This is a genomic window from Microbacterium meiriae (assembly GCF_040702565.1).
In the GTDB taxonomy this organism is placed as follows: Bacteria; Actinomycetota; Actinomycetes; order Actinomycetales; family Microbacteriaceae; genus Microbacterium; species Microbacterium meiriae.
This window is the reverse complement of the sequence record NZ_JBFBLJ010000001.1, coordinates 1-226545: the sequence shown is the minus strand read 5'-3', so window position 1 is coordinate 226545 and position 226545 is coordinate 1. Positions and strand designations below refer to the sequence as shown.

Sequence of the window (226545 nt, the reverse complement as noted above, 5' to 3'; positions counted from 1 at the left end):
ACCCGTCGGCCCTCACAGTACGCGGGGCCTCCGACACCCGCCAGGGCCGGACGTGCGCCGAGGGTCAGCGCGCCGGCAGCAGCGCCCCGTCCAGGAACTTCGCCAGCTCGTCCACGCCGTCCAGCGGGAGGATCGCGGCGACGTACTGGTCCGGACGCACGACGATCACGACGCCGTCGCGGGACAGCTCCCGCGCCTCGAAGATGTCCGTCTCGCACCACTTGCTCGGGCCCGCGGCGTAGACCTTCTCCCAGTCGGTGAGTCCGAGCGGGCCGGTCTTCGGCTGGAAGAGCTCGGGCGTCGTCGTGACCTCGACCTCCTCGAAGGGCTGCTGGTACACGGCCTTCACGTCGAACACGGCGTCGGCGTCAGCGTCAGCCGGGGTGAACCGCGCGAACACCGGCGCCGCCTCCTCCGCCCACGCGGCGAGCGCCTCCCCGGTCCGGTCGCCGAAGGCGTAGACCCGCCAGCGGCCGTCGGCCTTCGCATGGTGCCCGAGGTGGACGACGTTGCCGTCCCCGACCCGCACGACCTCCGCCGACTTGAAGCGCTTGCCCAGCGGGTAGCCGACCGCGAGCTCCTGATGGGCGTCGGTGCCGGTGATCATGGAGGACGTGTACTGGGTCATGAAACCGGAGGGGAACTCGGCCGTCGCGAGGTAGTACGTGGCCAGCTCGTTCGGGTCGGAGATCTCCTCCGGCTTGCGGGCCATGAGGCTGGACCACTCGCGGTCGAAGTCGATGAGCTGCTGCGCGACGGGACGACGCTCGGCGCCGTACGTGGCGAGCAGCGCCTCGGGGGCACGGCCGCTCAGCACGGAACCGAGCTTCCAGCCGAGATTGAAGCCATCCTGCATCGACACGTTCATGCCCTGGCCGGCCTTGGCGCTGTGCGTGTGGCAGGCGTCGCCGGTGAGGAAGACCCGCGGGCTGCGATCGACGCCGGGGTCGACGTCGTCGAAGCCGTCCGTCACACGGTGGCCCACTTCGTAGACGCTGTGCCAGGCCACCTGCTTCACATCGAGCGTGTAGGGGTGGAGGATCGCGTTGGCGCGCCGGATGATCTCCTCGATGGGCGTCTGGCGCACGCGGTGGTCGTCGTCCGCGGCGACCTCGCCGAGATCGATGTACATGCGGCTGAGGTAGCCGCCCTCCCGCGGGATGTGCAGGATGTTGCCGGCCTTGGAGTTGATCGCGCACTTGGTGCGCCAGTCCGGGAAGTCGGTGTTGACGAGCACGTCCATGACGCCCCAGGCGTGTGCGGCGCTCGCACCCACGTGTGTGCGGCCGATCGCCTGCCGCACGCCGCTCCGGGCGCCGTCGCAGCCCACCACGTACTTCGCCCGGACCACGCGCTCCTCTGCGTCACCGACGTGCCGAACGTGCACCTCGACCGGGTACTCGCCCTCCTCGTGCACGGTGAGCCCGAGGAACTCCACGCCGTAGTCCGGCACGATCCGGCCGGGACCGTCGGCCGCCGCCTCGGCGAAGTAGTCGAGCACGCGCGCCTGGTTGACGATGAGGTGCGGGAACTCGCAGATGTCATAGGCGTAGTCGGCGGTGCGGGTGGTCCGCACGATCTGATCGGGGTGCTCCGGGTCGGGGCCCCAGAAGTTCATCCAGCCGATGTTGTAGGCCTCGGCGATGATGCGTTCGGCGAAGCCGAAGGCCTGGAAGGTCTCCACGCTGCGGGGCTGGATGCCGTCGGCCTGCCCGAGGACGAGGCGGCCCTCGCGCTTCTCGATGATGCGGGTGGTGATGTCGGGGTACTGCGACATCTGTGCCGCGAGCAGCATGCCCGCGGGCCCGGAGCCGACGATGAGGACGTCGACCTCGTCGGGCAGGGCGGCGGGGCGGTCGATCCCGGTGCCGGCGGCGTCCTGCACGCGCGGGTCTCCGGACACATAGCCGTGATGGTGGAACTGCATCGTCGTCGATTCCTTCCGGACGTCTTCGTCGGGTGTTGCGTCCAGGAACACGGTGTTCTATATTCGAACACAGTGTTCTACTATTGAACACAGCCTAGACCGGTGCCTCGCGCATCGCAAGGAGAGCCATGCCCGAGCGCCCCGCCGCCCCCGCGTCGCAGACGCTGAGTCGCGGCATCCGCATCCTCGAGGTGCTCGCCGACGCCCGCGGCGCGCTGACCATCGACGTCATCGCGGGGCGCCTCGACGTGCACCGGTCCATCGCGTACCGTCTCCTGCGCACGCTCGAGGATCACGGCCTCGTGACCCGCGATGCGAGCGGCGCCGTGAGCCTCGGCGCCCGCATGGCCGCTCTCGCCGCCGGCGTCGCCCACGACCTCCAGGCAGAGGCGTTGCCGGAGCTGACCGCCATCGCGAACGAGCTCGGCATGACCTGCTTCCTCGCCGTCCTCGATGGCGCCGAGTGCATCACCCTCGCCAGCGTCGAACCGCGGCACGCCGTCGCGAGCGTCGCCCAGCGCCCCGGCGCGCGGCACTCCGTCACGGTCGGCGCTCCCGGGAAGGCGATCCTCGCGCAGCTCGACCCGGCGGAGGTGCCCGTCGGCATCTCCCCCGCCCTGCGCGCCGACATCGACACCGCCGCCGCACGCGGCTATGCCACGAGCCACGACGAGGTCATCCCCACGGTGCAGTCCGTCGCCGTCCCGCTGCGTCTGCGCGGCCAGCGTCCTGCCGCGATCGCGGTCGTGCACGTGGCCACCGACCTGGACGACGGGGAGATCGCCGCGCGACTCCAGCGTTCCGCCGACCTCATCCGCGAAGCCCTCGAGGGCTGAGCCGGAACGCACGAGAGCGCACGCCCCCTCAGGGACGTGCGCTCTCGGATCGCCGGGTCAGACCTTCGCGAGCCCGCGGATCGGGCTGACGGACTGCTCCTCCTCGTGGTCCGGACCGAGCGGGATGCCCGACCGGTCGCGCAGCAGGAGCGTGGCGACGAGACCGAGGAGCGTCATGCCCGCGAGGTACCAGGTGACCGCCTCGGTGGAGCCGGTCTGATCGACGATGAACGTCGCGATGGTGGGCGCGAAGGCGCCACCGGCGATCGCGCCGATCGCGTAGGAGATGGAGACACCGGAGAACCGGATGCTCGCGGGGAACAGCTCGGTGTACAGCGCCGCCTGCGGCCCGTAGGTGAAGCCGAGGCCGATCGTGAGGATCGCGAGGCCCGCGAACAGCAGCCCCACCTCGCCGGTGTTGACGAGCGGGAACAGCGTGAACACGCCGACGAGCTGGAGCACCCAGCCGATGAGGTAGGTCGTGCGACGGCCGATGCGATCCGACACCCAGCCGGCCAGCAGCGTGGTCAGCAGCCAGGTCACGGCCGATCCGGTGACGGCCCACAGCACCGGCCCGCGCTCGAGCCCGATGGGTCCGTCGGGGTTCGTGGCGTAGCCCTGGATGTAGCCGCCGGTGGTCATGTAGCCCACGGCGTTGTTCCCGGCGAAGACGAGGGCTGCGATGATGACGAGCAGCAGGTGCTTGCGGAAGAGCTGCACGATCGGCATCTTCGCCTTCTCCTTGCGCTCGGCGAGCTCGGCGAACACCGGGCTCTCCTCCACGCGACGGCGGACGTAGTAGCCCACGAGGATCAGCACGACGCTGAGCAGGAACGGCACGCGCCAGCCCCAGGCGAGGAACTGGTCTCCCGGAGCGATCGCGGTCATCAGCGCCATGACGCCCGACGCCAGCAGCAGGCCGAGCGGCACGCCGATCTGCGGGGAGGCGCCGAAGATGCCGCGCTTCTTGCGAGGGGCGTGCTCGACGGCCATCAGCACCGCGCCGCCCCACTCCCCGCCGGCCGAGATGCCCTGCACGATGCGCAGCAGCACGAGGAGGATCGGCGCCATCACGCCGATGGTCTCGTAGGTGGGGAGCAGACCGATCAGGGCGGTCGCGGCGCCCATGAGGATCAGCGTCCACATCAGCACCGCCTTGCGGCCGAGCTTGTCGCCGTAGTGGCCCGCGAGGAACGCGCCGAGGGGCCGGAAGAGGAAGCTCACACCGACCGTGGCGAAGCCGACGAGAGCGCTGTTGGCGCCGAGCGGCGCGAAGAAGAGCTGTCCGAAGACGAGCCCGACCGCCGTGGCGTAGATGAAGAAGTCGTACCACTCGACGGTGGTCCCGACGACGGTGGCGAAGACGACACGACGCCGGTCGGCCGCCGTCGCGATGGTTCCGGTGGGTGTGAACCCATCCTGTGACTGCCCGCTCATGGGGTGTCTCCTTTGTGCTTGTGACCGCGTTGTCACGGCGCGCGCGGACGTGAATCCGATCTGCTTGCCGAGGGGTGAGACGATGATATATGATTTCGGATACGACGCACAACGCGTCCTGACGAGCGCGAGGAGGCGCATCCGTGACGGACACCATCGCCCGACCTGGGAAGATCATCGCGATCCACCTGAGCTACGCCTCGCGGGCCGACCAGCGCGGTCGACGCCCCGCCCATCCCTCCTACTTCTTCAAGCCGGCCAGCTCGGTCGGCGTCTCCGGCGGCACCGTCGAGCGCCCCGCCGGCACCGAACTGCTCGCGTTCGAGGGGGAGATCGCGCTGATCATCGGCGCCCCGGCCCGCCGGGTCGCCCTCGCCGACGCCTGGGATCACGTGCAGTGGGTGACCGCCTCGAACGACCTCGGCCTCTACGATCTGCGCGCGAACGACAAGGGCTCCAACGTCCGCTCCAAGGGCGGCGACGGGTACACCCCGCTCGGTCCGGAGCTGATCGACGCCCGCACGGTCGACCCGGCGGCCCTCCGCGTGCGCGCCTGGGTGAACGGCGAGCTCCGTCAGGACGACACCACCGCGGGCCTCATCTTCCCGCTGGCCCAGCTCGTCGCCGACCTCTCCCAGCACTTCACGCTGGAGACCGGCGACGTGATCCTCACCGGCACTCCCGCAGGATCCTCGGTCATCGTCCCCGGCGACGTGGTCGAGATCGAGGTCGACGCCCCGGACGCCCCCGGCGCTCCCACGTCCGGCCGCCTGATCACGACGGTCACGCAGGGCGATGTCCCCTTCGACGGCGACCTCGGTTCACTCCCCGCCGTCGACGACCTCCAGCGCACCGAGGCCTGGGGCTCCCGCGAGGCCGCGGGCCTGCCCGCCGAGGACACCGCGCCCACGCTCACCCCCGAGCTCCGCGCCCAGCTTCTCGAAGCCCCCACTGCCGGCCTCTCGGCACAGCTGCGCAAGCGCGGACACCACTCCTGCTTCATCGACGGCGTCTCTGCGAACCTCCCGGACACGAAGATCGTCGGCACCGCGAAGACCCTGCGCTTCGTGCCGTTCCGCGAGGATCTCTTCCGGAGCCACGGCGGCGGGTACAACGCCCAGAAGCGCGCGTTCGACGCCGTGGCCGAGGGCGAGATCATCGTCATCGAGGCCCGCGGCGACGCGACCACCGGCACGCTCGGCGACATCCTCGCCCTGCGCGCGCAGACCCGCGGTGCGGCGGGCGTGGTGACCGACGGCGGCGTCCGCGACTTCCAGGCCGTCGCCGAGATCGGACTGCCGGTCTTCTCCCAGGGCGCGCACCCGTCCGTACTCGGCCGCAAGCACGTGCCGTGGGACGTCGACGTGACGATCTCGTGCGGCGGTGCCACCGTGCAGCCCGGCGACATCATCGTCGGCGACAGCGACGGTGTGATCGTGATCCCGCCGGCTCTCGCCGCCGAGGTCGCCGCCGACGCCGTGGCCCAGGAGATCGAGGACGCCTGGATCGCCGAGCAGGTCGCCGCCGGACACCCGGTCGACGGCCTGTTCCCGATGAACGCCGAATGGCGCGCCCGCTACGAGCAGGCAACCGGCACCGGAGCGGAGCGGAAGTGAGCACGGTCGAGAGCGCCAGCAAGTCGGAGCAGGCGTACGCCTGGATCCGCGCGCGCATCTCGGCGCACACCTACGGTCCCGGCTACCGTCTGGTCCTCGGGCCGATCGCCGAGGAGCTGGGCATGAGCGTGGTCCCGGTGCGCGAGGCGATCCGCCGCCTGGAGGCCGAGGGGCTCGTGACCTTCGAGCGCAACGTCGGTGCCCGGGTGACCCTCGTGGACGAGGGCGAGTACGCGCACACCATGCAGACGCTCGGACTCGTCGAAGGGGCGGCGACCGCGCTGTCCGCTCCCCTGCTCGACGCGGACGCGCTCGCGCAGGCCGCGGAGGTCAACGAGCGCATGAGCCGCCTGCTCGACCACTTCGACCCGCACACGTTCACCGAGCTCAACCGGCAGTTCCACTCCGTGCTGTTCGAGCCCTGCCCCAACCCGCACCTGCTCGACCTCGTGCACCGCGGCTGGGCCCGGCTGTCCGGCATCCGCGACTCGACCTTCGCCTACGTGCCCGGCCGCGCCCACCACTCGGTCGACGAGCACACCCAGATCCTCGAGCTCATCCGCGACGGCGCCGAGCCGCTGGAGATCGAGCTCGCCGCCCGCAACCACCGGTGGCGCACGAGGGACGCGTTCCTCGACGCCCTGCACACCCGTTCCGTCCCCGCCGAAGGAGAAGCATCATGACCGACTCCCGTATCCCCGCCGACCTGCCCGACCACATCCAGCACTACATCGACGGCGCCTTCGTCGACTCGATCGACGGCGACACGTTCGACGTGCTCGACCCGGTGACGAACCAGACCTACACGACGGCAGCCGCCGGCAAGAAGGCCGACATCGAGCGGGCCGTCGCCGCCGCCAAGCGCGCCTTCGACGATGGTCCATGGCCCCGGATGCTCCCCCGCGAGCGCTCGCGCGTGCTGCACCGGATCGCCGACATCGTGGAGTCGCGCGACGCCCGCCTCGCGGAGCTGGAGTCCTACGACTCCGGCCTGCCGATCACGCAGGCCCTGGGCCAGGCCCGCCGCGCCGCCGAGAACTTCCGCTTCTTCGCCGACCTGATCGTCGCGCAGGCCGACGACGCCTTCAAGGTGCCCGGCAAGCAGATGAACTACGTCAACCGCAAGCCGATCGGTGTCGCGGGACTCATCACCCCCTGGAACACGCCGTTCATGCTGGAGTCGTGGAAGCTCGGGCCCGCGCTCGCGACCGGCAACACGGTCGTCCTCAAGCCGGCCGAGTTCACGCCCCTCTCCGCCTCGCTGTGGGCGGGCATCTTCGAGGAGGCGGGGCTCCCGCAGGGCGTCTTCAACCTCGTCAACGGCCTCGGTGAAGACGCCGGCGACGCCCTGGTGAAGCACCCCGACGTGCCGCTCATCTCCTTCACCGGCGAGAGCCGCACGGGACAGATCATCTTCGGCAACGCCGCCCCGTTCCTCAAGGGCCTGTCGATGGAGCTCGGCGGCAAGTCGCCCGCCGTGGTCTTCGCGGACGCCGACCTGGAGGCCGCCGTCGACGCCACGATCTTCGGCGTCTTCTCCCTCAACGGCGAGCGCTGCACCGCCGGGTCCCGCATCATCGTGGAGCGCTCGATCTACGACGAGTTCGTGGAGCGCTATGCCGCGCAGGCGCAGCGCGTCAAGGTCGGCTACCCGCACGACCCCGAGACCGAGGTCGGCGCGCTCGTGCACCCCGAGCACTACGACAAGGTGATGTCCTACGTCGAGATCGGCAAGACCGAGGGCCGCCTCGTCGCCGGCGGCGGTCGCCCCGAGGGCTTCGAGGAGGGGAACTTCGTCGCCCCGACGGTGTTCGCCGACGTGGCCCCCGACGCCCGCATCTTCCAGGAGGAGATCTTCGGCCCGGTCGTCGCGATCACCCCGTTCGACTCCGACGAGGAGGCGCTGGCGCTCGCGAACAACACGAAGTACGGCCTCGCGGCCTACATCTGGACGAACGACCTCAAGCGCGCCCACACGTTCGCGCAGTCCGTCGAGGCCGGGATGGTGTGGCTGAACAGCAACAACGTCCGCGACCTGCGCACGCCCTTCGGCGGCGTGAAGGCGTCGGGTCTCGGCCACGAGGGCGGCTACCGCTCCATCGACTTCTACACCGACCAGCAGAGCGTGCACATCACGCTCGCCTCGACCCCGCACAACCCGACGTTCGGCAAGAACTGACGCCCCCGGACACAAGCAAGGACGCTGACATGACCGACAAGGCCGCCAAGACCCTCACCTCCTCCGGCTACTACGTGAGCCAGGAGGCACCGATCCAGAGCGACAACCCCGTCGCGACGCCGAAGAGCACCCCGCCGGACATCCTGCGGTGCGCGTACATGGAGCTCGTCGTGACCGACCTGGCCGCCTCGCGCCAGTTCTACGTCGACATCCTGGGCCTGTACGTGACCGAGGAGGACGACGAGGCGATCTACCTGCGCTCGACCGAGGAGTTCATCCACCACAACCTCGTGCTGCGTCAGGGGCCGATCGCCGCGGTCGCCGCGTTCTCGTACCGGGTGCGCGCCGCGGAGGACCTCGACCGTGCCGTGGAGTTCTACACGGAGCTCGGCTGCGACGTCCGTCGGCAGGAGAACGGCTTCGTGAAGGGCATCGGCGACTCGGTGCGCGTCGTCGACCCGCTCGGCTTCCCGTACGAGTTCTTCTACGCCACCGAGCACGTGGAGCGCCTGTCCTGGCGGTACGACCTGCACACCCCCGGCGAGCTCGTGCGCCTCGACCATTTCAACCAGGTCACCCCTGACGTGCCGCGCGCGGTGCGCCACTACCAGGACCTCGGTTTCCGTGTGACCGAGGACATCCAGGACGACGAGGGCACCGTGTACGCCGCGTGGATGCGCCGCAAGCCCACCGTGCACGACACCGCGGCGACGGGCGGCGACGGTCCGCGCATGCACCACGTCGCCTTCGCCACGCACGAGAAGCACAACATCCTCGCGATCTGCGACAAGCTCGGGGCGCTGCGCCGCTCCGACGCCATCGAGCGCGGCCCCGGCCGGCACGGCGTCTCCAACGCGTTCTACCTCTATCTGCGCGACCCCGATGGCCACCGCGTGGAGATCTACACGCAGGACTACTACACCGGTGACCCCGACAACCCTGTCGTCACCTGGGACGTGCACGACAACCAGCGCCGTGACTGGTGGGGTACCCCCGTCGTCCCCTCCTGGTACACCGACGCCTCGCTCGTGCTCGACCTCGACGGCAACCCGCAGCCGGTGATCGCCCGCACGGACTCCAGCGAGATGGCCGTGACGATCGGCGCCGACGGCTTCTCCTACACCCGCGCGGACGAGGGCGAGACCTCGATGCCCGAGTACAAGCAGGGCGAGTACAAGCTCGGCCACCAGCTTTAGGGGTCACGGATGCTGTCTGAGGAGACGATCGCGCAGATCGCGGCGGAGCTCGCCGAGGCCGACCGCACCCACGGGGTGATCCCGCGCATCACCGCGCGATACCCCGAGGCGACCGTGGAGGACTCGTACGCCATCCAGGGCGTGTGGCGGGACTCGCAGGTCGCGGCCGGACGTCGGCTCGTGGGCCGCAAGATCGGTCTGACGTCGAAGGCCATGCAGCAGGCGACGGGGATCACCGAACCCGACTACGGCGTCATGTTCGACGACACCGTATACGAGTCAGGCGCGGAGATCCCCACCGATCACTTCTCCAACGTCCGCATCGAGGTCGAGCTCGCCTTCGTGCTCAAGGAGCCCCTGGAGGGCCCCGACTGCACGCTGGACGACGCCCTCGCCGCGATCGACTACGCCGTGCCGGCCCTCGAGGTGCTGAACTCGCACATCGAGCTCGAGGGCCGCACAATCGTCGACACCATCAGCGACAACGCCGCCTACGGGGCGATGGTGCTGGGGACGGTGCGCAAGCGCCCGGACGAGATCGACCTGCGGTGGGTCCCCGGCGTGCTCTCCCGCAACGGGGAGATCGAGGAGACCGGTGTCGCCGCAGGTGTGCTCGGCCACCCCGCCACCGGAGTCGCCTGGCTCGCGAACAAGTTCCATCAGCACGGCGCGCGTCTGGAGGCGGGCGAGATCATCCTGGCAGGATCGTTCACACGCCCGATGTGGGTGTCGCGCGGCGACGAGGTGCTGTGCGACTACGGACCGATGGGGACCATCACATGCCGCTTCGTCTAGATCCGTCCTTCCGTGAGCAGCTCGCCGCGTCCGACCGCCCCTTCGTCGGCATGTGGGTGTGCTCCGGCAGCCCGCTGCTCGCCGAGGTCGCCGCGGGGTCCGGGCTGGACTGGCTGCTCATCGACATGGAGCACTCGGCGAACACGCTCGAGTCCGTGCTGACCCAGCTCCAGGCGGTCGCGGCCTATCCGGTCACCCCGCTCGTCCGGGTGCCCTTCAACGATGCGGTCGCGATCAAGCAGGTGCTCGACCTCGGCGCGCAGAACCTCATCGTGCCGATGGTGTCGTCCGCCGACGAGGCCAGGGCCGCCGTGGCCGCGACGCGGTATCCCCCCGAGGGCGTCCGCGGGGTCGGCAGCGCCCTGGCCCGCAGCGCTCGCTGGAACCGCGTCGACCGGTACCTGCAGGAGTCCGCGCAGCACGTGTCGCTGACGGTGCAGATCGAGACGGCCGCGGGGGTCGAGGCCGCCGCCGACATCGCCGCGGTGGACGGAGTGGACGCGGTGTTCGTCGGCCCCTCCGACCTGTCCGCGTCGATGGGCCTGCTCGGACAGCAGACGCATCCGGACGTGGTCGCCGCCGTCGAGTCGGTGTTCGCCGCGGTCCGCGCCGCAGGGAAGCCGATGGGCGTGAACGCCTTCGACCCCTCCGCCGCCGACGCGTATCTCGCGGCGGGCGCGGACTTCGTGGCCGTCGGCGCCGACGTCGCCCTCCTCGCCCGTGCCTCCGAGGCCCTCGCCGCCCGCTTCCTCCCCCGCTCCGACGCCCCCGGCCGCCCCAGCTACTGACTTCGAGTCGCGCACCTGGCTCCATCCGCGGCCGGAATGGGGCCATTTGCGCGATTCGAAGCGGCCGGGAAGGATGAGCCGGTGCACAGACTGGCGGCGATGCAGGACCGCAACTTCCGGTGGTTCTTCCTCGCGCGCGCCCTGACGCTCGTCACCGGCTCGATGTCGGCCATCGCCCTGGCGTTCGCAGTGCTTGAGATCGACAACGACGCCCGCTCGCTCTCGATCGTGCTCGCGGCCTTCACGATCAGCAACATCGTGTTCGTCCTGTTCGGAGGGGTCGTCGCCGACCGCGTCCCCCGCGCCCTCATCATCCAGTCCTGCTACGTCGTGGACATCCTGTCGGTCGGGGCGATGGCCGCTCTGCTGTTCACCGGCACGGCTACGGTCCCGCTCCTCGCGGTGCTGTCCGCGATCAACGGCGCCTCGTCCGCGTTCGTGCTCCCGGCGATGCAGGGCATCATCCCGCAGCTGACCACTCCCGCGCACCTCCAGCAGGCGAACGCGATGCTGTCGTTCGTCCGCTCGGCGGTCACGATCGGCGGGCCGGTCATCGCGGGCGTCCTGGTCGCGACCGCGGGACCCGCGTGGGCCATGGTCGTCCAGGCGGCCGGCTGGCTGCTCGCGATCCCGGTCCTCGCCCTCGTGAAGCTCCCGCCGCCTGCGGCCTCCGGCGGCACCACGATGTTCCACGACCTCCGGGTGGGCTGGCGCGAGTTCTGGAGCCGCTCCTGGCTGTGGACGATCGTGCTGGCCTTCATGATCATGAACGCGATCCACGTCGGAGCCTGGGGCGTCGTCGGCCCCTACATCGCGAAGAACGACGATCGCCTCGGCATCTCCGGCTGGGGGTGGGTCGTGAGCGCGGAGGGCGCGGGGGTCCTGGTGATGACCCTGCTGCTGATGTGGTTCCCGCTCCGCCGCCCCCTGCGCTACGGGATGATCGGGATGGCGGTGTTCGCCCTGCCGCTCACCCTCCTCGGCGTGCACCCGGCCGTGGTGCTGCTCGCGATGGCCGCGTTCGTGGCCGGGGCCGGGGCCGAGGTCTTCGCGACCGGCTGGAACCTCGCGATGATGGAGAACATCCCCGGCGAGAAGCTCTCGCGGGTCGCGAGCTACGACATGCTCGGCAGCTTCGTCGTGATGCCCATCGGCACGCTCGTGTACGGCTGGCTGGTGACGCACGCGGAACCGGCCACCGTGCTCACCACCTCCGCCGTCCTCTACGCCGCGATCGCCCTGGTGACGCTGCTCGTCCCCGCGGTGTGGCGGATGGGGCGCCCCGCGGCGGCCGTCACGGAGCGCGCGGGAGTGGCGGATTCATAGCAATCCCGGCGAGACTGTGAGCATGACCTTCCCCCCGCTGCAGCCCCTCGCCGACCGTGCCGCTCTCTTCACCGCGCTCCGCCAGGACGCCCTCTCCGCGGCCGCCGACGCACTCGGCGAGCACCGGTGGGACGCCGATCTCGCTGCGGGGACCCTGACCTTCACCGCGAACGCCGACCCGACCCGGCAGCTCGTGACCCGCGCGCACCTCATCGCCACGATCGCCCCCGGTCCGCGCTCGCTGCTGTGGGCGTGGGCGCACCCGCAGGGCGACCCCCAGGGCGTCGCGGCACAGCTCCGCGCCTACGGCGAGCAGCACGGGATCGCCGAGCTCACCACCCCCGAGGTCCCGTTCCCCGCCGATGCCTCGGGCGACGCGGACTGGATCGCCCGCGCGGCGCACACGATCGGCGGCGTCGCGGTCGAGCTCACCGGACGCTCCCCGTACTACTCGGCACCCGTCGACGGCGGCACCCGCGCGGTGTTCCTGCTCGACGCGCCGCTGGCCCCGCTCACGGTCGCCGACACGGTGGTGGCCCTCCCCCGCACCCTCGCGCAGACGCCCCTACCCGACGCCCGCACGGCCGTCTGGGACCTCGCCCGCCTCGCCGGGTGGACCCTCACCTGGACGGACGAGTCGTTCTCCGGCGCCACGGTGACGGATGCCTCGGGCACCGCGACGATCCGCTTCGACGAGCAGGCCCGGATCAGCGGCGTGGAGAGTTCGCTGCACGGCCAGGTCTGAGTCCGCAGAAACGCACGAACGCCGCAGGGATCACCGGGATCCCTGCGGCGTTCGCGTGAATCTGCGACGCGGCGCGGAGGTCAGACCGTCCGCTCGGCCGCCTCGACGACGTTGGTCATGAGCAGGGCGACGGTCATCGGCCCCACCCCTCCCGGATTCGGCGACAGGTACCCGGCGACGTCGGCGACCTCGGGAGCGACGTCGCCGAACACGAGGTTCTTCCCGGTCTCCGGGTCCGTCTCCCGGGTCACGCCGACGTCCAGCACCGCGGCTCCGGGCTTGACGTCCTCGGCGCGGATGAGGTGCTTGACCCCCGCGGCCGCGACGATCACGTCGGCCTCCCGCAGGTAGCGCGGCATGTCGACCGTGCCGGTGTGCGTCAGCGTGACCGTGGCGTTGAGGTCGCGACGGGTCAGCAGCAGCCCGATCGAGCGCCCGATCGTGACACCGCGACCGACGACCACGACGTGCTTGCCCTTGAGGTCGTAGTCGTTGCGCAGCAGCAGCTCGATGACCCCGCGCGGGGTGCACGGCAGCGGCGTGTGGATCGGCGCGTTGACATTGAGGACGAGGCGTCCGAGGTTGGTCGGGTGCAGCCCGTCCGCGTCCTTCGCCGGATCGATCCGCTCCAAGATCGCGTCAGTGTCCAGGTGCTTCGGCAGCGGCAGCTGCACGATGTACCCGTGGCAGGCGGGATCGGCGTTGAGCTCGTCGATCAGCGCCTCGACGTCGGCCTGGGTGGCGTCGGCCGGCAGCTCGCGCTGGATCGAGTTCATCCCGATCGCCTCGGACTGCCGGTGCTTCATGCCCACGTAGAGCTGCGAGGCGGGGTCGGCTCCCACCAGCACCGTGGCGATGCCGGGGGTGACGCCCTTCTCCTTCAGCGCCGCGACCCGCTCCGTCAGCTCGGCACGGATGTCGGCCGCCGCCGCCTTGCCGTCGAGGACGACCGCGGTCACTGCTGCAGGTCCGGGTAGAGCGGGAAGGCCGCGGCGAGCGCGTCCACGCGGGCACGGAGCGCCTCGATGTCGGCACCGGGGAGCAGCGCGAGGGCGATGATGTCGGCCACCTCCGTGAACTCGGCGTCGCCGAAACCGCGGGTCGCGAGCGCGGGCGTGCCGATGCGGAGGCCCGAGGTCACCATCGGCGGACGCGGGTCGTTCGGCACGGCGTTGCGGTTCACGGTGATGTGGATGTCGTGCAGGAGGTCCTCCGCCTGCTTGCCGTCGATCTCGGCGTCGCGGAGGTCGACGAGCACGAGGTGCACGTCCGTCCCGCCCGAGCGCACCGCGATGCCGGCGTCCTTCACGCCCTGCTGCGACAGGCGCTCGGCGATGAGCTTCGCCCCGCGCAGCACGCGCTCCTGGCGCTCCTTGAACTCCGGCGTGCCTGCGAGCTTGAAGGCGGTCGCCTTCGCGGCGATCACGTGCATGAGCGGCCCGCCCTGCTGGCCCGGGAACACCGCGGTGTTGATCTTCTTGGCGAGGTCGGCGTCGTTGGTGAGGATGAAGCCCGAGCGGGGGCCGCCGATGGTCTTGTGCACGGTGGAGGACACGACGTGCGCGTGCGGCACCGGGTTGGGGTGCAGGCCGGCGGCGACGAGGCCGGCGAAGTGCGCCATGTCGACCCAGAGGATCGCGCCCACCTCGTCGGCGATGGCGCGGAACGCGGCGAAGTCCATCGTGCGCGGGTAGGCGGACCACCCGGCGATGATGACCTTGGGCTTGTGCTCGATGGCGAGGCGGCGGACCTCGTCCATGTCGATCGTCGAGGTCTCGGCGTCGACCCCGTAGGCCACGATGTCGTAGAGGCGGCCGGAGAAGTTGATCTTCATGCCGTGCGTGAGGTGGCCGCCCTGGTCGAGTGAGAGGCCGAGCAGGGTGTCGCCGGGGCGGGCGATCGCGTGCAGGACCGCGGCGTTCGCCGAGGCACCGGAGTGCGGCTGGACGTTCGCGAACTCGGCGCCGAACAGGCTCTTGGCGCGGGAGATGGCGAGCTCCTCCGCGACGTCGACCTCCTCGCAGCCGCCGTAGTAGCGACGGCCGGGGTAGCCCTCGGCGTACTTGTTGGTGAGCACGGAGCCCTGCGACTGCAGGACCGAGACGGGGACGAAGTTCTCCGAGGCGATCATCTCGAGGAAGGTCTGCTGGCGCTTCAACTCGCGATCGAGGACCTCGGCGATCTCCGGGTCGACTTCGGACAGCGGGGCGTTGAAGTAACGGTCGGTCATGACGTGCTCCTCTTGACGACGGATTCGAAAAGGGTGTTCCTATCGGCCCAGGCGCGCGGTCGAATTCCGTGGTCAGTCGCTCCCCGGTGGTTGTCCACCCAGACGCCAGTCGCGACGGTTACGAGCATAGCCGATGCGCGACGCCGCGCACGCGGTCGTTTCGGGCGTCGTGCCCACCGCCTCCAGAATCGTTTCGATCGCCCTGTTCCCTTGCGGTGTTCCGGCGGCTAGGTTTTGTTCATGGTCCTACCTCTTGATCTGCCCCTCGTCCCTGCACCGGTGTCCGCGAAGGCCCGCGACGGACGCCTGCCGCTGTCCGCGACGACGCGTGTGCTCGGCTCCTCCCCCGCCGCCGGACAGCTGATCGACGCCGTCGCACGCCGCACCGGCCTCACCCTCACCGCGGCGGACTCCGGCCCCGCCGAGATCGAGTTGTTCGTCGATCCGGCATCCTCCGCGCCGGAGGGTTACACGCTCGAGATCGGCGACCGCGCCATCCTCATCGGCGCCGATGAGGCGGGGCTCTTCTACGGGGTCCAGACGCTGCTGCAGCTGCTGCGTGAGGACGACGCCGGCTGGGCGCTGCTCCGTGCCGACATCGCGGACGCCCCGCGCTTCGCCCGCCGTGGCGTCATGCTCGACGTGGCCCGGCATTTCTTCGGCGTCGACGACGTGAAGAGATTCATCGACAGCACCACCGCGCTGAAGTTCAACCACCTGCACCTGCACCTGACGGACGACCAGGGCTGGCGCGTGCACATCGACTCCTGGCCGCTGCTCACCAAGCGGGCGGCCACCACCGCGGCCGACGGCGCCCCCGGTGGCTTCTACACCAAGGACGACTACCGCGAAATCGTGGCGTACGCGGCTGCACGCCACATGATCGTGATCCCCGAGGTCGACCTCCCCGGGCACACCCACGCGATCGGCGTGGCCTACCCCGAGCTGGTCGAGGCCCCCGTCCTGAACGACGCACTGGTGACCCAGTCCGAGCAGCTCGGCCAGCCGCTCCCGGTGGCCGGAGAGCCCTATCTGGGCTGGGGCGTCGGGCACTCCAGCATGCGCATCCACGAGGAGGAGACGTATCGATTCGTCCGCGACGTCGTCCGCGAGCTCGCCGAGATGACCCCGGGGCCGTACATCCACATCGGCGGCGACGAGTCCCTCGGCACGCCCCAGGCCGACTTCGACCTCTTCGCGGAGCGCGCGACGGCGATCGTCGTCGAGGAGGGCAAGACCCCGGTGGCCTGGCACGAGATGGGCTCGGCTGCGGGCATCGCCTCCGGCACGGTCGGCCAGTACTGGGGTATGACGACGCCGACCGGAACGCACGCCGAGGAGGCCGCGCACTTCGTCGAGCGCGGCGGCGCCCTCATCGTGTCGGCGGCGGATGCGACCTACCTCGACATGAAGTACACCGCCGACTTCCCGCTGGGTCTCACCTGGGCCGCGATCATCGACGTCCGTCGCGCCTACGAGTGGGAGCCGACCGCTGTGCTCGACGTGCCGGACGAGGCGATCCTGGGAATCGAGGCGCCGCTGTGGTCCGAGACCACCCGCACGCTCGACGAGGTGGAGCAGCTCGTGTTCCCCCGTGCCGCCGCGCAGGCCGAGATCGCCTGGTCGCCGCGCGAGGGCGTCGGCCGCACGTGGGAGTCCTTCCGCGACCGACTCGGTGCGCTCGCACCGCTGTGGAAGGCTGAGGGGGTCGATTTCCACCCCGCCCCCGAGATCCCCTGGAGCGCCCGTTGAAGACCCTCTCCTCCGCGACCGGTTCCCTCGTCATCCACTCCGTCCGCCTCGTCGATCGCGGGGAGATCGCCGAGGACGCGTGGGTGCGCATCGAGGACGGCGTCGTCGTCGCGCGCGGCACGGGCACGGACTGGGAGCCCGCGACCGAGGTGGTGGACGGGACGGAGGTGGCAGGCCCCGGCGCGCTGCTCACGCCGGGCTTCGTGGACATCCACGGTCACGGTGGAGCGGGCGCCGCGTACGACGACGGGGTGGACGCGATCCGGACGGGGCGGACCCTGCACCGCGAGCACGGCACCACCAGGGCGGTCATCTCGCTCGTCACCGGCACGATCGACGACCTGGCCCGCAGCGTCGCCCTGATCGCCGCCCTGACCAGGACCGACGGGGACGTGCTCGGCTCGCACCTCGAGGGCCCGTTCCTCGACCCCGGTCACCATGGGGCCCATGAGCCCACGCTGCTCCGGCACCCCGTCGCGGCCGATGTGGCCCGGCTGCTGGAGGCCGGAGAAGGCACGGTCCGCCAGGTCACCATCGCTCCGGAGCTCCCGGGCGGGATCGACGCCGTCCGTCAGATCGTCGCGGCCGGCGCCGCCGCCGCCGTGGGTCACACCGATGCTGATGCCGCCATGGCCGTCGCGGCCTTCGAGGCCGGCGCCTCGCTGCTGACCCACGCGTTCAACGCGATGCCCGGCATCCACCACCGCGCTCCCGGCCCGGTGCTCGCCGCGGCCGCCGACCACCGGGTGATCCTGGAGGCCATCGCCGACGACGTCCACCTCGACCCCCACGTCGTCAAGCTCGTGTTCGACGCGGCCCCGCACCGCGTGGCGCTCATCACCGATGCGATGGCGGCCGCAGGAAGCGCCGACGGCAGATACGACCTCGGTGCGGTGAAGGTGACCGTCGAGAACGGCGTGGCCCGCGCCGACGACACCGGCTCGATCGCCGGCTCCACCCTGACCCAGGACGTCGCGCTGCAGCGGGCCGTGGCAGCGGGCGTCGATCTGCCGGAGGTCGTGCGTGCGCTCACGGAGACGCCGGCGCGGGCCATCGGGCGCGACCCCCACCTCGGCGCACTGCGTCCCGGCCTGCTCGGCGATGCCGTGCTGCTGGACGCGGAGCTGCGCGTCGCGCGGGTCTGGACAGGACCGGCGCTGCCCGCCTAGGCGTGCAGCGCTTCGCGCGACGCGCAGCGCTGCGGTCTCCGGTCGATCGGACGAGATGGCGGCGCCGGATTCCCCAGATCGACGTCGCGCTTCTCGCGAGGTGGGAGTGGAGGGCCGCCGTTCTCCCCAGATCGGCGGCCCTTTCCCTCCCGTTCGAGCGGGCGGGGCCGGGAGCTCCTCCCCCGAGGATCCCGACCCGCCCACTGGTGCAGTACCCCCCGCACCAGCGCCGGAACTCCGCCCCCCGGTGGAGTCCATTTCGGCTGTCTCTACGGGATGAGACGAGGGCCGGCCCGGTTCATTACGCGGTTCTCGGAAAAAAGTTCAGAAAGTTCTCGCCGGGCAGCACCGCCGGGGCGCGGCGGCGTCCCCGAGCATCTGCTCCGAGTCCTCCCTGGGGGTGGCCACCGCGCCTATTTCGCGAGAGAATGGTCCGACCGCGTAATGAAAGACGCCTTCTCGCGTCTCTCCTCCTGGGGACGGTTGTGTGCCCCGGGACCAGATGGATGACCGTGCACCGAGAGAACACCACACCAGACGAGACCATCGGCGATGCCGACCTGATCCTCCGCGTCCGCTCCGGCGACAAGGGGGCGTTCGGGGAACTCTGGAGGCGGCACTATCCGTCCGGCATGGCCGTCGCGCGATCGGTGACCTCGTCGATCGATCCCGACGATCTGGTGCAGGAGTCCTACACCCGCATCTACCAGGCGATCCTCAAGGGCGGCGGCCCCAACGGCTCGTTCCGCGCCTACCTCTTCACCAGCATCCGCAACACCGCCGCGGCGTGGGGACGAGCACGTCGCGAGACCGCGATCGACGAGCTCGACACGGTGGCCGATCCGGACAGCACCGAGCACGCCACGAACGAGGCCCTCGACCGCAGCCTCACCGCGCAGGCCTTCCGCAGCCTCCCGTCGCGGTGGCAGGAAGTGCTCTGGTACACCGAGATCGAGCAGATGAAGCCGCAGGAGGTGGCTCCGCTCCTCGGGATGAAGGCCGGCGCGGTGTCGCAGCTCGCGTTCCGTGCGCGTGAGGGGCTCCGCGAGGCGTGGATCCAGGCGCACCTGCGGAGCGCGAGCCCCGGCTCCGAGTGCCAGTGGACGATCGAGCACCTCGGTGCCTATTCGCGCGGCAACCTCGCGACCCGCGACCACCGTCGCCTGGAGCTGCACCTCGACGAGTGTGCCCGCTGCATGATCGTCGCCGCCGAGGCCAAGGACGTCTCCAAGCGTCTCGCCCTCGTCCTGCTCCCGCTCGTCCTCGGCGCCACCGGTGCCTCCGGGTACCTCGCCGCCCTGCAGGGCGGTGCGCCGGTCCTGGCCGTGGCGGGGATGTCGTCCACCATCCCGGGCGCGGTGTTCGTCGGTGACGGCGGCATCGGCCAGGCCGCGGCGGCCACCTCCGGCGCGGGCGCAGCCGGCTCAGGAGCGGGATCGGCCGGCGGCGCCGGCTCGGGCGCGAGCACGGGCGGCGTCTTCACGGGTATGGGCGCCGTCGTCGGCGCCGGGTCGGCAGCCCTCGTGGTGGCCGGAGTGGTCGCCGCAGCGGCCATCGTCCCCGGACTCGCGGGCGCGAACCCGGCGACCTCCCTGCCCAGCGCCTCGGACACCGACCCGTCGTCGATCGCGACCGACATCGCCCCGGACTCCTCGCTGAACCTCGACGAGCCCGTGGTGATCGAGACGCCGGAGAACGACGAGACGCCTGCACCTCCTGCCGAGGAGGAGGCGGCGCCGCCCGTCTCCTCGGAGGCCGGGCCCGACACGGCACCCGCCGTCCCGGATGTCCCCGCGGCGCTTCCCGAGGCCACGCAGCCGCCCGTCGCTCCGGTGGACCCGATCGATCCCGTGGACCCCGTCGATCCCGTGGACCCTGTCGATCCGGTCGATCCGGTGGAGCCGGTCGACCCCGTGGACCCCGTCGACCCGGTCGACCCGGTCGACCCCGTGGACCCCGTGGACCCCGTGGATCCTACGATCCCGACGGAGCCGCCCACCTGGAGCCCCGCCGACTACTGGCTCGGCGAAGACCTGCACTGGTACTACCTCGTGCCGATCGCCGGAGCTCCGGGCACGATCGTGCAGGCTCTCCTCGGCACCGCAGACGCCGGCAGCGTCGTCCTCGGCGAGGACGGCACCGGCACCCTCGAACTCCGCGCCTCGCTGGACCAGTTCCTGTTCGCCAGTCTCGTGCCCGTGACCTTCCGCTACGTCCTCCCCTCCGGCGCGGACGCCCCGTCGGCCGTCACCACGCTCTACGCCTTGCAGCCCCAGGACGCGGCGGCCGATGAGCGCGCTGCGGCGGCTGCGCCTGTCGAGCAGACGGCGGTCGTCATCGACGAGGCCGAGCCGGTGACCGCTCCGGTCGAGGCCCCGGCGCCCGCCGTCTCTGAGGACACCGCGACACCCGCCGACGAGGTCGAGGCAGCTCCCGCACCCGTGGAGCCCGCGCCGGCGGAGCCCGCGCCGGCCCCCGAAGCTGCGCCGGCCGCCGAAGCTGCACCGGCCGCACCGGCCGAGGAGGCCCCGGCCACGGAGGCCCCGGCTCCGACCGAGGACGCTCCGGTCGCGGAATAGACTGGACGCATGACCCCGGATTCCGCCCCCGTCGCCGGCGTCGACCGTCCGGCCATCACGGCCCTCGACATCGTGCGCGTCGTCGTCCTCATCGTGGCGATCGCCTCGCTCGCCCTGTGGGGGTTCGCCAGCTGGGACCTGCCGTGGAGCATCGTCATCGGCGTCGGCGCCCCCGTGGTCACCCTGCTGCTGTGGGCGCTCTTCCTCTCGCCGCGGCCGGTTCTTCGCGTGCACCCCTTCCTCCGGGCGGTCGTCGAACTGTTCATCTACGTGGGCGTGACCATCGCCTGGTGGTCCATGGGGCAGGCCCTGATCGGCACCGCCTTCGCCCTGGTCGCCGTCGTCGCGGGCGTCCTCAGCGGACGCCGCGCCCTGGCATGAGCGCACGGTCGTGAGCGTCGTCTCGCTGCTCCGCGACGCCCTCGGGGCGCGCGTGGACGTCAGCGAGCAGGCGAGGCAGGACGCCAGGTCCGACAGGTCGGGTCATGCCGCGGTGGGCCTCCCGCAGGCCGTCGTCCATGCCGAGAGCGTGGACGACGTGCAGCAGACGATGCGGATCGCCACCGCCACGCGCACTCCCGTCGTCGTACGCGGCGCCGGGACGGGGCTCGCCGGCGCCGCGAATGCGGGCGACGGCGAGATCGTCCTCACCCTCCGCCGGATGGACGCCGTCCTCGAGGTGCGACCGGACGACCTCCTCGCCGTGGTCGAACCCGGGATCCTCAACGCCGACCTCAACGCGCACCTGGCCGCGCACGGCCTCTGGTGGGCCCCTGACCCCGCCAGCCACGACATCTCGACGGTGGGTGGCAACATCGCGACCGGAGCCGGCGGACTCCTCTGCGCGAAGTACGGTGTCGTGCGGGATGCGGTCCTCGGCGTCGACCTCGTCCTCGCGGACGGTCGCCTGCTGCACCTCGGCCACCGCAGCGTGAAGGGCGTGACCGGGCTCGACCTCACCGCTCTCGTGGTGGGATCGGAGGGAACGCTCGGCGTCGTCGTCGGGGCGACGCTCAAGCTGCGCAGACTGGTGCCGGGCGAGACCTGCACGGTGACCGCGACCTTCCCCGGCGTGCGAGCCGCGGCCGCGGGTTCTGCCGCCGTGACCGCTGCGGGAATCCAGCCGGCGATCATGGAGCTCATGGATGCCGCCAGTCTCACCGCCGTCCATGCCCTCCTCGGGCTCCCGGCACCGACGCCGGGGGCCGCGCAGCTGACGATCCAGACCGACGGCCCCGCCGCCCGCGCGGAGGCGGAGGCCATCGCCGCGATCCTGAGCGCCCACGAGGGCGTCCCCGTGGTCTCGCACGACCCCGTCGAGGGCGATCGGCTGCTCGCGGTCCGGCGATCCATGCACGCCGCGATGGCGTCGCTCGGGACCACCCTCATCGAGGACGTCTCCGTGCCGCGGAGCGCCATGCCGGCGATGTTCGACGAGATCGCACGGATCGAGCGGGAGTTCGACATGGTGATCCCGACGGTCGCACACGCGGGCGACGGCAATCTGCATCCGAACTTCATCTTCGAGGGCCCGGAGACCCCGGCCCGGGTGTGGGAGGCGGCCGATGAGCTCTTCCGCGCCGCGATCCGGCTGGGCGGAACCCTCACCGGCGAGCACGGCATCGGCGTCCTCAAGAGACGATGGCTGGCCGACGAACTCGGCGAGGACCAGTGGCGCCTTCAGCGCGACATCGCGGCCGTGTTCGATCCGCTCGGCATCCTCAACCCCGGAAAGGTCTTCTCCCCCGATGCCTGACATCCACGTGAGCGCGGCCGTGATCGTCGATGCGGAGGGCCGCGTCCTGGTCGTCCGCAAGCACGGCACGACGCGCTTCATGCAGCCGGGAGGGAAGCCGGAAGCGGGCGAGTCCCCCGCCGAGACCCTCATCCGGGAGCTGCACGAGGAGCTCGGTCTCGAGCTCGCGGAGACCGACCTCCGGCCGCTGGGGCGCTTCGTGTCGGCGGCCGCCAACGAGCCGGGGCACCGCGTCGTGGCCGACGCGTTCTCGGCCTCGATCGATCCCGACGGGGTCCGGGTGCAGGCCGAGCTCGCCGAACTGCGCTGGATCACCCCGGCGGACGTCGCGACGCTTCCGCTGGCCCCGCTGAGCGTCGAGCACCTGCTGCCGCTCGCCTGGCCCGCCGCAGCGCGCTAGCCCGTCCGGGTCAGATGCCCTGCCAGGAGGGCTTGTTCGCGAACGTGTAGCGGTAGTAGTCCGCGAGCTGCAGCTTCGACGCGGCGGCTTCGTCGACGACGACGGTGGCGTGCGGGTGCAACTGGATGGCCGATCCGGGCAGCAGCGCCGTGAGCGGCCCCTCGACCGCGCCGGCCACCGCCTCCGCCTTGCCGGCGCCGAATGCCAGCAGCACGAGGTGGCGGGCCTCGAGGATGGTGCCGAGGCCCTGCGTGATGCAATGCATCGGCACGTCGTCGATGGAGTCGAAGAAACGGGCGTTGTCCTCGCGCGTCTGCTCGGTGAGGGTCTTCACCCGCGTCCGGGACGCGAAAGAGGACCCGGGCTCGTTGAACCCGATGTGGCCGTCCGTGCCGATGCCGAGGATCTGCAGGTCGACGCCGCCGGCCGCCGCGATGGCCGCGTCGTAGTCCTCACCGGCGTGCTGGATGGTGGCCTGCGCGCCGTTCGGCACGTGGATGCGCTCCGGGTCGAGGCCGAGCGGCTCCACCACCTCACGGGTGATCACGGAGCGGTAGCTCTCCGGGTGGGACGGGTCGATGCCGACGTACTCGTCGAGCGCGAAGCCGCGCACCTGCGACACGTCGCGTCCCGCGAGGCGGCTGCGGAGAGCCTGATAGACCGGCAGCGGCGTCGATCCGGTCGCGAGCCCCAGGACGGCGTCCCGACGGCTGTCGATGAGCTCGACGACCTCGGTGGCGACCAGGGCGCCGGCGGCCTCGGCATTCTCGACGATGACGACCTCAGCCATGCGGAACGATCTCCTTCTCAGAAATGGATGCGCCCACCAGAGCGGCGCCGAAAGCGGCGGCGGGGGAACCCGCGGGGAGCAGTTCGATTCTCTCATCCAGCCGCAGGGACTTCAGGAACGGTGACGCCTCGGCACCGGCGTGCAGGGCGGCACGGACCCCCGCCGCCAGCCGGCCGCCGAGAGCGGTGAGTCCCCCGCCGATGACCACGGTCTCGACGTCGGCCGACAGCACGAGCACGCGCACGGCCGCCGCGGCCCCGAAGAAGAGGTCCGCCTGCAGGGCCTGGGCGTGCGGATCGCCCGCGTCAGCCGCCTCGACGATGTCCTTGACGGGCAGCGCACCGGGACGTCCCCACGCCTTGGCCAGCGCCCCACCGCCGCAGAAGGTCTCCACGCAGCCGCGCTGCCCGCACCCGCACAGCCGGCCGCGGGGATCGACGGAGAGGTGTCCAACCTCGCCGGCGGTCCCGCGTGCGCCGCGCCAGATGCGGCCGTCCACCACGATGCCGGCGGCGACGCCGGTGCCGAGGTTCAGATAGGCCATGGAGCCGGCGACGTCGCTCAGGACCGCGGCGCCGAGCGCGGCGGCCTTCACGTCGTTCTCCACCCGGAAGGGAACGCCGAGCGCCTGCTCGGCGCGCGCCGCGAGGTCGAGCGACTCCACGCCGAGGTTCACCGCGTGCAGCACGCGGCCGGTCTCCGCATCGACGAGGCCGGGGATGCCGATGCCGGCGGATCCGACCGCGGACAGCGGCAGTCCGCTCTCCTCGGCAAGGGCGGCGACGGTCGACACGATGCTGTCGACGACGGCGTCCTCTCCCCACCCGGTCGGGCGGCGGAGGCGGGCGAGGATCGTCCCTGCCGGATCGACGGCGACGGCGACGATCTTCGTGCCGCCGACGTCCAGACCCACGCGAAGGGGCCGACCGGCGCGGTCGGCGGAGGCGGGGATGATCATCGGATGCCGTTCCCGATCATGGTCGCGGATGTCACGACACCCCCAGCTGCCCGGAGAGGACCATGACGGCGGCACCGCGGAGCACGATGTCGTCCTGACGGGTGAGCCGCACCATGACGTCCTCGAAGACGCCCTCGAGCGTCCGCGCGTGCAGCGTCTCGACGGCCGCATCGATGAGCGTGCCGTCCAGCAGCTCGGCGGGCCCGGAGAGCACGACCTCGGACAGGTCCAGGGCGGCGACGATCGGGGCGATCGCGATCGCCATGCGGGTCCCGGAGTCGCGGAGGATCTCCTCGCGGGCGGCCGGGTCGGCGTCGAGCGCCTCCTGCATGCGACTCACGCTCAGCCATGCCTCCAGGCAGCCGATCTTGCCGCAGGCGCAGCGAGGGCCGCCGTCCGTGCCGACGACGACGTGGCCGATCTCCCCGGCGGCGAAACGGCTGCCGAGGAGCGGCTGGCTTCCGGTGATCAGCCCAGCACCCACGCCTCGACCGATCTTGATCAGCATGAAGTCGGCCTCCGCCTCGCCGAACGTGTACTCGGCGAGGACCGCGGCATTGGCGTCGTTCCGTGCGAGCACCGGCAGGTCGAGGTCGGCGCTGAGCTTCGCCTCCAGCGGGAAGTCCGTCCAGCCGAGGTTGGGCGAGCTGAGGACGAGGCCGTCGGGGCGCACGACACCCGGGGTGCCGATGCCGACGCCGAGCACCGGCTGTGTGGCGATCTCGACGAGGGTCTGCGCGAGGCCGCGGAGAGCCTCATACGCGGCATCGCCGTCCGGCGTCTCCGGACGCGGCACCTGCCGCCGCTCCAGCACGTCGCCGTCCAGGCTGAGGACGGCGCCCTCGAAGGCGGTCGGGCCGGAGAGGTCGAGCCCGATGATCTGATGCCCCACCCGATCGATGTCGATGAGGATGGGCGGCTTGCCGGGGCCGACGGCCTCGCGCACGCCGATCTCGACGACGATGCCGTCGGCGATGAACTCCGCGACCAGATCCGAGATCGTGACGCGTGTGAGGCCGGTCTCGCGGGAGAGGTCAGCGCGACTCATCGCCCCCGAGTGATACAGCGTCTGCAGCACGAGCGCGCGGTTGTGTCCGCGGGCGTGCTCGGGGAGCACCTTGGTGCGCGAGCGGAGATGCCGCGCGGGGCCGAAGGCGTGCGCGTTCGCGGCGACGAAGTCAGTCGTCGCCGCGGGGCGCTGATCATCCGAAACGGACATGTTTGTTAGTAGACCTTACGAACAGGATTTGTGCAACTGTTCCGCGCGATTCCGCGGGCAGGGTTACCGAAACGTGACATCATGCCGACCGCGGCGGTTCGTCGTCCGCCGCCATCCGGAGCAGCCGCTCGACGAGCCCGGCGACGATCCCCTCCCGGGTCTCGACGGTCATGGGCTTGCCGGGAACCCCCGGTCGCCGCTGCTCGGGCGACGGCCCGTCCAGCGGACGATACCGCACGCCCACCGCGGCGAGGCGCCGCAGATGCGTGGGCAGCCGCCGGGCGAAGTCCGCGAAGGGCGCGGGCTCTCCCCCGTCCCACAACCGCTCCGCGATCGCGGCGAGGCGCGGGAACATCGCGAAGTCGACCCGGTCCCTGCTCGGCAGGTGCTCCGTCCAGATGTTCGCCTGCCCGCCGACCGCGCCGTCGACGACCTCGAACGAGTACGCGCGCTCGATGGTCAGCGGGGGCCCGACGCGGATGGGCTCCTCGGCCGATTCGGACTGCGGGTAGTCGAGGTACACCTCGAGATCCGGGCACCCGACAACGGGGATCCCCCGCCGCAGTGCCTCGCGCATGGCGACCGATCCGCGCCAGGCGAGGATGCGCACGCCCTCCGGGACCTCGCCCTCCAGCACCTCGTCCCAGGCGAGTGCCGTCCGTCCCCTGCGGCGGACGTGCGCGACGAAGTGCGCCGTGAACCAGGGCTGGACGTCGTGCGCGGCGGCCAGCCCGAGCTCCCGCATCCGCGCGGCGGCCGTGGCGCTGTCGGCCCATTCGGTCACCGGGACCTCGTCGCCGCCGATCCCGATCCATGCGGACGGGAACACGTCGCACAGCGCATCGATGGCGGCACGGCCGAAGGCCAGCGCCTCCTCGGTCGGCGCGAGGGTGCGCGCGTTCACGCCGAAACGCTCCCACGGCCCGGTGGGCGGCGTCCCGACGTCGAGGTTGCCCAGCTCCGGGTACGCGGCGAGCGCGGCCTGGATGTGTCCCGGCAGCTCCACCTCTGGCACGAGAGTGACGAAGCGCTCGGCCGCATACCGCACGAGGTCGCGCAGCTCGGCGGTCGTGTAGAAGCCCTCGTGCACGCCGGGCTCGACCGTGGCCTCAGGGCCGTGGCCGCGTTGCGTGGCCTCGCGCCGCGCACCGACCTCGGTCAGGCGCGGATACCCCGGCACCTCGAACCGCCAGCCCTGATCGTCCGTCAGGTGCAGGTGCAGGATGCTGAGGTGGTGATCGGCGAGCAGGTCGATGAGACGACGTACGTCTTCCGCAGGGCGGAAGTGGCGCGCCACGTCGAGCATCGCTCCACGCCAGGCGTAGGCGGGAGAGCCCTCCCAGCGCCCTGCCGGGATCGTCGCGGGGAGAGCGGGGTCGTGGTCCGGGTCGCGGAGCTGACGGAGCGTGGTCGCGCCGCGGAAGACCCCCTCCGGCGTCGCCCCCGCGATCTCGATCCCCGAGGCCGTCGCGGTCACGCGGAAGGCCTCGGGGCCATGGCGCCCTGCCGCGGATGCCGCGGCGCCCAGCTCCGAATCGATCACGAGGCGGATGGCGGGCAGCGTGTCGTCCGCTCCCCCGCCGCCGAGTCGTGCGACGGCCGCGGCCAACTCCGGCGCCGCCTCGATCGGCGTCGACGGGGTCCATCGGAAGCCCGGAGCCAGGGAGTCGATCTCTGCGACGACGTGCGGCACCGTCGCGCGCGGAGCCGAGGGGGGCATCCGCAGCGCGCGGCCGGCGACCGCACCGGCGGGGTCGCCGTCGATGACGACCGGCACACCGCCGACGAGAACCTCGCGCACACCCTGCGGCGCACCGTGCGGGTCGTCGAACGTGGCTCCGGCCGCGATCGTCTCCGGGTCGAACAGCACCAGGTCGGCGGTGGCGCCCTCGCGGAGCACACCGCGCGGCGCGTCACCGCGGTCGAGGCCCAGGCGGGCGGCCGGGTTGCCGGAGAGATGGCGGACGGCCTCCTCGAGGCTCAGCACCCCCAGGTCCCTGACGTAGTGACCGAGGTAGCGAGGGAATGTGCCGCGGCCGCGCGGGTGCGGCCGGGCACCGATGAGGATGCCGTCGCTGCCTCCGGAGTGCCGCGGGTGCCGCATGATGGCGCGGACGTTGTCCTCGTCGCCGATGTGCATGAGCACGCCGGTGGCGCCCGCATCGGCGAGGATCGTGTCGATCACGACGTCCACGGCGCGCTGCCCGGTCTCCGCCGCGATGGCGGCGATCGTGCGGCCGACGAGGCCGGCCAGAGCGGGGGTGCCCGTCCCCGAGATCTGGATCACCGACCAGTCCGCCACCTCGCCGTGGAACCCGTCGCAGCCGATCTCCTCCAGCTCGACGCGGACGGCCTCGCGCCCCTCCGCATCCAGGCCGGCCAGGACGCCCAGCAGGTCGCCGGTCGCCGCCAGCCTGCTCGGCAGGAGCGCCGCGAGAGTGGTCGCCCCCGGGAGGTACGGGTAGGTGTCCAGCGTCACGTCGACGCCGTCGGCCGTCGCCTCGTCGACGAGCGCCAGCAGCTCCGCGGCACGCCCGCGGTTCGGCGCGAAGTTCATGGTCGCGTGCGTGAGATGGACGGGACACCCGGTACGGCGGCCGATCTCGATCGCCTCGCGATACGCATCCAGCGCCGCCCGTCCGTAGCTGCGGGTGTGCGGCGCCCAGTAGCCGCCGCGCTCCGCGACCACTCGGCAGAGCGCCTCCAGCTCGGCGACGTCGGCGTACATCCCCGGGGTGTAGGTCAGGCCGCTCGACATGCCGAAGGCCCCGGCATCCAGGGCCTGGCCGAGGAGGTCGGCCATCGCCACGATCTCGGCGGGGGTCGCCCGACGGTCATCGTGCCCGACCACCATCATCCGGAGGTTGCCCTGCGGCACCAGCACCGCGGCGTTGGCCACCGCGGCGACGTCGATCGCCTCCAGGAAATCGTCCATCGACCGCCACGGGACCTCCGCCGGCCGCCCGTTCCAGCCCGCGATCTGGGCGGGGATGACGGCGGCGGTCGCCTCGTCCAGCGGCGCGTAGCCCAGGCCGTCCTGGCCGAGCACCTCCGTCGTGACCCCCTGACGGATCTTGGCGTCGTGCGCGGCGCCCTGGAGCACCGCGAGGTCGCTATGCGCGTGCATGTCGATGAAACCAGGCGCCAGGACGAGGCCGGACGCGTCGACCTCGACCGCGTCGTCCGGCAGCTCGATCCGGGCGGCATCGCCCTCGCGGATGACGGCGACGACCCTGGCCCCCTCCACCGCGACGTCCGCGACGAAGCGCGGGGCGCCGGTGCCGTCGACGACGGTCGCCCGCCGGTAGACGCGTACGAGGCCCGCCGCCGCCTTCTCCGCGCTCAGAAGCATGTCGCCACCGCCCCGATCACTCGCGGGTCCGCGGCATCGGGGTCGTCGATCACGGCGACGACGCGCCATTTGTCGAAGGCGGTGCACGGGTGCGAGAGGCCGAGGCGCACGACCTCGCCGACCGCGACGGTCGCCCCGTCGGCGGGTCGGAGGAAGGCGTGCTGGTCATTCAGGGCCGTCACGGTGCCGGCGACCGACTGCGGCACCGGGAGGTCGATGTCGAACGGCACGTCCCGCCGCCCGGCGTCGAGCAGGGCGAGGCCGGGTTCGGGCTGCGAGACCACCCGCGACCACGCGTGCATCGCGGAGCGCAGCGGGGCGGTGTCCGTGAGCGGACCGAACGGCGACATGCGGGAGTAGAAGCCGTCGTCGTGGATCTGGAAGGCACCGGAGCGCAGCACGACCTCGGCGTCCGCTCCCGCGGCGCCGAGGACCGCGGCGGCGCGATCGGGGAAGGAGCTGCCGCCCGCGCTGAGCACGGGGCGGACGCCGTCGGGGTACTCCAGTCGGCGATGCAGCTCGACGAGGGTGGCCAGGAAGCCGTCCACCGCGGCGACTGACGCCGCGGAGCGATCGGGGCCGAAGGGGCCTTCGTAGCCCGTCACTCCGGCGAGGCGGAGACCGGGGGCGGCCATGATCGCCGCGGCGATGCGCTCGCCCTCCGCCACGGTCCGCGCACCCGTGCGCCCCTGTGCACCGCCGAGCTCCACGAGCACGTCCAGCGGACGCGGGGCGTCCGCGAGGGCGTCGGCGAGGATCGCCACGCCGGCGAGGGAGTCCGCCCCGCACAGGATCCGCAGGCCTTCGTCGGCCGCGAGCAGCGCCCCGAGCTCACGGGCCGCAGCGCCGTCGGTCACCCCGTTGGCGATGAGCACCGTCGGGACACCGGCGTCGACGGCGACGCGGGCCTGCCACGGCGTCGCCACGGAGATCCCCCAGGCCCCGGCGTCCAGCAAGCGCTGCCACAGCGCGGGCGCCATGGTGGTCTTGCCGTGCGGGGCGAGGTGGACGCCCTCGCGCGCGGCCCAGCCGAACACCGTGTCCTCGTTGTGCGCGATCGCGTCGGCATGCACCGTGAGCGCCGGCGTGCCGAGGTCCGAGAGGCGCAGCCCCGCACCGCCGACCTCCGACAGACGCAGCCCGGCGGCGTGCGCCGGGAACCCCTTCGCCCAGGCGCCGAGGACGGGATCCGGAATTTGTAGAGGCATCTAACAAGGCTACTAGGCTGGCGGCATGACCGCGAAGACACGAGTTTCCACCGACGCCGCCCCCGCTCCCGCGCACACGTTCTCCCAGGGCGTCCGCAAGGGCCCGATCGTCCAGGTCTCCGGCCAGGGCCCCGTCGACCCGCAGACCAACGAGTACCTGTACCCGGGCGACGTCGCGGCGCAGACCACCCGCACGCTCGAGAACGTCAAGGCCATCGTGGAGGCCTCCGGCGCCACGTTCGACGATGTCGTGATGCTGCGCGTGTACCTCACCACGCGCGAGGACTTCCCGATCATGAACGAGGCCTACGGCGCGTTCGTCGAGGCCCACACGACCAGCGGCGTGCTGCCCTCGCGCACCACCGTCTTCACCGGTCTTCCCCGCGAGGAGATGCTCGTCGAGATCGACGGGCTCGCCGTCATCGACTGACCCCCGACACCCCTGGCGAACGGGGAGGCACCTTATCAGGACCGTTGCCTCCCCGTTACCAGCCATCCCGTACCATGGACGACAGGACACGTCGAGACTGCGGGGGGTGTAGTTCGTGACCGATCTGATTTCCACGCCGGGCACTGCGACGGGGGCACAGCCCGACGATGCGACACCGACGAGCGTCTTGACGCCGGAGGCGGCGACCGACACGGCCCCGCCGCAGACCGGCGAGCAGCCCCTGGCCTGGGCTCCCGTCGAGCCGGCCCCGAAGAAACGCCGCCTCGGCCTGTGGATCGGTCTCGGCCTCGGCGTGGTCGCGCTCGGCGCCGGCGCCGCCTCGATGATCCTCATCGCCCCCGGCACCACCGTCGCGGGCATCCCGGTGGGCTGGATGACTCCCGGTGCCGCCGCCGAGACGATCAGCTCGCACCTCGCCCAGACCGAGGTCACCCTCACGGGCGACGGCGACGACGCCGTGCTCACCGGCGCCGACCTGGGGGCGACCGCCGACGCCACGGCCCTCGCCGATGCCGCGTTCTCGGCGCATCCGATGTGGAATCTCGGCGTCTGGATGGGCGACCCCGTGCCCGCGGACATCGTCCTCGACCCGGAGACCGCATCCGCCGCGCTCCGGGCGGCCGTCCCCGGGAGCTTCGTCGACCCGGTCGACGCCGCCGTGGTCTTCGACGCCGCGAAGGGCACCTACACCGTCACTCCGTCCGTTCCCGGCACCGGTGTCGACGTAGCCGATCTGAACGCTGCTTTCGTCGAGGCTGTCGGCGACGGACGCACGACCTTCGAGTACCCGGGCAGCCCTGTCGAAGCCCTGCCCGCCGTGTCCGACGACGACGCGACGGCCACCGCCACCACCCTCAACACCATGCTGTCCACCATCGGCTTCTACGTCGGCAAGGAGCGCACCGTCCCGGTCTCCCCCGCGGTCGCCGCGTCCTGGCTGACCGTGGTCGACGAAGACGGCCAGCTCCGCATCGAGGCGGATCCGGCGGCGATCCAGACCACCGTCGACACGCTGCCCGCCGCCGTGGACCGCGCGCCCGTGAACGCGACCAACATCGTCGACTCCGCGGGGAATGTGCTGCGCGCCGAGAAGGAGGGCGCCACCGGACGCGCCCTGGGAGACACCGACCGCATCGCCGACGACTTCGCGACGCAGCTTGCCGCGGGCGACGGCACCTTCGCGCTCTCCGTGACCGAGACGCCGTTCGAGACGACGAACCTGTTCCGCCGTGCGGAGATCAACCTCAGCACGCAGCGCGCCTACCTCTTCGAGAACGACAAGGTCGTGCAGTCCTGGGCGGTCTCGACGGGCCTGCCCGGTACGCCGACGCCGACCGGCAACTTCAAGGTCTTCGCGCACACGTCGATGCAGGACATGGGCTGCTACGAAGGTGCGCCGTACTGCACCGAGGACGTGCCCTGGATCACGTGGTTCGCCCCGAACATCGGCTTCCACGGCACCTACTGGCACAACAACTTCGGCAACCGGATGAGCCACGGCTGCGTGAACCTGCCGATCGACCTCGCCAAGTACGTCTACGACTGGTCCCCCGTGGGCCTCGAGGTCTCCGTCTACAACTGACCCGGTTCGCGTGCCGAGCACAGCTTCGGAGACGCGGAACGACACGCCGCCGAGGCGTCCCCTCTCCCAGGTGTCGCGGTCGCGCTCCGCAGTCGTGCTCGGGCCTGGCGGAGGGCGGACAGCGAGAAGGGGGCGGATGCCGCAGCATCCGCCCCCTTCCGTCGTCTCAGCGCAGGGCGTCGACGATCTCGTTGAGCGTCGTGGACGGGCGCATGACCGCCGCTACGAGCTTCTCGTCCGGGCGGTAGTACCCGCCGATCTCCACCGGCTTGCCCTGCACCGCGTTGAGCTCGGAGACGATGGCCTCCTCGTTCGCTGCGAGCTTCTCGGCGACCGGGGCGAAGGCCGCGGCGAGCTCCGGATCCTTCGTCTGCTTCGCCAGCTCCTGCGCCCAGTACAGCCCCAGGTAGAAGTGGCTGCCGCGGTTGTCGATCGTGCCGAGCGCGCGGCCCGGCGAGCGGTCCTCCTCGAGGAAGGTACCGGTCGCGGCGTCCAGCGTCTCGGCGAGCACGCGGGCCTTCTCGTTGCCCGTGCGGTCGGCGAAGTGCTCGAGCGAGGCGGCCAGCGCGAAGAACTCGCCCAGCGAGTCCCAGCGCAGGTAGTTCTGCTCGACCAGCTGCTGCACGTGCTTCGGAGCGGAGCCACCGGCACCCGTCTCGAACAGTCCGCCGCCGGCGAGCAGCGGCACGATCGAGAGCATCTTGGCGCTCGTGCCGACCTCGAGGATCGGGAACAGGTCGGTGAGGTAGTCGCGCAGCACGTTGCCCGTCACCGAGATGGTGTCGAGACCGTGACGCATGCGCGCCAGCGTGTACCGCGTCGCCTCCTCCGGCGCGAGGATCGTGATCGTCAGGCCCTTGGTGTCGAGCGTGGCGAGGCCCTGGTGCACCTTCGCGATGATCTGGGCATCGTGCGAGCGGTTCGCGTCGAGCCAGAACACCGCGGGCACGCCGGTCGCACGGGCACGGCTGACGGCGAGCTTGACCCAGTCCATGACCGGGATGTGCTTGGTCTGCGTCGCGCGCCAGATGTCGCCCTTGCCGACCTCGTGCTCGATGAGGACGGTGCCTTCGCTGTCCAGCACCTGGACGATGCCGTCCGCCGCGATCTCGAACGTCTTGTCGTGGCTGCCGTATTCCTCGGCCGCCTGCGCCATGAGACCCACGTTCGGCACGGTGCCGATGGTGGCCGGGTCGAGCGGGCCGTTCGCGATCACATCGTCGATCACCGCCTGGTAGACGCTCGCGTAGGACGAGTCGGGGATGACCGCGATCGTGTCGGCCTCCTCGCCGTCCTTGCCCCAGAGCTTGCCGCCGTTGCGGACGAGCGCCGGCATGGACGCGTCGACGATGACATCGCTCGGCACGTGCAGGTTGGTGATCCCCTTGTCGGAGTTCACGTACGACAGACGCGGCCCCTCGGCGATGGCCTTGTCGAACGCCGCAGCGATCTCCTCGCCGCCGGTGACGTTCGCCAGGCCCGCGAGGATGGAGCCGAGGCCGTCGTTCGCGCTCAGTCCGGCCTCGGCGAGCTGCGTGCCGTACTGGTCGAAGACATCCTTGAAGAACGCCTTCACCACGTGGCCGAAGATGATCGGGTCGCTGACCTTCATCATCGTCGCCTTGAGGTGCACCGAGTAGAGCACGTCGTCGGCCTTGGCCTCCGCGAGGGTGTCCGCGAGGAAGGCGTCCAGCTCCTTCGCGGAGAGGAACGTCGCGTCGATGATCTCGCGCGGGAGGACCTTGAGTCCTTCCTTGAGGACCGTGACGGTGCCGTCCTTCGCCGTGTGGCGGAAGGAGAGGACGTCGTCGTGAGCGGCGACCCACGAGCGCTCGTTGTGCTTGAAGTCGTCGTGGCCGAGGGTCGCGACGCGGGTCTTCGAGCCCTCGGCGAACGGCTTGTTGCGGTGCGGGTGCTTCTTGGCGTAGTTCTTCACCGCGAGCGGCGCGCGGCGGTCGCTGTTGCCCTCGCGCAGCACCGGGTTCACTGCGGAGCCCTTGATGCGGTCGTAGCGGGCGCGGACGTCCTTCTCCTCCAGCGACGAGGGCTCGTCCGGGAAGTCGGGGACGTCGTAGCCCTGCTGCTGCAGTTCCGCGATGGCGGCCTTGAGCTGCGGGATCGACGCGGAGATGTTCGGCAGCTTGATGATGTTCGCCTCGGGGAGCGTGGCGAGGCCGCCGAGTTCGGCCAGCGCGTCGCCGACCTGCTGCTCCGGGGTGAGCTTCTGGGGGAAGGCGGCGAGGATGCGGCCGGCCAGAGAGATGTCCCGCGTCTCGAATTCGATGCCCGCCTGGCCCGTGTAGGCCTGGATGATCGGCAGGAACGAGGCGGTGGCCAGCGCCGGTGCCTCGTCGGTGTAGGTGTAGATGATGGCGTCGTCGGTCACCGGGAGGTTCTCCGTTCACGAGGGCTATTTGTCTCGATACCAAGATACCTGAGCGGCCCTCGCCCCGAAGCGGCGCTCCCGGCGACAGGGTCCGGCACGTGACCGGTCCGTGAAAAGTCCGCCCGAGTGATGAATGCGGTGAGCGGAGGGGCTAGCCTGGGGGCATGTCCGAACTGCGCATGGTCGAACTCTCCGCCGCGACGATCGTCGCCGTGAACAACCTGTCGCTCAAGCCCGGACAGGAGCAGTTCCTCGCGCCCGTCTCGTACGGCATCGCGGCCACCGTCATCAACCCGCAGACCTCCTGGCAGCGGGTGATCCTGGACCGCAACGAGGTCGTGGGCTTCGTCAGCGCCAACTTCGACGACGAGGCCCCGGAGGAGCACTTCCGCTCCGTGCTGTGGCGCATCAACGTCGACGCGGACGACCAGGGTCGCGGCATCGGCCGCTTCGCCGTCGAGAACCTCATCGACGAAGCGCGCACCCGCGGCGTCGACCACGTCAATGTGATCTACGAAGCGGGCGAGGACGGCCCGGAGGCCTTCTTCCGTCGCGTCGGCTTCACCCCCGTCGGGGAGACGGCCTACGGCGAGGTCATCGCCGAGATCCGCGTCCCCTCCTGAGACCGGCGGCGGGGTCTCGAATCCCCTCCCCCATCGAGACTCCGTCGCCCTCGGATCCCGCCGGACGGCTCGACCTCGATCCTCCTCAGCGCTGACCGTTGCCGTCCGGAGGCGTGCCCTTGCCCCGGCGACTGTTCCACGCGGCGAGCGCTGAGGCGGCAGCACCTGCTGCGCGGTCGATGGCCTCCGCGGAGCGGTGCAGCATGTCCTGCGCGGCGTCCTGCCAGGCCGCGGTCGGAGGTGCCTCGCCCGTCTGGACCTTCGCCGCGTGCTCGGCGGCCTCGAACGCCCGCTCCAGCTCCGCGACAGCGTCGCGGTACGCCGCGTACTCGGCGGCGGTCACCCGGCCCGTCGTCTGCCGACGCGCCTCGACCGCGGCACCGGCGGCCCGCAGGTAGGCCGCCGTCTCCGGACGCTTCACGTCCGTCATCTCGGGATAGGTGATCTGCAACGCGGGGTCTGTCTCATACCGCATCCACCGCGCGGTCACCGCGTCGTGCTCCGCATACAGGCGCTCCAGCGGCCGCGGCGCGGAGCCGGCGGGGATCGCGGCGCGAGCGGCGTTCACCCTAACCCGCCGGGCGCGGACGTCGGCCGCCGCGGCCCTGGCGTCGCGCTCACGCTCCTTGAGCATGCGTCGGGCGCCGGACACCTGCTCCGCGCTCGCCCGCTGCGCGGCCCGCTCGGCGGAGACCCGGGCGAGGTCGGCCCGTGCCACCTTCAGGGCCGTCCGTCGCACCACCGCGCGCTGCTGGGCCTCGCGGAGGTCGTGCCGGGCCGCGTCATACTCCAGCCGGCGGCCGCTGCGGGTGTTGCGCCGACGGACGCCGATCGCGCCCGCGGTCACCCCGGCGGCGGCGGTCGGCGCGAGCCACCACCACTCCGCGACGAGGAGGAAGGGGTCCATCCCTCGATGCTACCGATCCCGGCGCACCCGCGCCCGGACGAGGAAGCCCCGGCATCCGTACGGATGCCGGGGCCACTGTCGCGTCAGGACGTCAGACGAGCGTCTCCTGCCAGGCCGCGTGCAGCTGGGCGAACTTCCCGGTGCCGCCGATGAGGGCGGCGGGGGTGTCGTCCTCGATGATCCGGCCGTGCTCCATCACGAGCACACGGTCAGCGATCGCCACCGTCGACAGCCGGTGCGCGATGATGATCGCCGTCCGGTCGGCCAGCAGCGTCTGCAGCGCGTCCTGGATCAGCCGCTCAGACGGGATGTCCAGCGAGGCCGTCGCCTCGTCGAGGATCAGCACCGCCGGGTCGGCGAGGAAGGCGCGGGCGAACGAGATGAGCTGTCGCTGCCCTGCCGAGACACGACCACCGCGCTTGTTCACGTCGGTGTCGTACCCGTCAGGCAGCGCCGAGATGAACGCGTCGGCGCCCACCGCCCGCGCCGCCTCGCGGATCTCGTCCAGAGTCGCATCCGGGCGCCCGAGCGCGATGTTGTCGGCGACGGTCCCGCTGAACAGGTACGCCTCCTGCGTGACCATGACGATCGCGCGGCGGAGGTCCTTCGGGTGCAGCGACCGCAGATCGACCCCATCGAGGGTCACCGTTCCCGCGGACGGGTCGTAGAACCGGGAGATGAGCTTGGCCAGCGTGGACTTGCCCGCCCCCGTCGTCCCGACCAGCGCGATCGTCTGCCCGGCGGGGATGTCGAGCGAGAAGTTCGGCAGGATCGTCTTGTCCTCGTTGTACGCGAACGTGACCTCGTCGAAGCGGATGTGCCCCCGGGACTCCCAGAGGTCCACCGGCTTCTCGGGGTCCGGCACCGTCGGCACCTCCTCCAGGACGCCCGACACCTTCTCCAGCGCCGCGGTGGCGGACTGGTAGGAGTTGAGGAACATCGCGATCTCCTGCATCGGAGCGAAGAAGTTGCGCACGTAGAGCACGGCGGACAGCAGCACGCCGACCGTCAGGGCCCCCTCCGAGACCCGGATGCCGCCCCACAGCACGACCACGCCCAGGACGAGCGCCGCGACGCCCATGAGCCCCGGCTCGAACGTGCCGAACAGCAGCATCGAGCGGCGGTTCACGTCCCGGTACTCGCCGGCCACGCCCTGGAAGGCCTCGTCGTTGCGCGGCTCCTTCCGGAAGGCCTTGACCGCGCGGATGCCCGTCATGGTCTCCACGAACTGCACGATCACCTTCGCGCTGATCACCCGGGACTCGCGGTACACGAGCTGGGAGCGCGAGTAGAACCAGCGCATGAGGAAGAACAGCGGCACGCCGCCGATCGCGAGGATCAGACCGGACTGCCAGTCCCACACGCACAGGGCGATGAACGTGAAGACACCGAAGAGCACGCCGGAGACGAGCTCGTTCAGGCCGCCGTCGAGGAGTTCCTTGATGGAGTCCAGGTCGCTCGTCTGGCGCGAGATGATCCGCCCAGACGTGTACGACTCGTGGAACTCCAGGCTCAGACGCTGGGTGTGCAGGAAGATGCGCTTGCGCAGGTCCAGCAGCACGGCCTGGGTCAGCTTGGCCGCGATGATGACGTACCAGGCGATGAGCACGGCGGCCAGAGCCCCGGCGAGCAGATAGATCCCGCCGACGACGAAGGTGGGCATCCAGTCGGCATCGTCGAGCACCGCCGGGAGAGCGCGGTCGAGGCCGATGCTGATGAGGATCGGCCCGGCCACCTGCAGCGCCGTCGAGATGACGAGCACCGTGGCGGCGAGCACGATCTGCGGCTTGAGCGGGCGCACGAGCGAGCCGAGCAGCCGCAGCGAGCGACGGCGGATCGCCCTGCTCTCCTCCGTGGTGAGGCGGGAGCGGTCCTCGTCCTGGGTTCCGGTGAGGGAGCTCATCGCTGCACCTCCTCTCCTGCGAATCGGGACGCGCTTCCCGGCGCCTCGTCGTCGGCCTCCTGGCGGATGCCGTCCTGCACGGTGTCGTGGATCTCCGACTGCTCGTCGCGGATGATCGGGATGGCGCCGGTGCGAGCCGCCTCCTCGGCCTCCAAGCTGGAGATGACGTGCCGGTAGTGCCGGCTCGTCTTCAGCAGCTCGGTGTGCGTGCCGACCGCGGTGATCCGGCCGTCCTCCAGCAGCGCCACGCGATCGGCGAGGGCCACGGTGGACGGACGGTGTGCGACGATCATCGCCGTGGTGTCGGCGAGCACGTGCCGCAGCGCCTCCTCGACGAGGGCCTCGGTGTCGACGTCCAGCGCCGACAGCGGGTCGTCCAGGACGAGCACCCGCGGCGTGGCGGCCACCGCTCGGGCGAGGGCGAGCCGCTGGCGCTGCCCGCCGGACAGGCTCAGTCCCTCTTCGCCGATGACCGTCTCGACGCCCTCGGGGAGCGTGTCGACGAAGGCGGCCTGCGCGACGTCGAGCGCCTCGCGCAGGACGCGCTCGGCTTCGGGGCTGTGCACGTCGAGGTCGGCGCGCCCGAGCAGGACGTTCTCGCGGACCGAGGCGGAGAAGAGCGTCGCGTCCTCGAACGCCATCGCGATGTGCTCGCGCAGCTCGGCGAGGGTGAGGTCGCGCACGTCGACGCCGTCGAGCGTGACCCGCCCTCCCGTCACGTCGTAGAGCCGCGTCGGCAGGGTCGTCAACGTGGTCTTGCCGCTGCCGGTGAGCCCGACCAGCGCCATGGTCTCCCCCGGTCGGAGGACGAGGTCGATGCCGTCGAGCAGGTCCCGCTCGTCGGGGGCCGCGTCCTGGTAGCGGAAGTGCGCGTTCTCGAACGCGAGCTCGCCGCGCGGGTTCTCGATGTGCACGGGGTTCGCGGGGTCGGTGATGGTGTTCGTCTCCGAGAAGATGTCGAACACGCGGTCCGTCGCCGTGCGCGCGTCGAGCATGAACGAGAAGAGGAAGCCGATCGACTCGATGGGCCAGCGCAGCACGACGGCCATCGCGAAGAAGGCGAAGAGCTCCGCCGAGGTGATCGCGTCCTGCGAGATGAGCCAGATGCCGGACATCAGGCTCAGGCCGAAGGCGATCTGTGGCATGAGGTCGAGCCAGAACCAGATCGAGGCGATGGCTCGGGCCTTGCTCATCTCGGTCTCGCGCAGCGTCTCGGCCTGACGGCTGAAGCGGCGGAGGGCGTGCGTGCCCCGTCCGAACGCCTTGAGCACCCGGATGCCGTGCACGCTCTCCTCGACGCTCGTGGCGAGGTCGCCGGCCTGGTCCTGGCTGCGCCGCGTGAGGGCGCCGTAGCGCTTCTCGAACAGGTAGCCGCGGATCCACAGCGGGATCGCCGTCACGAGGAAGATCGTGCCCAGCAGCCAGTGCCAGCGGAACAGCAGGACGGAGCCGATGAGGATCGTCAGCACGTTCACGACGAGAAGCACGAGGCCGAAGGCGAGCCACCGGCGGATCAGGCCGATGTCCTGCATCATGCGGCTGAGCAGCTGGCCGGACTGCCACCGGTCGTGGAAGGCGACCGGGAGGGTCTGCAGTCGCGAGTAGAGCTCGGTGCGCATGCGGTACTCGACCTGCGTGGCCGGGAACAGCACGAACTGCCGGCGGAGCCAGACCATGAGCGCCTCGCCGAGGCCGAGGGCGAACACGGCGAGCGCGCCCCAGACGATCGCGTCGAGCGCTCCGGACTGCACCGGCCCGCCGATGATCTGTTCGAGCACGATGGGGATCATCAGCGCGATGAGCGCGGCCGCGAGCGCGCTGGCGGCACCGCCGGCGAGACGCCAGATGACCGGCTTCACGAAAGGCTTGAGCCGCCACAGCGCGGCGGGCGTGGAGAGGGAGGACGAGGGGGACGGTTTCTGCGCGGAAGACGTGGAAGACATGTCTCTCAGAGGAGTCGAGGGTGAGAAGAGTGAAAGGACGGATGCGAGAGCGGGCTCACGGAGCCCGGCATCCGGTGCAGAAGAGGGCGGGGGCTCTAGGAGAGCGGGCGCGCCGGGGTCGAGCCGAGGGTGGCGATCCGCGCGGTGGCGATCGTGGTCATGGTGTCCTCCTCAGGGCTCGGCGAGGTCGTCCGGTTGGCGCGACAGCCCATCAGCCTATTCCTGTGAACCAGCTGAGCGCAAGAGGAATTCCCGAGACGACGAAGAGCCCGCTCTCCGGGGAGCGGGCTTTTCGAACCGAGAGGTCAGCGGGCGGCGCGTTCGCGCGCCAGGAGCCTCTCCTTCACGGGCAGGCCCCAGGCGAAGCCGCCGAGAGAGCCGTCCGTGCGGAGCACCCGGTGACAGGGCACGAACAGGGCCGGGGCGTTGCGGGCGCAGATCGACGCGGCGGCCCGCACCGCACGCGGATTGCCGAGCCGGGCCGCGAAGCCCGTGTACGTCAGGGGTTCCCCCGGGGCGATGCCGCGGAGCGCCGCCCATCCGGCGAGCTGCAGGGCGGTGCCGGTCTGCGCGACCGGGACCGCGTCGATCGCCGTGACGTCGCCGGCATAGTACGCGCGGACGGCACCCGCCGCGTCCGTCTCGGCCTCCCGCACAGCGTCGGGACGGCTTCGGGACGGCAGGCGTCCGAGGATCGCCTCGACGTCGTCGGTCCACCCGGACACGAGCACCCGCTGGCGCTCGTCGGCGAGGATCGTGAAAGGGCCGTCGGCGGTGTCGAGGGTCTGGATGAGTGCGGTCATGAGGTCTCCTCGGTGTCGGATTCGGGGCCGCGGGCGGGCCGGGTGGCGGTCTTGCTCCGCGGTCCGGCGGGGCGGATCGGGGCGGCACGCCACAGGTGCGCGCTGAGGTAGCTCCGCCACGGCGCGGTGCGCTCCGCCCAGGCGGTGAGGGTCTTCGGTTCGGCCGGGAGACCGGCAGCCGCGGCGCCGGCGCGGAGGGCGACGTCACCGGGCAGCAGCACGTCCGGATCGCCGAGCACCCGCATCCGCACGTAGTCGGCGGTCCAGGGACCGATGCCGGGCATCGCCAGCAGGGCCGCGCGCTGCGTGGGGCCGTCGTCGCCGACCGTGAGGGTCAGGCTCCCGTCCGCGAGGGCGGCGGCGGCTCCGGTGACGGCGCGGATGCGGGCGGCGGGCCCCCGCAGCACCTCGGCGCCGTGGGCCGCGATGGCCGACATCGTCGGGAACAGCAGCCCCTCGGGGGTCCGCTCCCCCAGCGCGTCGGTGAGGGCGGTGAGCGCGGTGCGGGCGGCGACGACCGTGATCTGCTGCCCGATCATCGCGCGGATGAGCATCTCGTGCGGATCGGCCGCTCCGGGCACGCGGATACCGGGGGTGCGCGCGATGAGGGGAGCGAGAGGCGGGTGCGCCGCCAGGGCCTCGTCGATCGCCAGGGGGTCGGCGTCGAGGTCGAAGATCCGACGCGCGGTCGCCACCAGCGGCGCGAGGTCGCCGAGCTGCGCGACCCGAGCCCGGAGGTGCAGCCGCTCCGTCTCCTCCTGACGCACCTCGAACCACGCAGGGCCTCCGGGCATCCGGAGGTGTCGGGAGAACGCCGTGGCCGTGGCCTCCTCGACCCCGGTCACCGCCCGCGCCGCCATCCACGCGAAGATCCCGGCCGCATCCAGGGGACCCCGGTACGGCAGGACCAGGTCGATCGTTCCCGGCACGGACGCGGACGGCGTGCGGCGGCGGGCGCGCAGCTCTCCGGGCGTGAGGCCGAACACCTCGCGGATCGTGTCGTTGCACTGGCGGATGCTGTGGAAGCCGGCGGCGAAGGCGACGTCTGCGATGGGCATGTCCGCCCCCACGAGCAGCATGCGGGCGGTGTGGGCGCGATGCGCTCTCGCCAGTGCCAGAGGTCCGGCGCCGAGCTCGGTCGTCAGCAGCCGCGTGAGGTGACGGCTCGAGTAGCCGAGGCGCGCGGCGAGCCCTGGCACGCCCTCGCGCTCGACCACGCCGGACGCGATCAGCCGCATGGCGCGAGCGGCGGTGTCTCCGCGGACGTCCCACGCGGGCGACCCGGGGGCGGCCTCCGGCAGGCAGCGTTTGCATGCGCGGTAGCCCGCCTCGTGCGCCGCGGCACTGGTCGGATAGAAGGTCACGTTCTGCGGCTTGGGGGTGCGGGCGGGGCAGCTCGGACGGCAGTAGATCCCGGTCGAGCGCACGGCGGTGACGAACTGGCCGTCGAAGCGGGTGTCCCGGGCGCTGATGGCTCGGTAACGCTCGTCGAACGCGGTCACGGGGAGGCTCATGCCCTCCACTCTCTCACCCCCGCATGGCTACGGCTGGCGGAAATCGGACATCGCGGTTTCTTCCCCGAAACCCCGCCGACGCGCCGAGACCCCGGGGTGCAGACGTGCGCACACCGGGGTCTCGACGGAAGACCGGGGTCTCGGTCAGTGGAAGAAGTGACGCTCCCCCGTGAAGAACATCGTGACGCCGGCCTTGCGCGCGGCATCCACGACCTCCTCGTCACGAACGGACCCACCGGGCTGCACGATCGCCGTGACACCCGCGTCGATGAGCACCTGGGCGCCGTCCGCGAAGGGGAAGAACGCATCGGACGACGCGACCGATCCGGCGGCACGATCCCCTGCCCGCTCCACCGCGAGGCGGCACGAGTCGACGCGGTTGACCTGGCCCATGCCGACGCCGACCGTCGCATTGTCCTTCGCCAGGACGATCGCGTTCGACTTCACGGCCCGGCAGGCCTTCCACGCGAAGATCAGGTTCTCCATCTCCTCGTCACTCGGACGCTCCCCCGACACGAGCTCCCAGTTCTTCGCGACCGAGACGATGTCGTCCGGGAAGCGGTCCGCGTCCTGGAGCAGGAGACCGCCGGACACGAGCCGCACGTCCATGCGCTCCTGCTGCCAGTCCTCGGGGAGCTGCAGCAGGCGCAGGTTCTTCTTCGCCTTGAAGACCTCGAGGGCCGCGGGCTCGAACGACGGCGCCACGATCACCTCGGTGAAGATGTCCTTCAGGTTCTCGGCCATCTTCAGCGTCACGGTGCCGTTCGCGGCGATCACCCCGCCGTACGCCGACACGGGGTCGCACTCGTGGGCACGGAGGTGCGCGCTGGCGATCGGGTCGAGGGCGTTCGGGGCGGTGGTGGCGATCCCGCAGGGGTTCGCGTGCTTGATGATGGCGACGGCGGGCTTGACCATGTCGTAGGCGGCGCGCAGGGCGGCGTCGGCGTCGACGTAGTTGTTGTACGACATCTCCTTGCCCTGCAGCTGCGTGGCCTGGGCGATGCCGTGGCCCCCGGCGCGGGTGTAGATGGCGCCGCGCTGGTGGGAGTTCTCGCCGTAGCGGAGCGTCGCGAGCCGCTCGGCCTGGATCGTCAGATGCGCCGGAAGGTCGCCCGGCTCGTTGAGGGTCCCCTCGGCGAACCACTGCGCGACCGCCGTGTCGTAGGCCGCGGTGTGCGCGAAGGCCCGCGCCGCGAGCTCCCGGCGCTGGGCGAGCGAGGTGCCCCCCTGCTCCACGGCCGCGACGATCGCGGGGTAGGACTGCGGCGACACGACGATCGCGACGTTGGCGTGGTTCTTCGCGGCCGCGCGCACCATGGCGGGGCCGCCGATGTCGATCTGCTCCACCACGTCGTCGCCCTCGGCACCGGAGGCCACGGTCTCCACGAACGGATAGAGGTTGACCACGACGAGCTCGAACGGCGCGATGTCGAGGTCGGCGAGCTGACGCTCGTGGTCCTCCAGGCGCAGGTCGGCGAGTAGGCCGCCGTGCACCTTCGGGTGCAGGGTCTTGACGCGGCCGTCGAGCATCTCGGCGACACCCGTGACCGCGGCCACGTCCGTCACCTCGAAGCCGGCGTCGCGGATGGTGGACGCCGTGGAGCCCGTCGAGACGATCTCGACGCCCGCCTCCGCGAGCGCGGCGGCGAGCACGAGCAGGTCGGTCTTGTCGCTGACCGAGACGAGGGCGCGCCGGATCGGCACGGTGTCGCGATCGCGGTAGAGCGTGGGGTCGTGGCGGGGGCCGGCCATGATGGGCTCCTTCGTGCGGGGGCGTCGGGGGGTCAGGGGGCGGAGGTCAGGGCGAGGTCGCCGGTCGCGATGCGCCGGACGACGTCGATGAGGAGCCGGCGCTCGACCGGCTTGATGCGCTCGTGCAGCGTGTGCTCGGTGTCGTCGGCCCTGATCGGCACGCGCTCCTGGGCGAGGATGGGGCCGGTGTCGACGCCGTCGTCCACGACGATCACGCTGGCACCGGTCTCGCGGACCCCGGCGGCGAGGGCGTCGCGGACGCCGTGGGCTCCGGGGAACTCCGGGAGGTACGCGGGATGGGTGTTGATGATCCGGGGCGCGTAGGCGGCGACGAGCGAGGACGGCAGCAGGCGCATGAGGCCGCTGAGCACCACGAGGTCCGGCGTCCAGACGGCGAGCTGACGACCCAGCTCCTCGCCCCACGCCTCGCGGCTCTCGTGCTCGTGCCACGGCACGGTGAAGCTGGGGATGCCGAACTCCTCGGCGTGGGCCAGCCCGTCGGCTTCGCGGTCCGCCCCGACCACGACGACACGCGCCGGGAAATCGGGGTGACGAGCGGCCTCGAGGAGGGCGCGAAGGTTCGAGCCGGCGCCCGAGATGAGTACGGCGACCGTGAGCACGCGCCCAGTCTACCGGCGTGCCGGCGACGCTCAGACCCGGTCCGCAGAGCGCTAGGGACGCCTAGCGACGGTCGTCGTCGGCGTGGCCCTCGGAGCCGAGCGTGGACATCTCCTCGATCCAGCGGTCCGTACGCTCTTCCGCGAGCTCGTCGCGGTTGCGCGGCGACAGCAGGAGGATCGCGGCGCCGACGAGCACCTCCGCTCCCAGCGACAACGCGAACGGCAGCACCGCCGGTCCCACGACCTCGAGTCGCCCCGGGCCCATCGAGCCGTTCGCGACGGCGGCGGCGAGCGCGGCCACGCCGGCCGAGACCGCGGCGATCCCGACCGCGATCACAGCCCGGTGCAGGAGCCCGAGCGGGGTCCCCTCCCAGACGAGGCGCGAGCGCACGGCCCACCCGGCGAACGCCCCGGCGGCCACCGGGATCAGGATGACGATGAGCATCCACATCGAGGTGTTCTCCGGCAGCAGACCGAAGGCGGGGATGCCCGGGACGACGCCGAGCTGCGTCCCCGCCGGCGACACCGCGGTGCCCGCGCCGACGGCGAACCCGGGGCCGGCGAGCCAGGACGCCGCCCACACCACCAGTGTGGGCAGATAGGCGAGTTGCCCGAGGGTGAGCACGGTCGCGCCGAGCGCATCGACCCGCGCCGCCTGGAACAGCGCGACGACCTCGCCCCCACGGGTCAGGACCGACAGGGCGACGGCCAACGCGGCAGCCCCCAGCACACCGACGAGCGCGAACGCCGCCCCGCGCACGACCGCGGACGGTACCGGCGCCCAGTCCTCCCTGGCGTCCAGCACATCGTGGATGCGGTCCAGCACGCCGCCGTCGCCGTCCTCCCACGCGACGCGGACGGCGCCGCACACGGCGCCCACGAGGTAGACGGCGGGGGGCAGCAGGATCGCGAGAGCCAGCGGGACGCGAGCGGCGCCCAGCGCGGACGTGAGGGCGACGACCGTCGAGATCACGGCGAACACGACCGTCCCCGACAGGGATCCCAGCACCCACGCGCCGGATCGTGCGGCCCGGGCGCCGGAGCGCGCCGCGAAGAGCAGAGTGAGCAGCAGGAACGCCAGCGGCGTGACCGAGACGGCGAAGCGCGCGGCGTCGGCCGGGATCGCCAGGGTGACGAGCAGGGCGTCCGGGATCGTGATCTCCAGAGGGACACCGTGCCCGAACTCCCACAGCGTTCCGGTGAGCGGCCACAGCGCCCCCCAGTCCGCGGTGACACCGAACGCGAGCGTCCACAGGAGCGTCAACGGCGCCAGCAGCACGGCCAGCCCGACGGCGGCCGCGATGGCGGCGTCGAGGGCGGCGAGGAGCGCGACGAGGAGGCGTTGCATAGCGCCTTCGAGACTACGACGACTTCCGGTCCGGCCCCCGTGGGCGCGCGCGAGGCGGACGACACGGTAGCGTTTCTCCGGAGGTTTCCCGATGACTACTGCCCCACCCGCCCCGGCGTCCACCGAACCCACCGGTACCCTGGACCGCTTCTTCGAGATCAGCAAGCGCGGATCGACGATCGGCACCGAGATCCGTGGAGGCCTCGTGACGTTCGTCACGATGGCCTACATCGTGATCCTGAACCCGATCATCCTCTCCGGAAAGCCGGACGTCGCCGGCGACATGCTCGACTTCAACGCCGTCGGTGCCGCGACGGCCCTGACCGCCGGCGTCATGACGATCCTCTTCGGTGTCGTCACCCGCCTGCCGTTCGGCTTCGCCGCCGGCCTCGGCATCAACGCCTTCGTCGCGTTCTCCGTCGTCGGCCAGGTCACCTGGCCCGAGGCGATGGCGCTCGTGATGATCAACGGTGTCGTGATCGTGCTCCTCGCCGCCACCGGGCTGCGGAAGGCGATCTTCGACGCCGTGCCCTTCCAGCTGAAGATCGCGATCACGGTCGGCATCGGCCTGTTCATCGCCTTCATCGGCTTCGTGAACTCGGGCTTCGTCACGGCGACCGGCGCCTCGTCGCCGCCCGTCGGCCTCGGTGTCAACGGGTCGGTCGCGACCGTGCCGAGCCTGCTGTTCGTGATCACCCTGCTCCTCACGGGCATCCTCGTCGCGCTCCGCATCAAGGGCGGGATGCTCATCGGCCTCATCGGCGGCACCGTACTCGCGGTCATCGTCGAGGCCATCTGGCACATCGGCGCCCGCGGCGTCGATGACGACGGCAATGTCGTGAATCCCGGCGGCTGGGGCCTCACCGTCCCGGCGCTGAACGGCTCCCCCGTCAGCGTCCCCGACCTGAGCCTCATCGGCGCCGTCGACTTCTCGTTCGACCTCGGCAAGGTCAGCCTCGTCGCCCTCGTGATGATCGTGTTCACGCTCCTCTTCACGAACTTCTTCGACGCCATGGGCACGATGACGGGCCTGGCCAAGGAGGCCAACCTGGCCGACGACAACGGCGACTTCCCGCGCATCAAGTCGGCCCTCGTGGTCGAGGGTGTCGGGGCGATCGCCGGTGGTGCGACCTCGTCGTCCTCCAGCACGGTCTTCATCGAGTCCGGCGCGGGTATCGGCGAGGGTGCCAGGACGGGACTCGCGAACGTCGTGACGGGCATCGTCTTCCTCATCGCGATGTTCCTGACCCCGCTGACCTCGATCGTCCCGACGGAGATCGCCGCCGCGGCGCTCATCATCGTGGGTGCCATGATGATGGCCCAGATCCGGCACATCGACTTCGGCGACTTCCGGGTGCTCCTGCCGGTGTTCCTCACGGTCTCGGTCATGCCGCTGACGTACTCGATCGCCAACGGCATCGGGGCGGGCTTCGTGAGCTGGGTGCTCATCCACGCCTTCTCCGGCAAGGCCAAGACCATCAGCCCGCTGCTGTGGGTGGTCGGCGCCGGCTTCCTGATCTTCTTCGCCCGCGGTCCCATCGAGGCCCTCTTCGGCGTCGGGATCTAGCCCCGCTCCGAGTCGCGCACATGGCCCCATTCCGACACGGAATGGGGCCATGTGCGTGATTCGAGGGAGGTGAGGGTATGACGAAGGCCCCGGGGTGGAGCCCGGGGCCTTCAGGTCAAGCGTAGCTCAGATCAGAGCGACTCGATGATCTCGCGCATGAGAGCGGCGGTCTCGGACGGCGTCTTGCCGACCTTGACGCCGGCGGCCTCAAGGGCCTCCTTCTTCGCCTGCGCGGTACCGGCCGAGCCGGAGACGATCGCACCGGCGTGACCCATGGTCTTGCCCTCGGGAGCCGTGAAGCCCGCGACGTAGCCGACGACCGGCTTGGTGACGTTCGCCTTGATGTACTCGGCCGCACGCTCCTCGGCGTCGCCGCCGATCTCGCCGATCATGACGATGGCCTTGGTCTCGGGGTCGGCCTCGAACGCGGCGAGCGCGTCGATGTGCGTGGTGCCGATGACCGGGTCGCCGCCGATGCCGATGGCGGTCGAGAAGCCCAGGTCGCGCAGCTCGAACATCATCTGGTAGGTCAGGGTGCCCGACTTCGACACGAGGCCGATCGGGCCCTTGCCGGTGATGTTCGCGGGCGTGATGCCGACGAGCGCCTCACCGGGGGTGATGATGCCGGGGCAGTTCGGCCCGATGATGCGGGTCTTGTTGCCCTTGCTCTGCGCGTAGGCCCAGGCCTCGGCCGAGTCGCCGACGGGCACGCCCTCGGTGATGACGACGAGCAGCGGGATCTCGGCGTCGATGGCCTCGATCATCGCGTCCTTCGTGAAGGCGCCGGGGACGAAGGCGATCGACACGTCGGCGCCGGTCTCCTTCATGGCCTCGGCGACCGAGCCGAAGACGGGGAGCTCGACGGCGTTGCCGTCCTTGTCGGTGTGCGAGACGGTGGTGCCGGCCTTGCGGGCGTTGACGCCGCCGACGACCTGGGTGCCGGCCTTGAGCATCAGCGCGGTGTGCTTGGTGCCCTCGCCGCCGGTGATGCCCTGGACGATGACCTTGGAGTCCTTGTTGAGGTAGATCGACATGTTCTGTTCCTTAAATCCTGTCGAAGCGTCAGGCGTTGGCGAGCTCGGCGGCCTTGTCGGCGCCCTCGTCCATCGTCGCGGCCAGGGTCACGAGCGGGTGCGCGTAGTCGGCGAGGATCGCACGACCCTCGTCCACGCGGTTGCCGTCCAGGCGGACGACGAGCGGCTTGGAGGCCGTGTCGCCCAGCGTCTCCAGGGCACCCTTGATGCCGTTGGCGACGGCGTCGCACGCTGTGATGCCGCCGAACACGTTGACGAACACGCTCTTGACCTGCGGGTCGCCGAGGATGACGTCGAGACCGGCGGCCATGACCTCGGCCGAAGCGCCGCCGCCGATGTCGAGGAAGTTGGCGGGCTTCACGCCGTTGTGGTTCTCACCGGCGTAGGCGACCACGTCGAGCGTCGACATGACCAGACCCGCGCCGTTGCCGATGATGCCGACCTCGCCGTCGAGCTTGACGTAGTTGAGGCCGGACGCCTTGGCCTTGGCCTCGAGCGGGTCGGCGGCGTCCTTGTCCTCGAGCGCCTCGTGCTCGGGGTGGCGGATCTCGGAGGCGTTGTCGTCGAGCGTGACCTTGCCGTCGAGCGCGATGATGTCGCCGTCCTCGGTGCGGACGAGCGGGTTGACCTCGACGAGCGTCGCGTCCTCACCCTTGTAGACGTCGTACAGCTTCACGAACACATCGGAGACCTTCTCGACGAGGTCCTCCGGGAAGTTCGCGGCGCGAGCGATCTCGACCGCCTTCTCCTTGTCGATGCCGGTCAGCGGGTTGACCTCGACGCGGGCGAGGGCCTCAGGCTTCTCGACGGCGAGCTGCTCGATCTCCATGCCGCCCTCGACGGAGCACAGGGAGAGGTAGGAGCGGTTGGCGCGGTCGAGCAGCACGGAGAAGTAGAACTCCTCGGCGATGCGCGCACCCTGCGCGACCATGACGCGCTTGACGACGTGGCCCTTGATGTCGAGCCCGAGGATGGCCTTCGCGGCTTCGTACGCCTCATCGGGGGTCTTGGCGACCTTGACACCGCCGGCCTTGCCGCGGCCTCCGGTCTTGACCTGGGCCTTGACGACCACGACACCGCCGATCTTCTCGGCAGCCGCCTTCACCTCCTCGGGGGTGTCCGCGACGATGCCGGCGAGGACCGGCACTCCGTACTTCTCGAAAACGTCTCGTGCCTGGTACTCGTACAGATCCACTGTGCTTCCTTCACTGGGCTGCGGTCTGGTCTGGTGATTCTCTCGATGTCGAGACATCGACCAGTCCCCCAGCCTACTACCGCAGGCTGAACGCTCCGACGCCCCGACGCCCTCGCCGACCCGCCGACGCCTCCGGTACGATTCTCGGCGTCGGAGCCAGACGAAGGAGACGACGTGAGCGACCTCACCGGCGCCCAGGCGCAGCGCATCATCCGCGACGAGAAGCTCACCGCGACCGCGAACTGGTTCGGCCGTACAGGCCGACCTCAGTCGTCCGCCTGGATCGAGCGCGAAGGCGAGGAGTGGATCGTCTGGGAGGCCGACGAGCGCGGTGAGCGCTTCCATGCGCCGCTCCGCTTCCGCTCGGAAGCCGAGGCCCTGGACCTCTTCATACGGATCGCTCGGCGGTATCGGGCATCGGACTCGCGCGCGAGTCGGCGAACCCCGGACGCCTCGTGACCACAGCCAGGATCAGCATGGACGGTCGCGCGCCCTCACGGAAACGCGGGTCCTGGAACTGCGTCAGCGGTGCGCTCCCGCGGGGACGCTCGGGCGTGAGCCCCACGGCGGTCTAGGATTTCGCCATGCAGGAATCCGCAGAGCTGCGCACCGGGGGCGTCGTCGCCGCCGCGCTCGAACTCTTTAGCGCCCAGGGGTTCGACCAGACGTCCGTGGAGCAGATCGCCAAGGCCGCCGGCGTCTCCCGGTCGACCTTCTTCCGGCAGTTCGGCGGCAAGGAGGACGTGGTCTTCGCCGATCACGAGGTCCTGCTGGAGCAGCTCCGGGAGTTCCTCGACGAGGGGCACGACGATCCGTGGGGCGCGGTCTGCGCGGCATCGGAGTCCGTGTTCACGCACTTCGCGAACGACCCGGAGCTCGCGCGACGGCGCTACCAGATCGTGCGGGAGGTGCCGGTGCTCCGTGAACGCGAGATCATCACCGTGTTCCGCTACGAGCGGCTGTTCGACGAGTACCTGCGCAGCGCCCTGCCGGGAGTCGATCCGCTGGACGCGGTGGGCTTCGCGGCGCTCGTGACGGCGGTGCACAACCACGTGCTGCGACAGCTCCTGCGCGGACGCAGGAAGGTGCCGCTGTCCACCCTCCAGTCCGCGCTCGCGGATGCGCGTCGACGGTACGGCGTCGGCGAGGACACCGCGGCGGGGGCTCCAGACGACATGGTGGTGGCGGTCTTCCCCCGTTCGATGCCCGTCGCCGAGGTCACGCGGAGGCTGCGCTCCGAGCTCGACTGAGCCCGCCGGAGAGATCGTGATACCGAGTATCGAGGAGTACGATACCTGGTGTCACGAAGGAGCATCATGAGCACGGAAGCCTCCCCCGTCCCCGGCGAGCGCGTCTCGTCCTACGACATCACCGGACGGCAGGACAGCGACTACTACGCCGTCTTCGCCGACATCCCCGCCGTCGATCGGGAGGCGTGGGATCGTGCGAAGGCGTACGTCGACGAGGTCGCCCCGCAGATGGCCGAGGCCTGGGACCGCGCCGAGTACCCGCTCGACGCCGCCCGCCGCATGGGCGAGATGGACCTCGTCGTCGACGGCGTCGACCATCCCGCGCTCACCCGACTCTCCCCGCTCGCCGCCGGCCTGGTCAACATGGAGATCTCGCGCGGAGACGGCTCCCTCGGCACGATCCTCGCCGTGCAGGGCGGCCTCGCGCTGCGGACGCTCGCCCTGTTCGGCTCGCCCGCCCAGCAGGACCGCTGGCTCACGGCACTCGCCGACGGCTCGGTACTCGGATCCTTCGCGCTGACCGAGCCCGACCACGGCTCGGACTCCGTCTCGCTGGAGACCGTGGCCCGCCGCGACGGCGACTCCTGGGTCCTCCGCGGCGCCAAGAAGTGGATCGGCAACGGCGCCTCGGGCGGCATCGCCTTCGTCTGGGCACGGGTCGACGACGAGTCCGCCGCCGAGCACGGGGCGGTGCGGTGCTTCCTCGTCGAGCAGGAAGCCCCCGGGTACACCGGCACCGTGATCCGCGGGAAGGCCTCACTCCGCGCGATCCACCAGGCGCACATCCGCCTCGACGACGTGCGGGTACCGCTGGACGCGGTGCTGCCGGGGACCAGGAGCTTCAAGGACGCCTCGACCGTGCTCTACGCCACCCGGTCCGGAGTCGCCTGGTCGGCGCTGGGCCACGCGACGGCCTGCTACGAGGCGGCTCTGGCCTACGCGAAGCAGCGTGTGCAGTTCGGCAAGCCGCTCGCGAAGTTCCAGATGGTGCAGGAGAGGCTGACGCACATGCTGGAGGACCTGACGGCGATGCAGCTCTATTGCCGCCGGATGGCAGACCTCGAGCAGGCAGGAGCGCTGCGTCCGACCCAGGCCTCGCTCGCCAAGTTCCACAACACCCGGGCGGCCCGGCGGATCGCGGCGACGGCGCGTGACCTCTTGGGAGGCAACGGCATCCTTCTGGAGAACGGCGTCATGCAGCACATGGCCGACATCGAGGCCATCCACACCTACGAGGGCACCGAGTCCGTGCAGGCCCTCCTTCTCGGCCGCGACATCACCGGGATGAGCGCCTTCGCCTAGCCCTTCGAATCGCTCACTTCGCTGGGTTCGGCGACCGGATGCAGCGAAGTGAGCGATTCGAAGCAGAGGAGGCGGTCGCGATCGTCCCAGGGGTCGACGGGGCGGAGGCCGCGGGACGTGTAGAGCCGGATCGCGGCGTCGCGCCACTCCCACACCGACAGCCGCACCGCACCCTCGGCCTCCGCCAGGACGGCGTCGAGCAGCGCGGAACCGACACCTCGGCCGCGCACGGCGGGGTCAGCCCAGAGCCGCTTGATCTCGGTGTGACCGGCATACGGCAGGGCGATCACCACGCCGGCCGGGGCCCCGTCGATCTCCGCCACGAGCACCCGACCATCGGCGTACGCGGTCGCAGGGTCACGGACCTCCGGCCGGTACCGCTCGGGGAGTTCGCCCTCGGGTTCCTCCGGATCACCCAGGACGTCGTGCTTCTCCTGCTCCGTCTGACGGAGGTACGTCGAAACCGCCGTACCGACGAAGGCCGCATCCTGTGGCCACTCCGCCTCGCGGACGGAGACGCCGCCGTGCGACGCGGAGGCCGCGGGCATCAGTCGCAGCCGCAGCCGCCGGCGGGGGTCTTCACCATGAAGCAGACGTCGCACACGCCGTAGTCGCGCTCGACGGGCTTCGGCGCCGCGGGGGTGCGCGGTGCCGAAGGGGTGCGCGGCGTCGTGGAACGCTTGGCCTTGACGGGGGCCTGCGGGGCGAACTCGCTCGGGTGCGTGACGTAGAAGTACGGCGCGCGCCCCTCGCTGGGCTGCAGCCGCAGGCGGGTCGAGCCGACGGTGACGACCTCGTCCTCCGTGAATCCGTTGGTGTACGTGCGGCCGATGTGCAGCGCCGCGCCCTCGCGCCGGATCGCCTCGATGTAGCGACCGCGGTCGATCAGAGAGGTCACCCCCGCGGAATCGACGATCTCGGTGATGAACGCATGGTTCACCGGATCGATGCGGTGCGCGCGGAGCGCCTCGGGAAGCGAGCGGTACGGACGGGAGGTGCCGGCGGGGGTCGGGCCCTGGACTTCATTCATCCCTTCCAGGATCGCACGGCGCAACCCCCTCCGCCGACCGCGGACTCGCGTGCGAGACTGGCCGCATGGCACTCGCGACGATCATCGGATCCGGCCCGAACGGCCTCGCCGCCGCCGTCTCCCTCGCCCGCGCCGGCTACCGGGTACGCGTGCTCGAGGCTGCGGACACGGTCGGAGGGGGCCTGCGCACTCGGGAGGCCACCCTCCCCGGCTTCCGTCACGACGTCTGCTCGGCCGTCCACCCCGCAGCCGTCGCCTCGCCCTTCTTCCAGGCGTTCGGGCTCGACGAGCGGATCGAGTGGATCCGCCCCGAGATCTCCTTCGCCCATCCTCTGGACGACGGTCGTGCCGCCATCGCGTGGCGCGACATCGAGCGCACCGCCGCCGACCTCGGCATCGACGGGGGCGCCTGGCTGCGCCGGCTCCGCCCCCTCAGCACGCACATCGACGGCGTCACGGACTTCACCGGGAACCAGCTCCTCCGCCTCCCGCAGGACCCGATCACCGCCGTCCGCTACGCCATCCGCATGCTCGACCAGGGCACGCCCCTCGCGCGGGCCGCCTTCCGCACGGAGGAAGCGGCCGCGCTCATGGCCGGAGTGGTCGCGCACGCGAACTCCCCGCAGCCCACGCTCGCCGGCGCCGCGGCGGGTCTGCTGCTGGCCGGGCTCGCCCACGCCGGCGGCTGGCCGTACCCCCGCGGCGGCTCGCAGGTGATCGCGGACGCCCTCATCGCCGATCTCGAGGCCCATGGCGGCACGATCGAGACGGGCGCCCGCGTCACCGACCTCGCGGACCTGGACGGGGTCGACCCCGACCGCGGTGACGTGCTGCTGCTCAACACCTCTCCCCGGCTCGCACTCACCCACCCTGACATCCCGGCCTCGTACGCCCGCGCCCTCCGCGGCTACCGCTACGGCGCCGCGGCGGCGAAGGTCGATTTCGCGCTCGATGGACCCGTCCCGTGGGCGAACGAGCACGTGCGGAGCGCCCCGACCGTGCACGTCGCCGGGACGAGGGAGGAGGTGTGGAACAGCGAGAACGCGGTGGCGGTCGGCCACGTGTCCGAGCGTCCGTACGTGCTGGCGGTCCAACCCTCGCTCTTCGACCCGACCAGGGCGCCCGACGGCAAGGCCGTGCTCTGGGCGTACATCCACGTGCCGAATGGCTCCGACCTCGACCCGACCGAACTCATCACCGCACAGGTCGAGCGCTTCGCGCCGGGATTCCGCGACCGGATCCTCGCCCACCACGCGGTGCCGGCATCCTCGCGCGAGGCGATCAACCCGGCCGAGATCGGCGGCGACATCTCCGGGGGCGTCTTCGACATGCGTCAGGCCCTGCGCCGCCCCGTCCTCTCCCCCGCTCCGTGGCGGACGCCGATGCGCGGCGTGTACCTCGCGTCGGCCTCGACTCCGCCCGGCCCCGCGGTCAACGGCATGGCGGGATGGCACGCGGCACACACCGTGCTCCGCGACGCCGGCACGCCCGCGGAGCTCGACGACCTGTTCGGCTGACCCGGCCCTTTCCCCCGCTCGCCGCCCGGTCCAGGATGGGTGCATGCGCTACGAGATCCCGGCCCCCATGCTCGCCAAAGCCGTCGCGGCCGTTCCCGACCCCGACAAGACGCCGGGCGGCCTGCTCTACGAGCCGAAATGGGACGGGTTCCGCGGGCTCATCGCCTGGGACGGCGAGAAGGTCGAGATCGGGTCCCGCGGCGCGAAGCCCCTGACGCGCTACTTCCCGGAACTCGTCGACGCGATTCCGCAGCTGCTCCCCGTGCCCTGCCTGCTCGACGGTGAGATCGTCGTGGCCACGGGTCCGCACGGCGCGCAGCGTCTGGACTGGGAGGCCCTCAGTCAGCGCATCCACCCGGCGGCCTCCCGGGTCGCGAAGCTCGCCACGGAGACCCCGGCCATGTTCATCGCCTTCGATCTGCTCGCCTCCGGGGAGGACGACCTGCGGGCCCAGTCGTTCGAGACGCGCCGGGCCCGGCTGGAGACACTCATGGAGTCCGTGGAGCACCCGCTGCACCTGACCAGGACCACCCGCGATCGGGACGCGGCCGTCCGCTGGCTCGAGGAGTTCGAGGGCGCGGGGCTCGACGGCGTCGTGGCGAAGCCGCTGGCCCAGCCGTACGCGCCGGGGAAGCGCACCCTGTTCAAGATCAAGCATGCGCGGACCGCCGACGTCGTCGCCCTCGGCTACCGCATCCACAAGTCCGGCACCGGGGTCGGCTCGCTGCTCGTCGGGCTCTACGACGCCGACGGGACCCTGCGCCAGGTCGGCGGCGTCGCGGCGTGGAGCGACGCGAAGCGGAAGCAGCTCGTGGAGGAGCTCGCGCCGCTGGTCGAGCGCGACGAGGACGGCGCCGCCGTGACGGGTGAGGGTGAGCGGTCGCGGTTCAGCGGATCGAAGGACGTGTCGTTCGTTCGCCTGCGCCCCGAGCGGGTGCTGGAGGTGCGGTACGACCAGCTCGAGGGCGCGCGCTTCCGCCACACCGTGCAGTTCGAGCGATGGAGGCCGGACCGGGAAGCCCGCTCCTGCACGTACGACCAGCTCGACACCGTCGACGGCTACGACCTCGCCGACGTCCTGAGCTGAGCGCGCTCAGTCGTCGACGGGGTTGCCGTCGGCATCCCAGTTCGCGGCGTTCTTCTTGCTCGGCTGCACGCGCGGCGGCTCTCCCGGCATCTTCGGGAACTCCGGTGGGAAGGGCAACTCCCCGAGGCCGTCCGCCGTGTCGCGCTCCCACCACTCCAGCAGCGTGTCGATGCGCCCGGGCTTCGCCTGCATGTCGGCCCAGGGGTCGCCGACCTCTTCGAGCCGCTGCGGGACGCTCCGGACGGTGAACGTCCTGGGGTCGAGATCGTCGAGCTCGTCCCAGTGCACAGGCGTCGCGACGGTCGCACCGGGGAGGGCGCGCGGACTGTAGGCGCCGGCCATCGTGCGGTCGCGGTTGGCCTGGTTGAAGTCGACGAAGAGGCGCTCGCCCCGCTCTTCCTTCCACCAGTTCGTCGTGACGCGATCCGGCATCCGGCGTTCGAGCTCCCGGCCGGCGGCGATCACGGCGTGCCGCACGTCGAGGAACTCGTGGGTCGGCTCGATCGGGGCGAAGACGTGCAGGCCGCGGTTGCCGCTCGTCTTCGCGAACGCCTCCAGCCCGGCCTCCCGCAACACCTCCCGCAGAGCGTGGGCGGCGGGGACGGCCTCGGCGAACCCGGTGCCCGGCTGGGGATCGAGGTCGATCCGCAGCTCGACCGGGTTGTCGGAGTCGGTCGCCAGCGATGCCCACGGGTGGAAGACGATGGTGTTCATCTGCACCGCCCACACGATCGCGCTCGTGCGGTTCAGGACGATCTGGGGATGGCGGCGGCCGCTGTTGTAGGTCACCGTGACGGCGTCAACGAAGTCCGGAGTGCCCTTCGGCGGGTTCTTCGAGAAGAACCCCTCGGGACGCGGACCGCCGGCAGCGCCGACGCCGTCGCGGAAGCGCTCCAGGGACACCGGGCGGTTGCCGTTCGCCGAGAGGAACGGCACAGACACGAGCTGCACGTACTCGGCGAGTTCCGCCTTGGTGATACCGAGGTCGGGCCAGACGATCCGATTCGGGCTGGAGAGCGCGACCTCACGCTCTCCGTCGGTGTCGGCGACGGTCAGGGTCACGCGTTCAGAGGCCATGCTCCGACCCTAGGGGGCGGTCACGACGCACGGAACCCCCGGCAGGCCCCCGGTGGACGCGTGCCGTCAGTCCTCGATCCGCAACGCGCGCACGAGCACCGGGGCGAGGGCGTCGCGCTCCACCACCATCGAGGGTCCTGCGGAGTCGATGATGACGCCGGCCATCTCGGAGTGGCTCGACAGCACCTTCGCGAGCTGGTCAGGCTCGAAGGGCAGCGGGCGGTCGCCGCGGCCCAGCGCGATGACCTCCAGCGGGTGCGAGAAGAGCTGGAGGAAGCGCCGACCGTCGGCTGTCTGAGCCTCGGCGATGCCGACCTGACCGGTGCCGGATCCGTCGTTCACGGCCACCCACATGCGCGTCGTGGCGAGGGCCTCGCCCACCTTGGCGGGCGAGTCCTGCTCCCGCGGAGCGGCGAGCAGCGACTTCACGGTCATGTCGACGTCGGCCTGCTCGAGCGTCTTCTGCAGGAGCTCAGTGGGGAACACCACACGATGCGGCGCCGAGGCGTTGTCGATGATGAGACCCGCGAAGTCGCCGGAGACGACCTGCTGCATGACCGAGGTCGTCGGCTGGGCGACCGCGGACGTGGCGGACGGGTCTGCTTCGAGCTGGACGGAGTCGCGGACGGCGGCCGCCGAGCTGAATGCCAGCATGAACTGCCGCTCTCCGTCGCGGACCACGGCGACGGCCAGCGGCTTGCCCTCGCTGATCTGCGCGCGGGCATCACCGCTCACGCGGATGTAGAGGTGGCTCTGCAGAGCCTGGCGGAGCACTCCGAGGAGCTGCTCGTTGGAGGCGCCCGCCTCGATCTGCGCCAGGGACTCGCGCAGGAGGACGTTGTCCTTCATCCCTGCGACGGTCTCGGTCTGCTCGGGCGGGAGCGCAGGAGCGAGCGGGAGCTTCCGCTCGGCAGCCGGCGCCGCGGGCTCCTCCGCCGGGCGCGGCGGTGTCGCTGCGGCAGCGGGCGCCGGTGCTGTCGCGGCATCCGGATCCGGAAGGGCGACCTCGGGTCCGGCTTCGGCGCCAACACCGCGGAACGCCTGGACGGAGATGCCGACGGCGGGCGATGCCTCGGCCGTCGACGCCTCCGACTCCTCGGTCGCCATGCTCGCGTCCTCCTCGGTGTCGGCTGCCGGAGCGGCGGAGGGGGCGGGAGCGACGGCGTCGTCGCCGGACTTCTTGCGGCGGGAGAAGAGGGCCATGGGAGCCAGCCTAACCGTGTCTCCCCGCCCCCTTCGCCGCGACGTCAGAGCTTCTGGATCGGTGCGACCTTGATGAGCAGCTTCTTCTGCCCCGCCGTGTCGAACCGGACGTGGGCGATGCGCTTGGCCCCCTCACCGGTGACGGCGTCGACCCGGCCCTCACCGAAGTCGTCGTGCCGGATGCGGTCTCCGGCGGCGAGTTCGAGGTCGCCGTTGTCGCGCATCTTGGCGGTGACACGGTTGGGGATCTTGTCCATCGCCGTCGAGAGCGGCTTGAGGGAGTCGCGGGGCAGGGCCTTGACGCCGAAGCGGTCGCCGGAGCCCCCGGAGCGGCGGGCGTTCAGCGCCCTGGACTGCATGCCCCCGCGGGAGTTGACGTCGCCCGGGGACTGCCGCCAGTCGATGAGGGAGGCCGGGATCTCCTGCAGGAACCGGCTGGGCATCGCGACCGTCACCTCGCCGAACTGCGCGCGGGTCATCGCCAGGGACAGGTGCAGGCGCTTGCGGGCGCGGGTGATGCCCACGTAGAACAGCCGCCGCTCCTCCTGCGGCCCGCCGGGCTCTCCCGCCGAGATGCGGTGCGGGATGAGGTCCTCCTCGACGCCGGTCACGAAGACCGCGTCGTACTCCAGGCCCTTGGCGGTGTGCATCGTCATGAGCGAGACCGACCCGGACTCGTCGTCGAGGTCGTCCGCATCGGAGACCAGCGCGACCTCGGTGAGGAAGTCGGTGATGGTGCCCTCGGGGTTGTTGCGCGCGAAGTCGCGCGTCACGGCCACGAACTCGTCGAGGTTCTCCACGCGGGCCTCGTCCTGCGGGTCGCGGCTGGCGCGCAGGGCGTCGAGGTACCCGCTCTTGGACAGCAGGAGGCTGAGCCCGTCGGCCACGGAGGTGGGCGGCGGCACCTCCCCCGTCGGCGGGAGCATGATCGCCGTCGCCTCGGCGAGAACCGCATCGAGCTGGGCGATGGCAGCCTGGATCTTCGGGCCCACACCGAGCTGCCCCGGCAGCGACAGGGCATCGCGGAAGGAGATGCCGTGCTCCTCGGCGAAACGGGCGATGGCGGTCTCTGTGACGTCGCCGATGCCGCGCCGCGGCTTGTTGAGGATGCGGCGCACGGCCATCTCATCGGCGGGATTGGCGACCGCCACGAGGTAGGCCAGGGCGTCCTTGATCTCGGCGCGCTCGTAGAACTTGGTGCCGCCCATGATCTTGTACGGCACGGCCGAGCGGATGAAGATCTCCTCCAGCGCGCGGGACTGCGAGTTCGTGCGGTAGAAGACGGCCATCTCCGAGTACGGCATGCCCTTGCGGTGCAGGGCCTCGATCTCGTCGGCGACGAACTGGGCCTCGTCGTGCTGCGAGTAGCCGGTGAAGCCGATGATCCTGTCGCCCTCGCCGCGGTCGCTCCAGAGCTTCTTGTCCTTGCGGTCGAAGTTGTTGCCGATGACGGCGTTCGCGGCGGAGAGGATGTTCTGCGTCGAGCGGTAGTTCTGCTCGAGGAGGACGACCTTCGCCCCCGGGAAGTCGCGCTCGAACTCGCTGATGTTGCGGATGTCCGCGCCGCGGAAGGCGTAGATCGACTGATCCGAGTCGCCGACCACCGTCAGCGACGCCCCGGCCTCACCGGCGCCCGGTGCCGGCTCGGGGTCGGGCTCGAAGATCATCATGCCGTTGGCGGCATACGGCTCCGGTGTCGCGCCGACGCCGGACACCGGACGGGTGAGCTCGTGGATGAGCGCGTACTGCGCGTGGTTGGTGTCCTGGTACTCGTCGACGAGGATGTGGCGGAACCGGCGGCGGTAGGTGTCGGCGACCTGGGGGAACGCCCGGAACAGGTAGACCGTCTGGCCGATGAGGTCGTCGAAGTCGAAGGCGTTGGCCTTCTGGAGCTGGCGCTGGTAGTCGGCGAAGACCTCGACGAAGACGCGTTCGGCCGGGTCGCTCATGTTGGCCTGGCGGGCATAGGCCTCGGCGTCGGAGAGCTCGTTCTTGAGCTTGGAGATGCGCCCCTGGACCGCCGCCGGGGTGAGGCCGTAGGCGTCGGCCTCGTGCTCCTTGACCAGCCGCTTGAGGAGGGCGCGGGAGTCTCCGGAGTCGTAGATGGTGAAGTTCTTCGTGAACCCGAACTGCTGCGCCTCGCGGCGGAGGATGCGCACGCACGCGGAGTGGAACGTGGAGATCCACATGCCGCGCGCGGCGTCCCCGATGAGCCCTTCGACGCGCTCGCGCATCTCGCCGGCGGCCTTGTTGGTGAAGGTGATGGCGAGGATCTGGCTCGGCCACGCCTCCCGGCTGCGCAGGAGCGAGGCGATGCGGCGCGTGAGCACGCTCGTCTTGCCCGATCCGGCGCCGGCGACGATGAGCAGCGCGGGCCCGCGATAGGTGACGGCCTCGAGCTGCTGGGGGTTGAGGCCGGCGAGGAGGTCGTCCTGCGCGGGGGCGCCGGAGGACTGCGGGCCGACGGATCCGGGGACGATGAGAGGGGCTTCGGTCATGACCTCTCGAGTCTAGGCGGCGGCACCGACATCGAGGGCCCCGGCGGAGGGGTACGCGGACGACGCGCACCCCTCCGAGTCGGACGGCGGTCCGCTTCCGGTCAGGCGATGCGCGTACCGGGCGGCAGCCGTCGCGCCGGCGTCCGCGTCCGTGCCCACGCTCCCGCGAACAGCGCCCCGGCGAGCACGACCTGCACCCCGAGCCCCACGAACCAGCTGGGCACGGTCTCGTCGATCACCTGCTCAGCCGTCTGGGAACCGCTCTTCGGATCGCAGTCGTCCCATCGCTGCTCCAGCGGCGAGAGCTGCGCGCTGCGGACACCGAACTTGATCTGCCCGTACAGATCGACCGGGTACCCGCTCGTGTTGAACTCGGTGGGGGTCGCGTCGGCGAGCACGACGAACGGGTTGGCGGCGAGCGCCCACCACACGAGGTCGAACCGCGGCGCCTCGTACGTGTAGCTGTCCCAGCTCTCGCAGTCCACGTTGCCGTTGCTGTCGTAGGGGCGGCTGTAGGTGGTCGCCTCGCTGCGCACGGCCAGGCCGCCGAGTGCGAAGACGATGATCGTGCCGATGACGAGCGCCGACACCACGAGGTAGGTGGACGCGACGGAGAACAGCGGTCGGGCGATGAGGCCGCTCAGCCCCACGCCGATCGCGGCGACGATGATGATCTCGGCGGCGAGGATGAGCAGCGCCACGAACAGCACGATCGGATCGGTTCCACCCGCCAGCAGCGACGCCGCGAGGAACGGAACGGCCACCAGCAGGAACGCGCCCCCCGTCGCGATCGCCGCGAGGAGCTTTCCCAGCATGATGTCGCCGGTCGACGCCGCGGTGACCTGGATCGGCGCGAGCGTGGCCGCCTCCCGGTCGCCGTTGATGGCGTTGCCGCTGAGCGTCGGCGAGACGAGCACGACGAGCAGCAGGACCACGTTGACGACGATGGACGACACGCCGGCCCCGACGTCCTCCCCCCAGGAGTACACGGCGAACGACAGGCCGGTGACGCCGAGGAGCACCAGCGCGAAGACGCCGAGGAGCACGTACCAGCCGACGCTCCGCAGCCGCTGGGTCAGTTCCAGGCGCGCGATGACGCCGATGTTCGCGAGGCTCATGCTCCCGCCTCCGTTCCGTGGGGTGCCGCAGGCGGCGGGGGTGGGGTCGTCGCCGCGGGCGGCTGCGGGTTCCGGAGCGCGAGGAAGGTGTGCTCCAGGTCGCTCTGCGCGGGCGCGAACTCCGCGACCGGCAGCCCCGCCTCCACGAGGTGACGCAGCGACTGGGCGGCGGCGTCTTCCCCGGGGAAGCCGACGAGGACGGCGCCGCGGTCCACGACGAGGGACTCGGGAGCGAGTCCGAGAGTCGACGCGACCTGCCAGGTGTCCGCGGTCAGGCGTGCGGGGGTCGCGCCGGCGAGCCGCACCCGCCAGGCGCGGACCGCGCTCTGCGCCGGAGCGGCATCCACAACGGCCCCGCCGACGAGGAAGACGGCGTCGTCGACGACCTCTTCCAGCTCGGACAGCACGTGGCTGGAGATGAGGACCGTGCGTCCTTCGGCCGCGAAGCGGCGCAGCAGCACCCGCAGCTGTACGCGGGCCTCGGGGTCGAGACCCGACGCCGGCTCGTCGAGGAGCAGCACCTGCGGGTCGTGGACCAGGGCACGGGCGAGGCCGAGCTTCTGCTTCTGCCCGCGGGAGAGCACCTTCGCCGCCGAATCCGCGAGCTCCCCGAGACCGACCAGGCCGAGGAGGTGCTGCGCCCGCCGCTCCGCGTCCGCGCGGTCGATCCCGTAGAGCCGGGCCGTGGTCACGATCGTCTCGCGGGCGGTGAGGGAGGGCCAGGCGCCGAGGGCATCCGGCATCCACCCCAGCACCCGACGGGCGGCGAGCGGGTCGGCCTCGGGGTCGATGCCGCCGATGCGGATCGAGCCGCTGTCGGGGGCGAGCAGCGAGGCGAGCATCAGGAGCAGGGTCGTCTTGCCCGCCCCATTCGGGCCCACCAGGCCCGTCACCCTTCCCGCCTCTGCGCGCAGCGTGGCCCCTCGCACGGCCTGCACGTCCCCGAACGCTCTACTGACGTCGTCCACCACTATTCCGGTCATGCGGTCAGTCTGGCATCGCCGGGCGCGAGCGCCGGGGACCTCCGGGCTGATGCCCAGCCGCGCCGCCCCGCGGGTGACACAATCGCAGTATGCGCACGATCCTCAACATCATCTGGGTCATCCTCGCGGGCTGGGCGCTCTTCCTCGGCTACGTGCTGGCCGGCCTGCTGCTGTGCATCCCGATCATCACGATCCCGTGGGCCATCGCGTCGTTCCGCATCGCCGCCTACGCCATCTGGCCCTTCGGCCGCGAGGTCGTCAGCAAGCCGACGGCCGGCGTGGGTTCGTTCCTCGGGAACGTGCTCTGGGTCATCCTCGCGGGATGGTGGCTCGCGCTCGGTCACATCGTGTCGGGACTGGCGCTGTGCATCACCATCATCGGCATCCCGATGGGCATCGCCGACTTCAAGATGGTCCCGGTCTCGCTCATGCCACTCGGCAAGGAGATCGTCTCCACCCGTCAGGGCGCGTTCGACCGCACGCTCTAGCGCCGTGGGTCAGGCGCGGAAGACGGCGACGCCGAGGTCGGGGTGGTCGACGAAGACGCCGTCCACGCCCTGCCGCGCGATCACGGCCCACTCGGCCTCGTAGTCCCCGAACGCGCTCTTGCCTCCCGGTCCGCGGTGCGGCGCCGCGAGGAAGGTGTTCTCCGGCCGACAGGTCCAGGTGAAGACGGTCAGACCGCGGGCATGGGCGTCGGCCACCAGCGTCGTCCCCGGCACGAGGAGCATCTTCTTGTCGACGCTGATCCCGTCGACCCGCCCGACCAGACGGTCGAGGTTCTCGGGCACCACCGTCTCCGGGTAACTCAGGGCGGTTGCTCCCTCCGCGACGAGGAGATCGTACGGCTGTCCCGCCGCCTCGATGAGGTAGACGAAGCTCGCGTCGACGCCCTCGGCACGGAGCTGTCGGAGCACGGTCGATTCGAAGCTCTCCACGATGAGCGGCAGCTCCCCCGCCGCCCACCGCGCATCCCGCAGCTCCTGCGCGATGAGGGGCGCGAGGTCGAGCCCGATGCTCGCGAAGTGGGTGGCGTGTTTGACCTCGAGCACGACGCCGATCTCCCGCCCCTGAGCGGCCGCGGCCGCCCGCACCAGGTCGAGCACGTCGCGCAGACGCAGGATCGGCTCCGCGCCGTCGAAGGAGGCGCTGGACGACCGGATCTTCGGCAGCCGCTCCCGGCACCGCAGCGTGGACAGTTCCTCCCAGGTGAAGTCCTCGGTGAACCAGCCGGTCAGCGCGGCGCCGTCCACGCGCCTCGTCGTCCGGCGGTCGGCGAACTCCGGGTGATCGGCGACGTCGGTGGTGCCGGAGATCTCGTTCTCGTGCCGCACGACAAGGACGCCGTCCTTGGTGGCGACCACATCCGGCTCGACGGCGTCGACCCCCATCGCGAGGGCGAGCTCGTAGGACGAGCGGGTGTGCTCGGGGCGGTAGCCGGGAGCGCCGCGATGCCCGATGACGAGCGGGGATTTGCTGGGCACGCTCACAGCGTAAGGCACCCCGGGAGTGTCGCCGCCCGGGTATCGTGGAGGAAAGCGACCTACGACCCCCCTTTGGAGTGAGGCCCACCTGATGAGCAACTTCGCCTTCAACAATCCTGCTTTCCAGCAGCAGGACCCGCGCAACGTCGCGACCTACCCGGGTGCCCCCCAGGGTGCGCAGGGCGCACAGGCCGCGTCGCTCCAGCACGGTGCGATGGATGCCGCCGCCAACGCGCAGCTCGAGGGCATGTACGCCGCCCCCGCGGCCGGCGCCCTCGAGACCGACCGGATGTCCGTCGAGGACACCGTGTGGAAGACCGCCGGCCTGTTCGGCATCCTCCTCGTCACCGCCGCCGTCGGCTGGGTGCTGACGCTCGGCGGCCTCGACGTGCCGCGGTACGACCCGTACAACCCCGCCGCCGTCAACGTGCTGCCCTGGGCCCTCGGGGCGCTCGGCGGCTTCGTGCTGGCGATGGTCATCACCTTCACCTCGCGCAAGAAGGTCCGCCCCGCGCTGATCTTCGCCTACGCGGCCTTCGAGGGCCTCTTCATCGGCGGCATCTCGGCGTTCTTCGAGGTCCGCTGGCCCGGCATCGTCTTCCAGGCAACGCTCGCGACCGTCTCGGTCGTCGGCGTGACCCTCGCCCTCTTCGCGAGCGGCAAGATCCGCGCCTCGAAGAAGGCGACCAAGATCTTCATGATCGCGATGATCGGCTACCTGGTCTTCTCGCTCCTGAACCTCGTCCTCATGTGGACCGGGATCAACGACAACGCGTTCGGTCTGTTCAGCGCCGAGATCATGGGCATCCCGCTCGGCCTCATCATCGGCGTCCTCGTCGTGATCATGGCGGCCTACTCGCTGGTGCTCGACTTCGACCAGATCCAGCAGGGCGTGCGCAACGGCGCTCCCCGCAAGTACGGCTGGCTCGGCGGCTTCGGCATCATGGTCACGGTCGTCTGGCTCTACGTCGAGATCCTGCGGATCATCGCGATCGCCCGCGGCAACAACTGACGCGATACGGCACCACGAAAGGCCCGTCTCCCTGCGGAGGCGGGCCTTTGCCATATCCGGGACGGTGCGCGCAAGGGGTTGGCACGCGGTCCGGCGACCCGCCACAGTGGATACCACGAAGCCCCGGCACCCCGGGGCTCCTGACCCAAGGAGCTGACCATGAGTTTTCTCGGCTTTCTTCTTCTCGGCCTCATCGCCGGAGCCATCGCGAAGCTGATCCTGCCCGGCAAGCAGGGCGGCGGATGGTTCATCACCCTGCTGCTCGGCGTCGTCGGCGCCCTGCTCGGCGGCTGGCTCGGCAGCCTGATCCTCAACCGTCCGCTCACGGAGTTCTGGGACCTCGGCACCTGGCTCCTGGCCATCGGCGGTTCGATCATCGTGCTGCTGATCTACGGCCTCATCGCGGGCCGCAGCCAGCGGGTCAACGACTGACGCAGACCCCACTCGACGCGCTCCGCGTCACCCACGCCCGTCCCTCACGGCTGCGAGAGCATCCGTGAGGGGCGGGTCTTTTTCGTGCCGCTGCCGGTCAGCCCTCGGCTCCACGTGCCTTGCGCTCCAGGAGTCGGCGTTCGCGGTCGTTGCCGGCCAGCCCTGCGGCCACCGCGAACTCGCTGCGCGCCTCACTCTCCCTGCCGAGCCGACGCAGCAGCTCGCCGCGCGTGGCCGGGAGGAGATGGTATCCGCGCAGCACCCCGGACGCGCTCAGCTCATCGAGCAGCCGCAGGGCGGAGGCGGGCCCGGTCGCCATGGCCACGGCGGCCGCGCGGTTCAGCTCCACCACCGGAGACGGGGTGAGCCGGCCCAGCGCCTCGTAGAGCACGACGATGCGATCCCAGTCCGTCTCCTCCACGGACGGCGCGACGGCATGGCACTCGGCGATGGCTGCCTGCAGACCGTACGCCCCGCGACCGCGGCCGAGTCCGTCCGCCGTCGCCAGAGCCGCTCTCCCCCGCGCGATCCGGCTGCGGTCCCAGCGTCCGCGGTCCTGATCGGCGAGCAGCACCGGGTCCCCGTTCCGGTCGGTACGCGCCGGGAAGCGGGCGGCCGTGAGCTCCAGGAGCGCGAGCAGACCGTGCACCTCCGGCTCCCGAGGCTGCAGCGCGGCGAGCACCCTGGCGAGCCGGATGGCCTCGTCGCTCAGCTCCGGCCGCATCCACTCCGGACCGCTGCTGGCTGCGTGCGCCTCGTTGAAGATGAGGTAGAGCACCCCGAGGACCGCACCGAGCCGCGCCGGATGCTCGTCCCGCGGTGGCACCTCGAACGGCGCGTGCGCGGCCGCCAGCGTCTTCTTCGCGCGCACGATCCGCTGCTGCACCGTGGCTGTGGGAATGAGGAAGGCGCGGGCGATCTCCCCGGTCGACAGACCGCCGACGACCCGCAACGTCAGGGCGACCTGCGCCTCCCGCGAGAGCACCGGGTGGCACGCGATGAAGAGGAGGCGCAGCACGTCGTCGTCCACCGCGTCCGGATCCCACGGCAGGTCCGGCACCTGCGCCTGCTCCTGTTCGAGCTCGTGCGCGATCAGAGCGAGACGATCGTCCAGCCGCTCGCGGCGGCGCCACCCGTCCACCGCCTTCCGCTTCGCCACGGCCGTGAGCCACGCCGCGGCGTTGCGCGGGACCCCTTCGACGGGCCATTGCCGCAGCGCGGCGACCAGGGCCTCCTGCGCCAGATCCTCCGCCAGGCCGAAGTCGCCGACCATCCGCGTCAGCGTGCCGACGATGCGCGCGGACTCGATGCGCCACACCGCTGCGACAGCCCGCTCGGCCGCCTCCTGCGCAGAGGCGGCCGAGGTGGCCCCCGGGTCCGAGGAGCCGTCCATCAGCGGAGCGGCCTCACGCCTGCTCGGTACGGCGAGCCTGCTCCTCCCGCCAGCCCGCCTCCTTCTCGATCCACTCGTTGTCGGCGGGGAAGTCCTCGGGGCCGGTCACCCGGCGCACCTCGAGGAACGACCCCGGCCCCAGCGGCGCCCGGCTCGCCCACTCCGCGGCCTCCTCGCGCGAAGAGACCTCGATGATCCAGAAGCCGTTGAAGAGCTCCTTCGTCTCCCCGTAGGGGCCGCCCGTGAGGAGCGGCTTCTCGGCGCTGAAGTCGACGACGAAGCCCTCCGCCGCGTCGGTCAGGCCCTCGCCGGCGACGAGGACGCCCGCCTTCATCATCGACTCGTTGTATCGGCCCATGGCCTCGATGACCTGCTCGAAGGGCATCTCCTGGTAGGCCGCCACCGCGTCGTCGGTCGCGCGCATGATGAGCATGAACTTCATGATGTTCTCCTTGTTCCGAAGGGCCGTTCCTCGACCCTCTCATCACAGACGTCGAACGGGAACAGCGGAGATCGACATCGGGGTGGGACTTCTTTCGTTGACTTCTCGAGGACGCACTGAAGGCATAGAGTTTCAGTTCACACCCTTTCAATGGAAATTGTTTTCCAGATCGGACGAGACTCGATGAAGAGACCCATCGCGGCCACCGCCGCTGCCGCCCTGCTCCTGCTGGCGCTCCCCACCACCGCCGGAGCGGCCCCCGACGAGGAGCCGTTGACCCGGTACGTCAAGGACACCTCCGGCGCCTATGGCTACAGCACGGAGCCCGTGTACACCTATCCGGGATCCGGAGAGCAGGTCGCCATCCCCACGACGCTGACGCCGGAGAACCGCCGCTTCTCCAGCGCCTGGGTCGGCACGATCGGCAACCTGAACTTCGGCAAGCCCACGGATGCAGCGGACTTCGACGCCCGCTACGCGACGGTGCTCGACGACTTCGCCTCCTGGAACATGAACGCCGTGATCTTCCAGGTGCGTCCGCTGCTGGACGCCTACTACCCGTCGGCGCTCAACCCGTGGTCCGAGTTCCTCACCGGCACCCAGGGCGCCGATCCCGGGTACGACCCGCTGCAGCGCATGGTGGAGGCCACGCACGCGCGCGGCATGGAGTTCCACGCCTGGCTGAACCCCTACCGTGTGACCAACACCAAGATGACGTCTCCCGCGATCCTCACCGCACTCGGGCTCACCGCGGACGAGGTGAAGGCGCTCTCGATCCCGCAGTACATCGCGGCGCTCAACGACGCCGGCATCCTCGCCGACGACAACTTCGCCGTGCAGCACCCCGACTGGGTGCTGTCGTTCGAGGAGAAGCTGTTCCTGGACCCGGGCCAGCCCGAGGTCCCCGCGTACGTCGCGGCCACCGTCGCCGAGATCACGGAGAACTACGACGTCGACGCCATCCACTTCGACGACTACTTCTACCCGTACCGGATCACCGTCGACGGCCAGAACGTGTTCTTCGGCGCGCAGGGCGAGGACCGCGCGACCTTCGAGGAGTTCGGCCTCACGGCGGGCTACCCCGACACCGTGGACGGCATCGAGGCGTGGCGGCGCGACAACATCACGGGTCTCATCACCCTCGTCGGCGACGCGATCGATGCCGGCAACGCGGCCCGCGGCACCGCCGTGCAGCTCGGCATCAGCCCGTTCGGGATCTGGGAGCACGAGGCGCTGGACCCGGCCGGATCCCACACGCCGACCAGCTCGTCGCAGACGTACAGCCAGGCGGTCTTCGCCGACACCCGCGGGTGGGTGCAGAACGAGCTGATCGACTACATCGTGCCGCAGATCTACTGGAGCTTCGATCAGGCCGCCGCCCCCTACGGGGAGCTCGCGCAGTGGTGGAGCGACGTGGCCGCCGGCAGCCGCACCCAGGTGTACGTGGGGCACGCGCTCTACAAGCACGTGAACAACGGCGGCTGGGAGCAGGCCTGGATGAACCCGGAGGAGGTGCCGAACCAGATCCGGTACAACCAGAAGCTCGACGGCATCGAGGGCAGCGTCCTGTTCAGCTACAACGACATGAAGCCCAGCGATCTGAGCTCTCTCCCCGCCGATCAGCAGCCCAAACACCAGGCCAAGAACACCGCGATCGAGCTCCTCGAGGGCGAGGCCTTCGCCCACCCCACGCTCGTTCCGGCCAAGCCCTGGCTCTCGGACGGACAGGTGGCCACCCCGGCGGCCCCCGAGGTCATCGACGGCGAGCTCCGCTGGCAAGCCGGGGACGCGCAGGAGGCCCGCCAGTATGCGATCTATCGCGGAACCGGTGATCCGGCGCAGATCGTCGCCACGCCGGGCGCGCTGGTGGACACGGTCTGGGCAGGCGGCGCGGCGTCGTTCCGCTTCCCCCTCCCCGCCGACGATGCCCCCACCGCCGCGCGCGCTGCGACGGAGACCTGGGTGGTGACCGCGCTGGATGCCGCCGCCGTCGAGAGTGCACCGGTGGCTGTCGCCGTGGACGAGCCGGTGGACCCGACCGATCCGGGGACTCCGACGGATCCGACCGGACCGACGGACCCCGGCAGCCCGTCGAACCCGGGCGCTGCGGGTGAGGACGGCGTCACAGCACCCGGGAGCGGGGCCACGCGTGGCGAGCGCGGTGATCTCGCGGCGACGGGTGGCGACGCCCCCATCGTCGCTCTGCTGCTGGGCGGCCTGCTACTGGCCGCCGGCGCCGTCACCACGGTCGTGGCCGCACACAGGCGCCGCACGCGATGACGCCATCGACCGCCGGGGGGCCGCTCGCGACCTCCCGGCGGTCGCGACGGTCGCGTTCAGCGGCGCCGGGACGGAGCCCGCACGACGGCGGCGATGGTCGTGGCCAGCGCCTCCATCGAGCGCTCCGGACTCCACGCCGCCGCCACGGCCGGCGCCTCGGCACGCAGCGCCGCCAGACGGTCCTGGTCGGTCAGCAGCTCCCGGAGCGCCTCCCCCAGCGCCTCCACGTCGCCCGCGGGGACGAGGACCCCGCCGCCCGCACCGAGAACATCGCGGATGCCGTACCGCACGTCGTAGGACACCACGGGCGTGCCGTGCAGGAGGGCCTCGACGATGCCCAGCGGCTGCCCTTCGAACGCCGTGGAGGTGACGAGCACGGATGCCCGATCGAGAACGGTGGCCGGATCCGCGGTGTAGCCGCAGAGACGCACGCGGTCCGCGGCGTCGAGCTCGGCGATCAGTGCCGCCAGCCGCTCCTGCTCTGCTCCCGTGCCCCAGATCTCCATCCGGGAGCCCGGCACGTCCGCCTCGATGAAGGCACGGATGGAATGGTCGATGCGCTTGCCGGCCGCGAGCCGCCCCAGCACGACCACGAGGCCCTCCTCGCGCAGGTCGTCACGGCGCTCGACCGGCGCGATGGGGTTCGGCACCACGACATGGTTGGCGGCCTCACCGAACCGCGCCACGACGTCGTCGCGCTGCGTGGCCGTCGGCCAGATGACCGCGTCGAAGCGGTCGGCCAGCCGGAACCAGCGCGTCCAGAGCGTGTTGACGGTCGCGTCGGGCGTGTAGGGCGCCTCCACGTGCATGGTGTGGATGGGGTGCAGGATGCGGACGCGGGGGTCGACCCAATCGGCGATCAGCTCACCGAGCTGGCGGGACTCGCAGATCACGACGATCGGACGGTCCCCCACCGCCGCGGTGACGTGCCCGAGCCAGGCACCGTAGAGTCCGCGGAAACCGTGCAGCGCACCGACGACCCCGCCGGCGCCGTCGTACACCAGCACCGGTTCATCCGTCAGATGCCAGTCGGGGTTGCCCGGGATCACCGGGAGCGCCGCGAAGGGGCGCCCCTCGGGGTCCGCGAGCACCCGGTACTCCACGTCGGGGTCGGCCGTCACCGCAGCGTCGGCCGCGTCTCGCAGCCAGGAGGCGGCTCCGCCCTCCGGCGCGACGGCCTCGTCGAAGAGGTTCCGCAGGCGATCGCGGGCGGTGAGCGCACCGCGCTCGGTGAACACGCGACGGTGCTCGGCGTGCTCGGCCGCCGTCCCCGGGTCGAAGGTCAGCAGCTGCGGACCCGCGCCCTCCCCCGCCCCTGCGGCGGCCAACAGCCGGGCGCGCGCGAGCGTGGCGATCGTGTACCCGCCGTCCAGCCCCGGGATCAGGCGGCTGGACAGCACCAGGTACTCGGCGTCCGGGAGGGCGGGCGCCGAGACCGGGGGCATCGTGCCCCCTACTCCCACTCGATCGTCCCCGGCGGCTTCGACGTGACGTCGAGCACGACGCGGTTGACGTCACGGACGCCGTTCGTGATCCGGTTCGAGATCTTCGACAGCACGTCGTACGGCAGGCGCGTCCAGTCGGCCGTCATCGCGTCTTCGCTGGAGACCGGACGCAGCACGATCGGGTGCCCGTAGGTGCGGCCGTCCCCCTGCACGCCCACCGAGCGCACGTCGGCGAGGAGCACGACGGGGCACTGCCAGATCTCCTGATCGAGGCCGGCCTTGGTCAGCTCCTCGCGGGCGATGGCGTCGGCCTCACGCAGAATCTCGAGACGGTCAGCGGTGACCTCACCGATGATCCGGATGCCGAGGCCGGGCCCCGGAAACGGCTGGCGGCCGACGATCGCCTCGGGGATGCCGAGCTCGCGACCGATCGCGCGGACCTCGTCCTTGAAGAGGGCCCGCAGCGGCTCGATGAGCTCGAAGTCGAGGTCGTCCGGCAGCCCGCCCACGTTGTGGTGCGACTTGATGTTGGCGGTGCCCGCACCGCCACCCGACTCCACGACGTCCGGGTAGAGCGTGCCCTGCACGAGGAACTTCACCGGGGCGCCGCCGTCGGCCTTCGCCTCCTCGACGAGGTCGAGCTGCACCTTCTCGAACGCCCGGATGAACTCGCGCCCGATGATCTTGCGCTTCTCCTCCGGGTCGGTCACGCCCTGGAGGTGACCGAGGAAGGTCTCGGCGGCGTCGACCGTGATGAGCCGCACGCCGGTGGACTCGACGTAGTCCTTCTCGACCTGCTCGCGCTCGCCCTTGCGGAGGAGGCCGTGGTCGACGAAGACCGCGGTGAGCTGGTCGCCGATGGCCTTGTGCACGAGGGCGGTCGACACGGCGGAGTCCACGCCGCCGGACAGCGCCGAGATGACCCGGGCGTCGCCGACCTGCTCGCGGATGCGCTCGACCTGCTCGGCGATCACGTTGTCGGGGTTCCAGTCGGATGCCAGGCCGGCACCCTTGTGGAGGAAGTTCTCGAGCACACGCTGACCGTGGTCGGAGTGCTTGACCTCGGGGTGCCACTGCACGCCGTAGAAACCGCGCTCCTCGTTCGCGAAGGCGGCGACCTTCGTGGCCTCCGTCGTCGCGAGCACCTCGAAGCCCTCCGGGGCCTTCGCGACCTGGTCACCGTGACTCATCCACACGTTCTGCTCGGTCGGCTGCCCGCTGAGCAGCGTGCCCCCGTCACCGGAGATGACGGCATCGGTCGCGCCGTACTCACGGAGGCCGGTGTGCGCGACCTCGCCGCCGAGGGTCTGCGCCATGTACTGGAAGCCGTAGCAGATGCCGAGCGTGGGGACGCCGAGGTCGAAGACCGACGGGTCGAGCTTCGGTGCACCCTCCTCGTACACCGAGGACGGACCACCGGAGAGGATGATCGCGACGGGGTTCTTCGCGGCGATCTCCTCCGCCGTGGCGGTGTGCGGCACGATCTCGCTGTAGACCCCGGCCTCGCGCACGCGGCGGGCGATGAGCTGCGCGTACTGGGCGCCGAAGTCGACGACGAGCGCGGGGCGCTGCTGGGTCTCGGACTGTTCGGTCAACGGACACCTTCCGGGGCGATCGCGGAGGCCTCGGCGGCCTCCCTGGTGGCGAGATAGGTCTTGACTTCACGGGCGACGACCGCCTCCATGAAGAACGACAGCAGCGGCACGACGCCGCCGAGCGCGAGCAGGATGAACCGCGGGAACCGCCAGCGCATCAGACTCCACATGCGGAAGCACGCGAAGAGGTAGACGACGTAGAACCAGCCGTGGGCGACGAGGATGAACAGCGAGATGTTGAAGCCGTCCCCGAGGGAGGTCATCTCGCAGGAGTTCGTCCACGGCGCGAACAGCGACCACCACTGGCAGTCCGGTCCGGCGATGACGCCGGCGAACCAGAGCGGGCCGCCCGACCCTCCGGCGAAGAGCTCGAGGTGGATCGGCGTGTACTTCAGCACCATCTCGGCGAGCAGCAGGAGCAGCATGACTCCCGTGATGATCGACGCGATCTGGTAGAACTTCAGCGCACCGCGGATCGCCGGAAAGCTGGCGACTTTCGGTTCGGGCATGCCCCCAGTCTAGTCGGCGGGGCGCGCCACCCCGACCCCGCGGAAACGACGGAGGCCGCCGGGTCGCCCCGACGGCCTCCGCCACGTCATCCGCCGATCGGCGTCAGAACCATCCGGTCAGGAGGTCCCACAGCCAGTCGACGATGTCCTTGATGATCCCGCCGATACCGCCGGCGCGGTTGACGGTGACCGTGGCCGTGGCCTCGTCCCCGTCCGCCTGCGCCACCGCGACGGTGTACTTCCCGGGCTGGGCGTTCTTCGGCACCGTCACCGACGTGCTGAACGTGCCGTCCTGACGGACCTGCACCGTGCCGACCTCGACGCCCTGGCCCTTCTTCGGGCGGAGCTCCACCGTCACGGTCTCGCCGGGCTGGTAGCCCTCGCCGGTGATCGCGAGCTTCTTGCCCGCGGCCACCTTCGAGGAGCCGAGCGCGATGGTCCCCGCGAACTCCTCCTCGCCGGCGATCGTGAACGGCACCTGCACCGTGGTGCCCGTCGCCGGGACCTCGACCGTGAGCTGCTGCTCGCCGAACACCCCGGACGGCACCGTGAAGGTGAGGGTGGCGCGCCCGCCCTCGTCCGTGGTGTCCACGATGGTCGGGTCGACCGTGCCGGCCGCGAGCTGCGTGTCACCGAGCGACAGGGTGACCGCTCCCGGAGCCGCCTCGCCCCCGCTGAAGGCCAGCGAGGAGAGGGAGACGGTCACCTGGTCGCCCGCGCGGTAGCCGTCGGCGTCCGCCGGGCTGACCGTCACGCCGACCGCACGCTGGGCGAGGTCGGGCGAGGCCGTCTTGTTCGCGTCGAACCAGTCGACCATGGACTGCAGGTCGATCTTGCCGGTGTCCCGCTTGCCCGCGCCCTCCTTGAAGGTGGCGAAGTTGTCCCCGCCCGCAGCGAGGAAGGAGTTCGCCGCCACCGTGTACTCCCCGTTCGGGTCGATCGCAGTGCCGTTCAGCGTGATCGAGGTGATCCGCGAACCCGCGGCCGCCGTCGGGTCGTAGGTGTAGACCAGCCCCTCGGAGACGCCGAGCTTGAGGAACGGTCGCGCCGATCCGGCCGGCTGCCACTGCTCCTCCAGCACGCCCTTCAGCTGCGTGCCGGTGAGGGTCAGCGTGACCAGCGTGTTGGCGAACGGCTGGACGGTCGCCGCCTCCCGGTAGGTGACGTTGCCGTTCGGATCGTCGGCGTTGCTCGACGCGTAGGTCAGGTTGGCACGGATGCCGCCCGGGTTCATGAGAGCGATGTCCGCGCCCGTGGACCACTTCTGCACGTCGGCGACGAAGTTGCCGATGGTGGACTCGCCACCGCGGTTCTCCGAGCCGTTGGTCTGCCGCGCACGGTTGAAGTCGGCGGTGATGTCGCCGACCTTCACGGCGCCCAGCACGTCGGCCTCCGCCTTCGCCTTGTCGACGATCGCCTGCACCTCCGGCACCGCCGGGTACAGCGGCTTGCCCGCAGCCGTGAGGGGCTTGATCTCGTTGGTGATCGAGAGCAGCTCCTTCGTCTTCGGGTCGACCTGGATGTTCATGAGGCCGAGGTTCTCGCCGTACTGCCCCGCCGAGACGACCGGCCGGCCATCGATGACGTGGTTGTAGGCGAGGTGCGTGTGCGCCGAGACGATCGCGTCCACGTCGTCGTCGACCCCGTAGACGATCTCACCCAGCGGCGAGTCCTCGGTGATCGCGGACAGCGCGGTGCTCTCCGCGCCTTCGTGCACGAGCAGGATCACCACGTCCGCCTCGCCGTTGGCGGGGTCCCCGTCGCGCAGGTCGTCGGCCACGGCGTTCACGGAGTCGACGATGCTGCGCACCTCGAGATCAGCGATGCCCTCGGGCGAGACGAGCGAGTCGAGGTCTTCCGTGACGGCGCCCACGAATCCGACGCGCACGCCGTCGAGCTCCTTGACCCAGGCCGGGGCCAACGCGGGCTCACCGGTCTCGGTGAGGAAGACGTTCGAGGAGATGTACTCCCAGTCCGCGCGCTCCTGCACCCGGTCGCGCAGGTCTTCCCAGCCCTGGTCGAACTCGTGGTTGCCCGCGGCGCTCACGTCCAGCCCGGCGGCGTTGAGCGCGTCGATCGTGGGGTTGTCGTCGTTGATGAACGAGGTGAACGTCGACGCCCCGATGAGGTCGCCGGCTCCGGCGAAGATCGTGTTCGGGTTCGCCGCACGGAACTGCTGCACCGCGCCGGCGAGCACGGCAGCTCCTGCCGCCGCCCCGTCCGCCTCGATACGGCCGTGGAAGTCGTTCACCGTCACCACGTCGATGCTCACCGGCGGGATCTCCGAGGAGACGCCGACGAGGATCGGGTCGTGGTCGCTCGACCGGTAGGGGGTGCCCTCCTCGGCGGCGCCGAACGCATAGCCGCGGTCGCTCCACTCGGGGGAGTTGATTCCCCACACACCGGCGCCCGTGATCGACGGGACGAGCGAGGGCGAGGCGATCACGTGGTCGAGCGAGCCGAGCTCGCCGTCGAACGTGTAGGTGTACTGACCTGCGGCCTTGTCGGCGGCGACGTCGCTCCACCCCTGCGAGGTGAACACGTCGATCGGGTCTTCCTGCCCGTAGGCGTTGAAGTCGCCGATCAGCAGCATGTCGCTGCTGCCGCTGCTCTCGGCCAGCTCGTCGGTGAAGTCGAGGACGGCCTGCGCCTGCTTCACCCGGTCGGCGTTGAAGAATCCCTGACCGTCGGCGGGCTCGGCCCCGGCGCCCTGCGGCGGGGACTTCGACTTCAGGTGGTTGGCGACGACGGTGACGACGCGGCCGTCGATGTCGAACGCCTGGGCGATCGGCTCGCGGGCGTTGCCCCACACGGACTCGTCGGTGACGGTGGCGCTGTCGCCCACCGTGCTCACGGCGTCCTTCTTGAAGATGATCGCGTTGGTGATGTAGTCCGTGGTCGCCGGGTCCTGCAGAGCCTCGGGGGTGCGCACGTAGTCCCACACGTCGGAGCCCGCGTCGGCGTTGAGGCCGGCGACGAGGTCCTTGAGGGCGGTGTCGACGGGCTTGCCCAGCTTGACCGAGTTCTCGATCTCCATCAGCGCCACGATCTCCGCGTCGAGGCCGTTGATGGCCGAGACGATCTTGGACTTCTGGATCGCGAACTGGGCCGCGTTCGCCGCGCCGCGGGCGTCGGCGTCCTCGCTCTTCAACGTCGTGAAGTAGTTGTAGACGTTGAACGACGCCACCTGCGCATCACCGCCCACCTCCGGGGCCTCCGCGGGGCGCGGGTTCGTCGCCTCGAAGGTGACCTTGCGCTCCGCGGGGGAGGCGTCGTCGATCGGGACCACCGGCTGCAGACGCCAGTCGTCGAAGCCCCACTGGAGCACGTAGCCGTTGGACCCGAAGTCGACGGTGTCGCCGTTGCGGACCACCGTGTCCTCCGTGAAGTACGGCTGCTGGCCCGGGTGGCCGTTGTTGGTCACCTGGATGGACCAGGCGTCGTCGAGCAGGATGCGGTTGGCGCGGTTCTCGGCCGCGATGGCGGCCGCGTCGGCCCCGGGACGCGTGGTCTCGGTGCTCTTGACGTTGAGGTCGTCGCCGGCGTTCAGCCACAGCGCCCCGTAGTTGTAGAGCTGGTGGCTCGACGCGAGCCGGTACGTGCCGGTCGGGGCGACGTACATGTTCTCGTACTGCTCGCGGTCGGCACCGCGGACGGTGTCGGGCAGCGGCGTGAGCGCGGGCACGCCCACGCCGGCCGTGACCACCGAGACGTCCGCGACCGCGGCAGGGGCGATCTGGGTCTGACCGTAGTACTCGCTCACCGTGCCGGTCACCGAGACGAGGTCGCCGATCTCGAGCGTGGGCGCGAGCGCGTTCAGGAACACGAACACGCCGTCCGAGGCGCCCGGGGTCGCGTCGGTCTCGCCGCCCGAGCCCTGCGTCTGGATCACGATGCCCTTGTAGCCGCCGGTCCGGTGGTCCGCCGTGACGACGCCCTCGACGCGGACGCGCTGTCCGGCGAGCGGCGAGACGTCGCCGGTGCCCTGGACCTCCGCGATGGTGGCGGCCTTCGGCTCCGTCCCCGGCTCCTCGCCCGGGTCGGTGCCGGGATCCGTGCCGCCGGAGTTCTGCGGGGTGATGGTCGCCGACAGTGCGAAGTCGGCCTTGTTGTCGTCCGCGTCCGCACCGTCCGTGCGATTCAGCGACCGGACGTCGGTGTTGCTGGTGGGGGCGGTGGCCGCCGCCGTCTCGAAGGTGTTCGAGGTGCCGTAGCCGAGGAGGTCGATCACCCCGTCCACGCCGACGGTCGAGCCGGGGGTGAGGGTCACCGCCGCGGTGCCCTCGACGAGCGCCAGGGTGCCGTTGGTGCCGCTCGGGCTCAGCGTCGTGGTGGCGTCAGGAGTGGGCAGCGCGGCGCCGTTGGTGCCGTTGCTGTTCGCCTGCACGAGGAAGTAGCCGCCCGCCGGGATCGTCCCCTTCAGCGGTGCGACGCCGTTGAAGGCGCCGGTCCCGGCCGCGGAGCGGTACTGCAGGGACATGCCGTCGAGCGTGACGGGCGCCGTCGTCGGGTTGTAGAGCTCCACGAACCTGTTCGTGAACGCCGCCCCGGCGCTGCCGCCGGACAGATAGGCCTCGTTGATCACCACCCCGGTGCCCTCGGTATTCGCCGATGCGGGCGCGGCCACCAGCGAGCCGAGGCTCAGGGCGGCGACGCACGTCGCGGCGAGAGCGCCCACGCGCCCTCGGATTCTGCGGTGCGAGACGGGGGTCAGGGTCTCCCCGTGCTCAGGAGCGGACATCATCGGTGCTGTCTCCTCGATCGTGTTCCGGCGCTGCTCAGGACGCTGTCATCGCACACATCGGGAACTCCCAGCGTGCGCACATGGAGCGAGCATACGGAGCGGTTCGGACATCCTCAACGGAGTTTTCCCATTGGTCATCCAGCGCTCACCGAATGGCCGCGACGCCCCCTGACGAAGGTTCACACGCCGGCCCCGCGGCGCGCAGAAGCGCAGCGCCCGTCGCGCGGATGCGCAGTGGTCGTCAGACGGCCGCTGGCCCCTCGGCGTCCTCGAACTCCTCCACCTCGCGCTCCCAGGCGTCCTTCGCCAGGCGGTACCAGAGGTAGAACGCGAAGCCCGCGAAGATGACCCACTCGGCGGCATAGAAGACGTTGAGCCAGTTGACCGGGGACTGCTCCTCCGGCGCGGGCGAGGCGATGTCGTCGAGCCCTGCCGTGGCGGTCGTGGAGGCGAGATACGGACGGTAGACGTCGAGCTGCTCGATGTCGTGCCAGCGGCTCAACAGAGCGGCCGGGGACATCCGGTCCATCTGCTCCGGATCGGAGCGCGGAGGCACCGACGGACCCTCATCCGAGATGACGCGACCGGCGACCTCGACCACGCCGCCGTCCGCCTCGGCTTCCAGACGCTCCACGGCGGCGTCGGCGGCCTCGCGATCCGGCGCCCAGCCGATGGCGACCGCCAGCGAGACGCGCTCGTCGACCCGGAGCTGTCCGGTGACCCAGTACCCCTCGGCGCCGTCGTTGAAGCGGCTGCCCACGACGAGGAAGTCCCCGGGGACCCAGACGCCCTCCGTCTCCACGCGCTGCCCGACGAGGGGCTCGGGGAGGTACTCCCCCGGCTGCACGACCTCGTCCAGCGGCCGGACCTGCTCGGTCGCCCCCGGCGCCGGTGGATCTGTCTCGATCGCCCGCTCCAGCTGCCATTGGCCGAGCCAGGCGAACACCCCGGCGACGACGAGGCACAGCAGCAGCATCGCGATCCAGCGTCCCCGCAGCATGACCTCACGAAGGGTCGGCGGGAAGGGAGCAGGTGCGGTCACGGTGATGCGGAGACCTCAGGCCTCGTACGGGGCCAGCACGACCTCCACCCGCTGGAACTCCTTGAGATCGGAGTACCCGGTGGTGGCCATCGACTTGCGCAGCGCGCCGATGAGGTTCGCGGTGCCGTCGGCGACCGGCGCCGGACCGTAGAGGATCTCCTCCAGCGTGCCGATCCCGCCGACCTCGACGCGTCGTCCGCGGGGCAGCTTCGGGTGGTGCGCCTCGGGGCCCCAGTGGAATCCCTGGCCGGGAGCGTCCGTCGCGCGAGCCAGGGCGACCCCGAGCATGACGGCGTCTGCGCCCATGGCGAGCGCCTTCACGATGTCGCCGGAGGTGCCGACGCCGCCGTCGGCGATCACGTGGACATAGCGCCCGCCGGACTCGTCGAGGTAGTCACGGCGAGCCGCGGCCACATCGGACACCGCGGTGGCCATGGGCGCGTGGATGCCGAGGGTGGCCCGGGTGGTGGACGCCGCGCCGCCGCCGAAGCCCACGAGCACGCCGGCGGCACCGGTGCGCATGAGGTGCAGGGCCGCCGTGTAGGTCGCGGCTCCGCCCACGATCACCGGCACGTCGAGGTCGTAGATGAACTTCTTGAGGTTCAGCGGCTCCGCCACGCTCGACACGTGCTCGGCGGAGACGGTCGTGCCCCGGATGACGAACAGGTCGACGCCGGCCGCGGCGACGGTGTCGTAGAACTCCTGCGTGCGCTGCGGGGTGAGGGAGCCGGCGACGGTGACGCCGGCTTCGCGGATCTCGGCGAGTCGGCGGGTGATGAGCTCGGGCTTGATGGGCTCCGAGTAGAGCTCCTGCATGCGCACGGTCGCGCGGTCCACCGCGAGGCCGGCGATCTCGGCGAGAAGCGGCTCCGGGTCCTCGTACCGGGTCCAGAGCCCCTCGAGGTCGAGCACCCCCAGGCCGCCGAGCTGCCCGAGCATGATCGCGGTGCGCGGGCTGACGACCGAGTCCATCGGCGCCCCGAGCACCGGGATCTCGAAGCCGAAGGCGTCGATCGTCCATGCGGTGGACACGTCCTCGGGGTTCCGCGTGCGCCGCGAGGGCACCACCGCGATGTCGTCGAACGTGTACGCGCGACGCGCGCGCTTTCCTCGGCCGAGCTCGATCTCCATGGTCACCCGTCCAGCCTACCCGGCGCCCGGCGGCCTCCGCGGCGGTCAGCGTGCACGCGCCACCCGCCGCTCGTCCCAGACCGGCTCGTCGGATTCGTAGACCTCGCCGTCCGTGCCGAACACGAGGAACCGGTCGAAGGAGCGAGCGAACCATCGGTCGTGGGTGACCGCGACCACGGTGCCCTCGAAGCGTCCGAGCGCCTCCTCCAGCGCCTCGGCCGACTCCAGGTCGAGGTTGTCGGTGGGCTCGTCGAGGAGGAGGAGGGTCGCGCCGGACAGCTCGAGCAGGAGCACCTGGAACCGCGCCTGCTGTCCGCCGGAGAGCGACTCGAACGCCTGCTGGGCCTGGCGGACGAGGCCGTACCTGTCCAGGGCCGAGCTCGCCGCGTCCCGGGGCATGCCGTCGCGGAGGTCGTCCCCCCGATGCAGGATCTCCAGCAGCGTGCGGCCGACGAACTCCGGGTGCGCGTGGGTCTGCGCGAAGAGCCCCGGCACCACGCGGGCGCCCAGCACCGCGCGTCCGGAGTGCTCGACGGGGCGGAGGTCCTCCGCGACCGCGGTCACATGTCCCAGGGACGGATCCGGGTCGGTGCCACCGCGGGCCAGCAGTCGCAGGAAGTGCGATTTGCCTGAGCCGTTCGACCCGAGCACGCCCACCCGGTCGCCGTACCAGATCTCGGTGTCGAAGGGCCGCATGAGACCGGTCAGCTCGAGTCGGTCAGCCACGACCGCCCGCTTCCCGGTCCTGGCCCCGCGGAGGCGCATGTCGAACTCCTGCGCCGGGGGCCGCTCCTCGGGCGGGCCCGCCTCCTCGAACTTCCGCAGTCGCGTCTGCGCCGCCTGATACCGGGACGCGAAGCCGTCGTTCGCGGACGCCTTGACCTTGAGGTTCGCCACCAGGATGCGGAGCTTCTCATGCTGCTCGTCCCACCGCCGGCGCAGCTCGTCGAGCCGGTCCATCCGATCGGCGCGCGCCTGATGGTAGGTCGCGAAGCTCCCGCCGTGCACCCAGGCGGTCGACCCCGCCGCACCGGGTTCCAGCGTGATCAGCCGATCGGCGGCTCTGGCGAGGAGCTCGCGGTCGTGCGACACCAGCAGCACGGTCTTGTCCGTGGCGCGCAGCCGCTCCTCGAGCCACCGCTTGGTCGGCACGTCGAGGTAGTTGTCCGGCTCGTCGAGCAGGAGCACCTCATCGGGGCCACGGAGCAGCGCCTCCAGGGCGAGCCGTTTCTGCTCTCCGCCGGAGAGGGAGGTGAGCTCGCGGTACCGTGCCCGCTCGAACGGCACGCCGAGCGCTGCCACGGTGCACTGATCCCACACGGTCTCGTGCTCGTATCCGCCGGCGTCCGCGTACTCGGCGATGGCGGAGGCGTAGGCCATCTGGGTGTCGTGCTCGTCGCGATCGATGAGGGCGTTCTCCGCGGCCTCCATCGCCTCCGCGGCGGCACGGAGGCGGGTGGGAGCCACCCGCACGAGCAGCTCGTGCACGGTCTGGCCCGGCTCGCCGTGCCCGACGAACTGGTCCATGACGCCGAGTCCGCCGTCGATGGTCACCACCCCGTCGTCGGCCGGCTGCTCGCCGCGGATGATCCGCAGCAGCGTCGTCTTCCCCGCCCCGTTCGGCCCGATCAGAGCGCTGGTCGAGCCCGCCCCGACCCGGAACGACACCTCGTCGAGAAGCGGTCTGCCGTCGGGAAGCGTCAGTGAGATCCCGGATGCGTCGATGTACCCCACAGGCATGGCCGTCCTTCCGCCCGCGGACAGCGAGCCGACCAGGCTATCAGTCCGCGCGGCTTCGCGACCACCGGGACGAGCCTTCCGGGCCCGTCAAGCCGCGTCTTCCTGCGCTGCGGCCGCTCGACGCTCATCGTGGAGCGCGTTCGCCAGACTGGCACCGGTGAGCTGCGCACGGACAAGTGTCCGCGCCTGCTCCCGTGCGAGGAGGACGACGCCGCCGCGGTCCTCCTCGATCATCAGCAGAGTGACGCCCTCGTTCCAACGCTGCCGCGCGCGCAACTCGCCGGGAATGACCAGGCGCCCGTGGTCATCCAGCGAAGCAGTGAAGGTGGCGGTCATGACGCCCACCGTACCGCTCCCCCACCGATGTGTCAGTCCGCGCGACTGAGGGTCTGCAGCACCTCGGTCTTGGGAGCCGCCGGGAGCACGAACCGGAACTCGGTGCCCACGCCCTCCTCGCTGGTCACGTCCATCGATCCGCCGTGGGCCAGCACGATCGCGCGCGTGATCGTGAGACCCAGCCCCACCCCCGGGACGGCGTTGCGCGTGGCCGTCGAGGCGCGGAAGAACCGGGTGAAGAGCATGCGCTGCTCGTCCTGCGGGATCCCGACCCCGGTGTCGGCGATGGCGACCTGCACCCCGCCGTCGAGGCGACGCACGGCGGCCGTCACTCGACCCCCGCGCGGGGTGAACTTGATGGCGTTCGAGAGGAGGTTGTCCACCGCCTGCCCGAGGCGTCCGGGATCGACCAGCAGCGGGATCGGCTCGTCACCGACCTGCAGCTCCAGTTCGATCCCCTCGCGCTGCGCATGCGGCCCCGCCGAGGCGACCGCCGAGCGCACGAGGTCCGCGATGTCGGCCTCGTCCCGCTCCAGGGGAAAGCGCCCCGATTCCACCTGCGCCGTGAAGAGCAGATCGCCGACGAGGTTCAGCAGGCGCTTCGCGTTGCGCTCGATGATGCCGACGAACTCCTGCTGGTCCTCGGTCAGGGGCTGACCGGGGTCGTTCTGCAACAGGTCGAGGAAGCCGATGATCGCACTCAGCGGCGTCCGGAGCTCATGGGAGATCATCCCCACGAACTCGTCCTTCATGCGCGCGACCTCGACGGCTCTGGTCTCGTCCGTGAGCACGAACAGGTAGCCCTGCTGCGCGCCGGACGGATCCTTGTGCGGGGTGACGGTCACCCGCGCCGGCACCGTCGTGCCACCCGCGGTCCTCACCTCGATGTCGCCGTCGACGGTATGGCCGGCGTCCGCGTGGGCGAAGAGCTCGCGGAGCCCGTCCGGCACTCCTGCGCGGTTTGGCGCCCCGCCCTGCCCCGCCGGCACCCCCGAGACGTCTTCGCGCGATGCGGTGTCCTCGGCGAGCATCCTCAGCGCCGACGGCGAGAAGAAGCGGTCGACGCGCACGTCGTCGAGAGCCTCGTCGTGGGAGAGCCCGAGCAGGCGGACGGCCCCGGGGTTCCACGCCGTGACGCGCCCTTCGCGATCGGTGCCGATCACGGCCTGCGCGGTGATCGACGCCCACAGGCCCTCGAACGAGTCGAGCAGCACGCGGTACTCGTGCTCCTTCTGTCGCAGCTGCACGATCATCGAGACGTTCTCGGACAGCGCCTTGGTCCGCTCCGTGACCAGTTCCTCCGCCTGCTGCACCCGCAGGCGCTGCTGCCGGGAGAGCTCGTTCACCACGGCCGCGACGGCCGCGAAGACGAGCGGACCGACGACGCCGCGGAGCCACACCACCGCGTTCGTCGGCGGTTCGACGACGTAGGGGATCAGCAGCGCGAACGACGTGAACGCGCCGACGACGAAGACCCAGCGGATCCCCGGCGCCGCCGCGATCCAGATCACCGGGAGCAGCACGAGCGATCCGAAGAGCGAGGCCGCGCCTCCCGTCCCTGCACGGAAGAGGCCCAGTCCCAGGATGTCGATCATCGGCACCAGCAGCACGATCCAGCCCTCGCGGATGTGCAGCGCGCTGAGCACCCCGGCGTGGAGCGTCGCGACGAGCACGACCGCGAGGCCGGTCAGCGCGAGGGCCACATCGGTGAACGGCAGGCTGGGGATGGCCCAGGTCATCACGCCCGCGATCGCGGCGGCGACGAGAGTCGGGACCTGCTTGACGATCGGGCTCGGGTTGTCGACGACCCGGTACCAGCGGTTCTCGGCACGCTCCAGCGGCGTGGCCCTCATCGCGGCACCCGCTCCACGGCCCGATGCAGGTCCGCCCCCGTGATGGGCTTCGGCAGCGCGGCGTCAGCCGGTGGATACTCCGCGACGTCCAGCACCGAGCTGACGATGAGGAAGCACTCCGGGTAGCGTTCGTGGATCAGCCGGCAGCACGCCTGACCGGAGATGCCGGGGAGCAGCAGGTCCAGGACGGCGACCTGGGGGTCGATGTCCGGGAAGGCGGCGATGGCAGACTCCGCATCGGGCGCGACGAACACGTCGAAGCCCTCCCGATCGAGGTACCGCCCCAGGAGGGTCGCCTGATCCGGAGCGTCCTCGACGACCAGGGCGAGCGGCCGTCCGGTCATCGCAGGAGCAGCTCTCGGACGACGACGATCACGACCACGACGGCGAGGGAGATGAGCGCCTGCGGGATGAGGCGGCGCTCCTTCCGGGCGTCGGCCGCGATCTCCTCCACCTCGGCGTCGTGCGATGGTGCGTCGGTCATGAGTCGACCCGTCCGATCTTCTCGGTCTTGATCCAGGAGGCATCCGCGCGACGCCACTCCTTGAGGTACGAGTCGGCGGTGATCGCGCACAGCAGTGATCCGTAGCCGCAGACGTAGAGCAGCAGGCCCGCGAAGAAGCGTCCGGCCGGAAGCGGCTCGACCGCCCGCGCGAGCCAGATGCCGAGCATCGACACCGGCCCCCAGAGGGCGAACGCCAGCAGCCACAGCACACGCGTCTGCTCCGTCGACTCCTGCCCGGCCGCGCCGATCAGGCCGTCCAGGGCCCAGGGGAACAGCGCCAGGGCCATGAGGATCAGCGCCCCGAGCCCCGGGAACATGATCGCCTCGCGCCAGGACTGCCGCCCGATGCGCGGATCGAGCTGGACGGAGTAGAGCATCGAGAAGATGTAGATGGCCGCCGCGGCGATCCACATGAACCGGAACACGAACTCCGCGACGTCGCTGTGCAGGAGCAGGAGGACGATCATCGCGGTGGCGGCGAGGAGCAGGAGCGCCGGCATCAGCAGGATCGTGAACCAGGCCAGCCCGAAGGGGATGCTGCCCAGGTTGTGGTCGCGACTCGGACGGAACCAGAGCTTCTTGTAGATCGAGGTGAGCTGCACGTTGCCGCGCGCCCAGCGCAGCCGCTGCTTCCAGAGACTGTCGATCGTCCGCGGCTCCTCGGCGAGCACCACGGCGTGCGGCTCGAACACCATCCGGCGGCCGTGGAGCTGACTCTCGAAGGTCGTCATGGTGTCCTCGGCGAGCGTGCCCGTCGGGATGCGACCGCCGATCGCCTCGAGGTTCGCGCGGGAATGCAGCTGGGCGCCCCCGGCGAGGCAGGCGATCGCTCCCCCGACGTTCTGCGTGCGCCGTGCCGAGAGCTGGCCGATGACGTACTCGATCGCGATGAACCGGGTGAGGTAGTTGCGGTCCCTGCTGCCCTCCGCGATGTAGGCCGTGACGGCCCCGACCTCCTCGTCCGCGAGGTGCCGGGTGAGCTTGCGCAGGGAGTCCCGCGCGAAGATCACGTCGGCGTCCATGATGAGTACCGCTTCGGTCCACGGGTCGGCGAGCACGACGTCGAGGCCGTGGTTCAGCGTGTGCGCCTTGCCCTCGCCACCCTTCTCGCGCCGCAGGTGGACGACCCGTCCCGGGTAGGTCGCCGCCTTCTGCTGCACGATCGACGGGGTGTCGTCCGTGGATGCGTCGTCGACGACGAAGACGCGGAGGCGCTCGGCCGGGTACTCGAGCTGGAGCAGACGCTCGATCGCGGGGCCGATGACGAGCCCTTCGTTCCACGCCGGGATGACCACGGCCACGTTCGGGTGGTACGGCGCGGCCTTGCCGTAGTGATTGCGGAAGGCGTGCAGCGGCAGCATGAGGAACTGCAGCCCGGTGTTGACGACCGGGAGCGTGCCGATCAGCACGCAGAGGAGGAGGATGACGACGACGACCGTCTCGATCCAGGTCAGCTCGGGCATCAGCGTCCTTCCGTCCCTTCGAGCAGCGGGAGGATGCGGGAGTACCGGCCGACGTCTGCGGCCACGTGGCTGTCGGTGGACGCGACGATCCCGGCACCCGCGCGCTCCAGCGCGGTCAGCGCCTCCGCGCCGGGGCACACCCACTTCTCGTTGACCTCGACGAGGGTGTCCGTCTCCGCGGCGGCGCGAGCCCAGGCCTCGAGGCGCTCGGCTCCGAGCTCCTCCTCCGCGAGACCGATCTTCGGCAGGATCGAGAAGCAGTGCGCGAGCTGGTTGCCCGGATGGCGTCGCATGGTCGCGATGACCGCGTCCGTGAACTGGTCGAGGACGTCGGTCGGCGCCCACCCCGCGGCGATGCGCTCGCGGACGGCGGTGGGACCGAGCGGCCCGTCCACGCCGGGGAACTGATGGTCGGCGATGAGGATCCGGTCGATGCCCTCAGGCAGCACCGGCATGTCGAGTTCCCCCGAGGCGTCGAGGATCTTCGCCTCGACGCCCGTGAGCACCGTGAGTCCGTCCGGAACGCGCAGCCGACGGACCGCGGCGAGGTACTCCGGCACCCAGGTCGTGCTCTGCCGTACGTGGTCGACGAGGCGGACCGTCTCGAGACCGACGGCCGCAGCGGCGGCGACGTTCTCCGCCAGCGTGGAGACCGCGTCATCGGAGAACGTGGAGTGGACGTGGTGGTCTCCGCGCAGGGCGGGATGGCTCACAGTTCCTCCTGGTGACCGGCGTGCGCCGACACGAGCACGTCGTCGACCTCGACGATCACGTCCTCCAGGAAGCGCACCGATGCGACCTCGCGGAAGGGCACCTGCACCGGGATCTCCCGGCCGAGGAAGAGGTCGGCGACGAGCGACGGGATGTCGACTCCGGCGGCGATCGTCAGCGGGAGCGCCCCGGGGAAGCGCGGGTTGACCTCGAGCAGCACGGCCCGCCCGTCCCGGTCGCGACGGAGCTGCACGTTGGCGACGCCCACGAGGCCGATCGCCCGCGCGATGGCGGCGGCGGTCTCCTCGAGCTCGGGATCGCGGAGGGTGCGACCGGCGATGGCGACCCCCGAGTCCACACGGGCGCGGGTGCGCGGGACCGCCGCGACCACACCGCCGGACGCGTCGGCGATCACATCGACCGAGTACTCCTCGCCCGGGAGGAAGTCCTGCACGATCAGCCCCTCATCGGTGGGGAGGGCGGCGAGCGCCTCGGCGTCCGGGACGAGGCGCACACCGCGACTGCCCGCACCCTGGCGGGGCTTGGCGAACACGGGGAACTCCCACGCGACTTCCGCGGCATCCGGCCCGGCGAGCACGGTGCGCGGCACACGACCGGTCGGCGCGCAGCGCTCCGCGAGAGCGAGCTTGTCGAGGGCCGTGTGCAGCGTGTCGGCGGGCGGCGCGGCGAGGACCGCGGGGGCCAGCTCGTCGCGGCGGTCCGCGAGGGCGATCAGCTCCACGTCGACGGTCGAGATCACGAGGTCGAGACCGTCCTCCGCGACCATCCGCGCGATCGCCGGCACGAAGTCCTCGTCACGCCCCGGGGGAACCAGACGGCGTTGCGCCGGTGGCACGAGGTAGATGCCGCTCGCCCATCCGTCCATGTCGGCCGCGAAGACCGTCAGATCGGGCCGTCGCAGCAGGGAGCGGATCACGGCGACGCCGGCGGGGCCTCCGGCTCCGGTGACCAGTACGCGCTTCGTCATCAGCTCTCCCGTCGACTCAGTTCATGGGCGCCGATGAACTCGGCGGTCTCGCGCACGACCTCCAGCGGCTCGACCGCCTCGCCGCCGCCGAACCGCGACCAGTAGCGTGCGGTGGCGGTGACGAACTCCGGCGAGAGATACTCCCGGTTCGCCGCGGTCTGGGACTGGAAGCACTCCAGCAGCCGCAGCTTGTCATCCAGGAAGCGGTCGATGCGGACGAAGCGCGTGGGCCGGTAGTCGATGGTCGCGGAAGGGCTCTGGTAGCAGGCGACCGTGCCGACGCGGCGGGTCGCGACGATCGTCGCCTCGTTCACCGCGCGGTGATCCTGGTGGCGGTCGTGGTGCGAGTGCGTGTAGACGATGGTCGGCTGGATCTCCTGCACGACCTCCTCGATGAGGCGGACGGTCGATCCTCCGCCCGAGATCTCGGTGTCGATGAGGTCTTTGACGAACAGGCGCGCCCCCACCTGCTCGGCCGCGGCGAGCGACTCATGCTGGCGACTGTCCGCGTCACCGCCGCGCGCTCCGCGGGAGAGCGTGAGGATCGTGATCTGATCGCCGGCGGCCGCGTGCGCCGCGAGGATGCCGCCGACGCCGATCTCGACGTCGTCCGGGTGCGCCCCGATCGCGAGGACGACCTCGCCGGTCTTCGCCTCCGCCTTCCGGCGCCGGGACTCCTCGACGAGCCGGGTGACCGACTCCACGAGTCGGGCGTTGTCGAGCGGCTTGGTGAGGAACTCGTCGGCCTGCGCCCGGAGCGCCGACACGGCGTACTCGACCGAGACGTGCGCGGTCATCACGACGACCGGCACGGTCGGCATGAGGCGCCGTAGTTCCGCGAGCAGCTCCAGGCCGCTGAGCCCCGGCATCTCGATGTCGGTCACGACGACGTCGGGTTTCACCGCCGCGGCCTTCTCGAGCGCCGACCGGCCGTCGTCCGCGAGATCGACGACGCAGCCTGCACGCCGTTCCAGGACGGTCTTGACGAGCAGGGCGACGTCGTGGTCGTCGTCGACGACGAGGATGCGAGGGGGACCTCAGCCATGTACAGCTCTCCTTGGGGAGATTCCCTGCCGGGGGGATTCGGCGGTGCGAGCTCGGTGCCTTCATCACCGGGCCGCAGGGAAAGTCGAGCGGGGTACGTCGATTCTGGCACAGGGCTCCACCCCCGGCCCGCAGCGCGTCAGCCCGCGCGCGCCGCCCGCTTCTCCTCCTGATAGACCCGGATCGCCTCGTAGCGCTCCGCCGATCGCGCCCGCCTCTTCGCCGCCTGCTCCTCGCGGTTCTTGGGCGGTGCCGAGGTCACGAGATCGTCGAGCAGCCGCCGCGTGGCCACGGCGATCTCGGCCACCGCGCGATCGAACACCTCGCGGTTCGCGCGCAGGGCGCCGTCGTCCCGGAGATCTTGCGGACGAACTGGAGCGCGGCCTCCTGGCACTCCTCATCCGTGGCTGCGGGCTCGAGGTTGTTCAGAGGCACGATGTTTCGGCACATACCGGCACCGTACGCGCGGCGCGCGGGGCCCGGAAGGGGGATGGCATGCCCGTCCCTCCGTCGCTACGCTCTGGGCTACGACCGGAACCGAGGAGAGATCATGACCGACGCACCGTCGCCCGACGCCCCGCCGCCCTACAACCCGCCGCCGCCCGGCGGCGCGCCCTCGCCGTATCCCGCGGCCTCCGCTCCCCCGCCCGGCGCCCCCTACGCGCAGGACGTGCCGACCTCGCCGCCCGGGCGGGTGCTGTCGATCATCGGCCTCGTGCTGGCGTTCCTGCTGCCGCCGGTCGGCCTCATCCTCAGCATCATCGCCGCCGTGCAGCTCGGCAAGGCGAAGGCCCCCAAGGGCATCGCGATCGCCGGCATCATCGTCGGCGCCATCCTGACGATCTTCGCGATCATCGGGATCGTCCTGCTGGTGACCGTGCTGGCCGGCGTGATCGGGACCTGCGCCGAGCTCGGACCCGGGGTGTGGGACGTCGGCGGCGTCACCTACCGCTGCGGCTGACCGCACCGCGGACGACGAGGGGCCGGATGCAGCGCATCCGGCCCCTCCTGCGTCCCCCTTCCCGGGGGCCGCTGTCACTTCTTGTAGTTCGGCGCCTCGACGACGATCTGCACATCGTGCGGGTGCGACTCCTTGAGTCCCGCCGAGGTGATGCGCACGAACTTGCCGCGCTGCTTGAGCTCCTCGATGGTGCGCGCACCGACGTAGAACATCGACTGCCGCAGCCCGCCGACGAGCTGGTAGGCGACGGCGGAGAGCGGGCCGCGGTACGGGACCTGGCCCTCGATGCCCTCCGGGATCAGCTTGTCGTCACTGGGCACGTCGGCCTGGAAGTAGCGGTCCTTCGAGTACGAGGTCTGCTTGCCGCGCGTCTGCATGGCGCCGAGCGATCCCATCCCGCGGTACTGCTTGAACTGCTTGCCCGACTGGAAGACGATCTCGCCCGGCGACTCGTCCGTGCCGGCGAGCAGCGAGCCGAGCATCACGGCGTCGGCGCCGGCGACCAGGGCCTTCGCGATGTCGCCCGAGTACTGCAGGCCGCCGTCGGCGATCACCGGGACCCCGGCCGGACGCGCCGCGAGCGACGCCTCGTAGACGGCCGTCACCTGCGGCACGCCGACACCGGCGACCACGCGCGTCGTGCAGATCGAGCCGGGCCCCACGCCCACCTTGACCGCGTCGACCCCCGCGTCCACCAGCGCCTGCGCGCCCTCGCGGGTGGCGACGTTGCCGCCGATGACGTCGATGTGCGCGAACGACTCGTCGGCCTTGAGGCGCTTGACGAGGTCGATCACGCCCTGGGACTGCCCGTTGGCGGTGTCGACGACGAGCACGTCGACGCCGGCGTCGCGGAGGGCCTCGGCGCGCTCCCAGGCGTCGCCGAAGAAACCGATCGCCGCGCCCACCCGCAGGCGGCCCTGGTCGTCCTTGGTGGCGAGCGGGTACTTCTCGCTCTTGTCGAAGTCCTTGATGGTGATGAGGCCGGCGAGCTTGCCGTCCTCGTCGATGAGGGGCAGCTTCTCGACGCGGTGCTTCGCGAACAGCGCGATGACCTCGCCTGCCGCGACGCCCACCGGGGCGGTGACGAGGTTCTCCCTCGTCATGACATCCTTCACGAACGTGCTCTGGCGCTCGAAGCCGGAGACGAAGCGCATGTCCCGGTTCGTGATGATGCCGACCAGACGACCCTCGTCGTCCACGACCGGGAGACCGGAGATCCGGTACTTGGCGCACAGCGCGTCGACCTCCTCCACGGTCGCGTCCTGCGTCGTGGTGATGGGGTCGGTGATCATGCCGGACTCGCTCCGCTTCACGCGGTCGACGTGCGCGGCCTGGTCGGCGATCGAGAGGTTGCGGTGCAGGATGCCGATGCCACCCTCCCGCGCCATGGCGATCGCCATGCGGGACTCGGTCACGGTGTCCATCGCGCTGGAGAGGAGCGGCGTCGCGACGGAGATCCGCCGCGTGATCCGGGACGACGTGTCGGCCTCGCTGGGGATGACGTCGGTGTGCCCGGGGAGCAGCAGCACGTCATCGTAGGTCAGTCCGACGAAGCCGAAGGGATCGTGCTGGTCCATGGAATCTCCTCCTGCGCGAGTGGCGCGGATCCGGGTGCGAATGGGGGGTCGACGTCGGCCGGTGCGCGGGCGTGACCCGTATGGAGATTCTAAGCGAGACACGCCCGAGAACATTCCCAGAGCCCTGTCGTTACCGGACCGTTGGCCCGGACGATAGGTGAATCGCCGATCGCCCATTACGCTCAAGTGCGTCGTCCATCCCCGCGGTTCGACCCGAGTCCGCGGAGACAGCACTCACAGTGGAGGTTGCGTGGGACCCACAGCACTCGCCGGACCGCGAAAGCGCCCTTGGGCCTTCGCCTTCTTCGGAATCCTGATGGCGCTCGCGGCATCGCTCCTCCTCCCTCCCTCAGCCGCATCCGCGGAGACGACGGACGACGGCCAGGAGGTCACCGACTTCTACTTCGCCGGCGTCGTCACCGACGGCGACGAGCCCGTCGAGGGCGTCGTGATGACGATCGAGGGGAACGGCTTCGACGCCGAGACCGAGACCGACGCCGAGGGCAAGTGGCGGCTGTACGTGCCGGATAAGGAGACGTACACCCTGACGGTCGACGAGTCCACGCTTCCGGACGGCGTGATCGTCGACGCGACGCAGCTCCCCGAGGGGATCCAGCCCGTCTCGGGCACGACCGCCTCGTTCGAGCTGGAGTTCGGGCTCACCGGCACGAAGATCGTGAACTTCTTCCTGGGCGAGGGCGAGCGGGTGACCGTCTCCTTCCTCGACCAGCTCCTGTCGCGCATGGTGGGCGGTCTGAACTTCGGTCTGCTGCTGGGGCTCGCCTCGATGGGCGCCGCGCTGATCTACGGCACGACCCGGCTGTCGAACTTCGCGCACGGCGAGATGGTGAGCTGGGGCGCGGTGGTCACGCTCGTCGTCACCTCGTTCTGGCAACTCCCGCTGTGGGCCGGCATCATCGCCGCGGTCATCGGCGGTGCGGCGCTCGGCTGGGCTCTGGACGCCGGCATCTGGAAGCCGCTGCGGCGCCGGGGTCTGGGCGTCGTCCAGCTCATGATCGTCAGCATCGGCCTCTCGCTGGCCCTCCGCTACGGTCTGCAGTACATCATCGGCGGCAACACCTATCAGCTGCCCGGTTCCAGCCCGGAGCCCATCCGTCTCGGGCCGATCTCCCTGTCGTACATCGACCTGATCGGCATGGCGACCAGCATCATCGTGATCCTCGGCGTCGCGTTCTTCCTCACCCGCACCCGCACCGGCAAGGCGACGAGGGCGATCTCGGACAACCCGCAGCTCGCCGCCGCCTCCGGCATCGACGTGGACAAGGTCATCCGCATCGTCTGGATCCTCGCCGGCACCCTGGCCGCGATCTCCGGGATCCTCTGGGCGTACTTCCGCCCCGGCGTGAAGTGGGACATGGGTATGCAGATGCTGCTGCTGATGTTCTGCGCCATCACGCTCGGCGGGCTCGGCTCGGCGATCGGCGCCCTGATCGGCTCGATCATCGTCGGCCTCGCGGTCGAGGTGTCCACGCTCCTCGGGGTGCCGACCGACCTCAAGTACGCCAGCGCCCTCGTCGCGCTGATCATCATCCTGCTCGTGCGACCGCAGGGCATCCTCGGACGCAAGGAAAGGTTGGGCTGACGCATGGACTTCGGAAGCATCTTCGGCAACACCGCCTCCTACCTGTTCAGCCCGACGACGATCGCCTACGCGCTCGCGGCCACCGGCCTCGCTGTGCACTTCGGCTACACGGGTCTGCTCAACTTCGGCATGGCGGCGTTCATGGCGATCGGCGGCTACGGCTACGCGATCTCGATCCTCACCTTCGGCTTCCCGTGGTGGCTGGGCGTGCTCGTCGGCATCACCGGCGGAGCGCTCTTCGCCCTGCTGCTGGGCATCCCGACGCTGCGTCTGCGCGCCGACTACCTCGCCATCGCGACCATCGCGGCCGCGGAGGTCGTGCGCCTTATGTTCGTCACGGAGCTGTTCAAGGACTGGACGAACTCCGCCGGCGGGCTCTCCGGCTACCACCAGAGCTTCCGCGACGCCAACCCGTTCCCTCCGGGGACGTACGGCTTCGGCCCGTGGACGTACAACGCGAACGACCTCTGGGTGCGTGTGTTCGGTCTGCTCACCCTCGCTCTGACGATCCTCGTGGTCTGGGCGCTCATGCGCAGCCCGTGGGGCCGCGTGCTCAAGGGCATCCGCGAGGACGAGGACGCCGTGCGGTCGCTCGGTAAGAACGTCTTCGCGTACAAGATGCAGGCGCTCGTGGTGGGTGGTGTGATCGGTGCGCTTGGCGGCATCGTCTTCGTCCTGCCCTCGGCGGTCATCCCCGGCAGCTACTCGACGTCGCTGACGTTCTTCCTGTGGACGATCCTGCTCCTCGGCGGTGCGGCGACGGTCTTCGGCCCGACGCTCGGCGCCGTGCTCTTCTGGGTGGTGTTCGCCTTCCTCGGCGCGCTCCTCCCGGCGATGGCCACGGCCGGCTACCTGCCCATGACGAGCGCACAGGCCGACGTGGTGCGCTACATCCTCATCGGCATCGTGCTGATGCTCATCGTCGTGTTCCGCCCGCAGGGCATCCTGGGGAACAAGAGGGAGATGACCTTTGTCAAGTGAGAACGACGCGGCCGTCACGCCCGCGAAGAGCGCTCCCCGCGCCAAGACCACCGGCCTCGCCGCGGGTCCCGCCGCCCCCGGAGTCAAGAAGGTCGACCCGATCCTCGTCGTGGACGCGGTGCAGCGGCGCTTCGGCGGACTGACCGCCGTCGACGTCGATCACCTCGAGATCCCGCGTGGCGCCATCACGGCACTCATCGGCCCCAACGGCGCCGGGAAGACCACACTGTTCAACCTCCTCTGCGGGTTCGACAAACCCAACAGCGGTACCTGGTCGTACGACGGCAAGAGCCTCTCCGGCATCCCGTCCTTCAAGGTCGCCCGGATGGGCCAGGTGCGCACCTTCCAGCTCACCAAGTCGCTGTCGCTGCTGACCGTGCTGGAGAACATGAAGCTCGGCGCGAAGGACCAGCGCGGCGAGGGCTTCTGGGCCGGGCTCTTCCCCTTCCTCTGGCGCGCGCAGGAGCAGGAGATCGAGCAGCGGGCCCACGAGCTCCTCGTGCGCTTCAAGCTCGACGCCAAGGAGCAGGACTTCGCCGCCTCCCTCTCCGGCGGTCAGCGCAAGCTCCTGGAGATGGCACGGGCGCTCATGAGCGACCCGAACCTGGTGATGCTCGACGAGCCGATGGCCGGGGTGAACCCCGCCCTCACGCAGTCGCTCCTCGACCACATCCTCGACCTCAAGGACCTCGGGATGACGGTGCTCTTCGTGGAGCACGACATGCACATGGTGCGTCACATCGCCGACTGGGTCGTCGTGATGGCCGAGGGGCGCGTGGTGGCCGAGGGGCCTCCGGAGACCGTCATGGAGGACCCCGCGGTCGTGGACGCCTACCTGGGCGCCCATCAGGACGTGGACCTCGGCGCCGTCACCGGCCGCCTCCCGGTGATCTCGGACGCCGACGCGGAGCGCATCCGCGAGCAGATCGAGACGGAGGTCGAGGCCGAGGTCGAGGCCGAGGACGCCGCCGAGGAGGACAAGGCATGAGCACCGCGATCCCCGCCGAGGGCACCCCCGAGACCGGCGACGTCATCGTCGAGCTGAAGGACGTGCACGCCGGCTACCTGCCGGGAGTGAACATCCTCAACGGCGCGAACCTCGTCGCCCGCCAGGGCGAGCTCATCGGCATCATCGGCCCGAACGGCGCCGGGAAGTCGACGCTCCTCAAGGCGATCTTCGGCATGGTGAACGTCCGCGAGGGCGATATCACCGTCAAGGGCGAGAGCATCGTCGGCCTCAAGGCCGACAAGCTCGTACGCCGCGGTGTCGCCTTCGTGCCGCAGACGAACAACGTGTTCCCGTCGCTCACCATCCAGGAGAACCTGGAGATGGGGCTCTACCAGAACCCGAAGATCTTCGCGGAGCGGCTCGAGTTCGTCAGCAGCATCTTCGCGGAGATCGGCAAGCGCCTGAAGCAGCGTGCGGGCTCGCTCTCCGGCGGCGAGCGCCAGATGGTCGCCATGTCCCGCGCGCTCATGATGGACCCGTCCGTGCTGCTGCTGGACGAGCCGTCCGCCGGCCTCTCCCCCGTGCGGCAGGACGACGCCTTCATCCGCGTCTCCGACATCAACAAGGCGGGCGTGACGACGATCATGGTCGAGCAGAACGCCCGTCGGTGCCTGCAGATCTGCGACCGCGGCTACGTGCTCGACCAGGGGAAGGACGCCTACGAGGGCACCGGTCGGGAGCTGCTGAACGATCCGAAGGTCATCGGCCTCTACCTCGGCACCCTCGGGACCGACGCCGCCTGAGACCTCGCGCCGCACGATGAAGGCCCCGGATGCCGAAGCACCCGGGGCCTTCCTCGTGCGGTGTTTACTTGATGCGCGAGGTGACGTTCTCGGCGTCGAACTCGTAGACGCCGATCGCGGCACCCTTCGGGTCGTTGTTCTCGTCGAACGTGATCTCGCCGGAGAGGCCGTCGTAGTCCGGCGTGCCGCCGTCGTTGATGATCGCGGCGCAGTCGGCGAAGTTGTCGCACTTCTCGCCGTCGCCGTCGCCGCCGGAGACGGTGATCATCTCCGCCGCGATGTCCGGGCCCTCGACCGAGCCGGCCTTCAGCGCCGCCAGAGCGATGAGGACCACGGCGTCGTACGCCTCGGCCGAGTAGGTCACGGCGTCGATCGGGTCGTTGCCCTCGGCCGTCCAGACCTCGTTCAGCTGGTCGAGGAAGTCCTGCGGCAGCTCGGCGCCGGCGCGGGTGCCCTTCGAGCCCTCGAGGCTCACCGGGATGTCGGCGCCCCAGTCCTTGAGGTTGCCGTCGACGAGGTACAGCGAGCCCGTGTCGACCCCGGCGTTGCCCAGCAGCGGCGCGATGGTGGCGAACTGGTCGTAGGAGACGACAGCGACGGCGTCCGGGTTCGCCGCGGCGATCTCCGAGACCTGCGCGTTGAACTGACCGTCACCCTGGTTGTACGACGCATCGGCGACGACCTCGCCGCCGGTGCTCTCGAACGTGGCCTTGATCGCCTCGAACAGGCCCGTGCCGTACGGGTCGTTCTGGTAGATGATGCCCAGCGTCTTGTGGCCGTCCTCGGCGATCTCGTTGCCGAGGACCTCGCCCTGGAGGTTGTCGCTCGGTGCGGTGCGGAAGTACAGCGGGTTGATGCCCGTGAAGTCCGGCGAGGTGTTGGACGGGGACACCGTGAGGATGTCCGCACCCGCGTTGCCGTCGAGGATGAGCTTGGTGACGCTGGAGGACGCCGCGCCGATCATGGCGGTGATGTCGCCGTTGCGCAGGTTGGTGATGGAGGTCTCGTAGGCCTTGTTGTCGAGGTCGCCCTCGTCGCCCGTGCTGAGGTCGATCGTGATGCCGGCGTCGGCCTCGTTGATCTGGTTGACGGCGAGCTGGACGCCGGCCTCCATCGGCGCGCCCAGGAACGCGAGCGTACCGGTGGCGGGCAGCAGCGAACCGAGCTTGAGCGTCAGGTCGGCGGCGGGCTTGTCGCCGCCCCCGTCCGACGGCTCCGCATCGGGCGTGCTGCTGCAGCCCGCGATGATGAGGGCGGAGGCGCTGACCAGCGCGATCCCGGCGAAGATCCTCGCGCTGCGCGAGCCCTTCAGTGCGTTCATGATGCTCCCTTGCGTAAACGAACGTGGATGATGACCACAGTCGGGTGCTCTAACACTAGGGCGTGCGCCCCGCGCGCAGGAGGGGCAAGTATCTCGGTGCGTTAACGATCCAGGGCCGCCGTTTCGGGGCGCGGGCAGGACCGATCAGAGCGCCGCGGCGCGGGTGGCACGACGGCCGCGACGCGCGGCGAGGAGCAGATCGACGACGAAGACCGCGATCGCGACCCACACCAGGAGGAACCCGATCCAGCGCTCCGGCGGCATCGGCTCGTGCAGCACGACGACCCCGATCACGAACTGCAGGACCGGGGTGAGGAACTGCAGCATCCCGATGATCGTGAGGTCGACGCGACGCGTGCCGGCCGCGAACAGCAGCAGGGGGACAGCCGTGGCCACCCCCGCGAAGGCGAGCAGCACGGCGTGCGGCCAGCCCGCGGTCCCCATCGTCAGGCCGACGGGCGTCGTCGCCACGACCACGAGTTGCACCACCGCGATGGGGATCAGCCAGAACGACTCGAGCGTCAACCCGCTGACCGCGTCGACGGCAGGGCCGATCTTCTTCTTGATGAGCCCGTACAGACCGAAGGAAGCGGTGAGGGTCAGGGCGATCCAGGGGACGTGGCCGTACGCCACGATGATGACGACGACCGCGACGGCCGCGATCCCGACCGCCGCCCACTGCAGACGGCGGAGGCGCTCCTTGAGGACGAAGACGCCGAGCAGCACGGTGGTGATCGGGTTGATGAAGTAGCCGAGCGCCGTCTCCACCACGTTCTCGCTCAACGTGCCGAGGACGAAGACCTGCCAGTTGACGTAGATGAGCAGGCCGGCGAGGGCCGTCCACCCGAGCAGTCGCGGACTCCGGACGATCGCGAGGAAGGCGGGCCATCCCCTCGTGACGGTGAGCAGCAGAAGACAGAAGACGAAGGAGAGCAGCACCCGCCAGGCGACCACCTCCCACGGCCCGGTGGGCTGCAGCAGGAGGAAGTAGAGCGGCAGCACGCCCCACAGGAGGTATGCGCTCCCGGCGTAGGCGACGCCCGCCGTCCGGGTGGCGCGGGTCGTCTCGGGGGTCACCGCACAACCCTATGCCCGCGAGGACGAGGGCCGCGCCGCTCCGGACGCGGAAGAGGGCCCGGATGCCGAAGCATCCGGGCCCTCTTCGGACCGGGTTCCCGTCCGCCGTGCAGAGGGAACCGAGTGTGCGATCAGCGGACGACGACCGCCAGGACGTCGCGAGCCGACAGGACGAGGAACTCGTCCGCGCCGAACTTCACCTCGGTGCCGCCGTACTTGCTGTAGAGCACGCGGTCGCCGACGGCGACGTCGAGCGGAACGCGGTTGCCGTTGTCGTCGATGCGGCCGGGGCCGACCGCCACGACCTCGCCCTCCTGGGGCTTCTCCTTGGCGGTGTCGGGGATGACCAGGCCACTCGCGGTGGTCTGCTCGGCCTCGACCTGCTTGATGACGATGCGGTCCTCGAGCGGCTTGATGGAAACCGACACGGTCTACCTCTTCTTTCTTGACGCTGACACGAAAGACTCGTTCGCACTCTCAACCCGAGAGTGCTAATGCCAGTGTAGGCGGTCGGCTGGCACTCATGCAATGCGAGTGCCAACCCGAGTCACACGTCACGCGGGTCCTAGGCTGGGAGGGTGGAGATGTCCGAGCTGCGCGCCCTGCTGACCCCCGCCGGCCTCGAGCTGCTCGACGCGCTCGGGCCGGTCACCTCCACCGCCGAGGCGGCCGCAGCCGTCTCCCGGCTGCGTGCTGCGGGACACTCCCCCGACCTCGTCTCCGCCGTCGTCGGGCAGGCGCACCTGCGCGCCAGGGCCGCGGCGAAGTTCGGCCCCTTCGCCGCCCGCATGCTGTTCACCCGCGCGGGCCTCGAGCAGGCCACCCGCCTCGGCGTGGCCGCCCGCCACGCCCAGCGGATCCGCCGAGCCGGCCTCACGAGCGTCGCGGACCTCGGCTGCGGGATCGGCGGCGACGCCCTCGCGTTCGCCGGCGCGGGACTGGCAGTGCACGCGGTGGACGCCGACGAGGTGACCGCGGCCCTCGCCGCCTACAACCTCGCCCCGTTCGGCGACGACGCCACCGTCCGGCACGCCACGGCGGAGGACGCGCTCGGAGAGCCGGTCCCCGGCCAGGCGATCTGGATGGATCCCGCCCGCCGCACCTCCGGACACAGCGAGACCCGGCGCGTCTCCGCCGACGACTACTCGCCGTCCCTCGACTGGGCGTTCGCCGTCGCCGCGCAGCGCCCCACGGGGATCAAGCTCGGCCCCGCCCACGACCGCGACGCCCTGCCCGCGGACGCGGAGACGCAGTGGGTCAGCGCCGACGGCAGCGTCGTGGAGCTCGTCGTCTGGTCCAGGGAGCTGGCCAGGGAAGGGGTCCGGCGCTCGGCCCTGGTGATCCGCGGCGAGCGCTCGCACGAGCTCACCGGCCCGGCCGATGCCGAGGACGCTCCGGTCCGACCGCTCGGGGCCTTCCTCCACGAGCCGGACGGCGCCGTCATCCGGGCGCGCCTCATCGGCGACGTCGCCCGCAGCCTTGATGCGGGGATGCTCGACCCGCGCATCGCCTACCTCACCTCCGATGCCGCGCTGACGAGCCCGTTCGTGCAGTCCTTCCGCGTCCGGGAGACGCTGCCGATCACGCCGAAGACGATCAACGCGGCCCTGAAGACGCACGGCATCGGCCGCATCGAGATCAAGAAGCGCGGGGTCGACGTCGACCCCGCGGCCTTCCGGCGCAAGCTGACCCTGCGCGGCGACGCCGAGGCGACCCTGATCCTCGCCCGCTTCGGCGATCAGCGACGCGCGATCCTCGCCGACCGGGTGCCCGTCGCGGACTGAGAGCGATCAGTCGCCCGGGTCGCGGCCAGGTATGTCGACGCGGATCGGATCCCCCGGCGGCCCGGTGATCACGAGATACGACTCGCCCGTCGCCTCGTCGACCACGGCCGGGCCCGAGGTCACCGTGAGGTAGGGCATCTGCCAGCGGGTGAAGGCCACCTCGACCACGGACGCCGACAGCAGCTCTCCCGTCTCCTGATCCACGTCGAGGAGCTGCACGCGCAGCCCGGACTGGAGCGCCTCGTCGAGGGTGGCGCACTGCCGCGAACCGTCGGCGTCGACGATCAGGCAGCGCTGGGCGGGGCCGGTCGTCGTACGGCGGTCGCCCAGCCACACCGGCTGCTCGCGGAAAGAGCCGAGGAGGGTGAGGTTGAGGTCATAACCGTCGCGGATGAGTTCCTTCACCCTCGGGCGCTGCTCCTCCCCGAACTGGGCGAAGAGCGTGGAGCTTCCGCCCCACCGCTGGATGCTCACCATCGGCTCGTCCGCGGTGGAGAACAGCATCACCGCCGTCACGCTGTCGGTGGAGAACGAGTCCTCGTCGTCACCGGCATCGGAGGCCGCCACGGGGAGGGCGGCGTACAGGCCCGGCCCCAGCTCCTCCTCCGCTGCCAGACAGGTGGATTGGGAGTCCTCGCCCACGTCGAGGATCAGGCACCGGGTGGCCCCGTCATCCTGCGTGGCGAACCAGGCGAGCGCGCCCTCCGCCTCCGCCACCGGGCGCACGGAGCCGGGGTCGTAGTCCTCCCCGGCGAGTTCGATCCGTCGCTGCTCCTGCGTCTCGGTCAAGGGGAACGCCTCCGACCGCGGGGCGAACAGCGCCCACCCCGCCCCGACGCCGATCGCCAGGAGGGTCGCTGCCGCCACGAGCACCGGCACGACTCCGCGCGCCCGCATCGGCGCGCCCGTCTCGACGGGTGCGGGTGGTGCTCCGGCCGCGGCGAGCGGCGATGCGTCGGAAGCCGGCGGCGGATCGGACTCCCGACCCTCGTCGTCCGCCACCGGGAGCGCCTCGGAGGCTGTCGTCGGCCGTTCCTCCGCCGGAAGCTCCTGCCGTCGATGCTCCTCCTGGAGCTCGCGCAGGCGCCGGGCACCGGCGGCGTCGAGTCCGCCGTCCCGACCATAGGCCGCGCGCTCCAGTGCTCGGCGCTCCTCCGCCGCAGCGGAGCCCTGGCGGTCAGTCTCCTCCCGCACCGACGTCGCTCCCCTCTCGGATGATCACGAACGACCCGAAACCGGAGGTCGGCAGCTCGTAGGTCGTCATTCCGCCGGTCTCCGCGTCGGTCACCTGCAACCGCAGCCGACCGTCGTGCTCCTGCAGCGTCTCCGTCGTCTCACAGGCCCGCGGCGCGTCGGCCGTCGCCCCGTCGTAGATGAGGCACTGCCGACCCGTCTCCCCTTCGGAGGCCGTCCAGATCGGGACGTCGCGGTCGTACCCGGCGACCCAGATCGAGTTCGGGTCGAAGCCGTCATCGGCCAGGCGCTCGGCGGTCCGTGTCTCCGCCTCGTTCGCGTAGGTGGGGCCGCCCTCGCCGGAGCCGTACTCCGAGACGTCGACGCTCACCGCCGGTTCACCGTCGGGCGTGAGGAGCAGATGGGCCATGACCTGGCGCGTGTACTCGTCGTCGCGCTGGGTCGTCACCTCGCCCCAGAGGCCGTCCTCCTGCACCGCTTCCCGCTGGTTGCAGCTCGGCGTCGTGCTCTCCCCTGCGCCCAGGACCAGGCAGATGCTCGCACCCCCGTTCTGCGTCGCCACCCAGATGACCGCGTCGTCCTCCGTCGCGAGCGCGCGCACCGAGCCCGGGTCGAATCGTCCGGACGCGACGAGATCGGACTGCCATCCCTGCTGCTCGGCGCTGAGGGAGACCGCTGTGCCGCCGCTCCGGCCGAACGCCAGCCATCCCACGCCGACCCCGAGGAGGAGCACGACGACCGCGCCGAGCGCGAGCATGCCGAGGGAACGGCGCCGCCGCCTCTGAGCCGGAACGTCGCTCTGAGCGGTGACGACGTCCGCGGACTCCTCGTCCGGCTCCACGGGCGCGTCGTCTCCGGCCGACGGCTCGTCGTCGTCCTCTGCAGCGGCGAAGGAGCCGAGGGACGGCGGAGGTCCCGGCGACGGGCGTCGCCGGGCGGCGTCGAGCTGTCGCAGGCGCGCGGCCTCCGCGTCCGTGAGGCCTCCGCCCGGGCCGAAAGCCTTGCGCTGCAGGGCCCTGCGCTCCTCGACGTCGTCGTCGTCCGTCATGGCCAGCCCGCCTAGCCGAGTCTCTCGAACTGCATCCCCGCCCAGACCAGCCATCCCAGGCTGTACACGGTCGCGCACAGGCCGAGCACGAGGGCCCAGCGCGCGATCGCCCGGTTCTCCACAGGGCGCCGGAGGGACATGATGGCGGCGATCACCGCGACGATCGCGACCGGGATGCCCCACCCGACGAAGAACGACGCGCCGAGGGCGACGATCGCCGCCAGCAGCGCCCACGGGGCCAGGCGGGTGTCGTCGACGACGGCGGGCTCGACCGCCGGCTCCCAGCCCTCGTCCTCTCCGTGGTCGAGGTCGGGCCCGGTCACGACGACGGGCTCGATGCCGACCGGACCGGTCGGCAGCTTCGTGTAGCCCTCGCGCGGGGCTCCGGGAAGGCGCGCCGTCCCGGCCGGGCGTTCGACCTGCCCGCTGGCGCGCTCGACCCGCGCACGGGGCGTGGCCCCGTCCGACTCCGGCTCCTGCGCGAGCCCGGTCACGCCGGCACCGCCTCCGCGACCTGGATCTCGGTGACCGGCAGGGTCGAGTCGGCGCCGAAGCCGAGGGTCGATGCGGGGCGCCCGGACGCGATGAGCTCAGCGGCCAGCGCCGCGATCATGGCGCCGTTGTCCGTGCAGAGCGACAGCGGAGGGATGCGCACGGTGACGCCGGCCTCGGCGGCCCTGGCGAGGGCGACGTCGCGGAGCCGACGGTTCGCGATCACACCGCCGCCCAGGAGCAGCCGCGGCACTCCGAGGTCGGCGCACGCGTTGAGCGCCTTGGTGACCAGGACGTCGACGACGGCCTCCCGGAAACTGGCAGCGACGTCGGCGATCGGGAGGTCCCGGGCGTCGGCACCCGCCTCGGCGTTCTCGGCCTCGAAGCGCTCGATCCAGCGGGCGACCGCGGTCTTCAGCCCGGAGAACGAGAAGTCGTAGCGATGCTTCGCGAGGTCGGAGGCGCGGGACAGCCCGCGCGGGAAGCGGATCGCGTCCGGGTTTCCGCCCACCGCGGCCCTGTCGATCTCGGGGCCGCCGGGGTAGGGCAGGGACAGCAGTCGGGCGACCTTGTCGAAAGCCTCGCCCGCGGCGTCGTCCACGGTCTCGCCGAGCAGCTCCACGTCGGTCGTGAGATCGCGCACGTGGAGCAGGGAGGTGTGGCCGCCGGAGACCAGCAGCGCGATCGTCGGATACTCCAACGGCGCCGAGTCCGGCGTCAGGATGTCGGCCGCGATGTGACCGACGAGGTGATTGACCGCATACAGCGGTTTGTCCAAGGCGACCGCGAGTCCCTTCGCCGCCCCCACACCGACCATGAGCGCTCCCGCGAGGCCCGGACCGCTGGTCACGGCCACCGCATCGAGGTCGGCGAGACGGACGCCGGCCTCGGCGAGCGCGGCGTCGATGGTCGGCTGGAGGGCCTCGAGATGCGCGCGGGCGGCGACCTCCGGCACGACGCCGCCGTACCGGGCGTGCTCGTCCATGCTGGAGGCGATCGTGTTGGACAGCAGCGTACGACCGCGCACGATGCCGATGCCGGTCTCGTCGCAGCTCGTCTCGATGCCGAGCACCAGGGGCTCACTCATGCGGTCGCCTCCTCCGGCGTGTCGGCGGGCGCCGGGTGGCGGCGCAGATCCAGACGCATCACGATCGCGTCCACGTCATCCGGCTGATAGTAGCGGGGGCGCCTGCCGATCTCCTCGAAGCCCTCCGCGCGATACAGTCCTTCGGCCGGAGGGTTGTCGGCGCGCACCTCGAGGAACACCTCGAGCGCCCCGCGGTCGGCGGCCGCCTTCAGCAGCGCACGCAGCAGCGCGCGCCCGCGGCCCTGACCTCGGACCTCGGCGAGGAGAGCGATGGTCTGGATGTCGGCGTCCGCACCGCCCTGCAGCGCCCGGACGCCGCCGTATCCGACGATCGCCCCGCCCCGCTCGTCGACGAGGTAGCGACCGTGCGGGCTCGCCAGCTCGCTCGCCATGGTCTCCCGGCTCCACGCATCGGTCGGGAACGCGCGCTGCTCGATGGCCATGATCGCGTCGAGATCGTCCGGCCGCGCATCCCGCAGCGTCATGCGCCCACCTTCTTCGGGGCGCCGGGCAGGGACACATCCGGGTGCCGCAGGTAGAGGGGTTCGTCGCCGGCGAGGACCCGGCCGGCGGCGAGTGCGCGCGCCCCCACCCTGGCGAGGTCGGCTGCGGACAGCGTCGTCACGTCGACCCGGCGGAGACCGGCGAGATGATCGTCGGCGTCGGCGGCCCGCACGAGCACCGTGTCGGCGATCGTGCGCGGGATTCCGTCCTCGTCCTGTCCGTCGAACACGGTGACGGCGACCTCGCGGCGGCGGGCGTCGGTGACGACGGCGAACGGCCCGGTCACCGTGGACTGGATCGTCAGCGCGGCCGCCGTGTGACTCGGGACCGGCACCACCGGGATGCCGCGGCCGAGGGCGAACGCCCGCGCGGTCGCGATGCCGATGCGCAGTCCGGTGAACGGACCGGGGCCCATGCCGGCGACGACGTGAGTGATGCCGTCGGCTCCCCCCTCCCGGAGTACGTCGTGGACGAGGTCGCCGATCACCTCGGCGTGGCCCAGCGGATCGGCGGTACCGGCCTCGGCACGAGACGTCCCGTCCGGGTCGATGAGGGCGACGGCGGTGCCAAGGGACGTGTCGACGGCGAGGATCACGTCTCCAGGGTAGTCGTCACCCCGCCCGTCACGCCCGGCGCCCCGGCACCCGCGCGGGTCAGCCCAGCGGCGCCCGCACCGGGTAGTCCTGGCCTTCGAGGATGACCTGGGTCGCCGCTCCCGTCGCCCGGTTCACGACGACCGGCGCCAGCAGGTTGACGCTGACGCCGTCGGCGCCGGGGTGGGCCACCACGAGCACGAAGGCGTCGTCCGCCGAGGCGAGAGCGAGGTCGGCCACCTGGGCGTCCGTGAGGATCGGCGCGTACTCCGCCAGGACCGTGTTCGGGTCGACGAGGTAGAGCCGCAGGGCGTCGTCCTCGACCGCCCGCATCGCGAAGAGCCCGTCCGCACCGTCGACGGGTGCGAGGGCGAAGTCCACGTGCGGAGCCAGCCCGGGCGGTGGGGCCGTGAAGGTGAGCACGGCGGTCATCGCAGGAAGTCCATCAGCGTCGGCTGCAGCACGCGCGCGTTGACGGCGAGCGCCGAGCGGTAGACGAGCTCCTGCGCCTGCAGGCGGATGAGCACCTCGACCGAGTCGACATCCTCGACCGCGGCGCGGCGGGACTCGAGGGACACGGAATTCTGCACTGCCGCCTCCTTGGCGCGTTCGATCTGAGCCTGTCTGGTGCCGACCGCGCCCTGCACGCCCAGCATCGCCGTGCGGCGGTCGTCGATCTCCCCGAGTCGGGGCCCCACGTTGGTGCCGGAGCGGAGATCGGCGACGATGCGGTCGACGAGGGCGAACACCGAGTCGTCTCCGGTGCCGAACACCGCCGCACCGTCCGTGTCGACGCGGACGGCCGCCGCATCGGACACGCGGCGGGTGACCTCGGAGCCGGCGACACCGCTGTAGGAGTAGTCGGACCCGAAGGCCGCGGTGTCCGACGTGCCGGCGAAGACGGACCGGCCGAGCAGCCGGGTGTTCGCCTGCGCGAGCAGCTCGTCGCGGATGCCCTCCAGTTCCACCGCGAGGGCCTCCTTCGCCGTCGCGTCCAGCGCCCCGTCGTTGGCCCCTTGCGCGGTGAGGTCCCGCACCCGCGAGAGCAGGGACGTGCTGGAGGTGATCGCCGTATCGGCGGCAGTCACCCAGGCCAGGCCGTCGTCGATGTTGCGCGCATACTGCTCGGTGCGCCGCTGCTCGGCGTGCAGGGCGAGGGCGGCCGCCGCCGCTGCCGGGTCGTCCGAGGGGGCGGCGAACGCCTTCTGCGACGTGGCCTGCTCCTGCAGACGGGCAAGTTCGGAGAGGTTGGACTGCAGCTGGCGCATCGCCGTCTGCGTCATCGTGGTCTGGGTCACGCGAGAGATCATGGAGCTTCTCCGATCAGCGTCCGACGACGCCCGTGCGGTTGATGAGCACGTCGAGGGCCTCGTCGACGGCGGTGAGCACGCGGGCCGCCGCCTGGTAGGCGGTCTGGTACGTGAGGAGGCTGATCGTCTCCTCGTCGCCGTCCACGGCCGCGACGGACTGCTGCGCACCGACGGCGCCGACAGCCGCCGCATCCGACACCTTCGCGCGTTGCACGTCGGCCGCGGTGGCGACGCCGAAGCGGGTCACCTGATCGGTCCACAGTGCGTCCGGAGAGGTCGCGCGCCGCCCGATCTGGGAGATGAGGTCGGCGTTGGTCGCGTCCTTGGCTCCGGCCCCGGGGGCGGCGAGGGCGAGGTCGGCCGCCGTGCTGACGGCCACCTGCATCCCGAGCGCGGCGGAGCCGGTGGCCGGGAGGGTGAAGAAGTCGCCGCCCGGCTGTCCGGACGCCGTGACGCCGGCGCGGTGCTGGGCGTTGAGCGACTCCGCGAGCGCCGTGGCGACGCGGTCGTATGTCGCGGCGAGCTGCGCCAGCATCCCGCCGTCGGCGGCCGGGGCGAGCACCGCGAGGGAGCCGCCCAGCTCTCCCCCGTCGACGACGAGGGGAAGATCCGGCACCGACTCCCAGGCGACCCCGACGCGCGGAGCGCCGTCGATCGTCGCCGAGCCGGTCAGCGCGATGTGACGGGCGTCGCCGCCGGAGACCAGGGCGTTGCCGCCGAGGCGGACCGTGAGCGTGCCGTCCGTCTCCACGGTGGCCGTCGCGCCGGCGAGCCGGGCCACGTCCTCCGCGAGCAGGTTGCGGCGGTCGGTGAGCTCGTTGGCCGATCGCCCCGAGGCCAGCGCCTCCCGGATCTCGCTGTTCAGCACCGCGATCTGGTCGGCGGCGGCGTTGACCTGGCTGACGGTGCGCTCGGCGGTCCCGCGGGCGGCCGTCCACTGCGCGGCGACCGTGCGGTAGCCGCCGGAGATATGGGCGGCGAGCTCCTTCGCCGACTCCAGGATGCTCGCGGCCGCCGCACCCGAATCCGGGGTGTTGGCCAGGTCCTGCCAGCCCGCCCAGAAGCTGGTCAGCCGGTTGGCGAGGCCCTTGTCGGTCGGCTCCGCGAGGGCCGACTCGGCAGTCGTCGCTGCCAGCGCGCGGGTGGCCCAGTAGCCGGAAGCGCCGAGGGTGTCGCGGACCCGGGCGTCGAGCAGCGCGTCACCGAGGCGGGACACCCCGTCGATCGAGACGCCGTGTCCGGGGAGCGCGCCCATGCTGAAGCGGCCCGTCTGCGCGACGGCGGCGATCGAGGAGGTCTCGACGCGCTGCCGCGTGTACCCCTCGGTCTTCTGGTTGGCGATGTTCTGCCCGACCACGTCCATGCCCCGCCGTGCGGCGGCGAGGCCGCTGGCGGCGGTGGTCAGTCCACTGAAGGTCGACATGAATCCCTCTCGGTCACATCTCGGTGTCGATGATGCGGGCGGCGTCCTCGCGGGCGCGGTCGCCGCGGGTGGTGTATTCGCCGCTCTCCTGGCCGAGAGCGGCGATGGTCTCCTGCGTGGCGCGGAGCACTCCGCTGAGCTGCTCCGCGGCGGCGTCGCGCATCTGCTCGACCTCCGCTGTCAGCTTCACCAGCGCACGCATGTGGTCGGTGAAGACATCGCCCCAGGCTCCGTCCGGAGCGTGCTCGATGAGCTGACCGATCGTCGCGTCCTGAGGAGCCCCCCACTCCTCGGCGACACCGGCGACCTCGACGGCCCTGGCCAGGCTCGCCGCGCGGAGGCGGTCGAGCACCTGATCGATCTCCCTGGCCGCGAACTGGATCCAGTGCGACCGGCCGGCGGCGAGCAGCAGCTGCTGCTCGTCGAGCTTGAAAAGCAGCATCTCGAGCAGCTCGCGCTCGCGCCAGAGCTGCATCGATAGTTCGTTGGCTCCCATGATCCCCTTTGTCCCCAGCGATCCCCCGCCCCACGCGGGTGCGATCGGCCCGCCTGTTAACGGTTCATAAATCTCTATCGGCCGCCGCGCCCCTAAGGTTACTATGTGCATTGGCGGCGGTTAGTGCTCCCCATGGACATATCTCGGACCTTGTGATATGGCCATCTATCCCTCGCCATGAGCTTCCGGAGTGCATCCAGAGAGGTGGATCATCCCCCATGTCGTCGCGCGCTGAGCGCAACCGCCTCGTCGAGGCCAACCTCCCCCTGGTCGGCTACCTCGCTGCAGACACCCATGCTCGGGCTACCCATATCCCCCGCGAAGAGCTCGCCGCCGTCGGCGCGCTCGCCCTCGTGACCGCCGCCGACGCGTACGACCCCGCGCTCGGCGTCCCCTTCGGCGCCTACGCCCGTCGACGCATCCTCGGCGCGTTCGCCGACGAGATGCGCGCCATGGACTGGGCGTCCCGCGGCATCCGCAAGCGCATCAAGGAGACGGTCGCCGTCCGCGAGACCCTCACCGCCGCGTTCGGCCGCACGGCGACCGCCACCGAGATCGCCACCGCCATGGGCTCCCCCAAGGAGGTGGTCGTCGAGGCCCTCGCGGACGCCGCACGCACCGTCGCCCCGCTGGACGACCCCGCCACGCGCGATCTCGTCGCCGACATCCCGCTGCCGGAGGAGTCGGCGATGGTCGGCGAACGGCGTGAGGTGCTCGAACACGCCATCGGCGCCCTCCCCGAGCGCATGCGGCGCATCATCGTGGCCGTCTACATCGAGGAGCGGCCCGTGAAGGAGATCGCCGAGGAGCTGGGCGTGACCCACTCGGCCGTCTCGCAGCAGCGGTCGGAGGCCGTGCGCCTGCTCCGCGACGCCCTCGACCGCTACTTCGCGGAGGGCGGCACCGAGACCACGACCACCACCCGCGTCTCGCCTGCCGCACGCGACGCCTATTTCGGCCGCATCGCCGAGGCCGCCGGCGTCCGGATCGGCGACGTCTTCCGCGCCGCCGCCCCCGCCTAACGCGTCCGCATCCTCCGCCGATAGGTCAGGGCAGGAGACCACGGATGGTCTCCCGTACAACACATCACGGAGGAAACCCTCATGGGTATGCAGATCAACACCAACGTGGGCGCGCTCAACGCCTACCGCAACCTGTCCAACACGCAGAACGACCTGTCGAAGTCGCTCGAGAAGCTCTCGAGCGGTCTGCGCATCAACCGCGCAGCGGACGACGCCGCCGGCCTCGCGATCTCCGAGGGCCTGCGTTCGCAGGTCAACGGCCTGAACGTCGCGGCTCGCAACGCCCAGGACGGCATCTCGGTCATCCAGACCGCAGAAGGCGCCCTGACCGAGGTGCACTCCATCCTGCAGCGCGTGCGCGACCTGACCAACCAGGGCGCGAACGACTCGAACAACGCGAAGTCGCGCGAGGCCATCCAGACCGAGATCTCCGCCCTGGGCGACGAGCTCACCCGGATCGCGTCGAGCACGAACTTCAACGGCATCAAGCTGCTCTCGGGCGGCGCGACGCTGACGTTCCAGGTGGGTGCGGGTGCGGTCGCCGCCGAGGACCAGATCTCGGTGGGCCTGACCAACTTCGCCACGCTCGGCGCCGACATCAAGACGCTCGCGGCCGGCATGACGGACGCGGCGACGTACGGCGCGGCTCTGGCGGGCATCGACACGCAGATCCAGGCGGTCTCGACCGCACGTGCCGGCTACGGTGCGCTGCAGAACCGCTTCGAGTCGACCATCAACAGCCTCAACGTGTCGGCCGAGAACCTCGCCGCCGCCGAGAGCCGCATCCGCGACACCGACATGGCGTCCGAGATGGTCAAGTTCACGTCCGCGAACATCCTGTCGCAGGCGGGAACGGCCATGCTGGCCCAGGCCAACCAGGCCAACCAGGGCGTGCTCCAGCTGCTGCGCTGACCCGCGCCGCCGCACGGAATCACTCCGGGGGTCCGGGTGACGGCTTCGGCCGTCACCCGGGCCCCGCCGCACACAGAAGGGAAGCCGCATGTCGCTCTCGCTCGACGGCCTCGTGTCGGGGCTGAAGACCACCGAGGTCATCAAGGCGCTGATGGACGTGCACGCCATCCCCCGCACGCTGCTCAAGGCCAAGATCGACGACAAGAACGTCGTCATGACACAGCTGCGCACCCTCAACACCGCCGTGCAGAACCTCGCCGCCGCCGCCGAGAAGGCCGCAGCGCCTGGCGGTCTCGACCGCTTCACCGGCACCTCGTCGTCGGAATCGGTGAAGGTCGCCCTGCGCACCGGCGCCGCGCCCGTGTCGACCGACATCGTCGTCGACCGCGTCGCCCAGGCGCACACCGTCGTCTCCGCCGCCGCTTCCCGCTGGCCCGCGGACCCGCCCGTGCTGACCCTCGAGGACGCCACGGGGAAGCGCGTGCAGGTGCAGGCCGACTCCACCTCGATGCAGGACATCGCCCAGGCCATCAACGACGCCGACACGGGCGTCCTCGCCACCGCCGTCCCCGCCGGCAAGGACGCCGACGGCACCCCCGTCTACCGCCTGCAGCTCCGGGCCGAGGAGTCCGGCGAGGCGGGACGCTTCCGCGTCTACGCGGGAGACCTCGCCGCCGTCACCGCCGGCACCGCCACGGACGTGTCCACGGAGCCCGGGGCCGCCGTCATCGCCACGGGCACGGACGCGCAGCTGCGCCTCTGGGCCGGCACCGCGGCCGAACAGGTCATCACCTCGTCCGGCAACACCTTCACCGATCTCTTCGAGGGCGTCGACGTCACGGTCTCCACCGTCTCGACGTCCCCCGTCACCGTGACCGTCGCCGTCGACAGCGAGGCCAGGGCCAAGGCCTCCGCCGAGTTCATCGCCCTCCTCACCGACATCTTCACCCGCATCGACAACGGCTCGAAGGCCACCGTCGCCGCGGGACAGGGCGAGAAGACGACGCTCGGCGTCTTCACCGGCGACAGCACCATCCGCGGCCTGCGGACCGCCCTCGCCGACGCCATCCAGCACCCGGTGGACGGGGTCTCCCCCTCCACGGTCGGCATCTCGACCGACATGTACGGCAAGCTCACCTTCGACGAGGAGAAGTTCTCCGAGGCGCTGGCGAAGGACCCCGCAGCCGTCGGCGCTCTCTTCTCCGCGGTCGCGGCGCGTGTGGAGCAGACGGCGACGTCCTACTCGGACAAGTACGACGGGCTGCTCACCTCGCGGATCACGGGCCAGGAGAGCGAGGTCAAGAGCCTCGGCGAGCAGATGGAGCGCTGGGACGTGCGCCTCGCGCAGCGCAAGGCCTCGCTGGAGCGCACCTACGCCCGCCTCGAGGTGATGCTGTCGCAGATGCAGTCGCAGTCCTCCTACCTCGCCTCGCAGATCAACTCGCTGCCGAGCAGCCGTTCCGGGTCGGACTCGTGAGCATGAACGCCGCCCTGCGCGCCCAGCAGCGGTACCGCGAGGACGCCATCCTGTCCGCCCCGCCGGAGCGCCTGGTCACGATGCTCTACGACCGGCTCCTGCTCGACATCGAGCGCGCGGAGACGGCGCAGCGGGCGGCCGACTGGGCCGAGGCCAACACCCAGCTCCAGCACGCGCAGGCGATCGTGGCCGAGCTGTCGTCCTCCCTCACCGACGAATGGAGCGGCAGCGCCGGACTGCGCTCGCTGTACGTGTTCCTGTCGCAGACGCTGATCGGCGCCAACATCGGCCGCGACCCGGAGCGCACCCATGCCTGCCGCGAGCTCGTCGTGCCGCTGCGCGACGCCTGGCACACCGCCGCCCTGGCCGTCGCGGAGGGCCGCGCATGACGGACGAGGACTGGGCCGCGCTGCTGGACAGGCTCGAGGCGGACGCCGACCGGATCCTCGCCGCGCCGGCCGGATCCGTCGAGGTGCATGACATCATCCCCTGGGCGCCGCCGTCCTCGCCGCTCCCGCCGCACCTCGCCGACCGCGCCCGCGCGGTGATCGACCGGCAGCACGCCGCCATGGAACGCGCCCGGTCGGAGCTCGACGGGCTGCGGCAGCACCTCGGCGCCGTCCGCCGGGTTCCGGCACCCCGCCCGCCGGATGCTCCCGCCTACCTCGATGTGGACGGGTGAGCGACCCTCCTAACGAAACCGCACGAACGGCCGACAGTCTCCCGAGAGCACGGATGGCTCGCAAGACTCGGCCAGGGAACGGCCACTTCGCCCACACACGGGGAGCCGGTTCGTGTTCGACTCTGTGACCATCACCGCACTGACGAGTGCGCTGAACGGCCTCTCGCTGCGCCAGCGAGCCATCGCCGACAACATCGCCAACATCAACACCCCCGACTACCACGCCAAGCGTGTGCAGTTCGAGGCGGCGCTCGCCGACTCGATCGCCGCCGGCGACGGGGACGTGTCCGCCACGGTCGGGACCTCGCTCGAGCCGACGCGCTTGAACGGCAACAACGTGAACCTCGACACCGAGACCCTCTCCAGCATCGACACCATGTTGCGCTACCAGTTCGCGACCCAGGCCGTGAACGGGTCGTTCTCCTCGATGCGCACCGCGATGAGGACGTCATGACCTTCGACGCCATCGGGATCGCCGGCACGGGGCTGACCGTGCACCGGAAGTGGCTCGACGCCATCAGCGACAACATCGCCAACATCAACACCGCGACACCCACCGACGGCGCGGCGTTCCGGGCACGCTACATCCTCGCCCAGACCAGCGACCAGTCCCCCGGCGTCTACGTCGCCGGGACCGTCCAGGGCGATGCGGAGGGCCGGCTCGTGCACCAGCCCGACCACCCGCTCGCCGACGCCGACGGCTACGTGCGCTACCCCGACATCGACCTGGGAGACCAGATGAGCCAGCTGATCCTCGCGCAGCGCGGATACCAGGCGAGCGCGGCGATCGTGGACCGCGCCCGCAACTCGTACGAGGCGGCGCTGCAGATCGGACGGAACGCGTGAGCGCCGTGGCCGGCATCGAGGCCGTCGCCTCGTCCCTCGGCATGACCACCTCGCCCGTCACGGGCGCGAAGACGGGCGACGACACGGCCTTCGCGAACAGCGTCACCGGAGCGATCGACGAACTGCGCTCGCTGCAGTCCGAGTCCGACACCCTCAAGGTCGCGGCCGTGACCGGGGACCTCGACGACATCCACGCGGCGATGATCGCGTCCTCGCGCGCCGCCGTCACCCTCGAACTCGTCGCCGCCGTCCGCAACAAGGGCGTCGACGCGTTCAACGAGATCATGCGGATGCAGGCCTGATGCCCCCGGCAGTGACCGGGGCGTTCCAGCGGATGCGGCGGGTGGTCGCCGGATTCTCGCTCGCGCAGCGGACCATCGCCATCATCGGTATCGCGGTGCTCGCGCTCGGCATCATCGCGCTGTCCAGCTGGCTCAGCCGCCCCACCTACACCCCGCTGTTCTCGGGATTGAACGCCTCGGACGCGAACGCCGTGGTGGAGCAGCTGCGCTCCGCCTCCGTGCCCTACGAGCTCGCCGACGGCGGCGCCACGGTGCTCGTCCCCGAGAAGGACGTGTACGACCAGCGGCTCGCCGCCGCTTCCGCCGGGCTGCCGAGCGCCGGATCGGCCGGGTACTCGCTGCTGGACGACATGGGTGTCACCACGAGCGAGTTCCAGCAGTCGGTCACCTACAAGCGCGCGATCGAGGGCGAGCTCGCCGCGACGATCTCCGCCATCGACGGCGTCTCCGCCGCGTCGGTGCAGCTCGCCATCCCGGAGGAGAGCGTCTTCGTGTCGGAGACCGTCGATGCGACCGCCTCCGTGTTCGTGGAGACCGCCGGACGCACGACGCTCGACCAGAAGCAGGTCGAGGCCATCGTGCACCTCACCTCGGCGGCCGTCAGCGGCATGAAGCCGGAGAATGTCGCCGTGGTCGATCAGACCGGGCGCACGCTCTCGACCGTGGGCGGCGGGGCCACCGGCGGACTCGATCAGCAGGCGAGCGACTACGAGGCCCGCGTGGCCGCGAGCGTGCAGCAGATGCTCGACACCGTGGTCGGCCCGGGGAATGCGACCGTGACCGTCGTCGCCGAGATCGACCGCTCGGTGAACGAACGCGTCGAGGAGACCTACACGCCGGCCGAGGGCGCTCCCCCGCTCACCGAGGAGGTCCGTGAGCAGAACAGCAACGGATCGACCTCCGAGGCCGGGGTCCTGGGTCCGGACAACATCGCCGTGCCGAACGGGAACGGCGACGGCACTTACACGAACACCGAGGAGACGCGCACCAACGCCGTCAACAAGGCCACGGAGAGCACCTCCACTCCCGCCGGCACCCTGCTGCGGCAGTCCGTGTCGGTCGCCGTGGACGCCGGGGCCGGGGGCGACCTCAGCTCCGCCCAGCTCAGCGACCTCGTGGCCACCGCCGCCGGCATCGACCGCACCCGCGGCGACGAGCTCGCCGTCGAACTCGTCGCCTTCAGCCTGACCGATGCCGAGGCCGCGCAGGCCGCGCTGCAGGCGGCGAAGGAGGCCGAAGAGGGTGCCCGTCAGGCCGCCCTCCTGAACACCGTCATCATCGCGGCCGCCATCGCCATCCCGCTCATCGCCGCGATCGCCGCCCTCATCGTCCGCTCCCGGCGGAAGGCGCGCGGCGTGGAGGAGTTCGACCAGCTCTTCGGCGATCGTCCTGTCGAGCTGTCTGCGCTCTCGGCGGACGCGCCGACGGCCGTGCTGGAGGCGCCGACCACGCCGCTCGCCTTCCTCGAGCCGGTACCCGACCTCGACCCGGATCCCGAGCCCGAGCCCACGCAGATCAGCCTCGAGCGCCGCCGCGCCGAGATCGCCGCGCTCACCCGTCAGGATCCGCAGCGCACCGCGGAGCTGCTGCGCACCCTCATCGACGACAGGTCGCGGGTATGAGCGGACTGACGGATCGGCAGACGGCCGCGATCGTCCTGATGAACCTCGACCGCGCGCAGGCCGTCGAGGTCATGAAGCACCTCTCCGAGGCGGAGGCCGAGGCCGTCGCCGCCGAGATCATCGGGCTGCAGGATCTCGACGCGGAGACGACGGTCCAGGCGCTGGGGCAGTTCCATCGCATCGCCGCGGGGCACCTCCCTCCGGCGCGCGGCGGACGCGACATCGCCGCGGGCCTGCTGGAGGCCTCGTTCGGCTCAGAGCGGGCGGCAGCCGTGCTCGGCCGGGTCGGCTCGACGTCGATGAGCGCGTCGTTCGACTTCCTCGCCTCCGCCGACGCCGCCCACCTCGCCACGCTCCTCGACGGGGAGCTGCCGCAGACCGTCGCCCTGGTGCTCGCCCATCTCCCCGCCGAACAGGCCGCCGCCGTCCTCGCTGCGCTGCCCGATCCGGCGCGGACCGACGTCGCCCAGGCCATCGCCACCATGGGCACCGCCTCGCAGGAGGCCATCGTCATCGTCGCCGACGCCCTCAAGGCCCGGACCGGCAGCCTCGCCTCGCGGGACAGCCCCGAGGTGCTCGGCGGCGTCGAGCCGCTGGTGGAGATCATCGGGCGTTCGGGAGCGACGATCGAGAAGGCGCTGCTGGCCAGCATCGAGGACCGCGACAGCGCCCTCGCCGAGGACATCCGCTCGCGCATGTTCACGTTCGCGGACATCGTCAAGCTCGACGACCGGGACACCCAGCGCGTGCTGCGGGGCATGGACATCCGCTCCCTGGCTCTCGCCCTCAAGGGGGCGCAGCAGCCGATCGTCGACCTCATCCGCCGCAACGTGTCCGAGCGCAACCGCGAGAACCTCGACGAGGAGGCCCGGACCCTGGGCCCGGTGCGCGTCTCCCAGGTCGAGGAGGCGCGGGCCGAGATCGTCCGGACGATCCGTGCCCTGGAGGCCGCGGGAGACATCACCGTGCAGCGGGCGGACGAGGACGAATATGTCTACTGACGCCTTCGCCCCCGCTGCGTTCCCCCGGCTCGGCGGCTCCGACCACCGCGCGGATCAGGAGCGCGCCCGCCGCCGCGGGTACGCGGAGGGACACGCCGCGGGCTTCCGGGCGGGCGCGGCCGACGCCGACGCCGCCCGTCGCGTCGCCGAGGCCGAGCTGGCCGAACGGGAGCGCGCCCGCGCCGCGGACGTCACCGCCGCCGTCGCCGCCCTGCACGCCGCCGCGCGGTCCCTCGCCGCCCGAGAGGCGGAGCTGGAGTCCGCTGCGACGAGCCAGGTGCACTCCCATGCGATCGACCTCGCGGAACTGATCATCGCCGCGGAGCTGAGCGACGCAGGAGCGTCGGCCGCCGCCGCGGCCCGCCGCGCCCTGAGCGCGACCGATGCGGCCGCCGTACGTCGCCTCCGTCTGCACCCGGACGACCTCCGCGTCCTCTCCGCGGAGGCCGGCGAGGACATCTCCGGACTCACGCTCGTGCCCGACGAGAACCTCACCCGCGGCGACGCCGTGGCCGTGCTGGAGCACGGTGTCATCGACGCCAGGGTGGGGACCGCCCTCGACCGGGCGCGCCGCGCGGTCGCGGAGGCCGCGCCGTGAGCGCCTGGACGACGGTGCTCGAGGCGGCGCGTCCGGAACGGATCGGCGAGGTCTCGCAGGTCCGCGGCCTCAGCGTGCAGGTCCGCGGGCTCGACGGCGCCGTGGGGGACGTGGTGACGCTCGACGGCATCGACGCCGAGGTCGTCGCGACCGGGGAGGACGGGCTGCGCTGCATGCCGCTCGCCTCGGTCGCCGGGCTCACCGTCGGCGCCCCCGTGCGCGGCCGCGGCGGCCCGGTGAGGGTTCCCACCGGATCGGCGCTGCTCGGCCGGGTCCTGGACGGGCTCGGACGCCCCATCGACGGGAAGGGTCCGCTCGCGGCGCCGCACGTGAGCCTGGATCACGACACCCCCTCGATCATGGAGCGCGACCGCATCGACACCGCGCTCCCCCTCGGCGTGCGCGCCCTCGACACCCTCGTCAGCGTCGGCCGCGGACAGCGCGTCGGCCTGTTCGCGGGGTCAGGGGTCGGGAAGTCGTCGCTGCTGTCGATGATCGCCCGCGGCACCGAGGCCGAGGTCACCGTGATCGCCCTCGTCGGCGAGCGCGGTCGCGAGGTGCGGGAGTTCATCGAGGACGATCTGGGGCCGGAGGGACTCGCCCGGTCCGTCGTCATCGTCTCGACCTCGGACCAGCCGGCCATGGCCCGCATCCGTGCTGCCTTCACCGCCACCCGGATCACGGAGGCCTTCCGCGACGAGGGCGCCCACGCGATCCTCATGATGGACTCGTTGACCCGGGTCGCGATGGCCCAGCGCGAGATCGGGCTCTCCGCGGGTGAGCCGCCGGCCACCCGCGGCTACCCGCCGTCCACCTTCTCCCTCCTCGCCGGGTTGCTGGAGCGCGCCGGCACCGACCGCGCCGGGTCCATCACCGGCATCTACACCGTGCTCGTCGACGGCGACGACCACAACGAGCCCATCGCCGACACGGTCCGCTCCATCCTCGACGGCCACGTGGTGCTGGATCGCGCCCTCGCCCTCGCCGGCCACCACCCCGCGATCGACGTCCTCGGGTCCGTGTCCCGCGTGGCCGGCAAGATCACGAGTCCGGAGCGCCGTGCACAGGCGGCCACCCTCCGCGCCGTGCTCGCTGCCCGACGCCGTGCGAACGACCTCATCGACATCGGGGCCTACCACGCCGGTGCCGACGCCCGCATCGACGCGGCGATCGCCCACGAGCGCGCCATCTCGGCCTTCCTCACCCAGCCGCTCGACGAGACGAGCGCGATCGAGGAGTCCTGGACGCGGCTGGACGGCCTCGTCTCCGCCTTCGAGGGGGTGTCATGAGCAGAGGGTTCTCTCTCGCCGGTCTCCTGCGCGTGCGGGAGATCCAGGAGCGCGCCGCCGCGCAGCGCCTCTCGCGCGCGGTCATCGACGCGCAGCACACCGAGGCCAGGGACCGGGCCCTGCGCGCACACCTGGCCGGTACCGACACGGAGGCCGTCGACGTGCGCACCCTCGCTGCGCTCGCCGCGGCCCGGGTCTCCGGGCGGGCGCTGCTCGCCGACCTCACCGCGCTGGCCGACCTCCAGCAGGAGACGGTCGCGGAGGCGCGATCCGCGCACGCGGACGCCCGGCGCACGCTCCGCGGCCTCGAACGACTCGCGGACAACCACGCGGTAGCCATGCGGACGGCCGACCTGCACGCCGAGCAGGCGGAGCTCGACGAGATCGCCGCGCGCTCGCGGACGGAGGAGACGGCATGACCGCGCTCGACCTCCTCACCGCCCTGGATGCCCGCCCCGTGCGTCCCTCCGCCGCAGCCGCACGCGCCGGCTCGCCCGGTGCGACCGCGTTCGCCGAGGCTGTGCGCGATGCGGTGCGGGAGACGGCGGCCCCCGGTCCCGGTGCGACCGACGACCCCGGCAGCGCCGCGGAGACCACGACCGAGGCCGAGCCTGCCGCCACCGTTCCGGTCGAGGGCGCCGCGACCGTCTCACCGCTGCTCCCCGCCCCGCCGACTCCCGCGGGTGCCGGCGCGCCACTCGTGCCAACCCTCTCCGCCGAATCGGACGCACCTCCGGCGACGACGGAGACACCCACGGCGGTCTCGCCTCCGCGCCTCCCGTCCGCCGCCGGGCAGGACGCCCTCCTCGTACCCGGCGAGGGCACGGCCGGCGCCGCGGCGACGCCCGCCTCCGGGGAGACCGTGGGTACCCCCTCCTCCGCCTCGCCGTCCGACGCCGGGGACGCCGTGGCGGTCCCGCTCCTCCCGACGTCGGTGCCGCCCTCCGCACCGTCTCCGGACCCGGCGACCGTCCGACCGGGCCTGCGGCCCCCCACCCCGGGTCGAGAGACCGGAGAAGTCGCGCCCCCCGGCACCGCCGTCGGGAACGGGACGGCCACCGGAACCGACCTCTCCCTGCCCCGAGTCTCCGCAGCCGCGCCGGCTCGCACGTCGACCGTGCCCTCGACCTCCGCTGCAGAGGCGACGACCGCCGACGACGCGGTCCCGGTACCGGCGGCACCCTCGATCCCCGCATCGGTCGCCCCGCCGGCCGCGGCCCCGCCGAGCGTCGATCCCGTGGCCGCGGGGTCCGCTGCCGCCCCGAGCCCGGTCGTCGCCACCGCTCTCGCCCCCGCGGCACCGCCGAGCGCGGTCGCCGCGCCGGCCCGCCCGGCTCTCCTCCCGCAGGTGGCGGCCCCCGTGGTGTCCCTCGCCCAGGCCCCGGACGGAGACCACCGGATCACGCTGACCGTCTCGCCGGAGAACCTCGGCCCCGTGACCGTGCGCGCCCTCATCGCCGGGTCCACGATCCGCATCGAGCTGCACGCACCCGGCGAGCTCGGGCGGGACGCGCTGCGCGCCATCCTCGGCGACCTCCGCCGTGATCTCGCGATCGCCGCTCCGCAGGCGACCCTCAGCCTCACCACGTCGGACGGCTCGCCCTCCTCGCCGCAGCACGGAGGGACGGGCGGTCAGACCGGGAACGGCGGCGCCGACGCCCAGCGGCACCAGGCGGCCGCGCGCGCCTCCGCCGTCCCGCCGACACCGGCAGAAGTTCCACCCCCGCCCCCGCCCGCACCGCCCGTCGCTCCGCTCGGCGGCATCGACGTCTACGCCTGACCAGAGAGGACCCCATGACCACGGTCGACTCCATCACCGGCACCCTCCCCCCGGGTGCCACGCCGACGTCCGGTGTGCAGACCGGCAGCACGACCCCGGCGACCGAGCGCAAGAAGACGCTCGACTCCGAGGTGTTCCTCAAGCTGCTCGTGACCCAGCTCACCAACCAGGACCCGAGCTCCCCGATGAACACGAACGAGATGATCTCGCAGACCACGCAGCTCGCCTCCATGGAGCAGCTGACGGCGCTCGCCTCGACGAGCACCGAGAGCTTCGCCCTCAGCATGCGGCAGACCGCCGCCGCCCTCCTCGGGCAGGAAGCGCAGTACGTCGACGCCGACGGTGTCACCCAGAAGGGCATCGTCACCGCGGTCTCCTATGCGGGAGCCATCCCCACCGTGACCATCGGAGAGAAGTCGATCCCCCTCGACGCCGTCTCCGGCGTCTCCCTCGTCCCCGGCACCGCTGCCTGACCCCGCTCCCCAGAAAGGCATCACCATGCTCCGTTCCCTCTTCTCCGGAATCTCCGGACTCCGCTCGCACCAGACCATGCTCGACGTCACGGGCAACAACATCGCCAACGTCAACACGACCGGCTTCAAGGCCTCGTCCGTGCAGTTCCAGGACTCCCTCTCGCAGCTGCTGCGCAACTCGATGCTGCCGCAGCAGGCGACGGGCGGACAGAACCCGGCCCAGGTCGGGCTCGGTGTGCAGGTCGCCGGGATCAGCACCAACTTCGCCGGCGGTGCCCCGCAGCCGACCGGCGTTCCCACCGACCTGATGATCTCGGGCGACGGGTTCTTCGTCGTCCGCTCCGGTGGCGAGACGCTGTACACCCGCAACGGCGGCTTCACCTTCGACGCGAGCGGCCGTCTGGTCGGCGCCGGCGGCGCGCTCGTCCAGGGGTGGACGGCGCGCAACGGCGCGATCGTCCCCGGCCAGGGCATCGGCGACATCACCCTCCCGGTCGGCGCCCTCAGCCCGGCCGCGGCCACCACCACCGCGCGCGCCACGGGCAACCTGCCCTCCGGCGCCCCGGTCGGCGAGACGCTCGTGCGCGACATCAAGACCTACGGCGCCGACGGCTCCGCCTCCACCCTGCGCCTGACCTTCACGCGCAGCGCGACCGGGTGGGACGTCACGGACGGCGCGGGCGCGAGCACCGCGCTGACCTTCACCGACGGCGTGCAGAACGGCGCCGGCAGCATCGTGTCCGGCGGCGTCACCGTCGACCTGTCCGGGGTGACCGGTTTCGCCGACGTCAGCGACATCGCCATCAAGGAGCAGAACGGCAAGCCGGCCGGCACGCTGAGCTCCTACGCCCTGACGAACGACGGCAGCCTCGTCGGCACGTTCAGCAACGGCGACACCCAGGTGCTGGCCCGCATCGCGCTCGCCGGCTTCGTCAACCCCGGGGGTCTGGAGAAGGTCGGCTCGTCGCAGTTCCGTCCGAGCGGCAACTCGGGTCAGGCCGAGCTCGGACAGCCCGGCACCGGCGGCCTCGGCGGCATCATCAGCGGTGCTCTGGAGATGTCGAACGTCGACCTCTCCCAGGAGTTCACGAACCTCATCGTCGCGCAGCGCGGTTTCCAGGCGAACGCCCGCATCATCACCACCAGCGACGAGGTGCTCCAGGAGCTCACCAACCTCAAGCGCTGACCCCTCCCCGAGACCCCGCTTTCGCGCCGAGGCCCCGCCGTATCCACGTGGATACGGCGGGGCCTCGGCGACAACACGGGGTTTCGGGCGCCTCAGACGTAGATGCCGCGCTGCTCCATGAAGCGCACCGGGTTCGTGTACCCGCCGTTGATGTAGACCTCGAAGTGGAGGTGGCATCCGAACGATCGCCCGGTGTCACCGGCATAGGCGATGACCTGGCCGGAGCGCACCCACTGTCCGCTGCGCACGTTGATGCCGCCCGGCTTGATGTGGGCGTATCCCGTGCTGATGCCGCCGCCGTGCTGGATGCGGATGTAGTTGCCGTAGTTCCCGTTCGGTCCGGCATAGTCGACCGTGCCGGAGTTCGCGGCGTAGATCGCGGCGCCGCAGCCGTTGGCGAGGTCCGCACCGTAGTGGAAACTCGACGAGCAGCCCTGAGGACCGCAGATGGGGGTGCGCGGGCCGTAGCTCGAGCTGCGCGCGCCGCCGTGCGGGCGGACCCAGCCACCGTTGCCCGCGGAGCCGCCGCCACCACCGCCGCCGCCGCCGCCACCGCCACCACCGCCGCTGGTCCCCCGAGCGGCAGCTGCCGCCGCCGCGGCCGCCGCAGCCGCCTCGCGCTTGCGGCGGGCTTCCTCTTCCCGCCGCCGCGCCTCGACGCCCGCCTGGTACCCCGCGACCGTCTTGGTCGTGGTGTCCTTGAGGGCGGCCAGCTGCGCCTTGAGGGTCTCGAGGTTCGCCGCCTGCTCGTCGAGTGCGGCCTGCGCGGCGTCCGCGGCCTGCTGCGCCGCGACCATCTTCTGCTCGGCGACCTGCTGCAGGCGGTCGCGCTCGTCCCGGGCGACGTCGGCCTGCGCCGTCAGCGCCTGGGCGGTGTCGCGCGCCGAAACGGCGTTGTCGTAGGTGGTCTGGTTGTACTCGAGGAACTTGTTCATCGTGCCGAGGCGCGACAGGAGTTCGTCGGCGTTGGCGCCTGACCCTGCGAAGAACAGCTCCAGAGCGGTGTCGTCCCCGCCGCTGCGGTACAGCTGGGCGGCGACCTGACCGGCTTTCTTCGCCGTCTCCTCCGCGAGCGCCGACTGCTCGTCGGCCTGAGCCTGCAGGGTCTCCGCCTCCGTGATGGCCGCGAAGTACGCCTGCTGGGCCTCGTAGAACTCGTCCGACGCGACCTGCGCCGCCGCCTGGGTCTCGGCGACCTTGCGCTCGAGGGACTGGATCAACCCCTGGATCCGGGTGACCTCACCGGCCTTGGCCGCCTCGTTGTTCTTCGCCCGCTGGACGTCGTCCCAGCTCGGGTAGGACGCCGCGTGCGCGGCGGTGACGCCGGACCCGACGCCGAAGGCGGCGAGCGCGACCACGCCCAGCGCCCCGATCCCGAAGGCGCTGCGGCGGCTGACCGGCTGGCGCCACAGCGCGCCCCGCTCGGCCGCCGTCGGCGCGCAGCCGCATTCCTCGGCCGCCGTCGCCGCGGCCTTCTCCACGTTCCGATCCCGCACAAGGCTCCCTTCGCCCGCTGCTCATCGTCCCCCGCCCCTGATCCCTATCGGCGACGACGCGCCCGTCGTGAGGAAGATCCCCGTCCGCTCGGGCACCGGCGCTAACGACGCGCAGCGCCCGGCCGACAGTCCCCTCCGACAGCCCAGGACGGGCCGTCGGTTCCCCGCTTCCGGGCGGGGCGAGCTTTTCCAGGATGGAGCCCATGATCGTCCTCACGCGCCTGAACCGTTCCCGGTTCGCGGTGAACCCCGACCTGATCGAACGTGTCCAGGCCACGCCGGACACGACGATCACGATGGTCGACGGCGCGACCTTCGTCGTCACGGATACGATGGACGACGTGATCGCCCGCATCACCCGGTTCCGCGCCGGTGTCCTCGCGACCGCCGCCGCGCTGGTCGCGGCCGGCACCGAGGACCCCCTGCCCGGCGCTGACGTGACGGGAGGGGACGCCTGATGGATCCGTCTCTCATCCTCGGGCTCGTCCTCGCGTTCGGCGCCCTGATCGCCATGATCAACCTGGAGGGCGCGACGGTCGGGTCGCTCCTGCTCCCGGCTCCCATGGTGCTCGTCTTCGGCGCCACGATCGCGGTCGGGCTCGCCAGCGGCACGCTGCGCGACGCCCTGCACGCCGTGAAGTCCCTCCCCCGCGCCTTCCGCGGCGAGCGGCGCACCGCGCAGAGCACGATCGACACCGTGGTCGGCTACGCGGAGAAGGCCCGCTCCGAGGGCCTGCTCGCGCTGGAGCAGGGTCTGGACGAGGAGAAGGACCCGTTCCTGCGGCAGGCCCTGCAGAGCATCGCCGACGGCACGGACGCGGAGGACCTGCGGGTGCTCCTCGAGGACGAGCTCACGTCCACCGCCGCCCGGAACCGCACCGCCTCGCGCTTCTACATGACCCTCGGCGGGTTCGCTCCCACGGTGGGCATCATCGGCACGGTGGTCAGCCTCACCCACGTGCTGGAGAAGCTCGACAAGCCGGACACGCTCGGCCCGATGATCGCCGCGGCCTTCGTCGCCACGCTGTGGGGCCTGCTGTCGGCGAACTTCATCTGGCTGCCGATCGGCGGCCGGCTGCAGCGCCTCGGCGAGCTGGAGCTCGAACGCATGACGGTGCTGATGGAGGGCATGCTCGCCGTGCAGGCCGGCGCCGCCCCCGCCCACGTCCGCGAACGTCTGAGCGCGCTCGTCTCCGACCGCTCCCCCGGCCGCTCCCGCCGCCGCGAGCAGCCCGCGGAGACGGAGGCGCACGAGGACCTCTTCTCATGAGCGTGCGCACCCGACGCCGCGTCCAGGAGTCCGAGCACAGCGGACCGGACGAGCGCTGGATGGCGTCCTACCTCGACATGGTCACGGTGCTCATGTGCATGTTCATCGTGCTGTTCGCGATGTCGACGGTCGACCAGGAGAAGTTCGAGGCCCTCAGCGCCTCGCTCGCGACGGGTTTCGGCCAGGAGCCCTCGGACGACGTCGACGTGACCAGCGGCGTGGTCGTGCCTCCGGAGCTCATCGACGACGAGGGCCAGGACTTCGCCGACACGGGCCTGGAGGCCGCGGAGCGCGAGTTCGACGAGCTGTCCGCCCTGCGCGAGCGGCTGCGTCAGGTCCTCGCCGAACGGGGACTGGAGACCGACGTCACCTTCACGATCGATGAGCGCGGGCTGACCATCGGACTGGTGAGCGCCGAGACCTTCTTCACCACCAACAGCACGGATCTCAGTCCGGCCGCGACGCAGGTGCTGGACGCCCTGGGTTCGGTCCTCGTCTCCGCGCCGAACGAGATCTCGGTGGAGGGGCACGCCGACGCCCGCGGCTCGGTCGCACCCTTCCCGACCAACTGGGAGCTCTCGGCCGGACGCTCGACCCAGGTGCTGCGCTATCTCGTGGAGGCAGCCGGCCTGCCCCCCGCACACCTCAAATCCGTGGGCTTCGGCGACACCCGTCCGGTGGCCGCCGGGAGCACCCCCGAGCAGCTCGCCGAGAACCGCCGCGTGGACATCGTCATCCTCTCCGACGCCAGCGAGGAGGTGCGAGCGCTGATCCCTGCCGCGGGTGCTGCGCAGACCTCCCCCTGACCTGCCCCTAACGCACGCCGATCACCGCCCGATAGTCGGGTTCGTGGTGATGGATGACGGCGTGCGCTCGCGAGTGCGCGCGGAAACGGCGACCGCCGACGTCGAGGTCTACGACTTCGGCCGGGCGGCGACGCTGTCGCGCGAGCACGCCCGCACCCTGGAGCTCGCGTTCGAGACGTTCGCCCGGCAATGGTCGGCCCAGCTCTCGGGCAAGATCCACGTGCGCGCGACCATCGCCGTCGAGCACGTGGGCATGCTGACGTACGGCGAGTACGCGCAGTCGCTGCCCACGACCACGACCATGATCGTGTGCGCGCTGCCGGATTCCGACGAGCGCCTGATCGTGCAGGTGCCGATCCCGACCGCGACCTCCTGGATCGTGCAGATGGTCGGCGGCCGGGTCACCGCCACCGCCGAGGACCGCACGTTCACCCCGATCGAGCAGGCGCTGATCCGGTCGTTGATCGGCGACGCGATCGATCACCTCACCGGCAGCCTCGACGGACTGCTGCCCACCGGGGTCGCCGTCGCCGGCATCCAGTACAGCTCCCAGTTCGCTCAGGTCGCCGCCGCCGGGGAGCCGGTGATCGTGGCGCGTCTGTCGATGCGCCACGGCGGCCGGACCGTCCCCGCCAGCATCATGCTCCCCGCCTCGGTGCTCGCCGGCTTCGCGGTGCGCGCCTCCGACGCCGACCGCTCCGAGACCCCCGGTCTCGTGCGCCGCCAGGTGGAATCGACTCCGGTCGAGATCGCGCTCCGGCTGGCACCGCGGACCGTGCTGCCCCGTGAGGTGCTCGACCTCGCCGTCGGGGATCTGCTGCCCCTGCCGCATGCCGCCGACCGTCCGATGCTCCTCACCGTCGGCGATCAGACCGTCGCGACGGCGGCCGTCGGCAGTGCCGGTGCCCGCCTCGCCTGCGTCGTGACCGCCACCGTCCCCGAAACCGCCCCCGCTCAGGAGTCCGCGTGATCAGCACCACCGCCTACGAGTCCGCCGTCGCCGCCGCGTTCGCGGCGCGACTGCCCACCGCCGCACCGGTCACCGCCCGCGCCTCCCAGGCGTCCGGGGATACCGGGGAGGCCGTCGTGGCGCAGTTCGTCGGAGAGGCGAGCGCGCAGCTCGCCGTGCAGCTCCTCGACGCCGACGTGCTGGTCGACGGCCTCGGGGACCGTCCGCTCACGGACCGGCTCCTGGATGCGCTCGAGGCCGCCGCGACCGCCCTCGGCCCTGGGCTGCTGGGCGAGGCGGCGGTCGGCGACGCCTCGGCCGTCTTCGCCGACCCGCAGACCCAGCTCTTCGACCTCGTGGACCACACCGAGCGGACCATCGGCCGACTCGCGGTGCGGATCACGCATCGCCCGGCGCGTCCGACGGGAGCCGACGGCCGCCTGCACCGCATCGCGGGCGTCGAGATGGAGCTCACGGTGGAGATCGGCCGCACCCGCATGGCGGTCCGCGACGTGCTCGACCTCGAGCCGGGTCGCATCGTGGAGCTCGACCGCTCCGCGGGAGCCCCGGCGGACGTCAAGCTCAACGGACGCACGATCGCACACGGCGAGGTCGTCGTCGTGGATCAGGACTACGCGGTGCGGATCACCCGCATCCTCGAGAACGTCGAGGCCTGACCCTGGACGACCTCCTGCTCGCGCTGCGGGTCGGGCTGTCGCTCGCCGCAGTGCTCGGGCTGCTCTGGTTCCTGCAGCGCCGGGTGTCGAAGACCCAGGCGCGGCGCCGTGACGCGGAGGCGATCACGGTGCTCGGACGCCAGGGCATCGGCCCGAAGGCGCAGCTCGTGGTCGTGCAGACCGACGACGCGCGCTACGTGCTCGGGGTCACCGAGCACGGCGTGAGCGTGGTCGACCGTCTCCCCGTCCGACCCGAGCTCCGGGACACCTCGGAGACGACATCCGCGTCCGAGCGCGATCCGGTGAGCGACGACGCCGAGTTCGACCGCATCCTCGCCGCGGCCGCCCTCACCGGCAACCCGGCAGCGGGCACCGCCGCACCGGAGCTCCGTCGCCGCGTACGGCACCGCAACGACCCGCTCCGCGGTTCCATCCTCTCCCCCGATACCTGGCGGCAGACCGCCGAGGCCCTCCGGCGCGCCCGATGAGCGCGAGCCGTGCCGTCGATCGCGCTCGCGCCTCGCGGCTCCTCGTCGTCGTCGCGGGCGCGATCCTCCTGGCCCTGGTCCTCGTCGTCGTCACCGGCGGCGCCGCGCACGCCGAGATCACCCCGGACGACGGGGAGGGCGTGACGATCGACATCAACGGGATCGACGGCGGGCCGTCCGGATCGATCCTCACCCTCCTGGGGATCACGCTGCTGTCGGTGGCTCCCGCACTGCTTTTGATGATGACGTCGTTCACGAAGATCTTCGTGGTGCTCGCCATGACCAGGAACGCGCTGTCCCTCCCCACCATCCCGCCGAACCAGGTGCTGGCCGGGCTGTCGCTCTTCCTGTCGCTGTTCATCATGTGGCCGGTCCTGACCGAGATCAACACGCTGGCCGTCCAGCCGTACATCGACGGCGCGCTCACGTTCACACAGGCCGTCGACGTCGGGCAGGGCCCGCTGCGGGAGTGGATGCTGCACTACACGCGCGAGGAGGACCTCGCGCTGATGACCCGTATGGCCGCGCAGGACAACCCGGAGGACCCCGCGAGCGTGCCGATGTACACGCTCATCCCCGCGTTCATGATCTCGGAGCTCCGGGCCGCGTTCATCATCGGCTTCGTGATCTTTGTGCCGTTCCTCGTGATCGACCTCGTGGTGGCCGCGGCGCTGATGTCGATGGGCATGATGATGCTCCCGCCGGTCATGATCTCGCTGCCGTTCAAGATCCTGCTGTTCATCCTCGTCGACGGCTGGGGGCTCATCATCAAAGCCCTCCTGGAGAGCTACGGAGGTGTGGGATGAGCCCCGAGGCCGTCCTCGACATCGGCGCCCAGGGGCTGCTGATCGCGGCCAAGCTCGCCGCACCGATGCTGATCACGGCGCTCGTGGTGGGCTTCGCGATCTCGCTGCTGCAGTCCATCACCCAGGTGCAGGAGGTGACGCTGTCGTTCGTGCCGAAGATCGTCGCCGTCGGCATCGCCCTGCTCATCGCCGGGAACTGGATGATCGCCGAGATCATCGCCTTCACGAACGAGATGTTCGCCCGCATCCCGTCACTGCTGAGCGGATGAGCCCGTGTTCATCCCGATCGACTTCGCGTGGCTGGAGGCCACGCTGCTCGCCGCCGTGCGGATCACGGCGTTCATCATGATCGCCCCGCCGTTCTCGTATCGGGCGATCCCGGTGCGGGTGAAGGCGATGCTCTCGATCGGACTGTCCCTCGCGGTGGGTGCCGCGGTCGCCCCGGGCTACGAGAGCCTCGACACGGGGCCGTTCCTCGGCGCACTCGTGATCCAGCTCCTCACCGGTGCCCTGCTGGGCTTCCTCGTGCTGCTCTGCTTCTCCGCGGTGCAGGCCGCGGGCAGCCTGATCGACGTGTTCGGCGGGTTCCAGCTCGCCCAGGCCTTCGACCCGGCGGCGATGGTCAACGGCGCGCAGTTCACCCGGCTGTTCCACCTGACGGCGCTCACGCTGCTCTTCGCCTCCGGCGGCTATCAGCTCATCCTCGCCGGGCTCGCCCGCAGCTTCGACGCCGTTCCGGTCGACGGCATCTTCCGTGTGGCGGGACCGACCGAGCTGCTCGTCGACGGGGTGTCCCAGATGGTGCTGGCGGCCGTACAGATCGCCGGCCCTCTGGTGCTGGTGCTCTTCCTCGCCGATGTCGGGCTCGGGCTCATCACGCGCGTGGCGCCGGCACTCAACGCCTTCGCGATGGGCTTCCCGGTCAAGATCCTGCTGACACTCCTGCTCGCCGGTGCCGTGTACGTCGCGTTCCCCGGCATCGTCGACGGCCTCGCCACCCAGGCCTTCCGCATGATGCAGGGGGTGACGCCGTGAGCGGGTCGGACAGCGGCGAGCGCAGCGAGAAGGCCACCGAGAAGCACCTCCGCGAGGCCAGGCAGAAGGGCAGGATCGCCCGGAGCCAGGACCTGACGGCGTGGCTCGGCATCGGCGCCGCCGCCGTCATGATGCCCGCCGCCATCGCCGCGGGGACAGGCGCCGGCACCGAGCAGCTCATCTCCCTCACCTCGCTCATGCAGGCGCCCTCACCGGACGCCGCCCTCGCGGCCCTCGGGCGGGCCCTCGCCTCGGTGCTGCCGACCCTGGGGGCGCTGCTCGCCGCGGTCGCGATCGTGACGCTGTTCGGTGCGGTGGTGCAGGGCGGCGTGCATCTGCGGAAGCTGTCCGGGCGCTACGAGCAGTTCAACCTCGTCTCCGGGGTCCGGCGGGTGTTCGGCCTGCAGGCCCTCTGGGAGGGGGCGAAGGCCCTGCTGAAGACGGCCGCCATCGCCCTCGCCCTGTGGGTCGTCATCGCCGGCCTCATGCCCGTGCTCACCGCGAGCGGCGCCCACTCCATCTCCCGGCTGCTCGGCACCGCGGCGGACGGGACCGCCGCGCTGCTGCAGACCGCGATCGCGGTAGGCCTGGTGCTCGCGGCCATCGACCTGTTCGTGGTGATGCGTCGCAACCGCAAGCACACCCGCATGACCAAGCGCGAGGTGCGCGACGAGAACAAGAACTCCGAGGGCGATCCGCTCATCCGTCAGCAGCGCCGGTCGCGCCAGCTCGCGGTGAGCCGCAACCGCATGATCGCCGCGGTCGCCGGCTCCGACGTCGTGGTCGTCAACCCCACGCACATCGCCATCGCCTTGGGGTACGACCCCGGCACATCCGCGCCGAAGGTCGTGGCGAAGGGCAGCGGGGTCATCGCCGAGCGCATCCGCGAGAAGGCGCTCGAGTCCGGCGTCCCCCTCGTCCGTGACGTCACCCTCGCCCGAGCCCTGCACGCCGCGTGCGAGCTGGGTCAGGAGATCCCCGAAGACCTCTACAACGCCGTGGCACGCGTGCTCGTGTTCGTCGACGCGCTCCGGCGCCGAGGCGCCGCCCGCGGCATCCACTCTCTCCCGTATCGGAGGACCGTATGAAGAAGCTGCTCATCACGCTCGGGGTGCCGATCGGCGTCGTCGGCATCATCATGCTGCTCGTCGTTCCGGTGCCGCCGTTCCTGCTCGACGTGCTGATCATCCTCAACATCATGTTCGCGCTGGTCATCCTGCTGACCTCGATGTTCGTGAAGAAGCCGCTCGACTTCTCGGTGTTCCCCTCGCTGCTGCTCGTGGCGACGCTGTTCCGGCTGGGGCTGAACGTCGCCTCCACCCGCCTCGTCCTCGGCGAGGCATATGCGGGACAGGTGATCGAGGCGTTCGGGGCGATCGCGGTGGGCGGCTCGCTCATCATCGGCGCCGTGGTCTTCCTCATCCTCGTCGTCATCCAGTTCGTCGTGGTGACCAAGGGTGCAGAGCGCGTGGCCGAGGTGGGCGCCCGGTTCACGCTCGACGCGATGCCGGGCAAGCAGATGGCCATCGACGCCGATCTCAACGCCGGCCTCATCAGCGACACCGAGGCCCGCGAACGCCGGGCGGAGGTGGCGGCCGAGTCCGACTTCTACGGGGCGATGGACGGCGCCTCGAAGTTCGTCAAGGGCGACGCGATCGCCGGACTCGTCATCATCATCATCAACCTCGTCGGCGGCATCGCGATCGGCCTCGTGCAGCACGGCATGTCGATCGACCAGGCGGTGAGCACCTACAGCCTGCTCACGATCGGCGACGGCCTCGTCACGCAGATCCCCGCCCTGCTCATGGCGGTCTCGACCGGCATGATCGTCACCCGCTCGACCGCCGAGGCCGAGATGGGATCGGCCGCGTCCACGCAGCTCGGCCAGTCGCGCAACGCCCTCATCATCGCGGGATGCGCGGCCATCGTCATGTCGCTCATCCCGCACATGCCGATGCTCCCCTTCCTGGTGATCGGCGCCCTGCTGCTCCTCATCGCGCAGCGCATCACCGCGACCCGCAAGCGCGAGGAGGCGGAGGCCGCACAGGCCCCGGCTCCCGCGCCGGTGGACCAGCCCGAGGAGCTCATCGAGCGCATGCGGGTGCATCCTCTAGAGATCCTGCTCGCCCCCGACATCGTCGACCTGGTCACCGGCGGACCCGACGACCTCCTCGCCCGGGTGAAGGCGCTGCGGCGCCGCATCGCACTCGACCTCGGTCTGGTCACCCCGCCCGTGCGCACGAGGGACAGCATCGAACTCCCCCAGGCGACGTACGTCATCCGCATCGCCGGTGTCGAGACCGGACGCGGCACCGCGCCCACCGGGTCGGTCCTGGCCCTCGGGCAGGGGCTGGACAGCCTGCCGGGGACCGCCGCTCTGGACCCGGTGTTCGGTCTCGAGGGCAAGTGGATCCCGATGGAGATGCGTCACAGCGCGGAGTTCGCCGGGGCGACGGTGATCGACAGGGCGAGTGTCATCATCACCCATCTGTCGAGCGTGATCCAGACGCACGCCGCCCGGCTGCTCACCCGGGAGGACGTCCGCCAGCTCACCGACGCCCTGAAGCAGGTCTCCCCGTCGGCGGTCGAGGAGCTCACGCCCGCCCTGCTCTCGCTCGCGGAGGTGCAGCGGGTGCTGCAGGGCCTGCTCGCCGAGCGCGTGCCCATCAACGACCTCAGCCGCATCTACGAGGCGCTCGCGCTCCGTGCCAAGGTCTCCACCGATCCGGAAGGACTGATCGAGGCGGCCCGTGCCGCGCTGGGCCCTGCCATCGCCTCCCGCTTCGCCGAGGACGGCACGCTCCGGGTCGTGATGATCGCCCCGCTGCTGGAGCAGGCGATGCTGGAGAGCCTCCGCCCCGGCGACGAGGGCTCTCAGATCGTCTTCGATCCACCGCGGATGGAAGCGGTGATCGCGTCGGTGAAGCAGGCCGTGGCCGCGCAGACGGACGGCGGAGAGCCGGTGCTCGTGTGCGCACCATCGCTGCGCCCCGCCGTGCGGCGGCTGGTGTCGGCGCAGACCGACGGCCTCCCCGTGCTCTCCTACAGCGAGGCGACCGCGGCCGCCCTCACGATCGAGACGATCGGGGTGGTCCGGGACTCGTCCACCGCGTCGCTCGGGGCCGCCCCCGCCGCACCAGTAGGCTGAACGAATGCTGGTGTTGACGAGGCGGATCGGTGAGAGCGTACGCATCGACGGCGAGATCGAGGTCACGCTGCTCGACATCAAGGGCGACAGCGTGCGCATCGGCGTCAAGGCCCCGCGGGAGACCCGCATCCAGCGCACCGAGATCATCGAGGCCGTCGTCGCCGAGAACGTCTCCGCCGCCGCCGACACCGACGCGAGCGCCGCGGACGCCATCACCGCGGCACTCGCGCGCGGGCGCGAGAAGCAGACCCCCTAGGCCCGCTCGCCCCGCGGGGCGGTGGCGGAGCGCTCCGCCGCGTTCCGCACGGCGTGCAGGGTCGCGGTCAGCACGGAGCGGTCGCGCCCGGCCGCCCAGCCCGAGCGCACGCCGTCGCGATACTCGATCAGGGTGAGCGCTTCGCTCCCAGCCCCCGATCCGATGCTCGTCTGGTGCAGACTCAGGACTTCGACGGGCAGGCCGATCCCTGCGAGCGCCGTGCCCAGCGCCTCCACCGGACCGACGCCGTCATGGCGGGTCCGTGTCTCGACGCCGTCGGCGTGGAGCGTGATCGTCGTGCACCCTCCCGCGACCTCGGCCTCCGCTCGCAGCGTCGTCGGGCTCGTGCTCGCGAGGTAGGCGGCATCGAAGATGGCCCATACCTCCGCGGCCGAGACCTCGCGTCCCGTCTGCTCGGTGCGCTGCTGGACGTGACGAGCGAGGTCGATCTGCAGGCGCCGCGGCAGCTCGATCCCGTAGGCGTCCTCCAGCAGGTAGGCGATGCCGCCCTTCCCGGACTGCGAGTTGACGCGGATCACGGCGTCGTAGCTGCGGCCGATGTCCGCCGGGTCGATGGGAAGATACGGCACGCGCCATTCGATGTCCCGTTCCGCGCGGCCTTCCCTCGCAGCACGGGCGCGATGTTCCGCGAACCCCTTCCGGATGGCGTCCTGATGGGTGCCCGAGAAGGCGGTGTGCACGAGGTCGCCGGCATACGGGTGCCGCACATGGATGTCGATGCCGTTGCAGTGCGCGACGGTCCGGCGGATCTCGTCGATGTCGGAGAAGTCGATCATCGGATCGACGCCCTGCGCGTGGAGGTTGAGGGCGAGGGTCACGAGGTCGACGTTGCCGGTGCGCTCCCCGTTGCCGAAGAGGCACCCCTCGACCCGCTGCGCGCCGGCGAGGACGGCGAGTTCCGCGCAGGCGACGCCGGTACCGCGGTCGTTGTGCGGATGCACGGAGAGGATGACCCCGTCGCGACGCCCGAGGTTGCGGTGCATGTACTCGATCTGGTCCGCGTAGACGTTCGGGGTCGCGACTTCCACGGTCGCGGGCAGGTTCAGGATCACGGGACGCTCCGGGGTCGCGTCCCACAGGGTCGTCATCGCCCCGCACACGTCGAGGACGAAGTCCGGCTCGGTGAGGGTGAACACCTCGGGAGAGAACTCGAAGCGGACGTTGTCGAGGTCTCCCGCGAACCGCAGCACGTCCTCCCCTCCGGCGAGGATCAGCGCGATGAGCCCCTCACGGTCCTGTCCGAGGACGACGTCCCGCCACGTGGGCGCGGTAGCGGTGTACATGTGGATGACGACGGGATTGCGGATGCCGCGCACGGACTCCACGGTCCGTTCGATGAGTTCGCGTCGCGCCGGCGTGAACACCACGATCGTCACGTCGGCGGGAGCGAGGTCGGTCTCGGCGAGGAGCCGCACGAAGTCGTAGTCCGTCCGGGAGGCCGAGGGGTAGCCGACTTCGATCTCCTTGTAGCCCATGGCGACCATGAGCTCGAAGAACCGTCGCTTGCGGGACGGGTCCATCGGCTCGGCCAGCGCCTGGTTCCCGTCGCGGAGATCCACCGGGACCCAGAGCGGTGCCTGCGTCAGTCGCGCGCTCGGCCAGGTCGGGGTCTCCAGCGGAACGGCGACGCGGGAGTACACGTCTCGATAGCGGTTCGAGGGCATCTGCGAGGGCCGCTGCCGATTCCAGTGCGGAGCGTCGTCGGGCAGGACACCGGAGGGAGTCGAGAAGGTCGGGAAAGCGCGGGACGGGGTCATGGTCTGGTTCCTGTTCGGATCGCGGGGAGGGCGACCGACGCGTGCTGCGGCTCCACGACGAGGAGCCGGTCTGATCAGGCCCCGCCGTGGCGGCGAAGGAGGAGGAACCGGAGCGTGCGCATACGGGCACTCTACCACAACTCCTCAGACAAGCAGAGAAGTACGTCGGATGCGAGAATGGGCCCATGACGACCGTGCGCCGCGAATCCCTCGCCGAACAGGCCGCCGAGCTCCTTCTCGCACGCATCGGAGCCGGCGAGTGGCAGGTCGGCGGCAAGCTGCCGGGCGAGACGACGCTCGCTCCGCAGCTCGGGGTCGGAAGGTCGACGGCCAGGGAGGCGATCCGGATCCTCGCGGGGCGAGGCGTGCTCGCCACACGCCAGGGCGCCGGGGTCTTCGTCACGGCCACGGAACCCGCCGCGAGTTGGGATGCCGTCCTCGATCGCGCCGACATCATCGCCGTCCTCGAGGCCCGCACCGCGATCGAGGTCGAAGCCGCGGCTCTCGCCGCCGAGCGCCGGACCTCCGCAGACCTGGACGAGCTGACGCGCACGCTCGCGGAACGTGACCGTCGTCGCACGGACGTCCGCGCGCACGTCGAGGCGGACATGGCCTTCCACCGCGCCGTCGTCGTCGCGTCCGGCAATCCCGTGCTGCGGGAGCTGTTCGACGGCTTCGCCCCCCGCTCGCTGCAGGCGATGATCGACATGCTGCGCATCCGCGGCCATCACGGCGACGATGCCGACCAGGAGGCGCACGCGCGAATCGGCGACGCTATCGTCGCGCGCGACCCGAGAGCAGCCGCCGCCCTGACGCGCGAGCACCTCGACACGACGAAGAGGCTGTTCGGCTGACGCCGGAGGGCCTGGTCACACGGCGGCCAGGTCTGTCTCCTGCGCCCGCTTCCACTGATCCCCACCGGCATCGCGCGCCCGGCACGCCGCCGATGCCGCCGCCGCGACGAGAGCGTCGTAGTCGTACCCGGCGACGGATGCCGTCGCCCAGCCGATGCTCGCGGAGGAACGGATGCCGGTCGCCGGCGCGTCCAGGTCGATGATCGACACGGATCCCAGGATCGCCCGCAGATGGAAGCGCACCGCCTCGTCGCTGCCGTGGATGAGGACGATCGCGCGGTCGTCGGCGACCCGTTCCGCATCGGCGGTCGCCGGGAGCGCGTCGCAGATGTCCGCGTGGAACCGGTCCGCGATGCGTCGGAACCCGGCGCTGCTCGACGCCTCGCGGAGGTCGGCGGGATCGTCCAGGCGGACGTCGAGGACCGACCACGCGGGGTCCTTCTGCGCTGCCGCCTTGCGCAGACGATCCCTGGCACGGTTCGCGGCGCCGTCGGTCCCCGGCGGCGCGCTCTCCACCCGCACGAGGAGCACGAGCGTGAACGCCGCGCAGGTGCTCATGACGATCGTCCCCAGGGCGTTCACTCCGCGGAGCGCGCTGAGCTGCTCCTCGGTGCTCACGCCCCCGGAGACGAGGGCGGACCCCGCGCTGACGACGGCGACCACCACGAAGCCGCACGCGGCGAGCGCAAGCGGCAGGACGATGTCCCGCGTCGCCGCCTGCCCACGCGTCAGCTCCCAGGCGAGCAGCCCGGCGAAGACCGCCATCGCCAGGAAGACGACGTGGAACACCGGCAGATACCAGCGCGTGCCCGCCGTCAGGATCAGGGCTGCGGGCACCCCGACGAGCGCGACGATGACCGGAAGCCAAGGTGCCGTGCGCTCGAAATGCATCCGCACGCCGATCCACACCAGTGGCACGAAGCAGACGACGATGGCGGACGCGGCCGCCCGCAGCACGGGGCTGCCGGTGTGGTGCCCGGCCAGCCACAGGTAGGCGCCGAGCATCCCGATACCGAAGGCGACCCCCCAGACGATGGTCGCCCTGCTCGGTCGGGCGAGAGTCGCGAGACCGACGACGACCGCGGTGAGCACGGTCACCACCGCCACCATGCTCGTGGTGACATCGACGCTCACGGGCACGAGCGGTGTCATACGGGGTCCTCTTTCGTTCGTCGGGGGAAACGGACGGTGACGGTGGTGCCGACGTCCACCTCGCTCGACACGAGGATGACGCCGCCGTGCGCGACCACGATGTCCCGCGCGATGCCCATGCCGAGCCCGGTACCGGGGATGCCGCCGCGCACGGCACTGTCGGCGCGGAAGTACGGCTCGAACAGCCGCGGCAGCTCGTCCTCGGAGATGCCGATCCCCGTGTCCGCCACCGTGACCTCCGCATGGCCGTCGGACTCCACCAGCCGTACCGTGATGCGGCCGCCTCCCTCCGTGTACTTGGCGGCGTTGCCCAGGAGGTTGTCCACCACCTGACGCAACCGGAACGCGTCTCCCGTGATCACCACCCGCTCCGCCCCATCGAGCACGAGTTCCTGGCGCGCGGCGCCCATCAGGGGCGCGAACGATGCGGCGGACTCCTCCACGACCACGCGCAGGTCCACCGGCTCGAAGGGGTCGTGCGAGATCCGCCCCGTCTGAGCCTGCATGCTCGTGACGAGATCCTGCAGCCGCTCCCCGGCGTCCGCGATGACCTCGATCTGCGCCGGCACCCGGCCGGGGAGGTCGTCGCGCTCCCGTAGGAGCTCGACATGGCCGATGATCGCCGTGAGCGGGTTGCGCAGCTCGTGGGAGATCACGGCGGTCAGCGCCCGACGCTCCTCGGCGGCCTCGAGGAGGGCGGTGACGTCATCGATGACGACGAGGGTGATGCTCTCCCCCTCCCGGGCACTTGCGATGGGCTGGGTGGTCACGGCCAGGGCATGCCACTGCCCTGCACCGTCGTACAGCCACACCCGCTCCTCCCGCATCTGCTCCCCCGCGGCGGCTCGTGCCAGCGTGGTGCGCTCCGGCGTCAGAGCCGTTCCGCGCCGCGCGTCGTACTCGACGGAGGCCGACGGGAGCGCTGTGCCGAAGCGGTCGCGGCCGTACAGGGCGCGGTAGGCGTCGTTCATCTGCAGGACGCGGCCCGCGGAGGTGACCACCACCAGCGCGATGCCCAGCGCGTCGATGACCTGCGTGACGCGCTCCTGGTTCGTCTCGGCCCGCTCCGCCGCCCTGTTCACCTGTTCGGAACGGCGCTGCAGGAGCCGCCGCGCCGCACCGGAGCGCTGGGCGCCGATACGGACGGTCACGCCGAGGAAGCTCAGGGTGATGACGACGGTGAGCACCCGGAGCAGCACGTCCTCCGGCGGCCCGGAGCGGTCCGCGAAGAACACGAGGCAGCCGCCGCTGAGGACGATGCCGACGAACACCCAGGGCATCGAGAAGTAGGTCGCCAACCAGACCACCGGGAACACCCAGAGGAAGCCGAGCCGGAGATCCGGCACGTTCGTCGTCAGTCCCACCCCGAGCACGTCCAGCAGCGGGAGGACGGTCACCGCCGTGCGCGGCAGGCGCCGCCAGGGCACCATGAGCGCCACCAGGGTGGTGACCACGATGAGGCCGATCCCCCCGATGAACAGCGGGATCGCGAGGGTCTGCGGCTTGAAGCCCGCGACCATCACCACGATGGCGACGATGCTCGCGGTGAACACCAGCTGCCACCGCCAGATCGAGACCGTGCGGATCATCAAGGCCCGCCTCCCGGTCGATCCTCAGCATTCACGCAAGATTACTCAAAGATCGTCACTTCGCGCTCTTCAGGTGGCCTTCCCGTCCTACGATTCTGAGTGGGAGCCGACGCTGCGACTGGGGATTTCGCAGAAGCTGGGGCCGCGCGAGTGGGGATTCGCAGGCATCCGGGGCCGCGGTGGGGGAGCCGCGGCCTCGACCCCTCTCCTCAGACGGGCCGGTCGTCGGAGGTCAGACGGTAGCCGACGCCGCGCACCGTCTCGATGTAGCGCGGGGCGTTCGGGTTGTCACCGAGCTTCCGGCGCAGATTGGCCATATGCGTCTCGATGGCCCGTTTGTCCGGCTCGCTCACCCGGTCGAACGCATCTCCGGAGAGCCCGCGCAGCCCTCGTGCGAGGTCGGCTTTGCTGCAGACTCTGCGGCCGGCCTCGAGGAGCGCGGCGAGCAGGTCGAACTCGGTGGGGGTGAGTTCGACGGGGCGCTGGGAGACGAGCACGAGACGCGTGTCGAGGTCGAGGCTGAGGTCGCGGTGCACGAGCCCTCGCCAGGTGGCGACGGTGGCGTCGGCGGCGGCGATGACCGGCAGGGACGCGCTCGACGCCGCGGAGGCCGTCGAGACGGTGACCCGGGGCGGCGGTGCGCTCGCGGCCGCGGGCGTCCCCTTGTCCGCCGCGGACAGGCGGGTACGGCGGAGGAGCGCCTCGATCCGCGCCCGCAGCTCGCGCGGCCGGAAGGGCTTGACCAGGTACTCGTCGGCACCGGAGGTGAGGCCCAGCACCACGTCCGACTCCTCGGCGAGGGCGGACAGCATGATGATGAAGGTGTCGCTGACCCGTCGGATGCGTCGCGCGACCTCGAACCCGTCGATGCCGGGGAGGTTGATGTCGAGGGTGGTGATGATCGGGTGGTGCGCCGCCACTGCCGCGAGACCGTCCGGACCGGAACCCGCCAGCACGGTGCGGAAGCCCGCGGCGAGGAACACCTCGTCCAGGAGCGACCGCACACCGGGGTCGTCTTCGATGATGACCGCGACCAGCGGCGTCTCCCCCGTCACGCGCGCTCCTCGCGGGCGATCGTGACGAAGCGCGGCGCGTCGGCGTCCAGCTCCGAGGGGTCGAGGTCGTCCTCGTCGTCGCCGCCTCCGACGGGGCGTTCGATCTCGACGTCCCACCAGGCGTCGGCGAGGTCCTCCGCCATGCCGCGGCCCCACTCCACGACCACGACCGACCGCTCCAGATCGAGGTCGAGGTCGTCGAGTTCGGCGGCGGAGCCGAGGCGGTACGCGTCCACGTGCACGAGCGGCGCTCGGCCGACCAGGGACGGGTGGGTGCGGGCGATCACGAAGGTCGGGCTCTGCACGGGCCCCCGCACGCCGAGCCCTTCGGCCAGACCCCGGGTGAACGTGGTCTTACCCGCCCCCAGGGGTCCGGTGAGGATGAGCAGGTCGCCCGGTTCGAGCTGCTCGCCGATGCGCAACCCGAGCTGCTCCATCTCCTCGGAGGTGGCGATCTGCCGGCGTCCGAGGAACGCCGGGTCCAGGCTCACGTCGTCCTCCGCGGCACCCGGTGACCGATGCGGGTGACGATCTCGTAGCCGATGGTGCCGGCGGCCTCCGCCCAGTCCGCGGCCGAGGGCACGCCGAGGGTCGGGTCCCCGAAGAGAGTGACCTCGTCGCCGACCGCGACCGGGGCGTCGCCGACGTCCACGACGAACTGATCCATCGCGATCCGTCCCACGTTCGTGTAGCGCCGCCCTCCGATGGACACGGGCAGTCGCCCCGAGGCGCTGCGGGGGACGCCGTCGGCATACCCCAGCGGCACGAGCGCCAGGGTGGTCTCCCGGTCCGTGCGGTGCGCGTAGTCGTAGGAGACCCCGGTGCCGGCGGGAACGCGCCGCACGGCGGCGACCGCCCCACGAAGGGTCATGGCCGGACGCAGGCCCAGTTCCGCCGAGGAGCGGTCGTCGAAGGGCGAGAGGCCGTAGGTGCCGATGCCGATGCGGACGGCGTCCAGTCGCGTCTCGGGAAGGTCGATGGCGGCGGCCGTGGCGGCGATGTGGCGGATCTCGGGTCGCACGCCGAGAGCGGCGGCCTGCGCCACCCCTTCCTCGAATCGGGCGAGCGCGGCACGGTCGTCGGCGGGCGAGGCGTTGGAGAGGTGGCTGAAGAGTCCCACGACCCTGACCCGTCCGATGCGCTCCAGGCGAGCGGCCTCCGCGAGCACCGTCCCCCAGTCGTCGGGGGCGATGCCGTTGCGCGACAACCCGGTCTCGAGCTTCAGGTGCACGGCGACCGGGCGGTCTCCGGATGCGGCGGCGGCCGCCGCCTGCAGCTGGTCGTATGACGAGATGCCGAGCTCGATCCCCTCGGCGGCCGCCTGGACGAAGCGCTCCCCCGGAGCGTGCAGCCAGGCCACGATCGGGGCGTGCACGCCCTGACGCCGCAGCTCCAGTGCCTCCGGGATCTCGGCCACGCCGAGGCGGGTGGCGCCGGCGGAGAGAGCCGCCACGGCGGCCGCGGCGGCACCGTGGCCGTACGCGTTCGCCTTCACGACGACGAGCACCTCCACGCCGGTCAGGCGACGGAAGTGCCGCACGTTGTCGGCGATCGCATCCAGGTCGATCGTCGCCTCGCGGAACGGGACGGTCACAGCGGGGCTCCTTCGGCGACGACGAACGCGGCAGCCAGACCGGCGTCGTGGGTGAGGGTGAGGTGCAGCGTGAGGATGCCGCGCTCCTCGACCACCGCGGCGGTGGATCCGGACAGGACGAAGTGCGGTCGTCCTGAGGGCTCGGAGGCGATCTCGATCTCGGTCCAGTGCACGCCGTCGGAGCCGCCGAGGGCCTTGATCAGCGCTTCCTTCGCGGCGTACCGCGCGGCCAGGGACGGCAGGCGGAGCTCCCGTTCGGACGGGGCGAACAGCCGCTCCCGCAGCCGCGGGGTCCTGGTCATCGTGCGCTCGAACCGCGGGATGTCCACGAGGTCGATGCCGGTGCCGATGATCACGCGTTCAGCCTACTCGGGCTTCCCCACCCACCCCGTTACGAACGCCCCACCCCTCTGCGTGCGCACGCAGAGGGGTGGGGCGAACAGAACAGGGTGGGTCGGCGGTCACTCCACCGTGACGGACTTCGCGAGGTTGCGCGGCTGGTCCACGTCGAGGCCCTTCGCGGTCGCCAGCGCCATCGCGAAGATCTGCAGCGGGACGACGGCCAGCAGCGGCTCGAACATGGGGCCGGCGAGCGGGATGTGGATGACCTCGTCGGCGAAGGGCAGCACGGCGGCGTCGCCCTCCTCCGCCACCACGATCACGCGGGCACCGCGGGCGCGGATCTCCTGGATGTTGGAGACGACCTTAGAGTGCACGAGTGCCGAGTGCCGCGGCGACGGCACGAGCACGAACACGGGCTGGCCCGGCTCGATCAGCGCGATCGGACCGTGCTTGAGCTCGCCGGCGGCGAAGCCCTCCGCATGGATGTAGGAGATCTCCTTGAGCTTGAGCGCGCCCTCGAGCGCGATCGGGTAGCCCACGTGGCGACCGAGGAAGAGCACCGAACGGGTGTCGGCCATCCAGCCCGCGAGCTGGGTCACGTGCTCGTGCTCGCTCTCCAGCACCTTCGCGACCTTCTCCGGCAGCGCGGCGAGCTCCTCGACATCGGTCGAGGCGTCGGCCACGACGCCGCGGACGCGTCCCATGTGCAGGCCGAGCAGGAGCAGGGCCGTGATCTGGGCGGAGAACGCCTTGGTCGAGGCGACGGCGACCTCCGGGCCGGCGTGCGTGTAGACGACGGCGTCGGACTCGCGCGGGATCGTCGCCCCCTGCGTGTTGCAGACGGACAGCGTGCGGGCACCGCGCTCCCGGGCGTACTTCACGGCCATCAGGGTGTCCATGGTCTCGCCGGACTGGCTGATCGAGACGACGAGGGTGTCCGCGCCGATGACGGGGTCGCGGTACCGGAACTCGTGGGCGAGCTCGACGTCGACCGCCACGCGCGCCCACTGCTCGATCGCGTACTTGCCGACGAGGGCCGCGTAGGACGCGGTGCCGCACGCGGTGATGATGACGCGGTTGATGCCGACGAACAGGTCGTCGAGACCGTCCAGCTCCGGGATGACGACCTGACCGTCGCGGATGCGGCCGCGGATCGTGTTCGCGACGGCTTCCGGCTGCTCCGCGACCTCCTTGGCCATGAAGCTCGACCATCCGCCCTTCTCGGCGGCGGCGGCGTCCCACGAGACGTCGAACGGCTCGGCGGCGACGGGCGTGCCGGCGAAGTCGGTCACGGTCACCGCGTCGGGGGTGATCGAGACGATCTGGTCCTGACCGATCGCGAGGGCCTTGCGGGTGTGCTCCACGAAGGCGGCGACGTCGGAGCCGAGGAAGTTCTCCCCCTCGCCCAGGCCGATCACGAGCGGCGAGTTGCGGCGAGCGCCGACGACGAGACCCGGGTGGTCCTGGTGCATCGCGAGGAGCGTGAAGGCGCCCTCGAGGCGGTTGACGACGGCGCGGAACGCGAGCGCCAGGTCGCCCCCGTTGCCGGCATACTCGCGGCCGAGCAGAGCTGCGGCCACCTCGGTGTCGGTCTCGCTGCGGAAGGCGACGCCGTCGGCGAGGAGTTCGTCGCGCAGCGCGGCGAAGTTCTCGATGATGCCGTTGTGGATCACCGCGAGCTTGTCGTCGTCGGCGAGGTGCGGGTGCGCGTTGACGTCGGTCGGGCCGCCGTGCGTGGCCCACCGGGTGTGACCGATGCCGGTCGTGCCGTCGGCGAGGGGTGCATCGCCGAGCGAGTCGCGCAGCATGGCGAGCTTGCCCGCCTTCTTGCGCATGCCCAGCGTTCCCTCGCCGTCGATCACGGCGATGCCCGCGGAGTCATAGCCGCGGTACTCGAGCCGGGCGAGGCCGGCGAGAAGGATGTCCTGGCTGGGCCGCGGGCCCACGTATCCGACGATTCCACACATGGGGATAAGGGTAAGCGGGAATTTTTGCGAGTCGTCCGAACAATAGGACGCCCGCCAGGGCGGCTCAGAGCTTGCGCAGCAGCACGCTCTCCACGTCGTGATCCGCGCCCTTGCGCAGAACCAGCCGCGCGCGGTGCCGCGTGGGCATGACGTTCTCGACGAGGTTCGGCATGTTGATCTCGTTCCAATATCCCAGTGCGGTGGTGATCGCCTCCTCGTCGGTGAGGTGCGCGAACACGTTGAAGTAGGACGACGGGTTGCTGAAGGCCCCCTGCCGCAGCGCGAGGAACCGGTCGACGTACCACTTCTCGATGTGCGCGGTGTCGGCGTCCACGAAGATCGAGAAGTCGAAGAGGTCGCTGACGGCGACGTCGTTCGGCGCGGGCGGAGGCTGCAGGACGTTGAGCCCCTCGACGATCACGACGTCGGGGCGGCGCACCACGACGTGCGCGTCCGGCACGATGTCGTAGCGCATGTGGGAGTAGAACGGCGCCCGCACCTCGGGCGCTCCGCTCTTGACCTCCGTGAGGAACTCGATCAGCGCCCGGCGGTCGTACGACTCCGGGAAGCCCTTGCGGTCCATGAGGCCCCGGCGCTCCAGCTCGGCGTTCGGGTAGAGGAAGCCGTCCGTCGTCACCAGCTCCACGCGCGGCGTCCCCGGCCACCGGCTCATCAGCTCGCGGAGGAGCCGGGCGATGGTCGACTTGCCCACGGCCACGGAGCCGGCGACACCGACGACGAAGGGCGTGGTCGTGTCGTCCTCCTGGAGGAACGACGAGGTGGCCGCACCGAGCTGCTTCGTCGCGCCCGCGTACAGGCTCAGCAGCCGGCTCAACGGGAGGTAGACCTCACGGACCTCGGTGAGGTCGAGACGATCGCCGATCCCCCGCAGCTCCACGACCTCGGTCTCGGTGAGAGGCTGGTCGAGTCCGGCGGCGAGACGCGCCCACTCCGCGCGCCCGATCTCCCGGTACGGCGACAGCGGCAGCGTGGGGTCGGCGGTGGTCACGTCGTCCATCGTAACCGCGCGCGAGTATCCTCATCCCGTGCGCCTGGGAGTCCTCGACATCGGATCCAACACCGTCCACATGCTCGCCGCCGACGTACGCCCGGGCGGACGACCGCTCGCGACCACGAGCGACCGGACCGTGCTGCGCCTCATGCGGTACCTCACACCGGACGGGGCGATCGCGGAGGACGGCGTGCAGGCCCTGGAGACCGCTGTCGCGCAGGCGCGCCGGGTGGCGGAGGCGGAACGCGTGGACGCGCTCCTCGCCACGGCCACGAGCGCCGTGCGCGATGCCCGCAACGGAGCCGAGGTGATCGCGCGCATCGAGGCCGTCCTGGGTCAGCCGCTCCAGGTGCTCGACGGGGAGACCGAGGCCGCGCTCACCTTCCTCGCGGTGCGGCGCTGGTTCGGGTGGTCCGCCGGCCAGCTGCTGCTCCTCGACATCGGCGGCGGCTCCCTGGAGATCGCCGCGGGCGCCGAGGAGGCGCCGGACGTCGCCGCCTCCGTGCCGCTCGGAGCCGGGCGCATGACGGTGCAGTTCCTCCCGCAGGATCCGCCGGGTGAGGACGATGTGGAGCGGCTGCGGGCATACGCCGCAGCGACTCTCGACGTGGTCGTCCCCCGGTTCCATGCCCTCCCCCGTCCGGACCACGTCGTGGGGTCCTCCAAGGCGATCCGTTCGCTCGCACGGTTGGTCGGCTATCCCGTCCCCGGCTGGTCGGGTATCGAGCGGATGCTGCTCCCCCGCGAGGCGCTCGGGTCGTGGATCCCGCGGCTCGCGCGCCTTCCCGCCTCGGCGCGCCAGGAGCTCCCGGGGATCACGCCCGACCGGACGTTCCAGATCGTGGCGGCCGCGGTGTCGCTGCATGCTGCGATGAGCGCACTGGGGGTGGAGGAGCTGGAGGTGTCGCCGTGGGCGCTGCGCGAAGGAGTGCTGCTGCGGTACATCGAGCAGCTCGGGTCGCGATCCTGAGAGGGCTGCTCCGGCGGCGCGGATAGCATGACGCCATGACCCCGACCCTCGCCACCCGTGCCCCGCGCGGCAGGGTGGCAGCCCGCGTCGCCCTGGTCGGCTACCTGCTGTTCGTGGGCTTCACCGTCTGGCTGCCCGCGGCCGTGTCGTCCAAGGTCACAGGTCTCGTGGGCGTGATGGCCCGCTGGGTCGCGGAAGCCGGCATCGCGCCCTACCAGCAGAGCGCCGTGGTGCTGGAGATCCTGGCCAACGTCGCCCTCTTCGTCCCTGTCGGGCTGTTGCTGCCCTTCGCCTGGCCACGGCTTCGGCTCTGGCAGGTCACGCTCGCCGGTGGTCTGCTGAGCGTCGTGATCGAGTCGGTGCAGGGCTTGATGCCGTCCCGGTTCCCCACGCTCAGCGACGTGATCGCCAACACCACCGGCACCTTCCTCGGAGCCGTCGTGGCGACTCTGCTGCTGGCCCTGTTGTCACGCGGTCCGGACGGACCGAGGGACCCTAGGCTGGCTTCGTGACCCTCCCTCCCCTCGACGGCCCGCCGGCCGGCATGAGCCGTAGAGAGTGGCGCGGGCAGCAGGACCAGCCCGCGCCCACCGCCGTCCCCGAGAACGACGTCAGTCCGATCGCCCCCGCCAGCGAGACGCTGACCATCCTGACGGTGTGCACCGGGAACATCTGCCGCTCTCCCCTCGCCGAGGTGCTGCTCCGACAGCGGCTCGAGCCGCTGGGCGTCCGCGTGCACAGCGCCGGGACGCACGCGCTCGACGGGCACGGCATGCCGGAGGAAGCCCTCGAACTCGCGACGCTCGGCGGGGCCGATCCGGCGATCGCCGCCGCTCACCGCGCCCGCTACCTCGTCGAGCCCTACATCACAGGCGCCGACCTCGTGCTGACGATGGCGCGCGAGCACCGCTCCACCGTCGTGAAGATGGTGCCGGGTGCTCTCCGACGCACGTTCACGCTGCGCGAGTTCGCACGGCTCGCATCGACGCTGAGCACCGACGAGGTCCAGGACGCCGCCCGGGGGGACGGAGCGCTGCGCGACCGGTTCGCCGCCGTGCTCCGCGCCGTCGGGGATCAGCGCGGCCTCACCCCCGCACGGCCGGAGGACGACGACGTCATCGATCCGTACCGCCGTTCGCGGGAGACCTACGCGCTCTCGGGTGCGCAGCTCACCCCGGCGCTGACCGAGGTCGAGCGAGCCTGAGCCGTCGCGTCACGGCGACGACGCCGCTGAACACCGTCCTCATCGACGTCAGCGTCGCCGACGGGAACGCGGCCAGAGCGGCGGAGATCGCCGACGCCGTGGCGGCGAGCTTCCAGAACGCGGTGCAGAACACGCTGGAGCAGCCGGCCGCCGAGGGCGCGGTGAGCCCCGTGCAGATCACGGTGACCGAGCCGGCCGCGGTCCCCACCTCCCCCGTGAGCCCGAACACGCGCATGCTCATCCTGCTCGGCGGCGTCATCGGCCTCGCGCTGGGCGTCGGCATCGCCATGCTGCGCACCGTGCTGGACAACCGCATCCACACCCTGCATGACATCGAGGCGCTCACCGACCGCCCGGTACTCGGCGGCATCGCCTTCGACCCGGAGGCACCGAAGCGTCCGTTGATCGTGCACGCCGATCCGCGAAGCCCCCGCGCGGAGTCCTTCCGGAGCCTGCGGACGAACCTGCAGTTCCTGAACCTCGACAGCGGACCGCGCATCTTCGTCGTCTCCAGCGCGGGCCCCGGCGAGGGCAAGTCGACTACGACCGCGAACCTGGCGATCGCCCTCGCGGAGACCGGCGCGCGCGTCGCCCTCCTCGACGGCGACCTCCGCCTTCCCCGCGTCGCCGACTACATGGGCCTCGAGGGTGGCGCCGGTCTCACCGATGTGCTGATCGGCCGGATGGACGTGGCGGACGCCCTCCAGAAGTGGGGTCGCAACGACCTCTACGTCCTCCCCAGCGGACAGGTTCCGCCGAACCCCAGTGAGCTGCTCGGTTCGTCGGCGATGGACGACGTGCTCCAGGCGCTGGGCGAGTACTTCGACTATGTCCTGATCGACGCCCCGCCGCTGCTCCTGGTGACCGACGCGGCGGTCCTCGGGACCAAGACGCGCGGTGTCATCCTCGCCGCCGCCTCGGGGAAGACCAAGAAGCAGGAGCTCTCGGGCGCCGTCCGCGCTCTCGAGAACGCCGGCGTGCAGATGCTGGGCGTCGTGGTCACCATGCTGCCGACGAAGGGACCGGACAGCTACGGCTACGGGGCGTACACCTACGGCTCGACCCACGAGCTCGACGGCAGCCCCTCCACCAGGGTCACCGCGAAGTTCGGACGCGGGTGGGGCAGGAAGAGCGCCCCGAAGAAGCGCACCACCGCCCGTGCCTGACGCCGACCCCGTCGGCCGCTCAGGCCTTCGGCGACGCGACCCGGAAGACGATCGAGTGGTAGAGCACGAAGCGCAGCAGCACGACGATGACGATGCTGACGAGGTTCACGAGGTTGACCGCCACGGCTCCGGGCGTGCGGCCGAGGATGCCGCCGACCGCTTCGACGCCGACCCACACGAGCGCGGCCCCGAGCGCGGTGCACACGGCGTTGGTCGCGAGGAACAGGGCGACCTCCGCGGCCCGTCCCCGGCGATCGCGGTGGCGGAAGGTCCATTCGCGGTTGCCGATGTACGCGTTGATGAGGGCGACGAGCGAGGCCACGATCTTCGCTGCGACGACGTCCCACCCCCAGGCGTAGACGAGGAGGTTGAAGACGCCGACCTCGATCAGGGTGCTCAGCGCCCCGACCACGAGGAAGCGGCTGCCCACGCCGGCGAGGCGACGCAGTCGGGAGGGAGGATTCATGGCTCAACTAGGCTACTGGCTGACACCTCTGCAGCCCGCCACCGCAAGGACTCCGTGACTCTCCGCCACCTCGCCATCGTCATGCCCGCCTACAACGAGGTGGAGGGCATCCGGGGCTTCATCGACGAGATCCGGTCGGCGGTCGAGCCTCTGGCCGACGAGGTCTCCTTCCACATCGCCGACGATCGTTCGACGGACGCCACCGCGACCGTGTTCGACGACGTCGCCGACGCCACCGTCGTCGTGCAGGCGACCAACCGCGGCCACGGTCCGACCGCCCTCGCGGCCTATCGCGCCGGACTCGCCGCAGCCCCGGACGCGCTCGTGCACGTCGACGGTGACGGGCAGTTCCACGGCGCCGACTTCCCCCGGCTGCTGCGTGCGCTCACCGACGAGCAGGCCGACGTCGTGCACGGCGTGCGAGACGGACGCACCGATCCCTGGTACCGCAAGACGCTCACCGGCGCGGTCGGCCTCCTCATCGCCATCGCAGCGGGTCGCCGCATCCCGGACGTGAACACGCCCCTGCGCGCCTACCGTCCCGAGGCTCTGCGAGTCCTGGTCGAGGCGGTGCCCGCGGACGCGACGGTGCCGCACGTACACTTCTCGCTCGCCGAGGCGCGGGGCGGTTTCCGCGTGCGCTACGTCCGCGTCGCCAGCATCCCGCGCCGCGGTGCATCCAGCACCGGCACCATGTGGGGCCGTGGCGGCGGGCTCCCCCTGCCACCGAAGCGCCTGCGCGTCTTCGTGCGCTCCGCCCTCAGCGAGGCCTGGCTCCTCTCGCTGCGTCCGTCCGCTCCGCTCCGGGCCGTCCGTCGTCCGGAGCCCGTGCGCCGATGAGCCGGCTGCGCACGGCCCTCTTCTGGGTGGCGGCCGCCGCCCTCGTGATCGGCCACGTCGCCATCGCCTGGCACAGCCTCACGGTGTCCCGTTTCTGGGAGGACGAGGCGTTCAATCTGACCGTGCCCCGCAACCTCCTCGCCGGGCTCGGATACGCCAGTGACGGCGCCCTGTCCGGCTCGACGATCACGCCGTTCGACCCCCGCATCTCCACCGGGCCCGTCGTGCTCCTCCCAGTCGCGGCGCTCCTGGCGACCGGCATGGACCCGGTTCTGGCGGCCCGACTCGTGCCGCTCGCCTTCTGGCTGCTGCTCCTCGCTGGACTCGCGGTCCTCGGCCGTCGTATCGGCGGGCGGTGGGCGGCACTTCTCGCCGTCGCGGTCCCCCTGGCGTTCACCGCCGGCGCCGGCGTCTCCCCCATCCAGGGGCCCGCCGACCTGCTGGGTGAGATCCCTGCGGCGGCGCTCCTCGTCTGGGCTCTCGCCGTGCTCCCGCGACGCGCCTGGCTCGCGGGGCTTCTCGTCGGTCTCGCAGTGCAGGCCAAGCTCATCGCCGCGCTCGCCCTCCCTGCCTACGCAGTCGCGCTGTGGGTCCTCGCCGATGGCCACGGATGGGCGCGCGTCCGCGACGCCCTGCGCCGCGCCTGGCTGCCGCTCCTCCTCTCGGCGGTGCCGACGGCCCTGTTCGAGCTAGGGGCGCTCCTCGCTCTCGGCCCGGCCGGATTCGTGGAGCACCTGCGCGCGTTCGTCCGCTTCGTGCGCAGCGGCGGCCAGGCCGACGCCGCGACGACGGTGCTGCAGAAGCTCGGCACGCTCGCCGACTCCTGGTCGCTGCCGCCCGCCGTCGCGCTCCTCGGCGCTGTCCTCACCCTCGCACTGGTGACGCTCGGCGTCGCCCGTCGCTGGCGCATCGCGACGGAAGAGGAACGTGTGGTCATCGCCTACGCACTCGCCGCCGTCGTCGGCGCCCTCGCCTTCGTGACCTGGTGGGCGACCGCCTCGCGTCTGCCGCTGTGGGTCCGGCATCCCGCGCCGGGGATCCTCGCATTCTTCCCGGTCGTCGCCGCCGTCGCGGTCTGGGCGGTCCCGCGGCTTCCCGAGCGACGCGCGTGGCGGCTCGGCGGGACCGTCGCGGCGGCCCTGGTCGCGATGATCGTCGCGGCGGGCGCGGTGCTGCACGTCGCAGGCACCGTCACGTCCCCCGGGCTGACACTCGCCCAGCAGCGGGCCGACGTCGAGCCGCTGCGGGCCTGGGTCGAGGAGAACGACGCCGAGTGGGTCGCGGCGGAGCGCTGGGGGTGGGAGGTGCCTCTGGTGGTGCTCACCGGCGCGCATCTGGGGCTTCAGGATGCGCCGTCGATGACCGAGGTACCACGACTCACCCTCGATGACTGCGCCACGGCGACGCTGGCCGAGGGGACGACGAGCCGCCTCTGCGCCGCCCGCTGAACGCGGCCTCCGGAGACGACGAACCGGCCGGCCGCCGAGGCGACCGACCGGTTCGGAGACGGCGGTCCTAGAGCGCGAGGCGCTCCTGCACGACCGCCGCGAGACGTTCCGCGTAGGTCCGGGCCGACTCGGAGTCGGCGGCCTCGACCATGACCCGCACGAGCGGCTCGGTGCCGGACTTGCGCAGCAGCACGCGCCCGGTGTCGCCGAGTTCAGCCTCGACATCGCGCACCGCCTGCTGCACGACCTCGTCCTCGGCGACGCGATCCTTGTCGACGTCGCGGACGTTGATCAGCAGCTGCGGGTAGACCGTCATGACCGATGCGAGCTCTGCGAGGGACTTGCCCTGCCGCGCCATCTCGGCCACGAGATGGAGACCTGTGAGCAGGCCGTCCCCCGTGGTCGCGTACTCGCTCATGATGACGTGGCCGGACTGCTCGCCGCCGAGCGCGTACCCGCCCTCGTTCATGTCCTCGAGCACGTAGCGGTCGCCGACGGCCGTCTGGCGCACCGTGATGCCGTGCTCGCGCATCGCGACGTGCAGACCCAGATTGCTCATGACCGTCGCGACGAGCGTGTCGTCGGTGAGACGGCCGCGCTCTTTCATCGACAGCGCCAGGATCGCCATGATCTGATCGCCGTCCACGACGTTGCCCTGCGCATCCACCGCGAGGCAGCGGTCGGCGTCGCCGTCATGGGCGATGCCCACGTCGGCGCCGAGCCGGACGACGGCTTCGGCCAGGTTGTCGAGGTGCGTGGAGCCTACGCCGTCGTTGATGTTCCAGCCGTCGGGGTCGGCACCGATCACGGTGACCTCGGCGCCGGCGTCGCGGAACGTCTCGGGAGACACCCCGGAAGCGGCGCCATGGGCGCAGTCGAGCACGACGTGGACGCCCTCGAGGCGGTGCGGCAGCGAGCCGAGCAGGTGGACGACGTAGCGGTCCTCCGCATCGGAGAAGCGGTCGATGCGGCCGACGCCGGCACCGGTCGGGCGCAGCATCTCGCCATGCATGGCTTCCTCGATGCGCTGCTCGACGACGTCGGGGAGCTTGCGTCCGCCACGGGCGAAGATCTTGATCCCGTTGTCGGGCGCCGCATTGTGCGAGGCGGAGATCATCACGCCGAAGTCCGCATCGCGATCCGCCACGAGGAACGCCAGAGCCGGCGTGGGGATGACCCCGGCCTCGAGGACGTCGACTCCGGAAGAGGCGAGGCCCGCGGCGACGGCAGCGGTCAGGAAGTGCCCGGAGACCCGGGGGTCACGGGCGACGACGGCGGTGAGTCGCTTGCCTTCGGCTTTGCGAGCCTCCGCCGTACGGCCCTGGCCCAGGACGACAGCAGTCGCCTGGGCCAGGGTGAGCGCCAGGTCGGCGGTGAGGATGCCATTGGCGAGTCCTCGCACGCCGTCCGTGCCAAAGATCGGCATCGGAGCAGTGGACCTTAACGCTTCGAGTACTGAGGCGCCTTACGGGCCTTCTTGAGTCCGGCCTTCTTGCGCTCCTTGACGCGAGCGTCGCGCGAGAGGAAGCCGGCCTTCTTCAGGGTCGGACGGTTGTTCTCCGCGTCGATGCCGTTGAGGGCACGCGCGATGCCGAGACGCAGAGCGCCGGCCTGGCCGGAGTCGCCACCACCCGAGATGCGGGCGATCACGTCGTACGCACCGGCGAGGTTCAGCGCGGTGAACGGGTCGTTGATCAGCTGCTGGTGCAGCTTGTTCGGGAAGTAGTCCTCGAGCGTACGGCCGTTGACCGTGATGGTGCCCGAGCCGGGGACCAGACGCACGCGGGCGATGGCCTGCTTGCGACGGCCGACAGCGGCGCCGGGGACGCTCAGCACGGGGCGGGGAGCCGCCTCGACCGCGTCGGTCTCCGGGGTCGACGTCGAGAAGTTCTGGAGGTTTTCGGTGGAGTCCTGGATGTCAGCCACGAGTATGTCCTTAGTCTGTACGGCGCTTACTGGGCGACCTGGTCGAGGGTGTACGGCTGGGGCTGCTGCGCGGCGTGCGGGTGCTCGGCACCGGTGTACACCTTCAGCTTCGACAGCTGCTGGCGGCCCAGGCTGTTCTTCGGGAGCATGCCACGGATGGCCTTCTCCACGGCGCGGACCGGGTTCTTCTCGAGAAGCTCGGCGTAGGTGACCGACTTCAGGCCGCCCGGGTAGCCGGAGTGGCGGTAGGCCAGCTTCTTCTGGAGCTTCTGACCGGTGAGCGCGACCTTGTCGGCGTTCACGATGATGACGAAGTCACCCGAGTCGATGTGGTTGGCGAAGGTCGGCTTGTGCTTGCCACGCAGAAGCGTCGCCGCGTGCGAGGCCAGGCGGCCGAGAACGACGTCGGTGGCGTCGATGACGACCCAGTCGCGCTGGACTTCGCCAGCCTTGGGGGTGTAAGTGCGCGTCACGATAGTGCTGCTTTCTTGTCGAACGGAGGTGTTCGTGAATCCCACTCCGGGGTGGTTCGTTCCCTACGGGGAGGAACACGCCAGTGGAGGGCTCACGTTCGGATGTGCGTCTTCCCCGCAGGCAGGGAAGGGCACCAAAGAGTCAGCATACGCCACCGGAACGGCATTCCCCAAACCCGCCCGGCACGGGCGTCAGTTCGGACGGACCGTCACGAGGATCGGGCGGTGGTCGCTGGAGCGCTGCGGCAGCGTGGTGATGCGCTCGATCTCGAAGCCGGACGAGGTCGCGAAGTCGTAGTGCCCGCGGAAGACGCGGTACCGCGTGTAGGTGTGGTCGTCGCTGAGGGACAGCGCGTATCCCTGATCGCGCACCGCCTGACCGAGGTTCTCCTTGAAGACGGGGTAGTTGTAGTCCCCCACCATGAGCTGCGGCAGCCCCTCGCCGAGCGTCGCGAGCTCGGCGAGCGCCGCGCGGATCTGGTGCCGGCGCAGTGAGTTCAACGCCGTCAGGGGCGCGGCATGGAAGGACTCCACGATGAACTCGCCGCCGTCGTCGATGTCGCGCAGGCGGGCGCCGAGGACGCGCTCATGCGCGGGCTTGGCGATGCGGTCATGCAGCGACTTCTTCAGGCCGAGGGTGCGGATGCCGAGCAGACGATAGGTGCTCTCGCGATAGAAGAGGGCAAGGCCGAGCCTGTTGCCCTGCGTCGCGTCCGCCAGCACGAGACCGCCGATCCGATCCGGAAGCTCCGGGACATCGCACTCCTGGAGGCAGAGGATGTCGGGATCATGCTCATCGACGAGCGCCGCGAGCTCGCCGGCGGCGCGGTGCTTGCGCAGGTTGTAGGAGATGACCTTCATGATCGTCCCCACGCTACCCGCCCCATCTGTGCCCCGGCTCCCGATCCCGGCGATCAGTCGCTCTCGCGGTCGCGTCGGGCCCTGGTCTGGGCGGCTCTGGTGGCCAGGAGCTCCTCTGCCGGGTAGCCGACCTCCGTGAGGGTCAGCCCGCGGGCGGCGAGGACCTTGAACTCACTCGTCCGCGTGAGCGCATCGCGGAGCACGACGAGATCGCCGACGTCCAGGCGCCCCTCCCCCACAGCCGCACAGGCGCCGACGAGGGCCCGCACCATGCTGTGGCAGAACGCGTCGGCCTTGACCTCCGCGACGAGCACCCCGTCCGCGTCCCGCTGCCACCGGTAATCGAGCAGCGTACGGATGGTCGTGGCCTCCTCACGGGGTTTGCAGTAGGCGGCGAAGTCGTGGAGGCCGATGAGCGTCTGCGCCGCGGCGTCCATCGCCTCCGCGTCCAGCCGCCCCCGGATGGTGGTGGTGTCGAGCCGCCGCAGCGGGTCGTATCCGGCGAGGTCGTCGGCGAGCCGGTAGCGGTAGCGGCGCCAGACGGCCGAGAATCGCGCGTCGAAGCCCTCGGGGGCGAGAGAGGAGCGGGTGACCGTCACGTCGGGGTAGGCGCCGAGCACCCCGCGCATCCGCGCCGCGATGCTGCCGGCCGGGTCCTCGGCGGCGCGGCCGTGGCGCGCCTCGATCCGCGCCCACTGCGCCTCGTCGAGATCCACGTGCGCGACCTGTCCGCTCGCATGCACGCCGGCGTCCGTCCGCCCGGCGACGACGAACCGCACGTCGGAGCCGACGATCCGGGCGAGCGCCGCCTCCAGCGTCCCCTGCACCGTGCGGAGCGTGGGCTGCGTGGCCCACCCGCGGAAATGGGTGCCGTCGTAGGCGATGTCGAGCCGGATGCGCACGAGGCCAGCCTAGGACAGCCGCGTGCGCACCCCGTGCGTCAGATGCCGCCGTCGACCGATCGGATCAGCGCGCCCGGCTCCTCGGGAACCATCACCTGGGTCTCCCGGTTCAGGCTCTCGCCCCGGAAGAACCGCTTCGACCGCGGGAAGAGGTACCAGAGGAACATCAGGACCAGGCCGATCGCCAGCGACCCGATGCCGATCACGAACGTCCCGCCGATGCCGAAGAGCACGGTGTAGCCGTAGTCGACGTCCCACATGTCGATCGCCGACTGGACGAACGCCCCGGTGAGCAGCAGGGCGCCGACCAGCGGGAAGATCCCCTTGAAGAACAGGTCGCGAGCGGAGCGCCGCAGGTCGGCGCGGAAGTACCAGACGCAGGCGAAGCCGGTGATCGCGTAGTAGAACGCGATCGCGAGTCCGAGCGACAGGATCGAGTCCTGGAGGATGTTGTCGCTGATGAGGGTCATGCCCACGTAGTAGAGAGAGGCCACCACGCCCATGATGATCGTCGAGAACGACGGCGTCTTGTAGACGGGGTGCACGTCCTTGAACTTCGCGGGGAGCGCGCGGTACACGCCCATCGCGAGCGTGCCGCGGGCGGTCGGGAGGATCGTCGTCTGGGTGGACGAGATCGCCGAGATGATGACCGCGACCACGAGCACCCACCCGAACGGGCCGAGCAGGCCGTCCTTGATGGCGAGGAAGAAGTCGTCGGCGTTGGCCTCGTTGCCGAGTCCCGTGCCATCCTCGCCGAGTCCGGCGTACATCATCGCGGCGATCGTCACGGCGACGTACGTCACCAGGAGGATCACGCAGGTGAGCACCGCGGCACGGCCGGGAATGCGCTTCGGGTCCTTGGTCTCCTCGTTGAGGGCGAGGCAGGTGTCCCACCCCCAGTAGATGAAGAGCGCCAGGAGGATGGCCTCCGTGAAGCCCGACCAGTCGGTGAAGCCGAACGGGTTCAGCCACTCCCACGCGAACGGCGTGGCGTCGGGGGCGTCGCCGGTGAAGAACTGCCAGAGGGCGGCGACGACGAAGATCGCCAGCGCCAGGTACTGGATCGCGAGGAGGACGTTCTGGATGCGCTCGCCGATCTCCACGCCGCGCCAGCTCACCCAGGTCATGGCGGCGATGAAGAGCACGGCCACGACGACGACCCGCCAGTCGTTGTTCTCGAGGTCCTGTCCGATCAGCGACCAGAAGTAGACGGAGGCGATCTGCGCCAGGTTCGCGAGCACGACCATGCCGGCGACCGCGACGCCCCAGCCGCCCATCCATCCCACCCAGGGGCCGAAGGCCTTGGTGCCCCAGGTGAAGGTGGTGCCGCAGTCGGGGACGGCGTTGTTGAGCTCCCGGTAGGCGAAGGCGATCAGCAGCATCGGCACGAAGGCGATGATGAAGGCGATCGGTGCTTGGGCGCCCACCGCGAGCACGACGAAGCCGAGCGTCGCGACGAGCGAGTAGACGGGGGCCGTGGAGGCCAGACCGATGACGGTGGATCCCCACAGGCCGAGGGTGCCTGCAGCCAGGCCCTTGCCGTCGGGTCGTTCAAGGTGGATGGGCGTCGTTGCCATGCTCAGAACAGTACGGCGGGCCGCGGTATCCCGTCAATCCTTTTGTTTCGGCGACGGATTCCACGCGTCGTGTGGGGATATGCGAAGGATTCCGTGGGTCAGTCGCGAGCGAGCATTCCGTCGGCGTGCGCCGCCACCCACTCCATCAGGGGCAGCATCCGCTCCATCAGGTCGCGCCCCAGCGGCGTGAGGCTGTACTCGACGTGCGGCGGCACCGTCGGCAGCGATTCCCGGTGCACCAGGCCGTCGTCGGTGAGCGCGCGCAGGGTGGAGGCGAGCATCTTCTCGCTGATGCCGTCCACCTGTCGGCGCAGCTCTCCCCAGCGGTGGGTGCCGTCGGAGAGACATGAGAGAACCAGAACGCCCCACTTGCTCATGATGTGGTCCAGGACGACGCGCGTGCCGCACCCCTGATCGAAGAGGGCCGGCTGCGAATCGCGGATCTGCGCAAAACTCACCGTCATGTGGGTACCTTACCGAAAAGTGGGTACCTGCTGAAAGGAATGCTCACGACGGCTATCGGGGTTGTCCGGGGAGTCAGCTACGAAAGGACTCCCATGACCATCCTCGTCACCGGTTCGACCGGTCACCTCGGCCGCCTCATCGTCGCCGCCCTCCTGGAGCGCGGTGTCGAGCCGCAGGCGATCCGCGCCGGCGCCCGCGACCTCGCCAAGGGTGCCGACCTCGGCGTGCCCGTCGTCCGTCTCGACTACACCGACCCGGAATCGGTCGCCGCGGCGCTCGACGGCGTGGACACCGTCGTGCTCGTCTCGGGCTCCGAGGTGGGCCAGCGCGTCGCGCAGCATCGGGCGGTGATCGACGCCGCGAAGGACGCCGGCGTGTCGAAGTTCATCTACACGAGCGCGCCGAAGGCCACCACGAGCACCCTCGTCCTGGCTCCCGAGCACAAGGCCACCGAGGAGCTCATCGCGGCCGCAGGCCTCCCCGCGGTGATCCTCCGCAACAACTGGTACACCGAGAACTACGCCGCCGACCTCGCCCGCGCCACCGAGACCGGCACCCTCAGCGCCGGCACCGGAGACGGCCGCGTCGCCTCCGCCAGCCGGAAGGACTACGCCGAGGCCGCCGCGGCCGTGGCCACGGAGGATGGACACATCGGCGCCGTCTACGAGCTCGGCGGAGACGTCGTGTGGACCTACGCCGACCTTGCCGCCGCGATGACCGAGGTCACCGGCCGCGAGGTCACCTTCCTCCCGCTCTCCGCGGACGAGCAGCTCGCCGCGCTGCGCGCCGCCGGGCTCGATGAGGGCACCGCCGGCTTCGTCGTCGCCCTCGACGCCGGTATCCGCGACGGCGCACTGGCAGACACCGACGGCACACTCCGTCGCCTCATCGGCCGCCCGACGACACCGCTCGTCGAAGGCCTCCGCGCCCTGGCGTGAGGTGAGGAGCGCTGCCGGCCGCCGTCACGGGCGGCGGCGCTCCCCCGGCACCGGCTCCCCGGCGCTCTGCACATAGGCGACGGTCAGCGTGAGCCTGTCGCGCCGCAGGCCGTCCGCGTGCAGCACGGCATCCACGGTCTCGCGGGCGTGCCGCAGCGTCGCGACGCTGCTCACCCGCCCGTCGACCCCGATCGCGGCCTCGACCGCCACGCCCTCCGGTGCCGCGGTGACGGACACGATCGGGTCGGCACCGCGCTCGACGCCCCAGGCGGCCGCCCCCGCACGCACGAGGTTCGAGACGAGCGATCCGGAGCGGTACACACCGCGCACACCCGAGCAGGCGCGCAGGGCGGTCTCGATCCGGATCGCGAGATCCGCGCGCTCCTCCTTCGTCAGCTCGGCGTCGGCCATCATGCCCCCTCCCTGACGTCGGTGATCGCGACGTCGATCGCCATGACCTGCAGCTCGGTGTGACGACGCAGCCGGACATCCACCTCGGCGCGCAGCCGGTCGGCGACGCTGCGGAGAGGGTCGCCGAGGCGCACGCTCGCGTCGATCATCACCCGCACCGGCGCTCCGGGCTCGGTCACGTCGCCGTCCAGTCGGCACCGGCCGACCAGAACCCCGGGGACGGCCTCCTCCGCGGCACGGACCAGTCCGCGCACGGCACCCTCGGTGATCGCCAGCTCCACGGCCGGATCGTCGGAGGCGAACGGGATACGGCGTCCTGCCTGGGCATCCATCGCGATGCCGCTGAGGATCCGGTCCACCCAGCTCTCGTCCACCGGCGCGGCAGAGGCCGCGTCGTCATCCATCAGCTCGCTGCCGAGGCCGCGCAGCCTCTCCAGGGCGTCGAGCGCGAGCTGGCATCCCGGAGACTCCTCGATCGCGGGGTTCCGCGGGGTGCGTCCAGCGTCCAGGTAATCGCTGAGATCCTCGATCGTGTGCCCGTCCAGGTCGGCGGGCTCGAGACCGAGGCGGCGCAGCTGGTCGTCCTCGTGGTGATCGGTCATCGCCACGCCTCCATCCGTGTGATCAGGAATCGTCGCGCGCGGGACAGCAGTCCGCGCACCGTGCTGACGGGGATGCCGAGCTCCTCGGCGATCTCGTCGTAGCTGTAGCCGCCCAGCTCCCGCAGCACCCAGCACTCGCGCTGGGCCTCGGGGAGCTCGCGCAGAGCGGCACCGAGGGCCGCGACACCCGCTCGCGCTTCGACGACCGCGGCGGGCGACGCCTGCGGCGGCGCGGGCCGGTCGATCTCGTCCACGTCGAGGGCCGGCCGCGTCTGCCGCAGCCGGTCCACCGCCTTGCGACTCACGATCCGCATGAGCCAGCTCTTCACCTTGGCGGGGTCCTCCAGCTCACCGAACCGCTGCCACGCGGTCACGAACGCATCCTGCACGATGTCGTCGACCTCCGCCGATGCGTTCAGCATCCTGTGCGTGTAGGCCCTCATCATCGGCGTGTACCTGCGCACGAGCACCGCGAATGCGGCGACGTCCCCATCCATCGCACGGCCGGCGACGATGCGGTCCCCAGCCTGCTCCAGCGCCTCACCCCAGCGGTCGGCTGCCATTCCCCCACCCCTCGTTCACGGTTCCCCAGGCGTTCGGAGCCCGCGCCGCGTCGGATCGTGACGACCCGATGCGCGCAGGCGGAGGAGACGCCCGCACGGACGTCTCCTCCCCCTCCGTCACTTGGTGAACGTGTCCTTGACATCCTCGGCCGCGTTCCTGACATCACCCTTGGCCTGCTCGGCCTTGCCCTCGGCGACGAGCTTGTCGTTGTCGGTGACCTCGCCGACGACCTCCTTGGCCTTGCCCGCCACCTTCTCGGCTGCGGCCTTGATCTTGTTCTCCGCGCTCATGGCGTCTCCTTTCCTCACACGACCCCGACGGTCGGGGTCGATGTCCGTGCGGCGTTCCGGCCCTCCGGCGCCGCGGTCCGTCCCGTCGCGAGCGAACGACGCATCCGCTGCCGCGACCGGAAGAGTTCCCGCCACCCGCGGTCGGCGACGTGCACGACGAGCGGCATGCGGGTACCGGTGAGGGCGTCCCACTCCTGCACCACGTCATCGACGGCCGCGAGCAGCCCGCCCAGAGCCGCACCGGGGCGCGGGGTCACCACGAGGCCGAGAGCGATCCCTCGCCCGACTCTCCGGCTCGTCAGCCGGGCCGCGAGCACGTCCGCCCGATCGGCGAGCGGCGCCGCGAGCAGCTCCTCCGCCACGCTCCGGTCGACGGTGGTCGTTCCTCCTCCGGCGACGAGGCGGAGGACGGTGCGCTCCCGCCGCGGCCGGCGGGTGAACAGGAAGGCCACGAGCAGGACCACGAGCAGTGCCGCAGCGGCGATCCCCACGATCGCCCACAGCGGCACGAAGCCCGCACCGGGGATGTCGAGGCCCCATGCCCCCGACCACGCCACGAGGCCGTCCGCCTGCGCGAGCACCTCCTCGAAGGGTGGCGGGAGCATGCCCGTGCCCCGCAGCCCCCCGGCGAGGAGGACGACGCCCCCGCTCAGAAGCACTGCCGCTCCCCCGAGGAGGACCGCGCGGTTCGCCGCCGTCCCTGCCGACGTCATGCGATCACTCCTTCCCGTCCCACCTGCACCCGCGGCGAGAGCCGGAAGCCGACCTCGTCCAGCACCCGGGCCGCTGCCTCCTCGGCGGCAGCCGCATCCACCGGCACCCCACTCGTCGGAGTGACCCGGATCAGCGCCGCGCGTCGGGCCACGGTCACGCCCACCTGCCCGCGCGGCACCCCGATCCGGCGTGCGACCGCGTCCGCGATGGCGTCGGCGAGCACACCGTCGTCGATCACGAGCGCTGCCCGCGTGTCGAGACGTGTGCGGCGCGCACGCCGGCCCGGAAGCACAGCGAGCGCGAAGAGGAGCAACGCCAGGAGGAGAAGCACGACCCCGACCGCGATCACGGCCGACGGCATCTGCAGGAGCGCCGGGACGGGCGCGAACCAGGCGGCGGCCTGCGTGCGGAACCCCTCGTCGAGGGCCCACGCCGCCACCCCGACCAGCAACACGGCGAGGACCAGGGTCAGCACCACGGCGAGCGCGATCGCAGGGCCCCGACGCGTCGCCCTCGCCTCTCGGCGGAGGAGCCGCCGGGGTGTCGCAGTGTTCGTCGTCATGCCACTCTCCTCTCCGTCTCGCGTCGGACGCCGGCGAAGCGCACGTCCACCGCTCCCACGTGACGCGCTGCCAGGTCGCGCATCCCCTGTACGACGGCGTCGCGGACGGCGTCCGCCCGTGCACTCACGGGATCGGTGCCCTGACGGCTCAGCACGACCGGAACCTCCACGGACACCCGCAGGTCGCCGCGACGGTCCGCCAGCTGAACGCTCACGTCGTCGGTACCGACCCGAGCGGCATCGCGGACGATCCCCAGAGCGAGCCGGTGCAACGCGCGGGCTTCGACGACCGTGGCCCCCGCCACGGTCGTCGGCCCGTCCGTCTGTGCCACGCTCATGAGGACGATCGCCGCCCGCGCACCACGTCGGCGAGCGCCCGCACGTCCAGGCGACCGTCGACGATGCGGCCGACGACGGCGCCGACGAGCATCGCGAGGGTGACGAGCAGGAACGCCCAGAACCCCCAGACGATCCAGGTCAGCGCGAGCACCGTCGCCGCAGCTCCGCCGATCACCGAGGCGTTCACTGGACCCGCGCCTCCGGGGCCTCGTCGTCGTCCTCCGAGGGGATGTGCACGTCGTTGACGGTCACGTTGACCTCGGCGACGTCCATGCCCACCAGCTCCACCATGGCCCGGTGGATCGCGGCCCGCACCTGGTCGGCCACCTTCTGCAGGGACACCGGGTACTCCGCCACGATCGTCACGTCGACGGCCACCTGCGTCTCGCCGACCTCGACGCTGATCCCCTGCGCGAGGTCGGTCGTGTTGAGGGCGTCGCGGATCGCACCCATCATGCGCGCGGCGCCACCGCCGAGCGCGTAGACGCCGTCGACCTCCCGCGCCGCGATGCCGGCGATCTTCGCGACCACCGCATCCTCGATCGTCGTCTTCCCCGCCGCCCCCTGCGACGCCGGGACGACCTGAGCCTTGGGCTGGGTGCCCCCAGTCACGTTCGCCATCTCGAGCTCCTTCATCCGTGTGTCCACGCGGTTTCCGCGCGGGCCGTGTTCTCACGACACCACTAAGACGGTCGGGGAGCACAGAATGTCACAAACTTCTCGGAACGAATCTCCGGGCCTTCCTCGGCGGCGACTTTCAGTGCACTCCAAGGTTCAGAGTGCAAAGTTGCACTCTATGGAGAACAGTGCAGAATCCACGAGGGAGCAACGCAAGCGGCAGACCACGCGGGCACTCACCCAGGCCGCACGCCGCCTGACGGCCGAGCGGGGCTTCGCCGGCTTCACGGTCGAAGAGCTGTGCGCCGACGCCGGAGTCTCCCGGCGCACGTTCTTCAACTACTTCGAGAGCAAGGAGAACGCCGTCTTCGGGTTCGCCGTGATCGACTCCCGCCAGGAGGAGCTCGAAGCGGTCTTCCTCGAGCGCGACGGCGATCTCCTGGACGACTTCGTGCAGCTCACCGTCGAGCGCTTCGCCCTCTTCGATCCGATCGAGCACGCCGCCGAGCTGTTCGCCGTCATCGAGCAGGAGCCGCGACTGCTGCGCGCGGCGTTCGAGCAGCAGGAGAAGCACGAGCGGCGCGACATCGCCCTCGTCGCGCGCCGCATCGGCGGTGCCACCGACGCGGAGCTCCGCGCCGAGGTGCTCGTCCACTCCGTCGGCGCGCTCGTCCGCCTCTGCATGGAGCAGCTGCTGCACCACCACTCCACCGAGCCGTTCGCCGACCTCATCGCCCGCCGACTGCGCCTCGCGCGCGACCTCTACTCCCCTTCACAGAAAGCCCACTGATGTCCGCCACCGTCACCGCGGATGCGCCCTTCCTCCTCACGAAGCGCCGCATCTGGATCATCTTCAGCGCCCTGATCGCGGGCATGCTGCTCGCGAGCCTCGACCAGACCATCGTGTCGACGGCGATGCCCACGATCGTCGGCCAGCTCGGCGGCGTCGACCATCAGGTCTGGATCACCACCGCCTACCTGCTCGCCACCACCATCGTCATGCCCATCTACGGCAAGTTCGGCGACGTGCTGGGACGACGGTCACTCTTCCTCGTCGCCATCGCCCTGTTCACACTGGCCTCGGTGGGCTGCGCGTTCGCGACGGACTTCTGGATGTTCGTCGTCTTCCGTGCCCTCCAGGGTCTCGGCGGCGGCGGGCTCATGATCCTGTCGCAGGCGATCATCGCCGACATCGTGCCCGCCAACGAGCGCGGCAAGTACATGGGTCCGCTCGGCGCGGTGTTCGGCCTCTCCGCCGTCGCCGGACCGCTCCTCGGCGGTTTCTTCGTCGACCACATGACCTGGCAGTGGGCGTTCTACATCAACATCCCGGTCGGCATCGCCGCGTTCCTCATCGCCCTCGTGGCTCTGAAGCTCCCCAGCAAGAAGGCGGAGAAGCCGATCGACATCCTCGGCGTGCTCTTCCTGTCGGCCGCCACGACCTGCCTCATCTTCTTCACCGACTTCGGCGGCGACGCCGCGTTCGGCTGGGACTCGCTCGCGACCTGGGCCTGGGGCGCCGGGCTCGTGGTGTCGGCGACGGCGTTCGTCATCACCGAGTCCCGGGTGCAGGACCCGATCATCCCGCTCAGCCTCTTCCGCAACCCGATCTTCGTGAACGCCACGGCGATCGGCCTCGTCCTCGGCATCGGCATGTTCGCCGCGATCGGCTTCGTCCCGACGTTCCTGCAGATGTCGTCCGGCACCTCCGCCGCCGCCTCCGGGCTGCTGATGATCCCGATGATGGTCGGCCTCATGGGGACCTCGATCTTCTCCGGCCTCGCGATCTCGAAGACCGGGAAGTACAAGATCTATCCGGTCCTCGGCACGATCATCACCGGAATCGCGATGGTCGCCATGACCACCCTTTCGGCGGAGACGCCGATCTGGCTGATCTGCGCATTCCTGTTCGTCTTCGGCGCCGGGCTCGGCCTCATCATGCAGGTCGTCGTGCTCGTCGTGCAGAACGCCGTCCCGGCGGGCGAGATCGGCACCGCCACGAGCACGAACAACTACTTCCGCGAGGTCGGCGCCTCGCTGGGGACGGCGGTGTTCGGCACGATCTTCACCACGCGTCTGACGGAGAACCTGCTCGGCGTGTTCGCCGGCGCCGGGGCGTCCCCCGAGGCCGCCTCCGAGGCCGCGTCCACGATCGACCCCGCCACGCTGAACAGCCTGCCGGACGAGGTCCGCGACGGCATCGTCACGGCATATGCGGACGCCCTCGCCCCGGTGTTCTGGTACCTCGTGCCCTTCATCGCGCTCGCGCTCATCCTGTCGCTGTTCCTCAAGCAGATCCCGCTGTCGGATCAGGCGGGTCTCGTCGCGCGCGGCGAGGCGATCAGCGGCGAGGAGGCCGAGCGCCTCGAGGCCGAGCTCCGCACCGCCGGACGCGTCGATGCCGGACGCGCGGACGCCGAGCCGGAAGAGACCGGCTCGGCGTCCACGGGCAGGTAGCCCGCGCTAGGGGAGGTCGGCGACGTCGACGTCGTCGTCGTCCTCCCCACCGCCCGTCGCCGGAAGGTCGTCAGGCTCGGGGTCGTGATCGGTGGTGACGAAGTCGGGGTCGACGCCGATGGCCTCGATCTCCTCCTGGTTGTCCTGGCTGTTCGACGTGTCGGACATGGCGCCTCCTGATGTTGGGGATCCGGACGGCCAGTCTGCGCGGGGGCGCCGACGCGGCCGAGGGGGTTGACACGGCGTGTCGCCGCCGCACGCCCACTCGCCGGGGGCGGAGCCACCAGACTGGAGCTGTTCGCCCCCTCTCCCTCCCTTCTCGAGGAGCACCCGTGATCGACGCCGCACCGCACCGTTCCGCCTGGCAGCGCTTCTGGGATCGCGGAGGCTGGTGGCGCGCCCTCCTGCTCGCGGCCGTGTACTACGGGCTCTATCAGCTGCTCTCGCTGGCCCTCCTCCCGCTGGCCGCGCAGGTCGACGATCCGGCGAGTGCAGCCGGCGTCCTCGTCTACGACGTCCTGCCGATCCTCGTCGGGGGCCTCCTGCTGGTCGCGTTCATCGCCTCGCTCGGGTGGTGGCGACCCGTGTTCGGGCCCCAGCCCATCCGGGGAGCGGGGTGGATGTGGATCGCGATCATCGCGGTCCTGCTGTTCAACGTCCTCCGTTTCCTCACGATCGAGGACGGCAGCGTCGGACGTGATGTTGTCGCGACCTGGCTGCTCGCCGGCCTCGCCATCGGCTTCGCGGAAGAGGTGCTCACGCGCGGCCTCGTCGTGAAGATGATGCGGGACGCCGGTGCGCGCGAACTGGTCGTCGCGGTCGTCTCGGCGGCGATCTTCGCCGCTCTGCACGCGGGGAATCTCCTGACGGGGCAGGATCTGCTCCCGACGCTGTTCCAGCTCGTGTACACGTTCGCGTTCGGCATCTGCATGTACCTCGCGCTCCGGGTCACCGGGACGATCATCGCCCCGATCCTCCTGCACGCCAGCACCGATCCGAGTATCTTCCTGCAGACCATGCACCCCGCCGAGGGCGGGCTCACCGCGGTCGCGGGGCTCGGCAACATCGTCGTGATCGTCGCGGGTCTCGTGCTGATGATCTTCATCCGTGGTCGGGTCGGGGCTTCCGCACCCGACACCTTCGCCCCGCAGCGCTGACCGCCCGGATCACACCGCACGCCAGACGGCGTGCGTGCCGACGGCCGCGATCGCGAAGACCAGCACGGCGACCCGGTGCGCATCGCCGACGGCCAGGGCCGCGTCGGAGGCACCGATGAGATCGTCGGCGACACCGGCCACCATCGTCCGCGACACGACGGCATCGTCCATCTCGGCCACGCCGTCCGCGAGCCACCCCATGACGAGCCGGAGGGATCTCGTCCCGAGCTCGACCCCGAGAGGGACCGCAGGACAGCTCAGCACGTCGGCGACGGTCACGCCGTGTCGCAGCAGCCCGGCGAGTGCCCCGGCGAGGGCGCCGGTCAGCAACGCGCGCCCGTACCCTTCGGCGACCAGCACGTCCCAGGACTCTTGCGGCGCGAGCGTTTCGAGCCCGAGGGAATGACCGCGCCCGTCCGCGACGGCTTCCTCCAGGGCGCGCCGGGCGTCCCGGAACACGATGCTCGCTCGACGATCGGGCGCAGACACGGCAGACCTCGTCCCTCGATGCCCGCCATCTCGGTGGCCGGCTGGGAGGCCGACGCGTCACACACTCTAGGACGCTCCGCGCAGGGTGAGGACGGTATCCCGGCACTGAGGTCGGAGACGACAAAACCCCCGGAATGTTCCGGGGGTTTCATTCTGTAGCAGGAGCGGGGCTTGAACCCGCGACCTCACGATTATGAGTCGTGCGCTCTCACCAACTGAGCTACCCTGCCGCACGGCATCCGCATCGCAGATGCGAACTCCGAGCCCCGAGTCAGGATTGAACTGACGACCCCTTCCTTACCATGGAAGTGCTCTGCCACTGAGCTATCGGGGCGTGCTGCCCCTCGCGGGGCAACCACACGAGAATACCATCACTGTGGCGTCCTCATGAAATCGAGACGGTCACTCCTCCGAGGTGAGAGACGTGCGTCCGGCGTTCTTCTTGAGCCACGGCATCGGGTCGATGGTCGTCCCGTTCACGATGAGCTCGAAGTGCAGGTGCGCGCCGTAGGAGCGGCCGGTGTTGCCGGTCTTGCCCACGATGTCGCCCACCTTGACCTTGTCGCCCGCCTTGACCTGCAGCGAGCCGTACTGCATGTGCGAGTAGTGGCTCGTGATGACGGAGCCGTCGATGACGTGGTCGATGTAGACCGTGACACCGTAGGCGGCACCCTGCTCGGTCGCGATGCGGACGGTGCCGTCGGCGATGGCCTGGATGGGCGCGCCGTTGCCCGGCACGAAGTCGATGCCCTCGTGGAGGCGGCCGCTGCGCATGCCGTAGCCGTAGCTCATTCCGACGCCGACGAGGAACGGCCACTGGATGGCGGCATCCGGGTCGTTCGTGAAGATCTCACCGGAGTAGTTGATGCCCTGCTCGGCGGCGACCTCGACGAGCGAGACCGTGCTGAAGTTGTCGGCGCGCGAGAGCGGCTCGTTCTGCACACCGGACGGCGCGACGAAGGCCTGGATCTCGTCGTCCGCCGAGCCTGCTGCGTCAGCAGCCGCCGCGGTGACGAGGGAGGTCGAGGCGAGGGAGCCGCCCTGGGCGGCGGCGACCGCCTCCGCAGGAAGCGTCATGGACACGGCCAGGAGGCCGGCGAGGCCCATTGCTCCGACGGTGGCACCGGCAGTGAGGGCCTTGCGGATGCTGCGCGTGCGGCGAGGACCGACGGCCGCGAGGCCTGCGGTGTCGATCTTCGGCGCGGTCTGCGACGCGGCATTCGGGGCGAAGGCCGAACGGCGGGACGCCGACGACGTCGGGATGGAGCCGGTGGTGCGGAAGGCGCGGGAGGCGCGCTCGAAGGCGTCACCCTCGGCGTCGGCTTCGGCGACGAAGGGCTCCGACGCCGGGGCGATGTCCTCGACCGGAACCGTGTCCTCGGCCTTCTCGACGATCTCCGCGACGACGGGCACCTCGGGGACATCGGCGATGGCAGGCGCGGGAGCCGCCGCAATGAAGGGCTCCTCCGGCGCGGCGGGCACCGGAGGGACGTCGGCCTGACGCTGACGCGCGGCGCGACGGGAGAGCGGGATGACAGCAGCGAGGGCGATCACGGTCTCCGCGTCAGCGAGGGGTGCCGTCGACCCGCTCGCCGAGGCCTCGGAGGCCGCAGTGCGAGGGCGGCTGGACCGGCGCGTGGGCGCAGCGGCAGCCTGGGGGTTCTCGAAGGGCAAAGCTAATCTCTCGGTCGTTCGTGATGCTCGGGGGCGCAATGACAACTCTCACCTTCGGGTGGTGAAAGTAACGATCGGGTAAACACTACCCCGATCGACCTGTGAATGCCATGGATCGGTCAGGGTTTTTCCTCATCGAGGATAGCGCGGAGTCGGTCGTGCAGGGTCACGCCGCCCGCGATCAGGAAAGGCCGCGGCGATTCCCGATCGATCCGGCTGACCCGGCCACCCGCCTCCTGGACGAGCAGCGCGCCCGCGGCATGGTCCCACGGCTTGAGCCCGCGCTCGAAATATCCGTCCAGTCGGCCGGCCGCCACATAGGCCAGATCCAGGGCCGCGGACCCCATACGACGGAGGTCACGGGCGATCGGCATCACCCGCCGGACCGTCGCGAGGTCGCCGTCGTGGGTCGTCGGGTCGTAGCCGAATCCGGTCGCCAGGAGCGCGCCGGCGTCGGTCACCTCGGTGACCGCGAGACGGACGCCGTCCGACCAGGCCCCGTGGCCGCGAGCAGCCGTGAAGGTCTCCCCCACGGCGGGTGCGTGCACGGCCGCGGCCAGCGCCTCCCACTCGTCCGGCTCCGGCGGACCGCTGACGGCTGCGATGCTCACGTTGTACGCCGGGATGCCGTAGGCGTAGTTCACCGTGCCGTCGATGGGGTCGACCACCCAGGTGATCCCGCTGTCGCCGGTGGCCGCGCCCGACTCCTCACCGAGGAAGCCGTCCGCCGGTCGCGCCGCGCGCAGGCGCTCGCGGATCAGCTCCTCGACTTCGCGGTCGGCGTCCGTGACGATGTCGGCGAGCGTCGACTTTGTCGCGGCGAGGCGTACGCCCTCCCGTCGACGGGTCCGGGCGAGAGCTCCCGCCTCCTCGGCGATCTCGGCCGCCAGGGCGCTGAGCTCGAGAGCGTCGATCACGGCGCCGGGTGCGAAGGGGCGGGCGGCGGCGGCGGGAAGGCCGGGGGCTCGCCCTGGGCGGGCGACGCGGGCTGCGGCGGGGCCGGCTGCGGAGGCGCCGGCTGAGCGGGTGCCGACGCCGGCTGCGGCGGAGCGGGTCGGTCAGGCGCGGGCGGCACGGGTCCCGGAGCGGGAGGAGCGCCGAAGTCGGGAAGGGCCGGAGTCGTCGGCGCGAGGGGCGGCGTCGCCACGGGGAACGCCGTGGCGGGCGCCTGACCCAGTGCCGGAGGGGCCGTCGAGGGGTACCCCGTGTAGTAGGCGTTCCAGTCCGGGCTGCCGTCCGGGAGGACCGGGAGCGGCGTGATCCCATCGGCGTAGGTCGGCCAGGATGGGGCGGAAGCGACGGGACGGGCGGCGGGCGCCTTCTTCGGCGCGAACAGGGCGTTCAGCAGCGGAATCAGCGTGGTGCCGACGGCGACGAGGATCGTGAGGGCGACGACGATGCGCCAGTACAGCTCGGTGTAGTCGAAGGTGTTCGGGAACGCGAGGAAGAACACCAGCAGCGCGACGAGGGCATTGAGGAAGACGATCGTCACGATGTGGATCACCTTCGTGAAGGTCGTGACGTGTCGCTGCGCGGCACGGGTGAACAGCCGCACGTGGAGCAGTGCGAGCTGAAGGATCCCGATCACCAGCAGCAGCTGGAAGAACCGCTCCGCGCCGAAATAGAGGCCGTCTTCCGGAAGCCAGATCTTCACGAGGCCGACGAGGAGCGCGACGACCCAGGTGACCATGCTGGCGAGCTGGAGCCAGTCCGGCCGGTTCGGCGCGAGGCCCGCCTCGAGGATGGCGATTCCGGCGAAGGCGGCGAGCAGGAGGATCGTGAGGAAGGCACGACCGATGAGGCCGTTCTGATCACCGACCAGGACCCACACGACGCAGACCAGTGCGGCGGCGATGAGGGCGCCGATGGCGACCCACAGCGACCCCCTGATGAGCAGCGACATGTTCTTCTTGTCACCCTGCGGCTGCAGCCGTGCGGTGTCCGGATGGGACATGGGGATCCTCTCGTCGAGCGGCGATGCCTTCATCCTGCCACGCGCAGGCCCGCTTGTTCCGGCTTCCCTCAGGCGCGCGGAAGATCGGGACGCGATCGCGCTCTGGGGAGGAGGGGTCAGCCGGCCTTCTTCGCGGATGCCGCAGCGAAGGCCGCGACCCGCGCCTGCGCGTCCGGGGTCTCCAGGGCGGCGCCGATGGACCGGGCCTCCTCGCTCAACTGCTCGGCGAACGTGCGCTCCGGCTGCGACCGCACCAGCCGCTTCGCGTGTCCGTACGCGTCGGCGGCCCCGGCGAGCCAGAACCGCGCGACCTCCTCGGCCCGCGCACGGACCCGATCGGCTTCCGCCCTGCCGTCCTCGCCCTCCACGACCTCGGCCACCAGCCCCCAGTCGAGGGCCTCCGCGGCGCTGAGCAGCCGGTCCTGCAGCACCAGCTGGAGGGCGCGGCGCTGGCCGACGGCCCGCGCGAGCTGCGCCGACACGGAGAGGTCGGGCGTGAGGCCGATGTTCGCGTACAGGCTTCCGAGCTGCGACCGCGAGCCCACCACCGCGTAGTCCGTGGCGAGCAGGATGCCGAGTCCGCCGCCGGCCGTCGTCCCGTGCGCGGCAGCGACCACGGGCACGCTCGACTCTGTGAGCGCGCGGATCCCGGTGTTGATGACCTCGGCCAGCGCGGTGATCTCCGCCCCGGACGACCCCATGGTCGTCGCCATGTCGATCACGTCGCCGCCCGCGCAGAACGCCGGTCCCGCCGCGTCGATGAGGATGGCCTGCACGTCGTCCCGCGATGTCGCCTCGACGGTCGCATCCCGCCAGGCGTACGCCAGATCGGCGTTGAAGGCGTTGAGGCGGGTCGGACGGTTCAGCGTCAGCCGCGCCATCCCCTCGTCGACGGCGAACAGGACGGCATCACTCATGGCTTCTCCTTCGAGCACAGGCGGATGCCTCCAGGCTAGTCGCGCTCAGGAGCCGTCCCAGACGCGAGCGACGAACCGCTCCATCCGCCGCCGGGTGCCGTCGAGCCGGAAGTCGACCTGTCCCGCCGCCCGGATCTCGTTCGGCGCGAGCGGATGCGCCAGGCGCACGTTCTCGTGGCAGGACAGATCGGCGCAGATGTAGGTGCCGACCGAGTCGCCGCGCTCCCCCGCCTCCCCCGTCCGCCGGGCGGCGAACAGCGCCACCTGGTTGCCCGGCTGCATCGTGTGGCAGATGTTGCACATGCCGGAGCGCCCGCGCCCTGGTTCCGACGCCCGCAGCACCACGCCGACCACGCGCCCCTCGTGCGGGATCAGGACGTAGCCGCGCTTGCCGGCACTCGGGTCGCGCCAGGCGAAGAAGTCGAGGTAGTCCCAGTCCACGAGGAGGAAGTCGTGCGGCATCTCCATGACGCGCAGCTCGTCGGCGTCCGCGTTCACGAACGAGGCCCGGACGTCGGCTTCGGTGAGAGGTCGCATCGCTCCAGTCTAGGAACTCGGCACGGAGGTGAGGCCGGAAACGGGAGAAGCCCCCGCGAGCGGGGGCTTCCGTGGTGGCGAGTGAGGGATTCGAACCCCCGAAGTCGAAGACGGCTGATTTACAGTCAGATCCCTTTGGCCACTTGGGTAACTCGCCAGAGCGCACCCGTCCGACTTGAACAGCCAACCGGGGGCACGAAGAACAATCATACCTGCCGGATGCGGGCGCGAGAAATCGAGGCGTCAGCTCCCGTACACACCGCGGTCGGTGACGGCCAGCGACTCCGGTGTGCGCAGCAGCCCGCCTTCGGCGCGGCAGGTCGCGGCGGCCACATCCATCGCGCGCGCGAGCAGGGCCGTCCACTCCTCGGCCGCCTTCGGGCCGCCGTCCACCAGCCCGGCGGCGACGGCGGCGAGAGTCGCATCCCCAGCCCCCACGGTGTCGACCACGCGACCAGGGAGCGCCGAGATGGGAGCCGAGACCGACCCGCCGTCCGACTCGAGCACCGCGCCGTCTGCCCCGGCCGTCGCGAGAACAGCGGTGACTCCGAGGCTCCGGAGCCGCGCGCGCAGGGCGTCGAGGTCGCCGTCGTAGAGCACGGCAGCGTCGTCGGCACCGACCTTCACCAGCTCGGCGCGCGCAGCCAGCCGCTCGAAGCCGCGGACGAACTCCTCGCGTTCCGACAGCATGCCGGTGCGCGGGTTCGGGTCGATCGCCAGCCGCGCGCCCTCCACTGCGGCCGCGAGGGCGTCGACCTCCTCGGGGGCATCGAAGGGGAAGCAGCTCACGGCGACGATGTCCGCGTCGCCGATGGCGGCCCTCGCCTCGTCCGAGTACCGGATGGTCCGCTCCTGGGCCGCGCGGTTGAAGACGTAGCTTGGCTCGCCGTTCGCGGCCCGGGTCACGACGGCCCGCGACGACCCGTGCGGTGCCGCGCTCGCGATCAGCCGCACGCCGTGATCGGCCAGGTACTCGCGGATGTGCGCGCCCGCGACATCCTCCCCCACCATCGCGATGAGGGTCGTGGGGATGCCGAGCCGGCGCAACCCGACCGCCACGTTCAGGGCGGCTCCGCCGACGAACTCACGGACGCCGCTGTCATCCCGGATCTCGTCGATCAGGGCGTCTCCGATGACGACGGCCGCGCCGCCGGGGGAAGTCTCAGTGCTCACTCGCCGACCCTACCGCGCCGCCCGCGCCCCGAAGCAGCGCCGAACCGTGTGCATAACTCAGGAGACCTGGGCCTCCATGCCGTCACGAGCAGCCGACGGCGGCCTGCCGTCCCGGTATCTCCTGAGTTGTGCACACCCGAACGGGCCGAGGGACGACGAAGGCCCCGGGGAGAACCCCGGGGCCTTCGTTCACTCACTCACACCTCAGTTGTAGGTACCGGGGGTGATGTCGTCCGTCGAGAACGCGTCGAAGTCGACGTAGCCGAAGTCGCCGTCCGCGTACGCACCGTCGGATGCGAAGATCCGGTTCGGGTAGCGCTCGCTCTTGGCTTCCTCGGTGGCCTCGACCGTGACGTCGCGGTACTTCGAGAGACCGGTTCCGGCGGGGATGAGCTTTCCGATGATGACGTTCTCCTTGAGACCGACCAGCGGGTCGCGCTTGCCCTCCATGGCGGCCTGCGTGAGCACGCGGGTCGTCTCCTGGAAGGACGCAGCGGACAGCCACGACTCGGTCGCGAGCGACGCCTTCGTGATACCCATCAGCTCCGGGCGACCGGACGCGGGGCGCTTGCCCTCGGCCACGGCCTCGCGGTTGATCTGCTGGTAGCGCTTCAGGTCGACCATCTCACCCGGCAGCAGGGTCGTGTCGGCGTGATCGACGACGGTGACCTTGCGGAGCATCTGACGGACGATGACCTCGATGTGCTTGTCGTGGATCGGCACACCCTGCGAGCGGTAGACGCCCTGGACGCCGCCGACGAGGTACTTCTGCACCTCACGGGCACCCATGACGCGCATGACCTCCTTGGGGTCGAGCGTGCCGACCTGCAGGGGCTGACCGACCGAGACGTGCTGGCCGTCCTCGACGAGGAGGGTGGCACGCTTCAGCACCGGGTAGACGACGGGCTCGTCGCCGTTGTCGGGCGTCAGGATGACCTTCTTGGCCTTCTCGGTCTCGTCGATCGTGATGCGGCCGTCGGCCTCCGCGATCGGCGATGCACCCTTGGGGGTACGCGCCTCGAACAGCTCCTGCACACGGGGCAGACCCTGCGTGATGTCATCCGCCGACGCCGAACCACCGGTGTGGAAGGTACGCATCGTCAGCTGGGTACCGGGCTCACCGATCGACTGGGCCGCGATGATGCCCACGGCCTCGCCGATGTCGACGGTCTTGCCGGTCGCGAGCGAACGGCCGTAGCACTGCGCGCACACACCGACGGCGGAGTCGCACGTCAGGACCGAACGGACCTTGATGGTCTCGACACCGAGTCCGACGAGCTTGTCGATGAGCACGTCGCCCACGTCGTCGCCGGCCGAAGCGAGAACCTCGCCCGACTCGCTCACCACGTCGGAGGCCAGCGTGCGGGCGAACACCGAGTTCTCGACGTTCGCGTCGCGCACCAGCTCACCCTGCGAGTTCGGAGCGGCGATCGGGAGCTCGAGGCCCTTCGACGTGCCGCAGTCCTCTTCGCGGATGATGACGTCCTGCGAGACGTCCACCAGACGACGGGTCAGGTAACCCGAGTCGGCGGTACGCAGAGCGGTGTCGGCCAGACCCTTACGGGTACCGTGCGTCGCGATGAAGTACTCCGCCACCGACAGACCCTCGCGGTACGAGGAGATGATCGGACGCGGGATGATCTCACCCTTGGGGTTGTTCACCAGACCACGCATACCGGCGATGTTCCGGATCTGCAGCCAGTTACCACGGGCGCCGGAGGACACCATGCGGTTGATGGTGTTGTCCTCCGGGAAGTGCGCCTTCATCGCGGCCTGCACCTCGTCGGTCGCCTCGGTCCAGATCTTGATGAGCTCCTGACGACGCTCGGCGTCGGTCGTGAGGCCCTTCTCGTACTGGGACTGGACCTTCGCGGCCTGCTTCTCGTAGCCCGCGACGATCTCCGCCTTGTTCGGCGGGGTGAGGATGTCGCTCAGCGCGACGGTCACACCCGAACGGGTCGCCCAGTAGAAACCGGCGTCCTTGATGCGGTCCAGCGTGGCGGCCGTCTCGACCTTGGGGTACTCCTCGGCCAGCTTGTTGACGATCTGCGACAGCTTGCCCTTGTCGGCCTGCTCGCGCACGAAGGGGTAGCCCTTCGGGAGCGCGTCGTTGAAGATCGCCTGGCCCAGCGAAGCGTCGACCAGGCCGTGCTTCTCGTAGCCCTCGGGAGCCTCGCCCTCGAGGAAGGCCAGACCCGGGATGCGGATGCGGACCTTCGCCTGCAGGTCGAGCGTGCCCTCGTCGTACGCGAGCTGTGCCTCGCCGACGGAGCCGAACGCACGACCCTCGCCCTTGGCACCGGCCTTGACCGTCGTCAGGTGGTGCAGACCGATGATCATGTCCTGCGAGGGCAGGGTCACCGGACGGCCGTCCGACGGCTTCAGGATGTTGTTCGACGCGAGCATCAGCACGCGGGCCTCGGCCTGAGCCTCGACCGACAGCGGCAGGTGCACGGCCATCTGGTCACCGTCGAAGTCGGCGTTGAACGCCGCGCAGACGAGCGGGTGCAGCTGGATGGCCTTGCCCTCGACGAGCTGCGGCTCGAACGCCTGGATGCCGAGACGGTGCAGGGTGGGTGCACGGTTCAGCAGCACCGGACGCTCGCGGATGATCTCCTCGAGCACGTCCCAGACCTCGGGACGGGTGCGCTCGACGGCGCGCTTCGCGGCCTTGATGTTCTGCGAGTGACCGAGGTCGATCAGGCGCTTGATGACGAACGGCTTGAAGAGCTCGAGCGCCATCTGCTTGGGCAGACCGCACTGGTGCAGCTTCAGCTGCGGGCCGACGACGATGACCGAACGGCCCGAGTAGTCGACGCGCTTGCCGAGCAGGTTCTGGCGGAAGCGACCCTGCTTTCCCTTGAGCATGTCGCTCAGGGACTTCAGGGCGCGGTTGCCGGTACCGGTGACGGGGCGACCGCGGCGGCCGTTGTCGAACAGGGCGTCGACGGCCTCCTGCAGCATCCGCTTCTCGTTGTTGACGATGATCTCGGGGGCACCGAGGTCGATCAGGCGACGGAGACGGTTGTTGCGGTTGATCACGCGGCGGTACAGGTCGTTCAGGTCGGAGGTCGCGAAGCGGCCACCGTCGAGCTGGACCATCGGACGCAGCTCCGGCGGGATGACCGGGACGACGTCGAGAACCATCGCGGCCGGGCTCATGCCGGTCTCGAGGAACGAGCTGACGACCTTGAGGCGCTTGATCGCACGGATCTTGCGCTGGCCCTTGCCCTCCGAGATCTGCAGACGCAGGTTCTCGGCCTCGGCGGCCAGGTCGAACGCGGCCAGGCGACGCTGGATCGCCTCGGCACCCATGTAGGCCTCGAAGTACTGGCCGAAGCGGTCCTGCAGCTCGTGGAAGACGTCGTCCTCCGGGCGCAGGGCACCGACCTCGAGCGTGCGGAAGTCCTCCCACACGCGCTCCAGCTTCAGGATCGCCTCGTCGGCACCCTTGCGGATGAGCGACATCTCCTTCTCGGCGGCGTCCTTGACCTTCTTCTTGGCGTCGGCCTTGGCACCCTCGGCCTCGAGGGCCGCGAGCTCCTCCTCCAGCTTCGCCAGGCGCTCCGCGATCTTCGAGTCGCGGCGGTCGCCGAGCGTCTTCAGCTCGAGACGGATGTTGTTCTCCTGGGTGCCCAGGTCGCGGTGACGGGCATCCTCGTCGACCGAGATGACCATGTACGCGGCGAAGTAGATGACCTTCTCGAGGTCCTTCGGCGCCATGTCCAGCAGGTAGCCGAGGCGCGAGGGCACGCCCTTGAAGTACCAGATGTGGGTGACGGGAGCGGCGAGCTCGATGTGACCCATGCGCTCACGACGGACGGAGCTCTTGGTGACCTCCACGCCGCAGCGCTCGCAGACGATGCCCTTGAAGCGGACGCGCTTGTACTTGCCGCAGGCGCACTCCCAGTCACGGGACGGGCCGAAGATCTGCTCTCCGAAGAGACCGTCCTTCTCCGGCTTGAGGGTGCGGTAGTTGATGGTTTCGGGCTTCTTGACCTCGCCGTAGGACCACGCGCGGATGTGGTCTGCGGTCGCCAGGCCGATGCGAAGCTCATCGAAAGTTGTGGACTCGAGCACTAGTTCTCCTGTGTCGGAAATTCTTTTTGAGAAGTCTGGGCTTCGACGGGCTCAGCGACCCGGTGGGTCCTGATCCCAGGAACCTGGGTCCCTGAGCCCGTCGAAGGGTTAGATCTCGTCGATCGAGGCGGCCTCGAAGCGGCTGGAGATGTTGATACCGAGTTCCTCTGCGGCGCGGAACGCCTCGTCGTCGGTGTCGCGGAGGTTGACCAGCGTGCCGTCGGCCGAGAGGACCTCGACGTTCAGGCAGAGCGACTGCATCTCCTTCATGAGCACCTTGAACGACTCGGGGATGCCGGGCTCCTGGATGTTCTCGCCCTTGACGATCGCCTCGTACACCTTGACGCGGCCGAGGATGTCGTCGGACTTGATCGTGAGGAGCTCCTGGAGGGCGTACGCCGCACCGTAGGCCTCGAGGGCCCACACCTCCATCTCACCGAAGCGCTGTCCACCGAACTGCGCCTTACCACCGAGCGGCTGCTGGGTGATCATCGAGTACGGACCGGTGGAGCGGGCGTGGATCTTGTCGTCCACCAGGTGGTGGAGCTTCAGGATGTACATGTAGCCCACGGAGATCGGCGCCGGGAACGGCTCGCCGGAGCGGCCGTCGAACAGCTGCGTCTTGCCGCTCGAGTCGATCAGGCGCAGGCCGTCACGGGTCGGGAGCGTCGAGTCGAGCAGACCGGAGATCTCCTCCTCGCTGGCACCGTCGAACACCGGGGTGGCGACCTTGGTGCCGGGCGCGGCCTCGAAGGCCTGCTGCGGCAGCTTGGCGGCCCACTCCGGGGTGCCCTCGACCTTCCAGCCCTGCTTCGCGATCCACCCGAGGTGGGTCTCGAGCACCTGGCCGAAGTTCATTCGGCCCGGGATGCCGAGCGGGTTGAGGACGATGTCGACCGGCGTGCCGTCCGAGAGGAACGGCATGTCCTCGATGGGGAGGATCTTCGCGATGACACCCTTGTTGCCGTGGCGGCCGGCGAGCTTGTCACCCTCGGTGATCTTGCGCTTCTGGGCGATGTAGACCACGACGCGGCGGTTGACGCCGGAGCCGAGCTCGTCGTCGCCGTCCTCGGCGTTGAACTCCTTGACCGCGATGATCGTGCCCTGCTCGCCGTGCGGCACCTTCAGGGACGTGTCGCGGACCTCGCGGCTCTTCTCGTTGAAGATCGCGCGGAGCAGGCGCTCCTCGGCCGACAGCTCGGTCTCGCCCTTCGGCGTGACCTTGCCGACGAGGATGTCGCCGGGGCGGACCTCGGCGCCGATGCGGATGATGCCGCGCTCGTCGAGGTCCTTCAGCAGCTCCGGGCTGACGTTGGGGAGGTCACGGGTGATCTCCTCCTTGCCGAGCTTCGTGTCGCGGGCGTCGACCTCGTACTCCTCGATGTGGATCGAGGAGAGGGTGTCGTCCTTCACCAGGTCCTGGCTCAGGATGATGGCGTCCTCGAAGTTGTAGCCCTCCCACGTCATGAACGCGACGAGGAGGTTCTTTCCGAGGGCCAGCTCGCCGTTCTCGGTGGCGGGGCCATCGGCGATGACCTCTCCGACCTCGACGCGCTCACCGGCGTTGACGACGACCTTCTGGTTGTAGGAGGTGCCCTGGTTCGAGCGGTCGAACTTGCGCAGGTGGTACTCCTGCGTGCCGCCCTCGTCGAGCATGACCACGACGCGGTCCGCGGAGACCTCGGAGACGACACCGGCCTTCTCGGCGGTGATCACGTCACCGGCGTCGATGGCGGTGTAGCCCTCCATACCGGTTCCGACGAGAGGCGAGTCGCTGCGGAGCAGCGGCACGGCCTGACGCTGCATGTTGGCGCCCATGAGCGCGCGCTGCGCGTCGTCGTGCTCGAGGAAGGGCACGAGCGAGGTCGCGACCGACACCATCTGGCGCGGCGAGACGTCGATGTAGCCGATCTCCTCCGGGAGGAACAGGTCGACCTCACCGCTGCCGCCCTTCGGGCGCGCGAGCACGTGGCTCTCGCGGAAGCGACCCTTCGCATCGAGCGGCGCGTTGGCCTGCGCGATGTTGTAGTCGACCTCCTCGGAGGCGGTCAGGTAGTCGATCTGGTCGGTCACGACACCGTCGACGACCTTGCGGTACGGGGTCTCGATGAAGCCGAACGAGTTGATGCGCGCGAAGGTCGCGAGCGCACCGATCAGGCCGATGTTCGGGCCTTCCGGGGTCTCGATCGGGCACATGCGGCCGTAGTGCGAGGGGTGGACGTCACGGACCTCGACGCCGGCGCGGTCGCGGCTCAGACCACCGGGGCCCAGAGCCGACAGACGACGCTTGTTGGTCAGACCCGCGAGCGGGTTGTTCTGGTCCATGAACTGCGACAGCTGCGAGGTTCCGAAGAACTCCTTGATCGCGGCGACGACGGGACGCACGTTGATCAGGGTCTGCGGCGTGATGGCCTCGATGTCCTGCGTGGTCATGCGCTCACGGACGACGCGCTCCATGCGGGACAGACCGGTGCGGACCTGGTTCTGGATCAGCTCGCCGACCGCGCGGATGCGACGGTTGCCGAAGTTGTCGATGTCGTCGGTCGCGAGACGGATCTCGGTCTTCTTGCCGCCGCGGATGCCCTCGAAGGTCTCCTCGGTGCCCGCGTGCAGACGCACGAGGTACTTGATGGTGGCGACGATGTCCTGCACCGTCAGCACCGACTCCGTCAGCGGGGTGTCGAGACCCAGCTTGTGGTTGATCTTGTACCGGCCGACCTTGGCGAGGTCGTAGCGCTTCGGGTTGAAGTAGAAGTTGTCGAGCAGCGCGCGGGCGGCCTCGGCGGCGACCTGCTCGCCCGGACGCAGCTTGCGGTAGATGTCGCGCAGCGCGTCTTCCTTGGTGACGATGGTGTCCTTCGCGAGCGTCTCCTCGATCGAGGTGTAGCCGGCGAACTCCGCGAGGATCTCCTCGCTGGTCATGCCCAGCGCCTTGAGGAAGACCGTGACGGACTGCTTGCGCTTGCGGTCGACGCGGACGCCGACCTGGTCGCGCTTGTCGATCTCGAACTCGAGCCACGCGCCGCGGCTCGGGATGACGCGCGCCGACACGATGTCCTTGTCGGACGTCTTGTCGGGGGTCTTGTCGAAGTAGACACCCGGCGAGCGCACGAGCTGCGAGACGACGACGCGCTCGGAGCCGTTGATGATGAACGTGCCCTTGTCGGTCTGCAGCGGGAAGTCGCCCATGAAGACCGTCTGGGTCTTGATCTCACCCGTGAGGTGGTTCATGAACTCGGCCTCGACGTAGAGCGGGGCCGCGTACGTCTTGCCGCGCTCCTTGCACTCCTCGATGGAGTACTTCTCGGGCTCGAGGTACGGGTTCGTGAACGACAGCTGCATCGTCTCGCCGAGGTCCTCGATCGGGGAGATCTCCTCGAAGATCTCGCCCAGACCGCTGTTCTCGTTCACGTCGGTGCGACCGGCGGCCTTGGCCTCGGCCACGCGCGCCTTCCAGGCGTCGTTGCCGACCAGCCAACCGAAGGACTCGGTCTGCAGGGCGAGAAGGTCCGGGACCGTCAGCGTGTCGGAGATCTTGGCGAACGAGAGACGGGAAGCTCCGCGTCCGTTCTTGGTGGTGGTGGATGTGGATGCGTTGGGAGCAGCAGCCAAGGGAATAACCTCCGTGAGCCCCGCAGGGCTTCTCGATTCCTTTGTCGTCAGGTGGAGTGCGCTCAGAAGCTCACGAGATGCCGACCACCATATGAGGGCAGGGAGAAGCGAGCGCAACTACCAACTATAGACGCGATCTCACGACATGGCAAGCGCAATCCTTGACCAATCTTCCTTGCTGCGGTATTGGGACGGCCGAGACCCCGCCTTCGCGTCGAAACCCCGCCCTCGCCGCGGGGGCAGGGCGGGGTTTCGACGCGAAACCGGGGTCTCGGGTCAGGACGCGATGTTGAGCTCGTTGCCGGGGATCGAGGCGAGGAGGCGGCGCGTGTAGGGGTCGCGAGGGTTGGTGAAGATCTCCTCCGACGACGCGGCCTCCACGAGCTTCCCGTCCTTCATCACGCACACGTAGTCGCTGATGAGCCGCACCACCGCGAGGTCGTGCGAGATGAACAGGTAGCTCAGCCCGTACTCGCGCTGCAGGTCGCCCAGCAGCCGCAGGATCTGATCCTGCACGAGCACGTCGAGCGCCGACACGGGCTCGTCGCACACGATGAGGTCAGGCGACAGGGCCAGCGCCCGCGCGATCGCCACACGCTGACGCTGCCCGCCGGAGAGCTCGGACGGGTAGCGCCGCAGCATCGACTGCGGCAGCGCGACGTCGTCCAGGAGCTGCCGCACGCGCTTGCGTCGGTCCGCTCCGCTCCCCCGCTTGTAGAACTCCAGCGGCTCCGCGATCAGCCGCTCGATCGTGAACATGGGGTTCAGGCTGGAGTACGGATCCTGGAAGATGGGCTGCACCCGCTGCCGGAAGTCCTTCGTCTCCGCGCGGCTCAGGGTCGAGATGTCCTTGCCCTCGTAGCGGATGAGGCCGCTCGTGGGCTCGATCACCTTGAGGAGCATGCGCGCGGTCGTGGTCTTGCCCGACCCCGACTCCCCCACGATCGCGACGGTCTCGCCGCGCGGGATCGCGAGCGAGACGCCGTCGACCGCGACGAAGTCCTCGTGCTTGCCGCGCACGGGGTACACCTTCGTGAGGTTCTCGATCTCGACGATGTTGCCCTTCGACGAGCTCAGGGACCCGGGGGCCGACGAGCTCAGGGCCCCAGGCTCACGGTGGGTCGCTGAGCCTGTCGAAGCGCCCTCCTCGGTCGCTGACCCAGCCTCCTCCTGGGTCGCTGAGCCTGTCGAAGCGCCCTGCACGAAGGCTTCCGGGCGCAGCCGTGCCACCGCGACCGACGGCGCGGCCTTCACGAGCGACTGGGTGTACGGGTGCTGCGGATCCTCGAGGATCTGCCGCGCGGGGCCCTGCTCGACGACCTTGCCGCGGTGCATCACGATCACCCGCTCGGCCCGCTCGGCGGCGAGCCCGAGGTCGTGCGTGATGAGGAGCACAGCCGTGCCCAGCTCCCTGGTCATCTCGCCGATCTGGTCGAGGATGGTCTGCTGCACCGTCACGTCCAGGGCGCTGGTGGGCTCGTCCGCGATGAGCAGCCGCGGCTTGCACGCCAGACCGATCGCGATGAGCGCCCGCTGCCGCATGCCGCCGGAGAACTCGTGCGGGTACTGCTTCGCGCGGCTCTCCGGATCCGGGAGGCCGGCGGCGGTGAGCGCCTCGACGACCTTGGACTGCACGTTCTGCCGGGTGGCGAGGCCGTGGGCGAGCAGCGTCTCGGCGACCTGGGTGCCGATCTTCGCGACCGGGTTGAGGTTGGACATGGGGTCCTGCGGCACGAGGCCGATGTCCCGTCCGCGGATCGACCGCAACTCGTTCTCGGAGGCGCGGGAGATGTCCCTCCCGTCGAGTCTGATGCTGCCGGCGGCCACCTTCCCTCCGCCCGCGAGCAGCCCGATGATCGCCATCGCGGTGGTCGACTTGCCGGAACCGGACTCGCCGACGATCGCCACGGTCTCCCCGGGGCGGATCTCGAGGTCGACGCCCTCGACGGCGTGCACGACGCCGTCCATGGTGGCGAAGTCCACCGCCAGGCCCTCGACCGACAGCAGGGGCTCGTCCGCCATGCCGTTCTCCTTCGCGGCGCGCACGGCGCCCTCGTCATGGATGTTCATCGTGCCCTCGTCCTCGGGTCCATGGCCTCACGCAGCGCCTCGCCGAGCAGGGTGAAGCCCAGCGCGGTGACGGCGATGCAGATGCCGGGGAGGAACGCCAGCCACGGGGCGATCGCCAGCTCGGCCTGTGCGTACGTGAGCATGCGGCCCCACTCGGCGGTCGCGGGCCCGCCGCCGCCGAGACCGAGGAACGACAGCGCTGCCGCGTCGATGACCGCGGTCGCGAGGGTCAGGGTGCCCTGGACGATGACCGGCCCGATGGCGTTCGGGAGGACGTGCGACATCGTGATCCGGCCGCGGCCGAGGCCGAGTGTCTGCGCCGACAGCACATAGTCGCTGGAGCGCTGTTGGAGCATGGACGCCCGCAGCAGTCGCGCGAAGATCGGCACCTGGGAGGCCCCGATGGCGATCATCACGGCGTACGGCGTCTGCCCGAGGATCGCGGCGATCGACACCGCCAGCAGCAGGTTCGGCACCGACAGGATGATGTCGACGACGCGCATGATGACCGTGTCGACCCAGCCGCCGAACGTGCCGGCGAGGAGTCCGAGGATCATGCCGCCGACGAGACCCATCGCGGTGGAGACGACGCCGATCAGCAGCGACGCCTGCGCGCCCCAGATGAGCTTCGACAGCACGTCGCCGCCGAACCGGTCCAGACCGAGTGGGAACTGCGGCAGCTCGCCCGGGCCAGGGATGTGCGTGGGCGTGATCTCCTTCGCCCCAGGGAGCGCCGTCTCGGGGTACGGAGCGAGGACCGGCGCGAGCACCGCGACGAGCAGGAAGAGGAGCACGATGACGGCGCCGATCCACGCCGTCGGGTTGTGCCGGAGCCGGCGGAAGACGTCGCGCCAGAAGCCGCCGCCGCCGTCCTTGAGGTCGGCCTGGGCGATCGCGACGGTGTCGATGCTGCCGCCGCTCTCGGCGGACGGGCCCTGTGCGGGTGGGAGGGCGATGCTCATGCGAGCGCCTCCTTTCGGATGAGGGAGGAGGACATCACTGCACTCTCACTCTCGGATCGATGAAGCTGTACGACACGTCCACGGCCAGGTTGATGAGGGCGTAGGCGATCGCGATGAAGATGATGAACCCCTGCAGCACCGGGAAGTCGCGCGTGAAGATCGCCCGCGCGAGGAACGACCCGATGCCGGGGAAGGCGAACACCGTCTCGGTGAGCACCGCCCCCGAGATGAGCAGTCCCGTCTGCAGACCGATCGTCGTGATGACCGGGAGCATGGCGTTCCGGAGGATGAACCGGCTGCGCAGGGTGGCGGAGCCCACGCCCTTCGCCCGCCCCGTCCGCACGTAGTCGGCGTTCTGCACCTCCAGCACGCTCGCCCTGGTGATGCGGACGATGATCGCGAGCGGGATGGTGCCGAGGGCGAGCGCCGGGAGGATCAGGTGGAGGATTGCATCCCATGCGGCGTCGAACTCCCCCGTGATGATGCCGTCCCAGACGTAGAAGCCCGTGGGATGGGTCGCATCGATCCGTGGATCCTGCCGACCGTCCGAGGGCAGCCAGCCCAGCTGCACGGCGAAGACGTACTTGAGGATGAAGGCGAGGAAGAACACCGGGATCGTGATGCCGATGAGGCTCAGCACGACCGACGCGTGATCGGTGAACTTTCCGTGGCGACGGGCCGCCCAGTATCCGAGCGGGATGCCGACCCCGATGGCGAAGATGAGCGCCGCGACGCTCAGCTCGATCGTCGCGGGGAATCGGCGGAGGAACTCCTCCGTGACCGGCCGGTTGGTCTGGATGGACGTACCGAAGTCGCCCTGCAGCAGCCGGGTGACCCAGATGAAGTACTGCTCGATGAGGGGCTTGTTGAAGCCGTAGAGCTCGTTGACCCTGGCGATGGCCTCCGGGGTGGCCTTCTCGCCGAGGAGGGCGACCGCGGGGCCGCCGGGGAGGGCCCTGACCCAGGCGAACAGCAGGATGCTGAGCCCGAACAGGGTGGGGATGAGGAACAGCAGTCGCCTGCCGATGGTGCGCAGCACAGAGTTCTCCGTCGATCAGAAGGTACGCCGTGCCCCGGTTCCGCAGGAGCGGAACCGGGGCTCGGCATATCAAATGGTCAGGCCTACTTCGTGAGGACGATGTCCGTGAAGACCTCGTCGTTCACCGGGCTGGCGGGGTAGCTCTCGACGCGCGGGTCGAAGGCGAGCGTCGGCGCCGGGTGCGCGAGCGGGACGCCGGGGATGAACTCCGCGACCATCTCGTTGATGTCCTCGTACAGCGCCGTCTGGTCGTCGAGGTTGGAGACCCCGCGCGCCTCGGTCAGCGCCTGGAACAGCTCCGGGTTGTCGAAGCCCCACTCGGAGCTCTTCTGGCCGAAGAAGACGCCGACGAAGTTGTCGGTGTCGTTGTAGTCGCCGGTCCAGCCGAGCAGGTGGATGCCGTGGTCGGCGGTGCCGGTGGTGCGGTCGAGGTACTCGACCCACTCCTCGGAGACCGGGGTGGTCTCCACGCCGACCTCGGAGAGCTGCGACGACAGGACGGTGTAGATCTGCTCGGGGTCCGGCATGTACGGACGCGAGACATTGACCGGGTAGTTGAAGTCCAGCGCCAGCGGGTTCGCCTCGTCGTAGCCCGCCTCCGCGAGGAGCTCCTTGGCCTTCTCCGGGTCGTAGTCGTAGGTCGTGACCTCGTCGTTGTAGCCGTTGACCACCGGCGGGACGAACTGCGTCGCCTTCTCGGTGCCCTCCGGGAGGACCTGACTGATCAGGGCGTCCTTGTCGATGGCGTAGGACAGCGCTTCACGCACCTTCGGGTCCTGCAACTCCGGGATCGCCTGGTTGAAGGCGAGGTAGAGGATCGTGAACGGGGGACGCGACACCATGGTGAAGTCGTCCTCCTCCAGCGCCTTCGTGTCAGCGGGGCCCACGAGGTCGTAGCCGTCGATGGAGCCCGACTCGAGCGCCTGGCGACGGGCCGTCGGGTCGTCGATGGTGCGGAAGATGATCTCGTCGATCTGGCCGGCCTCGCCCCAGTAGTCGTCGTAGGCCTTGAGCGTGACCTGCTCGCCCGGTGCCCACTCCTCGAACTGGTAGGGGCCGGTGCCGACCGGGTGGCCCATGGCGTACTCGGAGAGCTGCGGGGCCTCGGCGGTGCCGCCGACCTCGTCGGCGCCGAACTCCTGCATCGCCGAGGGGCTCTGCATGCCGAAGGCCGGCAGCGACAGCGAGGCGATGAAGCCGGCGAACGGCTTGTTCAGCTCGATGGTGACGGAGTTGTCGCCGTCCGGCGTGCACGACTTGTAGACCGCGTCCTCCGGGTTGGAGGCGTAGCCCTTGAAGAGCTTGTTGTAGTAGTACCCGAAGGCCTCGGAGGCGGCGAGACCGGTCCAGTTGTACCAGCGGTCGAAGTTGGCACAGACGGCCTCGGCGTTGAACGGGGTGCCGTCCTGGAAGGTCACACCCTCCTTCAGCGCGAAGGTGTGGGACATGCCGTCCTCGGACGACTCCCACGACTCCGCCAGCAGTGGTGCCGGGTCGGCCGTGCCGGGTTCCGTGCCCACCAGACCCTCGAAGATCTGGCGGGAGACGCGGAAGGTCTCGCCGTCCTGCGCGAACGCCGGGTCGAGGCTCGCGGGATCCGAGGAGGCGGCGAAGACGAAGGTGCCGTCGACGTCACCCGATCCTTCCGACCCGTTGTCCCCGCGCTCGCTGGCGACGCATCCGGCGAGTGCGAGAGCGGCGATGGTCGCTCCGGTGACGGCGGCGAGTCCTCGCCGAGGCATGGCTGACTGGTGCATGTGTGTATGACCTTCCCTGTCGGGCGCTTCCTTGCGCGTCTCCGGGCATCGTCGCCGCGGAGACGGTGATTCCTCGAAGGTACCCAGCGGCCCGGCGGATGCCAAGAGTCCGATGTTGCGATCCGGTATCGACGCGGGGCCGCCGTCGATCCGGTAATGTCCAGAACGTGCCGGACACCACTCCCCTCGTCGTGTGCCTGGGCGAGGGCCTGGTCGCCCTCGTCTCCGCCACCGCCGGGCCGCTCGAGACCTGCCGCACGTTCCACCGCTCCCTCGCCGGGGCGGAGTGGAACACCGCGATCGCACTCGCCTCCGCCGGCATCCGGACCGCGGTCGTGTCCCGCGTCGGGGACGACGGATTCGGACGGTTCCTCACCGCCGAGCTCCGTGCGCACGGGGTCGACGACCGCGCCGTCGAGGTCGACCCGGTCGCGCCGACGGGGCTCTACGTCAAGGAGCTCTCGCCGCGGCCGGACGGCGCCGTGGACGGGACCATGCACTATTACCGTGCGGGGTCGGCCGCGGCGGCGCTGTCACCGGGTTCGCTGGAGTCGCCGGTGGCGACGGAGCTGCTCGCCGCGGCAGCCCTCGTGCACACCTCCGGCATCACGCCGGCGCTCTCTCCGTCCGCGCGCGCCGCCCAGGAGGCCCTGGTGGCGGCGCCCCGACCCGGCCGCCTCGTCAGCTTCGATCTCAACTGGCGCCCCGCGCTGTGGCGGGGGCGGGAGGACGAGGGGCGTGCCCTGCTCACCGACCTCGCCCACCGCGCCGACATCGTCTTCTGCACCCGGCCGGATGCCGAGGCCGTGTTCGGGACGAGCGCGCCGGACGACCTGCGGACGCTGTTCCCCGAGCCGCGGTACCTGGTCGTGACCGACCCCGCCGGTGCCGTCGCGTTCGACGGCGCGGAGCGCGCGGCCAGCGACGCCCTCGACGTACCGGTCGTGGAGACGATCGGAGCGGGCGACGCGTTCGCCGCGGGCTTCCTCGCGGGCGTCCTGACCGGTCTGACCCTGGGTGGGAGCCTGGCCCGCGCCCACCGCATCGCGACGCGCGCGATCACCAGCACGCGGGACCACGTCGACTGACCGGGCGACCTCAGTCCGCGTGACGTCCACGCCGCGGCGGGACCGCGTCGTGCGTGCGCTGCAGCGACACCGCGACGTGCTCGCCCCGGTGCTGCACGATCCGCACGAAGAGCACATCGATGAGCGCGAGCTGCGCGATGCGGCTCGACATGGCGGCCATCCGGAACGGCGACTCCTGGGCCTGGCTGAGGAGCACGACGTCGGCGATGGCCGCGAGCGGGGAGTCCGCAGCGCTCGTCACCGCCACCGCGAGCGCACCCGTGGCCCGCGCGACCTCCAGGGCGCGGACCGTCTCGGCCGTCTCGCCGCCGTGTGAGAAGGCGATCGCCACGTCGGCGGACGACCGCAGCGAGGCCGCGGTGATCGCGAGGTGCGGATCGGCCGAGTGGGTCACCGAGCAGCCGATCCGGGACAGCTTGAGCTGGAGATCCTGAGCGGTCAACGACGACGCCGCCTGCCCGAACAGGTCGATGTGCCGGGCGACGACCACCGCCCGCGCGACCCGGTCGAGGGCGTCCGCGTCCAGGGCCCGTGCCGTCTTCTCGATCGCGTCGATCTCCTGCGCGGCGAGCTTCGCGGCGATCGCGGCCGGCCCGTCGTCCCGGTCGATCGCCGTGGAATCGAGTCCGAAGCGGGCCTGCTGCGCCTGTGAGAGGGTGACCGCGCGGGCGACGGCCACCCGGAGTTCCCGATAGCCGCTGTAGCCCAACGACTGCGCGAACCGGGCGACGGTCGAGAGCGAGGTCTGGCAGAGCTGCGCGAGGTCGTTGATCGCGAGGTCCACCACGAGGGTGGGGTCCCCGAGGATCCTCTCGGCGACGCGTCCCTCCGCCGCGCTGAGCTTGGGGAGGGAGCGCCGCACCACGGCCAGAACGTCGTCGTCCATGCGCTGATCCCGTCTCAACCGGCGGCGGTCGTCCTCTGTCGGGGCACGAACCGGCCGAGGAGCGCGTCCCGCGCGGTCTGAGCGCCGAGTCGGCTGGCGGCACCGACCTCGATGGTGGGCAGCGGCAGCGGCTCCTGTACGGGCAGGCCGACGTTCACCACGACCGCTCCCGGATCCCGGAGCGCGGCCCGCTCGATGAGTGCGCGCTGCGCCGGCTCCGCATCCGGCCGGTCCACGAGGACGACCGTCGTGCCGGTCGCCGCGGCGACCTCGTCGATCACGGCGTCCTGCTCGTCCACGGTGCGCGCGGCCACGTCGAGCCGCACCCGGACGCCGTCTCCCGCGAGCGCTTCGGCCACGTAGGAGGCGGCGCTGTCCACCGCGAGCGTCGAGCGACGTCGGGCGTCGATCACCGCCAGGGCGTCGGCGGCCTCGGGTGCGACGCCGGTCAGCGACACGGACCGACGGACGATCTCGGCGGCGTCGAACGCGGCGATCTCCTCGTCCGAGGCATCGCTCGTGCGCAGCCGGGTGGCGAGGGCCGACACCCGCGCGGCGGCCTCCTCGACGCGCTCCCGGGAGAGCGAGCCGTCACGCAGCGCGGCCACGATCCCGTCGCGGGCGGCGAGGAAGTCGCGGCGGTCCTGGTCGGGAAGGGCGGCGTCGCCGGGGTTGGTCGGGTTTCCGATGCACAGGAGGTCGGCGCCGGCGGCCAGAGCGAGGGCGGCGCCTCCTCCCAGCCCGACGGTCTCGCGGATCGCGGCCATGTCCAGCGCATCGGTGATGATGACGCCCCGGAAGCCCCACTCCCGCAGCATGCCGAGCACACGCGGGTTGAGGGTGGCCGGCTGCGCGCCCCACGCGGGAACGACGATGTGCGCGGTCATGATCGCGTCGACGCCCGCCTCGACGGCCGCCCGGAACGGCTCGAGGTGCACGCGCTCGTACTCGGCCACGTCGAGCGCGATCTCGGGAAGCGCGTGGTGCGAGTCGAGGTGGGTGTCGCCGTGACCGGGGAAGTGCTTGACGCACGCGGCGACGCCGCCGTCCTGGATGCCGTCGACCGTGGCGACGACGTGGCGCGTCACCAGCGCCTCGTCGGATCCGAACGAGCGCACGCCGATGACGGGGTTGCGCGGGTCGGTGTTGACGTCGGCGACCGGACCGAGCACCACGTTCGCACCGACGGCGCGCACGCGACGGGCGAGTTCCGCGCCGGTCCGCTCCGACGCGACCACGTCGTCGAGGGCACCGAGCTGCGCGGCGCCGGGAAGGGTCGAGCCGCTCCCGGACTCCAGCCGCGTGACGCTGCCGCCCTCCTCGTCCACGCCGATCAGGGCGTCCGGGTTCGCGTCGAGGATCTGCGCACTCAGCGCGGGCAGTCCCTCTCCGACGTTCTGTCCGAAGTACACGACTCCGGCCAGGCCGTCGCGCAGCTCCTCCACGAGCCAGGCGGGCGCCGTGGTGCCGAGGAACCCGGGCCAGAGCACGCCGTTCGCGAGGCGCTCGAGCTCGTCGGTCATCCCTTCACCGCTCCCGCGACCATGCCGGCGGAGAGCCGGCGCTGCACGATGACGAAGAAGATCATGACGGGCACGGTGATGATCGTGGAGGCGGCCATGATGCTGCCCCAGTCGTTCGAGTACAGGCCGAAGAACGACTTGAGCCCGATCGAGACCGTGTACTGGTCGGTCTGCGCGCCGAGGATCGTCATGGCGAAGATGAACTCGTTCCACGCCGTGATGAAGCTGAAGATGCTCGTCGCGACGAGGCCGGGCATCACCAGGGGCAGCAGGATGGAGCGGAACATCCGCCACCAGCTCGCGCCGTCGATGTAGGCGGCCTCCTCGAGCTCGACCGGGACGGCGGCGACGAAGCCGCGCAGCATCCAGATGCCGAACGCGAGCGACAGCGCCACGTAGACCACCATGAGGCCGATGATGCTGTTGAGCAGACCGAGGCTCTTCACCTGGAGGAACAGCGGGATGACTAGGGCCTCGAGCGGCACCATCTGCACCACGAGGATCATCATCAGGACCGTGGTGCGGAACTTGAAGCGGAACCGCGCCACGGCGACCGCCGCGAGCAGGCAGACGATCGCGCTGACGAGCACCGTGACGAGGGCCACGATGGCGGAGTTGCGCAGGTAGGTGCCGAAGCCGCCCTCGGTGAGCACGAAGGCGAAGTTGTCCCACGTGAACTCCTGCGGGAGGAGCGACTGCCCACCGCTGGAGGCCTTGCCGTCGAACGCGCTGGAGACCATCCAGTAGACGGGGAACAGCGTGAAGATGAGGACGGCGGCGACGCCGATGCCGAGTCCGATGCGCGACCGGAGCCTGGGGCGGGGGTTCACAGCTCGTCCTCCTTCATGAGGGAGCGGATGTAGACGATCGTGATGCCGATCAGCACGAGGGTCAGCAGCACCGCGAGCGCGGCGCCGAACCCGTAGCGGTTCTGACCGAACGACTCCACGTACGACCACACGCCGAGGTTGAGCACCTGACGGTTGCCGCCGCTGCCGCCGGGCATGAGGTAGACCTGCGCGAAGACCTTGAAGTCCCAGATCGTCGACAGGATGATGACGACGGAGAAGACGGGCTTGAGCGTCGGGAAGATGATCTTCCAGAAGCGGCGCCACGCGCCGGCCCCGTCGAGCGCCGCGGCCTCGAGCATCTCCTTCGAGACGCCCAGGAGGCCGGCGAGCACGGTGATGGCCACGAACGGGAAGCCGTGGTGGACGACGTTCAGCAGCACGATCGCGTAGAACGACCACTGGTTGGTGAACCAGTTGACCTGACCGTCGATGAGGCCGAGGTCCTGCAGGACGCTGTTGAAGATGCCGCGGTCGGCATCGAAGATGAAGGTCCAGACGTACGTGCCGGTCACGGCGGGCATCGCCCACGCGACCATGATGCAGCTGGAGACGATGGTGCGCCACACGGTGCCCAGCCGCGCCAGCAGCAGCGCCACGAGGGTTCCGAGTGCGACGGTGGTGAACACCGCGACGGCCGCGAAGCCGACCGTGTTGGGGAGCACCACCGTCCACAGGGTCGGATTGGTGAGCGCCTCGGTGTAGTTGTCCAGCCCGATCCAGTTGCTCTCACCGGTGTTGATCTCGCGCAGACCGTAGTCCTGCAGCGAGTAGAGGAACACCTGCACGAGCGGCCAGAGCATCAGCCCCGCGAGGATGATCAGCCCGGGGGCGAGGAGGAGCCAGGGGCGGGCCGTGACGATCGAGAGACCCCGACGCTTCCGGCCGCCGGCCACGGAGGCAGAGGAGGGCTCCGCCTTCGTGGCCGGCAGTGGCGCTTGCACCATCGACATGGAAGGAATGGTTCCTTACTGGTTGAGCAGTTCGGTCATCTCGGCAGCGGCGTCCTTCGTCGCGGTCGCGACGTCCTTCTGCCCGCTGAGGATGGCCTGGATCATGGCGTTGGTGGTCTTCTTCGCCTGCACGGCGCCGAAGTTCGGCGTGACCGGGACGGACGCGCCGCCGTCGACCATCTGCTCGGCGAACGGTGCGACGAGCGGGTCGGTCGAGGCGAGGGCCTCCTCCATCGCGGACTGGACGCCAGGGAAGTAGCCGGTCTCGTCGGACCACTGCTCGGCGAACTCACCGGTGGTCATGAGCTTGACGAACTCCCACGCGAGGTCGGCGTTCTTCGTGGTGTTGAACACCGACAGGTGCGAGCCGCCGAGCACGGAGGGCGCGATGCCGCCGTCCTGCCCGGGGATCACGGCGGCGCCGATCTTGCCCTCGAGCTCGGGGTTGGCCTCGATGAGGGCGTTCGGCGTCCAGGAGCCGGAGAGCATCATCGCGACGTTGCCCTGCGTGAAGGCGTCCCGGAGGTCGGTCTCCTTCCACGTGGTCGCACCGGCCGACGAGAAGCCGTGCTCGGTGGCCAGACCCGTGTAGAACTCGATGCCGGCCTGCGACTCGGCGCTGTCGAGCTCGCTGGTCCAGGTGTCGCCGTCCTTCGTGGCGATCTCGCCGCCGGCGCCCCAGACCCAGGGGTAGACCTGGAACTCGGCGTCGCCCGCGACGGGGAAGGGCAGCATGTCGGGCTTGGCGGCCTTGATGGCTTCACCCGCGGCGACGATGTCGTCCCAGGTCTTCGGAGCCTCGAGACCGAGCTCCTCGAACACGTCGGTGCGGTAGACGATGGAGCGGACGCCGGCGTACCACGGCATGCCGTACAGCTCCTTGTCGTAGGTGCCGGCGACGGCGAGGCCCTCGACGAGGTCGTCGCGCAGGCCGTCCTCCGCGTCGACGTACTCGTCGAGCGGGAGGAGCGCGCCGGCGTCGGCGAACTCCGCGGTCCAGGTGGTGCCGGTCTCGGCGATGTCCGGGGTCGTGCTCCCGGCGATCGAGGTCACGAAGCGGTCGTGGGCGTCGGCCCACTGGATCTCCTCGATGGTGACCTTCGCACCGGTCTCCTCCTCGAAGGCCTCCGAGACCTTGTCGTAGAAGGCGGTCGCGTCGGGGTTGGTCCCCTTCATGATCCAGACGGTCAGCTCCTGGCCCTCGCCGTTGGTCGAGCCGTTGTCACCGCTGCCGCCGGCACAGCCGGCCAGAGCGATCGTGGCGACGGCGCCGAGCGCCACCGCCGGAAGAATGCGCTTGTGCATGGGGGGATCTCCTCTTTGAAAGTCCAGGTGTGCATCGGGTGCGTACCGGGGATAGGAAAAAGTATTCACGACTAACTAATTCCCTGCAAGTTCCTCCCAGAATCGTCACACCGCCGTAACATCAGGCCTCCGGGGTAGGCTCCCCGCATGCCCCGACGTGGATCTGACGCCGACCGCCGCCCACTCCCCCGGCATGCCCCGCACCCTGCACGCGGACGCGCGTCCCGCGTGCTCCGCGGGCTCGGGATCGGACTCGCCGTGGTGCTCGTCTCGACCGCGGCGGTCGCCGGGTTCCTCGTCTGGGACGTCTTCAACCGCGTGGGCGACGGGGCCGTCACCCTGGAGGGTGCACCGCAGGTCGACCCGCCCACCCTCGGCGCGTATCCCGACGACAAGGCCTTCAGCATCCTCATCGTGGGCACGGACGAATGCGGCCCGAAGGCCACCGCGCTCTTCGATGAGCGCTGCGCCGAGGCGGACGGCCTCAGTCGGAACGACGTGAACCTCCTCGTGCACGTCTCCGCCGCCCCGCGGAACGTGACCGTCGTCTCCCTCCCCCGCGACCTCGGCGTGCCCGTGCCGGAATGCACCCGTGAGGACGGCTCCGTCGCGTCGGCGATGGAGAAGGCATCGATGAACTCGCTGTTCGAGCACGCCGGCCTCTCCTGTATCGCGAAGACCGTGAGCGAACTGGGTGACATCCCCGTGGAGTTCGCCGCCAAGATCAGCTTCGACGGCGTCATGGCCGTCACCGATGCGATAGGCGGGGTCGAGGTCTGCATCGCCGGCGACGGCATCCGCGACCGCCACACGGGCATCGACTGGCCGGCGGGCATGCGGACGGTCTCGGGCGTGGAGGCGCTCCAGTTCATCCGCACCCGGCACGGCGTGGGGGACGAGAGCGACCTCGCCCGCATCTCCAATCAGCAGCAGTACATGTCGCGACTGGCCAAGAAGGTGCTGAGCGAGGAGACGCTGACCGACATCCCCAAGGTCCTGCGGCTGACGAACGCCATCGCCGACAACATCGACCCCAGCGACGAGCTCGCCGACCCGCTGCGGCTGGCGCAGCTCGCCCTCGCTCTCAAGGACGTGAGGTTCGGCGACTTCGCCTTCGTGCAGTACCCGAACGTCGTCGACCCGTTCGACGACGACAAGGTCGTGCCCGACGAGGACGCCGCCGCCGCGCTCTGGGATGCGGTGCGGGCCGGCAAACCGCTGCAGCTCACCGGAGACGTGACGACGCACCGCGGCGTGGAGCTCGTCACCCCCGCTCCCACGGCGCCCACGGCCCCGGAGTCGGACCCCGGTCCCGAGGCGACCGCAACGCCGGATGCCCGCGCGACCCTCCCGCCGGAGGTCTCGGGCCAGACCCTCGAGCAGGAGACCTGCGCGGTGGGCAACCAGCGCTGACCCGAGGCGGGCGCGGCGTAGGCTCGACGACATGGGACGGACGCGATCACGGGATGCCGAGCACCCGCAGACCCGTCTCGACCACGGCGGCATCGCCCGCATCCTCCCCTCCGAGTTCACGAGCGGCTTCGAGCTCGTGGTCGACGACACCCCGCAGTCCCATGTCGATCTGGACGACCCCACCCACCTGCACTTCGAGTACATCGTGCGGATGGGCGCCGTGATCGACCAGCTCCGCCCCGGACCGCTCACCGCCGTCCACCTCGGCGCCGGCGCCCTGACGATCCCCCGCTACATCGACGCGACGCGGCCGGGGTCCCGTCAGCAGGTCATCGAGCTGGAGGCCCCGCTCGTCCAGCTCGTCCGCGAGCACCTCCCGCTGCCGAAGGGGGCGGCGATCCGCCTGCGCATCGGCGATGCCAGGGAGGGAGTCCGCAAGCTCCCGGCCGCCCTGCACGCCGCCTGCGATCTCGTCGTCTCCGACGTGTACTCGGGCGCGCAGACCCCCGCCCACCTCACGAGCGTGGAGTTCTACCGCGAGCTCGCCGCGCTGCTCGCGCCCGGCGGGGTGCTGCTGGTCAACGTCGCCGACGGCCCCGGTCTCTCGTTCGCCCGTCGACAGGCCGCGACGATCGCCGAGGTCCTTCCGGAGATCGGCATCCTCGCCGACACCCAGGTGCTCAAGGGCCGCCGCTTCGGCAATCTCGTGGTGGCGGCATCCGCCGCGCCGCTGCCGACGGAGTGGCTGCCACGGATGCTGGCCGCCGGCCCGCACCCCGCGAAGATCGCCCAGGGGGACGAGGCCCGCGCCTTCCTCCAGGGGGCCCGCATCGTCACCGATGCCGACGCGGTCGCCTCCCCGCGCCCGGATGCGTCGCTGTTCCTGCGCTGACCGGGCGCGCCGCCCCGAGGAGCGCGGAAGCGGCAGGCAGACTGGACGGGGACAGTCGCGGGGACGCGCGGAAGGAGAGCAATGAGTTTGATCCGGGGATACGACCAGGAGAGCCTCCGCGAACGCGTCGACCTCGATGAGTGCGCCGCCCGCCTGGACGAGATCGAGGAGCAGCGGAGCCTTCCCGCCCTGCTCGAGCGCGTGTGGCTGCTGAAGGTGCTCGGTCGCCTCGACGACGCCCTCGTCCTCGCCGACGAGGCGGTGCGGCAGGCCCGCATGGCCGGCACGCGCAAGGACGTGCTCCGCGCCCGCGTGCTCCACGCCACGATCCTGCAGTACCGCGGGGCCCACGCCGCCGCCGAGCAGGAGCTGGCCACCTGCGCCACGGAGGCCGAGGGCCAGCGTTGGCTGTCGATCGCCGCGTTCGCCTACCAGCACCACGGCAAGAACGCCTACGATGCGGGAGACTACGAGACCGCGCGGGAGAGCTTCAAGCAGTCGCTGTTCCTGCGGCGCGAGTCCGGCGCCGAGGACCGCGAGCTCGAGACGGTGCTGCTGGCCATCGAAGCCGTGGAGCGTCGTCGTCCGGCGCAGCTCGTCGCGGGCTGACGCCGATGCGCCTGAGTGTCCGCGGCATGCCTTAGCCTGAGCGCATGGCGGAACTTGACCGCGTGCGCGTCTGGGGCGAGGCACTGATCCGGTTGCATCTCGACGACAGCTGGTCGTTCGACTTCGACCATGCCAAGCGTCGCGCCGGGCAGTGCGACTACACGCGCAAGCGCATCACCGTGTCGCGGTACCTCGCCGCCCGTTTCGAGGACGACGACATCCATCAGGTGCTGCTGCACGAGGTCGCGCACGCGCTCGCCGGGCACAAGGCGGCGCACGGTCCGGCGTGGAAGCGCGTGGCGCGCGACCTGGGCTACGTCGGCGGTACGACGCATCACGGGGAGACCGCGGTCGAGCTCGCCCCCTGGGTGGGGCGATGCCCGGCCGGACACGTCACGTACCGCCACCGGCGCCCGACGCGAGCCACGTCCTGCGCCCGGTGCTCCCGCACATTCGACGCGCAACATCTGTTCGCCTGGACGCGTCGTGAGATCACCACCGACGCCCGGCTCGCGGCGCAGGCGCCGCGCTGAGTCCTGCCGGAGCGGCGCGAGCGGAGCCGTGTCAGGCCGACGGGCCGCCGGGACGGGCCTGCTCATCGGAGGCGGATCGGTTCTCCTCATCGGGCGTGTGCGCCTCATCATCCGGCGCCACCTCTTCGGCGACCGGTGCGGCCTCCGGAGCGGGCACGGCGGAGTCCTCCCCCGTCGCAGCCGCCGCGGTCACGCGTCGGCGACGGACGAGCGCGGTGAGCCCACGCCAGCCGAGCAGGAACACGCCGAGCACGAGCGTCGCCACGATGATGAAGGGCAGCTCCGCGGTGTCTCCGCTGAGCAGCCGCAGCAGCATGCCGCCGACGACCGTCACCGCCCAGACCACCGCGCCCCACGGCAGCGACCACGGCCGACGCGGGCGCCCGGGGAGCAGCGCCGCGACAGCGTGCCCGAGCAGCAGGGCGACGAGGAAGGGCCAGGCCGTGAGAAGGAACCCCGCCGGGTCCTCCTGGTGGGAGGCCCGGCCGATGGCGGCGAAGACGAGGACGAGGACGGCGTCGACGAGGAGAGCGGGGAGGAACCTCATTCCTCGACCCTACGCGGAAGGCGCGCTCACTCGTAGCGCGTGAACCGCCCGTCGCGCAGGACGGGGACGGTGTCCGCGGCATCGAGGACGGCCGCGTCGGCGGTGCTGGTCGGCTCCAGTCCGGCGGCCCGGATCCGATCGGTGGCCGGGACGCCGGCCTGCAGCTCGCGTCCGGAACCCGTCGCCCCGATCAGGTGCTTCACCGCGCGCCGCAGGGCACGGAAGCCCTCCGCTGCCACGGCCGCGTCCGGCGCCGTGTGGTCGATGCCGAGATCGGTCAGAGCCGCGGCGATCGCGCCGGCCCCGAGCTGGTCCTCCACCGCGACGCGCAGCTCCCCCGCGGCGTCGAGCTCCCCCGCCGGGATGAGTGCCACCGAGGTGCGGCCCTGCCGGCGCTCCTGCTCGATCTGCACGGCCCTGGCCACGGCACCGGCGTTGCGGATCGCGCCCAGCAGGACGGTGGCCCCGGTCGAGGCGGCGGCATCGGCCACCGCCGCCCCGTTCCGCGACCATCCGAGGGCTGTCGAGAGGTCGACGTCCGTTCCCGCGGCCACCGCGTCGACGACCGTCGAGGAGAACCGGAGGACGTCGATCACCACGACCACGTCGGCCGGGGCGAGGCGGGCGAGCCCTGACACCCCCCAGTCGAGTCGGACCTGGTACGGGGACTGATCGAACGGCGACGGCATCCGTCCAGCCTAGAGCCGTCAGTCGGCGGCGAGCGCCTCGACCGGAGCCACCCTGGTCGCCAACCGGGTGGGCGTCGCGGCGGCCACGAGGGTGAGGAGCGCCGTCGCGGCGACGATGATCACCACGGGGAGCCACGGCACCTGCGGAGCGATCAGCCCTGCGGGCGTGAACTCCGGCAGGACCGGCACGGAGCCCAGCAGCGACTGGGCCGCGATCCACCCGTAGAGCACCCCGAGCACGAGCCCGGTGAGGGTGGCTGCCACCGTGATGTGCGTCGCCTCCAGCAGCACCATGCGGCGCACCTGCCGGTTGGACAGGCCGATCGAGCGCAGCAGCCCCAGCTCGCGACGACGCTGCACGACGCCGATGGTGAGGAGGTTGACGAGGCCGACCGCCGCGATCACCGCGGAGACCGCGACGAGCACCATCATGATCGCCGCGAAGGCGTCGTAGGGCGCGAAGAACTCGGCCGGGATCTCCTCCGTGGTCTGGCTCGTCATGAGGCGCTTCGACGACTCCAGCGCCACCGCGAACATCGTCACCAGGGTCACGCCCATGACGACACCGATGGCCATCCGCGACGACCGCTCCGGGTACCGCAGGGCGTTCTCGGCCGCGAGACGGGCGGTCGCGCTCGACCCGAACATCCGCCCCACGAGCCGGAGCACCGGCGGCATGAACAGCACGGACCCCAGGGTCAGCCCGGTGAAGGAGAGGATGCCGCCGAAGAACGCGACCACGACCCCGAGCGGCGTGACGAGGCCGAGGACGACCCCGCCCGCGAGCAGAGCAGCGCCGGAGATCAACAGCACCCAGGCCCCGACATGGCGGCCCTTCCGCCCGGAGACCTCGTCGCGCGTGCGCTCCACCGCGCCGCCCAGAGCCTGAAGGGGGGTCACCGCGAGGACGCGGCGGGAGCCCACCCATGCGGCGGCCCACGTGGTGAGCGCGACGCCGACCGCCGGAAGGGCGAGAGCGGGCTGCGCGAGCGAGAAGGACGACGGCGCGGTGGCGACGAGCTGTCCGCCGAGCTGCACCGCGGCCGCGGAGAGGAGGAGGCCGGCGAGCAGCCCCAGCCCTGCTCCGAGGAGCCCGACGACGAGGCCCTGCCGGCCGACCTGCGCCCGCTGCGATCGCGCCGTCGCGCCGATGAGACGCATCAGCGCGATCTGCCGCGTGCGTCCCGCGATGATCGTCGAGAACGTGTTCGCCGTGACGATCGCCGCCACGTACATCGCCACCGCCGTGAGCAGCACCGACAGGATCGCGACGACGACCGCGAGCGTGCCGCTGTCGCCGATGAACGGATCGGCCTGGAGCACGGCGCCGATGTAGGCCGTGATCTCGACGAGGAACACCCCGAACGCCGACGACAGCGCGGCGACGAGGACGCTCGCGCCCATGCCGCGGTCGCGGAGCCAGGCCAGCCGGGGTCCGGTCGTCCGCATCTCCGGGACGACCGTGGTGAGCGCGGTCATGCCGACACCTCCGCGGCGAGCATGTAGGCGGAGATCTGCTCCGCGGTCTGCCGCGGGTGGTCTGCGACGATGCGCCCATCGCCGAGGTAGAGCACCCGATCGGCATGGCTGGCCGCGATCGCGTCGTGCGTGACCATCGCGATGGACTGGCCGTGCTCCCGGCTGGCGGAGGCGAGCAGGCGCAGCACCTCCCGTCCGGTCTGGGAGTCGAGGTTGCCCGTGGGCTCGTCCGCGAACACCAGGTCGGGGGCGGTGGCGAGGGCGCGGGCGATCGCGACGCGCTGCTGCTGTCCGCCCGAGAGCTGGTGCGGCCGGTGCCCGAGGCGCTTGCCGAGGCCGAGCGTCTCGATGAGACCGTCGATCCGTGCCCGCTCGATGGCGCTGGGCCGACGGCCGTCGAGCTCGAACGGCAGCAGGATGTTGCCGAGGGCGTCGAGCGTGGGGACGAGGTTGAACGCCTGGAAGATGAACCCGACGCGGCGGCGGCGCAGGATCGTCAGGTCGAGGTCGCCGAGGCCGGTGATCTCGGTGTCGCCGATCCACGCTCGCCCCTCCGTCGGGCTGTCGAGGCCGGCCATGATGTGCATGAGGGTGGACTTGCCGGATCCGGACGGGCCCATGATGGCGGTGAACTGTCCGCGGCGGATGCCGACGCTCACATCGTCGAGCGCGCGGACGGTGCCTTCGCCCGAACCGTAGGTCTTCTTCAGGTGCTGGACGCGAGCGGCGAGCCCGAGGTCGGTGGTCGTGATCTCCATGCTTCCGACGCTATTTCCGCGCCCGGTCCCCCCGCGTCGCCCTCCGGGAGCATCCCGATACATCGGGAGGATGATCCCCCTCCCCTCGACCCACCCCCGTGCGTTCGACCCACCCCTCTACGGCCCGCCGCAAAGGGCCGGGTCGAACAGAAGGGGGTGGGTCGACGTCAGGCGAGGCCGTGCTTGAACGCGAACACGACGAGCTGCACACGGTCGCGGAGCGCGAGCTTCGTGAGGATGCGGCTGATGTGCGTCTTCACCGTGGCCTCGCTGAGGAACTCCCGCGCGGCGATCTCGGCGTTCGAGAGGCCCCGGGCCGCCAGCGCGAAGATCTCCCGCTCCCGCTCCGTCAACTCGGCATACTGCGGGGGTACCGGCTTCGGAGCCTCCGCGAAGTGCTCGAACAGCTCGCGGGTCGCCGACGCCGCGATGACACTCGACCCCGCATGCACCGTCCGGATCGCCGCGAGCAGGAACTCCGGATCGGCGTCTTTGAGGAGGAAGCCGCTCGCCCCCTGCCGGATCGCCCGCGCCGCCGCCTCGTCGAGGTCGAACGTGGTGAGCATGACGATGCGCGGGGGCTCCGGACGGGACAGGATCTCGGCGGTCGCGGTCAGCCCGTCCATCACCGGCATCCGGATGTCCATGAGGACCACGTCGGGCCGGGTCGCGGCGACCACGGCGAGCGCCTCCTGCCCGTTCCCCGCCTCCCCCACGACCTCGAGGTCCGGCTGGGAGGCCACGAGCATGCGGATACCTGCACGGAACAGCGCCTGGTCGTCGACGAGCACGACTCTGATCACTGCGGGGCTCCGATCGGAAGGCTGCTCTGGACGACGAACTGCGCACCACGGCGCTCGGCTTGCAGAATACCGCCCACGAGCTGCGCCCGCTCGCGCATGCCGATCAGACCGTGTCCCCCGGGCGCGCCCGGCGTCGACTCCGGCGAGACGGCGTTGCGCACCTCGATGTCCACGCGATCGGGGAGCCACGCGAGATGCACGTCCACCGCGCCGTCGCCGTGGCGGATCGCGTTCGTCAACGCCTCCTGGAGGATCCGGTAGACGGCGAGTTGGATCGCCCCCGGTGGCTCCCCCGGAGGCATCGGGTCGACCGTGACCCGCGGCTCGATGCCGGCTTGGCGTACCTGGGCGAACAGCGTCTCGAGGTCGGCGAGGGTCGGCTGCGGACCGTCCCCCTGCCGATGGCGGAGCTGGGTGAGGAGCATCCGCACGTCGCTCAGGGCTCCGCGGGCGGTCTGCGCGATCGTGCCGAGGGCCTCCGTCGCGATCTCGGGCTTCACCGCCGCGGCGTAGCGCGCGCCGTCGGCCTGAGCGATGACGACCGCGAGCGAGTGGGCGACCACATCATGCATGTCCCGCGCGATGCGCACCCGCTCCTGCTCCTCGGCGGCTAGGGCCTCGGCCTGCAGCTGCGCCGAGCGCGTGCGCCGGTTGCGCAGCACGACCCGCCAGAGGAGGCCGCACACCCACGCGAACCCGAGCGCCATGATCGAGGCTGCCACGAGCAGAGTGCCGCCGGTCACGAGCTCCCACCCGCTGCCGGAGCCGAACGCGACGCCCCCGACGAAGACCAGGTACAGCGAAGCGACGATGCCGCCCACGATGACGGAGCCGAACCCCCACCAGAGCACGCGGCGCGACCCCCACGCGGACGTCGCGTACAGCACGAGGAGGATCGCGAAGTCGGTCGGCAGCGGTCCGAAGCCGGCGAGCATCTGCACGATGGCTCCGGCCCAGGCGGCGGCGAGCGCGAGACCGGGAGCGAGGCGTCCGATCGCCACCCCGCCGAACAGGAAGATCGACGACGAGATCAGCCCGATGACGTTCACCGCGGACGAGCCGGCCAGCTCGGGCTGCGGGGCGTAGAACACGACCCCGAGCGGCGTCAGGAGCGCGAACAGCAGCACCGCCCCGACGATGTCGAGGACGAGGCCGGTACGGGACAGCGGACGGATCACTCCCCCACGCTACGCGAGCGCCCGTGGACTGGCATCCGTCGCGGGATGTATCCGTCAGGCGCGGGCGAGGATCTCCCCGTGCGGCACCAGGAACCAGCCGTCGCCGTCGTCGGCCCAGCGCTTCCAGGCGTCGCTGATCTCCTGCAGATCGGCGCGCGTGGCCATGCCCTGGTCCACGAGCTGCCGCGCGAGCGCCGACTCCAGGATGCGGTCGGCCCACATCCCGCCCCACCAGGCGCGCTCGGACGAGGTCGCGTAGCACCAGGTCGACGCGGTCGCCGAGACGTCCTCGAAGCCCGCCGCCCGCGCCCAGGACAGCAGGCGGCGCCCGGCGTCCGGCTCTCCGCCGTTCGCCCGGGCGGCGGCGCGGTACAGCGCGAGCCAGCGGTCGAGCTCCGGCAGGACAGGGAACCACAGGAAGCCCGCGTAGTCGGCGTCGCGAGCGGCGACCAGTCCCCCGGGCTTCGCGACCCGACGCATCTCCCGCAGCGCCTGCACCGGATCGGCGACGTGCTGCAACACCTGGTGCGCGTGCACGACGTCGAAGGAGTCGTCGGCGAAGCTCAGCGCGTGCACGTCCTCGATCGAGAAGGCGATGTTCGCGACTCCCTGCGCCGCGGCGAGGTCACGCGAGAGGGACAGTGCGGCGTCGTCGATCTCGGTCGCGGTGACGTGCGCGACCACTCCCGCGAAGTCCACCGTGATGGATCCGGGCCCCGCCCCCACGTCGAGGAGCCGGGTCTCGGCCGTGAGGTGCGGTCGCAGATACGCCGCCGAGTTCGCGATGTCCCGCACACTGTGCGAGCGGAGGACGGATTCGTGGTGTCCATGCGTGTACGAGGCCATGCGCTCAGTCTGGCACTCCTGTCGACCCACCCCTCTGCGTGTGTCCCGGCCCCTTCCGGACGCCCGTATGGGGCCGGGGCGGCGCGAGAGGGGTGGGTCGACGGGCTAGAGGGAGGCGACCATGCGGCGGATCGCCTCGCGGTCGGGCTTGCCTGAGGAGAGGACGTCGAGCTCGTCCACGAGGATCAGACGGGACGGACGCGCGTGGGCGCCGATCTCGCGGGCCACCGCCTCCCTGGCCTGGGCGAGCTGCTCGGACTCGCTGCGCCGCAGGGCCTCCCCGCGCGCCGCGACGATGACCGAGGCCTCCCCCCAGCGCTCGTCGTCGACGCCCACGACCACGGCCTGATGCAGCCCGGGCACCGAGCGCACGATCCGCTCCACCCGGTCCAGCGAGATGTTGATGCCGCCGGACACGATCACGTTGTCGGCGCGGCCGTGCACGCGGACCACACCGTTCTCGACGAGACCGAGGTCTCCCGTCCGGTACCAGCGGATGCCGTGCTCGTCCCTGGCGAACGTGCGCGCGGTCAGCGCCGGGTCCCCGAGATACCCCTCCGCGAGCAGGGGGCCGGCGATCCGCAGCTCCCCGTCGACGGCGCGGACGTGCACGGTGTCGAGCGGGACGCCGTCGTACACGCAGCCGCCACTGGTCTCCGTCGAGCCGTAGGTCCGCACGAGACGGACCCCGAGGTCGGCCGCCCGCTCCCGCAGCGGATCCGGGAGCGCCTGCCCGCCGACGAGGATCGCCTCATAGGCCCGCAGTGCCGCGAGCACCCCCGGCTCCCCTGTCGCGTCCAGCAACGTCGCGATCTGCGCCGGGACGAGGGAGGTGTAGAGCGCGGGGACGACACCGGCGGTCGTGGCGTGCAGCATGCCCCGCGTGGCCTCGGCGAACGCGTGCGGCGTGAACCGCCCCTCGATCCGGGTCGGCTCCGTGCCCGCGAGGATCGACCGCACCATCACCTGCAGCCCCGCGACGTAACCGGCCGGCAGCGCGAGCAGCCAGCGCCCGCTGCCGATCCGGGCGGCGGTGGCCTCCGCGCTCGCCCGCAGGGCCTCGCCGCTCAGCGCCACCTGCTTCGGGACGCCGCTGGATCCGGAGGTCGCGATCACTGCGGCGATGCCGTCGTCCACCTCCGCCGGAGCATCGGCGAGCATGCCGAACCCGAGAGCCGGTCCCTCGTCGAGCGCCCGGAGCAGCGCCTCCCGCAGCAGCGTGGTGTCCTCGGCGTCGGTCGGGATCAGCGCGGTCACGGTCGGCTCCGTCTCTCGTGCGGACTCAGTAGTGCCAGGGGAAGGACGACCAGTCCGGGGCGCGCTTCTCGAGGAACGAATCCCGCCCCTCCACCGCCTCGTCGGTGCCGTAGGCGAGACGGGTGGCCTCTCCCGCGAACACCTGCTGGCCGACGAGGCCGTCGTCGACCGCGTTGAAGGCGAACTTGAGCATCCGGATCGCCGTCGGCGACTTCGTCAGCACGGTGCGCGCCATCTTCAGCGCCTCACGCTCGAGCTCGGCGTGCGGCACCACGCGGTTCACGGCGCCCGCCTCGTAGGCCCGCTGCGCCGAGTACTCCTCGGCGAGGAAGAACACCTCCCGCGCGAACTTCTGCCCGGTCTGCCGGGCCATGTAGGCGGAGCCGTACCCGGCATCGAAGCTGCCGACGTCGGCGTCCGTCTGCTTGAAGCGCGCGTGCTCGGCCGATGCGATGGTCAGGTCGCACACCACGTGCAGCGAGTGGCCGCCGCCGGCCGCCCACCCGGGGACCACGGCGATGACGACCTTGGGCATGAACCGGATGAGCCGCTGCACCTCGAGGATGTGCAGCCGCCCGACAGCCGCCGCGGACGCTCCGCTGACGACGGCGGTCTCCGCATCCGAGTACTTGTACCCGTCGCGGCCGCGGATGCGCTGATCGCCGCCGGAGCAGAACGCCCAGCCGCCGTCCTTCGGGCTCGGTCCGTTGCCGGTCAGCAGCACCGCCCCGATGCGCGCGTCCTGCCGCGCGATGTCCAGGGCGCGGTAGAGCTCGTCGACCGTGTGCGGGCGGAAGGCGTTGCGCACCTCGGGCCGGTGGAAGGCGATGCGGGCGACCCCGCCGTCGCGGCTCACGTGCGCGGTGATGTCGGTGTAGTGCTCGGCGCCGGGCGCGAGTTCCCACTCGGCGGGATCGAACAGGTCGGAGACGAAGGCATCGGTCACGGTCTTCAGCCTATTCCCCGGGCACGCGCCGTCTTCATCCACCCGTCGACGATGTCCCAGGCCGGGAAAGCCACGAGGCAGACACCCGTGATCACCGTGAGGACGCGCATCGTGTCGGCATCCACCCCGTTGTCCGTGAACACGAACTCCAGGAAGGCCGGGTTCAGCAGTTCGCCCTGCAGGAGCAGGGTGAGCGCCCACACCGCGAAGGCGATCGCGAGGACGGTGTTCACGACGGCGGCGGCGACGGTCCACCGGCGGCGCGCGTACACGGCGACGGCCAGTCCGGCCTCGGCGATCATGAGCGCGAGGAGGATGCCGATGCCCACCGGCCAGAGCGCGGGCGCCAGGATCGGGATCGGGTCGCCGCCGGTCGGGAAGAACCCGAGCGTGGCGTCCCACACGATCGCACCGATGCCGGCGAGGAGGAACACGAGCGAGGCGATCACGTCGGCGCGGGCGGCCCCGTGCTCCGTGGGCTCGGGGAGCTGATCGACGTCCCATCGCACCCCGGTGTCCGCACCGGTGCGCTCCAGCACGACGAAGACGAGCGTGACCCAGAAGCACAGGTGCACGATCACCGACAGCGTGACGGAGACGACCGCGCCGATAACCTCTCCGGGGCCGGCACCGTTGATCAGCTGTCCGATCGCCACCCCGACGGCCGCGAACGGCGGCACGATGAACAGGAGCAGCTTCAGCAGCCGCCACCAGGTGAGGTAGTACCGAGGGCCGATGAGGTGCAGCGGCCGGTCGGCGTATCCGGCGGCGAGGATGCCCGGGTCGCCGAGGTCGGTGAGGACGGCCCGTTCCGCTTCCTCCGGGCTCTCGCCCTGTTCCCGCCTCGCGTCGACGGCGTCGGCGATGGCGGCTTCGAGCTCGGCGCGGACCTCGTCCTGCGCCTCCGGTGCGAGGCTGCGGATCGTGGCGCTGATGTAACGCTCGGTGAGCGTGCTCGTGGTCATGTCAGTTCTCCTCGGGGGTGAGGGAGGCGATCGCGCCGGTGAGCGCGCGCCATTCGTCGGTGAGGGTGTCGGCCAGCCGGATGCCGGCCTCCGAGGTGCGGTAGAACTTGCGAGGACGGGCCTCGTCGGTGTTCCACTCGCTCGTCAGGTATTCCTGCTTCTCCAGACGACGGAGCAGCGGATAGAGCGTGTTCGCATCGGTGGCGAAGCCCCGCCTCTCGAGCTGCTCGAGCAGCGCGTACCCGTACTCCGGCGTGCGCAGCAGCTGCAGGCATGCCAGGACCACCGTGCCCCGGCGCAGTTCCTGCAGGTGCGTGTCGAGCGTCTCGTTCATGTCGATCACATTAGTGTGTGTGACACACTATTGTCAACGACACATCTCCGTGCCACATGTTCCCGAGGGTCGTGGCGCACAATGGGGTCATGATCCCCGCCGTCACGGAGCTCCTCGATTCCGCCCGCGTCGTCGCCCTGCCGATGCAGACCCGCTTCCGCGGCGTCGACACACGGGAGGCCCTGTTGTTCGAAGGGCCGGAGGGCTGGGCCGAGTTCTCCCCCTTCGTCGAATACGACGACGCCGAGGCGGCGACCTGGCTGGCCGCCGCGATCGACTACGCCTACGCCCCGCAACCCGCGCCGCTGCGGGATCGGGTGGGCGTCAACGCCACGGTGCCGGCCGTCGACGCCGCTCGCGTGCCCGAGGTCCTGGCGCGCTTCTCCGGATGCCGGACCGCGAAGGTCAAGGTCGCCGAGCCCGGGCAGGTGCTGGCGGACGACGTCGACCGGGTCCGCGCCGTCCGGGAGACTCTCGGGCCGGAGGGCCGCATCCGGATCGACGCCAACGGCCTGTGGAACGTCGACGAGGCCGAGCACGCCGTCCACGCGCTCGCCGCGTTCGACCTGGAGTACGTCGAGCAGCCGTGCGCCTCGGTGCCCGAGCTCGTCGAGCTGCGCCGGCGGATCGCCTACATGGGGATCCCGGTCGCGGCGGACGAGAGCATCCGGAAGTCCGGAGACCCCCTCGCCGTGGCGCGCGCGGGAGCCGCGGACATCGTCGTCATCAAAGCGCAGCCGCTGGGCGGGCTCACCCACGCGCTGCAGATCGTCACCGCGGCCGGCCTGCCCGCGGTCGTCTCCAGTGCCCTGGACACCGCTATCGGCCTGACGCAGGGAGCCGCCCTGGCCGCCGCCCTCCCGACCCTCGACTACGACTGCGGTCTGGGCACGGCCTCACTGTTCCAGGACGACGTCGCCGACCTCCGCCCCGCCGACGGGGCGATCCCGGTCGGACGCCTGTCTCCCGACCCGGCAGCCCTCACGCGCCTCGCCGCCGCGGACGAACGCCGGGCATGGTGGCTGGCCCGACTCGCCCGCTGCCACCACGAGCTGCTCGCGAACCGCAGCGCCTAGGACTCGACGAGGAGCTCCACGAGCCGCCCGAGCTCCTCGCCGCCGGAGTGTCGCAGCGCCGCGTCGTCGCGGCCGGCCATGGCACCGCGGACGGTCATGCCCTCCCAGAGGATCATCAGCATGCGCGCCGCGTCGGTCGCGGGCAGCCGGAGGCGCAGCGTGCCCGCCGCCTCCACGATGTCCTCCACGATGCGCGCGATGCTCGCCACCATCTCGCGCTCCTGGGCGAGGTAGGCCTCGCCGAACTGCGGGTCGCGCAGGGCCCGGATCCGGATCTCGCTCATCAGCATCACGCCCAGGCGGTCGTCGCTGCCGAGCTCCATGATCTGCTGGACGAGATCTGTCGGGTCGCAGTCGTCGGCGAGCTCCCCGTCCGCCCGCATCTGCTCCACGCGAGTCCGCACGGCCGCCACCCTCGCGTCGGCGACACCGGCAGCGAGGGTCAGGAACAGCTCGTCCTTCGAGTCGAAGTTCGAGTAGAACGCCCCGCGCGTGAAGCCGGCGCGCTCGCAGACCGCCTCGACCGAGGCGCCGTCCAGACCGACCTCGGCGAACACCTGCGCGGCGGCCTCCAGCAGACGCGCCTTCGTGTTCTCCCGGCTGCGGGTGGCGGGTGACGACATCGGAACCTCCTGGCCTTCCCTCTCGACGATTCACACCCGGTGCACAGACTCCGGATGGCGGATGACCTTACGATACATCTATGTATCGGATACACCTGTGTATCCACCCGGCACCCCACGGAGATTCGCGTGTCCACACTGCTCTCGTCCCTCGGACGCTGGTCCTTCCGCCACCCGTGGCGCGTCCTCGTCTCCTGGCTCCTCGCCCTCGGCATCGCCGGAGCCGGAGCCGTGGTCCTCGGCGCCGGCACCGACAACACGTTCTCCATCCCCGGAACCGAGTCCCAGGCCGGCCTCGAGCAGCTCTCCCGCTCCTTCCCCCAGGTGAGCGGCACGAACGCCCAGTTCATCGTCGTGGCCGCGGACGGCGACGAGATCACCGATGACGAGTACCGCGAGCCGATCGAGGACGCCGTGTCGGAGCTCGGCGACCTCGACGAGGTCCTCGCCGCCACTTCGCCGTACGACGAGATGGTCAACGGCATGATCAACGACGACGACACGGCGGCGATCGTGCGCCTGCAGTTCGACGGCGAGTCCACCGACGTCTCCGAGGAGACCAAGGACGCCCTGCGCTCCACCGTCGACGAGCTCGCGGCAGAGCTCCCCGACGGTGCGCGGGCCTCGCTCGGCGGCGACCTCTTCGCGATCTCGATCCCCGGCGTCACGCTCACCGAGGCCGTGGGCCTGCTCATCGCGCTCCTCGTGCTCATCGTCACGTTCCGGTCGTTCGTCGTCGCCGGACTCCCCCTGCTCACCGCCATCCTCGGTGTCGGCATCTCCATGGCCGGGATCTTCACGGCGACCGCCTTCGCGACCGTCTCCTCCACCACGCCGCTGCTCGCCCTGATGCTCGGACTCGCGGTCGGCATCGACTACGCGCTCTTCATCGTCGCTCGCCACCAGGACCAGGTCCGAGAGGGTGTGGAGCCCGAGGAATCGGCCGCGCGAGCGGTCGGCACGGCCGGCTCGGCGGTCGTCTTCGCGGGCGTCACCGTGCTCATCGCGCTGATCGGCCTCGGCTTCGCGGGCATCCCGTTCCTCACCACCATGGGCGTCGCGGCGTCCGTGGCCGTCGCGGTCGCCGTGGCGATCGCGGTGACCCTGACCCCCGCCCTGCTCGGATTCCTCAAGGGCCGCGTGGCCGGACGACCGAAGCGCGCGAAGGCCCCGAAGAAGGCGGCCGCGAAGGACGCCGCCACGAAGCCCCGCGGCAGCCGTCGGTGGGTGGAGGGCGTGACGAAGCACCCCGTCCTCGTCTCCCTCGCGGTCGTCCTCGGACTCGGCATCGTCGCCGTCCCCGCCCTCAGCCTCGACCTCGCCCTGCCGAACGCCGGCGTCCTGCCGAAGGACTCCGAGGCGCGACAGAACTACGACCTCGTCGGCGAGCAATTCGGTCCCGGCTTCAACGGCCCCCTCATCCTCACCGGCACCATCGTCACCTCCACCGACCCGCTCGGTCTCATGGAAGACCTCGGAGATGCGGTGGCCGAGGTTCCCGGCGTGAAGGAGGTCGCCCTCGCGACGCCGAACGAGACCGCCGACACCGGCATCGTGCAGATCATCCCGGAGACGGCTCCCGACGACCCCGCGACGGCCGACCTCGTGCGCGAGCTCCGCAGCCACCACGACGAGTGGCTGGACGAGTTCGGCATCGACCTCAAGGTCACCGGCTTCACCGCCGTCGGCATCGACATCTCCGATCAGCTCGGCGCGGCTCTGCTGCCGTTCGGGATCTTCGTGATCGGACTCTCGCTGATCCTCCTCACCATCGTGTTCCGTTCTCTCTGGGTGCCGATCACCGCCGCGGCCGGCTACCTGCTGTCGATCGTCGCTGCCTTCGGTGTCGTCGGGGCGGTCTTCGAGTGGGGCTGGTTCGCCGACGTCCTGCATGTGGCGAAGGTCGGACCGATCATCAGCTTCATGCCGATCATCCTCATGGGCGTGCTGTTCGGCCTGGCGATGGACTACCAGGTGTTCCTGGTGTCGCGGATGCGCGAGGACTTCGTGCACGATCCCGACCTGCGCCGGGGTGCGGGGTCGGTGAACCGCGCCACCCGGCGTGCGGCGGCCCTGCGCGCCGTGCGGAGCGGGTTCACCGGGTCGGCGAAGGTCGTCACCGCGGCCGGCCTCATCATGTTCGCGGTGTTCGTGGCCTTCGTACCCGAGGGCGACTCCTCCCTCAAACCCATCGCCCTCGGACTCGCCGCCGGCATCGCCTTCGACGCCTTCCTCGTGCGGATGACGCTGATCCCGGCGCTGATGGCGATCCTCGGCGAGCGCGCCTGGGAGATCCCGTCGTGGCTGGAGCGGATCCTCCCTCGGGTGGACATCGAGGGCGAGGCGGTGGAGCGCGAACGGCACCTCGAAGCCTGGCCGGGAGACGGGTCGCTCGTCGCCGCGGACGACCTGGAGCTCGGCGCGGGACTCCCCGCGGCGCAGGGCCTGTCCCTGCGGGTCGCGCCCGGCGCGGCCCTGATCGTCAGCGGCGCTGATGCCGGAACACTGCGTGCCCTCGCGCTCACCGTCGGCGCGCGGATCGCCCCAGCCGACGGACGCCTCCGCGTCGCCGGGCACCTGCTCCCCGGTCGTGCGGCGTGGGTCCGCTCGCACGTGAGTTGCGTGCTCGCGGAGGACGACGGATCCGTCCTCGCCGATCTCCGCGAAGCCCTCCGCGGTCGTTCCGAGCTCGTGGTGATCGACGGTGCGGACCGGCTTCGCGGCGGCGAGCGCGACCAGGTGGCCGCGATGCTGCGCGACGCGAAGTCCCGCCGGAGTCTCGCCGTCTTCGCCACCGCCGCCGATCCCGACGCGGCCCGTTCCCTTCTCGCGGAGGCCGGATGGCCGTCCGCCGACGTTCTCGACACGCGCGCGCCCCGCCCGAGCGCCGCAGAAACGACCGAGGTGCCCGCATGACCCTCCCCCTCGAGCGTGCCCGCTCGCGCAAACCCATCACCTGGCTGACGATCCTCGGCGTCCTGCTGCTGCCGGCAGCGGTCGGCGGCATCCTCATGGCGGCGCTCTACAACCCGACCGAGCGTCTCGACTCCATGACCGCGGCCATCGTGAACCTCGACGAGCCCGTCGAGATCGACGGCCAGACCACTCCCCTGGGGCGCCAGCTCGCCTCCGGGCTCGTCGAGGGGTCGGACGACCTCGACTCGAACCTCACGTGGGTCATCTCCAATGAGGAGGACGCCGCCGACGGACTCGCCGACGGCTCGTACCAGGCCGTCATCACGATCCCCGAGGACTTCTCGGCCGCGGCGACCTCCGCGGGCCAGGCGGTCGCCGACGGCGGCGGGGACGCGGAGCAGGCGACGATCCAGGTGACGACGCCCGACGACGGCCTCGTGGCCGACGACCTCATCACCGGACAGATCGCCGACGTGGCGGCCTCGACGCTCGGCACCATGCTGTCCGAGGCGACGACCGAGAACATCCTCGTCGGCTTCACCACCATCGGCGACCAGATCGGCGATGCGGCGGACGGGGCCCTGGAGCTGGCGAAGGGCGCCCGCGACGCGGCCACCGGCGCCGCCGCCCTCCCGGAGGGAGCGACGCAGCTCGCCGCCGGTGCCGGAGAGCTGGGCACGGGGGCCTCCACCCTCGCGTCCGGCCTCGACACGATCGCGGGGCAGACCCGGCAGGCGGCGACCGGCGCCGGCACCATCGGTGCGGGACTCACCTCCGCGGCGACCGAGCTGCAGGGCCGGGTCGCCGGCGTCCAGAAGCTCACCGGTAGCATCCAGTCGGCGGGCGCGTCAGCGAAGTCGGCCGCGACGGACTCGGCCACGGTCGCACAGGGTCTCGGGACGATGGCGGCCACGGCGTGCGCCGCCGATCCGGAATCGCCGGAGTGCGGACAGCTCTCCGGCCTCGCCTCGAAGGCAGCGGCAGCGGCCACGTCGGCCGGAACCGCCTCCGGCATCCTCAACAACGAAGAGGTTGCCACGGGTGTGGCCGCGCTTCCCGGGTCCTTCTCCACCCTGGGCACTCAGCTCGGCGAGGCGGGCGCCGGGGCGACAGAGCTCGCCGGCGGGCTCAACCGCCTCGCGAGCGAGGGCGTGGATCAGTCCGCGGCGGGAGCGCGAGCCCTGTCGTCCGGCGCGACGCAGCTCGCCGACGGCGCGTCCCAGCTCGCCGACGGCAGCACGGAGCTCGCCACCGGCCTCGACACCCTCGCGACCGGCACCGGCGACCTCGCGGGCGGACTGCGCACCGCGGCGGACTCCCTCCCGTCCTTCAGCGACGAGGAGTCCACGTCGCTGGCCTCGGTGATCGCCGATCCCGTGGCGACCGACTCCTCGATGGGCTCGCTCTTCGGTCCCACCGCGATCCCGCTGCTCACCGCGGTGGTGCTGTGGTTCGGCGGTCTCGCGTCGTTCCTCGTCCTCCGCGCCCACACGGCGCGCACGCTCACGTCGCGACGCTCGTCCGCCTCCCTCACCCTCCGCGCGTTCTGGCCGGCCGCGGCGATCGGCGTCGCGCAGGGTCTGGTCGTCTCCCTCATCGTGCAGACCGTGGCGGACTATGACGTTGCGGCATGGTGGGCGTTCGCGGGCACCGCCGTCCTCGCCGGGGTGGTGTTCGCCGCGGTGAACCAGGCCCTCGTGGCGGTGTTCGGCGGCGTCGGACGCTGGATCGCCGCACTGATCGGCGTCATCGCCGTGGCGACGGGACTGATCTCGACCGTGCCCGACTGGCTCGCGAGCATCGGGGCCGCCCTCCCGACCGCACCGGCCTTCGCGGGTCTCGTGGAGGCGAGCGGGGCCGCCGTCGCCGCCCTCGTCGTCTGGGGCGTGCTGTCGCTCGTCGCCACGACGGTGGTCGTCGCGGTCCGTCGCACGACCACCGCCCGCGCCGTCGTCACCGCCTGACCCCCGGGCACAACTTCGGAGATCACGGACGACACGCCGCCGGACACCCCCTGCCGACGGCATGTCGCGTCCGTTCTCCGAAACAGTGCACGGACTCGACGACGACACCCCGTACCCTCGTGCCATGCGCCGACCGTTCATGGACACTCCGGACCAGCTCGCGAGCCTCGAAGGACAGCAGTATCTCGTCCTCCGGCCGACGGAGGCCGTCGCTTCTGAATATCGGGCCATCCAGGAAGGCGCGCTCGATCGCCTGGGGACGCCCCTGCGGCATCCGCACACGGAGCACGTGACGCTTCGCGGCTTCTTCGAGCCGGAGCGCCGGGAGGAGCTGCGGGCCCTGATCCGTGCCTGGGCCGCGGAACAGAGTCCTCTCGAACTCACCGCCGACGCCGTGGACGTCTTCCCCGCGCCGTGGCAGATCGTGATCCTACGCCTCGCCCGCACCCCCGCGCTCGTGCACGCATACGCCTCGCTGACGGAGGTGCTCCGGCCGACGGACTTCCGTCGCCTCGACGAGCTCACCGTCGAGGACTGGACCTTCCACCTCTCGGTGCTCTACGGCAAGACGCTGGACCCTGAGACATGGCAGCAGCTCGCCGCCACCGAGGTCCGTCCTCTCACACCCTCGCCGACGGAGGTCGTCACCGAGGCCGAGTTCGTCTGGTACGAGGGCGGCGTCGAGCACGCCGAGGTCATCCCCCTCGGCGGCTGAGCCCTGCTCCGGCGGGCACGACTTCGGAGATGCCGGACGACACACCGCGACCGAGGTCCGCCCGTCGGTGTGTCCCTCGCGATCTCCGAAGCTGTGCTCGGCCGGTTCAGCTCAGGCCGGAGTAGGCGTGCAGACCCTTGAAGAAGACGTTGACGATGGTGAAGTTGAAGATCACGGCGGTGAAGCCGACGATCGACAGCCAGGCCGAAGGGTTGCCGCGCCAGCCGCGGGTCGCCCTGGCGTGGATGTACCCGGCGTAGAGCACCCAGATCACGAAGGTCCAGGTCTCCTTCACGTCGAAGCCCCAGAAGCGGCTCCACGCGTAGTACGCCCAGATGGACCCGGCGATGAGGGTGAAGGTCCAGAGGATGAAGCCGATGATCGTGAACAGGTACGCCAGGCTCTCCAGGCGCTCCGCCGGCGGGAACGTGCGCAGGAAGCCGGGGCCGGTCTTGGCCGCCCCCTCACCGAGCAGCCGCTCGCGCCGGGCCTGCATGAGCTGGATCACCGAGAGCGCGAAGGCGAGGGCGAAGAACGCGGTCGCGAGCGAGGCGACGAACACGTGGATGATCAGCCACACGCTCTTCAGCGGGTCCATCAGCGGCGAGACCTCGACGTAGAAGTTCGTCGCGCCCAGCCCGAGCAGCACCACGACGAGGCCCGTGATGAACGTGCCGAGGAAGCGCAGGTCGAGGCGGGTGAGCACCGCCAGGTAGACGGCGATGATGAGCAGCGTTCCGACCATGCCGAACTCGTACAGGTTCGCCCACGGCACCCGACCGGCCGCGATGCCGCGCGTCACGGCGGCGGCGAGGTGGAACACGAAGCCGAGCACGGTGAGCGAGGTGCCGATTCGCGCCATGACGAAGCGCTGCGGCTTCGGAGCTCCGGGCGCATCGACGGGTGCGGAAGCGGAGACGCTCCCGGAACGACCGGCGGCCACGAGCTCGCCCTCGCGGACGGTGTGGGCGTCGGCCGTCGCCTGCGAGCGGCGCGCGAGATCGAAGGCGTAGGCCACGAAGGCCGCCGCGTAGATCGCGATCGCCGTCCACAGCAGGACGGGCGAGATCACGGTGAGCTCGAGCATGGTGTCAGTCTACTTTCCGGGTACCGGGGCCGCAGGGTCCGCGGCGGCGTCCGCGGCATCCTCGTCGGCGTCTTCAGGGGTACGGGCGGCTGTGCCGCCCGCGGCGTCGAGCAGCCGGGCGTGCCCGGCACGGAGGTCGTCCACGGCGCGGGCCAGCGTGGGGTCTTCCCCTCGGGCCAGGGCCGCGTACTCGAGGTCGACCGCACCATCGGTTGCCGTCGCCTTCACCCACACGCGCCGACGCGGCACGAACAGGGCGAGCATGAGGCCGCCGAGGGCCAGCAGCGCGAAGCCGAGCACGAACACCCCGGACTCGTCGCGGTGGATCTGCAGGGAGGCGAAGCGCTTGACGGACTCCGAGGCGTCGGTGGCGCCCTCCGGCGACTCGTCGTCGAAGGTCACCGAGCCGAGGCCGTTCGGCAGCTGCGCGGTCTCACCCGGGGACAGCTCGATCGACTCGACGTCGGTGCTGCGTCCGGTGAGCTTGGTCATGTCGGAGGTGTCGAGCACGTAGACCGAGCGCGGCACACCGTCGTTGATCCCGAGGTCACCCGTGTACACGTCGAGCGTGAGCGTCGGGTTCGTGAGGTCGGGGTACGCCGAGAAGAAGGCGCCCGTGTCGAGCACGCCCGTGGTCGGGTAGAAGAAGCCGACGAGGCCCACCTGCTCGGCCAGGCCGTCCGGGACCTTGAGCACTCCGAGCGAGGTCATGTTGTTGTCCTGCGGGAGGAAGGGCGTGCTGTTGTGGAACACCACGTTTCCCTCGGGGTCGCGCACCGTCACCGTCGGGGCGTACCCGTTGCCGAGCAGGAACACGTCGTCGTCGGCCACGCCCAGGGGCTCGTTGACCTTGACGGCGCCCTCGCGCTCCTCGCCGTTCTCCTGGATGGTCATGTTCGCGGAGAAGTTGCCCGCCTGGCCGGAGCCCGGCTCGCCGAACGGCTGATACGTGACGTCGAAGGAGTCGAGCCGCATCGAGTACGGCGCGAAGGAGTCGTCGGCCACGAAGCGCCCGCGGTTCATGGAGTCGTAGTCGAGCAGCGTGTTGGCGAAGGTCTCCCCCTCGACGAGCACGCGCTGCCCCGTGTAGGCGAAGCCGCCGCCGACGCCGATCGTCACGAGCACGCCGACGAGGGCGAGGTGGAAGAGCAGATTACCCGTCTCCCGCCAGTAGCCGCGCTCGGCCGACACGGAGTACGTGCGGCCGCGGTCGTAGCGCTCCACGCGGTAGCCGAGCGCCTTGAGCTGCTTCGTGGCGACGTCGATCGAGGCGGCGGCCTCCGCGGCGGCGTCTCCGGTGCGGGTGCCGGAGTCGGCGACCGTGTCGCGGGTGACGGCGCGGTAATCCTCCAGGCGTCGCAGTCGCGCGGGCGTGCGCGGCGGTCGGGCCTGCAGCGCCTTCGCGTGGTGCTTGATGCGCGGGATGACGCAGCCGACGAGCGAGGTGAACAGCAGCAGGTAGATCGCCGAGAACCAGGGCGACAGATACACGTCGAAGAGCTTGAGCCCGTCGAGCACCGGGAACAGATCGGGGTTGTCGCGCTCCCACTGCGTCACGCCGTTCGGGTCGGCCATCCGCTGCGGGAAGATCGACCCGGGGATGGCCGCGATCGCCAGCACGAGCAGCAGGACGAGCGCCGTGCGCATGGAGGTGAGCTGACGCCACCCCCACCGCAGCCAGCCGACGAATCCGAGGCGCGGCTGGGTGATCGTGTCGTCGCCGTCGACGTGGTCGGACGGGCGGAGCGGATCGCTGGAGTCGTTGGTCACGGCACCCTTGTTCTTCGTCATGGTCGTCTCGGAGCGGTCAGAGCGGGAGGATGACACTGCCGATCACCGCCGTCAGCCGCGACATGATGTCGGTCCACAGGCCGGTGACCATCAGGACACCGAGGAGGATCAGCAGCACGCCGCCGAGGATGTTCACGACCCGGATGTGGCGGCGCAGGAACCCGATGGCCTTCGTGGCCCAGCCGAAGCCGAGGGCGACGAGCAGGAACGGGATGCCGAGTCCCAGCGAGTAGGCGAGGCCGAGGAACCCCGCACGCACGGGATCTCCGGCATTGAAGGAGAGCGCGAGGATGGCGGCGAGCGTCGGGCCCATGCAGGGCGCCCAGCCGATGCCGAGCGCGACGCCGAGGAGCGGAGCACCGACCATCCCGGCCTTCGAGTCGACGTGGAAGCGGAGCTCCTTCTGCGCGAACCCGAAGAGCCCGAGGAAGACCAGGCCCATCGCGATGATGACGACGCCGAGGATGCGGGTGATGAGGTCGCCCCACTGGAGCAGGAACACGCCAGCAGTGCCGCCGAGCACCGTGTAGAGGATGAAGACCACGGTGAAGCCGAGGATGAACAGCAGCACGCCGAGGACGAGGCGGCTTCGGGTGGCCGTCTGGGTGGTGCCGCCGGTCGTCGACGATCCCCGCGGTGCCACGGCTCCGCCGAGGAAGCCGAGGTAGCCGGGCACGAGCGGGAGCACGCACGGCGAGAGGAACGAGACGAGTCCGGCGAGCATGGCCACCGGGATCGCGATCCAGAGGGCGCCGGAGCCGATGATCGCTTCGGGGCTCATGACGACCTCGCGGACATCAGGAGTCCTCCGCGAGCGCGTCCTTGACGAGCGTGGAGAGGACGGAGGTGCCGTCGATCGGACCGATGATCTTCGCGGCGACGCGCCCCTGCTTGTCGAGCACGAGCGTGGTGGGGGTCGCCGAGATCGGCACGACCTTCGCGAAGGCGAGCTTGGCTTCGGCGGTGTCGACGTCGATGAGGCTCGGGTACGTGATCCCGAACTCGTCGGCGAACGCGGCCGCGGTGTCGGCCTGATCCCGCGTGTTGATGCCGATGAACTGCACGTCCGCGTCGCTGTGCTCCTGCCAGACCGCCTCCAGGTCGGGGGCCTCCACGCGGCACGGGGCGCAGCCGGCGTACCAGAAGTTGACGACCGCGACCTGTCCTGCGATGTCGGCACTGTCGAAGTCCTCGCCGTGCTCCGTGACTCCGGCGAACTCGACCGGCTCGCCACGCTCGGCGACGGGGATCTCGACGATCGCGCCGTCGGCGGCGACGTACCCGGTGTTCTCGCCGCTCAGGAACGACTCGCTCACGGCGTCGGGGGCGCAGGCGCTCAAACCGACGGCGAGCACCGCAGCGAGCGCGGCTCCGCCCAGGCGGCCGAGGGGCCGAAGACGGGAGGGGCGGCCGTTGCGGATCGGGTGAATCCTGGAAGCGCGGGACACGTCTCCGAGTTTACGCAGAGCTTCCTATGCATCGGCCGGGTACCCCCGGGGGGAGTCAGAAGCGCGCGAGCACGTCGTCCACCCCGGCGCGGAACCGCGGACAGGTCGCGATGTCGTGCGCCCGGCACCCCATAGCGTGCTCCGTCATTTCCCGGGATCGGCGCATCTCCTCCATCCGCCTGTCGAGGTCGTCGAGATGCTGCTGCAGCACCTGATGCCGGCCCGCGCTGCCGTCGTCGAGGAGCACGGCGATCTGGTCGAGGCTCATGCCGGCGGCCTTGCTGCGCTGGATGACGGCGATGCGCACGACCTCGTCCTCGCCGTAGCGACGCCGGCCCGCCGCGTCCCGGGGTGGCCGCAGCAGGCCGACCGTCTCCCAGTGCCGCAGGACGTTCGTCGGCAGGTCGAAACGCGCGGCGACCTCGCCGACGGACCAGGGATGCAGGTCGCTTGACTTCATGTTGACATGAAGTCACAGACTGGTGCCGAACGCAAGACGCGAGAAGGGAACCCCCATGTACGACGCGATCGTGATCGGTGCCGGCCCCGCCGGACTCCAGGCGGCGCTCACCCTCGGACGGATGCATCGGCCGGTGCTCCTGCTGGACTCCGGCGAGTACCGCAATGGCACCGTGCAGCACATGCACAACATGATCGGTGCCGATGGGAGGGCCCCGGCGGACCTCCGCGCCCAGGCCCGGGCCGAGCTCGCGGCCTATGCGGACGTCGAGGTGCGGGACGTCGCGGCGCAACGGATCTCCGGCGACGCGGAGACGGGGTTCTCGGTGAGCCTCGCCGACGGGTCGGCGGTCGACGCCCGACGGGTGATCCTGGCGACCGGCGTCGCGGACGACCTCCCGCCGGTTCCGGGTCTCGCCGAGTCGTGGGGCGTCCGGGTCTTCAGCTGCCCGTTCTGCGACGGACACGAGCACGCCGGGAGGCCGATCGCGATCCTCGGGGCGGCACCCCGGGCAGCCCATCTGATCGGGTTGCTCGGCCGGATCGTCGGCGAGATCACGGTGGTCCCGGTGGGAGAGCCGTTCGCCGCGGAGGACCGTACCGCGCTGGAGGAGCTCGGGGTACGGGTGGCCTCCGCTCCGGTCGAGGCTGTCGCCGCGCACGGAGACGGGGTGCGGATGCGCAGCGCCGAGGGCGACCTCGACGTCGCGGGCGTGTTCGTGGCCTCCGGCACGATGCGACACCGGGCGCCCTTCGCCGCCGACCTCGGGCTGCGGATGCTGGAGTCGGGGTCCATCGAGATCGATGAGTTCGGGAGGACGTCGCGTCCTGGGGTCCTCGCGGCGGGCGACCTCGCCCATCGCGCGACCCTCCCCGGCCCGATGGCCTCGGTCCTGCTCGCCGCCGCCGCGGGACAGCTCGCCGCGGTGGGGGTGCTCCAGTCCCTCTGACGTCGAATCGCCCGATTGGTCCCATCTCCGGCCCGGATGGGGCCATTCAGGCGATTCGAACAGGTGGTCAGACGGCCCCGACGTCGACAGCACCGCCGGTCGCGGCGGGCTCGGCGTACGAGACCTCCCGCCAGACGTCGCCCACGCGTTCGAACGAGGTCACACTCGACAGGGCGCAGCGGCGAGTCCGCGGGTCATGCTGCAGCGGGAGGCCGGCCACGCGGAGGTGCGTGATCCAGATCGGCGCCTGATGCGACACCATGACGATGTCCCCCGCGGTCGGGATCTCGGCCGCGGCCGTCCATGCCTCGTCCATCACGCCGAGCATGCGCTCCGCGATCGAGGCGTACGGCTCCCCCCAGCTCGGCAGCGACGGCTGGCGCAGGTGCCACCAGTTCACCGGATTCATCAGCGACCGCCGCATCCGGGTGCCCTCGAACACGTTCGTCGGCTCGATCAGGCGGATGTCCGTCTCGGGTTCGAGGTCGAACACCTCCGCGAAGGGGGCGGCCGACTCCTGCGCGCGCTCCAGAGGCGACGCGAACAGCGCGGTCACCGGATCGCCGAGCCCGACCACATGCTCCGCCGCCGCCTGCGCCATCTCCTCCCCCGCGGTGCTGAGGTGATAATCGGGCAACCGTCCGTAGAGCACGCGGGACGGGTTGTGCACCTCACCGTGGCGAACGAGGTGCAGAAGTGATGCCGCCACGTCAGACCTCGCGGTAGCGGGACTCGCCGAAGCCGAGGACCAGATAGCCGATGTAGGGGAAGAGGAACAACAGGAAGAAGGAGAACACCCCGCCCTTGCCGAAGCGCGCGCCGAGCTTGAATGCGACGATGACCCCGAGGATGAAGTTCGCGATCGGCACGAGGTAGAGCAGGGCGAACCAGCCCGACATCCCGGCGATCTTCACGAGGAACACGACATTCACGATCGGGATGATCGCGAGGATTCCGGGGTACCCCGCCTTCGTGAAGACCTTCCACAGCCCGACCACGACGAGGATGTAGAAGATGAGGGCGATGAGCCCTGTCGTGCCGGAGAAGATCGCGCCGAACAGGTCGGGAAGGCCGTTGCCGTCCGAGATGGAGAGGTTCATGGGGTGCGCCTTTCGTCGTGGCGATCCTACTGAGGTGCCGCTGCTCCGCGCAGGCGACCCGGCCGGGAAGGGCCGGGACGCCCGCGTAGACTGGGCGGGTTCATCTTTCCCCGGATCAGGAGGAATCCTCCGTGCTGCGCACCCACTCCGCAGGCTCCCTGCGCGCCGAGAACATCGGTCAGACCATCACCCTCACCGGGTGGGTCGATCGTCGTCGTGACCACGGAGGCGTCGCTTTCATCGATCTGCGGGACGCGTCGGGCATCGCCCAGGTCGTCATCCGCGACGAGGAGATCGCCCACCCGCTGCGCAACGAGTTCGTCCTCAAGGTCACCGGGGAGGTGTCGCGTCGCCCCGAGGGGAACGCGAACCCGAACCTGCCGTCCGGCGAGATCGAGGTCATCGCGGCCGAGGTCGAGGTGCTGAACGAGTCGGCGCCGCTGCCGTTCCAGGTCTCGACCGCTCTGGCCGACACCGAGACCGTCGGCGAGGAGGCACGCCTGAAGTATCGCTACCTCGACCTCCGCCGCCCGGCCGCCGCCTCCGCGCTGCGCCTGCGGTCCGACGTCTACAAGGCGATCCGCGACGTGCTGCACGCCGAGGACTTCACCGAGGTCGAGACCCCGACCCTCACCCGTTCCACGCCGGAGGGCGCCCGCGACTTCGTCGTCCCGGCCCGTCTGCACCCGGGCAGCTGGTACGCCCTGCCCCAGTCCCCGCAGCTCTTCAAGCAGCTGCTCATGGTCGGCGGTGTGGAGAAGTACTTCCAGATCGCCCGCTGCTACCGCGACGAGGACTTCCGCGCCGACCGTCAGCCCGAGTTCACGCAGCTCGACATCGAGATGAGCTTCGTCGACCAGGAGGACGTGATCGCCCTCATGGAGTCGCTCATCGTGGCGATGTGGAAGACGATCGGCGTCGAGGTGCAGACCCCGCTGCCGCGTATGACGTACGCCGATGCCATGGCGAAGTACGGCTCCGACAAGCCCGACCTCCGCTTCGGGCTCGAGCTCGTCGAGGCGACCGAGTACTTCACGGACACCCCGTTCCGCGTGTTCCAGGCGGAGTACGTCGGCGCGGTGCGCATGCCCGGCGGTGCGAGCCAGCCGCGCAAGCAGCTCGACGCGTGGCAGGACTGGGCCAAGCAGCGCGGCGCGCGCGGTCTCGCCTACGTGCTGTTCAACGAGGACGGCACCCTGGGCGGCCCTGCCGCGAAGAACCTGTCCGAGGCCGAGCAGGCGGGACTGGCGGAGTTCGTCGGCGCCGAGCCGGGCGACTGCGTGTTCTTCGCCGCCGGTGCCACCAAGGAGAGCCGGGCGCTGCTCGGCGCCGCACGGGTCGAGATCGGCCGTCGCCTCGGGTACCTGTACCCGGACGAGTTCGCCTTCACGTGGGTCGTCGACGCCCCGATGTTCGAGCCGGCCGCGGATGCGGTCGCCTCCGGAGACGTGGCCGTGGGTGCGGGCGCCTGGACGGCCGTGCACCACGCGTTCACGGGTCCGAAGCCCGAGTTCGAGGACACGTTCGACAGCGACCCCGGATCGGCCCTCGCCTACGCGTACGACATCGTGTGCAACGGCTCGGAGCTCGGCGGCGGGTCCATCCGCATCCACCGCGAGGATATCCAGAAGCGGGTCTTCGAGGTCATGGGCATCAGCGACGAGGTGGCGCAGGAGCAGTTCGGCTTCCTCCTCGACGCGTTCAAGTTCGGCGCTCCCCCGCACGGCGGCATCGCGCTCGGCATGGACCGCGTGCTCCAGCACCTGACCAAGACCGAGTCGATCCGCGACGTCATCGCCTTCCCGAAGTCCGGCAACGGCTTCGATCCCCTCACCTCCGCTCCCGCTCCGATCACCCCGGAGCAGCGCGCCGAGGCCGGTGTGGACTTCACACCCGAGGACGAGGCCTGACCCGCCGACACCCTGTCTTACCGCCGAGACCCCGGGACACTACCGCTGGCAGCCCGGGGTCTCGTCGCGTACCCGGGGTCTCGGCGAACAAGAAGAAGAAGGGGGGCTAGGCGAAGAGGGGGGCGAGGTTCTCGTTCCACACGTCGACACCGAGCTTCGCGATGAGAGCCACCACGACGACGAGGAACACCACGCGGATGAAGGTCGTGCCGCGGGAGACGGCCATCCGCGAGCCCAGGTAGCTGCCGGCGACGTTCGCGACCGCGAGGATGCCCCCGAGCAGCCACAGCACCGAGCCGTGCGGGATGAAGAGGAGCAGCGCCCCCGCGTTCGTCGCGAGATTCACGATCTTGGCCTTCGCGCTCGCCTGCAGGAAGTCGTACCCCAGCAGCGCGACGAGGGTGATCACGAGGAAGGTCCCCGTCCCCGGACCGATCATCCCGTCGTAGAACCCGATGCCGAGCCCGGCCAGCCCGGCCATGATGTGGTGCTTGTGTCCGTGGAAGCGCAGCTGCGTCGCCGCCCCGAGCTGCGGACGGAGCGCCGTGAACAGGGCGACCGCCAGCAGCGCGATCACGATGATGGGCTTGAAGGCGGCCGGGGGCAGCACCGTCGCGACCGCCGCGCCGCCGAACGAGCCGATCAACGCGATCACCGCCATCGGCAGGGCCGTGCGGAGGTCGGGCTTGGCACGGCGGTAGTAGGTGATGCTGCTGGTCGCGGTCCCGAACACGGAGGCGAGCTTGTTCGTCGCGAGCGCCTGGACGGGGGCGATACCGGGGATGAGGAGCAGTGCCGGAAGCTGCAGCAGTCCTCCGCCGCCGACGACCGCGTCGATCCACCCGGCACTGAACGCCGCCACGATGATGAGGATCAGCATCCCCCAGGTGAGCTGCTCGAGTTCGAGGAGGCTGCCGATATCCACCCCGCCATGATTCCAGACCCGCGGGCACCGTCACGCATCCGCGCCGCTGGCAGACTGGGGTCATGCTTCCCGCTCTCCCGCTGCCGCACCCGTTCGCGTCGAGGAGCGGGGACGCCGTGCTCCGGAGAGCGAGCGAGGCCGACGCCGACGCCGTCATCGCGCTGCTCGCCGACGACCCGATCAGCGCCGCCCGCGGCGACGTGGCCTCCGACGAGGACCGTCCGGCGTACGAGCGCGGCCTCCGCGAGATCCTGGCCGATCCCTCCAACGACCTCCTCGTGGTCGAGCTCGACGGCGCGGTGGTCGGCACCCTCCAGCTCACGTCGATCCCGGGCATGGCACGCCGCGGCGCCCGGCGGCTGCTCGTCGAGGCGGTCCGGGTGCGCAGCGACCTCCGCTCGTCCGGCATCGGCTCCGCGGTCATGCGGTGGGTCGGCGATGCCGCGGCGCCCGCCCTCGGCGCGGCCATGGTGCAGCTCACCTCTGACGCCGCCCGCACCGACGCACACCGGTTCTACGAGCGCCTCGGCTACGTGGGCTCGCACCGCGGCTTCAAGTACACGGTCCGGCACGACTGATCCCCCGGCGCATTCCTGCGCCACCCGCCCGACACCGACCGTTCACCCGCGCCGCTCCCCGCGGCTACCTCGGACTCATAGTGTCCTCTCGCAACCCGACACCGGCCAAGCGCCGGACACCGAGAGGACACTCATGGCACGCTCCATCCGCCGCGCACGCATCGGCGCCGGCATCGCCCTGGCCACCACGGCCGTCATCGCACTGACCTCCTGCGCCTCGGCGACCGACGCCCCGGCCGACGGCGACGACGCCGTGGACGCGGCGAGCGCGACGTCGGTCGAGGACTTCGGCTCGTTCGCCGACCTCGAGGCCGCCGCGAAGGAGGAGGGTCAGCTCAACGTCATCGCCCTCCCGCGCGACTGGGCGAACTACGGCGAGATCCTCGACCTCTTCGCCGAGAAGTACCCCGAGATCACCATCAACGAGGCGTCGCCCGACGTCTCCAGCGCCGAGGAGATCCAGGCCGCCGAGACGAACAAGGGCCTCGACACCGCCCCCGACGTCTTCGACCTCGGCCTCACCGTCGCTCTGCAGAACACCGATGCCTTCGCTCCTTACAAGGTCCAGACCTGGGACGACATCCCCGACGAGCTGAAGGAGCCCACCGGCCTCTTCGTCGGCGACTACGGCGGGTACATGTCGATCGGCTACGACTCCTCGAAGTTCGAGGCGCCGGCCGAGCTGTCCGACCTGCTCTCCGCCGACTACAAGGGTGCCGTGGCCATCAACGGCGACCCGACGCAGGCCGGCGCCGCCTTCGCCGCCGTGGGCCTGGCGACGGTGCAGTCGGACGGCACGCTCGACGACTTCCAGCCGGGCATCGACTTCTTCGCCGACCTGCAGAAGGCCGGGAACCTGCTCAAGGTCGACGTCACGACCGCGACCGTCGCCAGCGGCGAGACCCCGGTCGTCTTCGACTGGGACTACCTGAACGCCGCGCACACGGCCGACAACCCGAATTGGAAGGTCGAGGTCTTCGACGGCACCGGCTACGCGGGCTACTACAACCAGGCCATCAACGTCGACGCGCCGAACCCGGCGGCCGCGCGTCTGTGGCAGGAGTTCCTCTACAGCGACGAGGTGCAGAACCTGTGGCTGAAGGGCGGCGCCCGTCCGGTGCGCATGGAGGCGATGACCGAGGCGGGCACGATCGACGAGAAGCTCGCGGCGGCTCTCCCGGAGGCTCCGGAGGAGACCGTCGTGCCCACCGAGGAGCAGTCCGAGAACGCCGGCACGCTGCTCGGCGAGAAGTGGGCAGCGGCGGTCCAGTGACCTCTCTCGTCGCACCGGGGGTGGATGCCGCGGCGTCCGCCCCCGTCACCGCCGCCGGACCCGCGTCGCACGCGCGGGCCCGGCGGTCTGCGCCGTCCCCGGCGTGGCTGGGGCTCGTGCCCTTCGCCGCCTACGTGCTGCTGTTCCTCGCCCTGCCCACCGTGCTCGCGATCGGCTCCGGGTTCTTCGACGGCGACGGCGCTTTCACCTGGACGAACGTCGCCGCCCTCGGCGACCCCGTCGTGCTCACGACCTTCGCGAACTCGGCGGGGCTGTCCCTGCTCACCGCGGCGGTCGGCGCCACCGTCGGCGCCTTGGTCTCCTATGCGTTGCTCGGCATGAACCCGGACGGCGTCGTGCGGCGATCCGTGGACGCGGCCGCCGGGGTCCTCGCGCAGTTCGGCGGCGTCATGCTCGCCTTCGCCTTCATCGCCATGATCGGCATCCAGGGCGTGGTCACCGTCTTCCTCCGCGACACGTTCGGCATCGACATCTTCGCCGAGGGCACCTGGCTGTACGAGCTGCCCGGCCTCATCCTCCCGTACATCTATTTCCAGGTGCCGCTCATGGTCATCACCTTCCTCCCCGCCCTCGCCGCCTTGAAGCCGCAGTGGGTCGAGGCGAACCTCACCCTCGGGGGCAGCAGGGCGAGCTTCTGGCTGCGGATCGGCCTCCCGGTGCTGGCGCCGTCGTTCCTCGCGAGCCTGCTGCTGCTCTTCGCGAACGCGTTCTCCTCCTACGCCACGGCCGCGGCGCTCGCGAGTCAGGGCTCGCAGATCGTCCCGCTGCAGATCCGCACGGCGCTCACGAGCGAGACCCTGCTCGGCCGGGAGAACCTCGCGGGCGCTCTCGCCCTCGGCATGATCGTCGTGGTCGGCATGGTGATGGCGCTGTACTCGGTCATCCAGCGACGTGCCGCGCGGTGGCAGGCATGAACGGCCTCGCCCCCTCCCGCGCGACCCGTGCGGTGATCGGCATCGTGGTCGGCGCGTTCTTCGCTGTGCCTCTCGTGTCGACGTTCCTCTTCACGCTGCGCGGCACGGACGGCCTCTCCTTCGCGCACTGGGCCGCCCTCTTCGACCCCGCGGCGTCGGCGAGTCTGAAGCCCATCTGGACGGGGCTCGGCAACTCGCTGATCCTCGCGGTGGTGACCGTGGCGATCGTGCTGTTCCTCCTGGCCCCCACGATGATCCTCGTGAACCTGCGCTTCCCCAGACTGAAGGCGGCCTTCGAGTTCATCGCGCTCCTCCCGATCTCGATCCCCGCGATCGTCCTCGTGGTGGGCCTCGCGCCGATCTACCTGCAGATCGGTCGGACCCTCGGCACCGGCACCTGGACCCTCGCCTTCGCCTACGGCGTCACAGTCCTCCCCTTCGCGTTCCGCTCGATCCAGGCGTCCATCGATGCCGCCGATCTGCGCACGCTGTCCGAGGCAGCACGCTCGCTCGGGGCGGGGTGGCCGACGGTCGTGCTCCGCGTCCTCGCGCCGAACCTCCGACAGGGACTGCTCGCCGCCGCGCTGATCTCCATCGCGGTGGTTCTCGGGGAGTTCACGATCGCGTCCCTGCTCAACCGACAGGTCTTCCAGACGGCGATGGTCGTGGTGCAGAAGCAGGACCCGTTCGCGCCCGCGATCTTCACGCTGCTCGCCCTGCTGTTCGTCTTCCTCCTGCTCCTGCTCATCGGCCGCGTCGCCCGCGGTCCGCGAAAGGCCCGCTCATGACCCTCGATCACGCGCTCCCGCGCACCAAGGACAACCTGCTGCTCGCCCAGGCCGGCGAGGGTACGCGGGTCGAGCTGCAGGGCATCGTGAAGAGCTACGGCGGCACGAGGGTGCTGCACGGCGTCGACCTCGACATCGCTCCCGGGGAGTTCGTCTCGCTGCTCGGTCCGTCCGGCTGCGGGAAGACCACCCTGCTCCGCGTGCTCGCCGGACTCGAGGGCGCCGACGAGGGGACCGTCCTCCTCGGCGGCGGAGATGTCTCGCGGGTGCCGACCAACCGGCGCGACATCGGGATGGTGTTCCAGTCGTACTCGCTGTTCCCGCACCTCCGCGTCGTCGACAACACGGCCTTCGGTCTTCGTCGCCGGGGCGTCGGCAAGGGTGAGGCGGCGCGACGGGCCCTCGACGCGCTCGCCCTCGTGGGTCTGGCCGACCTGGCCGACCGGTTCCCGCATCAGCTCTCCGGCGGGCAGCAGCAGCGGGTGGCCCTGGCTCGCGCCCTCGTCACGGAGCCTCGGGTGCTGCTGCTCGACGAGCCGCTGTCGGCACTCGACGCGAAGGTGCGCGTGCAGCTCCGTGACGAGATCCGCCGCATTCAGCTGCGGCTCGGCATCACGACCGTGTTCGTCACGCACGATCAGGAGGAGGCCCTCGCGGTGTCCGACCGGATCGCGGTCATGAACGCGGGTCGCATCGAGCAGATCGGCTCCCCGGAGGAGCTGTACACCACCCCCGCGAGCGCCGAGGTCGCCGCGTTCGTGGGCCTCTCCAGCGTCGTGTCCGGGGTCGCCGAGGGCGATCACGTCGTCGTGTGGGGGCAGCGTCTCCCGTTGCAGACCCCCGCCGACGGCCCCGTCGACGTGTACCTCCGTCCGGAGAACGTCCGCTTCACCTCCGCGGAGGACGCCGCCACCGATGCGCTCGTGGAGGAGAGCACGTTCCTCGGCAGCATGCGGCGGACCCTCGTGCGCACGGAGTCGGGTGAGCTCGTCCGCGTGCAGCACGATCCCGCCGTGCACCCGTCGTTCGGCGACCGCGTCCGGATCGCGGTGACCCCTGCCCCGGTGGTCGCGCGTCCGCGCGGCTGACCCGAGACCCCGGGTTCACGTCGAGACCCCCGGCTGCAGACGTCTGCCACCGGGGGGGGCGGCGCCATCCCCGGGGGGACGCGCGC

214 protein-coding genes, 3 tRNA genes, 1 pseudogene and 1 riboswitch are annotated in these 226545 nt (G+C 70.9%); of the genes and pseudogenes, 89 read left to right on the top strand and 129 right to left on the bottom strand.

Annotation, left to right across the window (positions count from 1 at the left end; translation table 11 throughout):
- Window positions 1-64: 64 nt before the first annotated feature.
- Window positions 65-1927, bottom strand: a complete 1863-nt coding sequence (locus tag AB0310_RS01090; protein WP_259952188.1) for an FAD-dependent monooxygenase — start codon at window positions 1925-1927, stop codon at window positions 65-67.
- A gap of 128 nt (window positions 1928-2055) precedes the next feature.
- On the opposite strand from AB0310_RS01090, the gene AB0310_RS01085 reads away from it, so the two are divergent.
- The gene (locus AB0310_RS01085; RefSeq protein ID WP_187663489.1) at window positions 2056-2763 is read left to right on the top strand and encodes an IclR family transcriptional regulator; all 708 of its coding nucleotides are present in this window, start codon (window positions 2056-2058) and stop codon (window positions 2761-2763) included.
- A gap of 57 nt (window positions 2764-2820) precedes the next feature.
- Here AB0310_RS01085 and AB0310_RS01080 read toward each other — a convergent pair whose 3' ends face one another.
- Complete coding sequence (locus AB0310_RS01080) at window positions 2821-4200, bottom strand: MFS transporter (protein ID WP_187663488.1); 1380 nt, start codon at window positions 4198-4200, stop codon at window positions 2821-2823.
- A 143-nt stretch (window positions 4201-4343) separates the two neighbouring features.
- On the opposite strand from AB0310_RS01080, the gene AB0310_RS01075 reads away from it, so the two are divergent.
- The 8 genes from AB0310_RS01075 to AB0310_RS01040 all read left to right on the top strand — a co-directional run bounded on the left by AB0310_RS01075 (window position 4344) and on the right by AB0310_RS01040 (window position 12845).
- Window positions 4344-5816 carry a fumarylacetoacetate hydrolase family protein gene (locus tag AB0310_RS01075; protein WP_366236399.1) on the top strand — a complete coding sequence of 491 codons (1473 nt, stop codon included), beginning with the start codon at window positions 4344-4346 and terminating at the stop codon, window positions 5814-5816.
- A complete protein-coding gene (locus AB0310_RS01070; protein ID WP_025103811.1) occupies window positions 5813-6499 on the top strand; it encodes a GntR family transcriptional regulator in 687 nt (228 codons plus the stop codon). Before AB0310_RS01075 ends, AB0310_RS01070 begins: the two co-directional genes overlap by 4 nt.
- Complete coding sequence (gene hpaE / locus AB0310_RS01065; RefSeq protein WP_366236398.1) at window positions 6496-7995, top strand: 5-carboxymethyl-2-hydroxymuconate semialdehyde dehydrogenase; 1500 nt, start codon at window positions 6496-6498, stop codon at window positions 7993-7995. The genes AB0310_RS01070 and hpaE overlap by 4 nt, the downstream gene beginning before the upstream one ends.
- A gap of 29 nt (window positions 7996-8024) precedes the next feature.
- Window positions 8025-9191, top strand: coding sequence for a 3,4-dihydroxyphenylacetate 2,3-dioxygenase (hpaD, locus tag AB0310_RS01060; RefSeq protein WP_366236397.1), 1167 nt, complete (start codon window positions 8025-8027; stop codon window positions 9189-9191).
- 9 nt (window positions 9192-9200) lie between these two features.
- Complete coding sequence (locus AB0310_RS01055) at window positions 9201-9986, top strand: fumarylacetoacetate hydrolase family protein (protein ID WP_259951969.1); 786 nt, start codon at window positions 9201-9203, stop codon at window positions 9984-9986.
- Window positions 9971-10774 carry an HpcH/HpaI aldolase family protein gene (locus AB0310_RS01050; protein ID WP_366236396.1) on the top strand — a complete coding sequence of 268 codons (804 nt, stop codon included), beginning with the start codon at window positions 9971-9973 and terminating at the stop codon, window positions 10772-10774. Before AB0310_RS01055 ends, AB0310_RS01050 begins: the two co-directional genes overlap by 16 nt.
- An 81-nt stretch (window positions 10775-10855) precedes the next feature.
- Window positions 10856-12100, top strand: coding sequence for an MFS transporter (locus tag AB0310_RS01045; RefSeq protein ID WP_366236395.1), 1245 nt, complete (start codon window positions 10856-10858; stop codon window positions 12098-12100).
- Window positions 12101-12122: 22 nt separating this feature from the next.
- Window positions 12123-12845 carry a DUF6882 domain-containing protein gene (locus AB0310_RS01040; RefSeq protein ID WP_187663481.1) on the top strand — a complete coding sequence of 241 codons (723 nt, stop codon included), beginning with the start codon at window positions 12123-12125 and terminating at the stop codon, window positions 12843-12845.
- An 80-nt stretch (window positions 12846-12925) separates the two neighbouring features.
- On the opposite strand, the gene AB0310_RS01035 is transcribed toward AB0310_RS01040, so the two are convergent.
- Together AB0310_RS01035 and glyA are read right to left on the bottom strand one after the other, a co-directional pair.
- A complete protein-coding gene (locus AB0310_RS01035) occupies window positions 12926-13804 on the bottom strand; it encodes a bifunctional methylenetetrahydrofolate dehydrogenase/methenyltetrahydrofolate cyclohydrolase (protein ID WP_187663480.1) in 879 nt (292 codons plus the stop codon).
- Window positions 13801-15075 carry a serine hydroxymethyltransferase gene (gene glyA, locus AB0310_RS01030; RefSeq protein ID WP_366236394.1) on the bottom strand — a complete coding sequence of 425 codons (1275 nt, stop codon included), beginning with the start codon at window positions 15073-15075 and terminating at the stop codon, window positions 13801-13803. Before glyA ends, AB0310_RS01035 begins: the two co-directional genes overlap by 4 nt.
- Before the next feature lie 38 nt (window positions 15076-15113).
- Window positions 15114-15198, bottom strand: a riboswitch (ZMP/ZTP riboswitch).
- Window positions 15199-15315: 117 nt separating this feature from the next.
- Between glyA and AB0310_RS01025 the strand changes: the two genes are divergently transcribed.
- The 6 genes from AB0310_RS01025 to AB0310_RS01000 all read left to right on the top strand — a co-directional run bounded on the left by AB0310_RS01025 (window position 15316) and on the right by AB0310_RS01000 (window position 22731).
- Entirely contained in the window at window positions 15316-16827 is a 1512-nt protein-coding gene (locus AB0310_RS01025; protein ID WP_366236393.1) for a beta-N-acetylhexosaminidase, read from the top strand.
- Window positions 16824-17996, top strand: coding sequence for an N-acetylglucosamine-6-phosphate deacetylase (locus AB0310_RS01020; RefSeq protein WP_366236392.1), 1173 nt, complete (start codon window positions 16824-16826; stop codon window positions 17994-17996). Before AB0310_RS01025 ends, AB0310_RS01020 begins: the two co-directional genes overlap by 4 nt.
- A 506-nt stretch (window positions 17997-18502) precedes the next feature.
- The gene (locus AB0310_RS01015; protein ID WP_366236391.1) at window positions 18503-20575 is read left to right on the top strand and encodes a sigma-70 family RNA polymerase sigma factor; all 2073 of its coding nucleotides are present in this window, start codon (window positions 18503-18505) and stop codon (window positions 20573-20575) included.
- Window positions 20576-20584: 9 nt separating this feature from the next.
- Complete coding sequence (locus AB0310_RS01010; protein WP_187663476.1) at window positions 20585-20956, top strand: YrdB family protein; 372 nt, start codon at window positions 20585-20587, stop codon at window positions 20954-20956.
- Window positions 20957-20966: 10 nt separating this feature from the next.
- The gene (locus tag AB0310_RS01005; protein ID WP_366236390.1) at window positions 20967-22331 is read left to right on the top strand and encodes an FAD-binding oxidoreductase; all 1365 of its coding nucleotides are present in this window, start codon (window positions 20967-20969) and stop codon (window positions 22329-22331) included.
- Complete coding sequence (locus AB0310_RS01000; protein ID WP_187663474.1) at window positions 22324-22731, top strand: NUDIX hydrolase; 408 nt, start codon at window positions 22324-22326, stop codon at window positions 22729-22731. Before AB0310_RS01005 ends, AB0310_RS01000 begins: the two co-directional genes overlap by 8 nt.
- 10 nt (window positions 22732-22741) lie before the next feature.
- Here AB0310_RS01000 and nagB read toward each other — a convergent pair whose 3' ends face one another.
- From nagB to AB0310_RS00975, 5 genes are all read right to left on the bottom strand, one after another.
- Window positions 22742-23521 (bottom strand): glucosamine-6-phosphate deaminase, encoded by a 780-nt coding sequence (nagB, locus tag AB0310_RS00995; RefSeq protein ID WP_366236389.1) that lies wholly within the window; start codon window positions 23519-23521, stop codon window positions 22742-22744.
- Window positions 23514-24479, bottom strand: a complete 966-nt coding sequence (locus AB0310_RS00990) for an ROK family protein (RefSeq protein WP_366236388.1) — start codon at window positions 24477-24479, stop codon at window positions 23514-23516. The genes nagB and AB0310_RS00990 overlap by 8 nt, the downstream gene beginning before the upstream one ends.
- 31 nt (window positions 24480-24510) lie before the next feature.
- The gene (locus AB0310_RS00985) at window positions 24511-25698 is read right to left on the bottom strand and encodes an ROK family transcriptional regulator (RefSeq protein WP_259951940.1); all 1188 of its coding nucleotides are present in this window, start codon (window positions 25696-25698) and stop codon (window positions 24511-24513) included.
- Between the two features lie 79 nt (window positions 25699-25777).
- Window positions 25778-29050 carry a family 20 glycosylhydrolase gene (locus tag AB0310_RS00980; RefSeq protein WP_366236387.1) on the bottom strand — a complete coding sequence of 1091 codons (3273 nt, stop codon included), beginning with the start codon at window positions 29048-29050 and terminating at the stop codon, window positions 25778-25780.
- Window positions 29041-30258, bottom strand: coding sequence for a type III PLP-dependent enzyme domain-containing protein (locus AB0310_RS00975; protein ID WP_366236386.1), 1218 nt, complete (start codon window positions 30256-30258; stop codon window positions 29041-29043). Before AB0310_RS00975 ends, AB0310_RS00980 begins: the two co-directional genes overlap by 10 nt.
- A 25-nt stretch (window positions 30259-30283) precedes the next feature.
- Between AB0310_RS00975 and AB0310_RS00970 the strand changes: the two genes are divergently transcribed.
- Window positions 30284-30688, top strand: a complete 405-nt coding sequence (locus AB0310_RS00970) for a RidA family protein (RefSeq protein ID WP_187663468.1) — start codon at window positions 30284-30286, stop codon at window positions 30686-30688.
- A gap of 115 nt (window positions 30689-30803) precedes the next feature.
- Complete coding sequence (locus AB0310_RS00965; RefSeq protein ID WP_366236385.1) at window positions 30804-32291, top strand: L,D-transpeptidase family protein; 1488 nt, start codon at window positions 30804-30806, stop codon at window positions 32289-32291.
- Window positions 32292-32457: 166 nt separating this feature from the next.
- Here AB0310_RS00965 and AB0310_RS00960 read toward each other — a convergent pair whose 3' ends face one another.
- Entirely contained in the window at window positions 32458-34677 is a 2220-nt protein-coding gene (locus tag AB0310_RS00960; RefSeq protein WP_366236384.1) for an NADP-dependent isocitrate dehydrogenase, read from the bottom strand.
- A gap of 164 nt (window positions 34678-34841) precedes the next feature.
- On the opposite strand from AB0310_RS00960, the gene AB0310_RS00955 reads away from it, so the two are divergent.
- Window positions 34842-35300 (top strand): GNAT family N-acetyltransferase, encoded by a 459-nt coding sequence (locus AB0310_RS00955; RefSeq protein WP_101847088.1) that lies wholly within the window; start codon window positions 34842-34844, stop codon window positions 35298-35300.
- Window positions 35301-35385: 85 nt separating this feature from the next.
- On the opposite strand, the gene AB0310_RS00950 is transcribed toward AB0310_RS00955, so the two are convergent.
- The 8 genes from AB0310_RS00950 to AB0310_RS00915 all read right to left on the bottom strand — a co-directional run bounded on the left by AB0310_RS00950 (window position 35386) and on the right by AB0310_RS00915 (window position 46090).
- Complete coding sequence (locus tag AB0310_RS00950; protein ID WP_187663466.1) at window positions 35386-36207, bottom strand: hypothetical protein; 822 nt, start codon at window positions 36205-36207, stop codon at window positions 35386-35388.
- Window positions 36208-36298: 91 nt separating this feature from the next.
- A complete protein-coding gene (locus tag AB0310_RS00945) occupies window positions 36299-38110 on the bottom strand; it encodes an ABC transporter ATP-binding protein (RefSeq protein WP_060923216.1) in 1812 nt (603 codons plus the stop codon).
- Window positions 38107-40053 carry an ABC transporter ATP-binding protein gene (locus AB0310_RS00940; protein WP_232089190.1) on the bottom strand — a complete coding sequence of 649 codons (1947 nt, stop codon included), beginning with the start codon at window positions 40051-40053 and terminating at the stop codon, window positions 38107-38109. The genes AB0310_RS00945 and AB0310_RS00940 overlap by 4 nt, the downstream gene beginning before the upstream one ends.
- 305 nt (window positions 40054-40358) lie before the next feature.
- Window positions 40359-40856 (bottom strand): methylated-DNA--[protein]-cysteine S-methyltransferase, encoded by a 498-nt coding sequence (locus AB0310_RS00935; RefSeq protein ID WP_187663465.1) that lies wholly within the window; start codon window positions 40854-40856, stop codon window positions 40359-40361.
- Window positions 40853-42370, bottom strand: a complete 1518-nt coding sequence (locus tag AB0310_RS00930) for a DNA-3-methyladenine glycosylase 2 family protein (protein ID WP_366236383.1) — start codon at window positions 42368-42370, stop codon at window positions 40853-40855. Before AB0310_RS00930 ends, AB0310_RS00935 begins: the two co-directional genes overlap by 4 nt.
- 144 nt (window positions 42371-42514) lie before the next feature.
- Entirely contained in the window at window positions 42515-44122 is a 1608-nt protein-coding gene (gene purH / locus AB0310_RS00925) for a bifunctional phosphoribosylaminoimidazolecarboxamide formyltransferase/IMP cyclohydrolase (RefSeq protein ID WP_259954278.1), read from the bottom strand.
- Between the two features lie 32 nt (window positions 44123-44154).
- Window positions 44155-44742 carry a phosphoribosylglycinamide formyltransferase gene (gene purN, locus AB0310_RS00920; RefSeq protein ID WP_101847100.1) on the bottom strand — a complete coding sequence of 196 codons (588 nt, stop codon included), beginning with the start codon at window positions 44740-44742 and terminating at the stop codon, window positions 44155-44157.
- 61 nt (window positions 44743-44803) lie between these two features.
- Window positions 44804-46090: a cell division protein PerM gene (locus AB0310_RS00915; RefSeq protein ID WP_366236382.1), complete on the bottom strand. Its 1287-nt coding sequence runs from the start codon at window positions 46088-46090 to the stop codon at window positions 44804-44806.
- A 91-nt stretch (window positions 46091-46181) separates the two neighbouring features.
- Between AB0310_RS00915 and AB0310_RS00910 the strand changes: the two genes are divergently transcribed.
- Complete coding sequence (locus AB0310_RS00910) at window positions 46182-47657, top strand: NCS2 family permease (RefSeq protein ID WP_315637414.1); 1476 nt, start codon at window positions 46182-46184, stop codon at window positions 47655-47657.
- 131 nt (window positions 47658-47788) lie between these two features.
- Here the strand turns inward: AB0310_RS00910 and sucD are convergent, their stop codons facing one another.
- Window positions 47789-48691, bottom strand: a complete 903-nt coding sequence (gene sucD, locus AB0310_RS00905) for a succinate--CoA ligase subunit alpha (protein ID WP_025103778.1) — start codon at window positions 48689-48691, stop codon at window positions 47789-47791.
- Between the two features lie 28 nt (window positions 48692-48719).
- Window positions 48720-49886 (bottom strand): ADP-forming succinate--CoA ligase subunit beta, encoded by a 1167-nt coding sequence (gene sucC, locus AB0310_RS00900; protein WP_025103777.1) that lies wholly within the window; start codon window positions 49884-49886, stop codon window positions 48720-48722.
- A 174-nt stretch (window positions 49887-50060) separates the two neighbouring features.
- Between sucC and AB0310_RS00895 the strand changes: the two genes are divergently transcribed.
- The 3 genes from AB0310_RS00895 to AB0310_RS00885 all read left to right on the top strand — a co-directional run bounded on the left by AB0310_RS00895 (window position 50061) and on the right by AB0310_RS00885 (window position 52438).
- On the top strand, window positions 50061-50345 hold the full coding sequence (locus AB0310_RS00895) for a hypothetical protein (RefSeq protein WP_280568171.1): 285 nt from the start codon (window positions 50061-50063) through the stop codon (window positions 50343-50345).
- 125 nt (window positions 50346-50470) lie between these two features.
- Complete coding sequence (locus tag AB0310_RS00890; protein ID WP_366236381.1) at window positions 50471-51136, top strand: TetR/AcrR family transcriptional regulator; 666 nt, start codon at window positions 50471-50473, stop codon at window positions 51134-51136.
- Between the two features lie 66 nt (window positions 51137-51202).
- Entirely contained in the window at window positions 51203-52438 is a 1236-nt protein-coding gene (locus AB0310_RS00885; protein ID WP_366236380.1) for an acyl-CoA dehydrogenase family protein, read from the top strand.
- Here the strand turns inward: AB0310_RS00885 and AB0310_RS00880 are convergent.
- Together AB0310_RS00880 and AB0310_RS00875 are read right to left on the bottom strand one after the other, a co-directional pair.
- Window positions 52435-52986 carry a GNAT family N-acetyltransferase gene (locus AB0310_RS00880; protein ID WP_366236379.1) on the bottom strand — a complete coding sequence of 184 codons (552 nt, stop codon included), beginning with the start codon at window positions 52984-52986 and terminating at the stop codon, window positions 52435-52437. The two genes, AB0310_RS00885 and AB0310_RS00880, sit on opposite strands and share 4 nt — an antisense overlap.
- Entirely contained in the window at window positions 52986-53468 is a 483-nt protein-coding gene (locus AB0310_RS00875; protein ID WP_259954268.1) for a hypothetical protein, read from the bottom strand. The genes AB0310_RS00880 and AB0310_RS00875 overlap by 1 nt, the downstream gene beginning before the upstream one ends.
- Before the next feature lie 65 nt (window positions 53469-53533).
- Here AB0310_RS00875 and AB0310_RS00870 point away from each other — a divergent pair, with 65 nt between their 5' ends.
- Window positions 53534-54985, top strand: a complete 1452-nt coding sequence (locus AB0310_RS00870) for a phytoene desaturase family protein (RefSeq protein ID WP_366236378.1) — start codon at window positions 53534-53536, stop codon at window positions 54983-54985.
- A 43-nt stretch (window positions 54986-55028) separates the two neighbouring features.
- The gene (locus tag AB0310_RS00865; RefSeq protein ID WP_366236377.1) at window positions 55029-56072 is read left to right on the top strand and encodes an ATP-dependent DNA ligase; all 1044 of its coding nucleotides are present in this window, start codon (window positions 55029-55031) and stop codon (window positions 56070-56072) included.
- Window positions 56073-56078: 6 nt separating this feature from the next.
- Here the strand turns inward: AB0310_RS00865 and ligD are convergent, their stop codons facing one another.
- The 5 genes from ligD to AB0310_RS00840 form a co-directional block, all read right to left on the bottom strand.
- Window positions 56079-57149: a non-homologous end-joining DNA ligase gene (gene ligD / locus AB0310_RS00860; protein WP_268777175.1), complete on the bottom strand. Its 1071-nt coding sequence runs from the start codon at window positions 57147-57149 to the stop codon at window positions 56079-56081.
- 66 nt (window positions 57150-57215) lie between these two features.
- Window positions 57216-58352: an SseB family protein gene (locus AB0310_RS00855; protein ID WP_366236376.1), complete on the bottom strand. Its 1137-nt coding sequence runs from the start codon at window positions 58350-58352 to the stop codon at window positions 57216-57218.
- Between the two features lie 44 nt (window positions 58353-58396).
- Window positions 58397-60850: an ATP-dependent helicase gene (locus tag AB0310_RS00850; RefSeq protein WP_187663450.1), complete on the bottom strand. Its 2454-nt coding sequence runs from the start codon at window positions 60848-60850 to the stop codon at window positions 58397-58399.
- 101 nt (window positions 60851-60951) lie between these two features.
- A complete protein-coding gene (locus AB0310_RS00845; protein ID WP_366236375.1) occupies window positions 60952-61968 on the bottom strand; it encodes an ABC transporter permease in 1017 nt (338 codons plus the stop codon).
- Window positions 61965-62951, bottom strand: a complete 987-nt coding sequence (locus AB0310_RS00840) for an ABC transporter ATP-binding protein (protein WP_366236374.1) — start codon at window positions 62949-62951, stop codon at window positions 61965-61967. The genes AB0310_RS00845 and AB0310_RS00840 overlap by 4 nt, the downstream gene beginning before the upstream one ends.
- 89 nt (window positions 62952-63040) lie before the next feature.
- Here AB0310_RS00840 and AB0310_RS00835 point away from each other — a divergent pair, with 89 nt between their 5' ends.
- Entirely contained in the window at window positions 63041-63439 is a 399-nt protein-coding gene (locus tag AB0310_RS00835) for a YccF domain-containing protein (RefSeq protein WP_060922036.1), read from the top strand.
- Between the two features lie 9 nt (window positions 63440-63448).
- Here the strand turns inward: AB0310_RS00835 and AB0310_RS00830 are convergent, their stop codons facing one another.
- Window positions 63449-64435 (bottom strand): glycerophosphodiester phosphodiesterase family protein, encoded by a 987-nt coding sequence (locus AB0310_RS00830; RefSeq protein WP_187663446.1) that lies wholly within the window; start codon window positions 64433-64435, stop codon window positions 63449-63451.
- A gap of 91 nt (window positions 64436-64526) precedes the next feature.
- Between AB0310_RS00830 and AB0310_RS00825 the strand changes: the two genes are divergently transcribed.
- Together AB0310_RS00825 and AB0310_RS00820 are read left to right on the top strand one after the other, a co-directional pair.
- Window positions 64527-65447: a Bax inhibitor-1/YccA family protein gene (locus AB0310_RS00825; RefSeq protein WP_187663445.1), complete on the top strand. Its 921-nt coding sequence runs from the start codon at window positions 64527-64529 to the stop codon at window positions 65445-65447.
- A 159-nt stretch (window positions 65448-65606) separates the two neighbouring features.
- A complete protein-coding gene (locus AB0310_RS00820) occupies window positions 65607-65879 on the top strand; it encodes a GlsB/YeaQ/YmgE family stress response membrane protein (RefSeq protein ID WP_187663444.1) in 273 nt (90 codons plus the stop codon).
- A 97-nt stretch (window positions 65880-65976) separates the two neighbouring features.
- Here the strand turns inward: AB0310_RS00820 and AB0310_RS00815 are convergent, their stop codons facing one another.
- Together AB0310_RS00815 and AB0310_RS00810 are read right to left on the bottom strand one after the other, a co-directional pair.
- Window positions 65977-67272: an RNA polymerase sigma factor gene (locus tag AB0310_RS00815; protein WP_366236373.1), complete on the bottom strand. Its 1296-nt coding sequence runs from the start codon at window positions 67270-67272 to the stop codon at window positions 65977-65979.
- A 13-nt stretch (window positions 67273-67285) separates the two neighbouring features.
- Window positions 67286-67714: a YciI family protein gene (locus tag AB0310_RS00810; protein WP_366236372.1), complete on the bottom strand. Its 429-nt coding sequence runs from the start codon at window positions 67712-67714 to the stop codon at window positions 67286-67288.
- Window positions 67715-67897: 183 nt separating this feature from the next.
- Between AB0310_RS00810 and AB0310_RS00805 the strand changes: the two genes are divergently transcribed.
- Complete coding sequence (locus AB0310_RS00805; RefSeq protein ID WP_363445566.1) at window positions 67898-69994, top strand: glycoside hydrolase family 10-like protein; 2097 nt, start codon at window positions 67898-67900, stop codon at window positions 69992-69994.
- 56 nt (window positions 69995-70050) lie between these two features.
- Here AB0310_RS00805 and AB0310_RS00800 read toward each other — a convergent pair whose 3' ends face one another.
- From AB0310_RS00800 to AB0310_RS00725, 16 genes and pseudogenes are all read right to left on the bottom strand, one after another.
- Window positions 70051-71439 (bottom strand): glycosyltransferase, encoded by a 1389-nt coding sequence (locus tag AB0310_RS00800; RefSeq protein ID WP_363445564.1) that lies wholly within the window; start codon window positions 71437-71439, stop codon window positions 70051-70053.
- An 8-nt stretch (window positions 71440-71447) separates the two neighbouring features.
- A complete protein-coding gene (gene guaA / locus AB0310_RS00795) occupies window positions 71448-73034 on the bottom strand; it encodes a glutamine-hydrolyzing GMP synthase (RefSeq protein ID WP_136052711.1) in 1587 nt (528 codons plus the stop codon).
- A complete protein-coding gene (locus tag AB0310_RS00790) occupies window positions 73031-73543 on the bottom strand; it encodes a DUF3817 domain-containing protein (protein ID WP_060922041.1) in 513 nt (170 codons plus the stop codon). Before AB0310_RS00790 ends, guaA begins: the two co-directional genes overlap by 4 nt.
- A gap of 103 nt (window positions 73544-73646) precedes the next feature.
- Entirely contained in the window at window positions 73647-78287 is a 4641-nt protein-coding gene (locus tag AB0310_RS00785) for an ExeM/NucH family extracellular endonuclease (protein WP_366236371.1), read from the bottom strand.
- 241 nt (window positions 78288-78528) lie between these two features.
- Complete coding sequence (locus AB0310_RS00780) at window positions 78529-79287, bottom strand: SURF1 family protein (protein WP_366236910.1); 759 nt, start codon at window positions 79285-79287, stop codon at window positions 78529-78531.
- Window positions 79288-79344: 57 nt separating this feature from the next.
- Complete coding sequence (locus AB0310_RS00775; protein WP_187664105.1) at window positions 79345-80460, bottom strand: GuaB3 family IMP dehydrogenase-related protein; 1116 nt, start codon at window positions 80458-80460, stop codon at window positions 79345-79347.
- A gap of 45 nt (window positions 80461-80505) precedes the next feature.
- Window positions 80506-82194 carry an ABC-F family ATP-binding cassette domain-containing protein gene (locus AB0310_RS00770; protein WP_366236909.1) on the bottom strand — a complete coding sequence of 563 codons (1689 nt, stop codon included), beginning with the start codon at window positions 82192-82194 and terminating at the stop codon, window positions 80506-80508.
- Between the two features lie 93 nt (window positions 82195-82287).
- Window positions 82288-82536, bottom strand: coding sequence for an AbrB/MazE/SpoVT family DNA-binding domain-containing protein (locus tag AB0310_RS00765; protein ID WP_187663436.1), 249 nt, complete (start codon window positions 82534-82536; stop codon window positions 82288-82290).
- A 32-nt stretch (window positions 82537-82568) separates the two neighbouring features.
- On the bottom strand, window positions 82569-84389 hold the full coding sequence (locus tag AB0310_RS00760) for a sensor histidine kinase (RefSeq protein WP_366236370.1): 1821 nt from the start codon (window positions 84387-84389) through the stop codon (window positions 82569-82571).
- Window positions 84386-84733 carry a response regulator gene (locus AB0310_RS00755; RefSeq protein ID WP_025103741.1) on the bottom strand — a complete coding sequence of 116 codons (348 nt, stop codon included), beginning with the start codon at window positions 84731-84733 and terminating at the stop codon, window positions 84386-84388. Before AB0310_RS00755 ends, AB0310_RS00760 begins: the two co-directional genes overlap by 4 nt.
- The gene (locus AB0310_RS00750; RefSeq protein WP_157524008.1) at window positions 84730-84873 is read right to left on the bottom strand and encodes a hypothetical protein; all 144 of its coding nucleotides are present in this window, start codon (window positions 84871-84873) and stop codon (window positions 84730-84732) included. Before AB0310_RS00750 ends, AB0310_RS00755 begins: the two co-directional genes overlap by 4 nt.
- Window positions 84870-86357: a glycosyltransferase family 2 protein gene (locus AB0310_RS00745; RefSeq protein ID WP_366236369.1), complete on the bottom strand. Its 1488-nt coding sequence runs from the start codon at window positions 86355-86357 to the stop codon at window positions 84870-84872. Before AB0310_RS00745 ends, AB0310_RS00750 begins: the two co-directional genes overlap by 4 nt.
- Window positions 86357-87070: a PHP domain-containing protein gene (locus AB0310_RS00740; RefSeq protein WP_366236368.1), complete on the bottom strand. Its 714-nt coding sequence runs from the start codon at window positions 87068-87070 to the stop codon at window positions 86357-86359. The genes AB0310_RS00745 and AB0310_RS00740 overlap by 1 nt, the downstream gene beginning before the upstream one ends.
- Window positions 87067-88056, bottom strand: a complete 990-nt coding sequence (locus tag AB0310_RS00735) for an ATP-grasp domain-containing protein (RefSeq protein WP_187663431.1) — start codon at window positions 88054-88056, stop codon at window positions 87067-87069. The genes AB0310_RS00740 and AB0310_RS00735 overlap by 4 nt, the downstream gene beginning before the upstream one ends.
- Window positions 88056-89081: a response regulator gene (locus AB0310_RS00730; protein WP_366236908.1), complete on the bottom strand. Its 1026-nt coding sequence runs from the start codon at window positions 89079-89081 to the stop codon at window positions 88056-88058. The genes AB0310_RS00735 and AB0310_RS00730 overlap by 1 nt, the downstream gene beginning before the upstream one ends.
- 158 nt (window positions 89082-89239) lie before the next feature.
- Window positions 89240-89550 (bottom strand): annotated as a pseudogene (locus AB0310_RS00725) (DUF2277 domain-containing protein).
- Between the two features lie 100 nt (window positions 89551-89650).
- Between AB0310_RS00725 and AB0310_RS00720 the strand changes: the two are divergent.
- The gene (locus tag AB0310_RS00720) at window positions 89651-90061 is read left to right on the top strand and encodes a hypothetical protein (protein WP_268777189.1); all 411 of its coding nucleotides are present in this window, start codon (window positions 89651-89653) and stop codon (window positions 90059-90061) included.
- Window positions 90062-90135: 74 nt separating this feature from the next.
- Here AB0310_RS00720 and guaB read toward each other — a convergent pair whose 3' ends face one another.
- The gene (gene guaB, locus AB0310_RS00715) at window positions 90136-91638 is read right to left on the bottom strand and encodes an IMP dehydrogenase (protein WP_025103734.1); all 1503 of its coding nucleotides are present in this window, start codon (window positions 91636-91638) and stop codon (window positions 90136-90138) included.
- Window positions 91639-91954: 316 nt separating this feature from the next.
- Here guaB and AB0310_RS00710 point away from each other — a divergent pair, with 316 nt between their 5' ends.
- The 4 genes from AB0310_RS00710 to AB0310_RS00695 are packed head-to-tail and all read left to right on the top strand — an operon-like array spanning window position 91955 to window position 95974.
- Window positions 91955-93241 (top strand): ABC transporter permease subunit, encoded by a 1287-nt coding sequence (locus AB0310_RS00710; protein ID WP_522727330.1) that lies wholly within the window; start codon window positions 91955-91957, stop codon window positions 93239-93241.
- A gap of 3 nt (window positions 93242-93244) precedes the next feature.
- Entirely contained in the window at window positions 93245-94222 is a 978-nt protein-coding gene (locus AB0310_RS00705) for a branched-chain amino acid ABC transporter permease (RefSeq protein ID WP_025103732.1), read from the top strand.
- A complete protein-coding gene (locus tag AB0310_RS00700) occupies window positions 94212-95210 on the top strand; it encodes an ABC transporter ATP-binding protein (RefSeq protein ID WP_187663426.1) in 999 nt (332 codons plus the stop codon). Before AB0310_RS00705 ends, AB0310_RS00700 begins: the two co-directional genes overlap by 11 nt.
- The gene (locus AB0310_RS00695; RefSeq protein WP_187663425.1) at window positions 95207-95974 is read left to right on the top strand and encodes an ABC transporter ATP-binding protein; all 768 of its coding nucleotides are present in this window, start codon (window positions 95207-95209) and stop codon (window positions 95972-95974) included. The genes AB0310_RS00700 and AB0310_RS00695 overlap by 4 nt, the downstream gene beginning before the upstream one ends.
- 64 nt (window positions 95975-96038) lie before the next feature.
- Here AB0310_RS00695 and AB0310_RS00690 read toward each other — a convergent pair whose 3' ends face one another.
- From AB0310_RS00690 to groES, 3 genes are all read right to left on the bottom strand, one after another.
- Window positions 96039-97295 (bottom strand): ABC transporter substrate-binding protein, encoded by a 1257-nt coding sequence (locus tag AB0310_RS00690; protein WP_187663424.1) that lies wholly within the window; start codon window positions 97293-97295, stop codon window positions 96039-96041.
- 144 nt (window positions 97296-97439) lie between these two features.
- Entirely contained in the window at window positions 97440-98372 is a 933-nt protein-coding gene (rarD, locus tag AB0310_RS00685) for an EamA family transporter RarD (protein WP_259954236.1), read from the bottom strand.
- Between the two features lie 131 nt (window positions 98373-98503).
- Window positions 98504-98800 (bottom strand): co-chaperone GroES, encoded by a 297-nt coding sequence (gene groES, locus AB0310_RS00680; RefSeq protein ID WP_017203655.1) that lies wholly within the window; start codon window positions 98798-98800, stop codon window positions 98504-98506.
- 150 nt (window positions 98801-98950) lie between these two features.
- On the opposite strand from groES, the gene AB0310_RS00675 reads away from it, so the two are divergent.
- Window positions 98951-100156 carry a THUMP-like domain-containing protein gene (locus tag AB0310_RS00675; protein WP_366236366.1) on the top strand — a complete coding sequence of 402 codons (1206 nt, stop codon included), beginning with the start codon at window positions 98951-98953 and terminating at the stop codon, window positions 100154-100156.
- Window positions 100157-100162: 6 nt separating this feature from the next.
- On the opposite strand, the gene AB0310_RS00670 is transcribed toward AB0310_RS00675, so the two are convergent.
- From AB0310_RS00670 to flgN, 10 genes are read right to left on the bottom strand one after another with little or no spacing between them, the layout of a single operon-like run.
- Window positions 100163-101350 (bottom strand): hypothetical protein, encoded by a 1188-nt coding sequence (locus tag AB0310_RS00670; RefSeq protein WP_366236365.1) that lies wholly within the window; start codon window positions 101348-101350, stop codon window positions 100163-100165.
- A complete protein-coding gene (locus AB0310_RS00665) occupies window positions 101334-102398 on the bottom strand; it encodes a hypothetical protein (protein WP_366236364.1) in 1065 nt (354 codons plus the stop codon). Before AB0310_RS00665 ends, AB0310_RS00670 begins: the two co-directional genes overlap by 17 nt.
- 11 nt (window positions 102399-102409) lie before the next feature.
- A complete protein-coding gene (locus tag AB0310_RS00660; RefSeq protein ID WP_259955208.1) occupies window positions 102410-102892 on the bottom strand; it encodes a hypothetical protein in 483 nt (160 codons plus the stop codon).
- Entirely contained in the window at window positions 102889-103977 is a 1089-nt protein-coding gene (tsaD, locus tag AB0310_RS00655) for a tRNA (adenosine(37)-N6)-threonylcarbamoyltransferase complex transferase subunit TsaD (protein ID WP_187663418.1), read from the bottom strand. The genes AB0310_RS00660 and tsaD overlap by 4 nt, the downstream gene beginning before the upstream one ends.
- Window positions 103974-104462 carry a ribosomal protein S18-alanine N-acetyltransferase gene (gene rimI / locus AB0310_RS00650; RefSeq protein ID WP_268777195.1) on the bottom strand — a complete coding sequence of 163 codons (489 nt, stop codon included), beginning with the start codon at window positions 104460-104462 and terminating at the stop codon, window positions 103974-103976. Before rimI ends, tsaD begins: the two co-directional genes overlap by 4 nt.
- Window positions 104459-105076 carry a tRNA (adenosine(37)-N6)-threonylcarbamoyltransferase complex dimerization subunit type 1 TsaB gene (tsaB, locus tag AB0310_RS00645; RefSeq protein WP_187663416.1) on the bottom strand — a complete coding sequence of 206 codons (618 nt, stop codon included), beginning with the start codon at window positions 105074-105076 and terminating at the stop codon, window positions 104459-104461. The genes rimI and tsaB overlap by 4 nt, the downstream gene beginning before the upstream one ends.
- A 58-nt stretch (window positions 105077-105134) precedes the next feature.
- Window positions 105135-105506, bottom strand: a complete 372-nt coding sequence (locus AB0310_RS00640) for a flagellar assembly protein FliW (protein WP_187663415.1) — start codon at window positions 105504-105506, stop codon at window positions 105135-105137.
- Window positions 105503-106384: a flagellar hook-associated protein FlgL gene (flgL, locus tag AB0310_RS00635; RefSeq protein ID WP_268777196.1), complete on the bottom strand. Its 882-nt coding sequence runs from the start codon at window positions 106382-106384 to the stop codon at window positions 105503-105505. Before flgL ends, AB0310_RS00640 begins: the two co-directional genes overlap by 4 nt.
- A 13-nt stretch (window positions 106385-106397) precedes the next feature.
- Window positions 106398-107807, bottom strand: a complete 1410-nt coding sequence (gene flgK / locus AB0310_RS00630; RefSeq protein WP_268777197.1) for a flagellar hook-associated protein FlgK — start codon at window positions 107805-107807, stop codon at window positions 106398-106400.
- Window positions 107808-107820: 13 nt separating this feature from the next.
- Complete coding sequence (gene flgN / locus AB0310_RS00625; RefSeq protein ID WP_025104341.1) at window positions 107821-108303, bottom strand: flagellar export chaperone FlgN; 483 nt, start codon at window positions 108301-108303, stop codon at window positions 107821-107823.
- Between the two features lie 218 nt (window positions 108304-108521).
- Between flgN and AB0310_RS00620 the strand changes: the two genes are divergently transcribed.
- The 16 genes from AB0310_RS00620 (at window position 108522) to AB0310_RS00545 (ending at window position 121493) form a co-directional block, all read left to right on the top strand.
- A complete protein-coding gene (locus AB0310_RS00620) occupies window positions 108522-109325 on the top strand; it encodes a sigma-70 family RNA polymerase sigma factor (protein WP_268777198.1) in 804 nt (267 codons plus the stop codon).
- 81 nt (window positions 109326-109406) lie between these two features.
- Window positions 109407-110237: a flagellin N-terminal helical domain-containing protein gene (locus AB0310_RS00615; protein WP_197971868.1), complete on the top strand. Its 831-nt coding sequence runs from the start codon at window positions 109407-109409 to the stop codon at window positions 110235-110237.
- Between the two features lie 88 nt (window positions 110238-110325).
- Window positions 110326-111714 (top strand): flagellar filament capping protein FliD, encoded by a 1389-nt coding sequence (gene fliD, locus AB0310_RS00610; RefSeq protein ID WP_366236363.1) that lies wholly within the window; start codon window positions 110326-110328, stop codon window positions 111712-111714.
- A 2-nt stretch (window positions 111715-111716) separates the two neighbouring features.
- The gene (gene fliS, locus AB0310_RS00605) at window positions 111717-112103 is read left to right on the top strand and encodes a flagellar export chaperone FliS (RefSeq protein WP_363445957.1); all 387 of its coding nucleotides are present in this window, start codon (window positions 111717-111719) and stop codon (window positions 112101-112103) included.
- A complete protein-coding gene (locus AB0310_RS00600) occupies window positions 112100-112396 on the top strand; it encodes a hypothetical protein (RefSeq protein ID WP_363445537.1) in 297 nt (98 codons plus the stop codon). The genes fliS and AB0310_RS00600 overlap by 4 nt, the downstream gene beginning before the upstream one ends.
- Before the next feature lie 112 nt (window positions 112397-112508).
- A complete protein-coding gene (gene flgB / locus AB0310_RS00595) occupies window positions 112509-112850 on the top strand; it encodes a flagellar basal body rod protein FlgB (RefSeq protein WP_025104347.1) in 342 nt (113 codons plus the stop codon).
- A complete protein-coding gene (locus AB0310_RS00590) occupies window positions 112847-113242 on the top strand; it encodes a flagellar basal body rod protein FlgC (RefSeq protein WP_071327494.1) in 396 nt (131 codons plus the stop codon). Before flgB ends, AB0310_RS00590 begins: the two co-directional genes overlap by 4 nt.
- A 41-nt stretch (window positions 113243-113283) precedes the next feature.
- A complete protein-coding gene (gene fliE, locus AB0310_RS00585) occupies window positions 113284-113544 on the top strand; it encodes a flagellar hook-basal body complex protein FliE (protein WP_051582258.1) in 261 nt (86 codons plus the stop codon).
- Window positions 113544-115166 (top strand): flagellar basal-body MS-ring/collar protein FliF, encoded by a 1623-nt coding sequence (fliF, locus tag AB0310_RS00580; protein ID WP_366236362.1) that lies wholly within the window; start codon window positions 113544-113546, stop codon window positions 115164-115166. The genes fliE and fliF overlap by 1 nt, the downstream gene beginning before the upstream one ends.
- On the top strand, window positions 115163-116167 hold the full coding sequence (gene fliG / locus AB0310_RS00575) for a flagellar motor switch protein FliG (RefSeq protein ID WP_187663408.1): 1005 nt from the start codon (window positions 115163-115165) through the stop codon (window positions 116165-116167). Before fliF ends, fliG begins: the two co-directional genes overlap by 4 nt.
- On the top strand, window positions 116157-116765 hold the full coding sequence (locus tag AB0310_RS00570; RefSeq protein ID WP_259955191.1) for a FliH/SctL family protein: 609 nt from the start codon (window positions 116157-116159) through the stop codon (window positions 116763-116765). Before fliG ends, AB0310_RS00570 begins: the two co-directional genes overlap by 11 nt.
- Window positions 116762-118054, top strand: a complete 1293-nt coding sequence (locus AB0310_RS00565; protein ID WP_366236361.1) for a FliI/YscN family ATPase — start codon at window positions 116762-116764, stop codon at window positions 118052-118054. The genes AB0310_RS00570 and AB0310_RS00565 overlap by 4 nt, the downstream gene beginning before the upstream one ends.
- Window positions 118051-118473, top strand: coding sequence for a hypothetical protein (locus tag AB0310_RS00560; protein WP_187663405.1), 423 nt, complete (start codon window positions 118051-118053; stop codon window positions 118471-118473). The genes AB0310_RS00565 and AB0310_RS00560 overlap by 4 nt, the downstream gene beginning before the upstream one ends.
- Window positions 118470-119834 (top strand): flagellar hook-length control protein FliK, encoded by a 1365-nt coding sequence (locus tag AB0310_RS00555; RefSeq protein ID WP_366236360.1) that lies wholly within the window; start codon window positions 118470-118472, stop codon window positions 119832-119834. The genes AB0310_RS00560 and AB0310_RS00555 overlap by 4 nt, the downstream gene beginning before the upstream one ends.
- A gap of 14 nt (window positions 119835-119848) precedes the next feature.
- Window positions 119849-120307 (top strand): flagellar hook assembly protein FlgD, encoded by a 459-nt coding sequence (locus AB0310_RS00550; RefSeq protein ID WP_136050650.1) that lies wholly within the window; start codon window positions 119849-119851, stop codon window positions 120305-120307.
- A gap of 25 nt (window positions 120308-120332) precedes the next feature.
- Window positions 120333-121493 carry a flagellar hook protein FlgE gene (locus AB0310_RS00545; RefSeq protein ID WP_363587746.1) on the top strand — a complete coding sequence of 387 codons (1161 nt, stop codon included), beginning with the start codon at window positions 120333-120335 and terminating at the stop codon, window positions 121491-121493.
- A 92-nt stretch (window positions 121494-121585) separates the two neighbouring features.
- Here AB0310_RS00545 and AB0310_RS00540 read toward each other — a convergent pair whose 3' ends face one another.
- Window positions 121586-122974 (bottom strand): M23 family metallopeptidase, encoded by a 1389-nt coding sequence (locus AB0310_RS00540; protein ID WP_366236359.1) that lies wholly within the window; start codon window positions 122972-122974, stop codon window positions 121586-121588.
- 218 nt (window positions 122975-123192) lie between these two features.
- Here AB0310_RS00540 and AB0310_RS00535 point away from each other — a divergent pair, with 218 nt between their 5' ends.
- From AB0310_RS00535 to csrA, 12 genes are read left to right on the top strand one after another with little or no spacing between them, the layout of a single operon-like run.
- Window positions 123193-123447, top strand: a complete 255-nt coding sequence (locus tag AB0310_RS00535; protein WP_366236358.1) for a flagellar FlbD family protein — start codon at window positions 123193-123195, stop codon at window positions 123445-123447.
- Window positions 123447-124259: a motility protein A gene (locus AB0310_RS00530; RefSeq protein ID WP_071327503.1), complete on the top strand. Its 813-nt coding sequence runs from the start codon at window positions 123447-123449 to the stop codon at window positions 124257-124259. The genes AB0310_RS00535 and AB0310_RS00530 overlap by 1 nt, the downstream gene beginning before the upstream one ends.
- Entirely contained in the window at window positions 124256-125065 is an 810-nt protein-coding gene (locus tag AB0310_RS00525) for an OmpA/MotB family protein (protein ID WP_187663400.1), read from the top strand. Before AB0310_RS00530 ends, AB0310_RS00525 begins: the two co-directional genes overlap by 4 nt.
- 49 nt (window positions 125066-125114) lie before the next feature.
- Window positions 125115-126035: a flagellar motor switch protein FliM gene (locus tag AB0310_RS00520; protein WP_232089266.1), complete on the top strand. Its 921-nt coding sequence runs from the start codon at window positions 125115-125117 to the stop codon at window positions 126033-126035.
- Window positions 126032-126691: a flagellar motor switch protein FliN gene (gene fliN, locus AB0310_RS00515; RefSeq protein ID WP_187663398.1), complete on the top strand. Its 660-nt coding sequence runs from the start codon at window positions 126032-126034 to the stop codon at window positions 126689-126691. Before AB0310_RS00520 ends, fliN begins: the two co-directional genes overlap by 4 nt.
- A gap of 50 nt (window positions 126692-126741) precedes the next feature.
- Window positions 126742-127179 carry a FliO/MopB family protein gene (locus AB0310_RS00510; RefSeq protein WP_232089187.1) on the top strand — a complete coding sequence of 146 codons (438 nt, stop codon included), beginning with the start codon at window positions 126742-126744 and terminating at the stop codon, window positions 127177-127179.
- Window positions 127176-127985, top strand: coding sequence for a flagellar type III secretion system pore protein FliP (gene fliP / locus AB0310_RS00505; protein ID WP_187663397.1), 810 nt, complete (start codon window positions 127176-127178; stop codon window positions 127983-127985). Before AB0310_RS00510 ends, fliP begins: the two co-directional genes overlap by 4 nt.
- A complete protein-coding gene (fliQ, locus tag AB0310_RS00500) occupies window positions 127982-128254 on the top strand; it encodes a flagellar biosynthesis protein FliQ (protein ID WP_025104366.1) in 273 nt (90 codons plus the stop codon). Before fliP ends, fliQ begins: the two co-directional genes overlap by 4 nt.
- 4 nt (window positions 128255-128258) lie before the next feature.
- Window positions 128259-129020 (top strand): flagellar biosynthetic protein FliR, encoded by a 762-nt coding sequence (locus AB0310_RS00495; RefSeq protein ID WP_366236357.1) that lies wholly within the window; start codon window positions 128259-128261, stop codon window positions 129018-129020.
- Window positions 129017-130108: an EscU/YscU/HrcU family type III secretion system export apparatus switch protein gene (locus AB0310_RS00490; protein WP_366236356.1), complete on the top strand. Its 1092-nt coding sequence runs from the start codon at window positions 129017-129019 to the stop codon at window positions 130106-130108. The genes AB0310_RS00495 and AB0310_RS00490 overlap by 4 nt, the downstream gene beginning before the upstream one ends.
- Window positions 130105-132168: a flagellar biosynthesis protein FlhA gene (locus AB0310_RS00485; RefSeq protein ID WP_187663394.1), complete on the top strand. Its 2064-nt coding sequence runs from the start codon at window positions 130105-130107 to the stop codon at window positions 132166-132168. The genes AB0310_RS00490 and AB0310_RS00485 overlap by 4 nt, the downstream gene beginning before the upstream one ends.
- Before the next feature lie 4 nt (window positions 132169-132172).
- Window positions 132173-132424: a carbon storage regulator CsrA gene (gene csrA / locus AB0310_RS00480; RefSeq protein WP_025104370.1), complete on the top strand. Its 252-nt coding sequence runs from the start codon at window positions 132173-132175 to the stop codon at window positions 132422-132424.
- On the opposite strand, the gene AB0310_RS00475 is transcribed toward csrA, so the two are convergent.
- Window positions 132421-134109 (bottom strand): 2-isopropylmalate synthase, encoded by a 1689-nt coding sequence (locus tag AB0310_RS00475; protein WP_490096424.1) that lies wholly within the window; start codon window positions 134107-134109, stop codon window positions 132421-132423. The genes csrA and AB0310_RS00475 overlap by 4 nt on opposite strands.
- 278 nt (window positions 134110-134387) lie before the next feature.
- On the opposite strand from AB0310_RS00475, the gene AB0310_RS00470 reads away from it, so the two are divergent.
- Window positions 134388-135056, top strand: a complete 669-nt coding sequence (locus tag AB0310_RS00470) for a FadR/GntR family transcriptional regulator (protein WP_187663392.1) — start codon at window positions 134388-134390, stop codon at window positions 135054-135056.
- A 15-nt stretch (window positions 135057-135071) separates the two neighbouring features.
- Here the strand turns inward: AB0310_RS00470 and AB0310_RS00465 are convergent, their stop codons facing one another.
- The 8 genes from AB0310_RS00465 to coaA all read right to left on the bottom strand — a co-directional run bounded on the left by AB0310_RS00465 (window position 135072) and on the right by coaA (window position 143773).
- Window positions 135072-136208, bottom strand: coding sequence for a hypothetical protein (locus AB0310_RS00465; protein ID WP_366236354.1), 1137 nt, complete (start codon window positions 136206-136208; stop codon window positions 135072-135074).
- On the bottom strand, window positions 136205-137797 hold the full coding sequence (locus AB0310_RS00460; RefSeq protein ID WP_259953055.1) for a sensor histidine kinase: 1593 nt from the start codon (window positions 137795-137797) through the stop codon (window positions 136205-136207). The genes AB0310_RS00465 and AB0310_RS00460 overlap by 4 nt, the downstream gene beginning before the upstream one ends.
- Before the next feature lie 209 nt (window positions 137798-138006).
- Window positions 138007-138852: a response regulator transcription factor gene (locus tag AB0310_RS00455; protein WP_187663389.1), complete on the bottom strand. Its 846-nt coding sequence runs from the start codon at window positions 138850-138852 to the stop codon at window positions 138007-138009.
- Complete coding sequence (gene tsaE / locus AB0310_RS00450; RefSeq protein ID WP_366236353.1) at window positions 138849-139343, bottom strand: tRNA (adenosine(37)-N6)-threonylcarbamoyltransferase complex ATPase subunit type 1 TsaE; 495 nt, start codon at window positions 139341-139343, stop codon at window positions 138849-138851. The genes AB0310_RS00455 and tsaE overlap by 4 nt, the downstream gene beginning before the upstream one ends.
- On the bottom strand, window positions 139340-140446 hold the full coding sequence (alr, locus tag AB0310_RS00445) for an alanine racemase (protein WP_363445516.1): 1107 nt from the start codon (window positions 140444-140446) through the stop codon (window positions 139340-139342). The genes tsaE and alr overlap by 4 nt, the downstream gene beginning before the upstream one ends.
- Complete coding sequence (locus AB0310_RS00440) at window positions 140443-140802, bottom strand: holo-ACP synthase (protein WP_187663387.1); 360 nt, start codon at window positions 140800-140802, stop codon at window positions 140443-140445. The genes alr and AB0310_RS00440 overlap by 4 nt, the downstream gene beginning before the upstream one ends.
- 105 nt (window positions 140803-140907) lie before the next feature.
- Window positions 140908-142755 carry a glutamine--fructose-6-phosphate transaminase (isomerizing) gene (gene glmS / locus AB0310_RS00435; protein ID WP_187663386.1) on the bottom strand — a complete coding sequence of 616 codons (1848 nt, stop codon included), beginning with the start codon at window positions 142753-142755 and terminating at the stop codon, window positions 140908-140910.
- A gap of 64 nt (window positions 142756-142819) precedes the next feature.
- The gene (gene coaA, locus AB0310_RS00430; protein WP_366236352.1) at window positions 142820-143773 is read right to left on the bottom strand and encodes a type I pantothenate kinase; all 954 of its coding nucleotides are present in this window, start codon (window positions 143771-143773) and stop codon (window positions 142820-142822) included.
- Between the two features lie 28 nt (window positions 143774-143801).
- Here coaA and AB0310_RS00425 point away from each other — a divergent pair, with 28 nt between their 5' ends.
- The 4 genes from AB0310_RS00425 to AB0310_RS00410 all read left to right on the top strand — a co-directional run bounded on the left by AB0310_RS00425 (window position 143802) and on the right by AB0310_RS00410 (window position 147107).
- Complete coding sequence (locus tag AB0310_RS00425) at window positions 143802-144737, top strand: Ppx/GppA phosphatase family protein (RefSeq protein ID WP_366236351.1); 936 nt, start codon at window positions 143802-143804, stop codon at window positions 144735-144737.
- 35 nt (window positions 144738-144772) lie between these two features.
- Window positions 144773-145249 (top strand): VanZ family protein, encoded by a 477-nt coding sequence (locus tag AB0310_RS00420; protein WP_366236350.1) that lies wholly within the window; start codon window positions 144773-144775, stop codon window positions 145247-145249.
- On the top strand, window positions 145246-145941 hold the full coding sequence (locus tag AB0310_RS00415; protein ID WP_366236349.1) for an arsenate reductase/protein-tyrosine-phosphatase family protein: 696 nt from the start codon (window positions 145246-145248) through the stop codon (window positions 145939-145941). Before AB0310_RS00420 ends, AB0310_RS00415 begins: the two co-directional genes overlap by 4 nt.
- A gap of 98 nt (window positions 145942-146039) precedes the next feature.
- Window positions 146040-147107, top strand: a complete 1068-nt coding sequence (locus tag AB0310_RS00410; protein ID WP_366236348.1) for a tyrosine-protein kinase domain-containing protein — start codon at window positions 146040-146042, stop codon at window positions 147105-147107.
- Window positions 147108-147126: 19 nt separating this feature from the next.
- On the opposite strand, the gene AB0310_RS00405 is transcribed toward AB0310_RS00410, so the two are convergent.
- Complete coding sequence (locus AB0310_RS00405; RefSeq protein WP_187663385.1) at window positions 147127-147573, bottom strand: GtrA family protein; 447 nt, start codon at window positions 147571-147573, stop codon at window positions 147127-147129.
- 54 nt (window positions 147574-147627) lie between these two features.
- Between AB0310_RS00405 and AB0310_RS00400 the strand changes: the two genes are divergently transcribed.
- Both AB0310_RS00400 and AB0310_RS00395 read left to right on the top strand, forming a co-directional pair.
- Window positions 147628-148413 (top strand): glycosyltransferase family 2 protein, encoded by a 786-nt coding sequence (locus tag AB0310_RS00400; protein WP_366236347.1) that lies wholly within the window; start codon window positions 147628-147630, stop codon window positions 148411-148413.
- On the top strand, window positions 148410-149861 hold the full coding sequence (locus AB0310_RS00395; RefSeq protein WP_366236346.1) for a hypothetical protein: 1452 nt from the start codon (window positions 148410-148412) through the stop codon (window positions 149859-149861). Before AB0310_RS00400 ends, AB0310_RS00395 begins: the two co-directional genes overlap by 4 nt.
- Before the next feature lie 67 nt (window positions 149862-149928).
- Here AB0310_RS00395 and glmM read toward each other — a convergent pair whose 3' ends face one another.
- The 7 genes from glmM to AB0310_RS00360 form a co-directional block, all read right to left on the bottom strand.
- The gene (gene glmM, locus AB0310_RS00390; RefSeq protein ID WP_144880707.1) at window positions 149929-151287 is read right to left on the bottom strand and encodes a phosphoglucosamine mutase; all 1359 of its coding nucleotides are present in this window, start codon (window positions 151285-151287) and stop codon (window positions 149929-149931) included.
- A gap of 14 nt (window positions 151288-151301) precedes the next feature.
- Window positions 151302-151787, bottom strand: coding sequence for a 30S ribosomal protein S9 (gene rpsI, locus AB0310_RS00385; protein WP_025104384.1), 486 nt, complete (start codon window positions 151785-151787; stop codon window positions 151302-151304).
- A gap of 26 nt (window positions 151788-151813) precedes the next feature.
- Entirely contained in the window at window positions 151814-152260 is a 447-nt protein-coding gene (gene rplM / locus AB0310_RS00380) for a 50S ribosomal protein L13 (protein ID WP_187663382.1), read from the bottom strand.
- Window positions 152261-152452: 192 nt separating this feature from the next.
- Window positions 152453-153121 (bottom strand): endonuclease/exonuclease/phosphatase family protein, encoded by a 669-nt coding sequence (locus AB0310_RS00375; protein WP_366236345.1) that lies wholly within the window; start codon window positions 153119-153121, stop codon window positions 152453-152455.
- 53 nt (window positions 153122-153174) lie between these two features.
- Window positions 153175-154023, bottom strand: coding sequence for a tRNA pseudouridine(38-40) synthase TruA (truA, locus tag AB0310_RS00370; protein ID WP_187663381.1), 849 nt, complete (start codon window positions 154021-154023; stop codon window positions 153175-153177).
- A 38-nt stretch (window positions 154024-154061) separates the two neighbouring features.
- Window positions 154062-155600: an APC family permease gene (locus AB0310_RS00365; RefSeq protein ID WP_366236344.1), complete on the bottom strand. Its 1539-nt coding sequence runs from the start codon at window positions 155598-155600 to the stop codon at window positions 154062-154064.
- Between the two features lie 98 nt (window positions 155601-155698).
- Window positions 155699-156064: a winged helix-turn-helix transcriptional regulator gene (locus tag AB0310_RS00360; RefSeq protein ID WP_268777219.1), complete on the bottom strand. Its 366-nt coding sequence runs from the start codon at window positions 156062-156064 to the stop codon at window positions 155699-155701.
- Between the two features lie 93 nt (window positions 156065-156157).
- Here AB0310_RS00360 and AB0310_RS00355 point away from each other — a divergent pair, with 93 nt between their 5' ends.
- A complete protein-coding gene (locus tag AB0310_RS00355) occupies window positions 156158-157003 on the top strand; it encodes an SDR family oxidoreductase (protein WP_366236343.1) in 846 nt (281 codons plus the stop codon).
- A 24-nt stretch (window positions 157004-157027) separates the two neighbouring features.
- On the opposite strand, the gene AB0310_RS00350 is transcribed toward AB0310_RS00355, so the two are convergent.
- The 9 genes from AB0310_RS00350 to AB0310_RS00310 all read right to left on the bottom strand — a co-directional run bounded on the left by AB0310_RS00350 (window position 157028) and on the right by AB0310_RS00310 (window position 161106).
- Window positions 157028-157417, bottom strand: a complete 390-nt coding sequence (locus AB0310_RS00350; RefSeq protein WP_280569468.1) for a hypothetical protein — start codon at window positions 157415-157417, stop codon at window positions 157028-157030.
- Window positions 157414-158016 (bottom strand): hypothetical protein, encoded by a 603-nt coding sequence (locus AB0310_RS00345; protein ID WP_259953006.1) that lies wholly within the window; start codon window positions 158014-158016, stop codon window positions 157414-157416. The genes AB0310_RS00350 and AB0310_RS00345 overlap by 4 nt, the downstream gene beginning before the upstream one ends.
- Entirely contained in the window at window positions 158013-158579 is a 567-nt protein-coding gene (locus tag AB0310_RS00340; protein ID WP_259953005.1) for an RNA polymerase sigma factor, read from the bottom strand. The genes AB0310_RS00345 and AB0310_RS00340 overlap by 4 nt, the downstream gene beginning before the upstream one ends.
- Before the next feature lie 117 nt (window positions 158580-158696).
- Entirely contained in the window at window positions 158697-158870 is a 174-nt protein-coding gene (locus AB0310_RS00335) for a CsbD family protein (RefSeq protein ID WP_187663375.1), read from the bottom strand.
- A gap of 14 nt (window positions 158871-158884) precedes the next feature.
- Window positions 158885-159583 carry a hypothetical protein gene (locus tag AB0310_RS00330; RefSeq protein ID WP_366236342.1) on the bottom strand — a complete coding sequence of 233 codons (699 nt, stop codon included), beginning with the start codon at window positions 159581-159583 and terminating at the stop codon, window positions 158885-158887.
- Entirely contained in the window at window positions 159580-160146 is a 567-nt protein-coding gene (locus AB0310_RS00325) for a hypothetical protein (protein WP_366236341.1), read from the bottom strand. Before AB0310_RS00325 ends, AB0310_RS00330 begins: the two co-directional genes overlap by 4 nt.
- Entirely contained in the window at window positions 160143-160484 is a 342-nt protein-coding gene (locus tag AB0310_RS00320; RefSeq protein WP_259953001.1) for a hypothetical protein, read from the bottom strand. Before AB0310_RS00320 ends, AB0310_RS00325 begins: the two co-directional genes overlap by 4 nt.
- Window positions 160481-160672 carry a DUF2273 domain-containing protein gene (locus tag AB0310_RS00315; RefSeq protein WP_025104398.1) on the bottom strand — a complete coding sequence of 64 codons (192 nt, stop codon included), beginning with the start codon at window positions 160670-160672 and terminating at the stop codon, window positions 160481-160483. Before AB0310_RS00315 ends, AB0310_RS00320 begins: the two co-directional genes overlap by 4 nt.
- A complete protein-coding gene (locus AB0310_RS00310) occupies window positions 160669-161106 on the bottom strand; it encodes an Asp23/Gls24 family envelope stress response protein (protein ID WP_187663371.1) in 438 nt (145 codons plus the stop codon). Before AB0310_RS00310 ends, AB0310_RS00315 begins: the two co-directional genes overlap by 4 nt.
- Window positions 161107-161281: 175 nt before the next feature.
- Here AB0310_RS00310 and AB0310_RS00305 point away from each other — a divergent pair, with 175 nt between their 5' ends.
- A complete protein-coding gene (locus tag AB0310_RS00305; RefSeq protein WP_268777224.1) occupies window positions 161282-161893 on the top strand; it encodes a TetR family transcriptional regulator in 612 nt (203 codons plus the stop codon).
- The gene (locus tag AB0310_RS00300; RefSeq protein WP_366236340.1) at window positions 161893-163560 is read left to right on the top strand and encodes an MDR family MFS transporter; all 1668 of its coding nucleotides are present in this window, start codon (window positions 161893-161895) and stop codon (window positions 163558-163560) included. Before AB0310_RS00305 ends, AB0310_RS00300 begins: the two co-directional genes overlap by 1 nt.
- A gap of 6 nt (window positions 163561-163566) precedes the next feature.
- Here AB0310_RS00300 and AB0310_RS00295 read toward each other — a convergent pair whose 3' ends face one another.
- On the bottom strand, window positions 163567-163728 hold the full coding sequence (locus AB0310_RS00295) for a hypothetical protein (protein ID WP_259952998.1): 162 nt from the start codon (window positions 163726-163728) through the stop codon (window positions 163567-163569).
- A gap of 164 nt (window positions 163729-163892) precedes the next feature.
- Between AB0310_RS00295 and AB0310_RS00290 the strand changes: the two genes are divergently transcribed.
- Window positions 163893-164717, top strand: a complete 825-nt coding sequence (locus AB0310_RS00290; protein ID WP_232089182.1) for a CPBP family intramembrane glutamic endopeptidase — start codon at window positions 163893-163895, stop codon at window positions 164715-164717.
- A gap of 9 nt (window positions 164718-164726) precedes the next feature.
- Here the strand turns inward: AB0310_RS00290 and AB0310_RS00285 are convergent, their stop codons facing one another.
- From AB0310_RS00285 to AB0310_RS00210, 16 genes are all read right to left on the bottom strand, one after another.
- Complete coding sequence (locus tag AB0310_RS00285; protein WP_366236339.1) at window positions 164727-165206, bottom strand: hypothetical protein; 480 nt, start codon at window positions 165204-165206, stop codon at window positions 164727-164729.
- Window positions 165207-165362: 156 nt separating this feature from the next.
- Window positions 165363-165436: transfer RNA gene (locus AB0310_RS00280), tRNA-Met, on the bottom strand.
- Between the two features lie 32 nt (window positions 165437-165468).
- Window positions 165469-165540, bottom strand: a tRNA-Thr gene (locus AB0310_RS00275).
- A gap of 68 nt (window positions 165541-165608) precedes the next feature.
- Window positions 165609-166880, bottom strand: a complete 1272-nt coding sequence (locus tag AB0310_RS00270; protein ID WP_280570051.1) for a M23 family metallopeptidase — start codon at window positions 166878-166880, stop codon at window positions 165609-165611.
- 119 nt (window positions 166881-166999) lie between these two features.
- Complete coding sequence (locus AB0310_RS00265; RefSeq protein WP_268777281.1) at window positions 167000-167794, bottom strand: inositol monophosphatase family protein; 795 nt, start codon at window positions 167792-167794, stop codon at window positions 167000-167002.
- Window positions 167794-168834 (bottom strand): hypothetical protein, encoded by a 1041-nt coding sequence (locus AB0310_RS00260; RefSeq protein ID WP_268777228.1) that lies wholly within the window; start codon window positions 168832-168834, stop codon window positions 167794-167796. The genes AB0310_RS00265 and AB0310_RS00260 overlap by 1 nt, the downstream gene beginning before the upstream one ends.
- A gap of 116 nt (window positions 168835-168950) precedes the next feature.
- Window positions 168951-169751: an enoyl-CoA hydratase/isomerase family protein gene (locus AB0310_RS00255; protein ID WP_268777229.1), complete on the bottom strand. Its 801-nt coding sequence runs from the start codon at window positions 169749-169751 to the stop codon at window positions 168951-168953.
- Window positions 169752-169796: 45 nt separating this feature from the next.
- Window positions 169797-170288, bottom strand: coding sequence for an FBP domain-containing protein (locus tag AB0310_RS00250; protein WP_060922589.1), 492 nt, complete (start codon window positions 170286-170288; stop codon window positions 169797-169799).
- A gap of 72 nt (window positions 170289-170360) precedes the next feature.
- A tRNA-Tyr gene (locus AB0310_RS00245) sits at window positions 170361-170445 on the bottom strand.
- Window positions 170446-170531: 86 nt separating this feature from the next.
- A complete protein-coding gene (locus AB0310_RS00240) occupies window positions 170532-171461 on the bottom strand; it encodes a PfkB family carbohydrate kinase (protein WP_268777230.1) in 930 nt (309 codons plus the stop codon).
- Between the two features lie 204 nt (window positions 171462-171665).
- Window positions 171666-175541, bottom strand: coding sequence for a DNA-directed RNA polymerase subunit beta' (gene rpoC / locus AB0310_RS00235; RefSeq protein WP_187663361.1), 3876 nt, complete (start codon window positions 175539-175541; stop codon window positions 171666-171668).
- A 108-nt stretch (window positions 175542-175649) separates the two neighbouring features.
- Window positions 175650-179153, bottom strand: coding sequence for a DNA-directed RNA polymerase subunit beta (rpoB, locus tag AB0310_RS00230; RefSeq protein WP_259952987.1), 3504 nt, complete (start codon window positions 179151-179153; stop codon window positions 175650-175652).
- Between the two features lie 276 nt (window positions 179154-179429).
- Window positions 179430-181223 carry an ABC transporter ATP-binding protein gene (locus tag AB0310_RS00225; protein WP_366236338.1) on the bottom strand — a complete coding sequence of 598 codons (1794 nt, stop codon included), beginning with the start codon at window positions 181221-181223 and terminating at the stop codon, window positions 179430-179432.
- Window positions 181220-182185 (bottom strand): ABC transporter permease, encoded by a 966-nt coding sequence (locus tag AB0310_RS00220; protein ID WP_071327550.1) that lies wholly within the window; start codon window positions 182183-182185, stop codon window positions 181220-181222. Before AB0310_RS00220 ends, AB0310_RS00225 begins: the two co-directional genes overlap by 4 nt.
- Window positions 182186-182219: 34 nt before the next feature.
- The gene (locus AB0310_RS00215; RefSeq protein WP_060922593.1) at window positions 182220-183224 is read right to left on the bottom strand and encodes an ABC transporter permease; all 1005 of its coding nucleotides are present in this window, start codon (window positions 183222-183224) and stop codon (window positions 182220-182222) included.
- An 83-nt stretch (window positions 183225-183307) separates the two neighbouring features.
- Complete coding sequence (locus tag AB0310_RS00210; RefSeq protein ID WP_187663358.1) at window positions 183308-184981, bottom strand: ABC transporter substrate-binding protein; 1674 nt, start codon at window positions 184979-184981, stop codon at window positions 183308-183310.
- Window positions 184982-185148: 167 nt separating this feature from the next.
- Between AB0310_RS00210 and AB0310_RS00205 the strand changes: the two genes are divergently transcribed.
- The gene (locus AB0310_RS00205; protein ID WP_366236337.1) at window positions 185149-186069 is read left to right on the top strand and encodes a sugar kinase; all 921 of its coding nucleotides are present in this window, start codon (window positions 185149-185151) and stop codon (window positions 186067-186069) included.
- Between the two features lie 10 nt (window positions 186070-186079).
- Here AB0310_RS00205 and AB0310_RS00200 read toward each other — a convergent pair whose 3' ends face one another.
- Genes AB0310_RS00200 through AB0310_RS00180 form a run of 5 tightly spaced genes read right to left on the bottom strand, consistent with a single transcriptional unit; the run spans window position 186080 to window position 191584 of the window.
- On the bottom strand, window positions 186080-186955 hold the full coding sequence (locus tag AB0310_RS00200) for a MurR/RpiR family transcriptional regulator (protein ID WP_366236336.1): 876 nt from the start codon (window positions 186953-186955) through the stop codon (window positions 186080-186082).
- 14 nt (window positions 186956-186969) lie between these two features.
- Entirely contained in the window at window positions 186970-188478 is a 1509-nt protein-coding gene (locus AB0310_RS00195) for a glycoside hydrolase family 3 protein (RefSeq protein WP_366236335.1), read from the bottom strand.
- On the bottom strand, window positions 188475-189308 hold the full coding sequence (locus AB0310_RS00190; protein ID WP_187663354.1) for a carbohydrate ABC transporter permease: 834 nt from the start codon (window positions 189306-189308) through the stop codon (window positions 188475-188477). The genes AB0310_RS00195 and AB0310_RS00190 overlap by 4 nt, the downstream gene beginning before the upstream one ends.
- Entirely contained in the window at window positions 189305-190279 is a 975-nt protein-coding gene (locus AB0310_RS00185) for a carbohydrate ABC transporter permease (protein WP_366236334.1), read from the bottom strand. Before AB0310_RS00185 ends, AB0310_RS00190 begins: the two co-directional genes overlap by 4 nt.
- Window positions 190280-190294: 15 nt before the next feature.
- Window positions 190295-191584: a sugar ABC transporter substrate-binding protein gene (locus AB0310_RS00180; RefSeq protein ID WP_366236333.1), complete on the bottom strand. Its 1290-nt coding sequence runs from the start codon at window positions 191582-191584 to the stop codon at window positions 190295-190297.
- A 147-nt stretch (window positions 191585-191731) separates the two neighbouring features.
- Between AB0310_RS00180 and AB0310_RS00175 the strand changes: the two genes are divergently transcribed.
- From AB0310_RS00175 to AB0310_RS00160, 4 genes are all read left to right on the top strand, one after another.
- Window positions 191732-192997, top strand: coding sequence for an LCP family protein (locus tag AB0310_RS00175; RefSeq protein ID WP_187663351.1), 1266 nt, complete (start codon window positions 191732-191734; stop codon window positions 192995-192997).
- Window positions 192998-193028: 31 nt separating this feature from the next.
- On the top strand, window positions 193029-193889 hold the full coding sequence (locus tag AB0310_RS00170) for a spermidine synthase (protein ID WP_187663350.1): 861 nt from the start codon (window positions 193029-193031) through the stop codon (window positions 193887-193889).
- A gap of 81 nt (window positions 193890-193970) precedes the next feature.
- Complete coding sequence (locus AB0310_RS00165) at window positions 193971-194498, top strand: hypothetical protein (protein WP_187663349.1); 528 nt, start codon at window positions 193971-193973, stop codon at window positions 194496-194498.
- Window positions 194499-194542: 44 nt separating this feature from the next.
- Window positions 194543-195031: a SprT-like domain-containing protein gene (locus AB0310_RS00160; RefSeq protein WP_187663348.1), complete on the top strand. Its 489-nt coding sequence runs from the start codon at window positions 194543-194545 to the stop codon at window positions 195029-195031.
- 31 nt (window positions 195032-195062) lie between these two features.
- Here the strand turns inward: AB0310_RS00160 and AB0310_RS00155 are convergent, their stop codons facing one another.
- The 11 genes from AB0310_RS00155 to AB0310_RS00105 form a co-directional block, all read right to left on the bottom strand.
- Window positions 195063-195578, bottom strand: a complete 516-nt coding sequence (locus AB0310_RS00155) for a DUF3054 domain-containing protein (RefSeq protein ID WP_366236332.1) — start codon at window positions 195576-195578, stop codon at window positions 195063-195065.
- A gap of 26 nt (window positions 195579-195604) precedes the next feature.
- Window positions 195605-196267, bottom strand: a complete 663-nt coding sequence (locus AB0310_RS00150; RefSeq protein ID WP_366236331.1) for a 2-phosphosulfolactate phosphatase — start codon at window positions 196265-196267, stop codon at window positions 195605-195607.
- An 18-nt stretch (window positions 196268-196285) separates the two neighbouring features.
- Window positions 196286-197746 carry an ABC transporter permease gene (locus tag AB0310_RS00145; RefSeq protein WP_366236330.1) on the bottom strand — a complete coding sequence of 487 codons (1461 nt, stop codon included), beginning with the start codon at window positions 197744-197746 and terminating at the stop codon, window positions 196286-196288.
- Window positions 197743-198504, bottom strand: coding sequence for an ABC transporter ATP-binding protein (locus AB0310_RS00140; RefSeq protein ID WP_136051761.1), 762 nt, complete (start codon window positions 198502-198504; stop codon window positions 197743-197745). Before AB0310_RS00140 ends, AB0310_RS00145 begins: the two co-directional genes overlap by 4 nt.
- Window positions 198505-198671: 167 nt before the next feature.
- The gene (locus tag AB0310_RS00135) at window positions 198672-199307 is read right to left on the bottom strand and encodes a response regulator (RefSeq protein ID WP_366236329.1); all 636 of its coding nucleotides are present in this window, start codon (window positions 199305-199307) and stop codon (window positions 198672-198674) included.
- The gene (locus tag AB0310_RS00130) at window positions 199304-200485 is read right to left on the bottom strand and encodes a sensor histidine kinase (protein WP_366236328.1); all 1182 of its coding nucleotides are present in this window, start codon (window positions 200483-200485) and stop codon (window positions 199304-199306) included. Before AB0310_RS00130 ends, AB0310_RS00135 begins: the two co-directional genes overlap by 4 nt.
- 54 nt (window positions 200486-200539) lie before the next feature.
- Window positions 200540-201331, bottom strand: coding sequence for a class I SAM-dependent methyltransferase (locus AB0310_RS00125; RefSeq protein WP_187663343.1), 792 nt, complete (start codon window positions 201329-201331; stop codon window positions 200540-200542).
- A 105-nt stretch (window positions 201332-201436) separates the two neighbouring features.
- Window positions 201437-202588: an AMP-binding protein gene (locus AB0310_RS00120; protein WP_187663342.1), complete on the bottom strand. Its 1152-nt coding sequence runs from the start codon at window positions 202586-202588 to the stop codon at window positions 201437-201439.
- Window positions 202589-202613: 25 nt separating this feature from the next.
- Entirely contained in the window at window positions 202614-203534 is a 921-nt protein-coding gene (locus AB0310_RS00115) for a 1,4-dihydroxy-2-naphthoyl-CoA synthase (RefSeq protein WP_102208055.1), read from the bottom strand.
- A 5-nt stretch (window positions 203535-203539) separates the two neighbouring features.
- Window positions 203540-204499 (bottom strand): permease prefix domain 1-containing protein, encoded by a 960-nt coding sequence (locus tag AB0310_RS00110; protein WP_366236327.1) that lies wholly within the window; start codon window positions 204497-204499, stop codon window positions 203540-203542.
- A 1-nt stretch (window position 204500) separates the two neighbouring features.
- Window positions 204501-204833, bottom strand: a complete 333-nt coding sequence (locus AB0310_RS00105; protein WP_363587869.1) for a PadR family transcriptional regulator — start codon at window positions 204831-204833, stop codon at window positions 204501-204503.
- 89 nt (window positions 204834-204922) lie between these two features.
- Between AB0310_RS00105 and AB0310_RS00100 the strand changes: the two genes are divergently transcribed.
- The gene (locus AB0310_RS00100; protein WP_366236326.1) at window positions 204923-205909 is read left to right on the top strand and encodes an o-succinylbenzoate synthase; all 987 of its coding nucleotides are present in this window, start codon (window positions 204923-204925) and stop codon (window positions 205907-205909) included.
- Here AB0310_RS00100 and AB0310_RS00095 read toward each other — a convergent pair.
- A complete protein-coding gene (locus AB0310_RS00095; protein ID WP_259952956.1) occupies window positions 205906-206532 on the bottom strand; it encodes a TetR/AcrR family transcriptional regulator in 627 nt (208 codons plus the stop codon). The genes AB0310_RS00100 and AB0310_RS00095 overlap by 4 nt on opposite strands.
- A gap of 129 nt (window positions 206533-206661) precedes the next feature.
- Here AB0310_RS00095 and AB0310_RS00090 point away from each other — a divergent pair, with 129 nt between their 5' ends.
- The 3 genes from AB0310_RS00090 (at window position 206662) to AB0310_RS00080 (ending at window position 212127) form a co-directional block, all read left to right on the top strand.
- A complete protein-coding gene (locus AB0310_RS00090; protein WP_366236325.1) occupies window positions 206662-209448 on the top strand; it encodes an efflux RND transporter permease subunit in 2787 nt (928 codons plus the stop codon).
- Window positions 209445-211412, top strand: coding sequence for a YhgE/Pip family protein (locus AB0310_RS00085; RefSeq protein WP_366236324.1), 1968 nt, complete (start codon window positions 209445-209447; stop codon window positions 211410-211412). The genes AB0310_RS00090 and AB0310_RS00085 overlap by 4 nt, the downstream gene beginning before the upstream one ends.
- A gap of 124 nt (window positions 211413-211536) precedes the next feature.
- Window positions 211537-212127, top strand: coding sequence for a 2'-5' RNA ligase family protein (locus AB0310_RS00080; protein WP_366236323.1), 591 nt, complete (start codon window positions 211537-211539; stop codon window positions 212125-212127).
- Between the two features lie 106 nt (window positions 212128-212233).
- Here AB0310_RS00080 and ccsB read toward each other — a convergent pair whose 3' ends face one another.
- From ccsB to AB0310_RS00055, 5 genes are read right to left on the bottom strand one after another with little or no spacing between them, the layout of a single operon-like run.
- The gene (ccsB, locus tag AB0310_RS00075) at window positions 212234-213214 is read right to left on the bottom strand and encodes a c-type cytochrome biogenesis protein CcsB (RefSeq protein WP_187663333.1); all 981 of its coding nucleotides are present in this window, start codon (window positions 213212-213214) and stop codon (window positions 212234-212236) included.
- Window positions 213215-213223: 9 nt separating this feature from the next.
- The gene (resB, locus tag AB0310_RS00070; protein WP_366236322.1) at window positions 213224-215005 is read right to left on the bottom strand and encodes a cytochrome c biogenesis protein ResB; all 1782 of its coding nucleotides are present in this window, start codon (window positions 215003-215005) and stop codon (window positions 213224-213226) included.
- 16 nt (window positions 215006-215021) lie between these two features.
- Window positions 215022-215786 carry a cytochrome c biogenesis CcdA family protein gene (locus AB0310_RS00065; protein ID WP_366236321.1) on the bottom strand — a complete coding sequence of 255 codons (765 nt, stop codon included), beginning with the start codon at window positions 215784-215786 and terminating at the stop codon, window positions 215022-215024.
- Between the two features lie 16 nt (window positions 215787-215802).
- A complete protein-coding gene (locus AB0310_RS00060) occupies window positions 215803-216453 on the bottom strand; it encodes a TlpA family protein disulfide reductase (RefSeq protein WP_187663330.1) in 651 nt (216 codons plus the stop codon).
- Window positions 216454-216508: 55 nt separating this feature from the next.
- Window positions 216509-216913, bottom strand: coding sequence for a MerR family transcriptional regulator (locus tag AB0310_RS00055; protein WP_187663329.1), 405 nt, complete (start codon window positions 216911-216913; stop codon window positions 216509-216511).
- Between the two features lie 55 nt (window positions 216914-216968).
- On the opposite strand from AB0310_RS00055, the gene AB0310_RS00050 reads away from it, so the two are divergent.
- Window positions 216969-217862 carry an NAD(P)/FAD-dependent oxidoreductase gene (locus AB0310_RS00050; RefSeq protein ID WP_366236320.1) on the top strand — a complete coding sequence of 298 codons (894 nt, stop codon included), beginning with the start codon at window positions 216969-216971 and terminating at the stop codon, window positions 217860-217862.
- 67 nt (window positions 217863-217929) lie between these two features.
- Here AB0310_RS00050 and AB0310_RS00045 read toward each other — a convergent pair whose 3' ends face one another.
- Window positions 217930-218571: a histidine phosphatase family protein gene (locus AB0310_RS00045; RefSeq protein ID WP_366236319.1), complete on the bottom strand. Its 642-nt coding sequence runs from the start codon at window positions 218569-218571 to the stop codon at window positions 217930-217932.
- Window position 218572: 1 nt separating this feature from the next.
- Window positions 218573-218962 (bottom strand): DUF5684 domain-containing protein, encoded by a 390-nt coding sequence (locus AB0310_RS00040; protein ID WP_187663326.1) that lies wholly within the window; start codon window positions 218960-218962, stop codon window positions 218573-218575.
- A gap of 131 nt (window positions 218963-219093) precedes the next feature.
- On the opposite strand from AB0310_RS00040, the gene aspS reads away from it, so the two are divergent.
- Window positions 219094-220872: an aspartate--tRNA ligase gene (gene aspS / locus AB0310_RS00035; protein ID WP_366236318.1), complete on the top strand. Its 1779-nt coding sequence runs from the start codon at window positions 219094-219096 to the stop codon at window positions 220870-220872.
- A 106-nt stretch (window positions 220873-220978) separates the two neighbouring features.
- Here aspS and AB0310_RS00030 read toward each other — a convergent pair whose 3' ends face one another.
- Window positions 220979-221752 (bottom strand): sulfite exporter TauE/SafE family protein, encoded by a 774-nt coding sequence (locus AB0310_RS00030; RefSeq protein ID WP_366236907.1) that lies wholly within the window; start codon window positions 221750-221752, stop codon window positions 220979-220981.
- Window positions 221753-221859: 107 nt separating this feature from the next.
- Between AB0310_RS00030 and AB0310_RS00025 the strand changes: the two genes are divergently transcribed.
- From AB0310_RS00025 to AB0310_RS00005, 5 genes are all read left to right on the top strand, one after another.
- Window positions 221860-222375 carry a GNAT family N-acetyltransferase gene (locus tag AB0310_RS00025; RefSeq protein WP_187663324.1) on the top strand — a complete coding sequence of 172 codons (516 nt, stop codon included), beginning with the start codon at window positions 221860-221862 and terminating at the stop codon, window positions 222373-222375.
- Between the two features lie 133 nt (window positions 222376-222508).
- Window positions 222509-223648: an ABC transporter substrate-binding protein gene (locus tag AB0310_RS00020; protein WP_366236317.1), complete on the top strand. Its 1140-nt coding sequence runs from the start codon at window positions 222509-222511 to the stop codon at window positions 223646-223648.
- Window positions 223645-224583, top strand: coding sequence for an ABC transporter permease (locus tag AB0310_RS00015; RefSeq protein WP_522727325.1), 939 nt, complete (start codon window positions 223645-223647; stop codon window positions 224581-224583). Before AB0310_RS00020 ends, AB0310_RS00015 begins: the two co-directional genes overlap by 4 nt.
- A complete protein-coding gene (locus AB0310_RS00010; protein ID WP_366236316.1) occupies window positions 224580-225371 on the top strand; it encodes an ABC transporter permease in 792 nt (263 codons plus the stop codon). The genes AB0310_RS00015 and AB0310_RS00010 overlap by 4 nt, the downstream gene beginning before the upstream one ends.
- A complete protein-coding gene (locus tag AB0310_RS00005) occupies window positions 225368-226459 on the top strand; it encodes an ABC transporter ATP-binding protein (RefSeq protein WP_366236315.1) in 1092 nt (363 codons plus the stop codon). The genes AB0310_RS00010 and AB0310_RS00005 overlap by 4 nt, the downstream gene beginning before the upstream one ends.
- Window positions 226460-226545: the final 86 nt, after the last annotated feature.

What these genes read in the sequence shown, in the direction of transcription:
- AB0310_RS00885 (WP_366236380.1), top strand. Translation starts at nt 51,203, where the DNA reads ATGAGCACGGAAGCCTCCCCCGTCCCCGGCGAGCGCGTCTCGTCCTAC.
- AB0310_RS00030 (WP_366236907.1), bottom strand. Translation starts at nt 221,752, where the DNA reads ATGCTGATCCTCATCATCGTGGCGGCGTTCAGTGCCGGGTGGATCGAC.
- AB0310_RS00835 (WP_060922036.1), top strand. Translation starts at nt 63,041, where the DNA reads ATGCGCACGATCCTCAACATCATCTGGGTCATCCTCGCGGGCTGGGCG.
- AB0310_RS00980 (WP_366236387.1), bottom strand. Translation starts at nt 29,050, where the DNA reads ATGCTTCTGAGCGCGGAGAAGGCGGCGGCGGGCCTCGTACGCGTCTAC.
- AB0310_RS00040 (WP_187663326.1), bottom strand. Translation starts at nt 218,962, where the DNA reads ATGAACCTCTCCATCTCGGACGGCAACGGCCTTCCCGACCTGTTCGGC.
- flgK (WP_268777197.1), bottom strand. Translation starts at nt 107,807, where the DNA reads ATGTCGACCTTCAGTGGACTGACCACCGCCGCCAGCGGCCTCGCCGCC.
- AB0310_RS00345 (WP_259953006.1), bottom strand. Translation starts at nt 158,016, where the DNA reads ATGACCGATCACCACGAGGACGACCAGCTGCGCCGCCTCGGTCTCGAG.
- AB0310_RS00335 (WP_187663375.1), bottom strand. Translation starts at nt 158,870, where the DNA reads ATGAGCGCGGAGAACAAGATCAAGGCCGCAGCCGAGAAGGTGGCGGGC.
- AB0310_RS00300 (WP_366236340.1), top strand. Translation starts at nt 161,893, where the DNA reads ATGTCCGCCACCGTCACCGCGGATGCGCCCTTCCTCCTCACGAAGCGC.
- AB0310_RS01055 (WP_259951969.1), top strand. Translation starts at nt 9,201, where the DNA reads ATGCTGTCTGAGGAGACGATCGCGCAGATCGCGGCGGAGCTCGCCGAG.
- AB0310_RS00185 (WP_366236334.1), bottom strand. Translation starts at nt 190,279, where the DNA reads ATGTCGATGGTGCAAGCGCCACTGCCGGCCACGAAGGCGGAGCCCTCC.
- AB0310_RS01025 (WP_366236393.1), top strand. Translation starts at nt 15,316, where the DNA reads ATGGTCCTACCTCTTGATCTGCCCCTCGTCCCTGCACCGGTGTCCGCG.
- fliS (WP_363445957.1), top strand. Translation starts at nt 111,717, where the DNA reads ATGAACGCCGCCCTGCGCGCCCAGCAGCGGTACCGCGAGGACGCCATC.
- AB0310_RS01050 (WP_366236396.1), top strand. Translation starts at nt 9,971, where the DNA reads ATGCCGCTTCGTCTAGATCCGTCCTTCCGTGAGCAGCTCGCCGCGTCC.
- AB0310_RS00935 (WP_187663465.1), bottom strand. Translation starts at nt 40,856, where the DNA reads ATGACCGCACTCATCCAGACCCTCGACACCGCCGACGGCCCTTTCACG.
- AB0310_RS00140 (WP_136051761.1), bottom strand. Translation starts at nt 198,504, where the DNA reads ATGGAGATCACGACCACCGACCTCGGGCTCGCCGCTCGCGTCCAGCAC.
- AB0310_RS00195 (WP_366236335.1), bottom strand. Translation starts at nt 188,478, where the DNA reads ATGACCGACGAGCTCGAGCGCCTCGCGAACGGCGTGCTCTGGCCCGGG.
- AB0310_RS00590 (WP_071327494.1), top strand. Translation starts at nt 112,847, where the DNA reads ATGACCTTCGACGCCATCGGGATCGCCGGCACGGGGCTGACCGTGCAC.
- AB0310_RS00765 (WP_187663436.1), bottom strand. Translation starts at nt 82,536, where the DNA reads ATGACCGCCACCTTCACTGCTTCGCTGGATGACCACGGGCGCCTGGTC.
- AB0310_RS00085 (WP_366236324.1), top strand. Translation starts at nt 209,445, where the DNA reads ATGACCCTCCCCCTCGAGCGTGCCCGCTCGCGCAAACCCATCACCTGG.
- AB0310_RS00930 (WP_366236383.1), bottom strand. Translation starts at nt 42,370, where the DNA reads ATGAGCCTCCCCGTGACCGCGTTCGACGAGCGTTACCGAGCCATCAGC.
- AB0310_RS00470 (WP_187663392.1), top strand. Translation starts at nt 134,388, where the DNA reads ATGACGACCGTGCGCCGCGAATCCCTCGCCGAACAGGCCGCCGAGCTC.
- AB0310_RS00460 (WP_259953055.1), bottom strand. Translation starts at nt 137,797, where the DNA reads ATGATCCGCACGGTCTCGATCTGGCGGTGGCAGCTGGTGTTCACCGCG.
- AB0310_RS00465 (WP_366236354.1), bottom strand. Translation starts at nt 136,208, where the DNA reads ATGACACCGCTCGTGCCCGTGAGCGTCGATGTCACCACGAGCATGGTG.
- AB0310_RS00620 (WP_268777198.1), top strand. Translation starts at nt 108,522, where the DNA reads ATGTCGTCGCGCGCTGAGCGCAACCGCCTCGTCGAGGCCAACCTCCCC.
- AB0310_RS00330 (WP_366236342.1), bottom strand. Translation starts at nt 159,583, where the DNA reads ATGACGTCGGCAGGGACGGCGGCGAACCGCGCGGTCCTCCTCGGGGGA.
- AB0310_RS00405 (WP_187663385.1), bottom strand. Translation starts at nt 147,573, where the DNA reads ATGAATCCTCCCTCCCGACTGCGTCGCCTCGCCGGCGTGGGCAGCCGC.
- AB0310_RS00600 (WP_363445537.1), top strand. Translation starts at nt 112,100, where the DNA reads ATGACGGACGAGGACTGGGCCGCGCTGCTGGACAGGCTCGAGGCGGAC.
- AB0310_RS00065 (WP_366236321.1), bottom strand. Translation starts at nt 215,786, where the DNA reads ATGAGCCCCGAAGCGATCATCGGCTCCGGCGCCCTCTGGATCGCGATC.
- AB0310_RS00340 (WP_259953005.1), bottom strand. Translation starts at nt 158,579, where the DNA reads ATGGCAGCCGACCGCTGGGGTGAGGCGCTGGAGCAGGCTGGGGACCGC.
- AB0310_RS00760 (WP_366236370.1), bottom strand. Translation starts at nt 84,389, where the DNA reads ATGAGGGCCACGCCGCTGGAGCGTGCCGAGAACCGCTGGTACCGGGTC.
- AB0310_RS00420 (WP_366236350.1), top strand. Translation starts at nt 144,773, where the DNA reads ATGACCCCGACCCTCGCCACCCGTGCCCCGCGCGGCAGGGTGGCAGCC.
- AB0310_RS00710 (WP_522727330.1), top strand. Translation starts at nt 91,955, where the DNA reads ATGGCGCTCGCGGCATCGCTCCTCCTCCCTCCCTCAGCCGCATCCGCG.
- AB0310_RS00260 (WP_268777228.1), bottom strand. Translation starts at nt 168,834, where the DNA reads ATGTCCCATCCGGACACCGCACGGCTGCAGCCGCAGGGTGACAAGAAG.
- AB0310_RS01015 (WP_366236391.1), top strand. Translation starts at nt 18,503, where the DNA reads ATGACCGTGCACCGAGAGAACACCACACCAGACGAGACCATCGGCGAT.
- AB0310_RS01080 (WP_187663488.1), bottom strand. Translation starts at nt 4,200, where the DNA reads ATGAGCGGGCAGTCACAGGATGGGTTCACACCCACCGGAACCATCGCG.
- AB0310_RS00945 (WP_060923216.1), bottom strand. Translation starts at nt 38,110, where the DNA reads ATGAGCTCCCTCACCGGAACCCAGGACGAGGACCGCTCCCGCCTCACC.
- AB0310_RS00815 (WP_366236373.1), bottom strand. Translation starts at nt 67,272, where the DNA reads ATGGACGGCTCCTCGGACCCGGGGGCCACCTCGGCCGCCTCTGCGCAG.
- fliF (WP_366236362.1), top strand. Translation starts at nt 113,544, where the DNA reads ATGCCCCCGGCAGTGACCGGGGCGTTCCAGCGGATGCGGCGGGTGGTC.
- AB0310_RS00325 (WP_366236341.1), bottom strand. Translation starts at nt 160,146, where the DNA reads ATGACGACGAACACTGCGACACCCCGGCGGCTCCTCCGCCGAGAGGCG.
- AB0310_RS00095 (WP_259952956.1), bottom strand. Translation starts at nt 206,532, where the DNA reads ATGTCGTCACCCGCCACCCGCAGCCGGGAGAACACGAAGGCGCGTCTG.
- fliD (WP_366236363.1), top strand. Translation starts at nt 110,326, where the DNA reads ATGTCGCTCTCGCTCGACGGCCTCGTGTCGGGGCTGAAGACCACCGAG.
- fliQ (WP_025104366.1), top strand. Translation starts at nt 127,982, where the DNA reads ATGAGCCCCGAGGCCGTCCTCGACATCGGCGCCCAGGGGCTGCTGATC.
- rimI (WP_268777195.1), bottom strand. Translation starts at nt 104,462, where the DNA reads ATGACGCTGCGGGATGCGCGGCCGGACGATCTCGACGCGATCATGGCC.
- AB0310_RS00910 (WP_315637414.1), top strand. Translation starts at nt 46,182, where the DNA reads ATGACTACTGCCCCACCCGCCCCGGCGTCCACCGAACCCACCGGTACC.
- AB0310_RS01000 (WP_187663474.1), top strand. Translation starts at nt 22,324, where the DNA reads ATGCCTGACATCCACGTGAGCGCGGCCGTGATCGTCGATGCGGAGGGC.
- hpaE (WP_366236398.1), top strand. Translation starts at nt 6,496, where the DNA reads ATGACCGACTCCCGTATCCCCGCCGACCTGCCCGACCACATCCAGCAC.
- glyA (WP_366236394.1), bottom strand. Translation starts at nt 15,075, where the DNA reads ATGACCGACCGTTACTTCAACGCCCCGCTGTCCGAAGTCGACCCGGAG.
- AB0310_RS00955 (WP_101847088.1), top strand. Translation starts at nt 34,842, where the DNA reads ATGTCCGAACTGCGCATGGTCGAACTCTCCGCCGCGACGATCGTCGCC.
- AB0310_RS00025 (WP_187663324.1), top strand. Translation starts at nt 221,860, where the DNA reads ATGCTTCCCGCTCTCCCGCTGCCGCACCCGTTCGCGTCGAGGAGCGGG.
- AB0310_RS00845 (WP_366236375.1), bottom strand. Translation starts at nt 61,968, where the DNA reads ATGAGCCTCGCGAACATCGGCGTCATCGCGCGCCTGGAACTGACCCAG.
- coaA (WP_366236352.1), bottom strand. Translation starts at nt 143,773, where the DNA reads ATGGACGACGTGACCACCGCCGACCCCACGCTGCCGCTGTCGCCGTAC.
- AB0310_RS00305 (WP_268777224.1), top strand. Translation starts at nt 161,282, where the DNA reads ATGGAGAACAGTGCAGAATCCACGAGGGAGCAACGCAAGCGGCAGACC.
- AB0310_RS00850 (WP_187663450.1), bottom strand. Translation starts at nt 60,850, where the DNA reads ATGACCGAAGCCCCTCTCATCGTCCCCGGATCCGTCGGCCCGCAGTCC.
- AB0310_RS00615 (WP_197971868.1), top strand. Translation starts at nt 109,407, where the DNA reads ATGGGTATGCAGATCAACACCAACGTGGGCGCGCTCAACGCCTACCGC.
- AB0310_RS00695 (WP_187663425.1), top strand. Translation starts at nt 95,207, where the DNA reads ATGAGCACCGCGATCCCCGCCGAGGGCACCCCCGAGACCGGCGACGTC.
- AB0310_RS00640 (WP_187663415.1), bottom strand. Translation starts at nt 105,506, where the DNA reads ATGACCGCCGTGCTCACCTTCACGGCCCCACCGCCCGGGCTGGCTCCG.
- AB0310_RS00720 (WP_268777189.1), top strand. Translation starts at nt 89,651, where the DNA reads ATGACCGACGCACCGTCGCCCGACGCCCCGCCGCCCTACAACCCGCCG.
- AB0310_RS00865 (WP_366236377.1), top strand. Translation starts at nt 55,029, where the DNA reads ATGCGCTACGAGATCCCGGCCCCCATGCTCGCCAAAGCCGTCGCGGCC.
- AB0310_RS00555 (WP_366236360.1), top strand. Translation starts at nt 118,470, where the DNA reads ATGACCGCGCTCGACCTCCTCACCGCCCTGGATGCCCGCCCCGTGCGT.
- AB0310_RS00915 (WP_366236382.1), bottom strand. Translation starts at nt 46,090, where the DNA reads ATGCAACGCCTCCTCGTCGCGCTCCTCGCCGCCCTCGACGCCGCCATC.
- AB0310_RS00055 (WP_187663329.1), bottom strand. Translation starts at nt 216,913, where the DNA reads ATGAAGTCAAGCGACCTGCATCCCTGGTCCGTCGGCGAGGTCGCCGCG.
- AB0310_RS00160 (WP_187663348.1), top strand. Translation starts at nt 194,543, where the DNA reads ATGGCGGAACTTGACCGCGTGCGCGTCTGGGGCGAGGCACTGATCCGG.
- guaB (WP_025103734.1), bottom strand. Translation starts at nt 91,638, where the DNA reads ATGGACCAGCACGATCCCTTCGGCTTCGTCGGACTGACCTACGATGAC.
- AB0310_RS00855 (WP_366236376.1), bottom strand. Translation starts at nt 58,352, where the DNA reads ATGGCCCTCTTCTCCCGCCGCAAGAAGTCCGGCGACGACGCCGTCGCT.
- AB0310_RS00870 (WP_366236378.1), top strand. Translation starts at nt 53,534, where the DNA reads ATGGCACTCGCGACGATCATCGGATCCGGCCCGAACGGCCTCGCCGCC.
- AB0310_RS00775 (WP_187664105.1), bottom strand. Translation starts at nt 80,460, where the DNA reads ATGGAGATCGAGCTCGGCCGAGGAAAGCGCGCGCGTCGCGCGTACACG.
- hpaD (WP_366236397.1), top strand. Translation starts at nt 8,025, where the DNA reads ATGACCGACAAGGCCGCCAAGACCCTCACCTCCTCCGGCTACTACGTG.
- AB0310_RS00785 (WP_366236371.1), bottom strand. Translation starts at nt 78,287, where the DNA reads ATGATGTCCGCTCCTGAGCACGGGGAGACCCTGACCCCCGTCTCGCAC.
- AB0310_RS00255 (WP_268777229.1), bottom strand. Translation starts at nt 169,751, where the DNA reads ATGAGTGATGCCGTCCTGTTCGCCGTCGACGAGGGGATGGCGCGGCTG.
- AB0310_RS00200 (WP_366236336.1), bottom strand. Translation starts at nt 186,955, where the DNA reads ATGGACGACGACGTTCTGGCCGTGGTGCGGCGCTCCCTCCCCAAGCTC.
- AB0310_RS00165 (WP_187663349.1), top strand. Translation starts at nt 193,971, where the DNA reads ATGAGTTTGATCCGGGGATACGACCAGGAGAGCCTCCGCGAACGCGTC.
- AB0310_RS00360 (WP_268777219.1), bottom strand. Translation starts at nt 156,064, where the DNA reads ATGACGGTGAGTTTTGCGCAGATCCGCGATTCGCAGCCGGCCCTCTTC.
- AB0310_RS00250 (WP_060922589.1), bottom strand. Translation starts at nt 170,288, where the DNA reads ATGCGACCTCTCACCGAAGCCGACGTCCGGGCCTCGTTCGTGAACGCG.
- ligD (WP_268777175.1), bottom strand. Translation starts at nt 57,149, where the DNA reads ATGGCCTCTGAACGCGTGACCCTGACCGTCGCCGACACCGACGGAGAG.
- AB0310_RS00050 (WP_366236320.1), top strand. Translation starts at nt 216,969, where the DNA reads ATGTACGACGCGATCGTGATCGGTGCCGGCCCCGCCGGACTCCAGGCG.
- csrA (WP_025104370.1), top strand. Translation starts at nt 132,173, where the DNA reads ATGCTGGTGTTGACGAGGCGGATCGGTGAGAGCGTACGCATCGACGGC.
- AB0310_RS00125 (WP_187663343.1), bottom strand. Translation starts at nt 201,331, where the DNA reads ATGGCCTCGTACACGCATGGACACCACGAATCCGTCCTCCGCTCGCAC.
- AB0310_RS00985 (WP_259951940.1), bottom strand. Translation starts at nt 25,698, where the DNA reads ATGTCCGTTTCGGATGATCAGCGCCCCGCGGCGACGACTGACTTCGTC.
- AB0310_RS00100 (WP_366236326.1), top strand. Translation starts at nt 204,923, where the DNA reads ATGATCCCCGCCGTCACGGAGCTCCTCGATTCCGCCCGCGTCGTCGCC.
- AB0310_RS00180 (WP_366236333.1), bottom strand. Translation starts at nt 191,584, where the DNA reads ATGCACAAGCGCATTCTTCCGGCGGTGGCGCTCGGCGCCGTCGCCACG.
- AB0310_RS00890 (WP_366236381.1), top strand. Translation starts at nt 50,471, where the DNA reads ATGCAGGAATCCGCAGAGCTGCGCACCGGGGGCGTCGTCGCCGCCGCG.
- AB0310_RS00295 (WP_259952998.1), bottom strand. Translation starts at nt 163,728, where the DNA reads ATGTCCGACACGTCGAACAGCCAGGACAACCAGGAGGAGATCGAGGCC.
- fliG (WP_187663408.1), top strand. Translation starts at nt 115,163, where the DNA reads ATGAGCGGACTGACGGATCGGCAGACGGCCGCGATCGTCCTGATGAAC.
- AB0310_RS00665 (WP_366236364.1), bottom strand. Translation starts at nt 102,398, where the DNA reads ATGACGGACGACGACGACGTCGAGGAGCGCAGGGCCCTGCAGCGCAAG.
- AB0310_RS00520 (WP_232089266.1), top strand. Translation starts at nt 125,115, where the DNA reads ATGGATGACGGCGTGCGCTCGCGAGTGCGCGCGGAAACGGCGACCGCC.
- AB0310_RS00020 (WP_366236317.1), top strand. Translation starts at nt 222,509, where the DNA reads ATGGCACGCTCCATCCGCCGCGCACGCATCGGCGCCGGCATCGCCCTG.
- AB0310_RS01010 (WP_187663476.1), top strand. Translation starts at nt 20,585, where the DNA reads ATGACCCCGGATTCCGCCCCCGTCGCCGGCGTCGACCGTCCGGCCATC.
- nagB (WP_366236389.1), bottom strand. Translation starts at nt 23,521, where the DNA reads ATGGCTGAGGTCGTCATCGTCGAGAATGCCGAGGCCGCCGGCGCCCTG.
- AB0310_RS00210 (WP_187663358.1), bottom strand. Translation starts at nt 184,981, where the DNA reads ATGCACCAGTCAGCCATGCCTCGGCGAGGACTCGCCGCCGTCACCGGA.
- fliE (WP_051582258.1), top strand. Translation starts at nt 113,284, where the DNA reads ATGACCACCTCGCCCGTCACGGGCGCGAAGACGGGCGACGACACGGCC.
- AB0310_RS00975 (WP_366236386.1), bottom strand. Translation starts at nt 30,258, where the DNA reads ATGCCTCTACAAATTCCGGATCCCGTCCTCGGCGCCTGGGCGAAGGGG.
- AB0310_RS00485 (WP_187663394.1), top strand. Translation starts at nt 130,105, where the DNA reads ATGAAGAAGCTGCTCATCACGCTCGGGGTGCCGATCGGCGTCGTCGGC.
- AB0310_RS00810 (WP_366236372.1), bottom strand. Translation starts at nt 67,714, where the DNA reads ATGAAGTTCATGCTCATCATGCGCGCGACCGACGACGCGGTGGCGGCC.
- AB0310_RS00525 (WP_187663400.1), top strand. Translation starts at nt 124,256, where the DNA reads ATGAGCGTGCGCACCCGACGCCGCGTCCAGGAGTCCGAGCACAGCGGA.
- AB0310_RS00800 (WP_363445564.1), bottom strand. Translation starts at nt 71,439, where the DNA reads ATGCCCCCGGTCTCGGCGCCCGCCCTCCCGGACGCCGAGTACCTGGTG.
- AB0310_RS00950 (WP_187663466.1), bottom strand. Translation starts at nt 36,207, where the DNA reads ATGGACCCCTTCCTCCTCGTCGCGGAGTGGTGGTGGCTCGCGCCGACC.
- AB0310_RS00570 (WP_259955191.1), top strand. Translation starts at nt 116,157, where the DNA reads ATGTCTACTGACGCCTTCGCCCCCGCTGCGTTCCCCCGGCTCGGCGGC.
- AB0310_RS00545 (WP_363587746.1), top strand. Translation starts at nt 120,333, where the DNA reads ATGCTCCGTTCCCTCTTCTCCGGAATCTCCGGACTCCGCTCGCACCAG.
- AB0310_RS01090 (WP_259952188.1), bottom strand. Translation starts at nt 1,927, where the DNA reads ATGCAGTTCCACCATCACGGCTATGTGTCCGGAGACCCGCGCGTGCAG.
- AB0310_RS00750 (WP_157524008.1), bottom strand. Translation starts at nt 84,873, where the DNA reads ATGACCGACGCACCATCGCACGACGCCGAGGTGGAGGAGATCGCGGCC.
- purH (WP_259954278.1), bottom strand. Translation starts at nt 44,122, where the DNA reads ATGGCCGGCCCCCGCCACGACCCCACGCTCTACCGCGATCGCGACACC.
- AB0310_RS00745 (WP_366236369.1), bottom strand. Translation starts at nt 86,357, where the DNA reads ATGCCCGAGCTGACCTGGATCGAGACGGTCGTCGTCGTCATCCTCCTC.
- glmM (WP_144880707.1), bottom strand. Translation starts at nt 151,287, where the DNA reads ATGCCGATCTTTGGCACGGACGGCGTGCGAGGACTCGCCAATGGCATC.
- AB0310_RS00355 (WP_366236343.1), top strand. Translation starts at nt 156,158, where the DNA reads ATGACCATCCTCGTCACCGGTTCGACCGGTCACCTCGGCCGCCTCATC.
- AB0310_RS01085 (WP_187663489.1), top strand. Translation starts at nt 2,056, where the DNA reads ATGCCCGAGCGCCCCGCCGCCCCCGCGTCGCAGACGCTGAGTCGCGGC.
- AB0310_RS00560 (WP_187663405.1), top strand. Translation starts at nt 118,051, where the DNA reads ATGAGCAGAGGGTTCTCTCTCGCCGGTCTCCTGCGCGTGCGGGAGATC.
- AB0310_RS00535 (WP_366236358.1), top strand. Translation starts at nt 123,193, where the DNA reads ATGATCGTCCTCACGCGCCTGAACCGTTCCCGGTTCGCGGTGAACCCC.
- AB0310_RS00010 (WP_366236316.1), top strand. Translation starts at nt 224,580, where the DNA reads ATGAACGGCCTCGCCCCCTCCCGCGCGACCCGTGCGGTGATCGGCATC.
- AB0310_RS00970 (WP_187663468.1), top strand. Translation starts at nt 30,284, where the DNA reads ATGACCGCGAAGACACGAGTTTCCACCGACGCCGCCCCCGCTCCCGCG.
- AB0310_RS00155 (WP_366236332.1), bottom strand. Translation starts at nt 195,578, where the DNA reads ATGAGGTTCCTCCCCGCTCTCCTCGTCGACGCCGTCCTCGTCCTCGTC.
- tsaD (WP_187663418.1), bottom strand. Translation starts at nt 103,977, where the DNA reads ATGAGTGAGCCCCTGGTGCTCGGCATCGAGACGAGCTGCGACGAGACC.
- AB0310_RS00375 (WP_366236345.1), bottom strand. Translation starts at nt 153,121, where the DNA reads ATGAAGGTCATCTCCTACAACCTGCGCAAGCACCGCGCCGCCGGCGAG.
- AB0310_RS00530 (WP_071327503.1), top strand. Translation starts at nt 123,447, where the DNA reads ATGGATCCGTCTCTCATCCTCGGGCTCGTCCTCGCGTTCGGCGCCCTG.
- AB0310_RS00805 (WP_363445566.1), top strand. Translation starts at nt 67,898, where the DNA reads ATGAAGAGACCCATCGCGGCCACCGCCGCTGCCGCCCTGCTCCTGCTG.
- AB0310_RS00780 (WP_366236910.1), bottom strand. Translation starts at nt 79,287, where the DNA reads ATGCTGCGGGGACGCTGGATCGCGATGCTGCTGCTGTGCCTCGTCGTC.
- AB0310_RS00840 (WP_366236374.1), bottom strand. Translation starts at nt 62,951, where the DNA reads ATGACCGGAATAGTGGTGGACGACGTCAGTAGAGCGTTCGGGGACGTG.
- resB (WP_366236322.1), bottom strand. Translation starts at nt 215,005, where the DNA reads ATGACGAAGAACAAGGGTGCCGTGACCAACGACTCCAGCGATCCGCTC.
- AB0310_RS00880 (WP_366236379.1), bottom strand. Translation starts at nt 52,986, where the DNA reads ATGCCCGCGGCCTCCGCGTCGCACGGCGGCGTCTCCGTCCGCGAGGCG.
- ccsB (WP_187663333.1), bottom strand. Translation starts at nt 213,214, where the DNA reads ATGCTCGAGCTCACCGTGATCTCGCCCGTCCTGCTGTGGACGGCGATC.
- AB0310_RS00990 (WP_366236388.1), bottom strand. Translation starts at nt 24,479, where the DNA reads ATGATCATCCCCGCCTCCGCCGACCGCGCCGGTCGGCCCCTTCGCGTG.
- AB0310_RS00875 (WP_259954268.1), bottom strand. Translation starts at nt 53,468, where the DNA reads ATGAATGAAGTCCAGGGCCCGACCCCCGCCGGCACCTCCCGTCCGTAC.
- AB0310_RS00310 (WP_187663371.1), bottom strand. Translation starts at nt 161,106, where the DNA reads ATGGCGAACGTGACTGGGGGCACCCAGCCCAAGGCTCAGGTCGTCCCG.
- AB0310_RS00005 (WP_366236315.1), top strand. Translation starts at nt 225,368, where the DNA reads ATGACCCTCGATCACGCGCTCCCGCGCACCAAGGACAACCTGCTGCTC.
- AB0310_RS00110 (WP_366236327.1), bottom strand. Translation starts at nt 204,499, where the DNA reads ATGACCACGAGCACGCTCACCGAGCGTTACATCAGCGCCACGATCCGC.
- AB0310_RS00690 (WP_187663424.1), bottom strand. Translation starts at nt 97,295, where the DNA reads ATGAACGCACTGAAGGGCTCGCGCAGCGCGAGGATCTTCGCCGGGATC.
- AB0310_RS00550 (WP_136050650.1), top strand. Translation starts at nt 119,849, where the DNA reads ATGACCACGGTCGACTCCATCACCGGCACCCTCCCCCCGGGTGCCACG.
- AB0310_RS00145 (WP_366236330.1), bottom strand. Translation starts at nt 197,746, where the DNA reads ATGACCGCGCTCACCACGGTCGTCCCGGAGATGCGGACGACCGGACCC.
- AB0310_RS00475 (WP_490096424.1), bottom strand. Translation starts at nt 134,109, where the DNA reads ATGCCCTCGAACCGCTATCGAGACGTGTACTCCCGCGTCGCCGTTCCG.
- AB0310_RS00940 (WP_232089190.1), bottom strand. Translation starts at nt 40,053, where the DNA reads ATGTCTTCCACGTCTTCCGCGCAGAAACCGTCCCCCTCGTCCTCCCTC.
- AB0310_RS00105 (WP_363587869.1), bottom strand. Translation starts at nt 204,833, where the DNA reads ATGAACGAGACGCTCGACACGCACCTGCAGGAACTGCGCCGGGGCACG.
- AB0310_RS00080 (WP_366236323.1), top strand. Translation starts at nt 211,537, where the DNA reads ATGCGCCGACCGTTCATGGACACTCCGGACCAGCTCGCGAGCCTCGAA.
- AB0310_RS00705 (WP_025103732.1), top strand. Translation starts at nt 93,245, where the DNA reads ATGGACTTCGGAAGCATCTTCGGCAACACCGCCTCCTACCTGTTCAGC.
- AB0310_RS00365 (WP_366236344.1), bottom strand. Translation starts at nt 155,600, where the DNA reads ATGGCAACGACGCCCATCCACCTTGAACGACCCGACGGCAAGGGCCTG.
- flgN (WP_025104341.1), bottom strand. Translation starts at nt 108,303, where the DNA reads ATGGGAGCCAACGAACTATCGATGCAGCTCTGGCGCGAGCGCGAGCTG.
- AB0310_RS00825 (WP_187663445.1), top strand. Translation starts at nt 64,527, where the DNA reads ATGAGCAACTTCGCCTTCAACAATCCTGCTTTCCAGCAGCAGGACCCG.
- AB0310_RS00790 (WP_060922041.1), bottom strand. Translation starts at nt 73,543, where the DNA reads ATGCCCGAACCGAAAGTCGCCAGCTTTCCGGCGATCCGCGGTGCGCTG.
- AB0310_RS00150 (WP_366236331.1), bottom strand. Translation starts at nt 196,267, where the DNA reads ATGCCGTCGCCGTTCGATCAGTCCCCGTACCAGGTCCGACTCGACTGG.
- AB0310_RS00395 (WP_366236346.1), top strand. Translation starts at nt 148,410, where the DNA reads ATGAGCCGGCTGCGCACGGCCCTCTTCTGGGTGGCGGCCGCCGCCCTC.
- glmS (WP_187663386.1), bottom strand. Translation starts at nt 142,755, where the DNA reads ATGTGTGGAATCGTCGGATACGTGGGCCCGCGGCCCAGCCAGGACATC.
- AB0310_RS00755 (WP_025103741.1), bottom strand. Translation starts at nt 84,733, where the DNA reads ATGACCGGACGGCCGCTCGCCCTGGTCGTCGAGGACGCTCCGGATCAG.
- sucD (WP_025103778.1), bottom strand. Translation starts at nt 48,691, where the DNA reads ATGTCGATCTACCTCAACAAGGACTCCAAGGTCATCGTCCAGGGCATC.
- AB0310_RS00170 (WP_187663350.1), top strand. Translation starts at nt 193,029, where the DNA reads ATGGGACGGACGCGATCACGGGATGCCGAGCACCCGCAGACCCGTCTC.
- AB0310_RS00175 (WP_187663351.1), top strand. Translation starts at nt 191,732, where the DNA reads ATGCCCCGACGTGGATCTGACGCCGACCGCCGCCCACTCCCCCGGCAT.
- flgL (WP_268777196.1), bottom strand. Translation starts at nt 106,384, where the DNA reads ATGATCTCTCGCGTGACCCAGACCACGATGACGCAGACGGCGATGCGC.
- AB0310_RS00225 (WP_366236338.1), bottom strand. Translation starts at nt 181,223, where the DNA reads ATGAACATCCATGACGAGGGCGCCGTGCGCGCCGCGAAGGAGAACGGC.
- fliP (WP_187663397.1), top strand. Translation starts at nt 127,176, where the DNA reads ATGAGCGCGAGCCGTGCCGTCGATCGCGCTCGCGCCTCGCGGCTCCTC.
- AB0310_RS00220 (WP_071327550.1), bottom strand. Translation starts at nt 182,185, where the DNA reads ATGAGCATCGCCCTCCCACCCGCACAGGGCCCGTCCGCCGAGAGCGGC.
- AB0310_RS00350 (WP_280569468.1), bottom strand. Translation starts at nt 157,417, where the DNA reads ATGATGGCCGACGCCGAGCTGACGAAGGAGGAGCGCGCGGATCTCGCG.
- AB0310_RS01040 (WP_187663481.1), top strand. Translation starts at nt 12,123, where the DNA reads ATGACCTTCCCCCCGCTGCAGCCCCTCGCCGACCGTGCCGCTCTCTTC.
- AB0310_RS00735 (WP_187663431.1), bottom strand. Translation starts at nt 88,056, where the DNA reads ATGACGAAGCGCGTACTGGTCACCGGAGCCGGAGGCCCCGCCGGCGTC.
- AB0310_RS00320 (WP_259953001.1), bottom strand. Translation starts at nt 160,484, where the DNA reads ATGAGCGTGGCACAGACGGACGGGCCGACGACCGTGGCGGGGGCCACG.
- AB0310_RS00820 (WP_187663444.1), top strand. Translation starts at nt 65,607, where the DNA reads ATGAGTTTTCTCGGCTTTCTTCTTCTCGGCCTCATCGCCGGAGCCATC.